The sequence below is a fragment of the Monashia sp. NPDC004114 genome, from assembly GCF_053603855.1.
Genome location: NZ_JBSGGK010000010.1, coordinates 1 through 213229 on the forward strand (window position 1 = coordinate 1; position 213229 = coordinate 213229).

188 protein-coding genes, 1 tRNA gene and 4 pseudogenes are annotated in these 213229 nt (G+C 69.4%); 111 read left to right on the forward strand and 82 right to left on the reverse strand.

Going from position 1 to position 213229, the window contains the following annotated elements; genetic code table 11:
- Window positions 1–364 precede the first annotated feature (364 nt).
- The 3 genes from ACWEOW_RS13895 (at window position 365) to ACWEOW_RS13905 (ending at window position 4449) form a co-directional block, all read left to right on the forward strand.
- Window positions 365–1984 carry a sunset domain-containing protein gene (locus ACWEOW_RS13895; RefSeq protein WP_452269800.1) on the forward strand — a complete coding sequence of 540 codons (1620 nt, stop codon included), beginning with the start codon at window positions 365–367 and terminating at the stop codon, window positions 1982–1984.
- A 107-nt stretch (window positions 1985–2091) separates the two neighbouring features.
- Window positions 2092–3852, forward strand: coding sequence for an arginine--tRNA ligase (argS, locus tag ACWEOW_RS13900; protein ID WP_452269801.1), 1761 nt, complete (start codon window positions 2092–2094; stop codon window positions 3850–3852).
- A 213-nt stretch (window positions 3853–4065) separates the two neighbouring features.
- Window positions 4066–4449: an SHOCT domain-containing protein gene (locus tag ACWEOW_RS13905; RefSeq protein WP_452269802.1), complete on the forward strand. Its 384-nt coding sequence runs from the start codon at window positions 4066–4068 to the stop codon at window positions 4447–4449.
- 193 nt (window positions 4450–4642) lie between these two features.
- Here the strand turns inward: ACWEOW_RS13905 and xylB are convergent, their stop codons facing one another.
- Window positions 4643–6076, reverse strand: a complete 1434-nt coding sequence (gene xylB, locus ACWEOW_RS13910) for a xylulokinase (protein ID WP_452269803.1) — start codon at window positions 6074–6076, stop codon at window positions 4643–4645.
- 255 nt (window positions 6077–6331) lie between these two features.
- Between xylB and ACWEOW_RS13915 the strand changes: the two genes are divergently transcribed.
- The 3 genes from ACWEOW_RS13915 (at window position 6332) to ACWEOW_RS13925 (ending at window position 10110) form a co-directional block, all read left to right on the forward strand.
- On the forward strand, window positions 6332–7876 hold the full coding sequence (locus ACWEOW_RS13915) for a Re/Si-specific NAD(P)(+) transhydrogenase subunit alpha (protein WP_452269804.1): 1545 nt from the start codon (window positions 6332–6334) through the stop codon (window positions 7874–7876).
- Between the two features lie 18 nt (window positions 7877–7894).
- The gene (gene pntB / locus ACWEOW_RS13920; RefSeq protein ID WP_452269983.1) at window positions 7895–9298 is read left to right on the forward strand and encodes a Re/Si-specific NAD(P)(+) transhydrogenase subunit beta; all 1404 of its coding nucleotides are present in this window, start codon (window positions 7895–7897) and stop codon (window positions 9296–9298) included.
- Window positions 9299–9498: 200 nt separating this feature from the next.
- Window positions 9499–10110 carry a helix-turn-helix domain-containing protein gene (locus ACWEOW_RS13925; protein ID WP_452269805.1) on the forward strand — a complete coding sequence of 204 codons (612 nt, stop codon included), beginning with the start codon at window positions 9499–9501 and terminating at the stop codon, window positions 10108–10110.
- A gap of 22 nt (window positions 10111–10132) precedes the next feature.
- Here ACWEOW_RS13925 and ACWEOW_RS13930 read toward each other — a convergent pair whose 3' ends face one another.
- The 3 genes from ACWEOW_RS13930 to ACWEOW_RS13940 form a co-directional block, all read right to left on the reverse strand.
- Window positions 10133–11635, reverse strand: coding sequence for an amino acid permease (locus ACWEOW_RS13930; RefSeq protein ID WP_452269806.1), 1503 nt, complete (start codon window positions 11633–11635; stop codon window positions 10133–10135).
- Window positions 11636–11745: 110 nt separating this feature from the next.
- Complete coding sequence (locus ACWEOW_RS13935) at window positions 11746–12759, reverse strand: PH domain-containing protein (protein WP_452269807.1); 1014 nt, start codon at window positions 12757–12759, stop codon at window positions 11746–11748.
- A gap of 32 nt (window positions 12760–12791) precedes the next feature.
- The gene (locus ACWEOW_RS13940) at window positions 12792–12962 is read right to left on the reverse strand and encodes a hypothetical protein (RefSeq protein ID WP_452269808.1); all 171 of its coding nucleotides are present in this window, start codon (window positions 12960–12962) and stop codon (window positions 12792–12794) included.
- A 318-nt stretch (window positions 12963–13280) separates the two neighbouring features.
- Between ACWEOW_RS13940 and ACWEOW_RS13945 the strand changes: the two genes are divergently transcribed.
- The 3 genes from ACWEOW_RS13945 (at window position 13281) to ACWEOW_RS13955 (ending at window position 17547) form a co-directional block, all read left to right on the forward strand.
- On the forward strand, window positions 13281–14114 hold the full coding sequence (locus ACWEOW_RS13945) for a small ribosomal subunit Rsm22 family protein (RefSeq protein ID WP_452269809.1): 834 nt from the start codon (window positions 13281–13283) through the stop codon (window positions 14112–14114).
- 209 nt (window positions 14115–14323) lie between these two features.
- Window positions 14324–17167 (forward strand): AAA family ATPase, encoded by a 2844-nt coding sequence (locus ACWEOW_RS13950; protein ID WP_452269810.1) that lies wholly within the window; start codon window positions 14324–14326, stop codon window positions 17165–17167.
- 176 nt (window positions 17168–17343) lie between these two features.
- Window positions 17344–17547 carry a hypothetical protein gene (locus ACWEOW_RS13955; protein ID WP_452269811.1) on the forward strand — a complete coding sequence of 68 codons (204 nt, stop codon included), beginning with the start codon at window positions 17344–17346 and terminating at the stop codon, window positions 17545–17547.
- Between the two features lie 208 nt (window positions 17548–17755).
- On the opposite strand, the gene upp is transcribed toward ACWEOW_RS13955, so the two are convergent.
- On the reverse strand, window positions 17756–18394 hold the full coding sequence (gene upp / locus ACWEOW_RS13960; protein WP_452269812.1) for a uracil phosphoribosyltransferase: 639 nt from the start codon (window positions 18392–18394) through the stop codon (window positions 17756–17758).
- Between the two features lie 17 nt (window positions 18395–18411).
- On the opposite strand from upp, the gene ACWEOW_RS13965 reads away from it, so the two are divergent.
- The 8 genes from ACWEOW_RS13965 to ACWEOW_RS14000 all read left to right on the forward strand — a co-directional run bounded on the left by ACWEOW_RS13965 (window position 18412) and on the right by ACWEOW_RS14000 (window position 24420).
- Window positions 18412–18930, forward strand: a complete 519-nt coding sequence (locus tag ACWEOW_RS13965) for a nucleoside deaminase (RefSeq protein WP_452269813.1) — start codon at window positions 18412–18414, stop codon at window positions 18928–18930.
- An 11-nt stretch (window positions 18931–18941) separates the two neighbouring features.
- Window positions 18942–19031, forward strand: a tRNA-Ser gene (locus ACWEOW_RS13970).
- A 569-nt stretch (window positions 19032–19600) separates the two neighbouring features.
- On the forward strand, window positions 19601–19963 hold the full coding sequence (locus ACWEOW_RS13975; protein ID WP_452269814.1) for a hypothetical protein: 363 nt from the start codon (window positions 19601–19603) through the stop codon (window positions 19961–19963).
- Between the two features lie 456 nt (window positions 19964–20419).
- The gene (locus ACWEOW_RS13980; RefSeq protein ID WP_452269815.1) at window positions 20420–20917 is read left to right on the forward strand and encodes a hypothetical protein; all 498 of its coding nucleotides are present in this window, start codon (window positions 20420–20422) and stop codon (window positions 20915–20917) included.
- A 17-nt stretch (window positions 20918–20934) separates the two neighbouring features.
- Window positions 20935–21135 (forward strand): hypothetical protein, encoded by a 201-nt coding sequence (locus tag ACWEOW_RS13985; protein WP_452269816.1) that lies wholly within the window; start codon window positions 20935–20937, stop codon window positions 21133–21135.
- A 172-nt stretch (window positions 21136–21307) separates the two neighbouring features.
- Entirely contained in the window at window positions 21308–23833 is a 2526-nt protein-coding gene (locus ACWEOW_RS13990; protein WP_452269817.1) for a TOTE conflict system archaeo-eukaryotic primase domain-containing protein, read from the forward strand.
- Window positions 23830–24111, forward strand: coding sequence for a type II toxin-antitoxin system RelE/ParE family toxin (locus tag ACWEOW_RS13995; protein WP_452269818.1), 282 nt, complete (start codon window positions 23830–23832; stop codon window positions 24109–24111). The genes ACWEOW_RS13990 and ACWEOW_RS13995 overlap by 4 nt, the downstream gene beginning before the upstream one ends.
- A 15-nt stretch (window positions 24112–24126) precedes the next feature.
- Complete coding sequence (locus ACWEOW_RS14000) at window positions 24127–24420, forward strand: HigA family addiction module antitoxin (protein WP_452269819.1); 294 nt, start codon at window positions 24127–24129, stop codon at window positions 24418–24420.
- Between the two features lie 586 nt (window positions 24421–25006).
- Here the strand turns inward: ACWEOW_RS14000 and ACWEOW_RS14005 are convergent.
- Complete coding sequence (locus tag ACWEOW_RS14005; protein WP_452269820.1) at window positions 25007–25516, reverse strand: hypothetical protein; 510 nt, start codon at window positions 25514–25516, stop codon at window positions 25007–25009.
- A gap of 928 nt (window positions 25517–26444) precedes the next feature.
- Entirely contained in the window at window positions 26445–27317 is an 873-nt protein-coding gene (locus ACWEOW_RS14010) for a DNA polymerase beta superfamily protein (protein ID WP_452269821.1), read from the reverse strand.
- Between the two features lie 140 nt (window positions 27318–27457).
- On the opposite strand from ACWEOW_RS14010, the gene ACWEOW_RS14015 reads away from it, so the two are divergent.
- On the forward strand, window positions 27458–27661 hold the full coding sequence (locus ACWEOW_RS14015; protein WP_452269822.1) for a hypothetical protein: 204 nt from the start codon (window positions 27458–27460) through the stop codon (window positions 27659–27661).
- A gap of 123 nt (window positions 27662–27784) precedes the next feature.
- On the opposite strand, the gene ACWEOW_RS14020 is transcribed toward ACWEOW_RS14015, so the two are convergent.
- The 3 genes from ACWEOW_RS14020 to ACWEOW_RS14030 all read right to left on the reverse strand — a co-directional run bounded on the left by ACWEOW_RS14020 (window position 27785) and on the right by ACWEOW_RS14030 (window position 29583).
- A complete protein-coding gene (locus tag ACWEOW_RS14020; protein WP_452269823.1) occupies window positions 27785–28249 on the reverse strand; it encodes a nucleoside 2-deoxyribosyltransferase in 465 nt (154 codons plus the stop codon).
- A 184-nt stretch (window positions 28250–28433) separates the two neighbouring features.
- Window positions 28434–29204, reverse strand: coding sequence for a hypothetical protein (locus tag ACWEOW_RS14025; RefSeq protein ID WP_452269824.1), 771 nt, complete (start codon window positions 29202–29204; stop codon window positions 28434–28436).
- A 178-nt stretch (window positions 29205–29382) separates the two neighbouring features.
- Window positions 29383–29583: a hypothetical protein gene (locus ACWEOW_RS14030; RefSeq protein ID WP_452269825.1), complete on the reverse strand. Its 201-nt coding sequence runs from the start codon at window positions 29581–29583 to the stop codon at window positions 29383–29385.
- 946 nt (window positions 29584–30529) lie between these two features.
- On the opposite strand from ACWEOW_RS14030, the gene ACWEOW_RS14035 reads away from it, so the two are divergent.
- The 4 genes from ACWEOW_RS14035 (at window position 30530) to ACWEOW_RS14050 (ending at window position 34486) form a co-directional block, all read left to right on the forward strand.
- Window positions 30530–30760, forward strand: a complete 231-nt coding sequence (locus tag ACWEOW_RS14035) for a hypothetical protein (RefSeq protein WP_452269826.1) — start codon at window positions 30530–30532, stop codon at window positions 30758–30760.
- A 334-nt stretch (window positions 30761–31094) separates the two neighbouring features.
- Window positions 31095–32204 carry a sugar ABC transporter substrate-binding protein gene (locus ACWEOW_RS14040; protein WP_452269827.1) on the forward strand — a complete coding sequence of 370 codons (1110 nt, stop codon included), beginning with the start codon at window positions 31095–31097 and terminating at the stop codon, window positions 32202–32204.
- A gap of 156 nt (window positions 32205–32360) precedes the next feature.
- Window positions 32361–33212, forward strand: coding sequence for an ATP-binding cassette domain-containing protein (locus tag ACWEOW_RS14045; protein WP_452269828.1), 852 nt, complete (start codon window positions 32361–32363; stop codon window positions 33210–33212).
- The gene (locus tag ACWEOW_RS14050) at window positions 33209–34486 is read left to right on the forward strand and encodes a sugar ABC transporter permease (RefSeq protein ID WP_452269829.1); all 1278 of its coding nucleotides are present in this window, start codon (window positions 33209–33211) and stop codon (window positions 34484–34486) included. The genes ACWEOW_RS14045 and ACWEOW_RS14050 overlap by 4 nt, the downstream gene beginning before the upstream one ends.
- Before the next feature lie 258 nt (window positions 34487–34744).
- Here ACWEOW_RS14050 and ACWEOW_RS14055 read toward each other — a convergent pair.
- From ACWEOW_RS14055 to ACWEOW_RS14065, 3 genes and pseudogenes are all read right to left on the reverse strand, one after another.
- Window positions 34745–34963, reverse strand: a pseudogene (locus tag ACWEOW_RS14055) (MmyB family transcriptional regulator); the annotation flags it as partial.
- Window positions 34964–35036: 73 nt separating this feature from the next.
- A pseudogene (locus ACWEOW_RS14060) lies at window positions 35037–35180 on the reverse strand (transcriptional regulator); the annotation flags it as partial.
- Entirely contained in the window at window positions 35180–35392 is a 213-nt protein-coding gene (locus tag ACWEOW_RS14065; protein WP_452269830.1) for a hypothetical protein, read from the reverse strand. The gene ACWEOW_RS14065 and the pseudogene ACWEOW_RS14060, both read right to left, overlap by 1 nt.
- A gap of 61 nt (window positions 35393–35453) precedes the next feature.
- On the opposite strand from ACWEOW_RS14065, the gene ACWEOW_RS14070 reads away from it, so the two are divergent.
- Both ACWEOW_RS14070 and ACWEOW_RS14075 read left to right on the forward strand, forming a co-directional pair.
- On the forward strand, window positions 35454–36194 hold the full coding sequence (locus tag ACWEOW_RS14070; protein WP_452269831.1) for an SDR family NAD(P)-dependent oxidoreductase: 741 nt from the start codon (window positions 35454–35456) through the stop codon (window positions 36192–36194).
- A gap of 155 nt (window positions 36195–36349) precedes the next feature.
- Complete coding sequence (locus ACWEOW_RS14075; protein ID WP_452269832.1) at window positions 36350–36700, forward strand: cytoplasmic protein; 351 nt, start codon at window positions 36350–36352, stop codon at window positions 36698–36700.
- A gap of 138 nt (window positions 36701–36838) precedes the next feature.
- Here the strand turns inward: ACWEOW_RS14075 and ACWEOW_RS14080 are convergent, their stop codons facing one another.
- Together ACWEOW_RS14080 and ACWEOW_RS14085 are read right to left on the reverse strand one after the other, a co-directional pair.
- Entirely contained in the window at window positions 36839–37726 is an 888-nt protein-coding gene (locus ACWEOW_RS14080; RefSeq protein ID WP_452269833.1) for an arylamine N-acetyltransferase family protein, read from the reverse strand.
- A gap of 627 nt (window positions 37727–38353) precedes the next feature.
- Window positions 38354–38719, reverse strand: a complete 366-nt coding sequence (locus ACWEOW_RS14085) for a hypothetical protein (RefSeq protein ID WP_452269834.1) — start codon at window positions 38717–38719, stop codon at window positions 38354–38356.
- Window positions 38720–39044: 325 nt separating this feature from the next.
- Here ACWEOW_RS14085 and ACWEOW_RS14090 point away from each other — a divergent pair.
- The 4 genes and pseudogenes from ACWEOW_RS14090 to ACWEOW_RS14105 all read left to right on the forward strand — a co-directional run.
- Window positions 39045–39458 (forward strand): annotated as a pseudogene (locus ACWEOW_RS14090) (IS110 family transposase); the annotation flags it as partial.
- Between the two features lie 304 nt (window positions 39459–39762).
- Complete coding sequence (locus ACWEOW_RS14095) at window positions 39763–40230, forward strand: transposase (RefSeq protein ID WP_452269835.1); 468 nt, start codon at window positions 39763–39765, stop codon at window positions 40228–40230.
- 119 nt (window positions 40231–40349) lie between these two features.
- A complete protein-coding gene (locus tag ACWEOW_RS14100) occupies window positions 40350–40634 on the forward strand; it encodes an antibiotic biosynthesis monooxygenase (RefSeq protein ID WP_452269836.1) in 285 nt (94 codons plus the stop codon).
- A 226-nt stretch (window positions 40635–40860) separates the two neighbouring features.
- Entirely contained in the window at window positions 40861–41169 is a 309-nt protein-coding gene (locus ACWEOW_RS14105; RefSeq protein WP_452269837.1) for a hypothetical protein, read from the forward strand.
- 1071 nt (window positions 41170–42240) lie between these two features.
- Here ACWEOW_RS14105 and ACWEOW_RS14110 read toward each other — a convergent pair.
- The 3 genes and pseudogenes from ACWEOW_RS14110 to ACWEOW_RS14120 all read right to left on the reverse strand — a co-directional run bounded on the left by ACWEOW_RS14110 (window position 42241) and on the right by ACWEOW_RS14120 (window position 43718).
- A complete protein-coding gene (locus ACWEOW_RS14110; protein WP_452269838.1) occupies window positions 42241–42981 on the reverse strand; it encodes a 2OG-Fe(II) oxygenase in 741 nt (246 codons plus the stop codon).
- Window positions 42978–43145: pseudogene (locus ACWEOW_RS14115) on the reverse strand (methylated-DNA--[protein]-cysteine S-methyltransferase); the annotation flags it as partial. The pseudogene ACWEOW_RS14115 and the gene ACWEOW_RS14110, both read right to left, overlap by 4 nt.
- Window positions 43146–43205: 60 nt before the next feature.
- Window positions 43206–43718: a methylated-DNA--[protein]-cysteine S-methyltransferase gene (locus ACWEOW_RS14120; protein ID WP_452269839.1), complete on the reverse strand. Its 513-nt coding sequence runs from the start codon at window positions 43716–43718 to the stop codon at window positions 43206–43208.
- Window positions 43719–43805: 87 nt separating this feature from the next.
- Here ACWEOW_RS14120 and ACWEOW_RS14125 point away from each other — a divergent pair, with 87 nt between their 5' ends.
- Both ACWEOW_RS14125 and ACWEOW_RS14130 read left to right on the forward strand, forming a co-directional pair.
- Window positions 43806–44225 carry an alpha/beta fold hydrolase gene (locus ACWEOW_RS14125; protein WP_452269840.1) on the forward strand — a complete coding sequence of 140 codons (420 nt, stop codon included), beginning with the start codon at window positions 43806–43808 and terminating at the stop codon, window positions 44223–44225.
- Window positions 44226–44294: 69 nt separating this feature from the next.
- The gene (locus ACWEOW_RS14130) at window positions 44295–44438 is read left to right on the forward strand and encodes an alpha/beta fold hydrolase (RefSeq protein ID WP_452269841.1); all 144 of its coding nucleotides are present in this window, start codon (window positions 44295–44297) and stop codon (window positions 44436–44438) included.
- Between the two features lie 96 nt (window positions 44439–44534).
- Here the strand turns inward: ACWEOW_RS14130 and ACWEOW_RS14135 are convergent, their stop codons facing one another.
- Both ACWEOW_RS14135 and ACWEOW_RS14140 read right to left on the reverse strand, forming a co-directional pair.
- Window positions 44535–45566, reverse strand: coding sequence for a thioredoxin (locus ACWEOW_RS14135; protein WP_452269842.1), 1032 nt, complete (start codon window positions 45564–45566; stop codon window positions 44535–44537).
- Between the two features lie 510 nt (window positions 45567–46076).
- Entirely contained in the window at window positions 46077–47579 is a 1503-nt protein-coding gene (locus ACWEOW_RS14140; protein ID WP_452269843.1) for an MFS transporter, read from the reverse strand.
- Window positions 47580–47714: 135 nt separating this feature from the next.
- Here ACWEOW_RS14140 and ACWEOW_RS14145 point away from each other — a divergent pair, with 135 nt between their 5' ends.
- Window positions 47715–48965, forward strand: a complete 1251-nt coding sequence (locus tag ACWEOW_RS14145) for a threonine/serine exporter family protein (RefSeq protein ID WP_452269844.1) — start codon at window positions 47715–47717, stop codon at window positions 48963–48965.
- Here the strand turns inward: ACWEOW_RS14145 and ACWEOW_RS14150 are convergent.
- The 5 genes from ACWEOW_RS14150 to ACWEOW_RS14170 all read right to left on the reverse strand — a co-directional run bounded on the left by ACWEOW_RS14150 (window position 48962) and on the right by ACWEOW_RS14170 (window position 54902).
- Window positions 48962–50275, reverse strand: coding sequence for a threonine/serine ThrE exporter family protein (locus ACWEOW_RS14150; protein WP_452269845.1), 1314 nt, complete (start codon window positions 50273–50275; stop codon window positions 48962–48964). The two genes, ACWEOW_RS14145 and ACWEOW_RS14150, sit on opposite strands and share 4 nt — an antisense overlap.
- Window positions 50276–50338: 63 nt before the next feature.
- On the reverse strand, window positions 50339–51685 hold the full coding sequence (locus ACWEOW_RS14155; protein WP_452269846.1) for a M20/M25/M40 family metallo-hydrolase: 1347 nt from the start codon (window positions 51683–51685) through the stop codon (window positions 50339–50341).
- A gap of 3 nt (window positions 51686–51688) precedes the next feature.
- The gene (locus ACWEOW_RS14160) at window positions 51689–52147 is read right to left on the reverse strand and encodes a hypothetical protein (protein ID WP_452269847.1); all 459 of its coding nucleotides are present in this window, start codon (window positions 52145–52147) and stop codon (window positions 51689–51691) included.
- Complete coding sequence (locus tag ACWEOW_RS14165; RefSeq protein WP_452269848.1) at window positions 52144–53607, reverse strand: APC family permease; 1464 nt, start codon at window positions 53605–53607, stop codon at window positions 52144–52146. The genes ACWEOW_RS14160 and ACWEOW_RS14165 overlap by 4 nt, the downstream gene beginning before the upstream one ends.
- 161 nt (window positions 53608–53768) lie before the next feature.
- On the reverse strand, window positions 53769–54902 hold the full coding sequence (locus ACWEOW_RS14170) for a M24 family metallopeptidase (RefSeq protein ID WP_452269849.1): 1134 nt from the start codon (window positions 54900–54902) through the stop codon (window positions 53769–53771).
- A gap of 916 nt (window positions 54903–55818) precedes the next feature.
- On the opposite strand from ACWEOW_RS14170, the gene ACWEOW_RS14175 reads away from it, so the two are divergent.
- A complete protein-coding gene (locus ACWEOW_RS14175) occupies window positions 55819–56535 on the forward strand; it encodes a polysaccharide deacetylase family protein (RefSeq protein WP_452269850.1) in 717 nt (238 codons plus the stop codon).
- Window positions 56536–56664: 129 nt separating this feature from the next.
- Here the strand turns inward: ACWEOW_RS14175 and ppdK are convergent, their stop codons facing one another.
- Entirely contained in the window at window positions 56665–59373 is a 2709-nt protein-coding gene (ppdK, locus tag ACWEOW_RS14180) for a pyruvate, phosphate dikinase (RefSeq protein WP_452269851.1), read from the reverse strand.
- An 83-nt stretch (window positions 59374–59456) separates the two neighbouring features.
- Here ppdK and ACWEOW_RS14185 point away from each other — a divergent pair, with 83 nt between their 5' ends.
- On the forward strand, window positions 59457–61796 hold the full coding sequence (locus ACWEOW_RS14185) for a heavy metal translocating P-type ATPase (protein ID WP_452269852.1): 2340 nt from the start codon (window positions 59457–59459) through the stop codon (window positions 61794–61796).
- A gap of 399 nt (window positions 61797–62195) precedes the next feature.
- Here the strand turns inward: ACWEOW_RS14185 and ACWEOW_RS14190 are convergent, their stop codons facing one another.
- Genes ACWEOW_RS14190 through ACWEOW_RS14200 form a run of 3 tightly spaced genes read right to left on the reverse strand, consistent with a single transcriptional unit; the run spans window position 62196 to window position 63434 of the window.
- On the reverse strand, window positions 62196–62735 hold the full coding sequence (locus ACWEOW_RS14190; protein ID WP_452269853.1) for a dsRBD fold-containing protein: 540 nt from the start codon (window positions 62733–62735) through the stop codon (window positions 62196–62198).
- 51 nt (window positions 62736–62786) lie between these two features.
- Window positions 62787–62909, reverse strand: coding sequence for a hypothetical protein (locus tag ACWEOW_RS14195; protein WP_452269854.1), 123 nt, complete (start codon window positions 62907–62909; stop codon window positions 62787–62789).
- Between the two features lie 27 nt (window positions 62910–62936).
- A complete protein-coding gene (locus tag ACWEOW_RS14200; RefSeq protein ID WP_452269855.1) occupies window positions 62937–63434 on the reverse strand; it encodes a hypothetical protein in 498 nt (165 codons plus the stop codon).
- Between the two features lie 252 nt (window positions 63435–63686).
- On the opposite strand from ACWEOW_RS14200, the gene ACWEOW_RS14205 reads away from it, so the two are divergent.
- From ACWEOW_RS14205 to ACWEOW_RS14220, 4 genes are all read left to right on the forward strand, one after another.
- Window positions 63687–64592 (forward strand): ABC transporter ATP-binding protein, encoded by a 906-nt coding sequence (locus tag ACWEOW_RS14205; RefSeq protein WP_452269856.1) that lies wholly within the window; start codon window positions 63687–63689, stop codon window positions 64590–64592.
- 56 nt (window positions 64593–64648) lie between these two features.
- Window positions 64649–65770: an ABC transporter permease gene (locus ACWEOW_RS14210; protein WP_452269857.1), complete on the forward strand. Its 1122-nt coding sequence runs from the start codon at window positions 64649–64651 to the stop codon at window positions 65768–65770.
- A 70-nt stretch (window positions 65771–65840) separates the two neighbouring features.
- Window positions 65841–66752, forward strand: coding sequence for an ABC transporter ATP-binding protein (locus ACWEOW_RS14215; protein WP_452269858.1), 912 nt, complete (start codon window positions 65841–65843; stop codon window positions 66750–66752).
- A gap of 1 nt (window position 66753) precedes the next feature.
- A complete protein-coding gene (locus ACWEOW_RS14220; protein ID WP_452269859.1) occupies window positions 66754–67542 on the forward strand; it encodes an ABC transporter permease subunit in 789 nt (262 codons plus the stop codon).
- A 162-nt stretch (window positions 67543–67704) separates the two neighbouring features.
- Here ACWEOW_RS14220 and ACWEOW_RS14225 read toward each other — a convergent pair whose 3' ends face one another.
- Window positions 67705–68355, reverse strand: coding sequence for a phosphotransferase (locus ACWEOW_RS14225; protein ID WP_452269860.1), 651 nt, complete (start codon window positions 68353–68355; stop codon window positions 67705–67707).
- A 373-nt stretch (window positions 68356–68728) separates the two neighbouring features.
- Here ACWEOW_RS14225 and ACWEOW_RS14230 point away from each other — a divergent pair, with 373 nt between their 5' ends.
- Complete coding sequence (locus tag ACWEOW_RS14230; RefSeq protein WP_452269861.1) at window positions 68729–69079, forward strand: YrdB family protein; 351 nt, start codon at window positions 68729–68731, stop codon at window positions 69077–69079.
- An 85-nt stretch (window positions 69080–69164) separates the two neighbouring features.
- Here ACWEOW_RS14230 and ACWEOW_RS14235 read toward each other — a convergent pair whose 3' ends face one another.
- From ACWEOW_RS14235 to ACWEOW_RS14255, 5 genes are all read right to left on the reverse strand, one after another.
- A complete protein-coding gene (locus ACWEOW_RS14235; RefSeq protein ID WP_452269862.1) occupies window positions 69165–69704 on the reverse strand; it encodes an AAA family ATPase in 540 nt (179 codons plus the stop codon).
- Between the two features lie 116 nt (window positions 69705–69820).
- Complete coding sequence (locus ACWEOW_RS14240; RefSeq protein WP_452269863.1) at window positions 69821–70921, reverse strand: hypothetical protein; 1101 nt, start codon at window positions 70919–70921, stop codon at window positions 69821–69823.
- Window positions 70914–71903: a hypothetical protein gene (locus ACWEOW_RS14245; protein WP_452269864.1), complete on the reverse strand. Its 990-nt coding sequence runs from the start codon at window positions 71901–71903 to the stop codon at window positions 70914–70916. The genes ACWEOW_RS14240 and ACWEOW_RS14245 overlap by 8 nt, the downstream gene beginning before the upstream one ends.
- On the reverse strand, window positions 71900–72292 hold the full coding sequence (locus tag ACWEOW_RS14250; protein WP_452269865.1) for a hypothetical protein: 393 nt from the start codon (window positions 72290–72292) through the stop codon (window positions 71900–71902). The genes ACWEOW_RS14245 and ACWEOW_RS14250 overlap by 4 nt, the downstream gene beginning before the upstream one ends.
- Window positions 72293–72295: 3 nt before the next feature.
- The gene (locus ACWEOW_RS14255; protein ID WP_452269866.1) at window positions 72296–77080 is read right to left on the reverse strand and encodes a CHAT domain-containing protein; all 4785 of its coding nucleotides are present in this window, start codon (window positions 77078–77080) and stop codon (window positions 72296–72298) included.
- 341 nt (window positions 77081–77421) lie between these two features.
- On the opposite strand from ACWEOW_RS14255, the gene ACWEOW_RS14260 reads away from it, so the two are divergent.
- The 5 genes from ACWEOW_RS14260 (at window position 77422) to ACWEOW_RS14280 (ending at window position 84191) form a co-directional block, all read left to right on the forward strand.
- Entirely contained in the window at window positions 77422–81780 is a 4359-nt protein-coding gene (locus ACWEOW_RS14260) for an nSTAND1 domain-containing NTPase (protein ID WP_452269867.1), read from the forward strand.
- Between the two features lie 161 nt (window positions 81781–81941).
- A complete protein-coding gene (locus tag ACWEOW_RS14265; RefSeq protein WP_452269868.1) occupies window positions 81942–82292 on the forward strand; it encodes a hypothetical protein in 351 nt (116 codons plus the stop codon).
- 203 nt (window positions 82293–82495) lie between these two features.
- Window positions 82496–82696, forward strand: a complete 201-nt coding sequence (locus tag ACWEOW_RS14270) for a hypothetical protein (protein WP_452269869.1) — start codon at window positions 82496–82498, stop codon at window positions 82694–82696.
- 93 nt (window positions 82697–82789) lie between these two features.
- Complete coding sequence (locus ACWEOW_RS14275) at window positions 82790–83203, forward strand: VOC family protein (RefSeq protein WP_452269870.1); 414 nt, start codon at window positions 82790–82792, stop codon at window positions 83201–83203.
- Window positions 83204–83294: 91 nt separating this feature from the next.
- Entirely contained in the window at window positions 83295–84191 is an 897-nt protein-coding gene (locus ACWEOW_RS14280; protein ID WP_452269871.1) for an alpha/beta fold hydrolase, read from the forward strand.
- A 5-nt stretch (window positions 84192–84196) separates the two neighbouring features.
- On the opposite strand, the gene ACWEOW_RS14285 is transcribed toward ACWEOW_RS14280, so the two are convergent.
- From ACWEOW_RS14285 to ACWEOW_RS14305, 5 genes are all read right to left on the reverse strand, one after another.
- A complete protein-coding gene (locus ACWEOW_RS14285; protein ID WP_452269872.1) occupies window positions 84197–84586 on the reverse strand; it encodes a nitroreductase family deazaflavin-dependent oxidoreductase in 390 nt (129 codons plus the stop codon).
- A gap of 167 nt (window positions 84587–84753) precedes the next feature.
- Window positions 84754–85023: a dihydrofolate reductase family protein gene (locus ACWEOW_RS14290; protein ID WP_452269873.1), complete on the reverse strand. Its 270-nt coding sequence runs from the start codon at window positions 85021–85023 to the stop codon at window positions 84754–84756.
- A gap of 302 nt (window positions 85024–85325) precedes the next feature.
- Entirely contained in the window at window positions 85326–85703 is a 378-nt protein-coding gene (locus tag ACWEOW_RS14295) for a DUF1801 domain-containing protein (RefSeq protein WP_452269874.1), read from the reverse strand.
- A gap of 86 nt (window positions 85704–85789) precedes the next feature.
- Complete coding sequence (locus ACWEOW_RS14300; RefSeq protein WP_452269875.1) at window positions 85790–86311, reverse strand: hypothetical protein; 522 nt, start codon at window positions 86309–86311, stop codon at window positions 85790–85792.
- A 38-nt stretch (window positions 86312–86349) separates the two neighbouring features.
- The gene (locus ACWEOW_RS14305) at window positions 86350–86595 is read right to left on the reverse strand and encodes a hypothetical protein (protein ID WP_452269876.1); all 246 of its coding nucleotides are present in this window, start codon (window positions 86593–86595) and stop codon (window positions 86350–86352) included.
- 163 nt (window positions 86596–86758) lie between these two features.
- Here ACWEOW_RS14305 and ACWEOW_RS14310 point away from each other — a divergent pair, with 163 nt between their 5' ends.
- Together ACWEOW_RS14310 and ACWEOW_RS14315 are read left to right on the forward strand one after the other, a co-directional pair.
- Window positions 86759–87391 (forward strand): hypothetical protein, encoded by a 633-nt coding sequence (locus tag ACWEOW_RS14310; protein WP_452269877.1) that lies wholly within the window; start codon window positions 86759–86761, stop codon window positions 87389–87391.
- A gap of 216 nt (window positions 87392–87607) precedes the next feature.
- A complete protein-coding gene (locus ACWEOW_RS14315; RefSeq protein WP_452269878.1) occupies window positions 87608–88366 on the forward strand; it encodes an endonuclease/exonuclease/phosphatase family protein in 759 nt (252 codons plus the stop codon).
- Between the two features lie 49 nt (window positions 88367–88415).
- Here ACWEOW_RS14315 and ACWEOW_RS14320 read toward each other — a convergent pair whose 3' ends face one another.
- From ACWEOW_RS14320 to ACWEOW_RS14340, 5 genes are all read right to left on the reverse strand, one after another.
- Complete coding sequence (locus tag ACWEOW_RS14320; RefSeq protein WP_452269879.1) at window positions 88416–88814, reverse strand: nuclear transport factor 2 family protein; 399 nt, start codon at window positions 88812–88814, stop codon at window positions 88416–88418.
- Between the two features lie 124 nt (window positions 88815–88938).
- Window positions 88939–89253, reverse strand: coding sequence for a type II toxin-antitoxin system PemK/MazF family toxin (locus ACWEOW_RS14325; RefSeq protein WP_452269880.1), 315 nt, complete (start codon window positions 89251–89253; stop codon window positions 88939–88941).
- Between the two features lie 3 nt (window positions 89254–89256).
- Entirely contained in the window at window positions 89257–89490 is a 234-nt protein-coding gene (locus ACWEOW_RS14330; protein ID WP_452269881.1) for a YlcI/YnfO family protein, read from the reverse strand.
- 170 nt (window positions 89491–89660) lie between these two features.
- A complete protein-coding gene (locus tag ACWEOW_RS14335) occupies window positions 89661–90071 on the reverse strand; it encodes a VOC family protein (protein WP_452269882.1) in 411 nt (136 codons plus the stop codon).
- 101 nt (window positions 90072–90172) lie between these two features.
- A complete protein-coding gene (locus ACWEOW_RS14340; protein ID WP_452269883.1) occupies window positions 90173–90553 on the reverse strand; it encodes a hypothetical protein in 381 nt (126 codons plus the stop codon).
- A gap of 455 nt (window positions 90554–91008) precedes the next feature.
- Between ACWEOW_RS14340 and ACWEOW_RS14345 the strand changes: the two genes are divergently transcribed.
- A complete protein-coding gene (locus ACWEOW_RS14345; protein ID WP_452269884.1) occupies window positions 91009–91653 on the forward strand; it encodes a hypothetical protein in 645 nt (214 codons plus the stop codon).
- Between the two features lie 93 nt (window positions 91654–91746).
- Here ACWEOW_RS14345 and ACWEOW_RS14350 read toward each other — a convergent pair whose 3' ends face one another.
- Window positions 91747–92256, reverse strand: a complete 510-nt coding sequence (locus ACWEOW_RS14350; RefSeq protein WP_452269885.1) for a putative immunity protein — start codon at window positions 92254–92256, stop codon at window positions 91747–91749.
- 42 nt (window positions 92257–92298) lie between these two features.
- Window positions 92299–93054 (reverse strand): YciI family protein, encoded by a 756-nt coding sequence (locus ACWEOW_RS14355; protein ID WP_452269886.1) that lies wholly within the window; start codon window positions 93052–93054, stop codon window positions 92299–92301.
- Between the two features lie 196 nt (window positions 93055–93250).
- Here ACWEOW_RS14355 and ACWEOW_RS14360 point away from each other — a divergent pair, with 196 nt between their 5' ends.
- On the forward strand, window positions 93251–93727 hold the full coding sequence (locus ACWEOW_RS14360; protein ID WP_452269887.1) for a dihydrofolate reductase family protein: 477 nt from the start codon (window positions 93251–93253) through the stop codon (window positions 93725–93727).
- A 254-nt stretch (window positions 93728–93981) separates the two neighbouring features.
- Entirely contained in the window at window positions 93982–94746 is a 765-nt protein-coding gene (locus ACWEOW_RS14365) for an SDR family NAD(P)-dependent oxidoreductase (protein WP_452269888.1), read from the forward strand.
- 64 nt (window positions 94747–94810) lie between these two features.
- On the opposite strand, the gene mraY is transcribed toward ACWEOW_RS14365, so the two are convergent.
- Window positions 94811–95896, reverse strand: a complete 1086-nt coding sequence (gene mraY, locus ACWEOW_RS14370; protein WP_452269889.1) for a phospho-N-acetylmuramoyl-pentapeptide-transferase — start codon at window positions 95894–95896, stop codon at window positions 94811–94813.
- 450 nt (window positions 95897–96346) lie between these two features.
- Here mraY and ACWEOW_RS14375 point away from each other — a divergent pair, with 450 nt between their 5' ends.
- Both ACWEOW_RS14375 and ACWEOW_RS14380 read left to right on the forward strand, forming a co-directional pair.
- A complete protein-coding gene (locus ACWEOW_RS14375; RefSeq protein ID WP_452269890.1) occupies window positions 96347–99424 on the forward strand; it encodes a M14 family zinc carboxypeptidase in 3078 nt (1025 codons plus the stop codon).
- Window positions 99425–99556: 132 nt separating this feature from the next.
- Entirely contained in the window at window positions 99557–100600 is a 1044-nt protein-coding gene (locus tag ACWEOW_RS14380) for a hypothetical protein (RefSeq protein WP_452269891.1), read from the forward strand.
- On the opposite strand, the gene ACWEOW_RS14385 is transcribed toward ACWEOW_RS14380, so the two are convergent.
- The 4 genes from ACWEOW_RS14385 to ACWEOW_RS14400 all read right to left on the reverse strand — a co-directional run bounded on the left by ACWEOW_RS14385 (window position 100577) and on the right by ACWEOW_RS14400 (window position 105526).
- The gene (locus ACWEOW_RS14385; protein ID WP_452269892.1) at window positions 100577–101524 is read right to left on the reverse strand and encodes an NYN domain-containing protein; all 948 of its coding nucleotides are present in this window, start codon (window positions 101522–101524) and stop codon (window positions 100577–100579) included. The two genes, ACWEOW_RS14380 and ACWEOW_RS14385, sit on opposite strands and share 24 nt — an antisense overlap.
- Window positions 101525–101721: 197 nt before the next feature.
- A complete protein-coding gene (locus ACWEOW_RS14390) occupies window positions 101722–103623 on the reverse strand; it encodes a CocE/NonD family hydrolase (RefSeq protein ID WP_452269893.1) in 1902 nt (633 codons plus the stop codon).
- A gap of 221 nt (window positions 103624–103844) precedes the next feature.
- Window positions 103845–104540 (reverse strand): GntR family transcriptional regulator, encoded by a 696-nt coding sequence (locus tag ACWEOW_RS14395; protein WP_452269894.1) that lies wholly within the window; start codon window positions 104538–104540, stop codon window positions 103845–103847.
- A 50-nt stretch (window positions 104541–104590) separates the two neighbouring features.
- Entirely contained in the window at window positions 104591–105526 is a 936-nt protein-coding gene (locus tag ACWEOW_RS14400; RefSeq protein WP_452269895.1) for a carbamate kinase, read from the reverse strand.
- 135 nt (window positions 105527–105661) lie between these two features.
- Here ACWEOW_RS14400 and ACWEOW_RS14405 point away from each other — a divergent pair, with 135 nt between their 5' ends.
- From ACWEOW_RS14405 to ACWEOW_RS14440, 8 genes are all read left to right on the forward strand, one after another.
- On the forward strand, window positions 105662–106267 hold the full coding sequence (locus ACWEOW_RS14405; RefSeq protein ID WP_452269896.1) for an ankyrin repeat domain-containing protein: 606 nt from the start codon (window positions 105662–105664) through the stop codon (window positions 106265–106267).
- Window positions 106267–107232, forward strand: coding sequence for a DUF2877 domain-containing protein (locus tag ACWEOW_RS14410; protein WP_452269984.1), 966 nt, complete (start codon window positions 106267–106269; stop codon window positions 107230–107232). The genes ACWEOW_RS14405 and ACWEOW_RS14410 overlap by 1 nt, the downstream gene beginning before the upstream one ends.
- On the forward strand, window positions 107229–108779 hold the full coding sequence (gene fdrA / locus ACWEOW_RS14415; RefSeq protein WP_452269897.1) for an acyl-CoA synthetase FdrA: 1551 nt from the start codon (window positions 107229–107231) through the stop codon (window positions 108777–108779). The genes ACWEOW_RS14410 and fdrA overlap by 4 nt, the downstream gene beginning before the upstream one ends.
- Window positions 108776–110224, forward strand: coding sequence for an oxamate carbamoyltransferase subunit AllG family protein (locus ACWEOW_RS14420; protein WP_452269898.1), 1449 nt, complete (start codon window positions 108776–108778; stop codon window positions 110222–110224). Before fdrA ends, ACWEOW_RS14420 begins: the two co-directional genes overlap by 4 nt.
- A gap of 67 nt (window positions 110225–110291) precedes the next feature.
- Window positions 110292–111812 carry a cytosine permease gene (locus tag ACWEOW_RS14425; RefSeq protein ID WP_452269899.1) on the forward strand — a complete coding sequence of 507 codons (1521 nt, stop codon included), beginning with the start codon at window positions 110292–110294 and terminating at the stop codon, window positions 111810–111812.
- 44 nt (window positions 111813–111856) lie between these two features.
- Complete coding sequence (locus tag ACWEOW_RS14430; RefSeq protein WP_452269900.1) at window positions 111857–112360, forward strand: nucleoside deaminase; 504 nt, start codon at window positions 111857–111859, stop codon at window positions 112358–112360.
- A gap of 172 nt (window positions 112361–112532) precedes the next feature.
- On the forward strand, window positions 112533–113543 hold the full coding sequence (adhP, locus tag ACWEOW_RS14435) for an alcohol dehydrogenase AdhP (RefSeq protein ID WP_452269985.1): 1011 nt from the start codon (window positions 112533–112535) through the stop codon (window positions 113541–113543).
- A gap of 176 nt (window positions 113544–113719) precedes the next feature.
- Window positions 113720–116380, forward strand: a complete 2661-nt coding sequence (locus ACWEOW_RS14440) for an MGH1-like glycoside hydrolase domain-containing protein (protein ID WP_452269901.1) — start codon at window positions 113720–113722, stop codon at window positions 116378–116380.
- Between the two features lie 40 nt (window positions 116381–116420).
- Here the strand turns inward: ACWEOW_RS14440 and map are convergent, their stop codons facing one another.
- Window positions 116421–117203, reverse strand: coding sequence for a type I methionyl aminopeptidase (gene map / locus ACWEOW_RS14445; protein WP_452269902.1), 783 nt, complete (start codon window positions 117201–117203; stop codon window positions 116421–116423).
- Window positions 117204–117446: 243 nt separating this feature from the next.
- Between map and ACWEOW_RS14450 the strand changes: the two genes are divergently transcribed.
- The gene (locus ACWEOW_RS14450; protein ID WP_452269903.1) at window positions 117447–118958 is read left to right on the forward strand and encodes a hypothetical protein; all 1512 of its coding nucleotides are present in this window, start codon (window positions 117447–117449) and stop codon (window positions 118956–118958) included.
- 21 nt (window positions 118959–118979) lie between these two features.
- On the opposite strand, the gene ACWEOW_RS14455 is transcribed toward ACWEOW_RS14450, so the two are convergent.
- The 4 genes from ACWEOW_RS14455 to ACWEOW_RS14470 all read right to left on the reverse strand — a co-directional run bounded on the left by ACWEOW_RS14455 (window position 118980) and on the right by ACWEOW_RS14470 (window position 121781).
- Complete coding sequence (locus tag ACWEOW_RS14455; protein ID WP_452269904.1) at window positions 118980–119234, reverse strand: Smr/MutS family protein; 255 nt, start codon at window positions 119232–119234, stop codon at window positions 118980–118982.
- A 91-nt stretch (window positions 119235–119325) separates the two neighbouring features.
- Window positions 119326–121191, reverse strand: coding sequence for a pyruvate kinase (locus ACWEOW_RS14460; RefSeq protein ID WP_452269905.1), 1866 nt, complete (start codon window positions 121189–121191; stop codon window positions 119326–119328).
- A gap of 45 nt (window positions 121192–121236) precedes the next feature.
- A complete protein-coding gene (locus ACWEOW_RS14465) occupies window positions 121237–121443 on the reverse strand; it encodes a dodecin family protein (RefSeq protein WP_452269906.1) in 207 nt (68 codons plus the stop codon).
- A gap of 104 nt (window positions 121444–121547) precedes the next feature.
- Window positions 121548–121781, reverse strand: a complete 234-nt coding sequence (locus ACWEOW_RS14470; RefSeq protein ID WP_452269907.1) for a hypothetical protein — start codon at window positions 121779–121781, stop codon at window positions 121548–121550.
- Between the two features lie 154 nt (window positions 121782–121935).
- On the opposite strand from ACWEOW_RS14470, the gene ACWEOW_RS14475 reads away from it, so the two are divergent.
- From ACWEOW_RS14475 to ACWEOW_RS14490, 4 genes are all read left to right on the forward strand, one after another.
- Window positions 121936–122637 (forward strand): DUF998 domain-containing protein, encoded by a 702-nt coding sequence (locus tag ACWEOW_RS14475; protein ID WP_452269908.1) that lies wholly within the window; start codon window positions 121936–121938, stop codon window positions 122635–122637.
- 75 nt (window positions 122638–122712) lie between these two features.
- Entirely contained in the window at window positions 122713–123084 is a 372-nt protein-coding gene (locus ACWEOW_RS14480; RefSeq protein ID WP_452269909.1) for a YciI family protein, read from the forward strand.
- Window positions 123085–123200: 116 nt separating this feature from the next.
- Window positions 123201–124505 carry an RNA polymerase sigma factor gene (locus tag ACWEOW_RS14485; RefSeq protein ID WP_452269910.1) on the forward strand — a complete coding sequence of 435 codons (1305 nt, stop codon included), beginning with the start codon at window positions 123201–123203 and terminating at the stop codon, window positions 124503–124505.
- 92 nt (window positions 124506–124597) lie between these two features.
- Window positions 124598–125365: a YwaF family protein gene (locus ACWEOW_RS14490; protein ID WP_452269911.1), complete on the forward strand. Its 768-nt coding sequence runs from the start codon at window positions 124598–124600 to the stop codon at window positions 125363–125365.
- On the opposite strand, the gene ACWEOW_RS14495 is transcribed toward ACWEOW_RS14490, so the two are convergent.
- Window positions 125276–126163, reverse strand: a complete 888-nt coding sequence (locus ACWEOW_RS14495; protein ID WP_452269912.1) for a class I SAM-dependent methyltransferase — start codon at window positions 126161–126163, stop codon at window positions 125276–125278. The two genes, ACWEOW_RS14490 and ACWEOW_RS14495, sit on opposite strands and share 90 nt — an antisense overlap.
- Before the next feature lie 149 nt (window positions 126164–126312).
- Between ACWEOW_RS14495 and ACWEOW_RS14500 the strand changes: the two genes are divergently transcribed.
- The 5 genes from ACWEOW_RS14500 (at window position 126313) to ACWEOW_RS14520 (ending at window position 132623) form a co-directional block, all read left to right on the forward strand.
- The gene (locus ACWEOW_RS14500) at window positions 126313–128064 is read left to right on the forward strand and encodes a SulP family inorganic anion transporter (protein ID WP_452269913.1); all 1752 of its coding nucleotides are present in this window, start codon (window positions 126313–126315) and stop codon (window positions 128062–128064) included.
- A gap of 188 nt (window positions 128065–128252) precedes the next feature.
- Complete coding sequence (locus tag ACWEOW_RS14505) at window positions 128253–129578, forward strand: extracellular solute-binding protein (RefSeq protein ID WP_452269914.1); 1326 nt, start codon at window positions 128253–128255, stop codon at window positions 129576–129578.
- A 37-nt stretch (window positions 129579–129615) separates the two neighbouring features.
- The gene (locus ACWEOW_RS14510; RefSeq protein WP_452269915.1) at window positions 129616–130572 is read left to right on the forward strand and encodes a carbohydrate ABC transporter permease; all 957 of its coding nucleotides are present in this window, start codon (window positions 129616–129618) and stop codon (window positions 130570–130572) included.
- Window positions 130572–131405, forward strand: a complete 834-nt coding sequence (locus ACWEOW_RS14515; protein WP_452269916.1) for a carbohydrate ABC transporter permease — start codon at window positions 130572–130574, stop codon at window positions 131403–131405. The genes ACWEOW_RS14510 and ACWEOW_RS14515 overlap by 1 nt, the downstream gene beginning before the upstream one ends.
- A gap of 33 nt (window positions 131406–131438) precedes the next feature.
- Window positions 131439–132623 (forward strand): ABC transporter ATP-binding protein, encoded by a 1185-nt coding sequence (locus tag ACWEOW_RS14520; RefSeq protein ID WP_452269917.1) that lies wholly within the window; start codon window positions 131439–131441, stop codon window positions 132621–132623.
- Window positions 132624–132697: 74 nt separating this feature from the next.
- Here ACWEOW_RS14520 and ACWEOW_RS14525 read toward each other — a convergent pair whose 3' ends face one another.
- Together ACWEOW_RS14525 and ACWEOW_RS14530 are read right to left on the reverse strand one after the other, a co-directional pair.
- On the reverse strand, window positions 132698–133522 hold the full coding sequence (locus ACWEOW_RS14525; RefSeq protein WP_452269918.1) for an SDR family NAD(P)-dependent oxidoreductase: 825 nt from the start codon (window positions 133520–133522) through the stop codon (window positions 132698–132700).
- A gap of 22 nt (window positions 133523–133544) precedes the next feature.
- A complete protein-coding gene (locus ACWEOW_RS14530) occupies window positions 133545–135209 on the reverse strand; it encodes an FAD-dependent oxidoreductase (protein ID WP_452269919.1) in 1665 nt (554 codons plus the stop codon).
- Between the two features lie 51 nt (window positions 135210–135260).
- On the opposite strand from ACWEOW_RS14530, the gene ACWEOW_RS14535 reads away from it, so the two are divergent.
- Window positions 135261–135875: a TetR/AcrR family transcriptional regulator gene (locus ACWEOW_RS14535; protein ID WP_452269920.1), complete on the forward strand. Its 615-nt coding sequence runs from the start codon at window positions 135261–135263 to the stop codon at window positions 135873–135875.
- A 340-nt stretch (window positions 135876–136215) separates the two neighbouring features.
- Here ACWEOW_RS14535 and ACWEOW_RS14540 read toward each other — a convergent pair whose 3' ends face one another.
- The 8 genes from ACWEOW_RS14540 to ACWEOW_RS14575 all read right to left on the reverse strand — a co-directional run bounded on the left by ACWEOW_RS14540 (window position 136216) and on the right by ACWEOW_RS14575 (window position 147364).
- A complete protein-coding gene (locus ACWEOW_RS14540; protein WP_452269921.1) occupies window positions 136216–136671 on the reverse strand; it encodes a flavodoxin family protein in 456 nt (151 codons plus the stop codon).
- 40 nt (window positions 136672–136711) lie between these two features.
- Window positions 136712–137530, reverse strand: a complete 819-nt coding sequence (locus ACWEOW_RS14545) for a GNAT family N-acetyltransferase (protein WP_452269922.1) — start codon at window positions 137528–137530, stop codon at window positions 136712–136714.
- Between the two features lie 62 nt (window positions 137531–137592).
- Window positions 137593–138276 (reverse strand): hypothetical protein, encoded by a 684-nt coding sequence (locus ACWEOW_RS14550; protein WP_452269923.1) that lies wholly within the window; start codon window positions 138274–138276, stop codon window positions 137593–137595.
- A 169-nt stretch (window positions 138277–138445) separates the two neighbouring features.
- Window positions 138446–141319, reverse strand: a complete 2874-nt coding sequence (locus ACWEOW_RS14555) for a LuxR C-terminal-related transcriptional regulator (RefSeq protein ID WP_452269924.1) — start codon at window positions 141317–141319, stop codon at window positions 138446–138448.
- Between the two features lie 27 nt (window positions 141320–141346).
- The gene (locus ACWEOW_RS14560; RefSeq protein WP_452269925.1) at window positions 141347–141811 is read right to left on the reverse strand and encodes a hypothetical protein; all 465 of its coding nucleotides are present in this window, start codon (window positions 141809–141811) and stop codon (window positions 141347–141349) included.
- Window positions 141812–141920: 109 nt separating this feature from the next.
- Window positions 141921–142967, reverse strand: coding sequence for a hypothetical protein (locus tag ACWEOW_RS14565; RefSeq protein WP_452269926.1), 1047 nt, complete (start codon window positions 142965–142967; stop codon window positions 141921–141923).
- A gap of 204 nt (window positions 142968–143171) precedes the next feature.
- Window positions 143172–146048, reverse strand: a complete 2877-nt coding sequence (locus tag ACWEOW_RS14570) for a helix-turn-helix transcriptional regulator (protein ID WP_452269927.1) — start codon at window positions 146046–146048, stop codon at window positions 143172–143174.
- Window positions 146049–146119: 71 nt separating this feature from the next.
- Window positions 146120–147364: a hypothetical protein gene (locus ACWEOW_RS14575; RefSeq protein WP_452269928.1), complete on the reverse strand. Its 1245-nt coding sequence runs from the start codon at window positions 147362–147364 to the stop codon at window positions 146120–146122.
- Between the two features lie 207 nt (window positions 147365–147571).
- Between ACWEOW_RS14575 and ACWEOW_RS14580 the strand changes: the two genes are divergently transcribed.
- The 3 genes from ACWEOW_RS14580 to ACWEOW_RS14590 all read left to right on the forward strand — a co-directional run bounded on the left by ACWEOW_RS14580 (window position 147572) and on the right by ACWEOW_RS14590 (window position 150172).
- Window positions 147572–148543, forward strand: coding sequence for a sigma-70 family RNA polymerase sigma factor (locus tag ACWEOW_RS14580; RefSeq protein WP_452269929.1), 972 nt, complete (start codon window positions 147572–147574; stop codon window positions 148541–148543).
- Between the two features lie 115 nt (window positions 148544–148658).
- The gene (locus ACWEOW_RS14585) at window positions 148659–149390 is read left to right on the forward strand and encodes a DUF899 domain-containing protein (protein ID WP_452269930.1); all 732 of its coding nucleotides are present in this window, start codon (window positions 148659–148661) and stop codon (window positions 149388–149390) included.
- A 335-nt stretch (window positions 149391–149725) separates the two neighbouring features.
- The gene (locus tag ACWEOW_RS14590) at window positions 149726–150172 is read left to right on the forward strand and encodes a group II truncated hemoglobin (protein ID WP_452269931.1); all 447 of its coding nucleotides are present in this window, start codon (window positions 149726–149728) and stop codon (window positions 150170–150172) included.
- A 38-nt stretch (window positions 150173–150210) separates the two neighbouring features.
- Here the strand turns inward: ACWEOW_RS14590 and ACWEOW_RS14595 are convergent, their stop codons facing one another.
- Complete coding sequence (locus tag ACWEOW_RS14595) at window positions 150211–150717, reverse strand: hypothetical protein (RefSeq protein WP_452269932.1); 507 nt, start codon at window positions 150715–150717, stop codon at window positions 150211–150213.
- 131 nt (window positions 150718–150848) lie between these two features.
- Complete coding sequence (locus tag ACWEOW_RS14600; protein ID WP_452269933.1) at window positions 150849–150986, reverse strand: hypothetical protein; 138 nt, start codon at window positions 150984–150986, stop codon at window positions 150849–150851.
- Window positions 150987–151338: 352 nt separating this feature from the next.
- Between ACWEOW_RS14600 and ACWEOW_RS14605 the strand changes: the two genes are divergently transcribed.
- Window positions 151339–151920 (forward strand): DinB family protein, encoded by a 582-nt coding sequence (locus ACWEOW_RS14605; RefSeq protein WP_452269934.1) that lies wholly within the window; start codon window positions 151339–151341, stop codon window positions 151918–151920.
- Window positions 151921–152014: 94 nt separating this feature from the next.
- On the opposite strand, the gene ACWEOW_RS14610 is transcribed toward ACWEOW_RS14605, so the two are convergent.
- From ACWEOW_RS14610 to ACWEOW_RS14625, 4 genes are all read right to left on the reverse strand, one after another.
- Window positions 152015–153064: a DUF3800 domain-containing protein gene (locus tag ACWEOW_RS14610; protein ID WP_452269935.1), complete on the reverse strand. Its 1050-nt coding sequence runs from the start codon at window positions 153062–153064 to the stop codon at window positions 152015–152017.
- 144 nt (window positions 153065–153208) lie between these two features.
- A complete protein-coding gene (locus ACWEOW_RS14615; RefSeq protein ID WP_452269936.1) occupies window positions 153209–154870 on the reverse strand; it encodes a SulP family inorganic anion transporter in 1662 nt (553 codons plus the stop codon).
- Window positions 154867–155229 carry an ArsR/SmtB family transcription factor gene (locus tag ACWEOW_RS14620; protein WP_452269937.1) on the reverse strand — a complete coding sequence of 121 codons (363 nt, stop codon included), beginning with the start codon at window positions 155227–155229 and terminating at the stop codon, window positions 154867–154869. Before ACWEOW_RS14620 ends, ACWEOW_RS14615 begins: the two co-directional genes overlap by 4 nt.
- Before the next feature lie 119 nt (window positions 155230–155348).
- Complete coding sequence (locus ACWEOW_RS14625; RefSeq protein WP_452269938.1) at window positions 155349–156026, reverse strand: hypothetical protein; 678 nt, start codon at window positions 156024–156026, stop codon at window positions 155349–155351.
- A gap of 173 nt (window positions 156027–156199) precedes the next feature.
- On the opposite strand from ACWEOW_RS14625, the gene ACWEOW_RS14630 reads away from it, so the two are divergent.
- The 17 genes from ACWEOW_RS14630 (at window position 156200) to ACWEOW_RS14710 (ending at window position 177823) form a co-directional block, all read left to right on the forward strand.
- Window positions 156200–157513 (forward strand): HupE/UreJ family protein, encoded by a 1314-nt coding sequence (locus ACWEOW_RS14630; protein WP_452269939.1) that lies wholly within the window; start codon window positions 156200–156202, stop codon window positions 157511–157513.
- A gap of 128 nt (window positions 157514–157641) precedes the next feature.
- On the forward strand, window positions 157642–159213 hold the full coding sequence (locus ACWEOW_RS14635) for a fibronectin type III domain-containing protein (protein WP_452269940.1): 1572 nt from the start codon (window positions 157642–157644) through the stop codon (window positions 159211–159213).
- Window positions 159214–159309: 96 nt separating this feature from the next.
- Window positions 159310–160425, forward strand: a complete 1116-nt coding sequence (locus ACWEOW_RS14640) for a WxL protein peptidoglycan domain-containing protein (protein ID WP_452269941.1) — start codon at window positions 159310–159312, stop codon at window positions 160423–160425.
- 72 nt (window positions 160426–160497) lie between these two features.
- Entirely contained in the window at window positions 160498–161343 is an 846-nt protein-coding gene (locus ACWEOW_RS14645) for a class E sortase (RefSeq protein WP_452269942.1), read from the forward strand.
- Window positions 161340–161513: a hypothetical protein gene (locus ACWEOW_RS14650; protein WP_452269943.1), complete on the forward strand. Its 174-nt coding sequence runs from the start codon at window positions 161340–161342 to the stop codon at window positions 161511–161513. The genes ACWEOW_RS14645 and ACWEOW_RS14650 overlap by 4 nt, the downstream gene beginning before the upstream one ends.
- A gap of 128 nt (window positions 161514–161641) precedes the next feature.
- Window positions 161642–162073, forward strand: a complete 432-nt coding sequence (locus ACWEOW_RS14655) for a hypothetical protein (protein WP_452269944.1) — start codon at window positions 161642–161644, stop codon at window positions 162071–162073.
- Between the two features lie 253 nt (window positions 162074–162326).
- Window positions 162327–163370, forward strand: coding sequence for a phosphate ABC transporter permease subunit PstC (pstC, locus tag ACWEOW_RS14660; RefSeq protein WP_452269945.1), 1044 nt, complete (start codon window positions 162327–162329; stop codon window positions 163368–163370).
- Window positions 163367–164755 carry a phosphate ABC transporter permease PstA gene (gene pstA, locus ACWEOW_RS14665; protein WP_452269946.1) on the forward strand — a complete coding sequence of 463 codons (1389 nt, stop codon included), beginning with the start codon at window positions 163367–163369 and terminating at the stop codon, window positions 164753–164755. The genes pstC and pstA overlap by 4 nt, the downstream gene beginning before the upstream one ends.
- Window positions 164752–166473 (forward strand): phosphate ABC transporter substrate-binding protein PstS, encoded by a 1722-nt coding sequence (gene pstS / locus ACWEOW_RS14670; protein ID WP_452269947.1) that lies wholly within the window; start codon window positions 164752–164754, stop codon window positions 166471–166473. Before pstA ends, pstS begins: the two co-directional genes overlap by 4 nt.
- A gap of 5 nt (window positions 166474–166478) precedes the next feature.
- Window positions 166479–169208, forward strand: a complete 2730-nt coding sequence (locus tag ACWEOW_RS14675) for a hypothetical protein (protein WP_452269948.1) — start codon at window positions 166479–166481, stop codon at window positions 169206–169208.
- Between the two features lie 99 nt (window positions 169209–169307).
- Window positions 169308–170297 carry a hypothetical protein gene (locus ACWEOW_RS14680; RefSeq protein WP_452269949.1) on the forward strand — a complete coding sequence of 330 codons (990 nt, stop codon included), beginning with the start codon at window positions 169308–169310 and terminating at the stop codon, window positions 170295–170297.
- Window positions 170298–170411: 114 nt separating this feature from the next.
- A complete protein-coding gene (locus ACWEOW_RS14685; protein WP_452269950.1) occupies window positions 170412–172031 on the forward strand; it encodes an Ig-like domain-containing protein in 1620 nt (539 codons plus the stop codon).
- Between the two features lie 99 nt (window positions 172032–172130).
- Window positions 172131–173330 (forward strand): COG1470 family protein, encoded by a 1200-nt coding sequence (locus ACWEOW_RS14690; protein ID WP_452269951.1) that lies wholly within the window; start codon window positions 172131–172133, stop codon window positions 173328–173330.
- 2 nt (window positions 173331–173332) lie between these two features.
- On the forward strand, window positions 173333–174757 hold the full coding sequence (locus ACWEOW_RS14695) for a hypothetical protein (protein ID WP_452269952.1): 1425 nt from the start codon (window positions 173333–173335) through the stop codon (window positions 174755–174757).
- A gap of 132 nt (window positions 174758–174889) precedes the next feature.
- Window positions 174890–175729 (forward strand): hypothetical protein, encoded by an 840-nt coding sequence (locus ACWEOW_RS14700; RefSeq protein WP_452269953.1) that lies wholly within the window; start codon window positions 174890–174892, stop codon window positions 175727–175729.
- A 19-nt stretch (window positions 175730–175748) separates the two neighbouring features.
- Window positions 175749–176807: a class E sortase gene (locus ACWEOW_RS14705; protein WP_452269954.1), complete on the forward strand. Its 1059-nt coding sequence runs from the start codon at window positions 175749–175751 to the stop codon at window positions 176805–176807.
- A 215-nt stretch (window positions 176808–177022) separates the two neighbouring features.
- Window positions 177023–177823 carry a phosphate ABC transporter ATP-binding protein gene (locus tag ACWEOW_RS14710; protein WP_452269986.1) on the forward strand — a complete coding sequence of 267 codons (801 nt, stop codon included), beginning with the start codon at window positions 177023–177025 and terminating at the stop codon, window positions 177821–177823.
- Between the two features lie 21 nt (window positions 177824–177844).
- Here the strand turns inward: ACWEOW_RS14710 and ACWEOW_RS14715 are convergent, their stop codons facing one another.
- Together ACWEOW_RS14715 and ACWEOW_RS14720 are read right to left on the reverse strand one after the other, a co-directional pair.
- Window positions 177845–178483 (reverse strand): DUF6318 family protein, encoded by a 639-nt coding sequence (locus ACWEOW_RS14715; RefSeq protein WP_452269955.1) that lies wholly within the window; start codon window positions 178481–178483, stop codon window positions 177845–177847.
- A gap of 481 nt (window positions 178484–178964) precedes the next feature.
- Window positions 178965–180131, reverse strand: a complete 1167-nt coding sequence (locus ACWEOW_RS14720) for an Ig-like domain-containing protein (protein ID WP_452269956.1) — start codon at window positions 180129–180131, stop codon at window positions 178965–178967.
- Window positions 180132–180426: 295 nt separating this feature from the next.
- On the opposite strand from ACWEOW_RS14720, the gene ACWEOW_RS14725 reads away from it, so the two are divergent.
- The 6 genes from ACWEOW_RS14725 to ACWEOW_RS14750 all read left to right on the forward strand — a co-directional run bounded on the left by ACWEOW_RS14725 (window position 180427) and on the right by ACWEOW_RS14750 (window position 189270).
- The gene (locus tag ACWEOW_RS14725) at window positions 180427–182889 is read left to right on the forward strand and encodes an FAD-dependent oxidoreductase (protein ID WP_452269957.1); all 2463 of its coding nucleotides are present in this window, start codon (window positions 180427–180429) and stop codon (window positions 182887–182889) included.
- 30 nt (window positions 182890–182919) lie between these two features.
- Window positions 182920–184125, forward strand: coding sequence for a thiolase family protein (locus tag ACWEOW_RS14730; RefSeq protein WP_452269958.1), 1206 nt, complete (start codon window positions 182920–182922; stop codon window positions 184123–184125).
- Between the two features lie 164 nt (window positions 184126–184289).
- Window positions 184290–186563, forward strand: a complete 2274-nt coding sequence (gene helR, locus ACWEOW_RS14735; protein WP_452269959.1) for an RNA polymerase recycling motor ATPase HelR — start codon at window positions 184290–184292, stop codon at window positions 186561–186563.
- Window positions 186564–186593: 30 nt separating this feature from the next.
- On the forward strand, window positions 186594–187028 hold the full coding sequence (locus ACWEOW_RS14740; protein ID WP_452269960.1) for a VOC family protein: 435 nt from the start codon (window positions 186594–186596) through the stop codon (window positions 187026–187028).
- A 218-nt stretch (window positions 187029–187246) separates the two neighbouring features.
- Entirely contained in the window at window positions 187247–188743 is a 1497-nt protein-coding gene (locus ACWEOW_RS14745) for a Ppx/GppA phosphatase family protein (protein ID WP_452269961.1), read from the forward strand.
- A gap of 107 nt (window positions 188744–188850) precedes the next feature.
- Window positions 188851–189270, forward strand: a complete 420-nt coding sequence (locus ACWEOW_RS14750; RefSeq protein ID WP_452269962.1) for an MmcQ/YjbR family DNA-binding protein — start codon at window positions 188851–188853, stop codon at window positions 189268–189270.
- A gap of 15 nt (window positions 189271–189285) precedes the next feature.
- On the opposite strand, the gene ACWEOW_RS14755 is transcribed toward ACWEOW_RS14750, so the two are convergent.
- Window positions 189286–189732, reverse strand: coding sequence for a MarR family winged helix-turn-helix transcriptional regulator (locus ACWEOW_RS14755; RefSeq protein ID WP_452269963.1), 447 nt, complete (start codon window positions 189730–189732; stop codon window positions 189286–189288).
- 122 nt (window positions 189733–189854) lie between these two features.
- On the opposite strand from ACWEOW_RS14755, the gene ACWEOW_RS14760 reads away from it, so the two are divergent.
- Together ACWEOW_RS14760 and ACWEOW_RS14765 are read left to right on the forward strand one after the other, a co-directional pair.
- Window positions 189855–190481 (forward strand): mycothiol-dependent nitroreductase Rv2466c family protein, encoded by a 627-nt coding sequence (locus tag ACWEOW_RS14760; RefSeq protein WP_452269964.1) that lies wholly within the window; start codon window positions 189855–189857, stop codon window positions 190479–190481.
- An 11-nt stretch (window positions 190482–190492) separates the two neighbouring features.
- The gene (locus ACWEOW_RS14765) at window positions 190493–191185 is read left to right on the forward strand and encodes a maleylpyruvate isomerase family mycothiol-dependent enzyme (protein WP_452269965.1); all 693 of its coding nucleotides are present in this window, start codon (window positions 190493–190495) and stop codon (window positions 191183–191185) included.
- A gap of 77 nt (window positions 191186–191262) precedes the next feature.
- Here ACWEOW_RS14765 and ACWEOW_RS14770 read toward each other — a convergent pair whose 3' ends face one another.
- Together ACWEOW_RS14770 and ACWEOW_RS14775 are read right to left on the reverse strand one after the other, a co-directional pair.
- Window positions 191263–191673 carry a VOC family protein gene (locus ACWEOW_RS14770; RefSeq protein WP_452269966.1) on the reverse strand — a complete coding sequence of 137 codons (411 nt, stop codon included), beginning with the start codon at window positions 191671–191673 and terminating at the stop codon, window positions 191263–191265.
- 5 nt (window positions 191674–191678) lie between these two features.
- Entirely contained in the window at window positions 191679–192128 is a 450-nt protein-coding gene (locus ACWEOW_RS14775) for a helix-turn-helix transcriptional regulator (protein WP_452269967.1), read from the reverse strand.
- A gap of 47 nt (window positions 192129–192175) precedes the next feature.
- On the opposite strand from ACWEOW_RS14775, the gene ACWEOW_RS14780 reads away from it, so the two are divergent.
- The gene (locus tag ACWEOW_RS14780; RefSeq protein WP_452269968.1) at window positions 192176–193006 is read left to right on the forward strand and encodes a pyruvate, water dikinase regulatory protein; all 831 of its coding nucleotides are present in this window, start codon (window positions 192176–192178) and stop codon (window positions 193004–193006) included.
- 141 nt (window positions 193007–193147) lie between these two features.
- Entirely contained in the window at window positions 193148–195520 is a 2373-nt protein-coding gene (gene ppsA, locus ACWEOW_RS14785) for a phosphoenolpyruvate synthase (RefSeq protein WP_452269987.1), read from the forward strand.
- Window positions 195521–195599: 79 nt separating this feature from the next.
- Here ppsA and ACWEOW_RS14790 read toward each other — a convergent pair whose 3' ends face one another.
- On the reverse strand, window positions 195600–197033 hold the full coding sequence (locus ACWEOW_RS14790) for an NAD-dependent succinate-semialdehyde dehydrogenase (protein ID WP_452269969.1): 1434 nt from the start codon (window positions 197031–197033) through the stop codon (window positions 195600–195602).
- Between the two features lie 288 nt (window positions 197034–197321).
- Here ACWEOW_RS14790 and ACWEOW_RS14795 point away from each other — a divergent pair, with 288 nt between their 5' ends.
- The 8 genes from ACWEOW_RS14795 (at window position 197322) to ACWEOW_RS14830 (ending at window position 205550) form a co-directional block, all read left to right on the forward strand.
- Window positions 197322–198572, forward strand: coding sequence for an ABC transporter substrate-binding protein (locus tag ACWEOW_RS14795; RefSeq protein WP_452269970.1), 1251 nt, complete (start codon window positions 197322–197324; stop codon window positions 198570–198572).
- 132 nt (window positions 198573–198704) lie between these two features.
- A complete protein-coding gene (locus ACWEOW_RS14800) occupies window positions 198705–199625 on the forward strand; it encodes a carbohydrate ABC transporter permease (RefSeq protein WP_452269971.1) in 921 nt (306 codons plus the stop codon).
- A complete protein-coding gene (locus tag ACWEOW_RS14805; RefSeq protein ID WP_452269972.1) occupies window positions 199622–200587 on the forward strand; it encodes a carbohydrate ABC transporter permease in 966 nt (321 codons plus the stop codon). The genes ACWEOW_RS14800 and ACWEOW_RS14805 overlap by 4 nt, the downstream gene beginning before the upstream one ends.
- Window positions 200587–201450 (forward strand): SDR family NAD(P)-dependent oxidoreductase, encoded by an 864-nt coding sequence (locus ACWEOW_RS14810; RefSeq protein ID WP_452269973.1) that lies wholly within the window; start codon window positions 200587–200589, stop codon window positions 201448–201450. Before ACWEOW_RS14805 ends, ACWEOW_RS14810 begins: the two co-directional genes overlap by 1 nt.
- On the forward strand, window positions 201450–202553 hold the full coding sequence (locus ACWEOW_RS14815) for an ABC transporter ATP-binding protein (protein ID WP_452269974.1): 1104 nt from the start codon (window positions 201450–201452) through the stop codon (window positions 202551–202553). Before ACWEOW_RS14810 ends, ACWEOW_RS14815 begins: the two co-directional genes overlap by 1 nt.
- Window positions 202550–203749 (forward strand): galactonate dehydratase, encoded by a 1200-nt coding sequence (gene dgoD / locus ACWEOW_RS14820; RefSeq protein WP_452269975.1) that lies wholly within the window; start codon window positions 202550–202552, stop codon window positions 203747–203749. Before ACWEOW_RS14815 ends, dgoD begins: the two co-directional genes overlap by 4 nt.
- Window positions 203743–204645: a dihydrodipicolinate synthase family protein gene (locus tag ACWEOW_RS14825; RefSeq protein WP_452269976.1), complete on the forward strand. Its 903-nt coding sequence runs from the start codon at window positions 203743–203745 to the stop codon at window positions 204643–204645. The genes dgoD and ACWEOW_RS14825 overlap by 7 nt, the downstream gene beginning before the upstream one ends.
- The gene (locus tag ACWEOW_RS14830; protein ID WP_452269977.1) at window positions 204642–205550 is read left to right on the forward strand and encodes an SMP-30/gluconolactonase/LRE family protein; all 909 of its coding nucleotides are present in this window, start codon (window positions 204642–204644) and stop codon (window positions 205548–205550) included. Before ACWEOW_RS14825 ends, ACWEOW_RS14830 begins: the two co-directional genes overlap by 4 nt.
- Before the next feature lie 362 nt (window positions 205551–205912).
- Here the strand turns inward: ACWEOW_RS14830 and ACWEOW_RS14835 are convergent, their stop codons facing one another.
- Window positions 205913–206932 (reverse strand): YeiH family protein, encoded by a 1020-nt coding sequence (locus ACWEOW_RS14835; RefSeq protein ID WP_452269978.1) that lies wholly within the window; start codon window positions 206930–206932, stop codon window positions 205913–205915.
- Between the two features lie 102 nt (window positions 206933–207034).
- On the opposite strand from ACWEOW_RS14835, the gene ACWEOW_RS14840 reads away from it, so the two are divergent.
- Window positions 207035–207964: a LysR family transcriptional regulator gene (locus tag ACWEOW_RS14840; RefSeq protein WP_452269979.1), complete on the forward strand. Its 930-nt coding sequence runs from the start codon at window positions 207035–207037 to the stop codon at window positions 207962–207964.
- A 77-nt stretch (window positions 207965–208041) separates the two neighbouring features.
- On the opposite strand, the gene ACWEOW_RS14845 is transcribed toward ACWEOW_RS14840, so the two are convergent.
- Entirely contained in the window at window positions 208042–211416 is a 3375-nt protein-coding gene (locus tag ACWEOW_RS14845) for a glycoside hydrolase family 2 TIM barrel-domain containing protein (RefSeq protein ID WP_452269980.1), read from the reverse strand.
- Between the two features lie 177 nt (window positions 211417–211593).
- Here ACWEOW_RS14845 and ACWEOW_RS14850 point away from each other — a divergent pair, with 177 nt between their 5' ends.
- Window positions 211594–211878, forward strand: a complete 285-nt coding sequence (locus ACWEOW_RS14850; RefSeq protein WP_452269981.1) for a UxaA family hydrolase — start codon at window positions 211594–211596, stop codon at window positions 211876–211878.
- Window positions 211875–213035, forward strand: a complete 1161-nt coding sequence (locus ACWEOW_RS14855; protein WP_452269982.1) for a UxaA family hydrolase — start codon at window positions 211875–211877, stop codon at window positions 213033–213035. The genes ACWEOW_RS14850 and ACWEOW_RS14855 overlap by 4 nt, the downstream gene beginning before the upstream one ends.
- Window positions 213036–213229: the final 194 nt, after the last annotated feature.

Sequence of the window (213229 nt, forward strand, 5' to 3'; positions counted from 1 at the left end):
CGGCTACCACCACCCCGACGCCCTCGCCGCCAGCATCTACCTGTGCTGCGGCGGCATCACCATCACGCTACCCACGGCAAGGTGAGGAGTAGCACACATGTTCGAACGGCGCGCAACCTGGTTCTGGTGGAATTCGCCTGCAGCACAGCGCATTTCGCGTTATCCACAGCGAGACCAGCCCGCAGGTCGGAGCACGATCGGCGCAATGGGGACCCGACGGCATACGGGTTTGGGGTGGTGTGCTGGGCGACTCCGGGGACGGCGGGCGTGTGGGTGACCGGGGCCTTGATCGCTCCGCTCGGCGACTGTGCGCAGTAGGTTGCGTGAGAGGTGTTCGTACGGTCCCGGAACCGAAGGGGATGGCATGTCCGACACAGGAAAGACGATTCTGTGGATCGTCGTCGCGCTCGTGGTCATCGCAGTGATCATCTGGCTCTTTGCATCAGCCCGTCGGAGCAAGGAGGCAGACGCGCGACGGTTCGAGGCATCGGAGCTGCGCGCTCACGTGCAGGAGCGTCTTCCGCAGGTGCAGAACCAAGAGGACCGCGCTTCGGTGACAGGCCGGATGGCTGCGGAAGCGAGAGCCGAGGCGGACGAGAAGGCCGCGGCCGCAAGGAATCTGGAGGAGCAGGCCGAACAGCATCGCGTGGCCGCGGAGGCTGCGCGTGCCGAGCACGAGGATCTTGCACGTCGCGCCGACCTCGTCGATCCAGACGTGCCGACGGACTCGGAGGGGTATCTCGTCGACGACCGCGGACAGCGGTTCGCCGGGCAAGGTCCCGACCAGGCGTCCGAGGTGCCCGAGGTGACCGAGGTGCCGGCTGAGCCGACCACGCGGGCCGAGTCGGCAGACTCGGGACCCAGGTCGATGAGCCTGGGCGCACGAGCGGGCGCCGTCGCCGCTGGTGCCTTGGGCGCCGCCTACACGCACGACGAGGACGACGAAGAAGACCTCGCCGACGCCGAGAATCCTTTTGCCGCAAGCACACCGGCCGAGACTGAGCCGGAGCCGAGCGCCCTCGAGCCCGAGGCCGAGGCCGAGGCCGTGCCGGAGTCAGCGGGCGAGCCCGAGCCAGAAGCAGAGCCGAAGGCCCGCGAGCCTGAGGCCGAGGCCGCGGAAGCGCCGGAGTCGGCGGTCGAGCCGGAGTCGGCGGTCGAGCCCGAGGCAGCAGCCGAGCCCAATGCGGAGGCCAGGGAGGACGCGTGGAGCGGTCCGACGTTCGTGCCTGAGGCTGAGGCCGGCTCACCTGGAGAGGTTTCCTCGGGCGACGTGCCGGAGGCCGCGGCGGGTCCCGGCCTCAGCGCTGCAGCTCCCGGCGATGAAGGGGAGGACTCGGCGAGCAACCCGGCCGAGCGGGACGAGCAGACCCGGCCGGATCTGGCAGCAGCGCCAGCCGAGTCGCCAGACGAGCAGGAGGACATGGGCGCTGCCGCTTCCGACGAGCCCGACGAGACGAACCTGGAGACGACGAGTCCCGCGGCGGCGGTTGCCGAGGCGGTTCCCGCCCTCCAGGACCGGGACAGGCACGTCGCGCTGGGGGGCACTCCTGGGGGTGACCCGGGAGACCACCGTGGACAGCCGTGGGCCACGACCCCCGGGGTGCCTGGCCTCGAGCAGGACACCGCCGAGCCAGAGGTGACCGAGCCGCAACCAGCCGTCGACACAGGGCAGGGTGTGGAGGGCTTGGGAGACCAGGACGACGAGAACCCTCCACAACCGGACGCCGAGGAGGCGCCCGCCGAAGCGCCGGGCGGTCGCCGGATCTCCACCTTCGAGGAGGTCACCGACGGAGGCTTCGGGATCGGGTCAGCCGCTCCGCTCGCCGACGGTGCCCAGCCGCTGGGCCACGCCGTCAAGGGCACGCGTGAGGGCCGGACCTTCCTGGCGCCCGCCGACGACGGTTATGACGACGTCGAGCCGGACGTGTGGTTCTACAACGAGGAAGCAGCCCGCCGAGCCGGCTTCAACCGCGAAGGGGAGTGAGCTCGCGACGTTAGCCCCCGATGCTGAGGGGTGGGACGGCATACCCGGCCTGACCGGCGGCGAAACGCGGGCGCGGGCACTCATGGCGCGCTCATAGACTGGCCCGCATGGTTTCACCGCTCGTCGCGCTCACGCCCAAGGTCCAGTCCGCGATCGCCGTCGCCCTCGGCGACGACTACCGCGAGGCGGACCCGGTGCTGCGGCCGTCGCAGTTCGCGGACGTGCAGGTGAACGCCGCGCTCGCGCTGGCCAAGAAGGTCGGTATGCCGCCGCGTGACCTCGCGAGCCGCATCGTCGACGCGCTCGAGCTCGACGGCGTGTGTGACGAGGTCGACGTAAGCGGGCCTGGCTTCATCAACCTCACGTTCTCCGACGCCTGGCTCGCCGAGCTGCTCCACGACGTCGACAGCGACGAGCGGACCGGCGTGCCGCTGGAGCCGACCCAGAACATCCCGATCGACTACTCCGCGCCCAACGTCGCCAAGGAGATGCACGTCGGGCACCTGCGGACCACGATCGTGGGTGACTCCCTCGCCCGCACCCTCGAACATCTCGGCCACAACGTCATCCGGCAGAACCACATCGGCGACTGGGGCACGCCCTTCGGCATGCTCATCGAGCACCTGCTCGAGGTCGGGGAGGACTCGCCCGAGGCGGAGCTGCTCGTGAGCGACCCGAACGCCTTCTACCAGGGTGCCCGGACCAAGTTCGACACCGCCGAGAAGGCCGAACCGGCAGGCAGCGCAGGCGACTTCGACAAGCGGTCGCGGGCGCGGGTCGTCAAGCTCCAGGCGGGCGACGAGCAGACTCTCGGCTACTGGCACGACCTCGTCGGCATGTCGAAGATCTACTTCAACAAGGTCTACTCCACGCTCGGGGTGACCCTGACCGACGACGACCTCGCGGGCGAGTCGAGCTACAACGACGAGCTCCGGGCGATCTGCGACGAGCTCGAGGCCAAGGGCATCGCGACGATCTCCGACGGCGCGCTGTGCGTGTTCCTCGACGGCTACACCGGCCGCGAGGGCAAGCCGGTGCCGCTGATCATCCGCAAGTCCGACGGCGGCTACAACTACGGCACCACGGACCTCGCCACCATCCGGTACCGCGTGGCCAAGCTCGGCGCCCACCGCGTGCTCTACGTCATCGGCGCACCTCAGTCGTTGCACCTCAACATGGTGTGGGACACCGCCCGCAAGGCGGGTTGGCTGCCGGACGACGTCACTCCTGTCCATGTCCAGATCGGCAACGTGCTCGGTGAGGACCGCAAGATCCTTCGGACCCGGTCCGGGTCGTCGCTGCGGCTCATGGCCCTGCTCGACGAGGCGGTGGACAAGGCGCGGACCCTCATCGACGCCAACCGGCCGGACCTCGAGGAGAGCGTGCGCGGCACGATCGCACGGCAGGTCGGCATCGGCGCGGTGAAGTACGCGGACCTCTCCGTCGCACACGACAGCGAGTACGTCTTCGACCTGGACCGGATGGTCTCGCTGACGGGCAACACCGGCCCCTATCTGCAGTACGTCGTCGCCCGGATCCGCTCGATCTTCAGGCAGGTCGCGCTCGAGCCGTCGCTCCAGCACGCACCGGTCGTCATCGGCGAACCGCACGAGCGGGCGCTGGCGATCCAGCTGCTCGGCTTCGGCGATGTCGTGGGCGAGGTGGGGTCGACGTACGAACCGCACCGCCTCGCGGCATACCTGTTCGAGCTCGCGCAGGCCTTCTCAGCCTTCTACGAGAACTGCCACGTGCTCAAGGCCGAGCGGGACGAGGTGCGGGCCTCGCGGCTCACGCTCTGTGCGCTCGTATTCCGCGTCATGACGACCGGGCTGGACCTGCTCGGTCTGGAGTCGCCCGAGCAGATGTGACCCACTCGTCGATCTGGACACGCAGATGCGCCAGAGCCGGTCGCCGGCTTCGGAATCGGGACGCCCACGCTGACCGACGATGCCGGAAACGCCCGGTCTGATCACCCGTTGCGGGTGAGCCGAAGACCTATCCCGGACCCGTCGCCCAGAGCAGTATGAAGGCACGCTCAGCAGCAGCTCGCGCCGCAGCCTTCCCCGAGAGAGGTCTCGCCCATGTCGTTCTGGGACATCGTCTGGTTCATCTTCATCTTCTTCGCCTTCATGGCCTACCTCATGGTGCTCTTCACGATCATCACGGACCTGTTCCGTGACGACTCGGTCAGCGGATGGATGAAGGCGCTGTGGATCATCCTGCTCATCTTCTTCCCGCTCATCACGGCGCTCATCTACCTCATCGTGCGCGGCAAGGGCATGCAGAGCCGGCACATCTCCGACGCCGAGTCGCTGAGGGAGAAGCAGGAGAGCTACATCCGGACGCTGGCGAACACACCGATGTCGCCCGCCGACCACATCGCGCGTGCCAAGGAGCTGCTCGACAACGGCACCATCAGCCAGGAGGAGTTCGACCAGCTCAAGGCCAAGGCGCTCGCCTCCTGACGCTGGTCTCGGATGCGCGCCGACTGACACACGCACTCCTGACAGTCCACGCGCCGACACACCCGGAAGTCGTCAGCTCCGCACGGTAATAACCATCGTGAGTTGACGATTCCCGGGTGTGTTGCGCGGTCGGGCGGTCCGGCTAGTGCCGGGGCCGTCGGGCGGTCGGGCGGTCGGGCGGTCCGGGGGAGGGTCAGCGGCCGTGCAGGGCTGCGAGCAGCGCGGCGTAGCGCGAGGTCACCTCGGACGTGTCACCTGGCGGGACGGCATACTCCGAGTCGATCTCAAGGGCCCACGTGGGCGGCTCCGCCGCGCCGGACAGCGCCCAGGCGGCCTGGCGTGCGGCACCGACGCCGACGTACTCGGCGGGCGTGGGCACGACGACCGGCGCGCGGAACAGGCCCGGCGAGATCTCGCGCACGGCCCGGGAGGCGGCCGCGCCGCCGATGAGCAGCACCCGCTCGACGGCCACGCCGTTGTCACGCAGCGCGTCGACACCGGCGACGAGGTTGCAGAGCATGCCCTCGACGGCCGCCCGAGCAAGGTTCTCGGGGGTGGCGTTCGAACGGGTGAGGCCACTCAGCGTGCCGGTGGCGTCGGGCAGGTCGGGAGTGCGCTCACCGTCGAGGTACGGCAGCAGGCTGAGGCCTCCGGCGCCCGACTCGGCCGACAGGGCGAGACGGTCGAGCGTCGCCAGGTCGACGCCCAGCATCGAGGCTGCGGCCGTCAGCACGCGCGCCGCGTTGAGGGTGCACATGAGAGGCAGGTGACGTCCGGTGGCGTCCGCGAAGCCGGCGATGGCGCCGGTCTCGTCGCGGATGGCCGAGTCGTGCGGGGTGAAGACCGTGCCGCTCGTGCCGAGCGAGACCACGACATCGCCGGGAGAGAGGGTCAGGCCCAGGGCCGCGCCCATGTTGTCGCCCGTACCGGCGGCCACGAGCATGCCGCCGTCGGTGTGGCCGGCGGCCTCGGCGGGCGCGAGGACGTCCGGCACCTCGAGGACCCGGCCGAAGGCACGCTCCAGCAGGTCCAGGCGGTAGTCGCCTTTGGCTGCTGACCAGTAGCCGGTGCCGGAGGCGTCCCCACGGTCGGTGGTCCAGCGGTGGAAACCGTTGCCCTGCTGAAGGATTCGGCCCGTTAGCCAGTCGTGAGGCAGCACGACCCGGGCGACCTGCGCGGCATGCTCCGGCTCGTTCTCGGCCAGCCAGCGCAGCTTGGTCACGGTGAAGCTGGCGACCGGCACGAGGCCGACTGCGTCGACCCACGCGGCCACGCCACCGAGCTCGTCCGTGAGGTCCCGGGCGGCACCGGCACTGCGCGTGTCGTTCCAGAGCAGCGCGTCGCGGACGACCCGGTCGCCCTCGTCCATGGCGACCATCCCGTGCTGCTGGCCGCCGACGGCGATGGCGGCGACCCCGTCGAGGATGCCGCCGCGGCTGGCCTGCTCGTACGCCTCCCACCAGCGGTCCGGATGGACCTCGGTGCCGTCCGGGTGCGGCGCACGGCCGGTGCGCACGACCGCGCCGGTCTCGGCGTCGCAGACGACGATCTTGGTCGACTGGGTCGAGCTGTCCACCCCTGCGACGAGGGTCTGTCCATCGGTTACGCGTTGCTGCGGTTGATCCATGCCGAAAGGGTCTCCCCTGCGCTCTTCTCGTGCAACATCGACTCCGCGTCTGTGAACACCTCCGTGAAGCGCGCGTCGTCCACTTCTCGCCCCCTGACTCCGCGGGCGCCGCCCGGCTGCCCACGATCAGAGACGGCGGCGCCGAGGGGTCCGGCCACCGGGTGTGATTTGGCAGGCACTCACCCCGATAGCGGCCCCTCGTGGTCTAGGTTCATGATCCAGTGCCGCCTCCCCTCGATCGGCAAGGAGCCAAGCGTGCAGATCGGTGTCCCACGTGAGTCGCGTGCCCGTGAGACGCGGGTTGCAGCGACGCCCAAGACTGTCGCCCAGCTCGTCGGGCTCGGCTACGACGTCGTCGTCGAGACGGGTGCCGGCGCGCTCGCGAGCTTCGACGACGCGGCGTATGCCGCCGCGGGGGCTCGCGTGGTCAGCGCGGACGAGGCGTGGGGCTCGCAGATCGTCCACAAGGTCAACCCGCCGACCGATGACGAGATCGCCCGGCTGCGTCCGGGCACGGTGCTCGTCGCGCTCCTGGCTCCCGCCCTCAGCCCGGACCTCGTCGAGAAGCTGCGCGCCGCGGGCGTGACGGGCATGGCGATGGATGCCGTGCCCCGGATCAGCCGGGCGCAGTCGCTCGACGTGCTGTCGTCGATGGCCAACATCGCCGGCTACCGTGCCGTCGTCGAGGCCGCGCACGAGTTCGGCTCCTTCTTCACCGGTCAGGTGACCGCGGCCGGCAAGGTGCCGCCGGCTACCGTTCTCGTCGCCGGAGCCGGCGTCGCAGGCCTCGCGGCGATCGGCACGGCCCGCTCGCTCGGCGCGATCGTGCGGGCGACCGACGCCCGCCCAGAGGTCGCCGAGCAGGTCGAGTCGATGGGCGCGGAGTTCCTCGCCGTCGAGATGCCCGAGGTCCAGGCGTCCTCCGACGGCTACGCCCGCGAGATGGGCGAGGACTTCAACCGACGCGCCGCCGAGCTGTATGCCGCACAAGCGCCGCAGGTCGACATCGTCGTCACCACGGCACTGATCCCGGGCCGGCCCGCTCCGCGCTTGATCACCGCCGACATGGTGGCGACGATGAAGCCCGGATCGGTGATCGTCGACATGGCTGCCTCCAACGGCGGCAACGTCGAGGGTTCGGTGGCGGACGAGCTGGTCATCACCGCCAACGGCGTGAAGATCATCGGCTACACCGACCTCGCCGCGCGGCTGCCTACTCAGGCTTCGCAGCTGTACGGCACCAACCTCGTCAACCTCATGAAGCTGCTCACGCCAGGCAAGGACGGGCACCTCGTCCTCGATTTCGACGATGTCGTGCAGCGCAACATGACGGTCGCCCGCGACGGGGAGCTGCTGTGGCCGCCACCCGCCATCCAGGTCAGCGCTGCCCCGGTGGTCGCCGCGACGGCCGCGGCGGTCGTGAAGGAGCCGGAGAAGCCGAAGGATCCGCGCCGGCGGTACGTCGGGATGGCGATCGCGGCGATCGTGTTCGGGGCGATCGCGGCGGTGTCGCCGCCGAGCTTCCTCGGGCACTTCACCGTGTTCGCGCTCGCGGTCGTGGTCGGCTACTACGTGATCGGGCACGTGCACCACGCGCTGCACACCCCGCTGATGTCGGTGACCAACGCGATCAGCGGCATCATCGTCGTCGGCGCGCTGATCCAGCTGGGTCAGTGGCGCTCTGGGATGTCAGCGGCGATCCTCATCCTCGCCTTCCTCGCGACCCTCATCGCGAGCATCAACATCTTCGGTGGCTTCCTCGTCACCCGCCGCATGCTCACGATGTTCCGGAAGGGCTGAGCGCACGTGACAACCGGAGTGGACCTCGCACTCATCCAGGCGGCATACATCGTCGCCGCGCTTCTGTTCATCCTGTCGCTCGCTGGGCTCTCCAAGCACGAGACGGCCAAGGACGGCAACGTCCTGGGCATGGTCGGCATGGCCCTCGCGCTCGTCGCGACGCTGTGGCTGGCGCTGCGCGGGTCGTCCGCGCTCAACGTCGTGCTCATCGTCGTGGCCATGGCGATCGGTGCGTCGATCGGCATCTGGCGGGCGCGCATCGTCGAGATGACCGGGATGCCCGAGCTGATCGCGATGCTGCACAGCTTCGTCGGCGCGGCGGCCGTCCTCGTCGGGTTCAACACGTTCCTCGCTTCATCCACCGCCTCGAGCGCCGGGGCGGTCGCTGCGGAGACCGACGGCGTCCACCTCGTGGAGATCTTCCTCGGCGTGTTCATCGGTGCGGTGACGTTCACCGGGTCGATCGTCGCGTTCCTCAAGCTGTCGGCGCGCATCTCGTCCCGGCCCCTGATGCTGCCCGCGCGGCACTGGCTGAACCTGGCGGCGCTCGTCGTGTCGACGGGGCTGCTCGTGTGGTTCGTCGCGTCGGCGTCGATCGTGCCGCTGGCGATCATGACCGCGATCGCGCTGGCCTTCGGCTGGCACTTGGTCGCTTCGATCGGCGGCGGCGACATGCCGGTCGTGGTGTCGATGCTCAACAGCTACTCCGGGTGGGCCGCGGCCGCGGCAGGCTTCATGCTCGGCAACGACCTGCTCATCGTCACCGGCGCCCTCGTCGGCTCCTCCGGTGCCTACCTGTCCTACATCATGTGCAAGGCGATGAATCGCTCCTTCGTCTCGGTCATCGCCGGTGGGTTCGGCTCCGACGGCGCCGTCACCAGCGGGGACGTCGACTACGGCGACCACCGCGAGACGAACGCCGAGGAGGTCGCCGACCTGCTCACCCACGCCGGCTCGGTCGTCATCACCCCCGGATACGGCATGGCGGTCGCTCAGGCGCAGTACCCCGTCGCGGACCTCACGGCCAAGCTGCGCGAACGCGGCGTCGATGTCCGGTTCGGCATCCATCCGGTCGCGGGGCGCCTGCCCGGCCACATGAACGTGCTGCTCGCCGAAGCCAAGGTGCCGTACGACATCGTGCTCGAGATGGACGAGATCAACGACGACTTCCCCGAGACGGACGTCGTGCTCGTCATCGGCGCGAACGACACCGTGAACCCCTCAGCGGCCGAGGACCCGAGCTCGCCGATCGCGGGGATGCCGGTCCTTCAGGTGTGGAACGCCAAGGACGTCGTGGTCTTCAAGCGCTCGATGAACGCGGGCTACGCCGGCGTGCAGAACCCGCTCTTCTTCCGCGACAACTCCGCCATGCTCTTCGGCGACGCAAAGGAGCGCGTCGAGGACATCATCAAGGCCCTATGACAGGCGCGGTTCCACGCTGGAAGCCCGACTCTCGGGCCTCCAGAGATGTCGCTCTCGGACGCTGTGATCTTGCTCCCGAATCCGGAGCAAGTTCACAGCGCGCCGGTGGACCTCCTGGCCGCCGCGTCCTACGGGCCCCGAAGCCGAGTCCGCCACTGTCACCGGTGTCGTCCAGACTCCTGTGCAAGAGAGGCGACGACATGGACGACGTATTCGAAGGACCGGGCTTCATCAGGAGGGTGCGTCGCCTCGCAGATCTCAGCCAGCGCGATCTGGCGGCCTCACTAGGGGTCTCGCCAGCGACAGTCGGTCGTCTGGAGTCGGGCAAGGCGAAGCTCGACGCAGGGACGTTCGCGACCATCCTTGGCCTCGCTGGGCTCCGTCTCGCGGTCCTCGACGAGGTCGGGCGCGAGGTGCGGCCGGTGCCGCCGGACACGCTCGTCGACAACGGTGGCCGGCGCTTCCCGAGCCATCTCGACGCCCGCCCGCCGGGCGACCAGCCGCCGCTCGACCGGGGGATCGATCCGCGTAAGGGGAAGCCTCCAGCCACGGGGTGGTTCGACGGGCGCACTCAACGGGACCTCCGACGGGCCCGCAAGGGCGTGCCGGATGATCATCCGACGGTCGGCGGCGAGCTCGAGAAGCGGCGTGTGGAACGAGCCGAACGGCTCGAGCGAGCTCGACGGGCCGGCCGAGCTGCACCGTTGCCCGAGTGCGAGTGTCTGGATGAGTGCTTCGAGGCGCTCTGCCTGGCCGACTGCCCGTGTCAGTGCGAGCCGGCCAGGGTGAGCTGGATGGACCGAACCGAGTAGGCGCCCACCGGACGCTGGAATCTCAGCGGTCGCTGAGGACCTCGGCTTCCATGCCCGGTTCGGGTTCGCCGGTGGCCAGCTTGCTGTGGCTCCTTGAGTACCCGAAGTAGACGATGAAGCCCACCAGCATCCAGCCGATGAACCGTAGCCACGTCTCGAGCGACAGGTTGAGGATCAGGTAGAAGCAGAACGCTGCGGACAGCCACGGGATCCATGGGTTGCCCGGCACGCGGAACGACCGCTTCAGGTCAGGGCGGCGCTTGCGCAGGATCGGCACGGCGAGCGAGACGAGCACGAACGCCGCCAGGGTGCCGATATTGACCATCTCCTCGAGCGTGCCGACCGGCGTGACGCTCGCGGCGATCGCGACCGCACCGCCGATGAGGAACGTCAGCTTGACCGGCGTGCCGGTGTTGGGGTTGGTGGTGCTGATCCCCGATGGCAGGAGCTTGTCGCGGCTCATCGCGAACGTGACGCGGGTGGCACCGATGATGAGCGTCATGACGACCGTCGTCAGGCCCGCAACGGCGCCCGCCGAGATCAACGTTGCGTAGCCGTCCTTGCCGACCGCGATGAAGGCCTTCGCCAGCGCGGCCTTCGGGTCGATGTCGCTGTAGTTCTGCATCCCGGTGATGACCAGGGCGACGGCGACATAGAGGATGGTGCACACGACGAGGGATCCCAGGATGCCGATCGGCAGGTCGCGCTGGGGGTTCTTCGCCTCCTCGGCGGTCGTGGCGACGACGTCAAAACCGATGTAGGCGAAGAACACCAGTGCCGCGGCAGACATGATGCCAAGGACGCCGAAGGTCGCCGGTGTGACGCCCGCGACGAGCTGCAGGACCGTGGCGTGGATACCTTCGGATCCCTTGGCCCCTGGTGCGGATGGCGGGATGAACGGCGTCCAGTTGTCGCGGTTGATGAAGCCGATGCCGGCGATGATCACGAACAGGACGATGAAGAGCTTGATCGCGACGAGAACGAGGTTGACGCGCAGCGACTCCTTGATGCCCTTGGCGACGAGCAAGGTCAGCGCCACCACGAGGATGAATGCAGGCAGGTCGAAGTGCCATCCGTCAGCGGGCCCGAGCGACTCGGGCCAGGTGACGCCCAGCTGTCCGAGGAACGTCACGAAGTAGGTGGACCATCCCTGGGCCACGACGCTGGCGCCGAGCATCAGCTCGAGCAGCAGGTCCCAGCCGATGGCCCACGCGACGATCTCGCCGAGAGTGGCATACGAGAAGGTGTACGCCGAGCCGGCGACCGGCACGGTGGACGCGAACTCGGCGTAGCACAGGGCGGCGAGCCCACAGACCACGGCGCCGAGGATGAACGAGAACACCACGGCCGGTCCGGCATACTGCTGGGCCGCGCGACCGGTGACGGTGAAGATCCCGGCACCGATGATGACACCGACGCCGAAAACGACGAGGTCGAGCGCGGAAAGACGTCTCTTGAGGTGGTGATCAGCCTCTTGCGACGAGGCCATGGACGCCTCGACCGACTTCGTGCGAAAGACACTCATCTGGACCTCCCGAACGCGTGCGTCGACTGGTCCAAACCAAACTAGACCCGTCCCGCAGCGAGGGCGAGAGATGGCGGCCCCGTGGGTGAGTCGCCGGGCCGGACTGCGGCTCAGTCGTCGCCGGGGTCCTCGCTCGGGTCGGCGACGCGGCGGGACCGCTTCCGCGAAGGCCCGGACTGGCCGGTCTGACCGGTCTGGGACGGCCGCGGCTGGAGATCCTTCGCGAGTGGCTGCTGCCAGATCGGACCGGTGTCGGCGGCCCGCCGGCGGCGCTTGATGTCCTCGCTCTCGTACACCGTCTCCAGGCGGGGCGTCCGCTGGATCGGCAGGGCGCGTGAGTAGGAGTCGAGGCGGTCTTGGATCGGGTTGTGGGTGCGATGGACATCGGGATAGCCGGGTTGAGGACCACCGGCGCTGATCGGGCTGGCCGGGGGAGTGGCTCCTCCTGGGCCGCCGCCGTAGCCGCCGGGGCCGTAGCCGCCGGGGCTGTAGCCCCCCGACCCGCCGTAACCACCGCCGGACCCGCGCCCACTCGGTCCGGCGCTGGGCCCGCCACCCGGTCCGCCACCCAGCTCGTCGAACTCGTCGTCGAAGTCGTCCTCGTCAGCGGGAGGCGGCACGATGTGGAAGATCTCGGCGCAGATCGCGCGGTACGTCTCGTCCGGCTTGGGGACCCACTTGACCTCGCGCAGCGCCTGGTCCTGGCCGGCGCTCTCGAGCACGAACTTGCCGTAGCCGAGGAACTGGCCGGGGATGGACCGCAGGTAGCTCATGTCGGTCACCTTGAGCAGCGGCATCATCGCGACCTTGTGGACGATCAGGCCGTAGCGCAGCAGCAGTCGCTTGTCCGTGGCGACGAACCAGTTGTGCTGCCAGTTGAGCAGCTCCCACATGAGCCGGGCGAGCAGGATGAAGAAGACCCACCAGAAGAGGGTCCCGACGACCTGCGACGACTTCGTCACGTTGGAGTCGATCCAGACGGCGACGAAGAAGCCGAGGATCATGGTGATGACGGGCTCGGCGAGCCGCGCCCAGTGGGCGTGCACGGCGATGACGAGCTTCTCGCCGGGCAGCAGCACGCGCGTCAGCCCGGTCGGGATGTCGCTGTTTCGTCGTGCTGCCATGGTGCCTGCCCCCGCCGATCGTCAGCGTCGCGTCATTGGTTCAGCAAGGATCCGAAGAACGTCAGGATCGCATTGAACCCGTCGACGATGACACCCCAGATGTTCGCGACGATCTCGGCGGCCTTGTCGGGAGAGGTGAAGACGGCATAAGCGAAGAAGGCGAGCACCGCTATCCCGATGAACTTCTTGGTCTTGGGACCCATGGGGTGCGCTCCTTGGAGGGTATGGCCGAATGGCATACGTCTGAGGCCAGTGTGCCGCAAGTGACGGATGTGAAGTGGGATGGGAGCCCCGCGTGTCCCGATTCGCCCGCGGGAGCTGGGGGTGACGCGACTATTGTCCATCGCGTGCCCGGACCGGTGTCGAGACCTTCTTCCTATGCGGCTGAGCTGCGGGAGGCGCTCGCCCGGACCCTGCGCGGGGCCGACGAGCGGCACCTGGTGCAGGCGACTGAGGCGCTGGTCGCACGGTATAGGGCGGTTGCGCCCGCTGCCACTCCAATCCTGGCGAGCGATATCCAGGTGGCCGCCTACGCCGCATACCGTATGCCGGCAACTCACGCCGCGCTGGCACGGGTCCTTCGCGACGTGGCGGGCACGGGCTTCGCGCCGCGCCGGATGCTCGATCTGGGTGGTGGGACGGGTGCTGCGGCGTGGGCCGCAGCGGCCGCGTTCGGCTCGCTCGAGTCGATCGTGGTGCTCGACCAGGTGGACGAGGCGCTCGCGCTCGGCCGGCGGCTCGTGTCGGACGCGCCGGCAGGTGCGCTGTCGCAGGCGCGGTTCGAGCGGGCGGTCGCAGGACGGTGGCCGGAATTCGAGGCCGACCTCGTCACGGTCTCCTACGTCCTGAGCGAGCTCGATGAGGCTGCGCAGTCGCGTCTCGTCGAGGACGCGATGGCTCGCGGCCCGGTCGTCGTCGTCGCCGAACCGGGGACGCCCGACGGCTATGCACGCATCCTGCGTGTACGCGACGCGCTGCTTGCGGCCGGGTGGACCCTGCTCGGTCCGTGCCCTCACGCGGCGAGCTGTCCTCTGCCACAAGGGGACTGGTGCCACTTCGCAGCGCGGGTCAACCGCTCGGCCGAGCATCGGCGGATCAAGGGCGGCGACCTGTCCTACGAGGACGAGAAGTTCTCGTGGGTTGCGGGGGCGTCGCCACAGGCGGCCCTCGCCGGGTTCGGGGCCGCGACCCGTCCCGCACGCGTGTTGCGCCACCCCATCAAGCGCAAGGGTCTCGTGGAGCTCCAGGTGTGCCGGCCGGATGGCACGGCGGGGCGCGAGGTGATCTCGAGGAAACAGGGCGACCGGTACCGAAACGCCCGCGACACCGAATGGGGAGATGCGTTTCCGGAATGAGGCGCATATTCCGAAGTTTCTGACAAAATGGACATGGGCCGCTTCAGATAGCGGCGCGGGCTAGTGTGAAGCCGTCCACCCAACACGGGGAGGTGGACGTGACGGTCATTTGATTCCGATCCCCTCAATCGGGAAGCAGTGCACCGGTGCAGAAAACGAGCGAACGCGGTACGGGGGCGCGGGCGGCACGCCACGCTCCGAGGTTCAGGATGCCTGTCCTGGCGGACTGGATGATCGACCGAGAACGGGTGGGGCCGTTGCTCTCGCTCGAGTCGGCTGTGGAGCGGGACGCCGGCTCCATCGTCGTCGTGACCGGCTCGGTCGGTGCGGGCAAGTCGACGCTGCTTGCGCGCTGGGCTCACGACGTGCTCGACCACGGCGCGCTCGTCGGGTGGGTCTCACTGAGTGGTGACGACAACGACGCCCATGCCCTGTGGGGCGCCCTCCTCACGGCGATCCAGCATGCCCTCAACGCCCACGACTCCGAGGCGTCCCCGATCGTCGAGGACCTCGTCGCGCCACGGCTGCCCGACAGCGGCGCGACGGGCGACCTCGTCGACCGGCTCGCACAGCTCGAGACGCCCTTGTGGATCTTCCTCGACGACGTACACGAGGTGACCGACGCGCAGGCACTGGGCGTGCTCGACCTGCTGCTCCAGTGGGCGCCGCCGACCCTCAACGTCGTCCTCGGGTCACGCTCCGACCCGTTCCTGCACCTGTCCCGGCTGCGGCTCGAGGGCCGCGTCCGCGATGTTCGCGACGACGAGCTGCGGCTGAGCCGCGAGGAGCTCGAGGAGATGCTGTCGGCTCAGGGCCTCGTGCTGACCGGGCCCCAGCTGAGCCGCCTTCACCACCTGACCGAAGGCTGGGCCGCGGGCGCCGGCCTGGCCGCCATCGCGCTGCGGACGGGGCGGGATGTGGACGAGTTCCTCCGGTCGTTCGAGTCCGACGACGCCGCCGTGGCCGGCTACCTCGTCAACGAGCTCCTCTCGGGGCTCGACGCGGACATCCAGGAGTTCATGTTCCTCACGTGCCTGCCCGATGTGCTCACGGCGGACCTCGCCACGAGGCTGTCCGGGCGCGACGACGCCGGTGAGCTGCTGCGACAGCTGGCCGGACGCAACAGCCTGGTCACCGCCCGGCACGGCGCCGACGGCTACAGCTACCGGTACCACGCACTCCTGCGCGGCTACCTCCGAGCCCGTGTCGAGGGGTCCGGTGCCAACCGGAAGGCCAGGCTGCACGTCGAGCTTGCCCAGTGGTACCTCCAGCACGACGGCCCGATGAAGGCGCTGGACCACGCTGTCGCCTCCGGCGACGCGCCCACCTGCCGGCTCGCCCTCGACCGGCTCTCGGTCGGGCTGCTGCTCAGCGGCGGCGCAGCCACGCTTCGCCGGCTGCTCGCAGCGGCGCCCTCCGAGGTCACGGACGAGACGGCATACCACTGCTTGTGGGCACTGTCCTGCCTCGAGCTGGGTGACCTCTCCGCCGCGATCTCGCTCATGGACGGCCTCGCGAGCGGCAACGAACGCGAGGCCGAGCCGTCGCGGCTGCCTGCGGACCGGCTGCGTCGGGTCGCGCGGCTGGCGACTCGCCAGGCTGTGGCCGGAGCTGCCGAGATCGCCGCCGACACGGTGGGGTGGTTCGCCGCGTTCACGACCACATTGGCCGACGGCGACACGAAGGCTCTGCCTGCGTGGGTGTCGGAGCACGGATTCCCTTCTGCGCCAGCGGAAGAGATGGCCGACATCGTCGCGCTCGTCGTGGCCTGGACGGGCCCGGCGCACGTGCCCGGTGCGGTGCTCGACGAGGTCGGGCTGCTCGAGCTCGCCCACGTCGGCAAGCTGCTGCTCGCGATCGGCCAGTACGACGCGGGGGAGGCCGCGCTGCGCGAGGCGATGCGCACTGCCAGCCGCCTCGGCTACACGTACACGGAGACGACGTGCCTCGCCCAGCTCGCGGGCGCCGCCGGCGCACGCGGGGACCTGGCCGAGATGCGCAAGTGGGCCGAGGTCGCCCTCGAATCGGCCACGACGTATGGCTGGCTGTCACTGCCGAGCCTGCTGCCGGCGCTCATCTTGGCGTCCGCCTCGGCGCTGGAGGGGCTGGACTACAGGCGGTCTCGCTGGCTCTGCGACGCTGCCGCCGCGATCATCGCGGGGCCGGACCGGCACGCCGGCCTGGGGCTCGACCGCCGCCCGGTCGACGTGAGCGAGGACCTCCGTCGCAGCGTCCGGGCGATCTCGGCGTACCTCGACTTCGCGGAGCTGCGCGACGACCCGGCAGCGAGACGGAGGCTGCTGCAGGATCGGGTCGAGGCCATCGACGAGCTCGCCGGCTGGGGGTTCAACCCGGTCCTGGTCGGCTCGGAGCTGACCGAGCACCACCGGATGGCGGTGGCCACCGGGCAGATCGACATCGCCCAGCGCGCCATCGACATCGGCGCCCAGGTACCCGATCTCGACGGTGACGTCGCCGTCCTGCGCGCCCAGCACCTGACGCGGCTCGGCCACGACGCCGAGGCGCGGGCGCTGCTCGTGCCGGTCCTGCGCGGGACCACCGAGCCGCTGCTCGTCACGAGCCTGCTCACTGCCTGGCTGCTGGAGTCCGCCCTCGCTGCGCGCAACGGGCAGCAGACCGTCTCGCACGACGCCCTGCTGTCCGCGCTGGAGATCGCCGGTCCCCGCCATGCGGTCCGCCGCATGCTGCAGGTCGCGCCGGAGAATGTCGAGAGCCTCAACAACGGGCGAGGCAGGTTCGGCCGATATGAGGCGTTCGTCGATGAGGTCCTGACCCATGTCGAGGTCCCGGCGCCCCCCGGCGCGGCCGAGGGAGACCACGCCCGGGCGGACGGATCGGTACCGCTGCTCACCCCGCGCGAGCTGTCCCTGCTCTGGGACCTCCCGTCGCTGATGACCGTGGCCGAGATCGCCGAGGCGCGCGCTGTCAGCCCCAACACGGTCAAGACCCAGCTGCGCTCGCTGTTCCACAAGATGGGCGTCGCATCGCGTCGGGACGCCGTCTCGGCCGGCCGGCGCTACGGCTTCCTCTGACCCTTCCGGGCTGCTCGTCGGTGCATCCTCCAGGCGCCGGGATCTTCGGGGCAGTTACACCTTCCAAGGGTGAAGCGACTCGCCCCGCGGCGCTGCACGATGGCTACCAATGAGCGGTCCCTCGTCGCGGTCGACCGCGACGAGAGCGCCCCCGGGAAACAAGAGGAGCTACTCACGTGCGTTACGAGTTCATCCTCGCCGAACGACTGACCGATGCCATGCGAGACGCCTTCCCCGAGCTGGAGGAGTCCACGGTCACCGACACCAAGGGGACCGTCCTCTACGGCAGTGTCCTCGACGGACCCCACCTGCACGGACTGCTGCAGCGCTTCCAGACCCTGGGCCTGACCCTGGAAGAGCTGCGCCGACTACCCGACTGACCCGGCCACCGGGGTAGGAGTGTGCCCACCCGGCGGTGGCGGGCGGGCAACTTCGGGTCGGGCGGCATACGGGTCGGGCGGCATACGGCGGCATACGAAGGTTTACGGCAGTCGGGGTCGACGGCATACCGGGGCGTATGCCGACTGACCCGGTGCGGCCGGGGCCAAGCGAGGTGGCCCGTTGAGTCACCCGGATCGGGTGAGGGGGTCAGACCACGCCGTAGAGGCGGTCGCCCGCATCGCCCAGGCCGGGGACGATGTAACCCTTCTCGTTGAGCCTCTCGTCGATCGTCCCGAGGACGACCTTGACCGGGATGTCGGTGTCCACGAGCGACTCCTGCAGGTGTGCGATACCCTCGGGCGCCGCCAGCAGGCAGACCGCGGTGATGTCGTCGGCGCCGCGGTCGACGAGGTATCTGATCGCGTCGGCCATCGAGCCGCCGGTCGCCAGCATCGGGTCGAGGACGAACACCTGCCGGCCGGTGAGGTCATCGGGGAGGCGGTTGGCGTAGGTGAGCGCCTCGAGCGTCTCCTCGTTGCGCTGCATGCCGAGGAACCCGACCTCGGCGCTGGGCAGGAGGCGCACCATCCCCTCGAGCATCCCGAGCCCGGCGCGCAGGATCGGCACGACGAGGGGCTTCGGGTTGGACAGCTTGATGCCGGTCGTCGGTGCCACCGGGGTCTCGATCTCGAACGGCTCGACCCGGACGTCGCGCGTCGCCTCGTAGGCCAGCAGCGTCATCAGCTCCTCCGCCAGCCGGCGGAAGGTCGGGCTGTCCGTCCGCTTGTCGCGCAGATAGGTCAGCTTGTGGGCGATGAGCGGGTGGTCTGCGACGTGGACGTCCATGGGTGGAAACTTAGCGCGTGGCCAAGCAATCCGAGACCCCCTCAGCCCCAGCGTCCGCGGCCGTCGCGGCGGCGACCGCAGAGACGTATGCCGCCTGGGTCGGCGAGTCGCTCGCGCTCGCCGCCGCTGCGGTCGGCTCCGAGGACGTGCCCGTCGGCGCGCTCGTCGTGTCCGGCGACGGCGAGGTGCTCGGCCGTGGCCGCAACGTGCGCGAGGAGCTCGGCGACCCCACCGGTCACGCCGAGATCGTCGCGCTGCGCCAGGCCGCCTCGGCTGCCGGCACGTGGCGGCTCGACGGGTGCACTCTCGTCGTGTCGCTCGAACCGTGTGTCATGTGTGCAGGCGCAGCCATGGCGGCCCGCGTCGAACGGCTCGTCTTCGGCGCCTGGGACCCCAAGGCCGGAGCGTGCGGTTCCGTGTGGGACCTGACCCGCGACCCCCTCGCCACCCACAACGTCGACGTCGTCGGAGGAGTGCGCGCCGAGGAGTCGGCGGCCCTGCTGGTCGATTTCTTCGAGGGACGCAGGCTCGGGTAAGGTCTCCTCTCGGTGGCGTGTCCGAGCGGCCTAAGGAGCACGCCTCGAAAGCGTGTGTGGGGGTAACTCCACCGTGGGTTCAAATCCCACCGCCACCGCCAACTGAAGCAGGACCCCGACACGCTTTTCGTCGGGGTCCTGCTTCAGTTATTGGGAGCTGCGGGATTTGGGAGGAGTTGGGCCAGGCGCCGAGGAACGAGGCGGCTGACCAACGACGGTTCCCACCGCCACCGCCGCTGACCTGCGGAAACGTCGGTCGGCCTCCTTCGGAGCCGGCCGACGTTTTCCGGGCTTAGTCTCATTCGTGTTCTCATTCAGGCGCCCGGAGACCACCGATGCGTCGTTCCCCGGGGTCCAGCACGGTTCGCGGACGTCCGTTTCGACCGGCAACCGGATGAGGAACACGCCCGCAGAGCGTGTGTCGTGCGGTGCCAAGTGATCCGCGCCGGTCCGCGACCGCATCTCAGCGATCGGGCGTGGTCGGGCGAGCGTTCACATGGGGATGGTCCTGCTGGGCAGGACGTCGACTCGGCTGGTCGTTGGCGGGCGGTGGGGCTCCCGGACGTTTCACGATGTCGGTGCTGCCGGCGCCGGACGGAGGCGAGCCCGAGCGCAACAGGCGTGCAGGCATGCGGAACCGGTCGCCGCGCCGGAGCTTCGCTCTTGCGTCATGGCAGAAGGTGTTCCGAAGTCTGAGGTGCGCCTGGCGGGTAGTTGGCGGATCGTGCGGATGAGTGGGTGGGACCGCGATGCGATCGACCTGGTGCAACCCGGTTTCATCGAGTTCGCCGATGACGGCATCGGTGAGTTCGGCTTTGTGGCCGTGCGGGGTTGGCTGAGCTGCCGCACAGCTGATCGCGACGGCCGGTCGGGTGTCGAGTTCACCTGGGAGGTTCTGGACGAAGGCGACCAGCTGAGCGGGCGTGGCTGGGCGGTCCTCGTCGACGCCGACGCGATCGAAGGGCATCTGTTTATCCACCTGGGTGACGACTCCAGTTTCGGGCAGAACGGTTCGCCTTTGCCGATCTGGTAGTCGGCTCGTGAGCGAGTATCAATACTACGAATTCCTGGCGATCGACCGACCGCTGGACGACACCGAAAGGGCAGAGGTGCGGTCGCTGTCCACCCGGGCGACGATCACTGCCACCCGCTGCGTGAACGAGTATCACTGAGGTGGTTTCAGGGGTGATCCGATTCAGTTGATGGGTCGCTACTACGACGCGCACCTCTACGTGGCCAACTGGGGCACCCACCGAGTGATGTTTCGCCTGCCACGTGACCTCCTGCACCCCGATGTCGTGGATGACTGCTGTGCCGGCGACCAGGTGAAGGCGTGGGTCACGGACAGCTTCGTCGTGCTCGACTTCACGAGTGAGGACGATGCTGGAGAGTTCGACATCGACGACGACCCGAGACGTTGCTGTCGGCGCTGGTCGGGACTCGTGCTGAACTCGCTGCAGGTGATCTGCGGCCGCTCTACCTCGCCTGGTTGGCTGCACACGGCTCGTGGGAGCGCGACGGGGGCGTCTTCGACCGCGACGACAGCGCCGATCTCGAACCACCCGTGCCACCCGGACTTGGCGCACTCTCTGGGGCGCAACGGGCGCTGGCAGAGTTCCTGCGCCTCGACGACGACCTGTTTGGGGCTGCGGCAGCGGTGTCCGCGCCGATGGGAGAGGGCGCCGAGGATCTCGATGACCTCGCGGCGTGGGTGGATCGCCTCCCGGCTGCCGAGAAGAACCGACTCCTGGAGAGGGTCGTTCGGGGAGAGGCCGCGCGGGTCAGGATGGAGCTTCTGCGCCGCTTCCGCAGTGAGGCGGTCACGATCGTCGCCGCTTCAGCGCGTCGGACCGTGCCGACCTGCTCGACGAGGCCGCGCGCCGACGGGCCGACCGCGACCGGCGGCTGGCCGCGCAGCGCGCCGAACACACGGCACGCCAAGAGCGGGCACGCCGTCTTGCCCACGAACGACGACTCGATGCGCTAGCAGCCGAGGGAGACGCCGTGTGGTCGCGCTTCGAGGCGATGATCGCCTCCAGGAAGCCGAGGGAGTACGACGCCGCCGTCACGCTGCTCACCGATCTGCGCGCGCTGGCCGAACGCGAGGCCCGCTACGACGCGTACATGTCGCGCACCATCGCGCTGCGGCAAGCGCATTCACGCAAACCCAGCCTCATCGAGCGCCTCAGCCGGGCAGGCATCTGAGCATCACACCGACGCGGGCTGGTGGAGAACGGACTCCAGACTCGGGGTCCATCCTCTGCACCGTCAACTCGGCGTGTTCCAGGGGACGCGGCGTGTTACCCGGAGGTGGGCAAGTGATCGGCGACACCGCCGTGCAGAGTCAGTAGCCTGTTCGACCGGCAGGATGGATCCCATGCTGGACGTCCGTGACGAGCTCGAGGCCTTGCGGCGCGAGAACGCTCGTTTGCGCCGCCTCCTGAGGCTCACCCCTGCCGAGGCATCGCCGGCGCGCGGCACCCAGACGGCGTGGTTCGACAAGGCTCCAGGGCCGGTTGATGGGCGTTCGTCGTCGGAGGCGAAAGTAACCTTCTACGCGGCCCTCTTCGCGGCCCGGCGAGATGCGTACGCCGTCCGCTGGAACAACTCCCGCTCCGGCGCATCAGGCTGGCTGCCGGCCGTGGAAGGCGGCTGGCGTAAGGGCAGCAAGGCGGCCGATCACCGCTACCTCCCTTTGACGCCCGAGGTGCTCGCGGCACATCTGACGGGTGACATCCACATCGGCCTGTACCCGATGATGCCGGGCGACCAGACGTGCTGGCTCGCTGCGGACTTCGACGGCCCAGCGGCGATGTTGGATGCCCTCGCCTACCTGAAGGCGGCGCGAGCCGTCGGTGCGCCAGCGGCTCTGGAGGTCTCACAGTCCGGAGTCGGCGCCCACGTGTGGATCTTCTTCACCGACCCGGTGCCGTCGGCGACATCGCGCCAGCTCGGCACCGCACTTGTCCGGGAAGCGATCGCGATCCGGGGCCGAATGAACCTGCGGTGCTATGACCGCCTCTTCCCGGCGCAGGACGTACTCCCCGGACGCGGACTGGGCAACTTGATCGCGGCGCCCCTTCAGGGCAAGCTCCGCAAGCTCGGGACGACCGTCTTCCTCGACCTGGCGACGCTCGAGCCCCACGACGATCAGTGGGAATACCTGTCCACCCTGCAGCGCCTCACACCCAAGCAGGTGGCGAAGCTCGCCGCCTCGCTACGGGAACCTGCGGTAGGGGCACGGGTGGTTCACGGCCTACCGGCCAAGTCGACCAGGACGCAACCCAGCCCAGCGCAGATCGTCCACCTCACCCTCGACGGCGGAGTGCGGATCCCCGGCTCCGAACTGAGCCCGTCGCTGTACGCGACGCTCAAACACGCGGCCTCCACCTACAACCCCGGGTTCTACGAGCGGCAACGCCGACGCCAGTCCACGTGGAATGTGCCGCGGATCATCACGTCCTACGACGAGACCCTCGACGACCACCTCGTGCTCCCTCGCGGCCTCCTCGACACCACGACGAGGCTCGTTGGGGAGGCCGGCAGCAAGATCGAGACCGATGATCGCCGAGCGAGGGGGACCTCGCACAGGCTCTCGATCGACATCGAACTCACCCAGGACCAGCGGGCCGCGGTCTCCGATGTGCTTGCCCATGAGCTCGGGTTGCTGGTAGCTCCTCCGGGCTCGGGCAAGACCGTCATGGCCTGCGCTGTCATCGCCGAACGCGGCGCCTCAACACTCGTGCTGGTGGACCGCAAGACGCTTGCCGACCAGTGGCGCAGACAGATCCTGAGTCTGCTCGGCGTCAAGCCCGGCCAGGTCGGAGGCGGACGCTCCAAGCTCACCGGAGTGGTCGATGTGGCTACCCTGCAGACGATCTCCCGTCGGATTGACCTCGACGAGATGCTGGGCGGATACGGCCTCGTCGTCGTCGATGAGTGTCACCACGTGCCAGCAGCCGCATTCGAGTCCGCCGTGCGCACAATCCCTGCCCGCTACTGGCTGGGGCTGACCGCGACGCCATACCGTCGCGATGGACTTGACGACCTGATCGGGTTCCAGCTCGGCCCGGTTCGACACACGCTCGAGCATGCACAGCCCGACACGCTCGAAGGAGTCGGCGCGGACAGGCCGCGGCCAGTGCTTGTCGTCCACACAACCAGCTTCCGGCTCGAGGCTCCGGTTGACCTGTCCGTGCCCGGGGCGATTTCCGGCGTCCATCGAGCGCTCGCCGAGGACGAGGTACGCAACGGACAGATCCTCGCCGACGTCGTCGAGGCCCACGGCCGCGGGCGCCACTGTCTGTTGCTGGCACAACGGATCGCCCACGTCGACCAGCTCGCCGCGAGTCTGACGGCGCGCGGCCTGGACCCCGTCGTGCTCAAGGGCGGAATGGGAGCACGCCAGCGAGCTGCCGCCCACAGTCGGCTCAGCCCAGCAGACGGCGGTCCACCCCTGGTGGTCGTCGCAACCGGTCAGGTCGTCGGCGAAGGCTTCGACTGCCCGGCGCTCGACACGTTGTTCATCGCCGGCCCGTGTCGTTCAAGGGCAGACTCGTTCAGTACGCCGGACGTGTACTTCGCGCCTACCCCGGCAAGCAGACCGCTGAGGTCCACGACTACCACGACATCGAGACACCTGTGCTCTCGGCTGCGCTCGCCAAGCGGGCGCCCGGATATGTCAGCCTCGGGTTTCCCGACCCTCGACGAATGTAAGCGATCGGCTCGACGCGGGGACATCGGCAGCCGCCAGTCGAGGCAGGTCGAGCACCACGTGATGGTTGGCACCCGCCAACGCGACCCCTACTGCGGCTGCGTCCGGCGCTCATGGTCGGTCGACCGTAGCCCTCCGCAACGCGGCTACGCAGCGGGTATGACGCGTTGCGTTATACTGGGCGGGTGATCAGGTCATTCCGGGACTCGGCGACGGAGCGACTCTGGTCACGGCAGCGGGTCAAACGCTTCGATCCGCGTATCGAGCGCACAGCCCTGCGCAAGCTCGCCTTGCTGGACGCTGCCGAGTCTCTGGCTGACCTGCGGGTGCCACCGGGCAACCGCCTCGAAGCCCTCCAGGGCGACCGCGTCGGACAGCACAGCATCAGGATCAACGACCAATGGCGCATCTGCTTCGTCTGGACCGACTCCGGGCCGACCGACGTCGAGATCGTCGACTACCACTGAAGGCGGGTGAACACCATGACCACCATCACCCCGATCCACCCCGGCGAAGTCCTGCTCGAGGACTTCCTCGAGCCGCTGGGCATCAGCCAGAACAAGCTTGCCGTCGCCATCGGCGTACCCCCGCGGCGGATCAACGAGATCGTGCTCGGCAAGCGTCGCATCACCGCGGACACGGCCCTGCGGCTCGCGCGCTACTTCAGCACCAGCGACCGATTCTGGCTCAACCTGCAGACCCGCTATGACCTTGAGATCGAGAAGGACCACCTCGGTCACGCACTCGAGGACATCCACCCGCTCGCGGCCGGCTGAGGAAGGGTCACTCGGCAGCAGGATCAACTGACCCGAAAGATCGCGCTCCCGGCAGGAGACCCCGGAGGGGTATGGCGCATCACGCTGATGGTCGGGCAATCGCAGTTGCCCTCAGAGCGGCATTTAGGCTGGACGCTTACGACCACGGCGCACTGCGTCCCGGCCGTGTCGCCATGTGGGCACGTCGGCGGCGGGCGTCGTCTCATTTCTAGTCTCATTCCGCAGGGTCGCCGTTGTTCGGGAGCGTTCGCGCCACCCGACATCGAGCACGAGCGGCCGTCCGCGACCGGTCACGTACCTCGACGCCCAGACCTCGAAAGCGTGTGTGGGGGTAACTCCACCGTGGGTTCAAATCCCACCGCCACCGCCACCGCCATGTGATGTCTTGAGACATCACAGTGTCCGGCATGTCGTGAGATGTGGCGAGTGGATGCAGGGAGGAGTGGCTCGGGTTCCGCGAGGAACGAGCGAGACCCGAACGCGACGGCGTCGCACCGCCATGGCGCGTTGTGTTGCGCGGGATCTGGGAGGAGCAAGCGGTCGGGTGAGGCACAGGATCGCTGTCGTCTTTCCGTTGGCTCGGCGGCTATCCGTGGGCGAGTAGTTCCACCAGGACGACGGCAACGCCGAGGCCGAACTCGGCAAACAAGACGATGAGCCGCTGACGCAACGGCAGCCGGACGCGGCGGACTGCCAGGTAGCCGATCGCGATGAGGCTCGCCCCAAGCGCGTAGGTCGAGGCCCGCAGGGCCCGTTCGGTTTCCCAGACTCCGGCACCGGCGAATGCCAGGAAGATCAGGGGGAGCGCGATCACGCTGATCGACCCGATGGACACGCGGAGCATGTGCCGGAACTCGTCGGCGGAGGGCAGGGACGCGTGCACCGCGATGTGAGCCACCACATCGGCGACGAACACGGCGAGCAGTGTTCCTGTCACCGTGATTGCCAGCGTCGCTGCCGCCGAGCCGGGCGTGACCTCGTCGGCGTGGGAGCCCAGCGCGAGGACCACGGCAAGGCTGGTGAAGGTGACGTAGATGCGTTCCTTGAGTGTCTCGGCGCGTCGCCTGTTCTCGGCCTCGGCAGGGAGCACGGTCATGCGTTCATCATCGGGTCGATCGGTGCGGCGAGGGGCGTGAAGCACTGGGCAACCATGGGCTGGACGAGCGTGGTCAATGACGTCCGGCCCGTGTCACCAGGGGCAGGAAGAGGGTGTCCACGATCCTGGACATCTGCTAGCCCGCGAACGCTCCCGAGATCTGGTTCGAGGACCACGCCCAGCACTACCCGATCGAGTACCGCAGCTTCATCCAGTCAGCCGCGCGCGACCTCGAGGCCACGACCGACAACGCTTAGACCTGAAGCTCTCGCGCCAGAGTGTTCGGATGCGGCCGATCCGAGGCGCGCCTGCATCGAGAATTGCGTGGGGCCGATCCCGCGCTGCGACCACCGTCGAGTGCAGGACTTGAGTACGACACGAAGACCGCAGCCGGCTCGCCGCGGCACCGTCGGCCGCCCTTGCCAGGAGATGACCGGGGCTCAGTACTGGGTGCCGGCCTGCACGGTGTTGGTCACGACAACAACCTCGCGGGGGCTGTTGAGTGTGACGGGAACGTGGCCGACCCGGGCCCTGTGAATCCGCGCCCACGACTACCAAGTTTGGGCCGCCCGCGATCTCGGAGACGGCGGGCGGCGTCGGCGAGTGTGGTCTCATGCTTGGTGGCCAGTTGGGCATGAGTTCGCGCCCCGCGCGTCGGACTCGGAGAGTCCCTAGACTCGCCGAAGCGAGCATCGCGACGCGAAGGTCACTGGCGATCGACTTGAGGCAAGGTCACTGGGCCGCGCCGTGTAGCGCGGCGAGCCGGCGGGGAGCGCAGGTCTCAGCCCCGTGCAGGCCGGCGGCGGCGTTCAAGCTGCTGGCAAGTGACCACGACAAAGATCCCCCGAGCTGCTCGACGTGCGCGTCGGGCGTTCGTCCGCAGAGCAGCCATGACCGAGCGACTCCTCACCGTGTTCCAGGGTGTCGCTTATCGACTCCAGAATTCGATGTGTGCTCGGTGAAGCCAGTCGTTGACCCACGGCCGGTCCGGCTCCTCAGGGAGTGCTGATCCGTCGCGCAGGGCAATCAGGCGCGCCTCAGCAGCATCGACCTTCGCTACGACTTCGGCGAGGCCAACCTCGCCCCGCCGGACCCTGCGAAGATAGCTGCGCTCGGGCTCGGGAACCGGCAGCGTGATGCGCCCGGTCGTCAGCAGCTCGACGCCCTGGATGCCGAGGCGGAGGGCGTGCATCGCGAACTTGGTGTCGTACCCGTGGATGGCAACCAGTTCCGGTCGGTTGGTGTGCGCCCCCACCCCCCCGGTCATCGCGGCCCTCTGCGAGTTCAGGTAGCCAAGGAAGCGATCGGCGGCGAGTTTGGAAACAAACCGGTGGCCGTTGTCGACGAGTTCGGCACCGTAGCGGTTCCGGTAGACGACCTCCTCGTCGGGCACGAAGAGTGCCAGCAGCACCGTCGGGTTCCCGGCCAAGGCCAGCCGGCACCACTTGCGGGCCGAGTAGATGACGACGTCCAGGTCACCCGCCCCGGAACGGTTCGCCAGCCCGCCGGGCTCATCCCACACCGTGTGCCTCTGATACTGCTCGAACTCGATCTCACCGGTGCCGGCAACGCCGCGCGGGACCCTGGCGAGACCGGTGACGAACTCACGCGGCTCTAGGCAAATGCCCATCTCGTCGCGGTCATCCTGACCGCTGATCGACGTGCCGTGGACACCAGAACCGACCTGGACCCGCAGGATCAATCCCGCCTCCGCAATCGCCCGGGCCTCCTCGGAAGCATGCGGATGGCGGAAGCCGGAGGGCAGCGTCCTGACCCCGTCGATCGCGCGTGCTGGCGTCATGACACCGAACCGTACGTGAGGCGCCAGGCATCGTGCGAAGGGAATGGCTGCGCGACCCGCGCGGCTTTGTCGGACGAACGTCCTCCGCAACGCGGCTATGTGCGGAAGTCCGACGAGAGCGCGTCTGCAACGATGAACGCGTGGGCGCGGACCATGACTGGGTGGCGATCAACGAGCTTGTCGAGGCGGGCCTTCGAGACGCCAACCTCCTGGACGCGCCGCCGACCAGCGCCGAGGAGCTTGGCCACGTGGCTGAGACCGTGACCGACCATCTGGTGGCGGCCCTAGCTCGTGGTGAGCTCTCCACGCGCGACGACTGGTGGGGGCAACAGCCGTCACGCTGATCGCGGCTATGGTCGGGCGTTCGCCCGGAGAGCCATGACCGGGCGAGCGTAGCCGCCCTCAACGCGGCAGGGGAGGGCGTACGTCAGGGAGTCCCCCGCGGCGGCCGAGTGACGCTCTAGCCCTCAGCCGGAATTCGCGTCATGTGATGTTCCTAGCGTGCCCGAACCCGCCTCGATGTGAGCGAGGGCTTCCAGGGTCATGCCGACGACGTGGGTGGTCGAGGCGGCCGGCAGGTCGAGGCGGATGGTGGCCGCCTGGGTGAGCATCGGGTTGTACTCGCCGGCGTTGCCTGCCATTGCGCGGAGATCGGTCCGAATGAGCACAATCGACTTCTTCGTGCCGAACGCGTAGCCGACCTCCCAACAGGTGCCCGATTCCGGGGTGGGGCCGTCCATGATCGCGACCAGGCCGTCGGCCCAGTCGATCCCGGCCTTGTCGGCTGCGAAGATGCCCACGGCGTCCAGGCCTGACTCCTTCTCCTGTGGCAGGAACACCTCGTGCCCGGCGGCACGCAGGGCAGCGGTCACCTCCGCATTCCAGACGCGCTCTGGCGTCGTGAAAAGGGGACCCGCGAAATACAGCTTCATTCCCCGAGTATCGGGGAGCGTGACCGACCTCCGGCGGGGTTGCCGCGGACTGACACACCGTTTCGCTGCGCACTGTCATCGGCAGCGTCGGACCTCGAACGAGGCCATGCGCCTGCTCAAACGCAGGCTGCCCGACATCGTGTTCCCACGATGCTCGCCGACACGGTGCAGGCCTGAGCCAAGCTCAGGTGAGGTGGGCAGCGACCGCCGCGAGTGCGCGGTCCCGTTCCGCATTCGTCCATGGCCGCTGCCCGTCCAGGACGACCCAGTCGACACGCTCCGGGGTCAAGAACGCGACAGCAGCCGCCACACCCGACGGGGCAGACTCCGACGGCACGAACCCGACGACTGCCCGCACCCCGTGAACGAGCTGGACCGTGCCACCCGCGCAGTGCTCGAAGGCCGCCTGCGCGAACTGCCCCATCCGCTTGGGGTCGTGCGCAGGCAGCTCGATCTCGGCGTAGGTCATGACCCGCGAGGCGGAGTCCGGCCGGGCTCGGCCACTCTCCTCGGTGACGATCCTGACGTGGCGCACCCGCTGGGCTCCCGAGACAATCAGCGGGTCTCCCCAGCCCGTGTGGGCCCACGGACCGCGTAGGCCACAGTCGAGATCCTCGAACGCCGGTAACCTCCCGGCGCACCGGGCATCACCCGCATCCCGGCCGGGAACGAGCTCCTCGTTGATGTCGATGGTGCGCGTGACACCCCGCTCTAACAGGTCCTTCACCGGCATGTCGGCTCCCGCGCCCGCACCGAGGTCTCGAGCCTGGACGCACTCGACCGCTTCCGGAATCACGGTCATCGACGGGCCCATCGAGCTTTGGGTGGGGTCGGACGGTTGTGGGATCGAGGTGCCCGCGGTGCACCCGACGAGCGCAATGAGTGGAGCAACAACCAGCGCAGCCAGGCGGAGCGCCCCCAGCCGGCGTCGGCCCCGTTGACCCCCCTCGTCCATGATTGGCATTATGCCAAGCACGATTTCGGTTGGCGCTCGTTGAGTGCCGGCGAGATCGGTAGGCCCGGCATCGGTCCCATCGACTAGGTGTTGCGGCTCATGAGGTTGATGACATGGTCGTGAGTCGAGGTCGGGCAGGTCCTCGGCGGCAAGATGACTAGCGCGAACCAACTCGTCTTCAAGCCGGCCGGAAGGACCCGCTCCATGCCCCCGAGGCCACCGCCAGCGGGCCCGGCAGGCCACCGATCCACGACCGGATCTGCCCATGCGACGGCGTGAGCCTCGCCTGGATCAGCTCACCCGCGACGCCATCGATCGTTGCCGCCGCGACCGACCTGGCGTGCACGTCCAGCCCCACACTCGTACGCTCGGCAAACACCGGGGCCTCCCACAACTGTCGGACGGGCCGATCAGGCAGCCCCTGATCGGTAACCCACGAATCTCTGAGAGTGAGGCCCCGGCCCGCAACCAGCTCACGCGGAGCCGGTCAGTCATACCGTCCAGGCCGGCCCCATCAGCGAGGAGCGGCCAGAAGCGCGGACAGAGCTCAGGTACTGGGACCGGATGGGTTCGCATTCGCATCAGACGGCGCGGAGTGAGGCGGGCCACCGAGCCAGCGACCCACGGTCGAACCGTTCTGTTTGACAGGCGCGGGACGACCAACAGCTGCGCCGTGGTCTTTTTAAGCACACCCTTCCGCGATCGACGGTTGGAATGCATTTTCGGCGCAAAATGTTGGCCCGCCGCTGCCGCGGAAGGGCGCCCGATGTCCTGGTTCCATCGCACTACTCGTTGGCGAATTGGGGGGCGTTTACCTGATTACGAATACCTGCTCCAGTAGCCGATGTGGCTACAACACCATCACCAGCCGGAGGGTTCCGTGGTGCCCCTCATGAGCGATCTGGAGTTTGTCCATTGTGGTCGCCCCAGTATGCAAGGTTCGCAGGCGCTATGGCGTCGCTCGCACTGATGCCAGCGCTACGACAGCGGATGGTCGACATGCTGCAGGTCAGCTAGTTCGAGAAGCCCCTGGCGGAGCCACGCGTGACCTGGGTCCTTTGTCAGTGCGTGACGTCCGGCTCACGATCTCCGTGCTGGGCTGAAGGCGGGGGATGGGCGGCTCGAGGAGGCCTATGCCGGCTGCCTCGCCGATGTCTAGCGCCAGTCGCTCGTGCACAGGCGTGTTTGGGCGAGTTCCTTTGAGAGGGAACGGAGCCAGGCCGAACCCGGCGGTGATCTCGGTGTGGCGGGGTACGCCGAGGAAGTCGAGCGCGGCGCCCGGGTTCCGGGCGCAGACGTGCCCGACCCGCAGTGCGTAAGGAGGCGTGCTGGAGCTGGCGTCGGGCGGCCGCGACGGTACCAATGTTGCGGCCGCGGCGCGCGGCGAACCTCTCGCGCAGTCCGCCGACCTTGGTGTGCGGGCCGACCCGCTGGACGGATTCGACCGCGGCCCAGCGGACCAGCCGGAAGCCCTGTTTGGTGATCGGGCCGCGATGGACGTGGGCGTCGGACTCGCGCTGCTCTTCGGGCTCAAGCGGGCCCACGAGGCCAGGTGAGGAGCGGCGGGCAACTGGTGCACGTCGCCCGCTACCCGGTCGACCTGCGCTCGGTCGCGCACGGCACAGGCACCTTCACCCGCAGTTTTGTCCCGTATGACTACATACCTCCGGCCTTGGCCTGGGAGGTCACGATCTGGGCCGGGTCACGGGTCTGGACTTGCATCGCGTGGTCGGCCAGCGTTACGCGATCGTTACTGGATGCACCGAAATCCACACCATCGGCCCGTTGCGCTTCGAGGCTCTCGGCATAATGTTTTTCAGCACAACGTAATGCGTGATCGTCCTCACACGACGGCCACCCACTGGGAAGGGACGACCGATGAGTACTGGCATGAAGCGGCGGGTGCTGCCGGTAGCGGCTGCAGCCGCCTTGGTGCTCGGGAGTGCTGCCTGCGGCAGCGACTCGGGCGGAGGCGGGTCCACCGGGGGCACGGCCTCCGGAGGTTCGGCGGCCAAGACGGTCGGCGTGATCCTGCCGGACGCAACAACCTCGCCTCGCTGGGAAGCCAACGACCGGCCCAGTCTTGAGAAGGCGTTCACGGCCGCGGGTCTCAAGTCCGACATCCAGAACGCCGGTGGTGACAAGTCGAAGTTCGGCACGATCTGCGACGCCATGATCAACGAAGGCGTCTCGGTGCTGATGATTGTCAACCTCGACTCCGAGTCCGGCGGCGCCTGCCTGAAGAAGGCCGCCTCGGCCGGTATTCCGAGTATCGATTACGACCGGCTCACGCTCGGCGGCGGCGCGTCGTACTACGTGTCGTTCGACAACGTGAAGGTCGGCGCGCTGATGGGCACCGGTCTCCAACAGTGCCTCGGTGACAAGGCCCAGGGCGCGGGCGTCGTGTACATCAACGGCGACCCGACTGACAACAACGCTGCACTGTTCAAGCAGGGCTACGACACTCAGCTGAAGCAGGACGGCAAGGTCAAGATCCTGTCGTCGGACGTGTCCGGCTTCTGGGACGCCACCAAGGCAGGAAAGGCCTTCGACGGTCTGTACACCCAGTTCGGCAACAAGATCCAGGGTGTCATCTCGGCCAATGACACGATGGCCGGCGGCATTGTCGCCAGCCTCAAGCGCAACGGCCTCGCCGGCAAGGTGCCGGTCACCGGACAGGACGCCAGCGTCGAGGGTTTGCAGCGTATTCTCGCCGGCACCCAGTGCATGACGGTCTACAAGAACACCAACCTCGAGGCCGACGCGGCGTCGAAGCTGGCGATCGCACTGGCCACTGGCAACAAGGCCGCGGCGGATGCTCTGGCGACGTCGACGGTCAAGGACACCGTAACGGGCAAGGATGTCCCGTCCGCCCTTGCCACGCCAGAGGCGATCTACCAGGACTCCGTCAAGAAGGTTGTCTCCGACGGCTTCCAGAAGGCCTCGGACATCTGCACGAGTGAGTTCGCGGCCGCCTGCACCAAGTACGGCGTTTCCTGACAGACGCGAGAGGGCCGGCTCGTGCCTGGGGCCGGCCCTCGAGCATCTGCCGCACGCTTTTACGCGCCATACCGCGCGGGCCCGACATCCGGGGGTATGTTCGGGCTGCTAGCAGACCCGCTTGGCCAGACAACCCGGCTCAACGTGGAGGCCTCGATGACGACGATCACAGCAGCGGAGTCCGTCCCGGTGGCGGACCCCACAGCGCCCTTGCTCTCACTTCGCGCGGTCAACAAGAGTTTCGGCGCGGTGGATGTGTTGCGTGGCGTCGATATCGACGTCCGCCCAGGGCGGGTCACCGCATTGGTCGGTGACAACGGGGCCGGCAAGAGCACCCTGATCAAGGGCATCGCCGGGATCCACACCTTCGACGCCGGCGAGTACACCTTCGAGGGCAAGCCCGTCACGGTGCACAGCCCGAAGGACAGCAACGCCCTCGGCATCGAGGTCGTCTACCAGGACCTCGCGCTGTGCGACAACCTGGACGTGGTGCAGAACATGTACCTCGGCCGCGAGCTGAAGAAGAGCGGCCTGTTGGACGAGGACACGATGGAGGCCAGGGCCAAGGAGACGCTCTCCGGCCTGTCTGTGCGCACCCTGAAGTCGGTGCGCACCCTCGTGGCCAGCCTCTCCGGTGGCCAGCGCCAGACGGTCGCGATCGCCCGCGCCGTCCTGTGGAACTCGCGGATCGTGATCCTGGACGAGCCGACCGCGGCGCTCGGTGTGGCCCAGACCGAGCAGGTCCTCCTATTGGTCCGGCGGCTCGCCGACCGCGGGCTGGGCGTGGTGCTCATCAGCCACAACCTGACCGACGTGTTCCAGGTCGCGGATGACATCGCGGTGCTCTACCTGGGTCAGATGGTCGCTCAGGTAGAGGCCAAGACTGTGACCAACAGCCAGGTGGTCGAACTGATCACGGCTGGGCGTTCCGGCGACCTGGGGCTGAAGCATCCGATGGCGGACGTGATCGAGGAAGGCGTGAGCGCGACGGGGGACGTGTCGGCATGAGCACCGTCACTGAGCCCCAGTCGGCAGAATCGCAGTCCGGCTTCGCCAGCACCGCCGGGCCTGAGACGATCGGCGAGGCGGCCCGCGCCTACATACAGAAGGTGCGCGGTGGCGATGTCGGCGCGCTGCCCGCCGTCGCGGGCCTGATCGTGCTGATCCTTGTCTTCACGGCGCTGCGCCCATCGACCTTCCCGACCGCGTTCAACGTCGCCAACCTGATCAACCAGAGCGCCGCGGTGATCGTCATCGCCATGGGCCTGGTCTTCGTGCTGCTGCTCGGCGAGATCGACCTGTCGGCCGGTTATGCGGCCGGGACGTCGGCGGCCGTCATGGGCATACTCATGACCAATCACGGCTGGCCCTGGCCGATCGCCCTCGCCGCGTGCCTCCTGACCGGTGTCGTCATCGGCAGCTGCATCGGCCTGCTCGTGGCATACCTGGGCATTCCGTCGTTCGTGGTCACGCTCGCCGCGTTCCTTGGGCTCCAGGGCCTGCTGCTCGTGCTGATCGGCGAGGGCGGCACGATCCCGTTCCGCGACGACACGATCCTCGCGATCATGAACAGTAACCTCCCCATCTGGCTGGGTTGGACCTTGTACGTCGTCGGGATGATCGTCTATGCAGGGTTGACCTACCGGCGGTCGGTCGCCCGCCGCCGGGCCGGGCTCACCGGTGACGCCCTCTCGGTCTGGGCCTTCAAGATCGGGGCGCTGGCCTTCCTTCTCGGCCTCGCGACCTGGTACCTGAGCAGGGAGCGCAGCAAGAACATCATCGTGACCTCACTCAAGGGTGTTCCGATCGTGGTCGTCGTCCTGCTTGCGCTGCTGATCATCACCAGTGTCGCGCTGGGACGCCTGTCGTGGGGCCGGCACGTGTACGCCGTCGGCGGTAACACCGAGGCAGCCCGGCGGGCCGGCATCGGTGTCCAGACGGTGAAGCTGTCCTGCTTCGTCATCTGTTCGACACTGGCGGCCGTCGCCGGCGTGCTCCTGGCCAGCCGGGACAACTCGGTGTCACCGACGACGGGTGGCTCCTCGACCCTGCTGTACGCCGTTGGCGCAGCCGTTATCGGTGGCTGCAGCCTGTTCGGGGGCAAGGGCAAACCGGTCAACGCGATCATCGGTGGCCTCGTGGTCGCCGTCATCGACAACGGCATGTCGCTGCTCAACCAGCCCTCGGGCCGGGTTTTCATGGTGACCGGACTGGTCCTGCTCGTCGCGGCCAGCGTGGACGCCCTGAGTCGTCGTCGGGCCGCGGCGAGCGGCCGAGCTTAGGGCCACTGGGGCCGAGGAGGGCCCAATCGGGTTAGCTGTCGTAGAGCGTGGTCCGGGTGACCCATCGGGGGTGGGTTCCGTCTGTCTTGAGGGTGAGGATGTCCGCATAGGTGTGCCGACGATCCCCGGGCGGCGGCCCGGCGACCATCCTGGTCCCGTCGGGTGACCACGATGAGCCGAGATAGGTGACGTTGCCGCCGGCCTCGAAGGCCAGCTGACCGGAGGCGGCTTCATTCCGTAGCGCACGTAGTGGGCGCCTCAGTCGACGAGTGCTTGTGTGCCCAGAACGAGCGCGAGCGCCAGCCGCTCGGCGTCTTCGGTGCCGGGCTCGGCGGTGTAGACGGTCATCCGCAGGTCGTCCATGGCGACGATGAGCGTGTCGCAGTCGAGCGTGATTGGGCCAACGGCCGGATGATCGACAACCTTGCGCCGCGACATCTCTGCGGGCGCTGGCGGGGCAGCCGACTCCCATAGCGGGGTGAAGCACGGGGCGGGAGTCGCCCAAGTCGTCGATCAACCGCCGCAGCCCCCCGTCGGGGGGGTACCGGGCGGCTGCCCGCCGCAGGTCGGCGACGAGCAGGGCGACCTGTTGCGCGTACTCGTCCGGTGTGTGCACGACAGGGTTGCGACGGCCGTTGAGGTGGCGCCAGACGGGGTTGCGCTCGAGGCCGCGCCAGCCGGTCGTGTCACCCATCAGGGCGTCATACGCGGCATTGGCCAGGACGAGGGTCCAGCTGCGTCGTAGACGACGACGGGGGTGTGGGCGAGGCGGTCGAGCATGCGCTGCACGCTGGCCGGCACACGAGAGGGGAGGATGTCGAGCCCGGGCACGGTCAGGCCGGCGAGCTCGTACATCAGGGCGCGGTCGCCGTCGCGGAGATGCAGCGCCCGGGCGAGGGACTCCACGACTTGGGCGGAGGGAGCCGTTTCCCGGCCCTGCTCGAGCCGGGTCAGTTAGTCGGCCGAGATGCCGGCCAGCTGGGCGAGCTCCTCACGGCGTAACCCGGCGGCTCGGCGGCGCCGGCCGACCGGCATACCGACGCTGTCCGGGGTGACCCGGTCACGCCAGCGACGCAGCGCCCGGCCGAACTCCCCCCGCGACGTGCTGTTGCTGGGGCGCGGTGGAACCGCACTGGACGACACAGCCGAGCAGGCGTGGGGACACGGGGTCAACGTCCACGAGATCGGGTGCGACTTCGCCCCGCTTTCCGACGTCCGCGACGCGGCAAGCACCGTGCGCAACCTCATCGAGGGCGGGCACCTGGGTCGGCTGAGCGCGCTGGTCGCCAACGCCGGCGCCATGTCAACCGACACTCGGCTGTCGTCGGTCGACGGCTGCGAGCTGACCTTCGCCGTCAACTACCTGGCCCATGCGCAGCTGGTCGGTGACCTCCTCGACTCGCTGGCCGACCGGGCCCGCATCGTGATGGTCGGCTCGAACACCTATCACGCCAACGTCTGGCGGCGGCTGCTGCACGTGCCGGCCGCCGAGTGGCGCGACCCGATTGCGCTGGCGAAACCAGCTCTGGGAGAGGACAACCCAGGCATGAAGGTGGCGGGCGTGGCCTACTCCAACGCCAAGCTGGCGATCCTCTACTACGCGCACGAGCTTCAGCGGCGGGTCGGGCGCAGGGCTGGCCCGCATGCCTGGCGTGGCCATAGCGGAGAAGTGCCCACAGGGTTCCCTCGTGCGGGATTGTTTGCGTGACAGGGTCGTTCGGGCCCGGCATGATGGTTATGCGCCCAGCCGTCCCCTGTCGGCTGGGTGCCCAGGTGTTCCCCCGGCCCAGGTGCCCATCCGGCCGTCGAAGTCCGGCGGCGCTCTGCGGACCGGGATCGTGACCGAGCCCAAGGAGACAGCAGGTGTCCGATCCCACAGTGTCCAACCCCGACCTGTACAAGGTTGTCTTCGAGAACGACCGCGTCCGCGTCCTCGAGTACCTCGACCATCCGGGCGACGCGACGACACCCCACAGTCACCCCGACTCCGTCATGATCACCCTCAGCTCCTTCTCCCGAAGGCTTCGGAGCGGCGATCGCGACGTCGATGTCGAGATGCCCGAGCACCAGGTCCGCTGGCTCGACGCCCAGGAGCACGCGGGCGAGAACATCGGCACGTCCACCACACATGTCGTCTTCGTCGAGCTCAAGGAGCCCGTCGCGGCCCGGGCCATACCGGTCGACTCCGGAGACCCGGTCCTCGGCCCCCGATGAAGCCGACGCCGCACGTGCGCCCACACGGTTGGGTGGAATGAGGCTCGGTTGGTCGCAGGTGACCCCGTCGATGACGCACGTGCGGTAGAACCAGCGTACGCGGGCAGGGCGGCGACGGATGCGGGGCCGGGGCGAGGCTCAGTTCTGCGCGGCTTGTGACTCTTCCCAGCGGTGATGCGCGGCAAGGACATTCGTCCAGAGTCGATCGCGCGTCTCCGGTGCCATGGTCGGGAACCGAAGCGCGAACACGTCGGCCAGCACGTCGAACCACTCCGCGCGACTGGTGACGGGTTCGTCGGTGTGGGCGCCGTCGCCGACCCGGCTCAGCACCAGCCCGCGGATCACATCCGCCCCGGTGGCGTCGCGGCGCTCGGCCATCGGCACCTGGACGAAGCCCGACTCGGGTGAGGTGGACAGCCAGCGGTGCTTCGCCTCGAAGTCGGCCAGCTGGGCGCGGCCCTGCGTCCATGTCATCCCGGTGAATCCGCCCGCCGGGTCATGGGTCAGGTGCCATTCCGGCCGGTCGGCGGACTGCTCGAGCGACAGCCGGAAGGGTCGCTGGTCGTGCCATCCCGCGACGAGCGGAAGCGGCTCGTGCAGGGCGTCGCCCAACCCGTTGTCGACGTACCAGGTCCCGCCCGGGTTCGCGTCGCTCGGCGGGAGCTGCACGGTGAGGACCAGATGGTTGCCCATAGCCTCGGGGTTCGGGCCTTCGGGGCCGTGCACTCCGCCGACATGGCCCTGCACGGCGTACCCGAGAGAGCTGAGCAGCAGTCCCAGCGCCCCGTTGGTGTGGTAGCAGTATCCGCCCCGGCCTTCTAGGGCGATACGGGTCGCCGACTCGTGCGGGTCGATGCCCCAGGCTTCGCCGGCAGGGATCCACCACGTCTCGTACGGGATGCGCTCGGCATGGCGACGCACCAGCAGCTGCATGGCCTCCACCGACGGCGGCTCGGAGGGGATGCCGAGACGTGCGAGGTACGCCCGCCGGACATCAGGATCCAGTCGGGCCATCGATTCGAACACAGCCCACCCACTTTCCCTTTGGGAGTCTGACCGAACCGCCCTCGTGCAGACCGCTCACCCTCCGGGGTGGGCAGGCCCCCGCGGCGGGGTCGTCAAGCCTTGGTGTGGACTCGCTGCGGACCTTGAACTGCAACAACTTTGGCAAGGGATCGTGTCCCCTGCCTTACGATCTCACGCTCGCAGCCGGCGTCGACCAGAGCCTACTGTGCCTTGAGGCAGTCGTGGGCTGCCGTGGGTGCTCGCACAGATGTGCGGCTTCACGCGTCACCCTCGCTCGGGGTCCCGCTGCGCGGGTACCGACGCCAGGTGGGCAGGAATGCCCCCGCCAGGTCGCGAGCTCAAACGCGGCCACGATCCGACAGAAGCGTTGCGACGCCCGGCCTTGCCCCTTCAGGCGCCCGCGGCTGCCGGACCCGCGCAACAGGTCCTCAGCGTCGAATCCACTCCGTCGCGATGCTCAAAGTGGCCAATGGCTTACCAATGCCGCCCGGCCGGGAAGTGTCCGGACGCCCGGAGTTCGAAGACGCGTGCCCTACCACCACCGCGTGAATGCAGCCGAGCCGCAGCCCGCCCGATAGGCCGACCGCGCGACCGGCGTGAGCCGTGATCGCGGCAGTTGCGGACGTTTCAGCTGACCGCGGGTCTCACCTCGAAGGCGACCACGTCCGGCTCGGCTGGGTCGTTGCCCCACACGGTCACTGCGCATTTGCCGGGCACGACCAGGAGCACCTCGTACACGCGGTTGTGGACGTCTCGGATCGACACTTGCCCCTCTGTCTCGAGGCTGAACTCGCCGAGACGGCTCAATCCAGCGATGTGTGGTGTCGGTTCGAGTTCCACGGTCGTCAAGCCGTCGGCTACCGAGACCACCCCGACAGCCACGCAGTCATTGGTCGCCGCGACGGTGCTGTTCGCGAACGATGCTGGGGGCGTGAACTCGTCGCGGCCGACCAGCAGGACTACGGAGTTCCGTGGTTCGATCTCGGTGGCCACCTCGGCTAGCCTGCCATCCGAGCCATGGGTCCTTCTCATGGGGAGGCGGTCATCGGCCGGCAGGCGGAGGTCCTCCGCGCGGCTACTTGGAGACTGGTCGCAGGATCGGTGTCCGGCCAGGCTCGGTCCAGGTGCTCGGCGAGACGCTCTCACATTGCGGCTGCCCACCGGTGTGATTGGTGTGGCTCTCTCATGGCATTCGGTCTCGTCGGACACCGCGCGAGGAGAGGCTCGAAGGGGGTTTGTTCAGCTCGAAGTAGCAATGCCCTCCCCGCTTCAGGTCGCTGGGTGAACGAGGAGAAGTGCGATGGGCGTGATCATCGGGATGGACCCGCACAAACGCTCGGCCACGATCGAGGTCATCAACCAGACCGGGCGAGTACTCGCGGTGGGACGGTTCGATACGGACAAGGCCGGCTACGCGGCGATGCTGGCCGCCGGCCGAGAGCACGGCACCACCCGGGATCGGGTGTGGGCGGTCGAGGGCTGTAACGGCATCGGCCGACACATCGCACACCGGCTCGTGCACGACGGGGAACGGGTGGTCGACGTCCCGCCGAAGCTGTCCGCGCAGGTACGGATCTTCGCCACCGGCAACGGGCGCAAGACCGACCCGGTCGATGCTCACTCGGTGGCGTTGGCGGCGTTGTACGCCACGGTCGAGCCGGGGTTGCAGCCGGTGCTCGTGCAGGACGACCTGCTCGTGCTGGGCCTGATGGTGGATCGCCGCGACGAGCTGGGCCGGGCCCGGACCCAGACGATCAACCGGCTGCATCGCCTTCTGCTGGAACTGATTCCGGGCGGCGCCAAGGCGTTCCTGTCCGCGCCGCAGGCCCGTGACCTGGTCGCGACGGTCAAACCACGCGACGTGGTGGGCAAGACCCGGCGCCGGTTCGTCGCCGAACTCATCGGCGAGCTCGAGAGCATCGACCGCAAGATCAAGGCAGCCGAAAAGGAGCTCACCGCACTCGTCCGGGAGCGCGGCTCGAGCCTGATGGAGCTGACCGGGATCGGCCCGACCGGTGCCGCGCGGCTGCTGGCCGATGTCGGGGGACATCCACCGATTCCGCGACAAGGACCGGTTCGCCTCCTGGAACGGCACCGCGCCCCTGGACGCCTCCTCAGGAGCCCAGCAGCGGCACCGGCTGTCCCGGGCCGGGAACCGTCGGATCAACCGGACGCTGCACATCATGGCCATCGTGCAGCTGCGCAACCCGGCTCCCGGCCGGGAGTTCTACGACGCCCGTAAGGCCGGCGGGACACCCTCGATGATGGCGATGCGCGCCCTGAAGCGGCGCCTGTCCAACATCGTGTACGCGCGCATGGTCGCCGACCAGAACCGACGCGACCAACTCGTTGAGCAGCAGCATGTGACGGGCCCGGGAGGGCACCGGGGACACGACTCTGACTCCAGCGCGACCGGCTCACATCCCCACACCGGCTCTTCGGACAAGCCACTTCCCGAACCCGCCACCAGCAAGCGTAGAACCTTGGCCACGACCAGGTCTTGACCTAAAGGGGTGCCATGAGCGTGGGGCCGTGGGCGTCGCACAAGATGAGCACTAGCATCCTTAGCAGACCGGAGTCTGCCCGCCACCTTGGCGGGATAACCGGGATGACGGAGGCCAACATGGGGATCAAGGTCGTGATCGAGTTCCAGGCCAAGCCGGGGGAACGCTCGAAGCTGAAGAGCTCACTAGAAGAGATCTCGGCCACACATGGTCCGACAGCACCGGGCTTCTTGGGCAGCACAGTGTACGAGACCCTCGACTCCCCTGACGGTCTCATCGAGATTGCCGACTGGGAGTCCGCCGAAGCCCAGGCATTAGCGGTGGAGCAGGCCATGGCCACGGGGATCTACGCATCCGTGTTCGATCTGGTCGCGGCTCCCTTCAAGGCAACCCGCATAGGCTAGTCACCCAACCCGACCGCGGCAAGAGCGGACGTTTGCCCGGGCCTGGCTCGAACGGGCCTCCCTCCCCGTGCTGCGTACCATGAGGCGTCTGGGCTGTCGCGGGTTCCGGCGGAGGTGGACGGTGGGTCGTCGAGCGCGTTGGGTGACTGGTGGCGTCGCAGCAGTGGCTGTGTTGCTCGCGGTTGCCGTCCTCCCGGGGCGTGGGAGCTCCACGAATGAGCGGCCGATGCTGATCACGCCGGCATTCGTGGCGACGCTCGGCCTAGGCGGCGACTCTCGTACCGTCGTGATCGGCTTCCCGTGGTCCGAGGAAGGGTTCTGCGTGGGCCAGTTCGCGGTCAGCGCCGGTGAGACACGAACACAGGTCATCGTCAGCCAGGTCGAGGCCAGACGGGTGTCGGAGGACGAGATCTGCGCCGGCGTCGGGACCAACAAGGGTATGGCGGGCGAGTACCTCGAACTCAGGGAGCCGTTGGGCAACCGAATCGTCACCCGAGCCGTAGACGACAAACGCCTTGAGGTACGCGGGCGGTAGCGAGGCGCGAGCAGCCGGGTCATGAGCTGGCGCTGGTGTATCCGCCCGGCGGCATGAGCGGACGTACGAAAGTGGGTGCGGCCGGTGTGCGGACGCGGGACTATCGGCCATGGCATCAAACCTGATTTGCCTAGTGATAGGTCACAAGTGGCAGCAGCGTGTCGGCCGAGAAGGCGAACGGTTCCTCAAGTGCGGTCGGTGCGGTCGGGAAACGGACAACCCCGGACCGCCGCCATCACCGATCGGTATGTAACGCCACCGGCTGACTTAGGACCTCAAGTCGGACGGGGGCCCGTGTCACGCTCGTCCTCAATTCGGCTGAGTCGGACGCTCATGACCACGCGTACCGCCCCACGCCGCATCGGCACCATGTGCGACGCATGCGGACGTGGTCACATTGCTGGTCCCATTCGCCTTCGTACATGTCCTGCCGTCGGCGTGCGCGGGTGCGGCTCGGGAGCACAGGGCGTCCCACCGCCAGCGCCATTTACCTGCGGAAACGCCGGTCGGCTCCTCGTGGAGCCGACCGGCGTTTCCCGTCTTAGTCTCATCCTGGTCTCATCTTGGTCCTGGCTCGAGCTGCTCGAGGGTTGGCCAGGGGAGTCCGCCGGCTTGCATGGCGACCTCCTGACGGATGGGAGTGATGACGGGGCGTAGCGCGGGGTCATCGCGGGGGGGTTGCTTCAGCCCATGAGGCTCATGATCGTTGGCTGTCTGACGCACAGCATCAGCAGGACCGTGGCTGCAGTGTGGAGAGCGTCGTCGAGGCGCCTGTCCAGGATGCCGGCTTCCTTGAGCAGTGCCCTCCAATGGGACCAGTCAGTGCGCGGGTTTGTGGGGTTCCCGGTTTCGGTCGTGAAGACCCAACGCCTTCATGCCAGGCGCTTCCAGCCTCCGCATGCTCCTCCTGCTGTCGGGCGCCCGTTGGGGTTGACCCCGTTCGGCGGACATCATGAGTCACCCAGCTCGCCTCCACTCGGGCGGGCTTCCGCGCCGGATACGCCGCCGGAGCGTTGTGGTCGAGGGATAGGTCGTCGGCGCCGAGGAGTCCGTGGGTTCTTGCGACGTGATTCAGGCGGCGTCGTGGAATACAAGGGCGAGGGTGTAGCGCTCGCCTGTGCGGATGGCGGATACGCCGTGGCGGACGGGGGCGGCGGACCAACCTCGTTGTGAGGCGACTGGTCGGTCTCTGGTGGTGAAGAGGTAGCCGTGTCCGTGGGGCAGGAGGGTGGCGGTGCCGCGGGACTGGGCTCGCGGGCGCTGTTCGAGGAGTAGGAACTCGCCGCCGGTGTGGTCGATGCCGGGGTGGCTCAGGTTGATCACGACCTGGAGGGGAAACACGAGATCGCCGTAGAGGTCTCGGTGCAGCGCGTTCCAGTCCTTCTGACCGTATTTGAGCAGGATCGCGGTGGACTTGGCCTGCCCTGCTTCGTGGCACATCGCCAGCCACTCGTCCAGGGTGTCGGGCCAGGGCGCTGGCCGTCCGAGCTTGGTCCACCAGTCTCGGGCGATCGGGAGCAGCCGCGGGTAGAGGGCCTGCTTGAGCTGCTCGATCGGTGCGGGGTAGGGCGCCTTCAAGTAGCGGTACTCGCCTTCGCCGAAGCGGTGGCGGCCCATGTTGATCGTGCTGCGGAACAGGTCGTCATTGTCGTACATGGCGCGGAACTCGGCGGTTTCGGCGTCGGTGAGCAGCTGCGGCAGCAGAGCGCCACCGTATTCGTCGACCTCCGCGGTGATCGTGTCCCAGTCGCCCCGGGCGACCCGCTGGCTCCATGGGTCGGCGGGGGCGGCTGCGCGTGGTCGCGGGCTCATGCGACCCGCTCCAGGTCGAGCAGGGCGGTTTTGGCGGCCAGGCCGCCGACGTGGCCGCCCAGTGTGCCGTCAGGGCGCGGCACGCGATGGCAGGGCACGACGACGGGTAGCGGGTTCGTGGCGCACGCGATTCCTACCGCGAGTACCGCTTTCGGGTTCCCGACGATGAGAAGCTGCTTCATATCCATCCCAAGTTCGGTGCGGTGGTTGGTCGTGGGCCGCGCTCAGAACAGGCGTCCGGCGCTGACCGGGGCGGGCTCCTCGAGCTCGAGCAGCGCCTGCTTGCGTTTCAGCCCGCCGGCGTAGCCGGTGAGGGCTCCATTGGCGCCCAGGACGCGGTGACACGGCACGAAGATGCACAGCGGGTTCGCGGCGACCGCCTGTCCGACCCGGTAGGCCATCGTGCGGTCGCCCACCTGCTCGGCGATCCGCCCATAGGTGGTCGTCTCGCCACGAGGGATGTCGGCCACGATGTCCCAGACCGTGTGCTGGAACGCGTCACCCTCAGCCGCGAGCGGCAGGTCGAACTCGGCGCGTTCTCCGGCGAGGTAGGCGTGCAGCTGTCGAGCCGCCTCGCCCAGGATCGGATCCGCTGCGGCGGAGGTCTCGGGTCCGAACGTCTCCGGTGCCGGGCGGCGGATGTGGTGTCGGAAGTACAGGCCGGCAACCGCCCCGTCCCGTGCCATGAGCGTGATCGGCCCGAGGCTGGTGTCGAGCTCGGCGTGTCGCGTGTTCATCTGAAGCTCCTTCTCCGGTTCTGTGCCCGGTAGACGCGCGTAAGCCACGAAACGTGAGATCTGGATCCGCAGCCGGCCGATCCGAGGGTGCCTACGCGACGGGCAGCAGGCGGCACCATTCGCGCCTTGGCCGAGCATCACGAGGTCCTCCTCCTCGACAACACCGGGGTGGGCCTGTCGACCGGCGAAGTCCCGGTGACCGTGACCCAGATGGCGCGCGATGCCATCGCATTCCTGGACACTCTGGGCCTCGACGGCGTCGACCTGTTGGGCTTCTCGCTCGGCGGCATGGTCGCCCCGGAGATCGCGCTTCTTCGGCCCCGAGCTGTGCGACGGCTTGTGCCGGCGGGAACCTGGTCACCGACAGCAGCCGCGCCCTCGGCGTCGAGTACGTGCAACGCATCTTCAGCCGTACCGAGAACGCCGTCCGCACCACCGGTCCGGACGTCGCCAGAGCCCAGTACGACGCGATCGTCGAGTGGGGCATCCCAGAGCCCAGCCACCTGAACCGTCTCCGCGGGAATCACCCAACCCACCCTTGTTGCCAGCGGCGACAACGATCTGATGATCCCAGCGGTGAGCTCCCAGCTGCTTGTCGACCACCTGCCCAACGCGGGCCTTCGGACCTTCAGCGATGCCGCCCACGGGTTCTTGTTCCAGTACCCCAGCCAGTTCGCGACCCTGGTGAACGAGTTCCTCAGTGGCACGCCTTGCGGGTAGTCCGATCGCGCTGGCGGGTCCCTCCGAGGATCCGCGGCGCGCGATCGAGCGACGCCGCCCCGTTCCCAGCACGCCGAGGGCGTGACGGATCCAGCGCTACCCAAACGTGAAGCAGTAGATCGCCACGCCCGCCTGATCGAACTCGACCTCAACGAGCCGATCGTCGATGCCACCGTGCTGGCGCACTAGCTGGTACGTGTCCTGCCGGTCGAGCACACCGCGCCCATCGGGGTCGACGTCGGCGCCGTGTGCATCCATCGGCGGGTGCCCGTCGAGGAGGACACGGAAGGATGCCGTGCCCCCTCCGGCCGCAGGCCCCATCACCAGGTTCACGTCGCGCGCGTGGAAGGCGAACGCGACCCGCGCCCCCGGCTCTCGGGCGACCGCGGCATCACGCTCCTGGGACCACTCGCCGCCGAGATCCCACGCGTTCACCGGCAGACCGGAGTGCACGGCGTACCGATGGACTCGGTCGTACAGGCCGTCATTCTCCGAGGCGAAACCGGTGCTCTGCCCGTAGCCGAGGTACGTCTCCGGCGACCGTAGCGTCGACCAATCCGCGGAGACCTCCAGCCCTTGGGCCACCGGATCGACCAGGTCGAGATCCACATCCGCGACACCGGCCATGATCAACAGCTGCTGGATCGCCATCTCGGTCATCGCGTACTCGCCCTCGCCGAAGTGGTGGTACCTGATGCGTCCGGCGGCATCGGCGAGGTAGATCGCCGGCCAGTAGCGATTGGCGAAGTCATCCCAGACGCCGTAATCGTCATCGACAGCGACGGGGTACTCCACGCGCAGCGTGCGCGTGCGCGCCTCCACATTGGCTCGGTCGTGCTCGAACCCGAACTCGGGGGTATGTACGCCCACGATCGTCAGACCCGCCGACGCGTACTTCGTGTGCCACGCCCGCAGATAGGGGAGCGTCCGCAGCCAGTTCACGCACGTGTAGGTCCAGAAGTCGACGAGGACGACGCGGTCCCGCAGCGAATCGGGCGTCAGTGGCGCGGAGTTCAGCCAACCTGTCGCACGCGTGAACGGCGCGAGACGTCCCTCGTCCGGCAGGCTACCCGTCCCGTCCCTTCGGTGTGCGAATGTGCGGAACCCCCGGGGACCGTCAACCGCCATCATCGCCTCCCATTCCCGTCACGCTTATCGCTCGCCACAGCGGGCACGACACGCGGGCCTCCTCCGATAACAATCCGGGCTGCTCACCGGCCGCGCAGCGTCCGCCGTGATCCAATCGATTGTCGTCGACCAGGCCAGGGTATGCCTGCGCCACCCAGCTGAGTGGGACCGCGTATTTCTCGTCGCGGACACGCTGACTGCCTCGTCCCTGGTCGGTAGCGGGCGACGAGCAGGTCGACCTCAGACTCGGGCTTTCCCGGATCCGGGCGCAGCTGGGGGCTCAACGAGTTCGCGCTGATTCAGGCGGGACCGTGAGTTCGTTACCTGCGGAGGGCCTCGTGGACATCCTCGACATCGTCACGCTGCCGGGCTTGGTCGGGGGCGTGGGCACCCCAACGATGATCGCGCCACCGCAATGGTCTGCGATTCATTTCACGCTGACTGCTAGACCATGTCCTGTATTCGCCATTGCCGACAGTTCCATCAACGGTCAGCCGGGCCGCCGGACGTTCAGTGTTGTTGCACCGAATTGGGCACAGGAGTTGCCGATGTCGGCAGAGTGTGTGTATGGGCGGCGGCCGAGGAGGCAGCGTCTTGCAGGGTGCCCACGGCGGTCCGGTGGCGGCCCATGACGACCGCCATCAGCAGGCCTATGACGCTGAAGCCGGCCATCACCCACGAGGCCGTGGCCAGCCCGGTGGCCAGCGCGTCGGCCGGCTGGGCGCCCTTGGCGGTCTGGTTGGCGCTGACCGAGCCGTAGATGGAAGCGGCCAGCGCGGTCGCAACGGCGGCGCCGACGTAGCGGGCCATGTTGGACACGCCCGATGCGGCACCGACCTGGTTGGCGGAGACGCACGCCGTAGAGGCTGAGGAGGCCGGGCCGTTCGAGAGCCCCATCCCGACGGCGATGGCGATGAGCGGAAGGACGAAGGCGGAATACTTCCAGTCGGAGTCGACGACGCCGACGAGCGCGAATCCGACTGCGGTGAGCAGGAACCCGAGCGCGATGACCTGTCGACCGCCGAAGCGCGCGGCGAGCCTCGGGACGAGAGGCGCCACGGCGACGAGGCCGACCGTGGCCGGCAGAGTCGCGAGGCCGGCCTGGAGCGGGCTGAACCCGAGGGTGGCGGGGTTCTGGAAGTAGAGGCTCAGCAGGTACATCAGCCCGTTGATCGTGCCGGCGCCGATGAGGATCGCGATCGTGGCGCCGACGAGGATCCGGTTGCGCAGCAGCGCGAGGTCGAGCAGCGGCACCTCGACGCGGCGCTCGACGACGACGAACAGGTATCCGGCGACGACGCTCACCACGAAGCAGCCGATCGTCGCGAGCGACCCCCAGCCCCAGTCGCTTCCCTTGCTCAGCGCGAGGATGAGCGGCGCGAGCGTCAGCGCGACGAGGACAGTCCCGGCATAGTCGATGGAGCGGGATCGGTTGGGGTCACGCGACTCGCTGACCGTGAAGTAGGTGAGCACGACGCAGATGGCGCCGATGACTGCGTCGACCCAGAAGAGTCCCTGCCACCCGGTGACGTCGACGAGCACCCCGCCGACAAGCGGTCCGGCCGCGGCGCCCACCGCGGCGGCGGCACCCCACAGCGAGACCGCACGCAGCTGGGCCTGGCCGCTGTTGGCCACCGACAGCAGGCTCAGCCCGCACGCGAGGATCGTGGAGCCCGCGGCACCCTGGATGAACCGCCCGGCGATCACGGCACCGCCCGACGACGAGAGAGCGATGAGGACGCACGAGGCGACGAACAGCAGCAGCCCGAGCTGGAAGACACGCTTGCGCCCGAAGACGTCACCGAGCGAGCCGGACGTGATGATGACGGCCGCGCCGACGAGCGAGTAACCGGTGACGGCCCACTGCAGTGTCGTCACGTCGGTACCAGTGTCCTCGCTGATGGCCGGGAGCAGGATGCTCACCGCCGAGGTGTTCGCGTTGACGACAAGGGTAGACAGGCACGTGGCAGCCAGCACCCCACCGGTCCGTGACCTGACTTCGACATCGCTCATGTCACGGGACCGTAGGTCGGCGGGATGGCTCACCGCCTCACCCGGTTCGGGCGAGTTGTCACGATCCCTTCACAGCGGGTGGTCACCCGAGGTGGGTGAGGTTCATATGGCGCAGGCTCGGCGAACCTGTTGTCTGTGACATCAACCGACGAGGACCCGTTCAATGTCGTGGTGCGGGCCTCCTCGCTGCTGCTCAGCTCGAGCGGCGAGGGTGTCGGAATGCTCGAGCGCTCTGTCGGACGGATGGCGAGAGCGTTCGGAACGACGGTGGATCTGCTGGTCCTTCCGGACCAGGTGGTCGTCACGGGGACGCAGGACGGGGGCCCGCACCGGGTCGCCGTCGTCAAGGCGACGCCGGGCCTGTCGCGGCTCGATCACGTGATGGACCTGCACGCACTCCTGGCAGATATCGAGGCCGGCCTCTCTGTTCGCGAGGCGTCGCAGAGACTCGAAACGATCGAGTCGGCGCCTCAGAGGTGGCCGCGCTGGCTCCGTGTCGTCGGCGTCATGCTGTTCACCGTTGGCTTTGCTCCGAGCGTCGTGGGCACAGCCGGCGAGATCGTCGCGACGGTCCTGCTCGGTGGGCTGATGGGCGTCCTCCTCGTGACGTTCGAAGGCCGCCGCCTGGAGGTGCTGGTCCCGTTCATCGGAGCCTTCGTCCTCACGCTCGTCGCTGCCACGGCCATGCCGGGGCTCGTCAGGGCATCCGGCGTGGTCCTCGTGGTCGTCCCGGCACTGTTCGTCGTGGTTCCGGGTGACTACCTGTCCGCGGCCGCGGGTGAGCTCATCGCCGGGCGGATCTCCGCGGGCGCGACCCGGCTTCTCTACGCCGCGCTCGTTCTCGCGCTGCTCGTCATCGGCATCGCCGCCGCAGCCGAGATCACCGGCAACGGCAAGCTGCTCACCGAGACACCGGTCACTCCGACAGTGCCGTTCATCGTGGTGACCCTCGCGTGGGTCCCCTTCGCCGTCGGGCTCGTGCTGGCGTTCAACGCCCACCTGAGGGCGCTGCCCTGGCTGATCCCGACGGTGATCGGCACCTTCCTTGTCCAGCAGGGCGCAACTCGGCTCGTCGGCGACATCACCGGGACGCTCGCGGCGGGAATCGCCCTGGGCCTTTTCGCAGGCCTCGCGTCGAGACCACCGGGCAGGCCGCCGCGGCTCGTGCTCATCCTCGGCGGGTTCTTCGTGCTCACCGTCGGCGGCCTGGGCCTTCGCGGGGCGACGGCCCTGGTCGGCAGCGACATCGTGTCGGGTTTCGACGACCTGCGTGACTTCTTCATCCAGATGCCGACCGTCGCGATCGCCCTGGCTCTATCCGTGCTGGCAACGGACAGGGCCGAGGCCGTCGCCCGGCGCCAGCCCGCGACGTCGGACCCCTCCTAGATGCCGCGCCAGGTCGAGGTGGCGCGGCCGATGCGCTCAGCGATGCCGGAGCCCACCAGCACCCCGACAGCGATCGCGACGATCGACATGAGCGCGTTGAGGAAGTCGCCCAGCCCGGCAGCCTTGTCGGCCCCGACGATCTGCGCGACACCCTGCAGCCCCAGAGCGCCAGGCACCAGGAGCCAGAAGGTCGGCAGGAACGTCACTGGCACAGGAGGCCCGCTCTTCCGGCTCTGGATCGTGTAGCAGACCGGCAGCACCACAGCTGCCGCGACGAAGCTCGCCCCGAGAGATCCCAGTGCGCGGCCGGAAAGCACCTGGACGGCATACCCGACGTAGAGCACGAGCAGAAGCCAGCCGAACGTCCGGCGCGGCGCGGACGAGGCGAGGTACTGGCCGAGGCCGAAGACGAACACGCCCACCCATGGCGCCCACGCGCCCAGCGCGCGGGCCGCTTCGCCGGAGAGCGTTGGTATGCCGGCCAGCTGGCCTCCCATGGCGATGCCGAACGTCAGCAGCAGCAGCCGTTCCAGCCCATAGACCAGGCGTGCGGAGCCCGCGAGCATGTCGCCGGTCGAGAGCTCGACGGTGCCCATCGTCAGCGCGGCACCGGGCAGGAACGTCACGAGCGCGGGGATGACAATCTCGAGCGGCGGGGTGTCGAGCGCCGGGGACACCCAGGCGAACACCACCCACGTGACGACGAACGCCGTGGAGACCGGGAGGATGAGCGAGAGCGTCGGCTCCTTGTCGGCCCACCATCGCATGGACCCGGTCAGGAGCCCGAGCAGCACGAAGACCGGCATCGCCGCCACCGTCGGGTTGAGCATGAGTCCCAGCCCCAATGTCAGGATTCCGCTGCCGAGCACGGCGACGACCGGGCCGAACCGCGGCGACGCAGTGAGCAGCTCGTCGAGCCGCCTGCGGGCGGTGTCCACATCGACGTTGGCATGCCGGATGTCGTCGACGAGTCGGTAGAGGGCGTCCACCTGGTCAAGCCGCATGGGCTTGCTGCCTCCGGTCCTGACGTCGACCCGGCTCGACGCGCCGAGGTCGATGCGCACGAACAGCCCCGTCGGCACGACGAAGAACGTGACTCCCGTCGCGGCATACATCCTCGCGACCTGGTCGAGGATCTGGGTGACCCGGTCCGCTGGCTCACCCGCGCGCGACAGAGCGATCCCGAGGCCGCACAAGAGCTCGAGCACCGCCTCCGGAGGCTGGGCCGGTACCGGTTCGGGGGCCGGAGGGACCTCGCCCGCCCACCGCCCGGCGAGGTCGGAGACTCGGGACCAGATGCGGCTCGTCACGGAGCGTGGCTTGCCAGGCGGCTGAGCCTCCTCTCCGGCCACGGTGATCGACGCCGTATGCCGTCAGCCGCGGGCCGTCGCGTACGCCTGGAGGAAGAGCGCCTCGACGAGAGCCATGTTCGCGATCTCCGTCGGGTCGACGCTCTCGTTCGGCGCGTGGATGAGGGCGAGGGGCTCCTCCACGCCCATCAGGAAGAGCTCCGCGTCGGGGTAGGTCTCGGAGAACACGTTGCACAGCGGGATCGACCCGCCCTGGCCCAGCATGGCCATGGGCTTCCCGTAGGCCTCCTGCATCGCGCCGGACATGGCACGGTAGGCGGGCCCGGAGGTTGCGGCCCGGAAGGGCGATCCCGTGGCCTCCGTCTCGACGACCACGTGCACGCCCCAGGGCGCTGCGGAGAGCAGGTGCTCCCGCAAGGCCCGCTCCGCGCTGGCCGGGCTGGTGCCCGGCGGGATGCGAAGGTTGAGGCGGGCCCGCGCAGTCGGCGAGATCGCGGCCGCCGATCCCACGACGGGCGGGCAGTCGATCCCGAGGATCGTCAGCGACGGTCGTGCCCACAGCATGTCCGAGACGGTTCCGGACCCCAGGAGCGTGGCACCCTCGACCAGTCCCGCGTCTCCCCGGAACTGGTCTGGGGGATAAGGCTCCCCGGCCCAGGTTTCGGTGTTGTCGAGCCCGGTGACGGTCGTGTTGCCCTCAGCGTCACGCAGCGACCCGAGCATCGCGACGAGCGCAGCGAGGGCGTCCGGGGCGGCCCCGCCGAACATGCCGGAGTGGATCTCCGACGCGAGGGCCTCGACGGACACGACGACGTTGACCATGCCCCGAAGGCTCACGGTGGCCGCGGGGACCCCGACCGCCGCGTTCCCCGTGTCGCACACGAGGATCGCGTCGGCGCGGAGCAGGTCGGCGTTGGGTGGCACGAAGGCCTCGAGCCCGCCGGTGCCCTGCTCCTCGGAGCCCTCGACGACGAGCTTGAGGTTCACCGGGATGTCGGCGCCGAGCGCACGGAGCGCCGTCAGATGCATGACGATGTTGCCCTTGCAGTCCGCGCTGCCCCGGCCGAACCAGCGGTCACCAACCTCGGTGAGCTCGAACGGCGGTGTGCGCCAAGCCTGTTCGTTCAAGGGTGGCTGAACGTCGTAGTGGGCGTACAGCAGGACCGTCGGAGCGTTCGGGTCGCCGCACGGTCGCGACCCGACGACCGCTTGACTGCCGTCGGCCGTCTCCGCGAGACGCGCATCGGCGAATCCGACCGCGGCGAAAGCGTCCAGGACCCACTGGGCCGCCTTCGCGCACTCCTCCGGCGGGTACTGCCGCGGGTCCGCCACAGAGGGGATCGCGACGAGCTCGGCGAGGTCAGCGCGCGCCTGATCCATGAGACCGGTCACCCGGTCACGCAGCTCCATGTCTCAGCTCTTCACGGTGTTGTCGAGGTTCAGGCCGTTGACGAACTCCTGGAAGCTCGGCAGCTGGTCCGGGCAGTAGATCTTGATGATCGCGAGCTCGCCCTTGACCACCCGGTTGTCGGCGATGACGGGGCGCATCCCCGGGCCCGCGGCGCCGTTCATGAGCTGCCCCAGGAAGATCGACTTGCGCAGTGCGCCCGACGGGTCGTCGCAGACGGCGCCGCCGTCGTCGCCGAGCACGGTGACGACCTGATCCTGGTTCGGCGCCGGGAGACCCGCCGCCTTGAGGGCGAGGATGAGCTGGTTCGCCTTGGCCTGGGCTTGCTCGGTGGACTCCTTGGCCCGATGGGTGAACAGCGAGACGACCAGAAGCACCACGAAGACGGCGGCGATGATGATGTACATCGTCCGATGCTCGCGGTGGGTCGGCTCGCGGTGGGTCGGCTGCTCCGTGACGGTCATGATGCCGCCACCTCCTTGGCTTCAGGCAGCTTCCACGACGGCTTGCGAAGCCGGTAGAAGAGGAACGGCACGAGCAGGCCCAGGCCCAGGGCGCCACCGGCCACGATGATCAGGTAGACGCCGGTGCTGCCGCCACCGAACTGCGACGGTGGCACGAAGCCGATGAGCAGGGCGGCGAGCGAGGCCGCGAAACCAACCCCGCACAAGCCTGTCAGCATCGGGGCCCGGTAGCCGCGAGCGTGGTCGGGGTCGTTGCGGCGCAAGCGAACCGCCGCCACGAACATGAGCAGGTACATGATGAGGTAGACCTGCGTGGTGATGACGGAGAAGATCCAGTAGGCGCTGGACACGTCCGGGATCAGGGCGTAGCCGAGCGCGATGACCGTGGTGACGAGCCCCTGGGCCACGAGGATGTTCTGCTGCACGCCCTGCTTGTTCAGCTTCTGCAGCCACGGAGGCAGGTACCCCTCCTGCCGCGAGATGAGCAGCAGCCCCTTGGACGGCCCGGCCAGCCACGTCAGCATGCCACCGAGCGAGGCGGCAACGAGCATGATGCCGAGGATCGGCGTCAGCCACTGGGCACCGAAGTTCGCGAACACCGCGTCGAAGGCCTGCATCACTCCGGCGGTGAGCGAGAGCTGGTCGGCAGGCACGATCCAGCTGATCGCGAGCGCGGGGAGGATGAAGATGGCCAGGACCAGACCCATCGCCAGGAAGATCGCCTTGGGGAACTCCTTGCCTGGGTTGCGCAGCGAGCCCACGTGCACCGCGTTCATCTCCATGCCCGAGTAGGACAGGAAGTTGTTGACGATGAGCACGAGGCTGGACAGGCCCGCCCAGGCGGGGAGCAGGTTGCTTGCGGTCATGGGTGCCGCGGACGGGTTGCCCTGGCCCAGGAACACGATGCCGAGGACGACCAGCAGGGTGCCCGGGATGAGCGTGCCGATGACCAGTCCCCAGCTCGCAAGACCCGCAACGCCATTCGTGCCCCGGGACGAGACCCACACGCCCGACCAGTAGACGACGACGATGACCAGGGCCGTCCAGACCCCGCTCGAGGCGAGAGCGGGGTTGATGACGTACGCCAGTGTGCTCGCCACGAACCCGAGCAGGCTCGGGTAGTAGAAGATCGTCATCGCGAACTGGCACCACACGGCGAGGAAGCCCATGGGCTTGGAGATCCCGCGAGCCACCCAGTTGTAGACGCCGCCGTCATAGCCCGACGCCAGCTCTGCCGAGACCAGCGAGGTCGGCAGCAGGAAGACGATGGCCGGGACGATGTACAGGAAGACGCAGGCCAGACCGTAGATGGCCATCGTCGGCGCGGCACGAAGACTCGCGACCGAGCTGGTGGTCATGAGAGCGAGAGCGATCCACGAGATGTACGGGACCGCCCTGGCCCGGGAGCGGGTCGAGGCGGCCGGGACCGGCTGGTCGGCCGCGGCATCGGCGGTGCTCATCCGGCCCACCCCCCGCCGGTCCTCGTCCGCAGGGATAGCTGAACAAGCCGCATACTGACCCCCTCGTGCCCTGGAGTCGAGGCGGACCCCCGACGGGTTCATGGTTCGTCCTGCGAGGAATCGGACACATCACCTGTCTCGGGTGACCCGTCAGCCACGGCCTACGCGACGATGTGCAGCCCGTGGTCGGTGTTGTTGAGGCGCCGCCCACCGTCCTCGGTCACCGTGACGATGTCCTCGATGCGCACACCGAACCGCCCCGCGAGGTAGATCCCCGGTTCCACGGAGAAGCACATCCCCGGCACGAGGGGCCGCTCCTCGCCCTCGACCATGTAGGGCGGCTCGTGCGTCGTGACACCGATGCCGTGCCCAGTCCGGTGGATGAACGCCTCGCCGTATCCGGCCTCCGTGATGACCGCCCGAGCGGCGCGGTCGATCTCCTGGCAGGACACGCCCGGCCGGACCACGTCCACCCCGGCCTGCTGTGCCTGACGGACGACCTCGTGCACGAGGCGGACCTCCTCGGTCGGCTCCCCGACGCACACCGTGCGGGTCGTGTCCGAGCCGTAGCCGTACTTGAGCCCACCGAAGTCGAGCACCACCGCGTCCCCGACCTGGATTACTCGGTCGCCGGCCTCGTGGTGTGGATTGGCGCCGTTGGGACCGGACCCGACCACGGTGAAGTCGACCTGCTCATGACCGAACTCGCGCAGCAGGTCCGCCAGGTCCGCCGCGACCTCGGTCTCCCGCCGACCGGCGAACGCGCGGGTGACGATCTCGCCGTATGCCGCGTCCGCCGCCTCCCCGGCGGCAGTGAGCCGTTCCAGCTCGGCGGCGTCCTTGACCGCCCGCATCATCGGCAGGCACTCGGTCAGGGACCGGTACCGCGACCCCGGCAGCCGGGCCTGCAGCCCGAGCAGATGCAACGCCCACGCAGAGTCGGACACCCCGTACGCGCCGTCTGGGCGCAACAGGGCGGCCGCCGCGGCATACGGGTCGGTGGCGTCAGCCCAGTCCCGGACCTCGATGCCCTTCGCGCCCTCGGCCCCTTCCGCGTCCGGCCGCTCGAGGGCCGGCACCAGGAGTGTCGGCTCCCGGTCCCGGGACAGCACGAGCACCGTGAGCCGCTCGGTGATGGCCGTCGGCCGGTATCCCGTGAGCCAAACGAGGTCAGGCCCTGGGGTGACGAGGACGCCTTCCAGCCCCACATGGGAAGCGGCTTCGACGACCCGCTCGGCGCGGCCCCGGTAGTCACCGGTGGTGAACGGCTCGGGTGCGCCCCCTGATGCGCTCATTGTGGTCTCCTTCGCGTCTGTCACTACGTTAGGAAGACCACCGGCTGGACGTGGTCACCCGTGTCGGGTGAGCGCAGATCGACCTGGACGCCGAGTGCACCACCGTGGTCGAGTCGCACGCTCGAACAGACGACATCACCGGAGGCCGTCCTTGCGGCCGCTCGTGCCGGCATCAATGACCGTCCCGGAAGTCGCCTATCCGTGAATGCGCTGGGCGCGCACCGCATCCCGGCTCATGGCACCTGGGCTCATCGCGACGTCGAGGACAGCGAGCGCGCGACCTGCGGCAGGTCAGGACGAGGCGCAACAGTCGACCAACCGGTCGGTTGTTTCGGCGCGTGCCATTGATGTGGCCCGACAAATGAGCATCTGGTCGATTGTGGTGCCCCCGGGCATCGGCGAAGTCATCGGGCCCGCTACAAGATCCGGCCGCGGCCAGAATTTGTGGGCGACGTTCGTGGATTCGGCTACCAGGTTCATCCCCGGCTGGATTCTGTATGCGGTAGAGCGTGCACACAACATCCTCAACTCGCCATGTGAGGACGCTGGCGACTATCGCGCCCACTCCCCTGCGTCGTCCTGTTGCGTGACGGCACAGGAACGCGCGGCGTGCAGTGGTGGTCTCGGTCTTGGTCTCATTCGCGTCCGTTCAGGCCGTGCCACGGACGTCCGCGCGAGCACGGGAGAGTGAGCACCCAGGCGAGCATTCACGCGGCTGGCGAACGTCGATACGCAGACCTCGAAAGCGTGTGTGGGGTATCCCCACCGTGGGCGTCCGGCTGGGCCCGTAGTCAACCCATTGGACCCGCGTCGGGGCGACATCCACCAGGGCCGAAGGTCCGCGAGAAGAGCGTCATCACAGGCGCGCTCCTCGGCCCGCCGGCGGTGGTGGCATGGAAGTGTAAGGAGCACTGCCATGAGACCCACGATTCGATCGATCGCCACCGCCGCCCTCGCGGCACTCACCCTCATCGGGCTCGTTCCGGCGGCACCCTTCGCAGCCGGAACAGCAACGCCCGGAACCACCGGAGCCACCGGAGCCACCGCCTCAGCGGTCCAGGTCACGGCCGCGAAGGTGGCCTACGCCGGGACCGTCTACCTGACCTTCGACGACGGACCCCACGCCACGTACACGCCGAGGATCCTTGCGGTCCTTCGCAAGCACGGCGTCAAGGCGGTCTTCTTCGAAGTGGGCCAGAACATCTCGTGGTACCCGTCGGTCACCCGGAACCTGCGCTCCTACGGCATGAAGATCGGCAACCACACCTGGAGCCACCCGAACCTGACGTCCCTGTCGACCATCTCGGTCACCTCGCAGCTCAACCGGATGGAGTCGGCTCTCGGCTACCGGCCACGCTGCGTGCGCCCACCGTACGGAGCCACGAACTCCCGGATCGCGTCGATCATCGCCGCACGGGGTCAGCGCCAGATCCTGTGGACCGTCGACCCACGCGACTGGTCGCGCCCGGGCACCTCGACCATCGTCAACCGGGTCCTCGCCACCGTCCGGGACGGCTCGCGGATCCTGCTGCACGACGGTGGCGGTGACCGCTCACAGACGGTCGCCGCACTCGACATCCTCATTCCGAAGCTGCGCGCACGCGGGTTCGTCATCGGGCTGATGGCGTGCTGACCGAGTAACCAGCGAAAGGTATGCCGCCGAAGCGGACCGCGGTGCTCCCGTGAGCACCCGGCGGACCCGGCGGCATACCTCGTCGGCGCGATGCGCAGCTCCCTGGCGAGGTCAGCAGGGTCAGCGGGTTCAGCGGGTGTCGCTGGTGGCGGCGAGGGCGGACTCGAGGACAGCGGCCCGGCCGGCCTCGAGACGGGCGACGACCACTCGCGGGGGTGAGCACGACACGTAGTCGAGCCCGACGCGTGCGAAGAAGTGGATCGACTCCGGGTCGCCGGCATGTTCCCCGCACACGCCGAGGCCGAGGCCGGGCTTGGCCTGACGGCCGCGGTCGATCGCGATGCGGACCAGCTCTCCCACGCCGTCCTCATCGAGGGTCTCGAACGGGTCGGCGGACATGAGCCCGGACGTGCGGTAGGCGGTCAGGAAGCTGGCCTGGGCGTCGTCACGGGAGACACCCCATGTCGTCTGGGTCAGGTCGTTGGTGCCGAACGAGAAGAAGTCCGACCTCGTGGCGAGCTCGCCGGCCCGGAGGGCCGCTCGGGGCAGCTCGATCATGACGCCGATGGGCACAGTGACCGAGGAGCCCAGGCGGGTGGCGGTCTCGTGCACCACGTCGGTCATACGCTGCCGGGCTGCGTCCAGCTCGGACGTGAGGGCCACGAGGGGCACCATGAGCTCCGGGCGGGGGTGCAGGCCCTGCCTGGCGAGTCGGTCGGCGGCAGTGACGAGTGCGCGGACGTGAGCATCGACCAGCTCAGGGAAGACGGTCAGGAGCCGGACCCCGCGCAGCCCGAGCATCGGGTTGGCCTGCTGCCACCGCCGGACGGCCTCGAGGCGTCGTGAGAGCGCCGGATCTACCGGTCCGCGTGCCGCTTGGAGCGCGGCCTCGACGGCCAGCTCTTCGCTGTCGGGGAGGAACTCGTGCAGGGGTGGGTCGAGGAGGCGCACGACGACCGGCAGCCCGTCCATCACCTGCAGCAGCTGGGTGAACTCGTCCAGAGCCAGTCGCTCGATCTCGGTGAACGCGCCCTGCCTGTCGTCGTTGACGACGACTCGCTCGACCAGCTCGCGGCGTGCACCGAGCAGCATGTGCTCGGTACGGCACAGGCCGATGCCCCGAGCGCCGAGGCGTCGGGCGAGAAGGGCCTCGTGGGGCGTCTCGGCGTTGACGTGAACCTCTAGCCGGGCGCGGCTGTCGGCGTGCTGAAGCAGACGGAGCACGGACGCGACGACCGGCTCGTTCGTTGCGGCGGCCGGGTCGACCTCGCCGTTCAAAGCGGTCACCAGGGCGCTCTGCCGGATCGGCAGGGCCCCGGCATAGATGCATCCGGTCGTGCCATCGACGGACAGCACGTCACCCTCTGCGATGACGTCGCCCCAGCTGGTCAGGGCCCGGCGGGCGTGCTCGTCCACCGCCAGCTGGGATACGCCTGTCACACAGGTGCGGCCGAACCCGCGCGCGACGACGGCGGCGTGTGAGGCGAGCCCGCCGCGCGCGGTGACCACGGCCACGGCTGCGAGTATGCCGTCGACGTCCTCGGCGCTGGTCTCCGGACGCACGAGCACCACCGGTTGCCCTGCCGCAGAGCGGGATACGGCCGTCGCAGGGTCGAACACCACCTCGCCGACCGAGGCGCCTGGGCTCGCCGGGAGTCCCGTGACGAGTGGTTGAACGTCCGCTGGCACGTCGAAGCGCGGGTGGAGCAGGGACTCGAGCTGGTGCCCGTCGACGCGCAGCAGGGCCTCGTCGAGAGTGATGAGCCCCTGGTCGACCATGTCGGCAGCCATGACGAAGGCTGCGGAGGGGCTGCGCTTGCCGACGCGCGTCTGCAGGACCCAGAGCCGGCTGTCCTCGACGGTGAACTCCACGTCGCACAGGTCGCGGTAGTGCCGTTCGAGCGTGTCAAGGTGCCCGAGAAGCCGGGTGTATGCCGCGGGCTCGAGGTCTGCGAGCGCGGCGAGCGGGACGGTGGCTCGGCTGCCGTTGACGACGTCCTCGCCCTGGGCGTTCTGCAGGTAGTCGCCGTAGGGGACCGGCGCGCCCGTTGCTGGATCACGGGTGAAGCAGACTCCGCTGCCGGAGCGGGGCCCGGTGTTGCCGTACACCATCTGCATGACGTTCACCGCGGTGCCGAGGCTCTCGGAGATGCCCTCGTGGGCTCGGTAGACCCGGGCCCTCGCGCTGTTCCAGGACGCGAAGACCGCTTCGATCGACCGGTCGAGCTGTTCCCAGGGGTCCTGCGGAAGATCCTCTCCCGCATGGTCTTTGAGGACGCAACGCAGATCTGTGACGAGATCCCGCAGGGTGCCGGCGCTGAGCGAGCTCGGGTCGGAGACGCCGTCCTTCTCCTGGGCTGCCTCGAGCGGTGCGGCATACAGGGCGGGCTGGACGCCGAGCACGGTGTGCCCGTACATCTGCACCAGCCGTCGGTAGCAGTCCCAGGCGAACCGTTCGCCACCCTCCCCAGCACGTTCGGCCAGACCCTGGACCGAGCTGTCCGTCAGCCCGACGTTGAGAACCGTCTCCATCATCCCCGGCATCGAGAACCGCGCGCCGGACCGGACCGAGACCAGCAGCGGGTCGGCGGGGTCGCCGAAGAGCCGGCCGCATGCGTCCTCCAGGTCTGCGACGGCGACGCGGATCAGCGGCGGCAGGGTCGCGGGCACGCGTCCGTGCGCGAGATACGCGCGGCAGGCCTCAGTCGTGATCGTGAAGCCGCCCGGGACGGGCAGGCCGATTCGCGTCATCTCCGCGAGGTTCGCCCCCTTCCCGCCGAGCAGATCCGCCATGGATCGGTCACCAGCCTTGAACGGGACGAGAAGTGGCGATGTCATGTCTCGATGCTCGATCGGTGCTCAGCAGGACGGCAGGGACCTTTGGCCCGGGCACTCACCACACCGGTCGCGATGATCGAGATGTGAGCTGGCTGCGGGAGCGCCTCCCATTCGCCTTCTTCGCGACGACGGCCGCGCTGCTTCTGGCTGGGATCGTCGCGCAGCTCGCGCACGCGGAAGGTCTGGCTCGAACACTATGGGTGACCGGCTCGATCCTCGGCTTGGTCGTCTCGGTCGCGACGACGGCGCGCGCCGTTCGGGCTCGGCAGCCGACGGTCGATGTGATTGCCGTGCTCGCGCTCGCCGGTGCCTTGTGGGTGGACGAGCCGTTCGCGGGCGCGATGGTGGCGGTCATGCTCGCCACCGGACAGCTGCTGGAGGCCCGGGCCGCGCGTCGCGCACGCCGCGAGCTCAGCGCACTCGTTGCCCGCGCCCCGCGCCGGGCGCGGCGCCGCACCGAGGACGGCATCACGGACATTCCTGTCGAGCAGGTGCGGCGTGGCGACCGGCTCGTCGTCGCAGCGGGCGAGGTTGTTCCCGTCGACGGGCGACTCCTTGTGAGCGGCACCTTCGACGAGTCGGCCCTCACGGGTGAGCCGATGCCGGCCGAGCGCCCGGCGGGGGATGACGTACGCAGCGGCGTGGTCAACGCCGGGTCACCCGCAGAGGTCGTCGCGACGGCCGAGGCCGCCGAGTCGACGTATGCCGCTCTGGTCCGGCTCGTCGAACAGGCTCAGGCCGCGTCGGCTCCGTTCGTCCGCGTCGCCGACCGGATCGCCGTGCTGTTCGTGCCGCTGACCCTGGTCGTGGCAGCCGCCGCCTGGATGGCGAGCGGAGATCCCGTTCGCGCGGTGGCAGTGCTCGTGGTGGCAACGCCCTGCCCCCTGCTGCTTGCAGTCCCGGTCGCGATCATGTCGGGCCTGTCGCGCACGGCCTCGCTCGGGGTCGTCGTCAAGGGTGGAGGCGCCCTGGAACGGCTCGCGGCCGGCCGGGTCGTGCTGTTCGACAAGACCGGAACGCTCACCCGTGGCCGGCCGACGCTTGCCTCGATCGTCGTCGACCCTGGTGTCGACGGGACGGTCCCCGGGGTGGACGCGGACGAGCTGCTCAGGCTCGCGGCGTCACTCGACCAGGTGTCGCCGCATGTTCTGGCCAGCGCCATCGTCGGTGCGGCACGGGCGCGAGGGCTCACGCTCGAGCCGCCTACGGACGTGGTCGAGGAGCACGGCTACGGACTGCGCGGGTACGTCGGTGACCGCGAGGTCAGGCTGGGCAAAGGCTCGTGGATCGTCGGACGGGATCAACCTGCCTGGGCGCGGCGAGTGCGGCGCCGGGCTGACCTGGACGGTTCGCTCACCGTGTTCGCGGCCGTCGACGGCATACCGGCAGGGGCGTTTCTCCTGGAGGACCCCGTCCGCCCGGACGCCCCGCGGATGATCCGATCACTGCGCGACGCCGGCATCGCGCGAGTCGTTCTGGTCACCGGCGACCGAGCTGACGTGGCCCAGGCCGTCGGAAGAGTGGTCGGTGTGGACTCGGTTCTCGCTGAACGCGATCCAGCGGCAAAGCTCGCCGCCATCAGGGCTGAGGCCCGCGGGTCGGAGCAAGGCGCCCCGACCGCGACGATCATGGTCGGCGACGGCGTCAACGACGCGCCCGCGCTGGCCGCGGCAGCGGTCGGTGTAGCTCTCGCGTCCCGGGGGGCGACGGCATCGTCGGAAGCAGCCGACGTCGTGCTCACCGTCGACCGCGTCGACCCGTTGGCAGACGCGATCCTGGTGGCCAAGCGGGCTCGGCGCATAGCGATGCAAGCCGCCGCCGTCGGGATGGGCCTGTCCCTGGTGGCCATGGGCGTCGCCGCGTTCGGATTTCTGCCACCGGCCGCCGGCGCTGTCGTGCAGGAAGCGATCGACGTCCTCGCCATCGGGGTCGCGCTACGCGGCGTGCTTCCCGGCAGGATCCACACGATCGCGATGTCCCCGGTCGATGTTGCGACAGCCCAGAGCCTGCGCCCGGGACATGACGCCGTGATCGCCCTGGTCGAGCAGGTCCGCACCATCGCGGACACCCTGTCGACACGCGACCCAGACGTCGAGGCGGTCCGTGGCCTGCTTGCCAGGCTCGAGGGCGAGCTCATCCCGCACGAGCGCGCCGACGAGGACCTCCTGGTGCCACTGGTTGCGCGTGCCCTCGGCGGGTCGGCCGCAACGACGGCACTGAGCCGGACACACGCTGAGATCGTGCACCAGGTCGGACGTCTGCGGCGGTTGCTCGACGATGTCGGCGAGACGGCCGAGCCGGAGGACGTTGTCGAGCTGCGCCGGCTGTTGTACGGGCTGTATGCGATCTGCCGTCTGCACAACAGCCAGGAGGAGGAGAGCGCCTTCGCGCTCGTCCCGGAGCAGCTTGCCCGCAGTGCGTGACCGTGCAGCGACACCACCTGGAAACCGCGGGACAGCGCGACGATCCGCGATCGCGGTCGACATGCCCCGCCAAGGTGTAGAAGACCGGCACATCGGTGATGTGCCGGTCGCCGTCAGCGTCACGCGTGGCGTGTCCGAGATGGCTCGCTGCGGTGGCGGCCGAACAGCCTCTGCCGCGCATCGTGGATCCGAGCCGAGAGCGTGTGGGCTCGGCGTGACCGCGTGGTGGACCGCAGCTCGCTTGCGGGAATTCCATGGCCTTGTGGACTCATGACCATCACCTCCACCCTCATGCTGCTCCGGCCGCCCCGAGGTCCGCAGTGTCGAAGGTCCCGGGTTCGCGGCATCCTCACTCAGTCGTGCCAGGCCACGCCTGTGGCGGCGCCGTTTCGCCGGGCGTCAGGTAGGACGTACGGCGACGTCCTGTTCGCCGGTGAGCGCCTCGATGTCGCCCTCGGCGGTCGCGAGCAGCTGGTCGGCGAGATGCCGGAGCGCCCGGGCCACGGCGACCTCGTCGCCGATCTCCGGCACGGGCAGGTCGTGGTCGCCACGTCTACTGTCGCCCTCCGCGGTGAGCTTCTTCGGCGAGTCAGCCAGCAGAACGACCCTCGCGTGGGTGTCGTCCTCGGACTCGAAGATCGTGATCCGGACGTTCCAGTCGCGCACGCGGCGCCTTTCGTTCTGCGTGGCCGGTGGTTGTGACGTTTCGCTGCCGGGCTCGGCCGCAGGCAGGTCGCGGTCCGGCGCGCCGACCGGGGCGGCACCGATGCTGACCACTGCACCTGGACCCGGGAAGAACAGGCCGGTGTGCCCGTTACTCCATCGGATCAGGAATGGCGGGATGCCACCCGGGCCGGTCTCGAGCACCTCGCCATCACGCACGGGAGCGGCCACGGTGGGCTGGGCCAGGACGATGCGATCTCCGACATGTGCTTTCATGACGCTCTCCCAGGTTCAAGGCTTCGGACTAGGTGATGTCGACGTGGGTCGTCAGCCGCGCGAGCTCCACCGCCGACTGGCGCGGATCACAGCACGAACGGCGACCAAGCCGAGGGCAGCGAGTGCGGTGATGTCGATGGCCGGGACGAAGCGGACGAATGCTGAGCTGGTCACCCGCGCGGGACAGAACCTCGTCGGGCGTCATCGCGCAGCCCACGGTTCACCGGGATCATCGTGGACGCCACCCTGAGCGGGGCTGCCTGGGTGTGTCGCCGCATGGAGCGCTACGAGTGCTGTCGCCAGCGCGCCCAACGGAGGCGTGATGAGTGCCGCGATCGGGATCTGAGTGGGGTCCGTCCCGGTCTCCATGACGGGGGCCGCGATGCCGGCCACGAAGATGCTCACCCAGATCGCCATCGTGCCCCAGACCAGCATCGTCGAGGTGGATCGACGAGCTGCCATGAGCACGTATGCAGTGGCGGCGAAGGTCCAGGGCCACACCGTCATCGCTGCGATGGGCAGGTGCTCATGGTCCGAACCGGTCACCAGGTCCGGAGCGAAGATCGCCAGCAACGCCGAGCTGACCCACACCGCAGCGACGGCGATCAGGGGTGATCTCGCAGCGATAGACAGTGTCCTGCGTGCTCCTGCGTCGCCGAATGTGCGGGCGACATCCTCTTGCGTTCTCATGGTTGACATCGCGGGCTCCCTTCTCCTGGTGCAAGTCCAGTGGCCGGCGGGATCAGGGAGACAGAGGCCAAGGTCCTTGGTCCCGGTCACGCCATCCCACGCGGTCCAGGGGACCTTCGGCCTTAGCCGAGGCACCTGCCCGCGACGAGAGTGGGCAGCGGCGGATGGAGGAAGATGGCCATTGAAGTCCCTTGCCTCTGGCCCGGTTCACGCCGGCTAGGCACAAAGGCGGACCAGCGGTGCCCGGGGCCGGAGCTTGACGTGCGCCAGGTCAGCCACACCTTCGGCGATCGAGTCGCTCTCGACAACGTCTCCTTCGGCGTGGCCCGCGGCGTGATGACGGGCCTACTCGGGCCAAACGGGGCTGGCAAGACGACGCTGATCCGAATCCTCCTGGGCGTTCTTCAGCCCCAACAGGGCACGGTCTGGCGCGATGGCGTGCCGGTCACGGGGGCCGCGCGTCGCTCCTGGGGATACATGCCTCAGGAGCGGGGCCTCTACCCGGCCATGAAGGTCGGAGAGCAGGCGATCTTCTTCGCGCGCCTGCACGGGCTGTCGCGACGCATGGCGGAGCAGAAGTCCCGCGACCTGCTCGATGAGCTCGACCTGGCGGACCGATGGGACGACCGTACGGACAAGCTGTCCGGTGGCATGCAGCAGAAGCTGCAGCTGGCGACGTCCCTCGTCCACGAGCCTGAGGTCATCGTCCTCGACGAGCCGTTCGCCGGCCTCGATCCGGTCGCCGTGGCAAGTCTGTCCGAGAGCCTTCGGCAGCGGACCGCCGCCGGGTGCACGGTTCTGTTCTCGAGCCACCAGCTCGACCTCGTCCAAGACCTGTGCGAGGACATCGCCATGATCGAGAACGGCCGAGTCGTGCTGCAAGGTGAGGTGTCCTCGCTGCGTGCCTCTTCTGGCCGGCGGCAGCTGAGACTCCACTTGGCCTCCGCGGATCGCGCCTGGCTGCAGGCCTTCCCGGAGGTGAATGTCGTGAGCGACGAGGCCGACGCGCTGCGTCTGGGCCTCCCGCCGGCGACCGACCCGCTTGACGTGCTCGACGCCGCCCGCGCTGCCGGCCGTGTCACGGACTTCGGCCTGGACCTGCCGACCCTTTCTCAGCTTTTCCTCGAGGCTGCCCGATCGGGCCCGCAGCACGAGCTGGTGTCGTGATGCGCGCCTGGTGGTCGGGCACGCGTCTCGTCTGGGAACGGGGCGTGGTCGAGAATGTGCGTTCGAAGACTTTCAAGATCGTGATGGTCGTCCTGCTGTTTCTGTCCGCAGCAGCGGTGATCCTGCCCCAGCTGTTGGCCGGCGGAGTCACGACATACACCCTGGCCACCGTCGGTAAGGCGCCGGCGAGCCTGGTCGCGGCCATGGATGCAGCACAGCTCAAGGGCCATTTCACGGTCGAGTACCTGACTCGGGCCGACGTCGACGATGTGCGCGCGGCAGTCCAGTCCGGCGATGCCACGGTCGGTCTGACCGACGATGTGCTCTACGCGGCCGCCGACAACGCGGGCACCTTCCCCGTGGTCGTCGCTCAGGCCGTCGTGCGCCTCGAGGTCGCGGACCGGCTGACCCGGGCGGGGCTCACGCCCCGGCAGATAGCCGACCTCCAGTCCATCCAACCACCGAGACAGGTCACGGTCGCGCCCGCGGCCGACGAGAAGCGCGCCGCCGTGGGATTCGCCGTCGGCATCTCGCTCTACATGGCGTTGCTCTTCGGCGGTAGTGCCATCGCGACCGCAGTCGCCCAGGAGAAGGCAAGCCGCATCTCGGAAGTTCTCCTGGTCGTCCTGCGCCCGAGCCAGATTCTTGCCGGGACCGTTCTGGCCGTGGGCACCGTGACGCTGGCCCAGATCCTCGTCCTGGCCACCCCGGTGCTCGTCGCCGTGAGAGTCCGCGACGACACCGGCCTGCCGCCCGTCGCCGCTGGCGACATCGCGCTCGGACTGGCGTGGTTCCTGGTCGGTTTCGCGCTCTACGCGTTCCTGTATGCCGCGTGCGGCGCGCTCGTCAACAAGGTGACCGACGTGAGCAGCGCCGTGATGCCCCTCGTCATGGTCATGCTCGCTGCCTACCTGGTGTCGATCATGGTGACCACTCAGGACCCAACCAGCCCCTGGAGCCTCCTGATCGCGGTGTTCCCGCTCACGTCCCCCATCGGCATGCCCTTCCTCTGGGCCTCGGGGGAGGCCAGCGCCTACCTACTCCTCTTCTCCATGACGCTGGCCATCCTCAGCGCAGCCGGTGTCATCTGGCTTGCCTCGGCCATCTACCGGCGCGGTCTGGTCATCACTGATCGTCGGGTACGAGTCCGCGAGCTGGTCGCCAGGCCGGGGAAGTGAGTCTCTCGACCGACGGGCACAGGGCCTTTCGGCCCTGTGCGCGTGCCCTGTGGGCCTCTTGACTGGTTGCATGGCAGGTGAGTTGCTGCTCGAGACGTCCGGGTTGGGCAAGCGGTTCGGCCGGCCGTGGGCGCTGCGCGGGCTGTCCCTGGCGATCGAGCGTGGAGAGGTGTTCGGATACCTCGGCCCCAACGGCGCCGGGAAGACGACGACGATCCGGCTCCTGCTGGGGCTGCTTCGCCCGACGGAGGGCTCGGCGGTCGTCTGCGGGCATGATGCGTGGCGTGACTCGGTGGCGGTACGCCGTCGGGTCGGCTATCTCCCTGGCGAACCCGCGACGTACGGCCGGATGACCGGACGGGAGCACGTGGAGTACCTCAGCCGCCTCCGGGGCCAGGCATGGTTCCCGCGGGCGGACGAGCTTGCCGCGCGTCTGGTCCTGGATCTGGACCGGCCGGCGCGAGACCTGTCCCGGGGCAACCGGCAGAAGCTGGCCCTGGTTCTGGCGCTGATGGCTCCGGTCGACCTCCTCGTGCTCGACGAGCCGACCAGCGGTCTGGACCCGCTCGCTCAGCAGGAGTTCCACGTACTCCTCCGGGAGCAGGCGTCCTCAGGTGGGGCCGTCCTGCTCAGCTCGCATGTCCTGAGCGAGGTCCAGAGGGTGGCCGACCGGGTCGGGGTCCTGCGGTCCGGTGAGCTCATCGCGGTCGACCGGCTCGACCAGCTGCGCAGCCGGTCCTTGCACCACATCCACGCGACCTTCGAGGAGCCAGTGGATGCTGCGGACTTCGCCTCCCTTCCGGATGTTCGCGACGTCATGGTGGCCGACCACACCATGACATGTAGTGCACCTGAGGACGCCCTGGACGGTGTCGTCAAGGCCCTGGGGCGGCACACTCTCCGGGACCTGACGTGCACCGAGGCCGAGCTGGAAGAGACCTTCCTCGCCTACTACGGGACGGGGGACCACCATGCTGCATAGCGTGCTGACCAAGACGCTCAACGACCAGCGGCGCAGCCTCGTGGGCTGGCTGTCCGCGATCATCCTCATCGTCCTGATGTATGCCGCCATCTGGCCGAGCCTGCGGGGGCAGCCATCCATGAGCGACTTCCTGGACCAGATGCCGGAGGCGTTCCGCAACCTGTTCGCAAGTGCCGGCGCAGACCTGACCACGCCCGTGGGCTACATCCAGATCGAGCTCATGTCGTTCGTCGGCCCCGCCATGGTCATCGCATATGCGGTTGGGCAGGGCTCCGCCGCGGTGGCCGGCGAGGAGGAGAACCACACGATCGACCTGCTGCTGGGTGCCCCGGTCAGCCGGACCCGCGTTGTTCTGGAGAAGGCGGCTGCAATGGTGGCCGGCACTGCGCTTCTGGCCGCTGCGACCGGTGCGGCCCTCGTGCTGGAAGGACGGCTGTTCGACTTGGACCTGCCGATCGGCGCGGTGGTTGCTGCGATGTTGCACCTGATGCTGCTCGGCCTGGTGTTTGGCGCCATGGCGTTGGCGCTCGGGGCCGCCACAGGGCGCGTTGGGCTCGCACGAGGAGTGCCGGCCGCGGTGGCTGTGGTGGCGTACCTCGTCAACGGTCTCGGCGCGATGGTGGACTGGCTCGAGCCGTTCCAACGGTTCTCGCCGTTCTACCAGTTCGCCGCCCACGACCCCCTACGGCAAGGCGTCTCCTACCCAGCGGTGGGGGTGGCGGCTGGGACTGTCGCGGTCCTGGTGGCGCTCGGCGTGTGGGGACTCAGACGCCGAGACGTCCGCGGTTGACAGGCCCGGTCGTCGCGCTCGGTGGCCCCGTCCCGCTTGCGACCTGAGCGGCATACGGAGCACTACGCGGCCGCCCGCGTCGTGACGGAGGACACCGTACGTTGCGTTCCACGTGACTATGGAGCTGTCGGTCGCTGGCATGGAGCGCGATCGGCGGCTAGGTCAGGTCGCAGTCGGTGCGGTCCTGAGAGCAGCGCGCCAGTGGACCTCGTGGTCCTCGATGAACTTCGCTGTGCCGGCCCAGTGCTCGCCGTGTCCCTCGACGTACATGGTTCCCCACGGTTCTCTGCCGATTTCGCGGGATCGGCGGAGCAGCTCGTGCATGGCCTGGGCGCGCCTCGCCATCGCTGCTGGCAGGGCCTCGCGCAGGTCCCGTTCGGCTCCGTACCCGTCGGCGAAGGCCGCGAGGCGGGCCGCGGACTCGGAGACCTCCGCGCCGGGAAACAGGTGGCCGAACGCGGTGGCGGCATAAGCCAAGTCCCACAGGCGCGTGCTCGGGCCCGCCCCGTCCCAGTCGATGAAGACGAGCCGGTCCCCCTCGACGACGAGGTTCCATGTGCCAAGGTCGTTGTGGCAGAGCAGGTCCGGACCCTCGGCGGGGATCATCACCTCCCAGTCGTCCGGGACGGGCAGATCGACGCTCGCGTCGTGGATATCGCGCACGAGAGCCCCGACCCGCCTCACGAGGTCGAGGTGCAGAGGCGCGCCGTCCATCGCCAAAGCCCCAGGGACGAAATCCAGAACCAGTCGGCCCTCGTTGTCCCGGCCGTGAGCTCGTGGGAGGTCGATCCCGCGCTCGTGCAAGGCGCCCATGAAGCCCGATGGTGCGTTCGGTGGTGGCCAGCCACGGCTTACGAACCGTTGCTCCCACGCGGATGACGCCCCGCGACGCGTTTCCGCCTTCAAGGGACTCCTCATGCTCGAGCTCAGCCGGCATAAGAGGCACCCTACGAAGAGCGATCCGTGACGGCGACACGGTTTTTGCGCGCTCATCGGCTACGTGTTTCATCGACGGGCAGGATCGGTGCCCGCGCAGAGCCAGACGCTCGGTCGAGTGAGCAACAGAGTGTAAGTAGGTCGAGCGACCTGCGTGACGAATAGGCGAGCTGTGCTCAGCGGAGCACGAAGAACATCGTGATGGTGCGAATAGTCCCTCAATCGGTTGTCGCTCGGGCAGGATCAGCACGTGGTCGCGTTCGGCTGGGCAGTGCTGTTCCTCGTGTTCGTCGACGAGCTGCTCGCAATGGCGGCGTTCGGCGTCTGGGGCTGGCAACACAACCCGGCCTGGCTGCTGGTCTGGGCACTGCCTGTGGTCGCGATGGCGGTCTGGTCCTTGTTCGCCTCGCCCAAGGCACGCTATGGCGGCCCGGTGGTCCGCCCGGTCACGAAGGTGACCGTGTTCGGGCTCGCGTGTCTCGGCCTGTACGACGCCGGCCACACCCGCTGGGCGATCGCGCTGCTCGTCTACTCGGTGGTGGTCAACGCACTCGCGATGCTGCCGAGCGTCCGACGGCTCGTGGAGGCACCGGCCGGCTGAGCGGTCCTTACCTCATCGGTGCTTGACCTCTGCGCGTCAGTGACGTCCCAGCGTGTGAGCGGTTCGCGGCTCATAGCGGACGTCTTCAGGAATGCTGCTGCACGGTGAGGAGGGCGATCAGGGCTTGGTCGGAGTCGGTGGTCTCGATGAGGGTGCGCGGCCCATCACGCTCGGTATCCCACGGCGCCCAAGCTTGGCCTTCGACCTCATCCCACGACGGGACCTGCTGGTCCGGGATGTCCGCTGTTCGGGCTTCGACGCGGCGACGGTGCTCGAGCGGGTCGGGCAGCCAGGTCACGATCTGCAGCAGCTGAGCCCCGCCTCGGTGGGCGGCTTCTCGCCATCCCGCTCGAGCCTCGGGGACCGCGTTGACGGCATCGACGACGGCATCGATGCCGAGCTGGAGATTGGAGACGGCGAGCTCGTGAATGACGGCATAGCCCTCAACTCCCACCGGCAGGCCGGTTCGTCGAAGCGCTGTCTCTGCGGCATCGACACGCAGGTAGCAGGCCCGTAGGCGACGTACGAGAGATGTGGCCAGCGTCGTCTTGCCAGTTCCGGGCCGTCCCGAGATCACGGTCAAGGTTGCAGTCATGTCGGCGGGCGGGCTCGATGTCGTGCTCATCTGGACATCAAAGCGCCCGCCACAAGATCCAGCCGCGGCGGGACCTTGTAGGCGACGTTCGCGGATTCGGCTACCAGGTCCATCCCCGGCTGGACTCTGTATGCGGCGTCGGGCGGTCAGGGGTCGATGCCATACGTGGCAAGCGCCTCCTTGGCATCCGCTATGTCGTCCTCGTCGCGGGCAAGCTCAAGGGCCAGCAGGAGGCTGCGCCTACCGCGTTCAAGGTCCCCCGCCGCGACAAACAACTGACCCGCGTTGTAGTGATAGCTGTGGGTGGGCTGCTCGAGAGAGACCAGCCGCTGGACCTGCGCTGGGAGATCTTTCGCTCGCCCGCGGGCAAGAAGGCCAAAGCAGTACGCGAAACGCCAGACCTCGTCGCGCGGGCTGTCATCGGCGAGTTGGCCCAGGTCGGCCAGTGCCGCATCCGCCAACCCGGTGTCGCGGTCCTGAACCAGCCTGAACAGGTGGGCGGCAGCGGCGGTCGGGGTCCCCTGCGCCTTCTGCCGTGCCAGGAGCGCTGCCACGTCGTCAGGAAATGCATAGGCAGCGCCTGCTCGGATCGCCTCGTCCATACGCCCGTTCACGTCATCGAGAGCGGCCCGGTCATTGAGCTCCTCGGCGCAGAACATCAGCCCGACAAGCAGTCCGATGGAGTATGGGTATCGGCTCGCGGCCGCGTCGAGCAGCCCCCTGATGCGGGCAATGCGGTCCGTGGTTGGCTCGGCCCTGATGAACTCTGGAAGCAGGGTGCCCACCGTCTCGAGGTCGACGAGGTCCGCGGTCCGCTCGGCTCGAGTCAGCGCGTCCGTGAACTCTTGCCGGTGGCGTTCGCGCGCCGCAGCGAAGGCATCCTGCTCCTCGTCAAGTCGGCTCAGCTGATCCTTGCCGATCTCCCGGAGCTCATCGGAGGCGCCCTCGGCCGCGAGGTAGAGGAAGTGGTACCGGCTCAGTGCAGCGAATCCGAGCGCGTCGTAGGCGGTGCCCAGACTCATACGCGCGACGTCTGCAATCGGCTCTCCGGAGGCGAGGGCGAGCAACTGTTCCCACACGGCGGCCGCTACGCGAGTCCGGCCGAGCTCTGCATAAGCGAGCGCCAACCGGTTGACGAGCTCCAGGTCACCGGACTCCTCGGCCGCGCGACGCATCTCCTCCAGGATGTCTTCCCGCTCCGAGTCGGAGGCGTTGCGCAGCCGATCCGCGAATTCGGCCTCACTCATCGGTGGACCCCGCGACACTCGAAGCGCCTTCTGGCGCAACGGTGTCCTGGCCGGCATAGCGTGCGTCGGTCTCGGCGTAGCCGTAGGCCAGGAAACGCGACAGTGCCTGTCCACACTCGATCTCGGACGTGGGGCTCTGAGGAAGCGGCCAGCGTGTCGCCTGGTACAGCAGCGTTCGGTACAGGTCGAACGCGGCCTCGACCATGTCCCCGTACGTGTCTGCCCGGGGCACGAGCAATCCACGGTGCAGGACCCACGCGACGAGGACTGCGGCCGGTAGCGCCCACCACGCCCAGATGACCCACACCGAGGAGACCACGGCCCACATCCAGGCCGCCACGGCGGCGTCCAACCGGCCCCGCGCAGCCGAGACTTCTCCCTGGGCCTGCGTCGGCAGCAAGAGCCACAGCCGTGTCCACAGACGCACCGGGTCGAGACCGTACAGGTCGGCCGGCCTCGTCTCATGTGCTCTCAGCAGGTTGCCCAGCCGGGTCGGCATCATGAGTTCAGTTCGACTGGGTCGCTGCGCGATTCGCCCCAGTAAGTGCAGCAGCTCTTCGTCGCTGTCGCCATCGTGACCCTGCTCGGCCAGGACGGTGAGGCGTTGTGCGTCTCGCTCGGCATGACCTTGCGCACGGCCGACGAGACGGCTGCGTAGCGGGTTGAGCCAGGCGGGCCAGTAGCCCTCCAGCAGCCGGAGGACGGGCAGCACCAATGTCTCGGACAAGAAGCCGGCGAGCAGGACGGCAACGAGCGCGCCGGCCAGGATGACCAGTCGGGAGCTCGTGGTGCCTGCCTCGAGCCAGCTGCTGATGCGGTCCGGCACGCCGCTGATCCCGCCGTGCCCGTACGCCCAAGCCAGTAGGCCAACCGCGCCGAAAGCACCGGCCCCGGCCACTCCGATGCTCGTCACCCGGCTCGCCGCCTTCGAGGCGAGCTCGTCGGCGAAGGTGCCCACTCCGGGGATGTCGGTGAGGCTCATCGTGGCGCCGGTTCCAGAGCGACGCCGTGTTGGGGGCACGCCGTGAGCTGGCTCGGTGCAGTCACGTACTGCACGTATGCGCCGTCGACCGGGCAGGCGTAGCGCGGGGGCAGCAGCAGGGCGCCGAGGCCAGGGGGCGACTGGGCGCCGCCGCCCTTCTCCACGACGTCCGCCATGGCGGGGGGCCCTCCACGCGCCATGAACTCGGTCACCCAGGCGCCGACGTCCGGGTATGCCTGAACCAGCGCGACGATTCCGGCGCCATCCTCGGCCGGATCCACCAAGAGGCGGGCAAGCGCCGCGTCGAGCTCCTGCCAGTCGCTGTCCACCAGCTCGGGCAACCAGGGCCGCACGGCCCGGGCGGCCTCGAACAGCTCGTCCGAGTTCATCGCTCACGCTCCCACGTAGGTCAGGGCCGCCCAGTCGCAAGGCCGGCGGAACGGCGCCGCCGACTGCCACAGGGACCGGGCAACCTCAGGGATCCTTGCTGGGTCGAAGTCGGCGATACCGGGATGGCGTTCATGCAGCTCTTCGTATCCCGCTTGCCGCGCCCACGACTGAGCGGCGCACAGGGCGGCCGCTCCGTCCTGCCCGGCGCCCGAGCGCCATCGTCGATAGAAGTCCTCCAGGACGACCGCGGTGGCAAGCTCCGGGACGGACCACAACGATGCGACGACTCCGGCAGCACCTGCTTCCAGGAATGCCGCCGGCAGCCCGACGAGCTCATCGGGCAGCTCGGTGCCGACGAGGCCGCTCTCGCAGGCAGAGAGAACGGCGAGCCGGGCTCGCAGTGTGCTGCTCATGACGATCTGCGCGGTGAGCCGGGCGTCGTCGGACAGGTCCAGGCCGCTCATCAGTGGCGTGTCCGGATCCGCCTCTCCATGACAGCAGAAGTGCAGAACACGGGCCGAAGGCGCCACCTCCAGCACACGGTCCAACCGCGCGGTAGCCCCGGCCAGTCGCCACACCGGACCAGGCGACACGTACCGGCTGGCGGCGGTCACCTCGAACTCCGCATTCGGCAGGCGGACATGACCTGTCGGCTCCGGATCCTCGACGGCCAGCAGTCCACCCGGGCCGGCGGTGTCCGCCCTGCGTCGTGCCTCTCCGAACGTTCGTGCGTTGGGCACATATCGGACCGCGCGGTCATCCACGACGTACCGGGGTATGCCGTCGACCCGTCGCCACGCCGCGTGCAGAGGGAGCACGCCGAGCAGCCCGTTCGCCACGAGCGCGACAGCCTGGCCCTCGGCCAGCCTGTCGTGCAGGGGCTCCATGACGGCCTCCCAGAGCCACTGGGTCGTGCCGTCGACAGCTCGCCACCAGGCCTGCCGATCCGTGGATCGACCGAGGTATGCCGCTCTCCACTCGGAGGCATGCGCGCGCAGTGCGTCCAGCGTCAAGGCGGGCAGGCTCAGCGCCTGCAGGTCGTCATCTGAGCCGACGACGAACGCGACACCTGCAGGTGCGCAGGCGCTCACGTAGACCAGGCACTCGTCCGGCGACGCGACGCGCAGATCCTCAGCAGTGGGTGTCGAGCCGAAGCCCTCGTGTCCGGGCACGGTCCGGACCTCGGCGACGGCGTTCTCCAGGTCCCGTCGCGCCTGTGCGATCTGACCGGGCAGGTCGACGCGTGCGAGCTCGCCCTCGTCTGCCCGAGTCAGCGCCAGCCAGCGCTCCGCCGCAGCGGCATACTGGAGTGCGATCTCAGCATGGCCAGCGCTCTCGAGTGCCTCGAGGTCGAGCCGGTTGCGCTCGAGAGCTTCGGTCAGGATCAGCGCCCGGCCCTGCTCCAGAGCGAGGACGCCGCCGATCTCGTCGCCGGACTCGTGTCGGGCCAGCGACGCAACGCTCGAAAGGCCTTGGGCGATGTTGATCCAGTCCGCCTTTGCATCCCTGCGGAGCTGGGTGCGCACGACGGTGTCCAGCGCCGTCAACCCGCGGCCCGTCGCGTCGACCGCTTCCGCCCAGGCTCCTCGCTCCAGAGCCCAGCTGCTCCAGTGCACGGCGCACGTGATCGCCAGGGTTGGCGCGGTGTCGACGGACGCGGCCAGAACCTCACGGAACTCCAACGCGGCCCTGACCCGGTCGTCCTCGCCGCGGTCTCGCGCCCACCGTGCGACCATCGCCCTTGCCAGGTCGGCCCGTACCTTCAGCTGTTCGCGCCGATCTGTGCCGCGAAGGGCCGCCTGCAGGTCTTCGATCCCGCGGTCCAGGTCGTCGATATCACCACGCCCCCGTCGGTTCCGTTCGACCCGTAGCTGTCCGAGCCCGGCGCGGGCCGCCGCACCGACCTTTCCCGTCCGGAGGGCAGCGGCACCGAAGAGCGCTTCGGCTTCGTCCGCATCCCCTTCGGCACCGTGCAGCGCATATCGAGTTACCAGGCTCCCGGCCAGATTCACCTGTCCGTATGTCGCCAGCTCGATGTTTTCGGTAGCGGCATGCAACCCGCCACGAAGGAGCGAGATCGCGGTGTCCAACCCCGCCGGACCCTGGGTCGTGGTGATCGCGCCGGCGAGAACGGACATGGCATGGATCGCACCCGACTCCGGGCGTGGGTCGATGGCCAGTGACTCAGTCACGGCCTCTCGTGCGCTCTCGAGATCCTCCGGCATGCCGCGCCGCCGATATCTCTCGATGAACGCGTTACCGATCCCGGTGAGGGCTCGCGCCCGGACGGTGACGGAGGCTGCCTTCGTATCGAGAGCGTCCTGATAGGCCGAGATCGCCCCCTCGAGCGAGCCCGCGTCGCCCTGCATCACCGACAAATCCCTCAAGACATGCCCGAGCGCGGTGAGGCAGAGAGCCCTTTCGGCGCTTTCATCCCGCGCGGCAGCTACTGCCCGCCTTTGCAGGGCTTCTGCGCGCCGCAGGTCATCGAGGCTACCTGCGTGCTCGGCACGGTGCCGGAGAAAGACACCCAAGCCCGTCAAACGTCCGACGTGATGCCGAGAGTCTGCCGGGGTCAACGCCAGGGCACGCTGACCCAGGACTACCGCTTCGCTCTGGCGCCCCGGGTCATAGGGCTCGGACTCGTCGAGGATGTTGGCCAGGTTCCACATGGCCAGCGACCGGTCTGTGTCGTCGTGCTTCATCTCGTCCAGCAGCGCCCTCAGGCTCTCCTCCGCTCTCCGGAGCTGTCTGGCATCGCCATGCCTCAGAACGTTGGACTGGTTGAGCAACGCGTCGATCCGCTCCTGACTGGCCGCGGGGGCCAGCGCTACTGCCTCGGCAAGTAGCGAGTCAGCGGCGTCCATGTCCGATCGACTCGCACGAGCCCGGGAGCGCTGGGCGTAGGTCACGCCAAGCTGGTTCGCCAGGGCCGCCCGATCACCCGGCGCGGCATTGGCCGATGCCGCATCCGCACGGGCGGCCTCCCCGACCCGGATGGCCTCGTCGAGCAGGTCAGGGTCATCGGTGGTCTCCCATCGACTGAGCAGTGCCGCGACCTGAGCTGCGGCGGACTTGACGCGGCCGGGCGGAGTCGGTGGCACGAAACGGTCACCGACGCGCCATGACTCGAGGATCTCAGCGCGCTCCGTGGCCGCGCCGGCGTTGACGTGGTCGCCCTCGGCCCGCATCGCCTGCACCAGCTGCTGGAGGTAGGCCATCGCCAGCGATGCCGACAGGCCGGGGTGAGCCGCGGCCATGCCTGCGAGCTCGCGGGGAGTTCTCGCGCGAAGCAGTTCGAAGAGCACTGCTCTGAGGCTCTGGTCAGCCGCCTCGAACTCCGCGACGGCTTGCTGGATGCCGATCTCACGAGAGCGCACGACGAACTCGCGACGACGATCCGTCAACGCCGCGGCGTTGGTATCGCCGGAAAGGCGCGCCAAGCCTGCCATTTCGCGCAGATGCTGCTCGACGTCGGGGTCGAGGAGGCGAGGGTGCTGCGCGAGCAGTGCCGCCACCGAATCCCAGCTCTCGGTTGACAACAGGAGAAGAAGCGGTTCCTGCACGTCGGCTGCGACACGTGTCGACGAAACCGAAGCCTCGGCTTGGTCGCCGTCCACCAGCCGCGCTCGCAGACCCGAGGGCAGGCGGAGCAGGGCGAGCCTGTCCTCGTCGGACCCAGAGCGGGCACGTGTCACTACAGCCGTGCCTAGCTCGATGGCGCGACCTAACGAGTCCGGGTCGGCTTCCTTCTCATACCGATCGACGAGCAGGGCGGCCAGCTCCGCGAGCCACCGGGTCTTGGTCGCCTTGGAGCCGTCGAGAACCCCATCCAGAACGGCGATGGCACGGTCCCTGTCGGCGGCGTCGCCGCGGAGTCGGAACCGCTCGCTGTAGACCTCGGCGAGTCCGGGAAGCAGGACGTCGGCGGACTCGGTGTCGAGATCGCCACGTTCGGCGGCTTCGCGCCAGAGCGGAACCGTCCGGTCGAGATCCGTTGCATCGTGTGACTGCTGGTACCGCATCGTCGAGGCCATCCCTGCCTGGAAGAGCACGAAGGTCGGTACTCGGCGGTCCCGCTCGGCGCTACGACTCAGCAGACTGTCCCAAGCGGCAATGCAGGTGTCCCACGCGGACAGGTCGCCCGCCTCGACGCATGCGGCCGTCTGCTCCACGGCCTGCCTGACCTGTGCGGCCAGCTCGTCAAGCCAGATGCCGGCTTGTTGCCGGTCGCCCTCGATTACCGCCCCGAACTCGGCGAACGCCGCGTCGACCCCGACCTGCCGGCTGCGCCTCACGAGGTCGAGCGCAGTCTGCGCCGCCTCGATCCCACGGAGGTCGCCTCCCTCACGGACAAAGGCGACGGCCTCTTCGAGCGCATCGAGTCCGTCATCCGACAGAAGTTCGGGGTGTTGCGCGATGAGTGTCCTGAGGTCATCCGGTGACGCGCTGAACAGTGCCGCTGCCGCAAGCTGGAGCGCCGGGCCATGCTGAGGCTCCTTCGACCGAGAAGCGACATCTGCAATGGCTGCATCAACGCCCCGTGCCAGGCATGCCTCGATCACACCGAGGTGGCGTTCGACCATGAGCGCCATGAGGGGTTGGTCCTCCTGCTTGCAACGCTCGACCAGATCCCGCATGGCCCGGACTCCGGCATCGCTCACCAGCTGTGGGTGTCTGTCCAACACCTGTCTGGCCTCGGACCAGGTTGGCGCCCTGACGAAGTCCAGACCCGCGATCATCAGATCGAGGTGCTCGCTCACGGTCTTCTGACGTCTGCGGCGCATGGTCGCTCTTCCCTGTCCGCCCAGCCAAACGCGACTGACGGCGCCCGGCGAACGTGACTACCCACCACCAACTGTCCCGTGGTTTCCGGGTGATGTCACCCGAAGTGCCCAATTACCGTCAGGCCAGACATTGCGCCTCACGGGTCGCCCGATCGCCCCGCGTCCCACAGACATTCGCCGCAGAAAGCGTGAGTTCGTGCGCTACCCCCACTCGCACGGAGTGGCTGTTTGTGGTCGCCCACGCGACCTCGACGCTCCACACTCCCTGCGGGTGTCGCTGGCTTCGGGGCGGATTCGCGATGTCGATCTCGGCGGAGGCAGCCCGAGGCTATATTCCGATTGTGTGGTGCGGCGCGCTCGGCCCGCTGGTCGTCAAGCGCGCTGACGGGTCGATCGTCAGCGTCGGTGGGTGGGCGCGCCGACTGCTGTTCGGCGCCCTCCTGAGTCGCGCCGGTCGGACGGTCAGCCCGGACGTCCTGATCGATGACGTCTGGGGCATCGCTCCGCCGCGCAGTGCGGCAAAGACGCTGCAGAGTCACGTCGTCCGGCTGCGACACGATCTCGGTCGCGACGAGTCGGACGCGATCCTGGTCACCGAACGGACCGGCTACCGGCTCGTTCTGGGCCCGGACGACTTCGACGTGACGCAGTTCGAGATGCGGGTCAGCGACGCGCTCGTGGCGCAGGCCGCGGCAGATCTGGAGCGCGCGCTTGCCGGGCTCGACGAAGCACTCGTCCTGTGGCGTGGCGAGGCGTACGAGGAGTTCGCCGACGCGCCGTTCTCGGTCGGTGAGCGGTTGCGCCTGTTCGAGCTGCGCGCGGACGCCCAAGAACACCGCACGGACATCGCCTTTGCGCTCGGTCAGTCGAGCGAGCTCGTCTCCGACCTCGAGAAGCGGCTGGCGGCGGCGCCGTATCGGGAGCGCGGCTGGGAGCAGCTGATCGTCGCGCTCTATCGCGCCGGCCGACAGGCAGACGCGCTCGGCGCCTACCGCCGGGCCAGCACGGTGCTCGCGGAGGATCTCGGCATCGACCCGGGGCCCGGTTTGCGTGAGCTCGAGATGCGGATCCTGCGTCAGGACCTGGACCTGCTCGGACCGCTTCCACCACGCGCTCCGGTCCTGCTCGCACCCAAGCGCGACGTGTGCCCGTACCGCGGTCTGGCGAGCTACACCGATGCGGACAGCGAGCTGTTCGTCGGGCGCGAGCGGTTGACCGCGGAGCTCGTCGGCCGTCTCGCGGACAGCCACCTCGTCGTCGTTGTCGGTGCCAGCGGCACGGGCAAGTCGTCCGCGCTGCGCGCCGGGCTGGTCGCCGCATTGCGGGCCGGCGCCCTTCCTGGGTCGGCATCGTGGCGCTCGGCGGTGGTCACGCCGGTGGATGACCTGGCGGCCGTGCTCACGGCTGAGCTGGATCTCGTCGTGCTCGACCAGGCGGAGGAGCTGTTCACCCGGTTGTCCGTGCTGGAGCGGCGGGTCGCCGTCGATCGGCTCGAGCAGTTCGTCGCCGTCGGCGGCCGGGCGGTCCTCGCGTTGCGGGGCGACTTCTACGGGCGGCTCGCCGAGCTGCAGCGGCTCGCACGGCATGCCCAGGCCGGCACGGTTCTCGTGGGACCGCTGCGTGAGGACGAGCTGCGTCGCGTCGTCATCGAGCCCGCGCGGCGGGTCGGGCTGCAGGTCGAGGAAGCGCTGGTGGACAGGGTCCTCGACGACGTCGCCGGGCAGCCGGCAGCCTTGCCGATGTTGTCTGCGGCCCTCGTCCGGACCTGGGAGAACCGGGCCGGGGATGCCCTCACGCTGGAGGGATACCAGCGTGGCGGCGGGGTCGCATCCGCCGTGGAGGCGACCGCCGAGGAGGTCTACCTGCATCTTGACGAGACCGAGCGCACCCACGCCCGCCGGCTGCTCGTCAGACTTGCCGGGCGTGAGGGTGACACGTGGATCCGCAGGCCGATGCGCCGCGGCGACGTGCCGCCCGACGCGGACACGGCCAGCGTCCTGACGGCGCTCGCGGCGGCCCGGCTGGTGACGATCACCGAGGCACGGGTCGAGATCACCCACGATGCGCTGCTCGCACACTGGCCGCGGCTGCGAGGATGGCTGGAAGAGCGGGTCCTGGCAGCTGCGCTGCTCGACCATCTCGACGTCGCCTCGCGAGCGTGGCACAACGCCGCCCGGCCATCGACCGACCTGTACCGCGGGGCGAGGCTCCAGGCCGCCTTGGAGTGGCGTGTCGGACACCCGGATGACGTCTCCAGTGCCGAGGGGGAGTTCCTCGACGCGTCCGAGGCGGCGGCCGATGCGGAGCTCACGGCGGTCCGCGACCAGGTGAAGCGCGAGGCCCGGGGGCGGCGCCGTTTGCGCGCCGTCGCAGTCGGGCTCGCTGCCATGGTCGCCCTCGCGGCCGTCGGTGTCGGCGTCGCGCTGCACGAGCGCGCCTCCGCCGACGAGTCCGCCGCGAGTGCGCTGTCCGCGGCGCTCACGGCGGACAGCCGCCGGCTGGCCGCGCTGTCTCTCACGGCGCCGGACATCGCGACGTCCAGCCTCCTGGCCGCGGCGTCCTACCGCCTCCAGGACTCCACGGACTCCCGCGGTGCGCTGCTGTCTGCAGTCGAGCGCAACGAGTCGGCGCTGTGGCGGATCCAGATCGACCATCGGCCACAAGCCGTCGTGGCAACGCCGGACGGCACCCGCGTCGCGGTGCTCGACAACCGGCGCCACGTCCACATCATCGAGACGGCGACCCGCCACCAGGTCGCGGAGTTCAGCTTGCACGCCTTCCTGATGTCGGGCCTCACCCCCGACGGCAGGCAGATCATCACGTACGGGCCCGATCGAAACGAGGATGACAACGGCCGGCTCTCGATCGTGGACGTCGCCACAGGTCGCCGCGTACGGGTGCTCACGACGGCCGGCGCTCTGGATCCGGCGTTGTCGGCGGACGGTCGTTGGTTGGTCCAGGTCACGTCCCATAAGGTCTCGGGTGGCGTCGTGGTCGACGTGTTCGACGCCAGGGACTGGACCGCCCGGCCGAGGCAGTTCGCTGTTCCGCAGGGTGCCGAGGTCGTGGCCGCCGGCCGGTCGTCGTTGGCCGTCGGGGGGGCGGACGGGTCGGTCGAGGTGCGCAGGTGGGTTGACCTTCGGCCGATAGCTCACGTTCCAGCGACGCTGCCGCCGGGGGCCGACAGCGAGCCGCTTTTCGCCATGTCGCCGGACGGGTCCCATGTGGCAGTCCAGGACAGGTCGGACGGGCGCCGGATAGACATCGTTCGCGTGAGCGGCGCGGGCCCCGCACGGACGACGCTCCCGACTCAGGCCCAGGACGTCGGCATCTTCGGCTTCTCGCCGGACGGCGCCGAGCTGGCGGTGACGGGGCTCGGCGGCGCAGTTGCCGTGTACCGGACCACCGACGGTGCGCAGGTCGAGTCCCTGGCCGGACATTCCGGTCCGTCATACGGCCTGGCCTGGACGGGAACGACCACGCCGACGGGCCTCTACACCGTCGGCCTGGACAGCAACCTGGTGTCCTGGAGCATCAGCTCGATCCCGCGGCTCGTGACCGAGTCGGGCCCCGACATCTCGACGCCTGATCGCGGTGAGACGTTCGGCCATTTCGTCCTCGGCATGACGCCACAAGAAGGCTCGGTTCCGGAGTCGAAGCTGAACCTCTATCGGGCGGACCTGTCGAGCGGCACCTGGGAGCAGTGGTCGCCGAACCTGCCGGACAGCGAGTACATCAACCAGTTCGTGGGCAGCGCTGACGGCACGATCGGCCTACTGTCGGTTGGGGACGGGACGCAGCACAACCTCATACAGATCTGGGACCTGGTGCGCCACGCACGGGTGGGTGAGCTGGACCTGCCCCGGCAGACCGGCATACCCCTCGATCTCATGGCGGCGATCGCGCCGGATGGGCGAACCGCGTACTGCACCCTCGACGCAACCCAGATCGGCGTGTTCGCGCTCCCGTCCGGGAAGTACCTGCGCAGCTTCGACGTGCATTTCGCACCACCCGACGGCGACCGGATCCTTGCCGACCCGTGGCGCTTCGACCCGGCAGGACGGCTGCTGGTCGGCGGGATCGACACCGGCCCCCACGCGCAGAACGGCCCCGATGCCTTGGGTCCGAACGACACGCGGCCCCCCAACCAGCGGCTCCTGCTGCTCGATCCACGCACCGGGCAGACGCTGTCGCAGATCAGCATGGGCGACAACCGCGGGCCCACCGTGAGCGAGTGGTCGCCAGATGGCAGGTACCTGGCCGTGGGCACGTACGACGGGACCCTGACTCTGTACGACGCGGCGAGCCTCAGCGTCGTCGCGAGCCCCGGACCGGTCGAACCCGGGTCCTTGCGAACGGCGATGTTCGCGCCCGACGGCCGCACCCTCGTCACATCCGGATCCAGCGGGTCCATCAGCTTCTGGGACGTGCCGAGCCTGCACCGGGTCGCTGCGCCGTTCTCGGTCAGTGTCGCCGACGCCAGCAGCGGCGTCCTGGCGTTCTACGCACCGGACAGCGACGTCGTCGGTTTCGCCGCGGACGTCTCGAAGCCGACCACCGACCTGCAGCGCTGGTTCAACCTCCGCGCCACGCCGGACGACCTCATCCGGACTGCGTGCGCGCTCGCGGGCGCCGACATCACGCAGGCCGAGTGGCAGCGCGACGTCGGCGACCGTCCTTACCAACACGTCTGTACCTAGCCGTCGGCGAGGCTCCGACCTGCGGCAACCGCGGCGTCAGTCGTGCTGTAACCAGGGCTGCAACCAGGGCTGCAACCGGGGCTTCAACCGTGCTGCAACCGCCACCTCACAGTCTGTGCGCATGCCGGCCGCCAGGCCGGTGCCACACAGGAGGTGGACTCATGTACACGGTGAACAAGATCCAGAGCCACTCGCTTCGAGGTCGCAGGCTGGGAGTTGTGGCAGCAGCAGTCCTGTCCGCTGCCGCATGTATGCCGGCCGTCAGTTCAGCCCACACCAACCCTGGGGGGTCGGTTGGGGCTGCGAGCGGCGACCACGCCGTCGAGCATCGGCTTCTCAGCTACCTCGACGCCCACTTCGGCCTTGCCGGCAGCGCCAACGCCGTCGAACATCGGTCTCTCAGCCACCTCGACGCCGCCGGCAGTGCCAACGCCGTCGAGCATCGGTTCCTCACCTACCTCGACGCCGGCCGCGGCGTTGCCGGCAGCGCCAACGCGGCGGAGCGCAGCTGACGCGACGACCGGCCAACGCGGCTCGTGGGCGCCCTGACGCGTGTCCGCCCGAGCCGGTCCGGCGCTACGGTCCGGAACTACGGTCCGGCGCCAGGGCCCGGCGCGGGGCCCGGCATGGTGCTGGCGTCCTGGTCGTGCGATCGTGGGTCGATGGCAGACCAGTGGCCGAGTTGTGGGGATTGTGGCCCGAACGAGGTCGGCCGATGACCTACTTCTGGACCGGCATCTGCGTGCTGCTCGTGGTCGGTATCGGTCTGATCGTGTGGGGTTCTCTGTCGGGGCCGGGACGGTCTGGTCGCGACGTCTCGGCGCGGCGGACCAGGGAGTCGCAGGTCGGAGCACTGTTCGTGGTCGTGTCGCTGGGCGCTTTGGTGATCGCCTACCTCACGGCCCGTTGGCCCTAGGCCGTGGCCTCGGTGACGCAGGTCGGCGTCCAGGGCCTGCGCGTCTGCCCGCGCGGCGGCATACTCCATCACGCAGATCGAGAGGACGGCCCCATGAGAACACTGCACGTCGGGCTCCGGGTCACGGATCTGGAGCGTTCGCTCGCGTTCTACATCGCCCTTGGCTACACCGTGGTTGGGACCGTGCCCGAGACGGAGCTCGGAAGCCTGACGATGCTCAAGCTCCCGGGTGACGAGTTCGTGGCCCTCGAGCTCGTCCATAGTCCCGACAGCGGCCCGATCCATCCTCAGGGGCTCAGCCACCTCGTCATCAAGGTCGAGTCCATGACCGCCGCCGTCGCTGATCTCGCCGCCGAGGGAGTCACTGCTGAACCGCCCAGCTCGCCCGATGGCTCGCAGGACTTCTGGACGTCCTGGGTCACCGACCCCGACGGCTATCGCATCGAGCTGGTGCAATGGCCCGCAGGTCATTCCGACGGCATGAGCGAATCCGACTTTCCCGGATAGGCGCCGCCACGCAGCGCGGACGAGGGGTCGCACGGCATACGCGACCCCTGTTCGGGCGTGGGTCTCGAGAGTCACGCTCTAGCGTGGATGAATGGCTGACACCTCTGCCGGAGCCTCGGCGCGGACGGTGACGACACCCGACGGGCGCGCCCTCGACGTGCTCGACTCGGGCGGAGACGGGCTGGCGCTTCTCTACCACTCCGGGACACCCGGGGGCGCGGTGCCCTGGCCCGCCGGGATCGAGGCCGCGCGCAGGTTTGAACTGCGCTGGGTGACCTACAGCCGCCCGGGCTACGGATCGAGCACGCCGAAGCCGGGACGAACCGTCGCGGACGCTGCGGCGGACAGCGCCACGGTCCTCGACGCCCTGGGGATCGGCGACTTCGTGTCCTTGGGCTGGTCAGGAGGCGGACCCCACGCTCTCGCCTGCGCGGCGCTGCTGCCGGATCGGTGCCTGGGGGTTGCGACCATCGCCGGCGCGGCTCCCTCCGACGAACCCGACCTGGACTTCCTCTCCAGGATGGCTGAGGACAACGTCGAGGAGTTCACCCTGGCGTCGAGGGGACGCGAGGTGCTCGCCCCGGCCATCGACGAGATGGCGCAGTCCTATCGCAGCGTCACCGGGGAGCAGATCGTCGAGGCGCTCGGCGGACTGCTCAGCCCACCCGACATTGCGGCCCTCGAGGGACCACTCGCCGACTACATCGCGGCCATGGCGCGTGAGGCGGTCAGGGCCGGCTGCGACGGCTGGGTCGAGGACGACCTTGCCTTCTGCGAACCGTGGGCCTTCGACCTGGCGTCCATCACGGTGCCAGTGGCCGTCTGGCAGGGCAGTGAAGACCTCATGGTGCCGTGGAGCCACGGTGAGTGGCTGGCCGCGCACGTGCCTGGCGCCCGGCCGCACCTGCTCCACGGGGTGGGCCACATCTCGTTGGTGGCCAGGCTGGACGAGGTGCTCGAGGATCTCGTCCAGCACCAACGGCGTTAGCCGCCCTACCCGCCCGCCTGGTCGGCGGGGTCGCCGACGGACAACACGATGAGCGGGCTGTGCCGGAGCATGTCCGCCACATCCGTGCGACGCCAACGCCTGGCGGCCGCCTCGATGAAGGGTCGGCGTTCGTCAGGGTCAGTGACGACTCGGGCGGTCGCCGGCACGTCGACAACGACCGTCTTCTTCAGGTGAATCACCACGCGAGGATCAGCTTCGATGTTGTAGATCCAGTCACGCGTCCGGTCGGCCCGGGGCATCCCGGTGATGAACAGCTGGTCGTCGTCGTGGTGCAGGAAGATCTCGATGCGCCGTTGTTGTCCGGTCCGTCGGCCAGTGGTCGTCAGGTCGATGATCTGACTGTGGTTCAAGGCAGCCCGGGTGGATTCACTCATAGAGCGGGCAGGGTCCATGGCGCGATCCTCTCGACTGAACCGACCTGGTCCACCCTACGGCGAGCGGCGGGCCATGCGCCCGGATGCGGCGCCAGGTCGCCGGGTCCGCGGGCTCGGGGCGTGCATGTCTCGGTCGGGCCGCCTCGCGTCCGGTACGAGCGGTGGGGCTAGTTGTCCTTGAGGACGGGGTAGCGCAGGTGGGTCACGCCTACGCCAGCGACAACGGTCGGGTTGCCGAGCCTGGCGGGCGTGGCGGTGAGGTGGTCGAAGAGTCGCACCCCGGATCCCAGCAGAACGGCAGCGATGTCGACGTGGATCTGATCGAGCAGGCCGGCATTGAGGCACTGCGCAATGGTGTCGGCACCGTGGACTCCGACGGACTTTCCCGCTGCGGCGGCCTTCGCCTGCCGCACGGCACTCTCGATGCCGTCCGTCACGAAATGGACCGTCGAGTCGGGTCGTGGCCACCCGGCCGGAACCTCGTGAGCGAGGACGAATGCCGGTCCCACGCGTGGTTTCCGCCCCACCCTTGTGCGACCTCGAAAGTGCGGCGACCCGTGAGCACGGCACCAAGTCCTGACGTCAGGGCGCGAAGGTGCTGGGCGCTCGGTTCGGGGTCTCATTGAGGCGACGAACGGCGATGCCCCGATCGGACATCTGTCACGCGGCTGAGTCGTCCGTGGAGTGCTCGACCGCGCAACGGCCAGGGGTTCGCGGCGTCTCGGGATCGATCCAGGTGTCAGGCGTTCAGGCGCACCGCCTCGCGAACCAGTGCCTTCACAGCAGCCACCGGCAGCCGCTCACCCTCGCGGAAGTCGATGGCGCGGACGCTCTTGCTGTCGAGGCGCGCGTTGAAGAGCTGCTTCGGGTCCTTCAGCTGGGCTCCCTTCGGGAACGTCAGCCGCACGGCATTCTTGAGCATCTCGCCGATACAGACAATGCCGTCGGCGGACCACACCGGCACCCCCTCCGGCCTCGAAGGCTTCCTCCACTTCACATCCTCATTGATGGCCGGGTCGGCGGCCAGGACTACCTCACGGACGCGTGACAACAGCTCGCCTCTCCAGTCGTCGGCCTTGCTGATGATGGCATCGACTTCCTCAGCAGTACGTCCCACCACATGAACCCCGTTCCTTTCGCGACGACGTGTCGCTAGATCATGGCTCGAAGTGTCTCGCTCGAGCTGGACAGCGGCTCGCGCTTTCAGCGTTCGAGCGGCTCCACGCGGAAGCGACCGGACTCCTCGACGACGAGCACGCCCTCGCCCTTGCCCAACGGGTGGACGAGGTATGCCGTGAGCCCGAGGACCGCCGCCTCGTTCGTCGGGCTGTGGCCGGCAACGAGTGCCCGCTCGCCGTCCTCGAGCCAGTCGACGACGCGTCGCAGGGCCGCCCCGAGCAGCATGGACTCCTTCTCGACGAGGTCAGGGTCGATCGCGCGCATCGCTTCGAGGTCAGCCCCCTTGCCGGCCGCTTTGGCAGCCTCGCGCCAGCGGTCCTCCACCGCGGAGCGCAGGCTGGGGTCCTCGGTGATCGGCTCGCCTTCCTGTCCGGCGGCCCGGCGCAAGATCTCGAGCATCTCGGTGCAACGGGCTGCGCCCGTCGAGACGTATGCCGCATACGGCGGGTGAAGGCGTTCGCTGATCCTCTCGGCGTCGCGAACACCCTGTGCTGTCAGGTGATCCCCGTCGTTGTCGGTGTGTCGGAGCAGTTCGACATAACGCATGCTCCCAGTCTGCTCGCCTGGAGCCGGCCAGCGCGCGATCAGGGCTCGATGACCTCCTGACCCATGGGATGCTCGGCGGCCGGGTGCTCCACCAACGCGAGCACGCGGCTGGACATGAACCGTGCCGTGCGAACCGGAGTCCCGCCACGAGTCACCTCGGTGACCTCGACGATGCCCCGGCTCGTGTTGATCTCCACCCGACGGCCGTTGCGGGAGGCCTCGATCGTGTACGTGCGGACCTCGCCACCGGCATCGATGACGATCTCCACTCGATCTCCACGCACCCGCTCACGGTAACGCGGACATCCGACAGTGGCGCGGGCCCGCTCCCGGACTCCGGGTGGCCGGACGAGCACTGACAGCGCCGGGAGGTGGGCGTCATGCCCGGACGCATGCGGGCGCGTATCAGGAGGCGGCGTCAGCCCGTCAGGTATCGAGGAGGCGTCGATGGACAACCTATGGAGCGCTCTTGAGAGCCTCGCCACCGCGACGGCCGTCGTGCTTGCGCTTGTGACCTTCATCTTCTCAAATCGACGGGATAAGGCGATCCGGCGTGCAGATCTGGTGCGGGCGTATACATCCGACTTTTACGCCGACGAGAACGTCGTGAAGCTCTTCAGTGACCTTGACTACGACCGGTTCCGGTTCGCTGCCACGGACCAATGGTTGGGCACTGGTGCCGAGTCCACGCTCGTCCGCATGCTGGATATCTTCAACAGCCTTGGTCACAACGCGCGTCATGGCGTCATCGGTCTGTCCGACATCCACGGAACAACCATCGGCTATGCGGTACTTCGCGCCTATGACTCGGCTGAGGTGGTGCGGTATCTGGAGTATGTCCGACAGTGGGATCATGAACACCTAGGGACGGCCGTGCCCTTCCAGTTCTTCCAAGAACTAGCCATGGAGCTGCGGACTGTATCGGCCCGAACGAGGCGGCTCAACCGGTTGCTCCCAGCCGTGCTCGAGCCTGGGGAACGATCATCGTTGCCCGGCAAGAAGGCGGAGTCAGGCCGCAAGGGCAGCACAGAACGCATTGTGGCTGCGGCTCGTCCCCACGTCGGGGACGGTCACGAATGAGCTCCGGTCGCGAGTTGGTCGACCCTGCCGGCGCGAAGAGGGGCGGGCGCGTTCGTCGATTGCGCACCGCGCAGATGCCGGGTTGTATGAGTGGCTGTGCGGGTTCGACTCGTCCGCGGCCCCCAGCGGGCCGCTGCCGTCGCGTGCCTCATCGCGGTCTCCGTCCTTGGTCTCGCGGCTTGCGCCGCTGGTCGCGTGGCGAGCGAGGGAACCAGCATGAGCCAGCCGTCGACCGGCTCGGTAGAGACGATCGTGCGCGTGTTGCAGATGAACCTCTGCAACAGCGGGCGCGCCAGGTGCTACACCGGCGGGCGTGCCGTCAGCACGGCGGTGGCACTCGTCCACCAGCTTCGGCCGGACATGATCAGCCTCAACGAGATTTGCAGCGATGACATACGCGTCCTGAAGCAGGCGATGTCGGTCGCCCACCTCGCTGCCGCCGTCGTCTCGGCGTTCACGTCCGCGAAGGATCGCCCCAGCCATACCCCGGTCCGGTGTCAGAACGGCCAGGAGTTCGGCGACGGCGTCGTGGTTGCGGTTTCGTCCCCTGCGCGGGACGCCCGCAGCTACAGCGGTGTCTACCCGGTGCAGGACCCCGCCGACCCAGAGGAACGCGTCTGGGTGTGCATCGATCTTGAACGGCGGTTCGCTGCTTGCACCACACACACGGCCAGCGCCGACACAACCGTCGCGCTTGAACAGTGCCGATACCTGCTGACATCAGCGGTGCCCAGGATCACCCTCCGCTACGGTGGCGAACCGGTCATCCTCGGCGCAGACCTCAACCTCGCGGCTCTCGGTTCACCCAGCCCACAGTCATGCCTCCCTGACGGCTACCAGCGCACCGACGACGCCGGTCTTCAGAATGTTGTGGTGAGTCCGGGTATCGGGGTGCGATCGCACTCGGTGATCGACATGCAGGGCACCACTGATCACCCCGGATTGCTGGTCGACCTTTCGCTTTCCCGTCATTGATGGCGGCCGAATCCGCCATCCGCCCGGATTTGCCTCAGTCCGCGCGCGCTCATGCGGTCACGGTGTCCCCGTGGCGGTGGACCACCCTCCACTCGCCCTCCTCGCGGCGGTACACCTGCGTGGCTCGCAAGGTGTAGGTGCGCGGCTGGCCGTCGACGGAGGCGCAGGTGTGCTCCAGGCCGGCCGTATAGGCCATGTCGCCCACGACGTCATAAGCCTGCAGCTCGAACGCGTAGGACGTGCAGTCGGAGAAGGACCTGCCCAGAGCACTGAAGAGCTCGTCCAGCTGGCCCTGTCCGTGGGCGTTGCTCCACGCACCCAAGACGCTCACAGGCTCCCTGCGGGACCAGAGCGCCCGGCGCGGGGCGGGGTCACCGTTGTGCAGGGAGAGCTCCGCTTGGTAGAGGGTTGTCCTCACCCAGGCGAGAAAGTCGTCACGATCGCTCACCCATGCAGCATGCTCCGGATGCAGGGCTTTGGCAGGTAATCGCTGATGATGCGCCGCAGGCCCGCTGCGTCGCACGAGTCGCTCGTGCCGATGAGATTGCCACTCCGCCCGCGTGCTTCGCATGTCATTCGAGAAGCCGCACCTCGAGGTCGAAGGCCAGAACCACAGCGCGCGCGAGCTCGACCTCCTGCTCGGCTTTGAGGTACCCCATCGTGCGGCCGAGCAAGTCCACGGGAACAGTCACGAGGTTGTCCAGCGCGATGGCGCAGTCGTGATCCAGTCCGTTGTCCGGCCCGACCCGGACCTCGCTCGACAATCCCTTGATGGTCGTCGTGATCGGCGCCACCGTCACTTTCGTCATCGCGCCCCGGGCGGCCTCTCGGGTCAGCACGAGCGCCGGGCGAGTCTTGTCGAGGCGAACCAGGCAGATCTCCCGCACCGATCAGTCCTCGACCACGACGTGAGCGCCGGTCCACCTCACAAGGTCGTCCAGGTCATCATCCGATCCGTGACGCCGAAGGATCTGCGCGTCCTGATCGGCAGCCTGCCGCCGCATCTCGCGCTCCACGGCAGCTGCAACGAGGGCAGCCCGGCTAGCCGCTCTCCCGGTGGCAACGCTGCGGTCGAGGAATGCCACCATCTCATCGGGAAGTCGGACAGCGATCTGCGTGCTCACGCAACCATCATACCGCCATGAATCCCATAATGGGATGCATCGCACATGCCGCGATCCGCTCGCCCGCCGCCGCGAGGGCCGCCAGGTTGTCCACATCCGAACGGCCGCCGGCGACGACCTCTCTCGCGACGCTCGCTCTGCGTCGCAGAGACAGCTCCGTGAGCCACGCTCTACTCGCTCTTGGGCCAGATGGGGCCCCGGTCGGTCCAGGTGACACCCTTGTTGTGACAGAGGCAGAACGGGTGGCCGACGGGGTCGGCGTATACGCGCCAGCCGTAGCCGTCTGGGCCGATGGAGTCCTGCTGCAGGGTCGCGCCGAGCGCAAGGACGCGGCTCTGTTCGGCCTCGATGTCGTCGACCTCGAAGTCGAGATGGAACTGCTTGGGGTGCTCACCGTCGGGCCACTGCGGGGCGCGGTAGTCCTCCACGCGGGTGAAGGCCAGCTCGATCTCGCCGAACCGTATGCCGGCCCAGTTGCCGTGGCTGCCCCCCTTGATGGGGCGACCTGTCACCTCTGAATAGAAGGCTGCCAGCCTCATCGTGTCCGGGCAGTCGATGATGAAATCGGTGAGTTGCAGCACCCGGCGATCCTGCCACAGGCAATCTTGAAGGCCAGTCTCTGTCGGCGGCGTCAAGTCGACCCTGGCTGCCTACGCCGGCGCGGCATCGGCACGCCGTTGTGTCAGCCGGTGATGTCCCCGGTGCTGGCGTCGCTGGACTCCCGCCAGACCCCGTGGTCACCGCCGTCGTAGACGAGCGAGAACTGCCGCACGTGAAGGGCCTGGAAGCCGCCGGAGAAGAAGAGGTACCCGGGTCCGCGGTGCAGGGCGCAGCTGCCGTCCTGTGTGCAGCCGAGGTCGAAGTCGCCGACGAACCCCGACAGCGGCACGACCGGCGCCCAGTCGCCGGTGAAGACGGCCCAGTCGGTGCCGTCGTCGGTGCCGGTGACGCCGGCGCTGACCGTGCCGGTCAGGTTCGGGCTGACTCTGGCGAAGGACCGGAACGTGCCGTGGAAGTCGCGCCGGATGCAGAAGTGGTTGGTGCCGACCTGCCAGACCCTCACCCGGATGCCGTCGCGGCCCTGATGCCCGGCCCCTGGTGAGGACGTGCATCATCGGATGCCTCGATTCGGGCACAGGTGGGCGGGATGCCCGCCCAAAGAATGGTGATGACGCGATTGATCGTACGACTCGCGCCAGCACCGCGGAATCGCGCGACAGCCTGATCCGTACTCAACGGTCAGGCGCGCCCATAATGTCCTGTCAGCGGTTGGTCGCTGCTGTTCTTGGCGCGTATCAGACATGGGTAGAAGAACGCGCATTCCGAGTCCGCCCACATCACGCGTGGCAGTCCAGCCGCTGAACGAAATGTCATCCTTTATCACAACGAGCGACGCGAATTGAGCAGTAGTACTTCGCTCGAAGAGGGCGGAAACGCGCGCGAATTGTCCCTTCCGAAGCCGTTGCGGGGGAGGACCCTGTCAAGAGGGAGCACCGCTCGGATGACGGGAAGAAAGCCATGCGTGGAATCGAGCGACGCAGCGGACGCATCGTCAAGACAGTCCTCAGGGCACTCTCCGTGGGTACACTCGCGATCCCGGCGATGGCTGGGCTGGCCCAGGCGGCTCCGACGACCCCCGTACCTGTGTGCGCCGGAGCGAAGGATCTGGTCGTCGACGTGACACAAGACGTGCGGAACCAGCCGTTGGTGCCCGCTCGAGACGGCCACATGTGGGCCAGCTTCGACTACACCCAGCATCTGCGCATCTGGGCGGTGGGCGTCCAGCAGTACTGCGTCCGCAAGGACTTCGAGGGCACGTGGGTGAGCCTCGCCGGAGCCAGCCCCAGCCTTACCGGCACCATCAGCGAGGGAGTCACAGGGACGTTCACCGGCACGGAGTACTGGGAATGGACCGAAATGCTCTCACCCACCGCCCCGACATCGGGCTACCTCGGCGTGGTCAACGCTGACTGCACGGCGGTGGACGTGTGTGCAGACGACAGCTTCCTGATCGTCAATACGTACTACTTCCCCGTAGAGGGGTACCGGCACTGCTCGCTGGTGCGCTCGATCCTGGATGTCGACGGCGGCGATCACGGGCGTATCAGCCTCAGCTACGACGGAGGCCGCAGGTTCACCGTCACGGGTGACATCACCGGCTGACACTGGGCGCCATCACTCGACACGGTGCGAGGGACGGTGTGAGATCAGCGTCTACCGCCGGTGCACAGACTCGCCGTGCGATCTCGGCCGTCGTCAGTCGTCGAAAACTGACCAGCAGATGGCGTTGCGGCGGACCTGGTCCTCGAGGACGAGCGCTCTGATCTGTTCGGGGAGCTGGTCGCGCTGCCAGTCACGTTCCCGCCGTCCCGCGTCGCTGTCGCTCGGATCCGCTGCCTGAACGGACTTGATCGCGTAGGCGGCTGCGCCGAGATCGTGCTCGGCGACATGCCCCACGCAGGCGGCCTGGCCGGCGGCGTACGCGGCGAACCGTGCCGCTCCTCGCACCGGCCGCGCAGCACCCATCGCGTGTCCGCCGCGAGCTCGGGCTTCCATCATCTTCATCTCGCCGCGGGCCCAGGCGCGCGCCGCATCGATCGCGGCGCGAGGGCGCAGATCCGACGGTTGGTCCGCCTCGAAGAGATCCAGCACGTGCTCGGCACACGCGGCGGCCCACAGCGCCAGCAGCTGGTGGTCTGCGTCGCTGAGCAACCCGCCACGACGGATCGTGATCAAGCGCCGGTCCCGGACCTTCGGCAGGATCATGCGTCGCAGCTTGCCAGTCCTCGATGCGGTATCTCGTCCGTCTCAGTCGGGACGCCCACCAAACTGCCACTGGTGCACCTCGACCCCCGAATATGGGTGGGCGGAGAGGACTTCCCGCGCGCTGTCTTGGTCCGGCGCCTCGAGCAGAACGGCCGCCCCCAGCACCCACGAGCCGTCGTCGGACAAGAGCAGCCCACTGGCGATGAGCTCGTCGCGATGGGGTAGGCCGACGACGTCACCAACGGGTTCCAGGGTGAAGCCGAGGACGAGGTAGCGGTTGTATTCAGGTCGGCCACCATTGAACTCCCACATCGTGCGACCTAGACAGTCGTGCCATCGTCTCAGGAGCACGTCGCGGTAGGCACCAGCCTGGTAACCGGGCTCATCAAAGGCAAACGCGCGGGCCGCTGTCGGATCCGGCAGGTCCAGGATGTGCACGCTGCCGGTCAGAGTTCCGTCACTGGTGAACGTGGGCCCGCGGGCGATCATCGTCGCGGCGAACTGATCCATGTACGACCAGTGCTGCTCCACCATCCGCTCACGCAGGGGCGTCGATCCAGGGCGGTCGCGGTGGTAGCAGAAGAACTCCATGACTCCAGAGTCTCTGAGCCCCTCTGCCGGGGCAATGCAGTTGCCACAGGCCCGCTCGTCGCCAGGTGACTGAATCCCAGTGAGGTGAGTAGGTCCAGGCCACACTTCCCGGCCAACAGGACTGAACAAACGCTCAGGGCCCCCGCTAGGTGCAGCTCGCGGCATACGGCTGCGCTGTTGGACATCCATAGTGCCCGCACGACACATTGGGCTGACGGCCCGTCGGGTGCCGTATGCCGTATGTCGTGGACGCGAAGGTGAGGTGCGTGGTGAGGCTGGTCGTACAGGAGTTCCTCACGCTCGACGGTGTGTCTCAGGGGCCGGGGTCACCAGACGAAGACACGAGCGACGGCTTCGAGCTGGGCGGCTGGTTCGCGCCGTACGTCGACGAGGTGTTCTCGAGATGGTCGGGGGCTGGCTGGGCGAAGCGGACGGTCTGCTGCTCGGTCGCCGTACCTATGAGAACTTCGCGCGGGACTGGCCGCGGATGGGCGACCATCCGTTCGGCGGCATCATGAACGCCCTGCCGAAGTACGTCGCGTCCCGTGGCTCGACCACGGCAGAGTGGAACCCGACCACGGTCCTGTCGGGCGACATCGCTTCGCAAGTGGTCGAGCTGAAGCGACAACCGGGCCGGGAGCTGCAGGTTCACGGCAGCGCGAGGCTGGCTCAGTCGCTCCTGGCGGCCGGACTGGTCGATGCATTGCGGCTCGTGATCGCCCCGGTGGTTCTTGGCCAGGGCCGACGCCTCTTTCCAGAAGGTGGCGCGCCCGCCGGCCTACAGCTCGTCAACCATCAGACGACACCGGGCGGGCTGTCGGTGCACACCTTCGACTACAGGGGAATGCCGGAGTTCGCGACCTACGGACCTGAGGCGTAGGCGCACTGGGCCCGCCGAGGCAGAGCCGGGCGCGGCGATCGGCGCCTTCGGCACCCATCCGCTGCAGCGCCCCGTGAGTCAACGTCCCCACGTCAGCAGCTGGCTACCCACACGGGGTACCTTGCGTAGACGTGCCGTTCACCAGCGAAGGAGCCACCGACGATGGTGCGAGCCGAGCCGCCGCGGAAAGACGCTCACCGGCGTGACGCCGGGGTGCGGCGATGCTGCGAGTCCGCCCGGCGATTGGTTCGCCGATGATCGCGTCACGACGCTTCGAGGGCGCGCGCGCCCTCATCACCGGTGCGGGGCAAGGCATCGGTCTGGCCTGTGCCGTAAGACTCGCGGCTGAGGGCGCCCGGGTCGCCGTCAGCGACCTCGACCTGAACAAGGCCAGGTCAGCCGCCGACAGCCTGCCTGAGTCAGCCGGCCGGCTGGCCTTGAGGATGGACGTCACGGACCGCGCCAGCGTGGATGCGGGTGTCGCCCAGGCCGCGGACGAGCTCGGCGGTTTGGACGTCGACGTCTACGTGGCTGGGGGAGATCTTCCACATGGCGTCTTCGAGGAGATCACCGACGAGACCTGGTCAGCGGTGGTGGAGCTCAACCTGATCAGCGTGGCACGCGTATGCCGTGCCGCGATCCCGTTCCTGCGCCGCAGCACTCGGGGTCCGGCGATCGTGACGATCAGCTCGATCAACGGTCAGGTCGCGCTGGGCAGCGAGCCGTACTCCTCGGCGAAGGGTGGCCTGACCTCACTGACGGCGAACCTCGCCCGGCACCTGGCTGCGGACGGGGTGCGTGTCAACGCCGTCGCTCCCGGCACCATCAGGACCCCGGTCTGGGACTCTCAGGAGGGCGGTGCCGAAAGCATGTTGCCCCTGTACCCTCTGGGCCGGGTCGGTGAGCCGAGCGACGTGGCGGCCGCGGTCGCGTTCCTCGCGTCGGACGACGCAGCGTGGATCACCGGCCACGTCCTGCCGGTGGACGGCGGGCTCCTGTTGGCCCGTCCGGCCGTATAGCCAGGACCTCGAGTGGGGAAGGTGTGACCGGCCCGGGCTAGCGACGAGCGAAAGTGCTTGCGGTTCAGGCGAGCCAAGCGGCATAGAAGATCCCGAGCCCGGTCGCGGCGAAGGTCCCCGCGATGATCCAGAAGCGGACCACCACCGTGACCTCAGGCCACCCCGCGTGCTCGAAGTGATGGTGGATAGGGGCGATCCGGAAGATCCGATGACCCGTGCCGGTGAGTCGCTTGGTCAGCCTGAAGTACGTCATCTGCAGGATCACCGACAGCGTCTCGAGCACGAACAGGCCCGCGATCACCGCCATGAGCAGCTCCGTGCGAGTCATGATCGCCAGCCCGGCCAGGGCGCCCCCGATCGCGAGGGAGCCGACATCGCCCATGATGATCCGGGCCGGATTGGCGTTCCACCACAGGAAACCGACGCAGGCCGCGGCGATGGCGGTGGCGAACACCGCGAGATCGAGAGGGTCGCGCACCTGGTAGCACTGCGATGACACGACGTTGGGTCGCGACGAGCCGCAGAGCTGGTTGCTCTGCCAGATGTTCACCAGGATGTAGGCGCCGAAGATGATCACCGAGGCGCCGGCGAGCAGCCCGTCGGCGCCATCGGTGAGGTTGGCCCCGTTGGAGGTTGCGGTGACGATGAACCAGATCACGAGCAGGACCGCGACCAGGGGCAGCTTGATCCCCCAGTCCTGCGTGGTGGACAGGTACTGCGACGCGGGCCTGACCCCACGCTCGTCGGCGAAGAACTGCGTGGCCAGCACTCCGAAGACGAGCGCGACCAGCGTCTGACCGGCCATCTTGGCGCGACTGCTCAGCCCCTGGTTGTGCTGGGTGTAGACCTTGATGAAGTCGTCGAGGAACCCCACCACCCCGCAGCCGAAGAACAACAGCATCAGCAGCCACGCGCTGGCGCTCGGCCACGCGCCGGTCAAGACCGTTGCCGCCAGATATGCCGCGATGGCCGTCAGCACGATCACCAGACCGCCCATGGTCGGCGTACCGCGCTTGACATGGTGCGTCGTCGGCCCGTCGTCCCTGATCGGCTGCCCGAAGCCGTGCCGGGTGAACCACCTGGCAGCGAACCGCGTCCCCAGCAGGGAGCAGACCGTCGCCAGCCCGGCGCTCAGGAGTATCGCGCGCATGAAGTCCGGCCCCTCTCGGGCATCCGAATGGTCCCGGTCCCTTCGAGGCGAGCTGGGAATCGTGTCGCCGCCCAGTGTGGCGTAGCGGGCTCGACGAGTCGGTCAAGCCACACCGGCCGGCGGCAATGGCGTTGGAGCACAACCGTCGACCATCTGGCGGATTGTTGTGGGCTGCGTCGCCGTTGGGGCGCGACAAGTGAGCATCCAGCCGATTTGTTGCGCGCACGACCATGGCGCCGCCGATGCGTCTCTCGACAACCGACCCTGTGGCGGAAGGTTGCGGTCGGTGGCCCGCTCGGGCCTCCACAGGTGAGCAGGTGGTCGATGGTTGCGGGACCGCGCCAGAAATTCACTGCCGCATTCGAGTGGTCGACAGGTGCGTGTGGTGGGACTGTGTTCTGATCCAACTCACAGCAAACATTGAGCGAGGATCCAATGAAGGCTCCACGAATGCTCTCCATCGCTGTCGCCGCCGCCGTCGCGCTCTTCGTCGCCGCGCCCACCCAGGCCGCCCCCGGAGCGGGCGCGAGCCAGGACGCCGGGTCCGTCGACCGCGGGCCGATCGACGCGTACACAGCGACGGTGACGCCCGCGCAGCGTGGCCAGCTGGCCAGGCTCGGACAGGACCTGTCCGAACAGGACCAGGGGTCGGACAAGGTCAGCGTCTACCTGACCCCGACGCAGGCGGCCCAGGTGCGCAAGCTCGGCATCAACGTCCAGCTGACCAAGCTCAAGGGCGGCAAGACCGTCCGCGAGTTCGCCGCCGACCAGGCCCTCAACGGCTACACCGTCTGGCGGTCGTACGACGAGGCGGGCGGCATCCGGGACCAGCTGTACGCGGCAGCCGCGAACAACCCCTCGGTCACCAAGCTCGTCCGTCTGGGGACGACCGGGCAAGGACGCGAGATCCTCGCCCTGCGGATCACCCAGGGCGCCCGCGGCCTGCCCGACGGGAGCCGGCCGGCGGTGCTCTTCAGCGCGACCCAGCATGCGCGTGAGTGGATCTCGACCGAGGTCGACCGCCGGCTCATGAACTACTACCTCGACAAGTGGCGCGCCAACGACCCGCAGGTCAAGTCGCTCCTGCAGCGCACCGAGCTCTGGTTCGTCCTCGTCGCCAACCCCGACGGCTACCAGTACACGTTCGACCACGAGCGTCTGTGGCGAAAGAACCTGCGGGACAACAACGGTGACGGCAAGACCACCGTCGGCGACGGCGTCGACCCGAACCGCAACTATCCGAACCGCTGGGGCTACGACAACGAGGGCTCGAGCAACATCACCTCCAGCGAGACGTACCGCGGCACGTCCGCAGGCTCGGAGCCGGAGACCGTCGCCCTCAAGGGCCTGCTCGACCGCGTCCGGCCCACGTTCCAGGTCAACTGGCACTCTGCCGGGCAGTGGCTGCTCTACCCCGAGGGCTGGCAGACGGGCACGGCCACGGCCGACGACCCGATCTACTACGCGCTCGCGGGCAACCTCGACAACCCGGCGATCCCGGGCTTCCAGCCGGGCCTCTCGTCCGACGTCCTCTACGTGACCAACGGCGAGACGAACGGGTACGCCCACACCTCCACCGGCACCCTCGCGTGGACGCCAGAGCTGTCCCCGGGCTGTGACGGCTGTGGCTTCGTGTTCCCCGACGACCCGGCGCTCGTCGAGCAGGAGTTCCAGCGGGTGCTGCCCTTCGCGAGCTCCGTCGCCCGATCGGCCGTCGATCCGGCGAACCCCCTCTCGACCGTCGGCATCGCGACGAAGCCCTTCTACATCGACAGCGACGACCCGTACAAGCGGGGCGTCCCGGGCGCTCAGCTCAGCTTCCGGTACTCGTACGGCGACCCGCAGCCGGTCGCGGTCAACGCCAAGCGCAGTCTCGGCGCCGTCACGGTGAAGTACCGCATCAATGGTGGGCCGGTGCATTCCGCGCCGACGTCCGAGTGGGCTGGTGGCGAGAAGTACACGCCGGCGGCGGTGTACTACCACCAGATGCGCGGCGTGGTCACCGGCACCTCGCCCGGTGACAGCGTCGAAGTGTGGTTCGAAGGCGGCGGTGCGAGGAGCGACTCGTTCACGTACCAGGCCGTCTCGGAGACCGGTCGCCGAGTGCTCGTCGTCGCAGCCGAGGACTACACGGGCGCGTCGCCCGTGCAGACCCCCGGACCGCACTACGCGAGCGCGTACGTCGACGCCCTGGCCGCGAACGGCATACCGGCAGATGTCTACGACACCGACGCGCGTGGACGCATCGCCCCTGACGCACTCGGGGTGCTCAGTCACTACGACGCGGTGGTCACCGAGACCGGCGACGACATCGTGACGCGGCGGGCGGGCACGGGCGCGGGCAACGCCGACCGGCTGGCTCTCGACCAGCTCTATGAGCTGCGCGCCTACCTCAACGAAGGCGGCAAGGTGCTCCTGGGCGGCAACGACGCGGTGCGCCAGTACTCGGGCGTGGCGGGCAACCAGCTCTATGACCCCAAGGGCGAGATCCAGTGCAACCCGCTCCCGGCTAACACCGACCCGAGGCGATGCCTCAACCTGATCGGCTCGGGTGACAACATCAACGACGTCATGCAGTACGTCTTCGGCGCCTACAGCGGGATCCGAGGGGACGGGATCGACGAGAACGGCGCTCCCTTCGACTCCGTCGGGACCGGCGACCCGTTCAGCGGGCTCACGTGGAGCCTCGACGGCGCCAACCAGACCGGCGCCTGGTCCTTCCTCGCGACGAGCGGTGCGCTGCCCCCGGCGACCTACCCGCAGTTCACGAGCGCCCCGTCGTCGCGGTGGAACAAGCCGGGCGGTCCGTTCGAGCCGCACTCCGGCGCGAAGTACATCTACTCGCAGGTCGCCGACGTGTCGTACAAGCGGTTCACGAAGGAGATCGCGGTGCCCGCCGGTGGCGGACAGCTGTCCTTCTGGACCTCGTACAGCACCGAGGAGCACTGGGACCACCTCTTCGTCGAGGCGCGTACACCGAGTGGTGACAACTGGACGACGTTGCCCGACGTCAACGGCGCCACGACGACAGATCCCGGTGACAGCTGTCCCGCTGGCTGGCGCGACCTGCACCCCCAGCTCGACCACTACCAGACCCTCACGGGCAACACCTGCACGCCCACCGGCACCACCGGCGCGTGGAACGCGGCATCGGGAAGCTCGAACGGGTGGCGTCAGTGGACGGTCGACCTCGGGGCGTATGCCGGCAAGACCGTCGAGATCTCGATCAGCTATGCGAGCGACTGGGCAACCCAGGGCGTCGGCGTCTTCCTGGACGACGTGACCTACCCGGATGGCACGTCGGAGTCGTTCGAGAGTGGTCTCGGCGGCTGGGTCGCGGGCCCGGCCCCGGCCGGCAGCTCGGACAACGCCAACACGTGGGAGCGGATCGACAGCAGCGGCTTCCCGGTCGGCAACTCGATCACGACGCCGGACACGATCCTGCTCGGCTTCGGTCTCGAGGGCGTGAGCACCGCCGAGAAGAGGGCTGAGCTGATGGGGGCGGCCATGGGCCACCTGCTCAGCTGACCGGACGGCATACGCCCGGCGGAGGGCTGGCGGGGGAGACCCCGCCAGCCCTGTGGTGCCAAAGGCACAGCTGGGCGGGCACTTGGCACCACATGACCCGCGACGGGCGCCGACCGTTCTAGAGTCACGAGAGTGACCGCGACATCGTCTCTGCTGCCGATCCTGCCGACCTCGCTGGTCGGCAGCTACGCCCAGCCGGACTGGTTGATCGACCGGGCCAAGCTCGCTGGCCGGTTCCCTCCCCGGGTGCGGGCCACAGAGCTGTGGCGGGTCCAGGCGGAGTACCTCGACCAGGCACAGGACGACGCCACGCTGCTGGCGATCCGCGCCCAGGAGGTGGCGGGACTCGACATCATCACGGACGGCGAGATGCGGCGCGAGTCGTACAGCAACCACTTCGCCACCGCCCTCGAGGGCGTCGACATCGACAACCCGGGGACGGCCCTCGACCGCAGCGGGCATCCCAACCCGGTGCCGCGCATCGCCGGCCCGATCGTGCGGCCGCGCCCCGTCACCGTCCGCGACGTGGTGTTCCTCAAGGCGAACACCGACCACCCGGTCAAGATGACCGTCCCCGGCCCGTTCACGATGTCGCAGCAGGCGCAGAACGACTACTACCCGGATCTGGCATCGGCCGCGCTGGCGTATGCCGCTGCGGTGAACGCCGAGATCAAGGACCTGCATGCCGCCGGCGCCGACCTGGTCCAGATCGACGAGCCGTACATGCAGGCGCGGCCCGAGGCGGCCCGCGAGTACGGGCTCGCCGCGCTCAACGCCGCGCTCGACGGCGTCACCGGCACCACCGCGGTCCACATCTGCTTCGGGTATGCCGCCATCATCCACGAGCGGCCCGAGGGGTACTCGTTCCTGCCGGAGCTGGCCGGCTGCTCGGCCGACCAGATCTCGATCGAGACCGCACAGTCGGGTCTCGATCTCGGCGTCCTCGCGGACCTCGCCGACAAGACCATCATCCTGGGTGTCATCGACCTGTCCGATCCCGCGGTCGAGTCCGCTGAGCTGGTCGCCGACCGGGTGCGCCGTGCCTTCTCCTACACCTCACCTGACCGGATCACCATCGCCACCGACTGCGGCATGAAGTACCTCGCGCGCGCTAGTGCGGAGGGAAAGATGCGTGCCATGGCCGCAGCGGCATCAATCCTGCGCGCCGAGCTCTGACGCCGGCCGCGCCGCCTTGCGCGCCGTCTTCTTGGCGGCCGTCTTCGCCGTCGTGGTCTTGGCCGTCGTGGTCTTGGGTGCCGCGCTCTGTGCGGTGGCGCTCTGTGCGGTGGCGCCCTGTGCGGTGGCGCTCTGTCCCGTCGCGCTCTTGGTGGTCCGCTTCACTGGCTTCCTGCTCGACGCATCCTCGGCGTGTCGACGACCCTTGAGGCGCACCAACAGCTGCCCGTGGCCACTGGATCCGGTGACGGTCTTGGTCTCGAGGTATGCCTGCGCCTTGATGAGATCGCTGAGCTTGCCGAAACCGTAGGTGCGTGAGTCGAACGACGGGTCCGTGCGGTTGAGGTGGTTGCCGAGATCGCTCAGCCGGGCCCAGTCGTCGTCGTCGGCGTCCACCTTGTTGAGGGCCTTGGTCACGACACTGCGGATCGGGGGCGTCTGCTCCTCTTTCGCCGGCTCTGTGGTCGGCTCGCCGGCGCCGCTGTCGCCGGCCAGAACCTCGAGGAACACGAACCTCTCGCACGCCTCGACGAAGGCTTTCGGTGTCTTGCGTTGACCGACGCCGATGACGCGCTTGCCCGACTCGCGAAGGCGGGTCGCCAGGGGCGTGAAGTCGCTGTCGCTGGAGACGATGGCGAAGCCGTCGACGTTGCCGGAGTACAGCAGATCCATGGCGTCGATGATGAGTGCCGAGTCGGTGGCGTTCTTGCCGTAGGTGTAGGCGAACTGCTGCTGGGGTGAGATGGCGTTCCCGAGGAGTACCTCGCGCCAGTTGTTCAGGTGCGGGTTCGTCCAGTCGCCGTAGGCGCGCTTGACGGTGATGGTGCCGTAGCCGGCGAGCTCCTCGAACATCTCCTTGAGCAGACGTGATGGCGTGTTGTCGGCGTCGATGAGCACGGCGAGGCGGGTGCTGTCATCGGTCATGGGCGAGAAGCCTCCTCGATCGGGTTGTGCCCCAGTCTGGTCCACGCAGCTCAGGTTGTGCCGTGCGACACCACGCCGCCGCAGGCGAAGAGCCCAGTCCGAGGAAGGGCCCCCACGTGCGGCGCGCTGCCGCACGTGGGGGCCACTGGATGACGTGGGCCCAGGCGGCTACAGCTCAGCCGGCCCCGGCCGCACTCTCACCTGCTCGGCCAGACGTTCTCGCTGAGGTTGGCGATCGTGCCCGGAGCGAGGTCCTCCGTGTCCTTCGCGGTCAGGTGTCCGGGGGCGAAGCCGCTCATCGGGCCCGAGACCGGCAGGTTCAGCTTCGTCGAGCTGAGGTCGACGGTGTACGTTCCCGCGCTCGAGTCGACCGCCAGCACACCGTTGCTCGCGCCGCTCACAACGATCCCGAGCTGGTGCCCGGCCGGGACCACGACGTCGTTGGCGGCGAGCGAGACCGTCACCTGGTGGTCACCGGCACCGTCGAGACGGGCCCAGCCGCGGGCCAGCACCTGCAGGTCAGTGCTCTGGATGCGGCGGGAGACGTCTTTGTAGCACGCGTCGTCCTGTGCGGTCGCTGCGCCCCAGCACGTCTCCGTGGCGAGGGTCGCGGCACCGTCACCGCTCGCGCTGACGCGGTCCATCGTGCCGTAGTCGACGAGCATGACCGACACCTGGCCCACGGGCGCCGTGTGGTTGACCGCGAGGTCGACCGTCGGGGTGCCGGAGATGCGGACGTCGTGCATGGTCGTGCCGGTGAGGAACAGCAGCCGGTTGGCGTTGTCGCCGAGCTTGACCGCGTTCGCCTCGCTGAGGCGCGAGTTGTTGACGTAGCTCGCCGTGCCCCGGTCCGGCGCGCCGAGCGCCATGCTGCCGTCAGGACGCGGGTTCAGCGCCATGGTGCGAGCATCCTGGATCGGCCAGGTCTTGGACTGCTGCCACTGGTTGGGCGCCGTCTCCACACTCACGGCCGGTTCACGGTCGATGCCGTTGTCGATACCCATGAGCTCGTGGTCGAACCACCTGTTCAGCGTGGTCACCCACTCCTGGCGGTTGCTGTCGAACGGGTCGACATGTCCGAGCCGGGTCAGCCACATCTTGCGCGCGACCCCTTGCGTGCGGAGGGCCTCCCACCACGTCGAGGCGTTCATCGTCTTGACGTTGTTGTCCTGCAGGCCGTGCACGATGAAGACGCTGGCCTTGACCTTGGACACGTCGTAGAAGGTGCCCTGCCGGTAGTCGCGCTCGGCCCAGAAGTCGGTGTATGCGCCGGTCGCGTCGGCGTCGTTGGCGTCCATGTAGCTCAGGCGGGCCGAACAGTCGGTCGGGATGGTGCGGCCAGCCGCGATGGTCCGGGACAGGCTGCTGGCGTAGTGCCGGCTCTTCACCGCACCCTGCCAGCGGTTGTAGTCGTACCAGGAGCTGATCGCGCTGATCGGCACGATGGTCTTCAGCCCGTCGACGCCGGTGGCGGCGACCCCGTTGGCCAGGGTCCCGTCGTACGACTTGCCGATCATGCCGGTCTTGCCGTTGCTCCACGTCGCGTTGACGGCCTTGTTGTTGATGTCGTGAGCGGTGCCCTTGCCGTTCAACCACTCGATGACCGCCTTGACCGACTCGATGTCAGAGCGGCCGCCCTCGTCCGTGCAGCCCGTGGACCGGGACGTGCCGGCCATGTCGACGGCGACGAAGGCGTAACCACGCGGGACGAAGTAGTTGTCGTAGTAGAGGGGGAACTTGGTCGGGTTGCCGTTGGCGTCGTACTCCTTGAGCTCCGACTCGTTACCGCGGCCGAGGCTGAGGTAGTACGGGCTGGCATCCATGATGATCGGCACGCGCGCGGTGCCGTCCAGCTCACGGGGGCGCATGATGTCGGTGGCGATCCGTTCCGGGTTGCCGTCTCCGTCGAGGTCAGGGGCATCGACCCAGACGGTCTCGCGGATGGCGTCCGCGTAGGTGTAGACCGGTGACGTCATCCCGTCGACGAGCGTGACCGGTGGGCTGTCCGCCACGGCGGCGTGGGCCACTCCCACGGTGCCGAAGGCGAGCGGCGCGGCCAACGCGGCAGAGCCGACGATGGCCAGGATCCTGGCTTTCATGTGAGTCCTTCCTGCCCTGGGAACGATGTCCCAATTGGGGGGTTTAGGGCCCTCACAAGCTACCGACGGACGCTGGTGTCTGAGGGCCTTGTCATCGAGGTCCGTCAAACGTGTCCAGCTGGGTTGTCCCGTCGGACGGCGAGCGCGCCGAGATGCGCCACGGGAGTATTCCGGCTGGCGCGGTTCGCCCGCCCGCGGCGGCCCAGCCGGCGACGTAGAGGTCAGGACGACTTCTCGACGCCCTGCGGGTAGAGCAGGTCGAGGCACAGCTGCCGGCTCGTCCGGACGTGCGCGAGCGAAGCGCGCGCCGCCGTGTCGACGTCACCGCTCGCGATCGCCTGGTACAGGTCGAGGTGCTCCCGGTGGAGCAACCTCGGGTCGTCGTTCTGCCGCAACAGCCAGTGAATCCTGCCCTCGAGAGGCTCGAGCATCGAGGCCAGCAGCGCATTGCCGGCGATCGTGGTGATCATGTCGTGAAAGGCCTGGTTGCAGCGGCCGAGGGACGAGGTGTCCTTCGCCCGGATTGCCAGATTCGCTTCGCGCAGAAGCGTTTTGAGGCCGCGAAGCTGATCCGGCGTGGCCCGCTGGGTCGCGAGCCTCACCGACAGCACCTCGAGCGCCTCGCGGACGTCGAAGAGCTCGTCGACGTCCTCTCGGGCCAGCCGCGTCACGACGACACCACGACGGGGCACGTCGGTGACGAACCCCTCTCCCTTGAGCAGGTTGAGGGCGTCGCGAACCGGCACTCGCGAGACACCGAGCTCCTCGGCGAGGGTCCGCTCCACGAGCCGGGTGCCGGGCGTGAGCTCCCCGCTGACGATCCTCTCCCGGATGGCGTCCGCGACCTGTTCACGAAGCGACCGGTGGCTCGACCCGATCGTCGGCAGGCTCACCTCGGGGCTTGCTTGCTGCGGCATCACCCTCACATTATCGAGCCCACCGTTGCAGTGGTTCCGCCACACGCCGGTCAGCCGGGCACCACACGGGTGCCTGCGGCGTCGCAGAGGGCGTCAGGAATCCAGTCCAGCGAGGTGATCACAGCCAGCTCGCCGCCACCCTCGACGAAGCGGCAGGCCGCATCGACCTTGGGTCCCATCGACCCCGCAGGGAAGTGGCCGTCGGCAGCAAGCGCGCGAAGCTCGGAGGCCGTGACGCGCGCGACCGGACGGGCGTCGGCGGTGCCGTAGCCCACGATCGCGTGCTCCACCGCGGTCGCCAGGACGAGGGCGTCGGCCTGGGTCGCGGCGGCCAGTGCGACGGCGCTGAGGTCCTTGTCGATGACGGCCTCGACGCCCATGAGGCGGCCATCCTCGCGGCGGACGACGGGGACTCCGCCGCCCCCGTTGGCGACGACGGTGAAGCCGTCGTCCAAGGCGGCGCAGATCGCCGGAGCGTCGATGACCTCGACCGGCTCAGGGCTGGGGACGACCCGGCGCCACCCGTCGTCACCGAAGTCTCGCCAGTCCTGACCGTGCTCGACCATCACGTGGGCCTCTGCCGGCGGGAGGAACCGACCGACCGGCTTGGTCGGCTCGGTGAACGCAGGGTCATCGGCTTCGACGAGGGTGCGGCTCACCAGAGCGGTGGACCGGCGCTCGATGCCGGCGGCCGCGAAGGCAGCGTCCAGCTCGTCGAGGAACAGGAAGCCGATCGACCCCTGGGTCATGGCACCGCACCAGTCGAGGGGGACCGGTGCCAGCACTGAGGCGGCCATCTCCTGCTTCACGAGGATGTTGCCGACCTGTGGACCGTTGCCGTGGGTCAGGACGACGTCATGACCCGACCGGACCAGCCGTGCGACGTGCTCAGCGACGGTCCGTACGGCAGCGACCTGATGGTCGGGGTGGGTGGACCCGTCGGGGCCGGTCATCGCATTGCCGCCAAGGGCCAGAAGTACTCGCATGCCGCGAGTGTAGCGTTGGCATATGGCATCCGGTATACCAAACTGCTACTGTTGCATTGACAACCTCGGCAGGGCTTCCAGCCCTCCCAAGACTCCAGGCGTGTCGAGATCGCTGAACCACCAAGGAGACTGACGATGACGGACCCCATCGACCCCAGCACCTACCTCAAGGGTGCTGAGGCGGGCGACCTCCAGCTCGTCGTGGCTGAGCTGAGGGCCGGTGCCCCGATCGATGCGACGAACCGGCAGCTACAGAGCGCGATCCTGCTCGCCGCCAAGGGCCGCCACTTCGACGTCGTCCGTCACCTCATCACTGCCGGCGCCGACATCGACCAGCAGGACGAGACGTGCTTCAACCCGTTCATCCACGGCTGCATCCACAACGACCTCGAGCTCGTCCGGATCATGGTGGACGCCGGCACGGACCTGACCCGCCTCACCCGCTTCGGCGGCAACGGCCTGACGCCGGCCGCCGAGAAGGGCCACGTGGAGATCGTGCGTGAGCTGCTCACGACAACCGACATCAACGTCAACCTGACCAACTTCGTCGGCTGGACCGCACTCATCGAGGCGATCATCCTGCGTGACGGCGGGTCCGTGCAGCAGGAGATCGTCCGGCTCCTGCTGGAGCATGGCGCCAACCCGCACCTGACCGACAAGTGGGGCGTCGCGCCGATCGAGCTGGCCCGCGAGAAGGGCTACGCCGAGATCGTCGACATCCTCGTCCAGTACGGGGCGTGATGGCAGCCCCGATGGCGGCGGCACCGACGGCACCGACAGCCCCGATGGCGACGGCGCCGACGGCACCGACCGGATCGACCGCGTTGAGGGCACTGACGGCGGACGCTGCGCTGCTGGGCCTCATCCGTAGTGGGCGGTTCGCCGGCACGGTGCACAGCACGTTCGCCTCCGTCGTGAACCTCCGCACGACCAAGGGCGACCTGTTCTCTGTGGCTGCCCGCCACGTCGACAACGCGCCGAACACCGTCGTCGTGGATGTGACCTCGCTGTCGCACCTGCGCGCCCCGCGAGGCGCAACCGTCGTCTCGCACGGCTCGGGGCTCGCCTGCCCAGCACGGTTCACCATCGACGTCGCGAACGCATCTCCTTGGACGCCAACGGTCCCCGATCTGTGCAGAACGGCGCGCTCCGACGGGCTCGCGCAGCTGGCGGCCGAGCTGGGAAGGGTCATCGACCGCGACGGCCGGCCGGGCGGCATACGACCGCGTGACGGGCAGGGCACGATCGACGCACGGGTGTCGCGAGCCCTCCAGGTCGGGACCAACGGGCTGGTCCGCGCCCTCGCGCAGGGCGACCGTGCAGCGGCCACCCTGTGGGGCGGGCGGGTCATCGGACTCGGCCCGGGCCTGACGCCGTCGGGTGACGACTTCGTCACGGGCCTGGCCGCCATGGTCGCGGCACCGGGCACACGCATCCACGCGCTGGGCCCGTGGCTTCGCCGGCTCGTGTGGACGCACCGGACCCGCACGAATGTCATCAGCTGGACCGCGATGCACGAGGCCGCCCGGGGCCGCGTCCGCGAGTCCCTCATCGCCGTCCTTGACGCCGTCGCCGCGGGCGACGCAGGGGCCCTCCACTCCGCGGCGCGAAGGGTGATCACCATCGGCAACACGTCAGGGACCGACATCGTGACCGGAATGCAGGCTGCCCTGCACCTAGAGAGAGAACTGCGAGGCGCGGCATGACCACCAGGGTCGTCGTCAAGAAGAACACCTACTTCGACTCAGTCTCACTGATGTCGATCTCCACCAAGGCCAACCAGATCGAGGGCGTCGTCCAGGCGTTCGTGGCCATGGGCACCAGCATGAACAAGGAGGTGCTGCGCAGCCTCGACCTGCTCACGGCCGACCTCGAGGCGGCCGGCACCGGCGACCTCATGATCGTCGTCGAGACCGACGAGACGACCACTCCGGACGAGGCCATCGCGTCGATCGAGGGCCTGTTCACGCGTCGGACGGAGTCGCCTGGCGAGCACCGCGTCACGTACCGGACCATCGGCACAGCCGTCGCCGGCACGCCCGGCGCGAACCTTGCGGTCATCGCCGTCAACGGCGCGTATGCCGTCCGCGAGGCGCGCCAGGCACTCGAGCAGGGCCTGCACGTCATGATGTTCAGCGACAACGTGGCGGTCGAGGACGAGGTGTCGCTCAAGCGCCGGGCCCATGAGCGGGGCCTGCTCATGATGGGCCCGGACTGCGGCACCGCGATCATCAACAACGTCGCCCTGTGCTTCGGCAACGCCGTGCGCCGGGGCAACATCGGCATCGTCGGCGCCTCGGGCACCGGCAGCCAGGAGGTCAGCGTCCGGATCCACGACTTCGGCGGGGGCATCTCCCAGCTGATCGGCACGGGCGGCCGCGATCTCTCGGAGGAGGTCGGCGGCATCATGATGATCGACGGCATCCGGGCTCTGGCCGCCGACCCCGAGACGGACGTCATCGTCCTCGTGTCGAAGCCGCCCGCCCCGGCCGTGGAACGGAAGGTTCTCGCCGAGATCGACCACGCCGGCAAGCCCGTCGTCGTGTGCTTCTTCGGTGGCTCCCAGGAGGCGGTCGAGGCCGCCGGTGGCCACTTCGCCTCTGGCACCAAGCCGGCCGCGCTCGAAGCGGTCCTCCGGACTGGCGTCAAGGAGGAGGACCTCGACCTCCATGCCCTCAACGTGCCCCTCGTCGAGGAGGTCCGCGCCAAGCTCGCGCCCGAGCAGAAGTACATCCGCGGCCTCTTCTGCGGCGGCACCATCTGCGACGAGGCGATGTATGCCGCCCTCGGAAGGTACGAGGACGTGTGGTCGAACATCCAGAAGGACCCGAGGCTGCGCCTCGGCGCGGGTGACCCCAGCCGAGGCCACACCTTCCTCGACTTCGGCGACGACGAGTTCACCAACGGCCGGCCCCACCCGATGATCGACCCGTCCCTGCGCATCGCGCGCCTCGTCGAGGAGGCCAAGGACCCCGAGGTCGGCGTCATCGCGATGGACTTCATCCTCGGCTTCGGCGCTCATGAGGACCCCGTCGGAGTGACCCTGCCGGCGATCCGCGAGGCGAAGGCGATCGCCGCGTCGCAGGGCCGTCACCTCGAGATCCTCGGCTACGTCCTCGGAACGGATCTCGACACACCGTCGCTCGCAGCGCGGACCGCCGCCCTCGAGGAGGCCGGCGTGACCATCGCCAGCAGCAGCACCAACACAGGCCTGCTCGCTCGGGAGTTCGTCTGGAAGGGAGAGAGCCGATGAGCGCAGTCGCAGACCTGTTCGGTGCGGACCTCAGTGTCGTCAACGTCGGACTGGAGATGTTTGCCGACGACATCGCGGCCCAGGGCGCCGGTGTCACGCACCTCGAGTGGGCCCCACCCGGAGGTGGCAAGCCGGAGGTGCTGCGCGCCCTCGAGGTGCTCGAGCGGCCCGAGATCGCCGCGAGGATCGAGGCCGCCAACCGGGAGGCTCTGGAGCGGATCACGTCCTCGCAGCCGATGCTCGTCGGCTTCGGCCAGGCCATCGACGTCGTGCCCGGCATGACCAGGACGACGATCCTGCACGCCGGCCCGCCCATCGCCTTCGAGAACATGTCTGGCCCGATGCGAGGGGCCGTGGCGGGTGCGCTCGTGTTCGAAGGGCTCGCCACGGACATCGAGGACGCCTACGTGGTCGCCGCGTCGGGGGACATCACCTTCGCCCCGTGCCATGAGCACGGCTGCGTCGGCTCGATGGCCGGCGTGACCTCAGCGTCCATGTACATGCACGTGGTCGAGAACGCCACCTACGGCAACCGCTCGTACACGAACCTGTCCGAGCAGCTGGCGAAGGTCCTGCGCATGGGGGCCAACGACCAGACGGTCATGGATCGGCTCGCCTGGATGCGAGACGTCCTCGGTCCGATCCTCGAGGAGGCCATGCAGATCGGCGGCCCGATCGACCTGCGGCTCATGCTTGCCCAGGCACTGCACATGGGCGACGAGTGCCACAACCGCAACGTCGCAGGGACGACCCTGCTCATCCAGGCGCTCGCGCCCCGGATCCTGCAGACCCACTTCACCGAGGCGCAGAAGGTCGAGGTCTTCGACTTCGTCGCGTCCTCGGACTACTTCTCCGGCCCGACGTGGATGGCCATGGCCAAGGCAGCCCTCGATGCCGCACACGGCATCGAGTACTCCACCGTCCTGACGACGATGGCCCGCAACGGCGTCGAGCACGGCCTGCGCGTCTCCGGGATCGAGGGCGACACGTGGTTCACCGGACCGGCCCAGCCGGTCATCGGCCCGATGTTCGCCGGGTACAAGCCCGAGGACTCCGGCCTCGACATCGGGGACAGCGCCATCACCGAGACCTACGGGATCGGCGGCTTCGCGATGTCCGCGGCGCCGGCGATCGTCGCCCTCGTCGGCGGCACGGTCGACGAGGCGGTCGACGTCACGCGGCAGATGAGGGAGATCACCACCGGGGAGAACCCGAACGTGACGATCCCGCTCCTTGGCTTCATGGGAGTCCCGACCGGCATCGACGTCCGCAAGGTCGAGCTGAGCGGCATCCTGCCGACCATCAACACCGCGATCGCCCACCGGGAAGCCGGCATCGGGATGATCGGCGCCGGCATCACCCACCCGCCGATGGAGGCCTTCGACCAGGCCATCGTCGCTCTCGCCGAGAGGCTCGAGTCCCTCGCCGCCGCGGACCACTCCTGACCAGGCACCACCACGCATCACCCAGCTCGGCGGGCAGCGACGCCCGCCGCCGTCGAAGGAAGCATCGATGAACTCTGTGAGCACCACGGCCACGCGGGCCGAGGTTGACACTGGCGTCGTCAGGATCGACGACGCCAAGCTCGCGCGGTACGCGAGAAGCGGCTATGCCGCCGACGTTCTTCCGCTCCAGCCGGAGCAACGGACGTGGAGCACGTTCAGCTTCGTCACCCTCTGGATGGGGCCCATCCACAACATCATGAGCTACATGACCGTGGCCGGGTTCTTCATCCTCGGGCTGAACGTGCCGCAGGTCGTTCTCGCCGTCATGCTCGCCGCCACCATCGTGTCGGTCGGATATGTCCTCAACGGCAGGTCGGCCGCGAAGTACGGCCTGCCGTTCGCGATGCTGCTGCGCGACTCGTTCGGGGTCAGAGGCTCGGTCATCCCGGCATTGGCCCGGGGCATCGTCGCCGGTGTCGTGTTCTTCGGCACGACGACGTTCGTCGGCGCGCAGGCGCTCAACGTCATGTTCAGCAGGATCTGGCCGGGCTACCTGCAGCTCGGCGGCGACTTCTCGCTCCTGGGCCTGAACCTGCCGACGATCATCTCCTACGTGCTGCTCTGGACCATCACCGTGCTGCTGTTCGTCAGCGGCTCCAGTGCGCTCGGACAGTTCGGCAAGTGGTCCGCTCTTGTCGTCTACGCGATCATCATCATCGCCGCGATCTGGGCGTTCGACATCGCCGGCGGCGTGGGGCCCATCCTCGACTATGCGCCGGACAAGCCGATGGCGAGCCCGCTCGTCTTCGTCGCCTGCGTCAGTGCGCTCGTGTCCAACTGGGCCGGCCCCATCGTCAACATCTCGGACATGACGCGCAACGCCAAGTCGGTGGAGGCGCCGTCGATCGGCCTGCCGTTCGGGATGATCGTCTCGTACGTCCTGTTCTCGGTCGTCACGGTCGCCATCATCGCCGGCACGAAGATCGCCTTCGGCGAGGAGATCTTCAACATCGTCTATGCCTTCGACAAGATGGACCACAACCTGGGCGGCAACGTCGCGGTCGTCCTCATCATCCTCGCCCTCAACACGGGAGCGACCGCGTTCGTGGTGTTCGCCAACCTGCTGCCGTCGGGCCTGCAGATGACCGCGATGTTCCCCAAGGTGTTCAACGTCAAGACGGCAGGCGTCCTCACTGCCGTCGTCGGGACGCTGATCCTGCCGTGGAAGCTCGTGGAGAGCCAGCAGATGCTCTTCCTCTTCTATGGCTTCATCGGCTCGATGTTCGGGCCGATCGCGGGCATCATGCTGGCCGGCTACTACCTCGAGCGCCGCGACCGGCTCGACCTCGACCGGGTCTACGTCCCCGAAGGAGACGCCGGCGAGCACCCGAACGGGTACAACCGGCTGGCGCTCACGGTGCTCGCCGTCAGCTTCGTCGTCACGATGCTCGGCGCATTCGTCACGAGCATCCCCTTCCTGGTGGAGCTGAACAACTTCGCGTTCTTCGTCGGTGTCTTCATCGGCTTCGTCGGCTATGCGATCGGCCTCAAGAGGAGGTCCGCGCGCTCGATACGTGACGCCGTCTGATCCCGAAAACCGTTGACAGCACAACCGATCCAAGGAGGATCGAGATGCACCCCGATGCAGACAGGTTCTACTCCGACGCTGCGAAGACGACCATCGACTGGATGAAGGAGAAGCTCGGCGGGCCGTTCGGTGCAGCGCTGGTGCGCGGTGACGACGTCATCGTCACCGTCGGCAACAGGCAGATCGGCGACATGGACCCGACCCAGCATGCCGAGATCGTCGCCATCCGGGAGGCGTGCAGGGTCCTCGGCACCCGCGACCTGTCGGACTGCGTCATCTACGCGACCTGCGAGCCCTGCCCGATGTGTGTCGGTGCCATCATCTGGGCCGGCATCAAGACGTGCTACTTCGCCGCAACCCGTGACGACGCCGACCAGCACGGTTTCGGTGACGGCCACCTCCGTGACTACCTCGCGGGCCGGGACGACAGTGTCGTGAACCTCGTCCACACGGGCAACCGAGAGGACTGCGACGCCCTGTTCCCGATGTTCTGGGAGCTCAACGCGGAGCTCGTCGACGGACGGGACAGCGAGCCGGTCATCGCCTGACCCGGCCGCCCAGCCCAGCGGCATACGGACCCCCGCGACCGTATGCCGCTGGGTGTCGTCCGGCGCGCCCGTGACTTCCGCGGGCGCGCAGTGCAACGAGCTTGCAACGTTCTCGTGCCTAACGTCGCATCGAACCCGGTGACAACGACGTCTAGGAGATCTCATGACCACGATGCAAGCGGCAGTAGTCCACACCTTCGGCAGCGACCTCAGGATCGAGGAGGTCCCGCTGCCCACCCCGGGGCCCGGACAGGCTCTGGTGAAGCTGGTCACCAGTGGCGTCTGTCACACGGATCTGCATGCTGCACAAGGCGACTGGCCGGTCAAGCCCAGCCCGCCCTTCATTCCCGGCCACGAAGGCGTCGGCGAGGTCGTCGCGCTCGGTGACCGGGTCAGCAACCTTCACCTGGGGCAGCTCGTGGGCAACGCGTGGCTGTTCTCGGCCTGCGGCGACTGCCAGTACTGCAACACGGGCTGGGAGACCCTCTGCGAGCAGCAGCGGAATGGCGGCTACTCGGTCGACGGGTCGTTCGGGCAGTACATGCTCGTCGACGCCAAGTACGCCGCGATCATCCCCGAAGGGGCCGACCCGGTCGAGGTGGCACCGGTCCTGTGCGCGGGTGTCACCGTCTACAAGGGCCTGAAGATGACCGAGGCCAGGCCGGGGGAGTGGGTTGTCATCTCGGGGATCGGCGGTCTCGGTCACGTCGCCGTGCAGTACGCGAAGGCCATGGGCCTTCGGGTCGCTGCGGTCGACATCGCCGACGACAAGCTCGCGCTGGCGCAGAAGCACGGCGCTGAGCTCACGGTGAACGCCCTCAACGCCGACCCGGCCGAGGTGGTGCAGAAGGTGACCGGCGGAGCCCACGGCGTGCTCGTGACCGCGGTCCACCCGTCGGCGTTCGGGCAGGCGATGCACATGTCACGCCGGGGCGGCACCATCGTCTTCATCGGTCTGCCCCCGGGCGACTTCCCCGCGTCGATCTTCGACATCGTGCTCAAGGGCCTCACCGTCAGGGGCTCCATCGTGGGCACCCGTCAGGACCTGGCCGAGGCGCTCGACTTCTATGCCCGTGGCCACATCCACGCCACCGTCACCACTCGGCGTCTCGACGAGATCAACGAGGTGTTCGACGAGATGCAGCACGGCAAGATCGACGGGCGCGTCGTCATCCAGTACTGACGATCCCACCGGCACCCAGCGGCATACTCCCCCGGGCCTCGGTGTCACCCCGCCCGGATGACGGGGAGCGGCGCAGGCACCGGTTAGCGTCGAGGTCAGGGCCGGCCTGCACCTCGCCTGAGGCGCGGGCTCCCTCGCCCAGCCGAGCTCACCGCCGCCCGAGAAAGCAAGGTCTCATGCCGGGAACCGAACGCCTGCGAGTGGACTCCTTCGGCCATCCTGAAGACGGTCTCCACGACGCCACCCCCTGGTACCACTGGGGTCCTTACCTGTCCGAGCGAGCCTGGGGCACCGTGCGCGAGGACTACAGCGCCGACGGGAACGCCTGGGGCTACTTCCCGCACGACCACGCCCGGTCCCGCGCCTACCGGTGGGGCGAGGACGGCATGGCCGGGGTCAGCGACGTCGGGCAGAACCTGTGCATGGCCCTGGCTCTGTGGAACGGTCGCGACCCGATCCTCAAGGAGAGGATGTTCGGGCTGACCGGCCCCGAGGGCAACCACGGCGAGGACGTCAAGGAGTACTGGTGGTATCTCGACGCCCTGCCGAGCCATGCCTGGCTGCAGTGGCGGTACCACTATCCGCAGGCCGAGTACCCGTATGCCGCTCTGCTGGCTGAGAACGGCAGACGCGACCACTCGCAGCCGGAGTTCGAGCTCATGGACACCGGCATCTTCGACGACGACCGCTACTGGGTCGTGGACGTCGTGCACGCCAAGGCGGACCCGCATGACCTGCTGATGCAGGTCCGGGTCACCAACGCGGGGCCCGAGACCGCGACGCTGCACGTCCTGCCTCAGCTGTGGTTCCGGAACACCTGGTCGTGGGACGTCGACGCGGCACCGCCGTCGCTGCGGTCCACCGATCCCGCCCGGGTCGCGGTGGAGCACCCGGTGTTCGGCGACCTGGTGTGGGAGGTGGACCACGACCCGCTGGGCGGTCTGCCCGACCTGCTGTTCTGCGACAACGACACCAACACCCGGCGGCTGTACGGCTCGGCCGACTCGCCGGCCTTTCCGAAGGACGGCATCGGCGACCACGTCGTGGCCGGCGCGGCGACGGTGAACCCGGACCGGAGCGGGAGCAAGGGCGCGGCCTGGTACCGGCTGACGGTCGGCCCGGGCGAGACCCAGGTCGTGCGCGTCCGGCTGCGCGCGCCCTCTTCGTCGCCGGCGTTCGGCGCGCCCTTCGACGCCGTCCTGGCCCAGCGGCAGGCGGAGGCAGACGAGTTCTATGCCGAGGTGATCCCCGCGGACGCAGACGAGGACTCGCGCCGCGTGGCGCGACAGGCGTTCGCCGGGATGATCTGGGGCAAGCAGTTCTACCGCTACGACGTGAAGCGCTGGCTGGACGGGGACCCGACGCAGCCACCGCCTCCGCAGGAGCGGCGCCACGGCCGGAACGCCGGCTGGCTCAACCTCGACGCCCGCGACATCCTGTCCATGCCCGACTGCTGGGAGTACCCGTGGTTCGCGGCCTGGGACATGGCGTTCCACTGCGTCGCGCTGGCCCATCTCGACCCGGCCTTCGCCAAGTACCAGCTGCTCGTGCTGTGCCGCGAATGGTTCCAGAACCCCAACGGAGCCATGCCGGCATACGAATGGGCGTTCGGTGACACCAACCCTCCCGTGCACGCGTGGGCCGCACTGCATGTCTGGGACATCGACGGACGGCGCGACTCCGACTTCCTGGCCCGGCTGATGCCGAAGCTGCTCATGAACTTCACCTGGTGGGTCAACCGCATGGACCCGGAGGGCGACCACCTCTTCGCGGGCGGCTTCCTCGGCCTGGACAACATCAGTGCGATCGACCGGTCCAGCCTGCCTGAGGGCGGACGCCTCGAGCAGGCCGACGGCACGAGCTGGATGGCGTTCTACGCCCTGACCATGCTCGAGATCGCCGTGATCCTCGCCGAGAAGGACGACGCGTGGACCGACATCGAGGTGAAGTTCATCGAGCACTTCGTGCTCATCGTGGACGCCATGCACTCCCAGGGGCTCTGGGACGAGCAGGACGCCTTCTTCTACGACATCTTCCGGACTCCCGACGGGCAGGCGACCCCGATCAAGGTCCGCTCGATCGTCGGGGTGCTGCCCCTGATGGCCATGGTCGTCGTCGATCCCGACCTCCGCTCGCGCCTGCTCACGCTGCAGAAGCGGTTCGCCGGGTTCCTCGAGTTCGCAGCCCTGGACGAGCAGCCCACGGCGGCGGCACGGGTGATCCAGCTGCCCGGCAGCGACGACTTCGCGGTCGGCGTCATTCCTCCCGGCGCCGTCCGCCGCGTCCTTGCGCGAGTGTTCGACGAGGACGAGTTCCTGTCGCCGCACGGGCTGCGGGCCCTGTCCCGGTACCACCTGGACCACCCGGTATGGCTCGAGCTGGCCGGCGCCGAAGTATCCGTCGACTACGAGCCCGCCGAGTCCCGTTCCGGGATGTTCGGCGGCAACTCCAACTGGCGAGGCCCTGTGTGGATGCCGGTCAACTACCTCCTCGTGCGCAACCTGCAGCGCTACGCCCGGTCGGTGGGAGCGGGGCTCGACGTCGAGTACCCGACGGGCAGCGGCCGGAGAGCCGGGCTGGCCGACTGCGCAGACGATCTCCGTCAGCGGTTGGTGTCGCTGTTCCTCAGGGACGCAGACGGCCGCCGGCCCTGCCACGGCCAGGTGGACAAGCTGCAGAACGACCCACGGTGGAGGGACAACGTCACCTTCAACGAGTACTTCCACGGGGACGACGGTGCGGGCCTCGGAGCCAGCCACCAGACCGGCTGGACTGGCCTCGTCGCCGATCTGATCTGCCGACCAGATCCCTTCGTGCGCAACTCCGATTTGATGTGATCCCGCGTCCTATAGCGCGCGCGAACACATCGACCCGGCGTCAGGCGTGCGCCTGCGCCGGTGCGGTGAGGATCTCGGCTCCGTCGTCGGTGATGGCGATCGTGTGCTCGCTGTGGGCGGTCCGGCAGCCCGTCGCGCTGCGGAGCGTCCATCCGTCCTCGTCGGTGACGAGCTCGGCGGTGTCCGCCATGACCCAGGGCTCTAGCGCCAGCAGCAGGCCCGGGCGCAGCCGGTAGCCACGCCCGGGTCGTCCGGTGTTCGACACGTGCGGCTCCTGATGCATCGTCGACCCGACGCCATGACCCCCGAACTCGGTGTTGATCGGATACCCCGCGTCGTGGAGGGTCGAGCCGATGGCGTGGGAGATGTCGCCGATTCGAGCCCCCGGACCGGCGGCGGCGATCCCGGCGTGGAGCGCGCGTTCGGTTGCGCTGATCAGTGCGAGGCTCTCGCGGGGCCGCGAGTCGCCCACGACGAAGCTGACGGCAGAGTCCGCGACAACGCCACCCTTGGAGATGGCGAGGTCTAGCGACAGCAGATCGCCGTCGGCGAGCCGATAGTCGTGTGGCAGTCCGTGCAGCACGGCGTCGTTGACCGACGTGCAGATGTAGTGGCCGAAGGGGCCGCGGCCGAAGGAGGGCGCGTAGTCGACGTAACAGGACACCGCTCCGGCCTCGACGATCATGCTCCTGGTCCACTGGTCGATGTCCAGGAGGTTCGTGCCGACGCTGCTGCGGCTCTTGAGCGTCTGCAGGATGCCGGCGACCAGGGCGCCGGTCTCCCTCGCTCGGGTCAGCTCGGTGGGGTTGAGGATCTCGATCATCGGCGCCTCGCTCGGGGTCTGGGGATTCGATCCTGCACCCAGGCTCCATGCAGCCGGCGGAAAGGCTCGCCGCAGACTGCTCCCGGACTTCCGTCGGCATCCGGGAGGTGGCTGCGAGGTGCCTGCCGGTTCGCCGGGGTCGGCGTTCTGGAGACGTTCGGGTATCTAGGGTCGAAGGAGTCACGGGGTCGACGCCGTGGCACCCCGACCTCCCCGCATGATCGACCGAGCGCCTCAACCACGATGACGACCCAGACTCTCGCTCCCCCTACCGCCAGGCGATCGCGCCTGCTGCCGCCGACGTCGGAACGCCGCGCGTTGGCCCCGGCCGTCATAGCCGTCGCGTTCCTCCTGACGGAGGCCGTCGTCCAGGCGGTCACCCCGTTCATCCGCAACGACGACTGGCCGTTCCTGGTCCCGGCGCACACGCTGGGGGTGATGTCACCGGGCTACTACGACCAGAGCGAGGGACGCTGGCTCAACCCGGCATGGTGGGACCTCGTCGGCCAGCACGGCAATGCCACGACGGCGTCCCTCACGTACGCCGTCGGCTATGCCGCACTCGTCGCCGGCCTGTGGCGGGTGCTTCACCGCTCCGGGATCCGTCCCGCGCCCGCCATCGATGTCCTCCTCGGCATCGCGTTGTTCGCCTCGTGCGTGTGGGTGCAGCTGCTCTACTGGCCCGGCGCGCTGACGCCGTCGGTCCTCGTCGCCGCTGCGGCCATCTGGCTGCTGCCCTGGGCAGCGCGCTCCGGTCGGCGGCTGGGAGTCTGGCTCGTGGTCGGCGAGGTCGCGGCCGTGCTGAGCTACCCGCCGGTGGGGGTGCTCCTGCTCGTCTTCGCCGTCGTGGTGCTCCGCGAGGCCCGATGGCGCACAGTGCTCTCGGTCGTCGCGACGTGGGTGGCTGCCTTCGCGGTCGGCGTCGGCGTCGCCTACACGCTCAACTGGATCGTCAACGGGCAATTCGGTCTTGAGCTCGCCTCCTGGCGCCAGCCTAACCCGCTGCACTCGGTTCACTCCCTGGAGGTCAACGTCCAGCGCTGGCTCACCGCGGCCGGGTCCCTGTGGGCCGCCCAGTGGTGGGTCGCGCTCGCGGGGGTCGTCGGGATCGGCCTTGGTTGCCTCGACGCCGACGTGCGTCCCCGCTTGTGGCGCCTCCTCGTCGCGTTCGGCGTCGCCTGCGGTCTCGACGTCGCGCAGACGCTCACGACAGGCGTCGTCACGGACGCGCGGGGACAGCTGTGGACGTGGCTGGTCGCCGTGCTGCCGGTCACTCTGGTGCTCGGGCAGCGGCGGCGTCTGATGCAGAGTCCCCTGGCGCGACTACGTGCCGGTCTCCGCATCCGACGCGCTCAGCCGGTCGATGCCGTCGCGGCCGTGACGCTCGCGGCGCTGGCCGTCGGCGGGGTCCTGACGTGGCGTGCCGACATCGGCGAGCACCAGCTCGTCCGAAGCCAGTACGCCGCGATCGCAGCAGCGGCCACCGCACACGCCCCCGGGACCGTGCCGCCGACGGTGGTCGTCTACCAGGACCCGGCCGAACGGCATACCCGCTCCGGAAAGATCATGGCCAGCACCATGTTCATGGCGGTGCGCCAGGACCAGGGCGGCGTGCCGGCCCACTGGTGCACTGGTCGCGAGTGCCTCGAGCAGGCCGCCCAGATCGGGTCGGGTTCGGTGATCCAGCTCGGACAGATCGGTCGGCACTCCGATGTCGTCGGTGTCGTCGTGCCGACGCCACCGAGCTGGCTCTGACGGCTGGGTCCGAGGCGCCGGCTACTTCCATCGGAAGTGGACGAACACCCGGCCGAAGTTGTCGGAGTCCTTCTCCACGCGGTGATAGAGCGGCTTGATGTCCTTGCGGTCGAGGAAGCGAAGCACCCGCTTCTTCAGCTGACCAGATCCCTTGCCCGGGATGATCTCGACGAGCGGCGCCTTCTTGGCCACCGCTTCGTCGATGACGGCGTGGAGTGCGCGCTCGATCTCGTCGCCGCGGTTGTAGATGTCGTGCAGGTCGAGCTTCAGCTTCACCCGACCATGATCTGCGCGAGCCCGACGGACCGCCAGTCCGCACAGGACACGGGTATGCCGGCCGGTCGGCCTGGACGGTACAGCCGCGTGGTCAGTCGGTCCGGTCGGCCGGCGATGTCATGAAGGCGTCGTCCCAGGAGCGCAGGTGCCGCATGAGGGTCCGCTTCTTGTCGTGGTGGCCGCTCATCCGCTGCAGGATGTCGTCGAGCAGCTCGACGGCATGCGTGATGTACGGCCCCTTGTTGAGCATCACGCACTCCGCTCGCCCAGACATCGCAGCGTCGGTGACCTCGGCCCGCGAGGGGCGTCCGGTGCGGGCCAGCGTGTCGAGCACCTGGGTCGCCCAGATCACCGGAACGTGGGCCGCCTCGCACAGCCAGAGGATCTCCTCCTGCACCTCCGCCAGGCGTTCGTAGCCGGCCTCGACGGCAAGGTCGCCGCGGGCGATCATGACGCCGACGTCCCTGCTCACGAGGGCCTCGGCCAGGATCGAAGGGAGGTTGGCGAAGCCGGACACCGTCTCGATCTTGAGGATGATGCCGAGGCCGTCGGCGCCGAGGGCGTGCAGCTCCTGCTGCAGCATGCGGACGTCACCGGGCTCGCGCACGAACGAGAGGCTGACGATGTCCGCGTGCGCGGCGACGAACGCCAGGTTGGCGCGGTCCTCGCCGGTCAAGGCGGGGACGTCGAGGTGCGTGTCCGGTAGGTTGATGCCCTTCCCCGCGCCGAGGCGCGCGCCCCCAGGGCCCGCCTCGGTCACCCGGACGGACACGACGTCGGCGCCGGCCTTCTCGACGGTCCCGCCGATCTTGCCGTCGTCGAACCAGACGCGGTCGCCTGCGGCCACGTCCTCGAAGACCTGTGGCAAGGTGCACCCGATGCGCAGCGGACGCGAATCCGCTTGCGCCGGAGTCAGATCGGGGACGAGCTCGATGACGTCGTCGGGCCGCACGAAGAGCTTCTGCTCGCGGTCGGGGAGGATGTCGACGGAGGTCACTATCGCGTCGCGGGCCCGAAGCTCGAGCCCGGGGACGAGATAGCAGGTCCGCTCGGCCGTCGCCATCGCTCCATCGCTACGAACCGTGACGATGGAGAGCGTCCGGCGGCGTCCGCGGGCGTCCACGAGCCCGACCCGGTCGCCCACCGCCAGCATCTGGAGCCAGCCGGGGTCCGTGACGGGCAGGCGTGCGGCGCCATCAGGCGCAGGTCCGTCCGCGGTCGTGACCCAGACACGTGCCGGCTCGACGACGCGTCCAAAGGGGTCCCGGGTCGGCCTGACCTTGAGCACCGGCGGCCCGGCCTCGATCGGGCCGGTGCGCAGCTTCGGACCGGCGAGGTCCATGACCACCTTGATCGGACGGCGAACCCGCCGCTCGGCGTGCCGCACCTTGCCGACCATCGACGCCCACTGCTCGGGGCCGTCATGAGCGCAGTTGATGCGGAGCAGCTCGGCGCCTCGGTCGACGAGCGCGTCGATGAGGGTGGGCGACTCGGCTGCCTCGCTCGGCAGCGTCACCATGATCCGCGTCGCCCGGCCCGGGGTCGGTGGGCCCAGCAGGTCGATGCTCGCCCTGGCCAGCTCGAGCCGGTCGAGACCGACGAGCGCGGCGCCTCGGGTCGCCTCGTCCGAACCCGGCGAAACGGCATACCCCTGGGGTTGTGGCGACATCGCCCAGAGCGCCGCCTCCACGGCGCGCACGGTGCCGAGGACGTCGGGTTCGAGGCGGCCGAGCGAGGAGAGCCCGAGGCGCGACAAGGCGTCCTGGAGCTCGCGGATGTCGCGCCGGCGCACCTCGAGGTAGCGCGCGAGGTTCTCCGCACCAGCGCGGTGGTTCGGGTGGATCGACCCGCCGGCAGGCACGCCCAGTCGGGCTGCCTCGACGGCCAGGCGCAGCTGCACGACCGCATCGAGCGTCGACGACAGGGCGTCGTCCGGCGCGTCGTCCGGCGTGGTCACCCTTGCACGATAGACCGCGCTTCGCGCGGCCCGTCACGGGGGAAGCTAGTCGCTGTCGTACTTGAAGGACACCTGCAGCTTGGTCCGGTAGACGAAGGAGCCATCGGACTCGATGGTCAGGTCCTGCGCGACGACTTCGGCGACCCTGAGGTCGCGAAGCGTCTGCTGGGCCTGTCGGACCGCCACCGCGGCGGCGTCCTCCCACGAACTGGTGCTGGTGCCGATGAGCTCGGTCACTCGGTAGACGCTCATGTTCCTCCTCGGCCGAAGGGAATGCCCGTCTGCCATGGTCGTCCTGGTTCCGCGGACCCGCAACCTGCGCGGCGGCCCGGCTGGAGACTGACGCGCGTGTGGCCCTACGGCAGCTCGGGTTCGTCGTTGGCGGCGGACTCGATCCAGTCGACCGCCTCGTCGGAGAGCTGGGACTGGCCGTCGGCCGAGTCGCCCGCCCACCACGCCGGGTCCGTCGCGCCGGACGTCACTGCCAGGATCTGGCGCGCGACATCGTCGGTCAGCGGCTCACCGTTGTGCGCCATCAGCCACGCGCGGGTCGGGTCGGAGAGCTTCGGCCACCACTCCGAGATGTCCATGACGGCACGGTACCCAGGCGTGGGCGGCGGTCTCCAGCTCCGGCTGCTGCTGACTCAGCTTTTCTCGCAAGTGATGTAGATCGGGCGTGCTGTCGATCGTGGAGGGGGTGACAGCAGCGGCATGAGGCCGCCGCCACACCGCAAGGAGACCGCCATGAGCATCACCCGCCCCGCCGGCACCCCGTCGTCGGCGCACACCTCGTGCGACGACGGCTGGACCCCGACCCACGTCACCCGTTCACTTCTCGGCTGGGGTGCCGTCGCGGGCCCGTTCTACGTCGTGACCTCGGTCGTGCAAGGCCTGACCCGCGACGGCTTCGACTTCACCCGGCACCAGTGGAGCCTCCTCGAGAACGGCGACCTCGGCTGGCTCCAGGTGGCGAACTTCGTCCTCACCGGATTCATGATCGTCGCATTCGCCGTCGGACTCCGTCGTGCCCTCGCGAGCGGCCCAGGTGCCCGCTGGGCGCCCAGGCTCGTCGCGACGTTCGGCGCCTGCCTCGTGGCGGCCGGCATCTTCCGCGCCGACCCTGCCCTCGGCTTCCCCGCGGGCACCCCGGACGGCGTCGGCACCGTGACGACCCACGGCATACTGCACTTCGCGGCAGCGGGCGTCGGGTTCAGTGCCATCGCGGCCGCGTGCTTCGTCATCGCCCGGCGGCTCACGTCAGACGGCGAGCGCGGTCTTGCGGTCTTCTCCCGAGCCACGGGCGTCGTCTTCCTCGGCGGGTTCCTCTGCGTCGCCTCCGGCGCGGGTAGCGTCGCCGCCAACCTGCTCTTCACCGCGGCCGTCGTGCTCGTCTTCGCCTGGCTCGCCGTCATCGCGGTCCACGAGTACCGGTCGCTCGCCGACTGACCACCCTGACCGACCACACTGACCGACCAAACCGACTGACCACACTGAAATCGACTCTAGGACAAGGAGACTCCGATGCGTTACCTGATCATCCTCAAGGGCACCCGGCCGGCCGCCCCGCCTCCCGAAGGGCTCATGGCCGCGATCGTGGACCTCGGCGCGGAGGCAACGGCCTCGGGCGCGCTGCTCGACACCGCCGGACTGTCGCCCAGCACGGCGGGGGCGCGGGTCACCGTCGCCGGCGGGGAGCTGTCCGTCATGGACGGCCCCTTCACCGAGGCGAAGGAGTACATCTCCTACGCGGTCTACGAGGTGCGGTCCAAGGAGGAGGCCGTCGAGTGGACCTCCCGCTTCATGAAGCTCCACGTCGACCTCTGGCCCGGCTGGGAGGGTGAGTCCGAGGTCCTCAAGGTCATGGGCCCGGAGGACTTCGCGCCACCGCAGTGACGACCCGGGCGTCCCGCCTGCCCAGTCGCAACACACCGAGCAGTCGCAAGGTATGCCGGTAATAACCGTCAGACTTCGCGACTGCTCGGTGTGTTGCGGGTCGTAGGGTCGTCGGGGTGGAGGGTGACCAGGTGGGCGAGGCCGCCTCGCGTCGGGCCATCGAGGCGATCTGGCGGATCGAGTCCGGGCGACTCGTCGCGGCGCTCGCCCGGATCACCGGTGACGTCGGCACGGCCGAGGACCTGGCTCAGGACGCCCTCCTCGTCGCGCTGGAGCAGTGGCCGGTGGCCGGGATCCCGCCCAACCCTGGTGGGTGGCTCATGACGACCGCGAAGCGACGGGCCATCGACGCCCACCGACGGGTGGAAACGTTCGAGCGCAAGGTCGCTGTGCTCGGCCGCGACGTCCTCGACGACGAGCCGGGCGTGGACAGCGACGACCTGGTCGACCGGCTCGACGACCACGTCGGGGACGACCTGCTCCGGCTCGTCTTCACCGCATGCCACCCGGTGCTCTCGCTCGAGTCCCGCGTCGCGCTGACCCTACGCTGCCTGGGCGGCCTCACGACCGAGGAGATCGCACGGGCGTTCCTCGTGCCGGAGAAGACGATGGCGCAGCGCATCGTTCGGGCCAAGAACACCTTGCGCGACAAGGGAGTTCGCTTCGAGCTTCCCTCCCCGGATGACCTTTCTGAGCGCCTCGCATCGGTGCTCCAGACGATCTACCTCATCTTCAACGAGGGATACTCCGCCACCACCGGCGAGGACTGGACCCGGCCGATGCTCTGCCAGGACGCCATGCGCCTGGGCCGCCTCCTCGTGACGCTGGTCCCGACCGAGCCCGAGGTGCACAGCCTCCTGGCCCTCATGGAGATCCAGGCCTCGCGCCTGCCCGCCAGAGTCGGGCCGGACGGGTCGGCGGTGCTCCTGCCGGACCAGGACCGACGCCTCTGGGACCGGCTGCTCATCCGCCGGGGGCTCTCCGCCCTCGCGACGGCCGAGTCGCTCGACGGGCCGGTCGGTCCGTACCGGCTCCAGGCAGGCATCGCCGCCTGCCATGCCCGGGCTCAGAGACCTGAGGACACCGACTGGGCTCGCATCGCAGACCTCTACGAGGTGCTCCTCAGTGTCTGGCCGTCACCCGTCGTCGAGCTCAACCGGGCCGTCGCCGTCGGCTTCGCGCACGGACCCGAGCGCGGGCTCGAGGTCGTCGAACGGGCCGCGGCGTCAGGCACGCTCGACGCCTACCCCCAGCTGCACGCAGTCCGAGGGGACCTGCTCGACCGCGCCGGACGGCATACGGAAGCGGCGGATGCGTTCGAGCGGGCGGCCGGGCTGACCCGCAACGCAACCGAGCGGTCGCTGTTCACCCGCCGCGCAGAGAAGGCACGGGATGCGGAAACGGCGAGACCCCAGACCTGACGGGCTGGCGGCGCTGTGACGTGCGCCCACGCGACGGGATGTGAACGGGCCAGACTCAGCCGGAGGCGGGCCGGTGGGCGGATGATGAGGGGGTGAGCACGCCGCTCGCCTACTGGGTCGCCGTGGCACTGGGGGCTGCCATCGCGGTCGCCGTGTGCATCGGGTGCCGCCGACGGCCGGGACCCTGGACCACGTGGGCCGGGCGAGCGATCGCGATCGTGCTGGCGCTCGACGCGGTCGTCTTTCTCGCACGCCCGCTGGTGCAGGGCGGCTGGTCGGTGCAGACGTCGCTCCCGCTCGCCCTGTGCGACCTCGCGCTCGTTGTCGCTGCGGTGACCTGCTGGTGGCCGGGTTGGCAGCTGGGCGTGGAGCTCACCTACTTCTGGGGGCTCGCCGGAACCCTGCAGGCGGTCATCACGCCGGACCTGAGCGCCGGGTTCCCACAGCTCGAGTTCTTCCAGTTCGTGGCGGGGCACCTCGGCATCGTGATCGCTGCGCTCTACCTCGTCGTGGGCCTGCGGCTGGAGCCCCGCCCGGGGGCGGTGCCACGCGTCTACGGCCTGACCGTGGCCTACGCCGTGCTGCTCGGGATCTTCGACTGGGCCACCGGCTCGAACTACATGTACCTCGCCGCACCACCTGAACGGGCCACGCTGCTCTCGGCGCTCGGGCCGTGGCCGTGGTACCTGCTCACGGCGTCTGCGGTCGCCTACCTGCTGCTGGTGCTCCTCGACCTGCCGTTCCGCCGGTCGCGCCGTCGCTCACCCCCGTCAGCGGTGCGTGGCGATGGCGACCCGGCCGTTGCGCAGCGAACCAGGGTTGCCGGCGGGCAGGTCAAGCCCGGCCGACAGCTCGAGTAGGTCGAGGTCGGACTCGACGTCGAACCCGTTGTCCGACAAGAGCTTTCGTATGCCGTCCGGTCGCCACAGCGAGCGCCACGGCTCGCGCGCCATCGGGTCCTCCTGCCGCGTCACGCGGAGCAGGAGTCGCATCACCCTCCGCATCGCGGAGGTGCGCAGCGACTTCGCCTGGTAGTTGACGACCAGCCGGCTGCCCGGCGCCGAGAGATGCGCGACCTGGTTGACGGTCGACCGCACCGCCTCGGCCCTCAGGTAGGGCACGACCCCTTCCCAGACCCACGTCGTCCTCACCGACCGGTCGAAGGAGGCGTGCTCGAGCGCCGGCGCGAGCGCGTCGCGGGAGAGATCGACGGCGACCGGGACGACCGTCGCGGCGACGGCCGGTCGCCCAGCGAGCCTGCGCAGCTTGTCGCGGCTCGAGGCGGGGTGGTCCACCTCGAACACCGTCGCCGCGGCGAGCTCGGTCATGCGCCAGGCGCGAGAGTCCAGCCCGGCACCGAGGATGACGACCTGAAGTGCTCCGTGCTGCGCGACCGCCTCGTCGATCGCGATGGTCCGGGGGACCATCGACACGCCTACCCACTGGACCATCTCGTGGCTCATGCGCTGCGGTCCGGAGGGCGGCACGCGTCCCTCTCGGACGTCGTCGACCACGGCCAGCTCGGACGGGTCGAGCAGCTCGCGAGCGACGGAGTCGTGGAACCGGCCCAGTGCGTAGCGTCCGTATGCTGCCGCCCGGCCCTGGCAGACCAGCACCGCCGTCGAGCTGGCCGCCTGCTCGGTCGCTTCGTCGCCCATGCGAACAGTCAAGCATCGTGGGCCGACCGGACCCATCGTCGCGGAGCGCCGACGGCGGGCAGGCTCGCGGACTACGCTGCCCTGCATGGTCTCGAAGACCACTCGGGTCCGCGCCGGGCGCCCGGCGCCGGGGCGATGACCCGCACCGCATGAGCGCCGTCGCTGACCGGCCCGACGAGGCCGCACGGGGGTGGCAGGAGCACGTGCCCGGCCTGGGGGCGGCGAGGTCGTACCGGCGCCCGTGGCTCTCCAAGGACATCATCGCGGGCCTGGTGCTGTCGGCGCTGCTCGTGCCGCAGGGGATGGCCTACGCCCAGCTGGCTGGGCTGCCGCCCGTGACGGGCCTCTACACCTCGATCCTCTGCCTCGTCGCGTATGCCGTCTTCGGGCCGTCGCGGGTGCTCGTCCTCGGGCCCGACTCCTCGCTCGGTCCGATGATCGCGGCGACGATCACCCCGCTCGTGCTCGCAGGGGGTGATCCGGCCCGCGCTGTCGCGCTCGCCTCCGTGCTCGCGATCATGGTCGGGGTCATCATGGTCGTCGCCGGTCTCGCGAAGTTCGGGTTCGTGGCCGACCTGCTCTCCAAGCCGACTCAGATCGGATACATGAACGGGCTCGCGCTCACGATCATCGTCGGCCAGCTGCCCAAGATCTTCGGCTTCTCCACCGACGCGGACGGGCTCCTCGCTGAGATCCGGGCCTTCGGGTCAGGACTCGCCAACGGCGAGGCGAACGCGGTAGCCGCAGTCATCGGGGTGGGCGCCCTGGCCGGCATCCTGTTGCTCAACCGGCTCCTGCCGAAGGTGCCGAGCGTGCTGGTGTTCGTCGTGCTGACCGCCGTCGCAGTCAAGGCCTTCGACCTCCAGGCACAGGGTGTCGACACGGTCGGCGTTCTCCCGCAAGGCTTTCCACCGTTCACGATCCCGCTCGTCGGATGGAGCGATCTGCCGCCGTTATTCCTCGGCGCGTTCGCGATCGCGGTCGTCGCCCTCGCCGACACGATGTCCACTGCGTCCGCCTTCGCCGCCCGCAAGGGCGACCGCGTGCAGGGCAACCAGGAGATGGTCGGGATCGGTGCCGCCAACATCGCGGCCGGGCTCTTCCAGGGCTTCTCGGTCAGCACGAGCGGGTCGCGCACCGCGGTCGCCGAGCAGGCGGGCGCTCGCTCCCAGGTCACCGGCCTCGTCGGCGCCGCGGTGATCACCGTGGTCCTGCTGTTCGCCAACGCCCTCATGCAGTACGTGCCGCAGCCGACGCTGGGAGCCATCGTCGTCGCGGCCGCGATCTCACTGACCGACGTCCCCGGCACCCACCGGCTGTGGCTGCAACGGCGCATGGAGTTCCTGCTCTCCATCGTCGCCCTGCTCGGCGTCGCCCTGCTCGGTGTGCTGCCGGGCATCCTCATCGCGGTCGGGATGTCGATCCTCAACGTCTTCCGCCGCGCCTGGTGGCCGCACCAGGCCGAGCTCGGCCGGGTCGAGGGGATCGCCGGGCTGCACGACACCAAGAGCTACCCGGATGCCGAGCTGCTCCCGGGGCTGGTCGTCTACCGGTTCGACGCACCCTTGATCTTCGCCAACGCGCGGACGTTCAACGAGACCGTGCGTGCGATGGCCGAGGACCGCCCGGACCTGCGCTGGATCGTCGTGGCCTCGGAGCCGATCACCGATGTCGACACCACAGCGGCCGACATGCTCGAGGACCTGGACACCTGGCTCGGTGACCGTGGTGTGTCCATGGTCTTCGCGGAGATGAAGGACCCGGTGCGAGCCAAGATCGAGCGCTACGAGCTGTCCCGCGCGATCGACCCGTCGCGATTCCTGCCGACCATCGGCGCGGCTGTCGCCGAGTACTCCAGACAGACCGGGGTGACCTGGCGCGGCCCGGACGGACCAGTGTGACGGCAGGCTGACCGTGCCGGTTTCTCGGGGCCTTCGAGCCCCGATATTCACCCGCTACGAGTGACGACCGGCGGGCAGCGCGGCGGGCACCCTGGGAGTGCTCCTGGGCCACCGCCGTCACGGGAACCGTGCGACGTGCCCGCGGGGGAGCGAGTAGCGCAAGCGCGACGCCGGACGGAGGCGTGGTCGTGGATCGTGGGTATCGAGGCAAGAGCACTTCGCAGCGGCACGGAGTCCGCAGGAGGCTGGTCCTCCTGACCGTGGCGGCCCTGGGTATGCCGCTCGTGGCGGCCTGCTCCCAGCAGAGCACCACGCCGACGCTGAACTGGTACATCAACCCGGACAACGGGGGCCAGAAGCGGCTGGCCGAGAAATGCACCCCGAAGGACGGCAGCTTCAAGGTGACCATCCAGACGCTGCCGAACGACGCGTCCCAGCAGCGCGAACAGCTGGTTCGCCGTCTCGCGGCGCAGGACAGCTCGATCGACGTGATGAGCCTCGACCCGCCGTTCGTGGCGGAGTTCGCCAACGCCGGGTTCCTGCGGCCGTTCTCGAAGTCAGACGAGGCGACCCTGACCCAAGGCGTCCTGCGGGCACCCATCCAGACGGCCTTCTGGAAGGGCAACCTCGTCGCGGCGCCGTTCTGGGCGAACACCCAGCTCCTGTGGTACCGCAAGTCGGCCGTGACGGCGGCGGGCGTCGACCCGACTGCGCCCGGGTTCACCTGGGACCAGATGATCAAGACCGCTGAGAGCCAGAAGAAGGTGATCGGCGTCCAGGCCAACCGCTACGAGGGCTACATGGTCTGGATCAACGCCCTCGTCGTCTCGGCCGGGGGGCAGATCATCACCAACGTCGAGGCGGGCAAGGACGCCACGCCCACGATCGCGTCGCCCGCGGGGGACACCGCGGCCCAGATCATCGGCACCCTGGCGCGGTCGTCCGCCGCGCCGCCGGCGATGTCCACGGCCGGCGAGGAAGAGGCGCGCTCGGCCTTCCAGGGCGACCGTGGGATGTTCATGGTCAACTGGCCGTACGTGTACAGCGCCGCCCAGGGCGACGCCAAGGCCGGGGCCATCCAACAGTCCGTCGTCGACGACATCGGCTGGGCGCGGTACCCGGAGGCCGTCGCGGGCAAGGAGAGCAAGCCACCGCTGGGCGGCATCAACCTGGCCATCGGGGCGTACACCCAGTACCCGAACCAGGCGCTCCAGCTCGTCAAGTGCGTCACGTCGCTCCAGAGCAACATCGACTACATGCTCGACTCCGGCAACCCGGCCGCGAAGGCCGCGGCATACGACGACCCGCAGGTCCGCAAGGTCTTCCCGATGGCCGACCTGATCCGCGACTCCATCAACGGAGCAGGGCCACGCCCGATCACGCCGTACTACAACGACGTCTCGACATCGGTCCAGATCACCTGGCACCCCTCCACCGGCGTGACCGCACCGGAGACGCCGAAGGAGACCAGTGACTTCATGACGGCCGTGCTGCACGGTCAGCGACTGCTGTAGCCGAACCGAAACCCGTCTCTGAAGAGCAGGAGGAGCCATGGCCGCCAACGAACCGGCAGCAGCCACAGGGCAGTCGGTCGCGACTGCGCCCCGCCCGGCGACGCCGGTGCCGATCTCCGACCGCACTCGCCACGAGCGTCGTCTCGGGCTCTACCTGTCGGCCCCCGCGTTCGTCGTCATGGTGGTCGTGACGGCATACCCGTTGGTCTACGCGGTGGTGCTCTCGCTCTACAACTACCGCCTCACGGACCCCTCCGGCCAGGAGTTCGTCGGCCTGCGCAACTATGCGACCGTACTGACCGACCCCGTCTGGTGGACCGACTTCAGCACGACGCTGATCATCACCGTCGCCAGCGTCGCGGTCGAGCTCGTCCTCGGGTTCGCGTTCGCCTTCGTGATGTACCGAATCCTGCGGGGCCGCAGCCTGGTCCGCACCGGCATACTCCTGCCCTACGGCATCATCACGGTGGTCTCGGCCTACATCTGGCGGTACGCCTTCCAGCTCGACTCCGGCTTCATCAACCAGTGGTTCAACCTCGCGGACTTCAACTGGTTCGGGCAGCGATGGTCGTCCCTGTTCATCATCATCCTGTCCGAGATCTGGAAGACCACACCCTTCATCTCGCTGCTGCTGCTCGCAGGTCTGGTCCAGGTCCCGTGGGACCTGCAGGAAGCGGCCTCGGTGGACGGGGCCACCGCCTGGCAACGGCTGCTGCGCGTCACCCTGCCGAACATGAAGGCGGCGATCATGGTGGCCCTGCTGTTCCGGACACTCGACGCATGGCGGATCTTCGACAACCCGTTCATCATGACGGCCGGCGCCAACCAGACCGAGACCCTGTCGTTCCTGGCCTACCGCCAGAACGTCACACTGCTCAATATCGGGGTGGGGTCCTCGATCTCGGTCCTGCTGTTCTTCACGGTCGTCATCATCGCGTTCATCTTCGTCAAGCTCTTCAAGACCGACCTGTCACAGGTGAGGGGTGACCGCTGATGACGAGCCCACGCGCCGCCAGATGGTGGACCATCTGGGGTCTGCTCATCCTCGTATGGGCGGTGTTCCCCCTGTTGTGGATGGTGTCACTGTCGTTCAAGGACCCGGCGACCTTCCGCAGCGCGACCCCGACCTTCTTCCCGAAGGAATGGGTGTGGACGAACTACCAGACCGTCTTCAGCGACTCCCTGTTCACCAGTGCTCTGCGCAACTCGGTGGGTATCGCGCTCATCGCGACCCTGTTGTCGGTCATCGTGGCGATGTTCGCGTCATATGCCATCGCGCGGCTCGAGTTCCCCGGCAAGAAGCTCCTCTTGTCGATGGCCCTCGCTATCGCGATGTTTCCCCAGGCCGCCCTCGTCGGGCCGCTGTTCAACATGTGGCGCAACCTCGGCATCTATGACACGTGGGTCGGCCTGATCATCCCTTACCTCACCTTCGCGCTCCCGTTGTCGATCTGGACGATGTCGGCGTTCTTCCGGCAGATCCCGTGGGAGATGGAGCAGGCGGCCCAGGTCGACGGGGCGACGGCCTGGCAGGCATTCCGCAAGGTCATCGTGCCGCTCGCGGCCCCCGGTGTCTTCACGACGGCGATCCTCACGTTCTTCTTCTGCTGGAACGAGTTCCTGCTCGCCATCTCGCTCACCTCGACCGACAAGGCCCGCACCGTTCCGGCCGCCCTGTCGTTCTTCACCGGCGCCTCGCAGTTCCAGTCGCCGGTGACCGCAATCATGGCGGCCTCCGTGGTCGTCACCATCCCCGTCGTGATCCTCGTACTGGTCTTCCAGCGCCGGATCGTGGCGGGCCTGACGTCCGGCGCCGTCAAGGGCTGACGTGCCCTTCGTCAACCAAAGGAGTGGTCAGTCGTGGCAGCCATCACCATGAAGAACATCGTCAAGCAGTACAGCGACGGGTATCTGGCCGTCGACGACGTGAGCCTCGACGTCGCCGACGGTGAGTTCGTGATCCTGGTGGGACCGTCCGGGTGCGGCAAGTCGACCTTGCTGCGGATGATCGTCGGGCTGGAGGACATCACCTCCGGCGAGATGCTCATCAACGGCACCCGCGTCAACGAGAAGGCCCCGCGCGACCGCAACCTGGCGATGGTGTTCCAGAACTACGCGCTCTACCCGCACCTCAACGTGTTCGAGAACATCGCTTTTCCCTTGCGGCTCAAGAACGCTCCCGAGTCGGAGGTGAAGGCGAGCGTGCAGGAGGCGGCCGAGGTCCTCGAGCTGACCGAGCACCTCGACCGCAAGCCGGCGAACCTCTCCGGCGGGCAGCGCCAGCGGGTCGCGATGGGCCGCGCCATCGTCCGCAAGGCAGACGCGTTCCTCTTCGACGAGCCACTGTCGAACCTGGACGCCAAGCTCCGTGGCCAGATGCGCACCGAGATCGCCCGCATGCAGCGCCGGCTCGGCACGACCACGGTCTACGTCACCCACGACCAGACCGAGGCGATGACGCTCGGTGACCGGATCGCCGTGCTGCGCAAGGGAGTCATGCAGCAGGTCGGGACCCCTCACGACCTGTACGACTCGCCGACCAACCTGTTCGTTGCCGGCTTCATCGGCTCGCCGCCGATGAACTTCATCCCCGGGCGAGTGCGGGACGGCGGCATCGAGACGCCGTTCGGGGACGTGGCCGTGAGCGACCGCTTCAAGCGTTCGGCCGGGCACGAGCTGGTCATCGTGGGCATCCGTCCGCAGCACTTCGAGGACGCCTCGCTCCTCGAACCGACCGTGAGGGCGCGTGGCCACACGTTCTCGGCGACGGTCGACGTGACCGAGTGGCTGGGCGACGAGCTGTACGCCTACGTGCCGTACGAGGCGCCCCATGACGTGACGCAACAGCTCAAGGAGCTGCAGCGCGAGCTGGACAGCGAGCAGATGCGCACCCAGCTGGTCGTGTCGCTCGACGCCCAGAGCCGGATCAAGAGCGGCATGACGACCGATCTCTGGTTCGACAGCGAGCAGGCCCACATATTCGACCCCGCCAGCGGGGAAAACCTGACGCAGTATGCCGCCCGGCCAGAGCCCGCCGTGAGCTGACCGCGCGGACCGCGGGTCCCAAGACGGTGGGGCGTATGCCGGAGAGGGCGGCATACGCCCCCCACTTGTGTCGGCTAGCGGCGCGCCCCTGTGTCCAGCAGGCTCGCCATCCGCTTGGCGACGAGGTCCGTGGCGCGGCGGGGGCTGAGCCGGGTCAGCCGGTCGAGCATGCGGGCGTCCTTGCCGACGACGACGCGGTAGTGGCCCTTCTCCACGCCGCTCTCGATGATCTGGCGGGCGGCGTCCTCCGGTGTGGTGAGCGACGCGGCCTGGGCCGGGTCCATGGCCTCCATCCCCGGGATGGCGACACCGCTGTTCTCGGTGATCGGGGTGGCCACGCCTCCCGGATGCACCACGGTGACAGAGACATTCGTGGTCCGTAGCTCCGCGTAGAGCCCTTCCGTGAGCAGCTGCACGGCCGCCTTGCTGGCTCCGTAGACCGTCTGGCCGGGGACCGGGACGAACGCGCCCATGCTCGAGACGTTGACGAGCGCCGCCTCCGGCCTCGCGAGCAGCACCGGCAGGAACGCCTGGACCGTGTTGACGACGCCCCAGAAGTTGACCGCCATCACCTTCTCCACGTCGGCTCGGGCGAGCTCGGCGAACGGGACGAAGCGCTGGATGATCCCGGCCACGTTGAGCAGGCCGTCGACCTGTCCGTGGACGGCCATCACCTCCTGCGGCAGGGCGGCGACCCGGTCGAGGTCGGTCACGTCCACGGTGTGGCTCGAGAGCCGCTCCGCCGCAGGTCCTGCCAGACGGGCCGTCTCCTCGAGGCCTTCGGGCCGCAGGTCGACCGCGGCCACTCGGGCGCCGCGCGCGAGGAGCGCCAGGACGACCGCGCGGCCGATCCCGCTGCCGCCGCCGGTGACGACCAACACCTTGCCGGAGATTCTCATGTGTTCTTCCTTGCTCTCGAGATCAGCTCGCCACGGCAGGCTGCCGGGCTGCGTGCTTGGCGGCGATGTACCCGAAGACGCAGGCCGGACCGAGTGTCGACCCCGGCCCCGGGTAGGTACGGCCCATCACCGACGCGGAGGTGTTGCCGGCCGCATACAGGCCGTCGATGACGGTCCCGTCCTCGCGCAGAACCCGGGCATCCACGTCGGTGAGGACACCGCCCTTGGTGCCGAGGTCACCTGCGACCACCTCGACCGCAGTGAACGGACCCTTCTCGAGAGTCCCCAGGTTGGGGTTGGGGCGGGAGCCGGGGTCGCCGTAGTAGCGGTCGTATGCCGAGTTCCCGCGCCCGTGGTCGTGGTCGATGCCGGTTCGCGCGAACCCGTTGAACCGGTCGACGGTGGTCGCCAGGCGGCCCGGGTCCACGCCGATCGCGTGGGCGAGATCGTCAAGGGTGCCGGCCTTGTGCAGGATGCCGGCCGCCGCCATCGCCTTCGTCGCGCGCGGATCGAGGGCGTAGGACCGCAGGTAGCGGCGTGCATGCCGGACGTCGGCGATCATCCAGTACCTCCCGGGCACCGTCTCGCAATGCTCGAGCATGTGGTGGCCGAGGTCGACGTAGGACTCGGACTCGTTGGCGAACCGGTCGCCGCGCCCGTCGACGATGATGGTGTGCGGCATCGAGCGCTCGCTGACCAGGAACGCCGCGGTGCCCCCGACCGCCGACGGCGGGATCGATGCGCCCCACCAGCAGTCGTCCATGAGCTCGAGGGCCGCCCCGATCCTCACCGCTACGTCGATGCCGGTGCCGACATTGCCCTTCGAGCCCGACGAGGCCGTGCCGTCGACGCCCTGGTAGCGCTGACGCCACTCCCGGTTGTGGTCGAAGCCCCCGGCCCCGAGCACCACGCCGTGCCGCGCCCGGATGCGTTGTGTGGCGCCGCCGCGGGTCGTACGGACCCCGACGACCCGGCCGTCCTCGACGACCAGCTCCTCGACCGGGGCGGACAGCCAGACGGTGGTCCCCTGCCGCAGGGCGACGTTCAGGAGTGAGGCGGTCAGCGCCGCGCCCATCCCGACCAGCCGCTTGCCGCGCACCAGCCCACCGAGGACCCGACCGACGACGCGGGCGCCGCGGGCGGCGCCGTCCGGTGTGGTCCAGGCCCGCGACAGCAGCCAGAAGTCGTCCGTCTTGACGGGTGCAGGCACGCCGTCCTGGCCGCGCGCCGTCGCCCACCAGGAACCGAGCCTGCGGGTGTCGAAGGGCTGGACCTCCAGCGCCCGGCCGATCTTGCCGCCCGGCTGCTCGGGGTAGTAGTCGGGATACTCCGCGGCGCGGCAGAAGCGCACGCCCAGCCGCTCGGCGAGGGTCACAAAGCCCTCGACACTGTCGACGAAGGCCTCACGCCGCTCGGGTGAGGATGCGGGACCGGCGTCTCCGACGGTGACCTCGAGGTAGGCCAGGGCCTCCTCGCGCGAGTCCGCGGCGCCGGCACGGCGCATCAGCGGGTTCGTCGGGAGCCACAGGCCCCCACCCGACATCGAGCTGCTGCCACCCCAGCGGTCCGTCGCCTCCAGCATCAGCACGGTCAGCCCCGCGTCGGCGGCGGTGATCGCCGCCGAGAAGGCTGCCGCGCCGGTTCCGGCGACGACGAGGTCGTATGTGTGGTCCCAGACGTTCTGCATGGTTCAACCTCCACTATCCGGACAATGCTGTCCGGTTCGATACAGTGAAGGATGCCTGCTCCGCAGACCCCACGCAAGAGTCCCGAGCAGAACCGTGGATCCGCCGGTCGGCCGAACCGCGGTCCCGCGGCCGCAGCCGCCAACCGAGCCGCGTTGGTCGAGGCGGGCCGCGAGCTGTTCGCCCGCGATGGCTACGACGTCCCGATGAGCGCCATCGCGCGGGCGGCCGGGGTCGGGCAGGGCGTGCTCTACCGGCACTTCCCCAGCCGGGTCGCGCTCGCGCTCGCGGTGTTCTCCGACAACATCGACGAGCTCGAGCGGACCGCGGCCGCCGACGACGACGAGGGAGGCTTCCTTTCGCTGTGGCGCAGGATCGTCCACCAGACCCTCGAGTCGACGGCGTTCGTCGACCTGCTGGTCCGGGCCGAGCCGATGCCCGACTGGGCCGGCGCCGACCGGCTCGAGGCGATCGTGAGCGCACCCCTCGCGCGGGCCCAGGCCGCCGGGCTCGTCCGCGCCGACCTCACGGCGCACGACGTGATCCTGCTGCAGCGGGTGATCTACGGCGTGATCGTGACCGCCCCCGAGTCGACGGACCTCTCGGCCGAGGTCAGGCGCACGGTCATGCTCGTCGACGAGGCTCTGGGGCGAGCCCTCGACGGCTGATCGACGTGGCCCGCGGGCCACCACAAGTGAGCGCCTGCGCAGCTGTCGTGCCGGTATGCCGCTTGCGACCACGACTGGTGGCCATCGGCGCAGCTGTGGTGTGGCGTCGGGCTGCAGCGACCGCAGGGCGTCCTGGTAGAGCCCCAGCATCAGGGCCAGGTCCTCCTCGAACTGGGCGAGGCCCTGCCCGCGCTCGCCGACTGAACACCGCGTCTCATCGGCTCGGCCCAGCGAGGAAAGGCTCGTAGAAGAGCTGCTTGACGGCGCGCGGCGAAGGAGCATGCCCGCGACGAGCGCGATCCCGAGCAGCAGGAACGAGGACGCGACCGTCGCCGCATGCTCACTCGGCGAGCAGGGCCGCCAGGGTGCCGCCGAGCTCGAAGGCTGCGTCTCGGACGTCGCGGTCGACCGGTCCGGTCACCAGCAGCGGGCTCGCCGAGCGGACCCAGCCCAGCGCCCCGGCGATCGACTCGATGGCGCGGCTCGCACCGGCCGTGTCGTTGTTGCCGTGCACCCAGTAGCCGTACGGCATTCCGCGCTTGGCTTCCAGCGTCGGGTAGTACACCGTGTCGAAGAAGTGCTTGAGCGCCCCGCTCATGTAGCCGATGTTCGCCGTGGTGCCAAGGAGTATGCCGTCGGCTCCGAGCAGGTCGCTCACCGTGGCGGACAGCGCGGGGTGGAGGTCGACCGTGACGCCCTCGATGCCCTCGGCGCCGGTTCCGGCGAGGACGCTCTCGAGCAGCTCCTGGGTCGCGGGCGACGGCGTGTGGTGGACGACGAGCAGACGCGCGGTCACGCTGCCCAACCTAGCCGCCCACGCGGCATACGCTCGCGGCTCAGGCCTCGCGACGCGGCTCGGCCGCTGCCGACCACTCGTCGTCGAGGATCGCGTAGCCGACCGAGTCGAGCCATCGCCCGGACCGGTGCAGCGAGTCGCGCACCCCGTGCACCTCGCGGCGCATGCCGACGCGCTCCATAAGGCGCCACGAGGGCTCGTTGGCGAGGAAGGCCGCAGCGGTGACGCGGCGCAGGCCGAGGTCGTCGAAGCAGTATCGGAGGATCTCGCGCACGGCTTCGGTGGCGTAGCCGTGCCCGGTGTAGGCCGGATCGAGGACCCAGCCGAGCTCGGCCTGGACGTCGTGCGCCTGGTCGGCGACCTCACGCTGGGCCCACGCATCCTCGCGGCGGAGCATGAGGTCGCCGATGACCGGCCCCGAGATGCCGCCGAGAGTGATGACGAGGGTCGTCGCGAGCCGGGCGGGGTCGCAGAAGAGCGCGCGGTAGCCCTCGAGATCGGCGGGGCTGCCCGTCAGCCACCCGTTGACCTCCTCGAGCCGCCGGAACCTCCACGTCGGCTCGGTGTCGTCGACGGTGGAGGGACGGAGGGTGAGGCGCTCGGTGCGCAACGGGCGCTCCAGGGCCGAGCGGCGCTCGGGGGACGGTGCGCCGGCGGCGCGCAGGTCGAGCAGGACGGCGCCGATGTCCCGGAGTCCGGCGAGTATGCCGTGCAGCTGGGCCTGGTCGGCGACTGCGACCGTCACCGTGGTGGTGCCGTCGGAGGCGCGAGCCAGGTCGAGCTCGCCGAGCCAGGTCGACCAGTGGTCGTCGAGGTGACCATCGACGCGGATCGTGTAGGTCGTCGGGGAAGGGTGCACGGGAGCCCTTTCTGGTTGCCTGGACGGTGCCGTCGTCACCGGCCGGCCCCGCTCCCGGGTGCTCATCGGACGGTGGCGACGTCGGTGCGCGCTGTGTCGGTCTCGCTCGAGTCTGCCCCTCGCCGGGCCAGGCGGAAGAGCGAGACGCCGAGCCCGATCATCGCGATGCCGTTCGGGAACGCGAGGAGGCGGTAGAACGCATCCGGCATCACCGCCAAGGCGGCGCTGACGACGCCGCTGACCGCGAGCAGCACGGCCGCCCAGCGAGCGAGCACGTGGGCGCGGAAGAGTGCGATGCCGAAGACCAGACCGCCCAGCAGGTAGGCAGCGCCCTGGAGCTTGGCCATGGTGGCCAGCGCCCCGATGTCACCCACCGGCGAGCCGCCGGTCGTCGCGGCGATGACGTCGTTGGCGTAGGAGGGGCTGATGGCTGCGACGGTCGGCATCACGAAAGCGGCGACGAATGCCGTGCTCATGATCATGAGGTAGCCGGCGCTGAGGACGAGGTAGCCGACGAGGCCGAGCACGCCGTTGCGGCGCACCTGGCTGAGGTACATGCCGGTGATCCCGACCAGGGACAGCACCGCCATGAGGACCTTGAGGGTGTCGCGGACGGCCATCTCGGTGGTCTGGATCGAGGCCGCGTCCAGGGGCGGGTGGTTGACCTGGACGCCGATGAAGAGGGCGCCCGCGGCCACGGCGCAGATGCCGGCAGCAGCCGTGAGGCGACTGGTGGTGATGCTCATGTCAGGCTCCTTCGTTCCGGTGCCGGACGTGCTGCCCGGCGATGTCGCAACGCTAGGAACCGACGTGGTGAGGCCACATCACCAGATGATGTGACTCCGGTGGTGAGCCTTCTGACGAGACTTTGTGGCGAGACTCGTGGTGCGCCCGTGGCGGGTCGGCGGGCCGCCGTCAGACGAGGCCGAGGTCGGCGGCTCGGCGGACCGCTGCTCGACGGGTGTTCACGCCGAGCTTGGTGAAGATGTGCTTGGTGTGCGTGCGCAACGTGTTCACCGAGACGAAGAGCCGTCGCGCGATCTCCGGCCCGCTGAGGTCCGTCGCGAGGAGCCGCAGCACCTCCAGCTCGCGCTCGCTCAGCTCCTCGTTCCCTTGCCCTGCCGTGCGTCCAGGTCCGTCGCGTCCGGGCCCAGTCGCGCTCGGCTCGGCCGCCGCGGCAGCCAGCAGGCGCCTGGCCTGCGCTTGCGCCTCCGGCGCCTCGCTGCGGGCGACCTGCTCGAGCAGCGTGGTCATCGGCTCTCCCTCGTCGAGGAAGAGGCGGACGTACCCGGCCGGCACGCCGTCGAGGAGGGCAGCGGCCAGGTCCGTCGTCGCCGAGACGTCATCGTTCGCCTGGCGTGCCAGCGCCCGCACCGTGAGCCCCTCGACGATGCTGCCGTCCCGGCCCGCGGCCCGCGCGACGTCGAGGAGCCGGTCGACCAGGTCGAGCGCCGCGCGCGGGTCACCTTCGGCGACAAGCAGTCTCGCGAGGGTCAGCTGGTCGTGCTCGGCGAGGTAGACGGGCAGGTCCGTCGGCGCGACCCCGCGGTCTCGCGCCCACTCCCGGGCGTCGTCGAGGCGGCCCTGCCGGATCCGGACTCGTGCGCGGGACGCCGCGATGGGACGCACGTCCGGAAAGTAGCCGGGCAGGAAGAGCGGCTCTGCCTCGTCGAGCATCGAGCCTGCACCGTCGAGGTCGCCTCGAGCCTGCAGCAGCGCGGCTGCCGCGGTGAACCACCGAAACCGGTTCTCCAGCAACGACGCCCGGTCGCCCAGCTCGCGCGCCACCTCGAGGTGCTCCTGCGCGGCATACAGCTCGCCCTGCTCGCGAAGGACGTCGGCAAGGCCGACATGCAGGTCTCCCGTCGTCGGGAGCACCGGGCCGGGGTGGCTCTCGGCGGCGGCGAGCGCGCGCTCATACAGTCGGCGCGCCTCGACCGGGCGTCCGCGCCCCAGCCACATGTTGCCCAGCACGACGGTCGCGCCGAGCTCGTCGGCCAGCATGCCGGCGGCGTGGAGGCTGGCGACGGCCTCGGTGAAGGTGTCGACGGCCGTGCCGAGGTCGCCGGCGGCCCAGGCTGCCAGACCGACGAACCCTGCGGCTGCACCACGGGGGAAGTGGTCATCCGGTCCAGCCAGGGCGAGAGCCCGGCGCGCGTGCGCGACGGTGCCCTCCACGTCGCCCCGCGCCTGCGCGACGGAGGCACGATAGACAGCGACCATCGATGGGAGAGAACGGAGCTCACCGTCTCGGCCTTTGGCGGCATCGGCGAGCGCTCGCGGAGTGGCGATGGTCGCGGGCGAAGCCGCATCCAAGGAGTCCGCGGCATCGGCGAGCCATGGCTCCACCGCATCGAGGTTGCCGGTGGACAGCTGGCTCCAGCCCATCACCGTGGCGAGCAGTGGTCGGCGCCTGACGACGTCGTCGGGCAGCGCGCCGAGCCAGTGCCGAAGGATGCGGTCCTGGCGCTGCCTGCGCAGGCCGGCCACCGCGAGCTCGACGAGGTCGGCGGCGTGCTCGTGGTCACCGCTCGCGATCGCGTGCGGCACGGCGTCGATGAGCTGCCCGTTCTCGGCGAGCCACCGGCTCGCCGCGGCATGCAGCTCGCCGACGGTATGCCGGTCGGTATGCGGGTCGGTATGCGGGTCGACGGGGCTGGCGGGGCTGGCGGCGGGGCTGCGCGCGGTCAGCCGGGCGCGCAGCGCGTCGGCGAACAGGTGGTGGTAGCGGTACCACCGGCGCTCGCTGTCGAGCGGGACGAGGAACAGGTTCTCGCGGTCGAGGGTCTCGAGAAGCTGCTGGCCGTCGGTGCGGCCAGTGAGGGCGTCGCAGAGACCGCCGCACAGCTGGTCGAGCACGGAGGTGTCCAGCAGGAAGTCGCGCACCTCGTCCCGCTGCCGGTCGAGCACCTCCTCGACGAGGTAGTCGAGGACGAACCGGTGGCTGCCGGAGAACGCCTCCACGAACCCGGCGACGTCGCCAGGCCGGTCAGGGGGCGTGTCGCGGGACGCGGTGCCGGACCGGTCGCGGGACTCGGTGCGGGACCGCTGGCGGTACTCGGTGCCGGGCCCCGAGTGGGCCCGGGCCGCGAGCGCGGCCAGCTGGAGCCCGACAGCCCACCCCTCGGTCCGAGCCTCGAGGTCGGCGACGAGGTCGGGCCCTAGCTGGAGCCCCATCACGTCGTTCAGGAACGCCTGGGCCTCCGCGTCGGTGAACCGCAGGTCCGCTGCCCGCACCTCCACGAGCTCGCCGCGAGCGCGCAGACGGGAGAGGGGAAGTGGCGGATCGGCCCGGGTGGTCATGGCCAGGGTGACGTGCGGCGGAAGGTTGTCCACGAGGAAGGTCACCGCGTCGTGGACCGCTGCCCCGTCGATGACGTGATAGTCGTCGAGCGCCATCACCATGGGGCCGGCCAGCACGTCGAGGTCGTTGACCAGGCTGACCAGGACGGCGTCTGGCGGAGTCCCGTCGCTCGCATCCAGCAGGGCGAGCGCCTCGGCGCCGGCGTCGGGTTCGGCCGTGCGGATCGCGGCGACGAGGTGGGTCAGGAACTGTCGCAGGTCGGCGTCGGCACCGTCCAGGGCCAGCCAGGCCACCGCGCGCCGCCCCCGCTCGGCAGCGAGCCACTGGGTCAGGAGCGTGGTCTTGCCGAACCCGGCCGGAGCCGCGACGAGGACGAGCCGTGGCGTCGCGCCCCCGTCCGCTGCCAGCCGGTCGGTGAGGCGGTCCCGCTGCACCAGGCGACGACGAGGCGAGGGCAGGTGCAGCTTGGTGCCCAGCACAGGCATCTGCTCAGAGTAGGGCCAGCGGTGTCGTCAGGTTGCCGGTGGGTCGTCAGCCAGCTGGACCCAGGTGCCCAGCTCGTCGACGTCTGCGCCGCGGGCGAACGCGCGCAGCGCCTCCGCCGCCCGAACAGAGGTCGAGATGAACTCGCCGGCGAACTGGGCACGATCGGGAACAGCGAAGTCGTAGGTCTCGTCGGCACCGACCAGCCCGGACCCCTGCAGGACAAGCCACCGGCCGCCCTCGTCGCGACGGCGGACGACGCCCAGGTCGCCGTTGATCGACAGACCGAGCAACGGGGAGTCCGAGCCGGCCCTGGACACCTCCGTGTAGCCCGACCTCAGCTCCAGCAGGGAGTCCAGCAGCTGCTGGTATGCCGCGTCGTCGGAGACCGTCCGTGCCCCGACGACCCCGGGGGTCCCTGCGGCCTCGGCGGTCCCGGCGACCTCGGCGGTCCGGCCGGGGATCGGCTGGGCGACCGTCCACTCGACGTCCACGGTCGGTCTCCTCGTGCTCGGGTCCGTCATCGGACCTGCAGGTGGATGACCGGGGCCGCCACCGCAGCAGACCGCTGGTGGACGGCCGCGCCATCCTGGCCTCTGGTGCTCACCAGCCCTCTGGTGACGGGAGACTGGCCACCGTGCCGAAGCCGACGTTGGCCCACAGCGAACCGAAGGCGACGACTCCGCCGAATACGAGTGGCTGCCCGGCGACTGACACGGCACGGTCCGCGGTCAGGTCGTCACGCAGATGGACGAACCGGCCGTCCATCGGCACCCAGACCTCACCGGCGATCACGACGGGGCTCCCGACGGACGTGCCCGCATCGGTGATCGTCGCCTCCCGGGTCACGAGGTCGAGGCGCGTGATCAGCGACGAGCAGTCGCTGATCCAGAGCGCGGTCGCGGTGACCACTGGTTGCTGGTCACAGAACTGGACCGCAGTGGGCACCTGGACGCGGGTGGTCACCTCGCGGGTGGCGGTGTCGACAGCGACGAAGCGATGGTTGCGGTAGTCGGTGACCCACACGGTCCCGTTGACCTCGATCGGCGTGGCCGGTCCGTAGGCGCTGCGATTTCCGACCTTCACCTGGTCGAGCAGCGCGCCGTCCGTCGCACGAAGGATGGACAGCGTGCCGCTGTGGTGGCCGGCGACCCAGATCTCGTCGCCCACGATGGCCGACCCCGACGGCGCGTCGCTGGCCACGGACCACTCGAGCTGCCCTGTCCTCGCGTTCCACTTCTCGACGTGGTCGGTGCCGAAGACGGCGCGCACGATCGTGTCCCCTCCGCCGGTCACGTTGGCGCCGGGGTCGCCGCTGACGACAGTGACCTCGTCGGTCGTCGGGTCGATCGCCACGAGCCCGTCGGGCGACGCGGCCCAGACCCGTCCACCGGCCACGGCCATCGTGCCGACGAACCGGAGCTCCCGGGTCGGGATCGTCGCCGTCGGATCGACCTCGTGGGTGACCACCCCGGTGAGGTCGAGCCTTCCTACCGTCCAAGCCTCAGTGGCTGCGTCGGTCCGCCCGACGGCTGACGTCGAAGGCGCGTATGCGGCACCGAGCGCCGATGCGACCAGGGTGAGCGCCGCCGCTGCGAGCAGCCGTGTCCGGCTCGGTCGCCGGGGCGAGACGTGATGGTGCGTGTTCATGGAGTCCTCCCTCGTGCCGGACCCGGTCGGGTGGCAGGTTCCACGGTTGCGGTAAGCCGCGTGCCACACATCTGGCGTTTGCCTTATCTCTGGCAGCACCGCTCGGAACGGGTGCGTCCGGCGAGCCGATCAGCGACTCGATGGGTCAGTCGGTGGCTCAGTCGGTGGCTCAGTCGGTGGCTCAGTCGGTGGCTCAGTCGTGGCTCAGTCGATGAGCAGCGTGCGGCGGGCGATGGCCGCTGCCTCGGTGCGGTTGCTCGCATGCAGCTTGGCGAGGATCCGCGAGACGTGCACGCTGGCGGTCTTGGGCGACATGTTCAGCTCGTGCGCGATCTCGTTGTTGCTGCGTCCGTCGGCGACGAGCGACAGCACCTCGCGCTCGCGCACAGTCAGGTGGTCCGGTCCGGTCGGCCGCTCGCCGGCATCGCTGGGAAGGGGAAGGCGGGCCCGGCGGGCGAAGGCGAGGATCTCCGTCCGCAGCGGTGCGGCCCCGAGCCGGTCCGCGGTGCCCAGGGCTCTGAGGGTCTCGGCGAGCGCGCGGTGACGGTCGCCGACCGCGGCGAGGGACTCGGCGACCCGCAGACGGCATACGGCTTCGTCCCAGCTCCACCCGATGAGCGCCCACGCATCTGCTGCGGCAGCCCAGTCGGCGGGCACGTGGGCACCGCGATGGCTCGCCATCAGGGCCGCGTGCTCGGCGCGGAACGCGTCGGCCGCCGGACAGTCCCACTGCAGGCGCGCCGCGATCGAGTCGATGCGCTCGACGAAGCCGTGCGGCGCAGGATCCGCCGGACGCGCGGTGTGAGCGGCCGTCTCGGCGCGAAGGCTGGCGTTGAGCGCCGGCCACACCGTCGCCGCGCGCCAGGCGCCGGGGTCGCCTTCGAGCGCGCAGAGCAGTCGACGGGCGACCGCTGCGCGCCCGACCGCGTAGAGCGCGAGCACCACGTCGCCCAGGAAGGGCCCGTCCTCGAACGGGTCGGCATCCACCTGCAGGATCGGCTCGACCCGGCCCAGGAGCTCGGGGACACCGGCGATGTCGCCTCGCGTGACCAGCAGGCGCATGGCGGTGGTGTCGGCCTCGTCGTCGAAGCCGGGAACGGTGCGTAGCACGTCGACCAGCTGCTGCGCGGCCGTCCAGTCGCCGACGTCGAGGTGCGCCCTGGCCAGCAGGAACGTCAGGGTCGCGTATCGGACGGGGATGAGGTGGGGCGCCCGGATCGGGGCGAGGACGCGCTCGGCGAGGTCGATCGCCTCGCGCGAGTAGCCGGAGCCGACGAGAAGCACGAGCTGGACTGTCGAGATGAGCAGCCGGTCAGCGACCGGTGCGTCCTGGAACTGCGCGGCCAGCGCAGCCATCCGGTCGGCCTCCGGCCGCGGCCGCGCCCGCACCTGGGCGTCGAAGCCGACGAACACCGCGGCCCGCAGCCGCGCCTTCCGATGTCCCAGTGCCTCGGCCATGTCGAGCGCGACCCGATGCTGCTCGTCCGCGAGCCGAGGGTCGAACCGCCTGGCCGCCCTCGCATTTCGCTGCAGCGCGTCCGCCGCCCTGAGGTCCGGCGCAGCGCCCAGGAGCGTCGTCGCGCGGTCCCTCGTCGTGGTGTGGTCGACCGAGACCGGCCCTTCGAGCCGGGCCCTGGCACCCTCCGCACAGAGGGTCAGCCAGAGCTGGCCCACCGGGTCGGCCTCGCCCCTCGTCAATGCCCGCTCGCGGTTCACGATCTCGAGGAGCTCGGCCCAGTGACCGCTCGCCATGGTCGCGATCGCGAGGCCGTAGAGGATCTCGTTCCGTCCGATGCCGGCCACGGCCTCCGCGTCCGGCACCTGCGGCCACAGGTCCAGGGCCCGCGTCCAGTGGAGCGACTCCAGCGCCGCGTCGCCGATCTCTGCGGCTGCGAGGGCCGCGCGACATGCGGCATCCAGGGCCGCCGGAGCGTCCCCGGCCTGGAACCAGTGGTGCGCCAGGGCGAACACCGCGGCCGCGTCGGTCCTGACCCTGCCCTCGATGGCACGCGCCCAGGCCCGGTGCAGCTCGCGACGCCGACTGGGCAGCACCGTGGCTGCGACCGCCTCGCTCACCAGGGCGTGGACGAAGGTGATCGAGGCGGTCTGGTGCGACACCCCGAGCACGCCGCTCCGGACCGCCTCGTCGATGCTGGCGTCGAAGTCCACCTCGGAGAGGCCCGTGGCGGACCTCAGTCCCACGAGGTCCAGGGGCCCGCCGGCCAGAGCGGCGGCCTCGACCAGCCTGCGCGCCGGGGCCGAGAGGCGGGGGAGCCGGGCCAGGACGATCTGGCGAAGCGAGAGCGGGAGCTGGGAGTCGACATCGTCGAGACTGGCGACGAGCTGCTCGACGTGAAGCGGTAGGCCCCGTGCCAGGCCGACGATCCGCTCCGTGAGCGGCCGGGTCATGTCGGGTCGTCCGATGCCCGAGATCTGCTCCCGAACGCGGGCCTCGTCGAGCCGTCCGAGATGGATGGTGTGAGCGTGGGGTTGCGACTGCACGTCGGCGAGCATCGAGCCCACGGACTCCGGGTATGCCGCGGCCGCCCGGACCGAGCCGACGAGCAGCTGCCTGCGGGCCCCGACGGAGCGGGCAGCGACCGTGAACAGGTCACGGCTCATCCGGTCCGCCCACTGCAGGTCCTCGACGACCCAGCACAGCATCCGGTCCGCCGACAGCTGGTCGATGAGGGTCAGGGCTGCCCCGAGCACGAGCACCCGGTCCAGCGTGGTGCCCCCACCGAGCGAAGGGACGATCCCCGACAGGTGCTCGGCCGCGTGGCCGAGGCGCCGTCGCACCTCGTCCGGGCCCACCTGCCGGACGATGTCCCGCACGGAGTCCGCCAGGACGCCGAACGGCACATCGCCCTCGGCGAGGTCGACGCCGTGCCCGAAGACGACGAGGTCGCGTCCGCGGATCCGGTCGGTGAGCTCCGCGACGAGGCGCGACTTGCCGACTCCGGCCTCACCGCTGACGATGACGACCGACCCTCGGCTATCCCGTGCGTCCTCCGCCAGGTCCAGCAGGTGTGACAGCTCGGTGTCGCGGCCCACCATGACGCGGCTGCGCGGGTACGGCATACGTCCATTGTGGGCGAATCGGGATAGTACGTCTCACGATCAGGGCTATTCGCCGGTTTGGCCGGGGAAGGTCATCTGTTGAGCTTCACCGCACACGGGTCGGCGCCCTTGTCGCCGCGAGCCATGAAGTTCTCGGCGACCTCCTCGGTGAGCACGGTGGGGTCGATCTGGGCGTGCATCACTGCCTGGACCGCGGTGCTGCGCATGTCGAACACCTGGTCGTAGACGGTCTTCGGGCTCTTCTTGTTGACGGTGTCGGTGAGGAACACCGGCGCGTTCGTCCCCGCCTTCAGCTCCAGCACGAACCTCTGAGCAATGGTCAGCTGCTTGTCGCCGGGCAGGGCCGGCGCGCCCATGTCGGCAGACGTGACGAGCGTGGGCTTGTTGAAGCCATACCAGTCGTCGGTTGCGACATCACCGATCAGCAAAGGAGCTTCAAATGCACCGGGGGCTGAGAACTCCTTGATGATGGCAGCTTTCTGTGCCGGCGTGCCACTGGTCAGAAGAATGCCGCCGATATGCAGCTCGTGCATCACCCGAATAGTTGTTGCTTTTGCCTGCACCGGGTCCGCTTTTGATTTTGCAGAGGCGAGGGCGTAAATGCCATTCTCGTCCAGCGGCAATATGACCAGCTGTCCGACCATTCGCTCGAGCACCCATTTGTCGATGCAGGCGAGCTGCTTGGGCTTGGCGACGGACGTCGACTTCACGACCGGCTTCAGGGACGCCGACGGCTTGGGCGGGTCGACCTGCAGCGGGAGGTCCGAAGGCACGCTGGGGATCGGGAAGGGCGCGATCGCCGGGTTGCTGGCCAGGCTCTGCGGCTCTTCCGTGCGCGTGGGCATGGTCTGGTAGTCCGACTGCAGGGAAAGCGCCTGGTTGATCCGCTGCTTGACCGCCTCGTTGCAGCTCGCCGTCCACGTGAGCAGCGACAGCGTCAGCACGCCGGACATCGCCAGGGCCAGCCGGCCGCTGCGCCGTCTGGGCTCGATCGGGCTGCCGTCCCGCACGGCCTGGCTGATGCGGACGCGATGGTAGGTCGGCGCGCGGTGGTGCAGGTCCCCGAACTCTCTCGGGACGTCCACCCGGAACTCGGGCTCGGGGTCGGGGTAGAGGTCCTCGCGACCGAACGCCAGCTCACGCCGTGCCCGCCGGTGGGGGTATTCGGAATAGGTCCGGACGGCATACCGGGAACGCGGGCCGATGGCCTTGGGGTTCTCGAGGTCGTGCGCGCCTTCGCCATACAGCTCCCGCACGGTCAGCTTGCGGATTTCTGCAGCCCTAGATGCAGAATGCCCCGCCTGCTCGGTCGACATCGCCCTCCCCCCGTCCGCTATTCACCACATTGTATACCTAACGGCTCAGACTGGACCATAACAATCATGTTTCGGTCCCATGACGCGGGCCGGAACTCGAGCCTATTTCTGCATGGTCATGTTCATACCACGAGCGGTCCGGTGGCGCGACCGCATCCGACGTGGTCTACTGCGGTTCTGTAAGGACCCGAGAAAGGGCCGGGCGTCGTGGCCGCAGAGGTTCCAGAGGTCTTCGACGAGCTCGTCGGCCGGCACCGCCGCGAGCTGCTCGCGCACTGCTACCGGATGCTCGGCTCGGTCGACGAGGCCGAGGATGCCGTGCAGGAGACCTTCCTTCGCGCCTGGCGCGCGTATGCCGGGTTCGAGGGCCGCTCCACCGAGCGGACCTGGCTCTACCGGATCGCGACGAACGTCTGCCTGACAGCCATCGGCAAGCGCGGCCGCCGGCCGTTGCCGTCCGGGCTGGGCGCGCCCGCCGACGACCCCTCGACCCCGCTCGAGCTCGGCACCGAGGTCCCCTGGCTGCAACCGTTCCCGGACGCGCTGCTCGCTGCGCCACCGTCGGACCCGGCCGCCGTCACGTCCGCCCGGGCCGGCATACGGCTCGCCTTCGTCGCCGCGCTGCAGCAGCTGTCCGCGCGGCAGCGCGCCATCCTCATCCTGCGGGACGTGCTGGGTATGCCGGCCGCCGAGGTGGCCGAGCTGCTCGAGACCACGACGACGGCAGTCAACAGCGGGCTTCGGCGGGCACGCGAGCAGCTGGCTCGGTCGAGGGTCGCCAGTGACCAGGTCTCCGAGCCCGTCGACGCCGCCAGAAGAGTCATCGTGGAAAGGTTCGCCGCGGCCGTCGAGGCGGGAGACGCGAGTGCCATGGCGGAGCTGCTGCGCGAGGACATCGTCCTCGAGATGCCGCCGTTCCTGACGTGGTTCGCCGGGCGCGATGTGGTGACCGAGTTCGTCCAGGGCTCCCTGCTCGGCGCACCGGGCCAGCTCCGCCTGGTCCCGACCGGGGCGAACGCCCAGCCCGCCCTCATCGTCTACCGGCGTGTCGGTGAAGGTCTCGTGCTCCATGCCCTCCAGGTGCTCGAGCTCGACGACGCCGGCATCGCACGCATCACGGCCTTCTCGGACCCGGACGATCTCGCGACGCTGGGGCTGCCCACCGTTCTTGCGGGGTGACCGTGAAGAGATCTCGTCAGCTCGCTCGCCGCGCGACGATTCCGCCGCTCGTCCCTGGTCTGTACCGGTAGAGCGTCGCAACGGGTGACGCAGAGGCCAGAAGGCGGCATACATCATGAACGCGCACACCATCGTCAGCCGAGAGCAGTGGGACGCGGCACGCGAGGGGCTCCTTCGCCTGGAGAAGGAACACACACGGGCGGCCGACACGCTGGCGCGCCAGCGCGCCGAGCTGCCGTGGGTGGCCGTCGAGAAGGACTACGTCCTCGACACCGCCGACGGACCGCGCTCGCTCGCCGAGCTCTTCGACGGGCGCTCGCAGCTGGTCGTCTACCACTTCATGTTCGGCGCTGCCTACTCGGCGGGATGCCCCGTCAACTCCTCCATCGCCGACGCGCTCGACCCGCTGGTCACGCACCTCAACGCACACGACGTGACCCTGCTCCTCGTCTCGTCCGCCCCGATCGAGAGGCTGACGAGCTACCGAGAGCGGATGGGCTGGTCGATCCCCTGGGCGTCGAGTGCCGGCAGCGACTTCAACCGCGATCTTCGGGCGGCCTTCGCTCCAGAAGAGGTGCAGGGGTGGCTCGGGAGCCCGATGCCACGGGTGGTCGCGCGCAACGCCGCGGCGACGGGGACGACGATCCTGGAATACCTCTGTGAGTCACCGGTGTTCAGCGTCTTCGCCCTCGAGGACGGCACCATCTACCAGACCTACTGGACCACGGGCCGCGGGCTCGAGGTCGTCATGCCCTACTACGGCGTGCTCGACCGGGTGCCGAAAGGGCGCGACGAGGCGCAAGGCTTCCAGCTCTGGCTGCGCCGGCACGACGAGTACGAAGCCTGACCTGCTGCGGGTCCGTGCACTGGCGAACGCGACCCCGGCGGCATCGTCCGCACGCGCGGCTGCTGGTCACGGACGGAGCTCGCAGCGGCATACGCGAGCGGCGGCGCCGCTGGGCGCTGATGGGAGAGCCGTTCTCGCCGCACGAGCGTGTTGCGCGACGCAAGCGGGGCTTGGATCACGATGGTGCCCGACGGACCGCCACGACCATCGTCGGTGGGCCCAGCTCGCCCTGGTGCGACAGTTCGTGGCGGTCGATCGGGCCGTCTCCCGCCGGCGCCCTGAACGGTCAGCGCGCTCCGGGCATCGGTGTCGGGGGTGGCTGCCATCCTGGGGTGATGGAGTCGGTGTACGAGGCCGCAGGCGGCCATGAGGGAATGGTCCGGCTGGCGCACGCATGGCACGCGCGGGTCATGGACGACGAGGTGGTCAGCCACGCATTCAGCCATGGGTTCCGTCCGGACCACACCGAGCGGCTCGCCTCCTACTGGGCCGAGGCGCTCGGTGGACCGGCGACGTACTCAGACACCTACGGAGACGAGACCTTCGTGGTCCGGCTGCACAGTGGGAACGGCCCTCATGAGGAGATGAACGAGCGGGCGATCGCGTGCTTCGACGAAGCGTTGGCCGATGTCGGCCTCTCCGACGATCCGCTTCGCGGCGTCTTGCACGACTACTTCGCCTGGGCGACCACGACGACCATGGCGCAGTATCACGAGTCCGCAGACGACGTCCCTGCCGGCCTGCAGATCCCCCGTTGGTCGTGGGGCGGCCTGATGGCTTGACCGCCCCGGGATGTCGGAGACGTGTAGCGCGGCGAGCCTCAGGTCGAGATGTGCCTCAGCTCGGCAAGGCGCTTGATGGTGAGCAGCTGCCGTCGTGCCATCACCAGGTCGCCAACGCAAAGTGCCTGTGCGACAACGGGATTCGTCTCCATGACAACCTTCAGCAGCAAGCGAGTCCTGCTGTCGGCCTGCGGCGCGAGCAGATAGGTCATGTACGCGCCGAGGATGTGGCCCGTGAGAGATCGGCCTTGCTCCACGTGCACGATGCGTCCCAGCTTCCGCCCGGCCGACGCGGTGAAGGACTCACCGACCACCGGCTCCGGGAGGCCTAGGACCTCGCGAGGAGACAGCCGCCTGCCGTTGTCGATCCAGTCGTACGAGTAGGGCGCCACGCGCACCTGCGTCACCCACGTCCAGACCTCGGCTCCTGGCGCATCGACGGAGACCCCTCGCCAGGCCGTCAGCGCCGGTGCGCGGACGAAGTCGTCGCAGGCGAAGGTCAGCTTCGTCTCCTCGGGACTCACGCCCCACATCGCGCCCAGCACAGCCCCATTCTGTCTGCCAGCAGCAGACACCAGTGGTATGCCGCCTGCCCAGTCGGCTGGATGGCCCAGCTTGAGCGACCCTGGGCCTGCGGCGCCGGCCCGCGGCGCCCGCCCGCCGTCGTGCTCGTAGGTCATCGCGAACGCGCGCTGATGGCCGCATGAGGACGAGCTCCGACGTCGGCGCGCTGCTCGGTCTCGAGGACGTCGAAACCGACCAGCTCGAGGATCTCGGCCATGCGTTCGACCGGCCAGAAGTGCGCCTCGGTCACAGCGTGGGCAAACGGCACCAGGTCTGGCCCGTCGAAGAGTCCCAGCAGTCGCAGTCCGCCCGGGGTGAGCGTGGATCGAATGATCCGCAGGGTGCCCGGGCCCGCAGCCGGCGTCCAGGATCCGGCCGTCGACGCCTGCCGCCCACGTCTCGACCCGCGAGCGGTCAGCCGCGGCAGTGGCTTCCATGAAGCCGAACAGCTGGGCGTACTCGTCGGCGCGTGCGGCATACGCGGTGCGGGCGTGTTCGGAATCCACGCACGGGACCCTAGCCCCGGTGGACGGTCACGCCCGCAACAGGTCTGGAACCGCCTGCCTCACACCTCGATCTCCACGTGGGGCATGGTGGGTCGCATGAGCGACGACCACAAGGAACGGCTCCACGACTACCTCGGCAAGGCGCGCGAAGCGGTCCTCTGGAAAGCCGAGGGGCTGTCTGAGTACGACGTCCGGAGACCACTGACACCCACCGGGACCAACCTGCTCGGACTCGTCAAGCACCTGTCGGTCGTGGAGGCGTGGTACTTCGGGCAGGTCTTCGATCGCCCGTTCGTGCCGCACCTGCCGTGGTGGGACGACGACGCGCAGGAAGGCGCTGACATGTGGGCGACGGCCGCGGAGACCCGCGAGGACATCATCGGGACCTACCGCTCGGCCATCGCGCACGCCGACGAGACGATCGGCGCGCTCGACCTCGATGCCCTGGGCCACGTGCCATGGTGGCCTCGCCCGGACGTCACGCTGCACACGATGCTCGTGCATGTCCTCACCGAGACCGCGCGGCACGCCGGGCACGCCGACATCCTGCGCGAACAGCTCGACGGGCGCACCGGGTTGAGAGCGGACAACCTCAACGTGGAGCCCCACGACGAGCAGTGGTGGGCCGACTACCGGTCGCAGGTCGAGGCCGCAGCGAGGTCCGCTTCGACCACCTGACCTGCGCGCAACACACCGAGCAGTCGCGAACTCCGACGGAAATAACCGTCGAACTTTGCGACTGCTCGGTGTGTTGCGGGACGTGGGGCCGTGATCATCGCTCTGGGTCGCGGAGCGATGTGGGGGAGATGAAGCGCCGGAGGAGGCCGTCGCCGTCGTTGCCCGGCGACCTCCGGGCCACGCCCGCGAGGAGGTCAGCGACCTGGACGCGCGGGTCGTCGCGTGAGTCGACGGTCACGAGCCCGGCCAAGGGCGAGACCATCGGCGGCAAGGCCCTGGCTCCATTCGCGTGGGCGTCAGGTGCCTCGGCGCCATCGGCGAGGACCTGCTGCAGGCGCATCAGCCTCCCCGCCGTGAGAGCACTCTGCTCGTCGTGGATCACCAGCACCTGCCGCCGCCCGCCGCTCCAGAACAGGACCGTCTCGGCGAGAGCCGGCAGCAGCGGCTCGAGCGGTGGCGGGATCGTCCGGTCGTCGTGGGCCAGCCGCGTCACGACCGCCCGCACCCTCGTGCGGCTCAGGGATCCGAGAACGTCGTCGGCCTCGGCACCGAGCCCGACGCCGGCCAGCCCGTCGCGCGCCTGGAAGAAGCGCTTCACCACGCCGCGATCGGGCTGGCGCCGCCGCTTGGTCCGGACCAGCTCGACGAACGCCTCGAGGAACGCGCTCCACTCGGCGCCGCCACCGCGCGTCGCCCGGTAGACGGCGAGGGCAGGTGCGCGGTCGTCCTGGGTGAGAGATGTCCCGGCCGCGTAGGACGGCTCGGCCAGGAACAGGTCGACGAGCCTCGTGACCAGGAAGTACTCCTTGTCGACGAGCTGGACATGGGCCCGCCCGTCGAGCTCGCCGAGCATCCACTCGAGCGCCTCGGGCGCGCGCGGCCCCCGCAGCAGCTGCCCGGACTTGAGCTCCTTCAGCGACCACCGGAAGCCGGACCGCAGGCGCGCGACGAGCTCGATGGCCTCCTCGACGCTGAGATCGACACTGGCGTGGGCGAAGACCGGCGTTGCCGCATCGAGCAGGTTGGTGCCCGAGAAGCCGGACTCGTCGCACGCGATCTCCACGACGGCTGCGCCCGCGCCAGTCGCGCCCGCGCCAGTCGTAGGCGGCAGTCCGCCTTGCAGCGGCAGCGTCCGATCACTCACCACGTCATCATGCTCGCCTGCGCGCACGGACCGGGGCCAGCGAATTGTGCCACCTCCCAGGCAAGCCGGGTATGCCGTCGGGTGGGGAGTTGAGGGGGCCGACGGCATACCCGGGGCTCTGGGAGCGGCCCGGCAGGGTCGCCGTCAGCCGGTTGACCCCGTGCTGAGCGAAAGGCGCCTGACGTGGCTGCGGGCGTGGTCGATCGCAGCGTCGAGGTCGGCGAACAGGTGGTTGTCGTGTCGCAACGCGGAGAGGACCCCGACGGTGCGGAACAGCTCGACATGCCCCTCGCGGACACCCTTGATGAGCACCGTGACCCCGCGCGCCTCCAGGCGGTGCACGATCTCCGACAGGACGTGCGCGCCCGTGGCGTCGACGAGCTCGAGCTGCGACATACGCAGGATCACGACCGACACGCCCTCGATCCCGGTGACGGCGTCGAGCACGCGGTCCGCGGCGGCGAAGAACAGGGGGCCGTCGAGCCGGATGACTGCGATGTGCTCGTCGCCCGGCTGTGGGTCCTCGGCGAGCGGCTCGCGCTCGACCCCGGTGGCGCGCGCCAGGCCGCGCAGCGCGAAGAACCCGGCGACGACCATCCCGATGGCCACCGCGACGATGAGGTCGACGGAGACGGTGACGATCGCGGTGATGACGTATGCCGCGGCGTCCGCTCGCGTCGAGCGCAGCACGGACCGCGCGGTGGCGACGTGGACCATCCGCACTGCGGTCACCATGAGGACGCCCGACAGCGCGGCGAGCGGGATGTGGCCCACGGGTCCGGCGGCGACCAGGACGACCAGCAGCAGCACGACGGCGTGGGTCATCGCCGCGACGCGCGTCCTGCCCCCGGAACGGACGTTCACTGCGGTGCGTGCGATGGCCCCGGTGGCCGGCATACCGCCGAACAGCCCCGACCCGATCGAGGCCAGGCCCTGTCCGACGAGCTCTCGGTCGGGGTCGTAGTCCCCGGTGTCGGCCAGCGACGCGGCGACCCGCGCGGACAGCAGCGACTCGATCGCCGCGAGGGCAGCCACGGTCAGCGCCGCGGTCGTCAGGTGCGAGACCGTGTCGGGGTCGAACGGCGGGAGCGCTGGCGCAGGCAGGGAGTGCGGGAGCGTGCCGATGGTCGACAGCGGTGACGGCAGGATCAGGACCAGCAGGGTCGTCGCGACGATCCCGACGAGCGACCCCGGCAGCGCGGCCTTCCAGCGGGGCAGCAGGATCATGGCCGCGGCGACGACCGCGACCGCGCCGAGCGACCACAGCAGGTAGACCGCGTCCGCCGAGAACAGTGAGGAGACGGCAGCGACAACGACATTCGTGTGCGACGCACCGTGGTCTCCCGGCCCGGTGAGCACCGGCACCTGCTGCAGGAAGATGATGACCGCGATCCCGAGCGTGAAGCCCTCGATCACAGGCCAGGGGATGAAGGAGACGGCCCGGCCCAGCCTCAGCAGGCCGGCCGCGAGCACGACCAGGCCGGCCAGCAGGCTGACGAGCGCGACCGCGCCGACCCCGTTGGTCGCCACGATCGGGCCGAGGACGACGACCATCGCTCCGGTCGGTCCGGACACCTGCACGTGCGAGCCGCCGAAGACGGCCGCGACGAGCCCGGCGACGACGGCCGTGACGAGGCCCGCCTCCGCGCCGGCACCCGAGGAGATCCCGAACCCCAGTGCGAGGGGAAGCGCCACGATGCCGACGGTGAACCCGGCGAGCAGGTCGGATCGCCAGGACCTCGGCAGGTCCGCGTAGTCGCGGCGCGCAGGGAGCAGGCTGCGCAGGTGCGCGGCGAGGGGCCTCACCGGACGGAGATGTCCGGCAGCGCCCCTACGGCTCGCAGCCGTGCACTGTCGTTGGTGACGATCTCGACGAGCAGGCGGCGGGCCACGGCCAGCAGCTCGGCGACCTCCGGGTAGGCGATCCGGTAGTAGACGTGGCTGGCGCGACGGTCGGACACGACGAGGCGATGGCGGCGCAGCACGGACAGGTGTTGCGACAGGTGCGAGGCCTCGAGGCCGGTGCGCTCCTGGAGCTCGGCGACGCTGTGCTCGTCACCGTCGGCGAGGAGCTCGAGGACACGGATGCGGAACGGGTGGGACAGGCCCTTGAACAAGCCCGCCTTCACCTCGTAGAGCGGGCGCTCGCTGCGGCTGAATGGCATGATGGATTCATCATATCGACAGATGGCAGTCATCACCAGTGACGTCCGCCTCGGTCGCGGCCGGCAGAACAGCGGTGGCGACGCGCTCGACGCTCCCGAAACGCCGCCCGAACGGTCGGTCAGCTCACGCGGATAACGATGCCCGTCCGCCCGTGCAGCACCGCGGCCACACCGGCACGGACCGCGCGCGAGACCCGCTCCGGAGTGAAGGTCGCGGGGTCGAATGACGTTGCCATGTGGAGTCCTTCGCCGCGGAACGAGGCGCCCGTCCAGTTGGCAGCCGTGACGTTGGCAGTCGGCTCGGCCAGCTCCGCGCCGACGACGAGGAACTGCTGGTCCAGGTGGTTCGCCGTCACGAGCGCGAGCGCGTCGAGGAGGTCGTTGCCGACGCAGATGACGAGGTCCGGGGCCAGGTCGAGGGCCCCCGTGATGCTCCCGATGTAGTGGTCCGCGCTCGTGGCAGTGATCGTCTTCAGGCTGACGTCCTGTTGCTGCGCCCAGTCGGTGACCGCCTTGGCGGTCGTCGCGGTCGGCGCGTCCGTCCCTGCCCTGAGCAGCACCACGCGGTAGCCCGGCGCCGGCCGAACCCCGTCCCAGGAGCCCGGCTCCGGGCTGATCGTCGCCTCGGGTGACGGGGGCGCCGAGGGGTCCACGAAACCCGGACCGAGCGAGCCGATCGCGGTCGGCCCGTCGTGCGGCCCGGACCAGTCGTCCTGCTGCCCGCACCCTCCGAGCAACGCCGCCGCAGCCAGGGTCGCGAGCAGGGCGGCGACCGTGCGCCGAGGCTGAGCAGGCATGGGGTCCGTCCGAGCTGGGGGAGAGGGCGCCTACTTCCTACCTCATCCCGCGGTGCCGGCAGACACCCAGAAGCGGTGCGACGTCGTCAGTTCACGGTGATGTCGCCTTCGCACCCGCTGCCGTTCGCGTGGAGGGAGCAGATTTCGTCCGCAGACCACTGAGGAGCGCACCTGTGTCCAACGCCTGGAGCCGGCTCGCAGCGCTGGGAAGCCGCACCGCACGCCGCACCGCACGCCGCATCGCACCGCACACCGAGCACCGCACGGTATGCCGCACCGTGTGCCGTCCCGTATGCCGGGTCGTGGCCATCCTGGTCGCCGCCGCGGCGGCGCTCCTGCTCACCCCGGGAGCCAGCTCGGCCCACGGGTTCACCTCGACGGCATACGTCGATCTCGGCTCGCCCTCGGCGGGCCAGGTGCGCGCGAGCATGGAGCTCGAGTACGACCTGCTCGTCGTGTCGGCCGCCGACGCCGGGCGGGACGACGCCCTCTTCCGCGCCGGCACCGCGGCCTTCGAGGACGGCGACGCCGCGGAGCAGGCCGTTGCGCTTCAAAGGCACAAGGCAAGCGTGATCGCTTATGTCTCAAAGGGATTCCGCGTCTCGACCTCGGCCGGTCAATGCACGGCGTCGATGCTCGAGCCGGTCACGATGACCCAGCGTGACAGCGTGCCGTACGCCAGGCTGGTCCTCGACTACCGGTGCGACCCGTCCGCGGTGTCGCACGACCTGACGAGCATGCTGTTCCCCGACACCGAGGGTTACGTCCGCGACACCAAGACCATCGTGACCTACGACCTCGACCTGCGCAGCGGCAGCGCGGCACTCGACGCCCAACAGCGGACCTTCACGACGTCGCAGTCCGTCCCGGAGCGGTTCTGGGCGTTCTTCCGCCTTGGTGCCGAGCATCTGCTCGGAGGGCTCGACCACATCCTGTTCCTCGTCGCGCTGATCGCCGGGTCACGCAGTCTGCGCGAGATCGTCTTTGCCGCAACCACTTTCACAGTTGCGCACTCGGTGACCTTTATCCTCGCGGCGCTCGGCGTAGTCCACGTCCCGGCTGCCGTGGTCGAACCTGTCATCGCACTGTCGATCGCGGTGGTGGCGGCGGTCCCGCTGTGGCGCATGATGCGCCCCCGAGCCGGTGGCCGTGACCTCGAGCAGGTCCGGCTGGGACGGCTCGGTCTCGACCGCGTCGGAGTGACCCGGCTTGCCATCGTCTTCTGCTTCGGCCTCGTGCACGGGCTCGGCTTCGCGTCAGCGCTGGGGATCGAGCAGGCCTGGTCGTGGACCCTGCTCTGGTCGCTGCTCGTCTTCAACGTCGGCATCGAGGCGGTCCAGGTCGGCATCATCCTCGCCGTCTTCCCGGCCCTCGCCTTCCTCCGGGACCGGGCACCGGTCCTGGGGCTGCGCGCCACCGGCGTCGCGGCGGCGGGGGTGTGTGCGATGGGTCTGGTCTGGTTCACCCAGCGCGCGCTCTCGATCTGAGCCGGACCCTTCGCCTCGGCAGGACTTACGCAGCGGGCCATTGCGCGTGCTGCAGTCGTTCACCGCGAGGACACCCGCCCTGAGAAACCTGAGACCGCCATCAATCCCCTCTGAAACGGACGGACATTGTGAAGTTCTCCAGTTTGAGGCACGGTCAGCACGGCGCCCGGCGCCGGCTGGCTTCCTGCGGCGTCGCCGTGGTGCTCGGCGGCTCGGCCGCCCTGGGCACCGGGCTCTTCGCCACCGCTGCTCACGCCGACGGCGTGTCCACGACCTCGGGCATCGTGCTCGGCGTCGGGGCCAGCGAGTCCCAGCGCGTCGTGTCGTGGTACGCCACGGACGGCAGTCCCAAGAGCGTCCAGGTCGCGCCGACCGCGAACGTCGTCAACGGCGAGTTCCCGGCCGACGCCGTCACCATCCCGGCCGTCGTGGCGGCCAACACCGTCAACGGCGGCTACAACGGCCACGTCACCATCGACGGCCTGCAGCAGAACACTGCCTACTCGTACCGGGTCGGCAGCGAGGGCGCCTGGTCCTCTGCGTACTCCTTCAAGACCCAGTCCTTCTCCGGCGCCTTCGACTTCCTGTTCTTCGGCGACCCGCAGATCGGGTCCTCGGGCAACGTCGCGAAGGACGGCGAGGGCTGGGCCGACACCCTCTCCGTCGCGCTGAAGGCCAACCCGGACGCCGAGCTCCTCGTGTCCGGCGGCGACCAGGTCGAGACCGCGAACACCGAGTCGCAGTGGAACACCTTCCTCGCCCCCGACGAGCTGCGCTCCTACCCGTGGGCGGCGACGATCGGCAACCACGACGTGGGCGGCCGGGCCTACGAGCAGCACTTCTGGACGCCGAACACCGACCGGTCCGCGCCCTTCTACAACGGTGCCGCCGCGACGCGCTCCGGCGGTGACTACTGGTACATCTACAAGGGTGTGCTGTTCATCGACCTCAACAGCAACGCCTACAACAACGGCAGCGACGAGGCCCACGTCGCCTACATCCGCGACGTCGTCAACGCCCACGGCGCCGAGGCCAAGTACACCGTGCTGGTCTACCACCACTCGATCTACTCCCCGGCCGACCACGCCAACGACTCCGACAACAAGAAGCGCCGCCTCGACTTCCCGACGGCGTTCTCCGAGCTCGGCGTCGACCTGGTGCTCCAGGGCCACGACCACAGCTACTCGCGCAGCTACGCCATCAAGAACGGGCAGAAGGCCAACCCGGACGAGCAGCCCGCTCAGACCCAGGTGGCCGAAGGCCCCGGTGGCGTCATCTACGTGACGGCCAACTCCTCATCCGGCTCGAAGTACTACGACCTGACGGCGCCGATCCCGGGCTCGGACTTCGGCCCTGACCCGCTGAACCCGTCCAGCCACTGGGCGAACTCGGTGGAGAACCAGGAGCACGTCCGCACCTACGTCAAGGTCAGTGTCGGCAAGAACGCCCTCACGGTTCAGAACGTCCGCAGTGGCACGTGCGCGGCCCCGAACGCCGCGGTCGAGCTCGGCCGGGTCTCCTGGTGCGGCCCGGAGAAGGGCGTGAACGCGGCCCTGCCCGTCGGCTCGGTCCAGGACCAGGTCGTCATCCACCCCTACCGGGGTCGTGGCGCGCTCGACATCCCGACCGCCGGGCCGAACGACTCGGCGTCGGTGACCTCGGGCCAGGGCGCCGCGACGACGGTCACCTCCCTGAGCTGACGGCATACCGCTTCAGCAAGACCCCAGCGTGACTGGTGGGTGGCCGCCCCGAGGTGCGGTCACCCACCAGCGCACATCCGCTTCCCAGGAGCCCGGATGCACCCACGATCCACCCGACCCATGGTCGGTGCCGGCCGCGAATCGGCCCTCCTCCGACCGGTGCTCACCGTGGCGCTCACCGTGGCGCTCACCGTGGCGCTCACCGTGGCGCTCACCGTGGCGCTCACCCTGGCGCTCGCCCTGAGCGGCATCGCCGGTGGTGGCCTCGCAGCGACCGCCGCAGGCCGCGCTACGGCGACGGCCGACGGGGCCGCGACGTGGACGGTCGCGACGGCGTCGAACCACTTCGGCAGCGCCCGGCGGAACTATGCGTACGTCGCCAACCCCGGAGGGCGGCTCGAGGACGCGATCGTCGTGAGCAACCAGGGCGGCACCCCGATCAGCCTGAGACTGTATGCCGCTGACGGCTACACCACGTCGGCCGGCGACCTCGACCTGCGCGCCGAGGGCACGGCGTCGAAGAGCATCGGCGCCTGGGTGACTCCCGCCAGGTCGGCGGTGACCGTCGAGCCGGGATCGTCCGTCACGGTCCCGTTCACTCTCGCGGTCCCGAAGGACGCCCGGGCGGGTGACCACCTCGGCGGGATCGTCGCCTCGCGCACTCAGCCGAGCTCAGAGGGCTCCGGCGGCCCGGACGTCGAGCGCCGGGTCGGCCTGCGCATCCAGCTGCGCGTCGGCGGCGCCTTCGAGCCGCGCCTCGCGACCGAGGACCTGAACGTGGCCTACGCCGGCACCGCGAACCCGTTCGGCAAGGGCAGCGCCGTCGTCACCTACACGATCCGCAACACCGGGAACGCGGTGCTCCGCGCACGGCAGTCCGTCGGTATCGCCGGCCTGCTCGGGCAGTGGCCGGTTCGCGGCAGTGCGGTCCCCGACTCTCCGGCGCTCCTGCCCGGTGAGACGTGGCCCGTCACCGTGCCCGTCCAGGGTGTGGTCCCGTCCGTCGGCGCAACCGCGACGGTGACCCTGACGCCCTTGCTCACCGACCCGGCCGGGTCGACCGCACCGCTCGCGCCAATCGACACGTCGGCGACCGGGTGGGCGGTGCCCTGGACGCTGCTCCTGCTCCTCGCGGTGCTGGTCGGGCTGGCCGTCGTGGCCGTCCGCCTCCGGCGCGGCGGGCTACGCGCTAGCCGGTTGTGGATGGTTTGAGCGGTCCGGGCGACCACAACCCTCCACACCCCGCGACCCGTCCCGTTGCAGACATCGGCAGAGAGGGAACACATGTCGACCGTTACTCCAGCGCGCTCAGATGCGGACGGCCCGCCGGCCGACCCGCTGACCTCGGCGCGGGCAGCGCGCGGGCCCGACCGGCCGCGCCGGCGCACGGGCCGGCGGTACCTGGGGCTCGCAGGTGAGAGCCTCGTCGCGCTCGGGGTGCTCGTGCTGCTGTATGCCGTCTGGCAGGTCTGGTGGACCGATGTCGACGCGGGTGCCGCGCACCAGCGGTCGGTGCAGCAGCTCGAGGGCGAGTTCAAGGACGGTGCCGCGCCGCGCCTGCCGGGCCAGACCGCTCCGCCCGTGCCGTCGGGCAAGGGCCATGTGGCCCGGATCCCCGTCGTGGCCCGAAGCGTCGAGGCGCCCCCCGAGGGCACGGTGTACGCCATCGTCCGCATCCCCCGACTCGGCCCCGACTATGCCGTCCCCGTCGTCGAGGGGACCAAGCGCAGTGACCTCGAGCAGGGCATCGGCCACTACCGCGGGACCGCGTGGCCCGGCCAAGTGGGCAACTTCGCCCTCGCCGGCCACCGGATGACGTACGGCGGCCCGTTCCGCGACATCGAGCGCGTGCTGCCGGGGGACCGCGTCATCATCGAGACCGCGACGACCTACTACGTCTACACGATGGGCAAGCACACCATCGTCGACCCGAGCCACATCGCCGCGATCGCCCCGGTGCCGGAGAGGCCCGGAGCCAGGCCGACCGTCGCGTCCATCACCCTGACGGCCTGCCACCCGAAGTACGCCTCCACCTGGCGGTGGATCGTCCACGGCCGGCTCGAGGCAGCCGTGCCGCGGGAGCAGTGGGACCCGCGTCAGTGGTACTCCTCGGCAGGAGGCCAGCTGTGATCGCCGCCCTCTGGCACCGGCTCCCGGGCCCCACCTGGCTGCGCGGCCTGGTCGTCGTGGCACTGGTCGTAGCGCTCGTGGCTGTGTGCTTCGAGTGGGTCTTCCCGCTCGTGGCGCGCTCGATACCGCTCAACGAGCAGACCGTCGGCGCCGCCGAACCGATGGGTTAACCCGCCGTTCGTCTGTTGCTGGCCCCACATGGTTCCGCCGGATGCACCAGCCGCGAGAAGGTCCAGCCGTTGGTCCCTCCGCACGTCGCCAGTGCCGGACGGGTCGGTAGGGGAGGGTTGTCAGAACGATGGCTGGGGCACAGTTCCAGGTGTACACGCGCGGGAGCGGGGGCCCGTCGACAGGTGACGTCCGGTGGCGGCTGATCACGGCCAACCACCGCGACCTCGGGCGCAGCGCGGAGTTCTTCGCCGACGCGATCGGGGCCGTCACCTCGATCAGGGTGCTCCTCGCGGGCCTCGAGCGACTGGAGCGGGCGCTGGCCTGCGGCGTCGACGACGGGCTGTGGCGCTGGACGCTGCTGCTCGACGACGAGCCGGTGGCGCGCGCGAGCCGTGGCTACCGGCGGCGCATCGAGTGCGAGCTGAGCGTCAAGCAGTTCGTCGTGCTCGCGGCCGAGTCTGTGGTGAACCCGCAGCTGCGGACCTTCGACCAGTCGGCGCGCTCCCGCCCACCTGGACGGCGGCTCGCGGACGGGCAGGCGCTCACCGCAGCCTCCTGAGGGGCGCTCACAGCGTGAGGCCCCCGCACGTGGTGCGGGGGCCTCACCGCTTTCCTCCAGAGAAAGCAGCTTCAGGCTAGCCGCGGAGCGGCGACCGGCGCCAACCGACAGGCGTGGGCTGTGCCCCGCGCGTCCACAGGTCGGTCGTCTGTCGTTCACGGACCTGAGGCGCCATGGCCCACGGGGCTCAGGAGACTTCACGCGTCAAACGGAGCGGGGGGCTTCGGGAGCCTAGGGATCGGTTGTCGCACAGATGGATTCGCTGGACAGCACAGGCACGCGTGTCGCCGACGTGCCGCGCAGGCTGGTCCAGCGGCATACCGCCTCGGACGTCGGCTTCCGATGGGTGCTCCGCGGTGGCGGGGTGCTCGTCCTCGCGATCATGGTCCTCATCGGGCTGTTCCTGCTCGGCCGCGCGACCACGGCGCTCAAGACGGCGGGGCCGAGCTTCTTCACGACCGCCGGGTGGGACCCGGACGGGCGCAACTTCGGCATCGCCGGAGTCCTGCTGGGCACCGTGCTCATCGGGCTGACGGCGATCGCGATCGCCGTTCCCCTGGCGCTCGGCACGGCGCTCTACATCTCCGAGTTCGCGCCGCCCTCGATCAAGCGGCTGCTCGTCAACCTCGTCGACCTCATGGCCGCGGTGCCGAGCGTCGTCTACGGGCTCTGGGGCGCGTTCATGCTCCAGCCGGACGTGCTCGTGAGCGGACCGACCGGTGAGGGGCTGCCGCGCTGGCTCGCGACGTATCTCGGCTGGTTCCCGCTCTTTCGCGTCGACCAGGACGGTCAGCCGTTCAACCCCGATGACCCGCAGCTGTCGGGCTCGCTCTTCACGTCGTCGACCTTCGTCGCCGGGATCGTCGTCGCGATGATGGTCGCGCCGATCACCTGCTCGATCATGCGCGAGACCTTCTCGCAGGCGCCGCTCGGCGAGCGGGAGGGCGCCTACGCACTCGGCTCGACCCGCTGGGGGATGATCCGCGTCGTCGTGCTGCCGTTCGGCCTCGGTGGCATCATCGGCGGGACGATGCTCGGCCTCGGCCGGGCCCTCGGCGAGACGATCGCCGTCTTCATGGTGATCTCGGTCGTCTTCGCCGTACAACCGCACATCCTCGAGGCCGGCACCTCGTCGATCTCCAGCCTCATCGCCCTGCGGTACGGCGAGGCGTCACCCTTCGCCACCTCGGCCCTGATGGCCGCGGGCCTCACGCTGTTCGTGATGACGCTCGTCATCAACTTCTCGGCGTCCGCCGCGATCGCGCGGAGCCGCTCCGGGGCGGTGAGCGAGGGATGAGCGTCGGCGTCCGCGCCGCCGAGACCGCCGACGAGGGTATGCCGTCCGGCGCGGCGCCTTCGGAGGCTTCCCTCGCGTCTGGTGGCGTCCCTGCGAACTCCGTTGCAGGACAAGGGGTATCGGGACGTGCTGAGGTGCGTCGCACCGCCAGGGGCGTCCGGCAGGAGGACGTCCTCGCGGTGCTGGGGGCGCTCGGTGCGGGTGTCGGGCTGGCCGCGATCACCTACTACGTCATCGCCCCGTTCTCCGGCACGCTCGGCTTCATCGTGCTCGCGTTCGGTGCGTTCCTCGGCTGCTACGTGCTGCTGGTCCGGATGGACGGCGACCGTGAGCTCGTCAAGGACCGGGTGGCGTCCGTCCTGGCGCACAGCCTCGGCCTGGTGATGCTCCTCGGTCTCGTCGTGGTCGTCGCCTTCGCGCTCTGGCAGGGCCTCAGCGTGCTCACCCAATCGAACTTCTACACCGAGGACATGGCGGAGACAGGGCCGCTCGCGCCGCTCTCGTCGGGAGGCGTCAAGCACGCCATCGTCGGCACGCTCGTCATGATCACGATCGCGCTCGCGATCACCATCCCTCTCGCCGTCGTCTGCGCGGTCTTCCTGTCCGAGAGCCGGAGCCCGTTCGCACGGTTCGTCCGCACGATCGTGGAGGCGATGACGGCTCTGCCGTCGGTCGTCGCCGGGCTCTTCGTCTACGCCGCGATCATCACCCTGCAGGAGCGCTTCCACTGGGGGAGCACGTCGGGTCTCGCGGCCTCGGTCGCACTGTCCGTGATGATGCTGCCGATCATGATCCGCGCCGCCGACGTGGTGCTGCGGCTCGTGCCCGGCAACCTCAAGGAGGCCGCTGAGGCACTCGGCGCGCCCCGCTGGAAGGTCATCTGGCATGTCGTCCTGCCCACCGCCCGGTCCGGCCTGATGACGGCGATCATCCTCGGCACGGCCCGAGGCATCGGCGAGACCTCTCCCGTGCTCCTCACGGCCGGATATACCACCGGCTTCAACGTCGACCCGCTCCACGGGCCGATGGTGTCCCTGCCGCTGCTCACCTTCAGCATGACCAAGTCGCCCGAGCCCGGTTATGTCGCAAGAGGTTTCGGCGCCGCGACCGTGCTCATGGTCCTCGTCCTGCTGCTCTTCGTCGCCGCGCGGGTGCTGGGCGGGCGGGCGCCCGGAGACCTGACCAAGCGGCAACGCCGGCGGCGCGCGCAGCGCTCGGCCGAGGACCTCGCATACTTCGACGAGCTCGCGGCGGCCGACGCCGAGCTGGCCCGCCAGCGCGAGGAGGCCGTCAAGGAGGCGGCCTCACAAGGCGCCGACGAGCGGCTCGAGCCCGAGCTCGCCCCACCGGCGACAGACCACACCGACGACAAGGGAGACCGATGACGACCGCGACGCTCCGGCGCGCCCTGGTGGCGCTGTTCGTGGCGACCCTCGTGACCGGCGCAGGCAGTGTGGGACTGGTGGCACCGGCATACGCCGACACCTATAAACGCGTGTCAGGCTCGGGGTCCACGTGGAGTGCCAACGCGCTGCAGCAGTGGATCGCCAACGTGCGGCAGTACGGCATGACGGTCGACTACAGCGACACCGGGTCGAGCGTCGGGCGTCAGCAGTTCGCCAACGGCACCGTCGACTTCGCGGTCTCGGAGATCCCGTACGGGGTCCCGGACGGCGCGAGCCAGGACCCGATCCCACCACGGAAGTTCGCGTACATGCCCATCGTCGCCGGTGGCACGTCGTTCATGTACAACCTCACCGTCGGGGGGCGGAGGCTCACCGCCCTGCGCCTGTCGGGCAACAGCGTCGCGAAGATCTTCACCGGCGCCATCACGCGCTGGAACGACCCGCAGATCGCGAGCGAGAACCCCGGTCTGCGGCTACCGGCCAAGCGGATCGTGCCCGTCGTGCGGTCCGACGGCTCGGGCACGTCGGCGCAGTTCACGGCCTGGATGGTGGCACAGCAAGGCTCCGTCTACGGCGTGTTCTGCCGGAAGGTCGGCAAGAGCCCGTGCACCCAGACGTCGAACTACCCGGTGCCTCCGGGCGGGGGCTTCCAGTCGAAGTCAGGGTCCAACGGCGTGGCCGGGTTCGTCCGGCAGGCTCAGAACGACGGCGCGATCACCTACGTCGAGTACTCCTACGCCAAGAACGCCGGCTTCCCGGTCGTCAAGGTGCTCAACCGCGCCGGCTACTACACGCTGCCCACCGCGGAGAACGTCGCGGTCGGCCTGCTCGGCGCTCAGATCGAGACGAGGAACACGAACCCGTCGGTCTACCTGACCCAGAAGCTCGCCGGCGTCTACAACAACGCCGACCCGCGCGCCTACCCGCTCTCGTCGTACTCGTACATGATCCTGCCGACCGCCGTCGAGGCGAACTTCACGACCGACAAGGGCAAGACCCTCGGCGACTTCGCCTACTACTTCCTCTGCGCCGGACAGCAGCAGGCCGACGTCCTCGGCTACTCGCCGCTGCCGATCAACCTCGTCAAGGCGGGACTGGCGCAGGTCCGGCGGATCCCCGGTGTCGACGTCCAGCGCATCGACGTCAGCAAGTGCAACAACCCGACCTTCAGCGCGAGCGGCGAGAACACCCTCGCGAAGACCGCCACGATGCCGCAGCAGTGCGACAAGGCCGGCCCGCTCCAGTGCGGGACCGTCGCCGAGCGCAGCCCGGCGGCCGGGCAGGGCACCAACGGCTCCAACGGCAACGGCACGAACGGCTCGAACGGCTCGAGCGGCAACGGCTCCAGCGGCAACGGCACGAACGGCGCCGGCACCGGCTCGAACGGCCGCCCGGGTGCGACCGGCGGGACCGGCTCGGGCACGGGTGCCACGCCGGGCACGACCGGAGGCACCGGCTCGGTCGGAGCACCGGGCCCGGGCGGTGCGGTGACCCCGGCGGTCAACGAGTTCGGCGAGACCGTGGCCGCCGGCGGTGGCAGTGGGGACGGCGCGGTGCTCGCCCAGGCCGTCTCGCAGGAGGTCGCGGCCCGCAAGGGCTGGCGCGGTGAGCACACCCTGATGCTCATCGCCGGGCTGGCGCTGCTCGCCGCGACCCTCGGCCCACCCCTGCTCAGCCGCAGGCCGGGACGGAAGTGAAGGCCATGCGCGCCTACCCACGCCCCCGGGCTCACGGCATACGCCCGGCATGGCGTCGGCGCCCCGCGCCCGACGCGGGCTCGACCCGGCGTCACCTCACGAGAGCTGCCGCAGCCCTGACGGCGGCCCTCATCGTCGCCCTCCCGGCACTCGCAGCAAGCTCGGCACGCGCGGCGGCTGGCGACCCCTTCGTCACCGAGTCGGCCCTCACCAAGGGCGGCAAGGGCCGCTTCGCCGACCTGTCGGTCACGGTCGGCAAGACGACCAACCTCACCGACGAGGCCGTCAAGGTCTCCTGGAAGTGGGGCGGCAGCGACCCGGGTTCGCATGCGACACAGTCGGATACGCAGTGGTCGTACAACTACCTCAGCATCTTCCAGTGCTGGGGTGACGACCCGAGCGGGCCGTCACGAGAACAGTGCCAGTACGGCGGCCAGTTCAGCCTCATCGACGGCATCAACACGCGCGTCACGCCGTTCAACAACGACGAACGGGCGTATGCCGTGAGCCGAGTGGTCTCGCCGGTGAACGTCTTCGGCCAAGCCGTGACGCTGTCGACGGACCCGGCCGAGACCGCAGACACCGCCCACGGCTACCCGGCCAGGTCCGTCAACGGCCGCCTCACCGCCGGCATCGTCCCGATGCACGCGAGCCCCACCACCTCCTTCCCTGAAGGCGAGGTCGACACGGACTCTGTGACCTCGAAGTTCTTCGACCGCTTCGGCACCAACGAGGTGCCCCTCGCCCGGACGAACGGCGACGGCACCGGCTCGGTGTTCTTCGAGACGCAGACGACCTACGAGTCACAGTTCCTCGGCTGCGGTGCTCGCCAGCCCGCGCCCGGGACGGCGACCGGGGTCAAGGGCCGCGGCTGCTGGCTCGTCGTCGTGCCTCGCGACCGCATCGACTCCAACGGCGACGACGTGGTCACCCGTCCGGGTGGTTCGGAGCGAGTGCTCTACTCCTCGCCGTTGAGCCTGTCCAACTGGGCCAGCCGGATCACCTTCCCGCTCGACTTCCTTCCGGTGCGGGAGCCCTGCGCGCTCGGTGGCGTCGAGCGACCCGTCGTCGGTCAGGAGTCGCTGAGCGTCGCGATGTCCTCATGGCAGATCCCACTCTGCGCGGGCGGGCAGGGCTACTTCTACGCGACGACGACGGACGACATCGCTCGGGCGACGGCGCGCACCGACCTGCCCAAGCTCTCGATCGCAACGGATCCGCTTGCGCCCGACGCGATCCCACCCGAGGAGGGCAAGGTGGTCTACGCGCCGGTCGCGGTGTCCGGGATGACGATCAGCGTCTTCATCGAGCGCGCCTACAACTCGGCGAGCCGACCCGAGCTGCGACCCTTCGGCGGCACTCGCGTGGAGCACCTCAAGCTCAACCAGCGTCTCGTGGCCAAGCTGCTCACCGAGTCCTACCGCTACAGCACGTGGATCACCGGCGGCGGTCCGGCCCACCTCGACAAGGCGCCGCTGTCGCTCATCGACGACCCGGAGTTCAAGGCGCTCAATGCCACGAGCATCCTTGCCGACGACGTCACGGAGATCCGCAATGACCGGCGTGAGCTCGCGCGGATCTATGTCGCCCCCGACGCGTCCGACGGCGTCAAGGAGCTGTGGGAGTGGATCCTCGGCGACGCGGATGCTCGTGCCTTCCTCAACGGCAAGCCGGATGAGTGGGGGATGACCGTCAACTCGTACTACGAGGGCCTGAGCCGCTATGACAGCGCCGGCGACGTGCTGAGCAACATCCCGCGCCTCGAGGAGGACTGCACCGACGTCGCGATCGGCAACGGCAGCGGGAACACCCAGCGCCTCTGCGCGCTCGACGCCGCGCCCTACGTCAACTCGCTCGACCAGGCAGCCGCGCTCACCTCGCGCGGCCAGCCCAGCGGCAGCGAGTCCTTCGTCGACGACGTCGGGACCATCAAGCAGGCCAAGCCCGAGCCTCAGCTGGTCGGACAGCGGGCGCTGATCGCGCTCACCGACACCCCGTCAGCGGCCCGGCGCGGCCTCGTGTCAGCGTCGTTGCGCAACAAGGACGGTGCGTACGTCACCCCGACATCGGACGCGATGCGCGCTGCGCTCGCCCAGGCGGTGGCCACCAAGACCACCGGCGTCAAGCGGATCGACCCCACGGCGGTCAAGGGGGCCGGGTACCCGCTGACCCGGCTGTCCTACGCGATGACCAACCCGGCGCGCCTGGACCCGCATGCGCGCAAGGACTACGCCAACTTCCTCGACGTGGTCGCCACCGATGGCCAGCGGCCCGGCATCGAGCCCGGGGACCTTCCGGCCGGCTACACGCCGCTCAGCGGTCCGTACCAGGTGCAGGCGGTCAACGCTGCGCAGGCGATCCGGACCGCGAAGGGTCTGACGCCGCCGGCGTCCGAGCCACCTGTATCGCCGCCCTCGGGTTCGCCGGCAACGGACGGGCCCATACCGAACGAGGGACCGCCATCGCCGATCACGCCTCCGGGGGACGACGGGGCGCCGCCTGTGGCGGCGCCACCGGTCGCCGCGCCTGCGGTCCCTGGCGCGGTGCCGCCGGCCGCCCCCGCAGCGCCTGCCGCACCTGCTGCACCCTCGACCGGTCCAGTCGCCTTTACCAGACGTGTCCTGTACGCGCTGAGCCCCGCCCTGCTGCCGGTCCTCGCCGCCGTGGGACTGCTCGCCGGCGGTGCAGGACGGGTCATGGTCTGGCGGGCAAACGGAGGTCGCCGCCGTGCGTGACCTCACCCCAGCTCCCGGCGGCCACCAGCCGCACGGGTCGGTCGAGGCCTTCGGTGCCACGGCCCTCCTCCAGAGAAGCACCAGCCACAAGGAGAAATCGTGAAGCTGCACAAGGGAATGGCCCTCGCTGCCATCGGCCTCACCGCGGCCTTCGTCGCGTCGGCCTCCCCGGCATCGGCCGACCCGGTCGGTGACCCCGTCGGCACCTACCGTCCGCTCGCCGGCATGGGGTCCGACACGACCTTCGAGGTCATGAACGGCCTGTCCGAGGTCGTCGTCATCAACGGCTCCAAGGCCTTCGGCTCGTACGACCCGACGCCCGCCAACCAGCTCGTCTCCACCAAGACCGAGGCCCAGCTGCCGAACTGCAACACCACCAACGGCGGCGGCACTCCCCGCGCCAACGGCTCGGGCGCCGGCCGCGACCTGCTGACCAAGGCGATGACGCCGACCGACCCGCTGTCCGGCTGCATCGACTTCGCACGCTCGTCGAGCACGTCGGTCAACGCGAACCAGACCTTCGTGCCGATGGCCTCGGACGGCCTCACGTACGCCTACCCGAACGGTGGCGACATCGGCTCGTCGTCCTCGCTGAGCGACCTCCAGCTCATCTACAAGTGCGACCCCTCGATCGTGGGCACGTTCCAGCCGCTCATCCCGCAGTCGGGCTCGGGCACTCGGACCAGCTGGGCCACGCTGATGGGCATCAACGCGACGACCCTGCCGTCGTGCGTCAAGGACACCATCGGTGGTGTGCCGATCCAGGAGCACAGCGGCCTGGTCCTGACCAGCAAGAAGGACATCGTCCCGATCTCGGTCGCGCAGTACTTGTCGCAGATGTTCGGCGTCGTGCCCGACCGTCGCGGCTCGGCCCAGCTCGGCACCATCGACGGCGTCAGCCCGCTGATCCAGAACCCGGCTCAGACCACCCTGCGCACGGTCGGCAACATCCTGCCGACGCAGACCTTCAACGACACCGCGTCGCTGGGCTACAAGGTCTTCGTCAACGACGGCAGCGGCAAGTCGGCGCTCTGCACCCAGGGCAAGGCCGTCATCAACAAGTTCGGCTTCATCCCCAGCACCTGCTGACGGACGACGTCCACCCGGGTGGCGCCGCCGAGCGCCGCCCGGGTCCCAGATCCTCGGTGCCGAACGCACCGGGTCGCTCCACCTCCAGAGAAGCGAAAACGTGAAAGGACAACCATGCGCACCATGGTGAAGCGCGTCATCACCGCGGGGGCCGTCATCGCGGCCGCCGCCGGTGGGACGTTCGTCGCTGCACCGTCGGCGTCGGCAGCTCCGGGCGATCTCGTCTACATCGCCGCCTATGCCGTCTCGCCGCAGACCGCGTCGGGAACGCAGAACAACGCCATCGAGGTCAAGGCTCCGGCCCCGTGTGACCCGCTGGCGACCCGGCACAAGCTGTTCGTCGCCGACTATGTCGCGACGGACGCGGCCCAGCAGGCCGAGGCCGACAAGTGGAAGACCCAGAACCTCTACTCGCCGATCGCCGTGGGCCTGCCCGGCCCGCTGACGGTCTTCTCCTCGACGACGCTCCAGCAGAAGGCGGACCTGCTTTCCGCCCAGATCGTGCCCGGCACGATGACGCTGAGCCTCGTCTGCCAGAACAACCTCGGCAACACCGTCTACAACACGTTCTCCGGCTCGCTGACGATCAACTCGGCGACGTCGTGGACGGGCTACCTCCCGTCGCTGCCGGCCACGTCGACCACCGTTGCCGTGTCGCCGAACCCGGCGACCACCGGCCAGAACGTGACCCTGACGGCCAACGTCACCAAGGGCGACCCGTCGCAGGTCGCCCCGCTCACCGGCTCGGTCGAGTTCTTCGACGGTGCCCTGTCGCTCGGCACGAGCGCGATCGACGCGTCGGGCCAGGCTACCCTGGCCAAGGCGTTCGCCGCGGGCTCGCGCAGCATCACCGCCAAGTACCTCGGCGACTCGGGCTACTCGGGCTCGACGTCGGCCGCAGTCACCCTGACCGTCAACGCGGCACCAGCTGCCGACACGACGGCAACGCTCTCCGCATCCCCCCTGGCGGGAGCGGCATACCAGACCGTCTCCTTCAGCGGGACCGTCGCGAACACCTCGAGCCCGGCCGTCATCCCGGTCGGTGCGTGCGACTTCTACGACGGCTCGCAGAAGGTCGGCTCGGCTCCGGTAAGCGCCACCGGTGCGTGCACGTTCGCGGCGGCGACCTTCGGCGCCGGTGCGCACACGTTCTCGATGAAGTTCGTCCCGGCCGACGCCTCGGTGTTCAAGTCGGCGACGTCGGCCGACGTGGCGGCCACCTTCGACGCTCCGACGGCCACGCCGGACGAGCAGTCGATCGTCGTCACCGTCCCGGCCGGCAACCTGTCGATCTTCACGCCGTACACGCCGGCCAACCCCCTCAACCTGGGTGACATGGTGCTTGCGGCGAACGGCTCGAGCTACTCGGCGTCTGCCCCGTTCGACAAGGTGACGGTGACCGACACCCGCGCCGGCAACCCGGGCTGGGCGGCCTCGTTGCTCCGCGCGGACTTCGTCGGTGCCAACCCGGCCGACAAGATCGACGCGAAGTACTCCGGCTTCGTCGGTGTCGCGCCGTCGTACATCTCGGGCAACGCGGTCCAGAGCATCAACGTCACCGACGTCCCGGCCAACGACCCGGCATACGTCGCCGCTCCGGCGCAGTTCGCCCAGGCCCTCCCGGGCCACGGCACCGGTTCGGTCGACATCAAGGGCAACTTCGTCCTCAAGGACGTGCCCACGTCGACGAAGCCGGGTCTCTACACCACCACCGTGACCTTCACGGTGGGCTGACCCAGCACCACCCTTATGCCGTCCAGCTGGGTCCGCGCCTTGGCGCGGGCCCAGCATGGCGGGCGGAATCCCTTGTCGCACAGCCTGATTGGAAGAACCGTGAGCATCCTGCGCCCCGTTCGTGATCTTCGCGCGTCTCGCGTCCTCGTCGTCGGAGCCGCGCTCGCCGCGACTGCGTCGCTCATGCCCGCGGCGCCCGTGCTCGGGAGCCCGACCCCGCCCGTCACCGTCGCCAGCCTGACGGCCGTGGCCCCCCAGACCCCGGCGCACGCGACCGTGCGTCCCTCCGGGACGGCCGCCGCGGTCACCGCCGAGGACCCCAAGCGGGTCGGCTTCGGCGTCGTGCCGGCCACCCCGAAGGGGATCGACCAGCGCGCCTTCTTCTCGTACGGCCTGGTGCCCGGAGCGACCGCGTTCGACCACGTGGCACTGGTCAACTACAGCGACCGGCCGCTGGTCCTCGGCATCGCCGCAGCCGACGCGCTCAACAGCAACGAGGGCGGCTTCGCGGTCCAGCCCACGGGCGAGCAGCCGCACGACCTCGGGGCGTGGATCAGCATCAAGGGTGGGAACAAGGCCGTCACGGTGCCCGGTCGTTCCCGCTCGGGCGCCCCGGGCAGCGTGATCCTTCCGGTGACGATCACGGTCCCGAAGAACGCCGACCCGGGTGATCACGGCGCCGCCGTCGTCGCGATCCTCACCACGATGAGCAAGAACCCGCAGGGGCAGAACGTCAAGCTCGAGCAGCGCGTCGCGGCCCGCGTCTACGTCACCGTCGCCGGTGACGTGAAGCCGGGCCTCATGGTGTCCGAACTCGACGTCGACTACCAGGCGCCCACCCTGCCCTGGCAGTCGGGCGACGCGACGGTCACGTACACGGTCGTCAACAGCGGCAACGTGCGGATGGGCTTCGACCCAGCGATACGCGTCGCCGGGCCGCTCGGCCTCGGCGGCCAGACCATCGACCTCGACCCCGTCGCCGAGCTGCTACCGCACAACTCGCAGACCTTCACCCAGAAGGTGACCGGCGTCTGGCCGACCCTGTGGGCCGACGCCCGCGTCACGGCCACGCCGCAGGCCGCGGTGGCGGCAGCGAAGCCGAACCTGGGCCAGGTAACCGAGTCTCGTGGCTTCGTCGCCCTCGCCTGGTGGCTCGTCGTCCTCATCCTCGTCGGGCTGGGCCTGCTTGCCCGCATTCTGTGGCGACGGCTGCGCCCTTCCGGCACGGATCGCGGCACCGCCCGGGCGACGAAGCGCACGCGCAAGCGGAGCGACGAGCGCGAGCTCGTCGGCGTCTGACCATGCACGGTCGCTCCCGGACCAGACGCGGCCTGCTCACGGCGGCGACCGCGTTCGCGGTCATGGGCATGCAGCTGAGTCTCGCTCCCGCGGCCCCGGCGGCGACCGGGTCTCTCGCGTCGATCGCGAACGCCGACAACAACTCCCGCACCGACGGGGCGGCCACGGACCCGCTCCTGCTCACTGCGGGCGGGCCGTGCAGCGCGTCGGCGGCCCGGTCGGTCGTCATGGTCAGCACGGTCACGGCAGCAGTCCCTGCCGACCAGCCGCGCGCCGATGCCTGGCGTGGCGAGCTGGTCTACGCGCAGACGTCCCCGCCGCAGTCGGACGTGGTCGTCGTTCGGCTCAGCTCGTTCGTCGACCTCGCCGACACGCTGACCCACCAGATCGTCGCAGGTCGCTGGGACCTGCTCCTGGCCTGCCAGGACGCGAACGGCAACCTGGTCGACGACTGGCGGGGCAGCGTGACCTTCGACAGTGCCGCCCACTGGACGGCCGACCCGCTTCCGGCTGCCTCTGGGCCGTCGACCGTCGCGCCGGTGCTCACGCCATCGGCGGGAGCGAAGACGGGCGACACCTCGGGTTCTGTGCCGTCGAGCACAGCCACGGGCGGGGGCACGAGCACGACCTCGTCGACATCCCCTGAGGGTGTCTCCCTGACGGTCAGCCCGACGAACGGCCCTGCATACCAACAGGTTCGGCTCACGGGGTCTATCCAGCCACCGGGCTCCGGCGGGCAGTGCACGTTCAGTGACGTCGGTGCCACGATAGGCTCGGTTCCGCTCGATGCCTCGGGCAGCTGTGTCTTCGTGTCGTCCGCCTTTGCGCACGGCGCGCACACCTTCGCGGTGAGCATCGTCCCGGCGGGGTCGACGACTCCGCTGGACTCACGACCCGTCGACGCGGCATACGGCGCTCCGGCAGCAGCTGACGCGCAGGGTGCGACGGGATCGATCACCACGACCGTGCCGACGGGGTCGCTGGCGATCTTCACTCCCTACACGCCGGCCAACCCGCTTGATCTCGGCAGCCTCGTGCTGTCCGCGGACGGGCGGGCGTACTCGGCCGCGGCGCCGTTCGACGCCGTCCGCGTCACGGACACGCGGGCCGGGAACCCGGGCTGGTCGGCATCGCTCGTCCTCGCCGACCTCGTCGGGGGGCGTGGTGCGGACCGGATCTCGGCGGCATACGCCGGGTTCGTGGACGTGACCCCGGCCTACGTGCCCGGCGACGCGATCACGACGCTCGACGTCCGGGACATCCCGCCGGCGGCGAACCGCCTGTCCGGGCCCGTCGAGTTCGCCCGTGCAGCCCCCGGAGCCGGCACCGGGTCCGTTGACGTGCGCGCCCGACTGGTGCTGAAGGACGTGCCCACCTCGACGCTCCCCGGCCGCTACACGACGACCATCACCTTCACGGTGGGCTGACCCTGATGTGCCCTCCGGTCCCCGTTCGTCGCCTGTTCACCTGCCCACGAGCCGGTGGCCGCGCGCGGTCCCTAGGTTGACCGCGGCGGAAGGAACCCGCGCTCCGTTCCCATCCGAACCCGAAGGACCATAGTGAACAAGAACGTCCTCCCCCTCGCCCTGACCGGGTCAGGACTCATGGCGGTCGCCGCCGCCGTGGTCATCGCCGCCGGGGGTCCTGCCGCGGCGAGCGGCGCTGCGTCCGCGGCACCGCAGGTCGCCGCAGCAGACGGGCTCCCGGCCGTCCAGCCGCTGTCGAGCATCGTCAAGCAGTCCGACGAGACGACGCCGCACGGCACGAACAACGACTCCATCATGGTGACGGCCTCCAAGGCCTGCAGCGCCGAGGCGACCAAGCACAAGCTCCTCGTCGCCAAGATCCAGCCGAGCAGCTCGGCCGACCAGGCGGTCGCGGACCAGTGGGCCGACCAGAACCTCTACACGCCCACGTCCGTAGGCCTGCCCGGCCCGCTCTCGGTCTTCTCGTCGCAGACGATGCAGCAGTGGTCCGACCAGTACCACGCCCCGATCGTGCCGGGTGTCTGGACCCTCGAGCTGCGCTGCACCAACAACCTCGGCAACGTGGTCTACGACCGGTTCCAGGGGACCGTGACCTTCACGTCGCCGACGGAGTGGAAGGCGACCGGCGCCACACCGCCGCCCACCACCTCGACGACGAAGCCGACGACCTCCACGTCGCCCGCGACCACCACCACTTCGACCAAGCCCACCACGACGACGGACTCGAGCGAGACCGACGAGCCGAGCTCCTCGGAGCCCGACGGCTCGGCGAGCTCGGACGACTCGGGCATGGGCGGGCAGCTCGCCGACACGGGGGCCTCGGTCTTCCTGCTCGGCACGCTTGGTCTCGGACTGGTCGGGACGGGCGGCACGATGCTGTTCGTCCGGCGACGTCTCGACGTCACGCCCTGAGCACGAGCCGCAGCCACGCATGACGATCACGACCGATGGTTCGGCGGGCGCCCTCGTCGAGCCGGCCGCCGAGCCGGCCGACGGGTCCGCGGCCGGCCTGCCAGCCGACCCTGCGGCATACCCCGTCGACGGGCCTGAGCCCGAGCAGAGCAAGCTGTGGCTGCCCGGCGCGGTGCTGAGCCTCGTCGGGCTGATCCTCGTCTCGTTCTGCTTCTACATCGCCGTGGTGAGCCAGCTCTCCTTCTCCCGTGCGCAGCAGCTGGCGTACGACGACTTCCGGGCCGCGCTGTCCGCGGGGACTGCACCCGTCGGGCCGACGTTCGTCGAGGAGCCGGAGGTCGAGGGTGCGCAGGTGCCGACGGATGAGACTGCGGCACAAGGCGGCTCGTCCACGCAAGCGCCCGAGCAGCAGGCGCCGCAGCCGATGCTGCTCCCAGCCGGCACGCCGGTCGCGTTGCTCAGCATCCCGGCTATCGGGGTACGGGGTCTCGTCGTCCTCGAGGACACGACGTCGGCCGTGACGCGAGACGGGCCCGGCCACACGAGGTCGAGCGCGATGCCGGGCCAGATGGGCTGGAGCCAGATCCTCGGTCGTCGCTGGGCCTACGGAGCGCCGTTCCGCGACCTGCCCGACCTCCTCGTCGGGGACGACATCCTCGTCACGACGGGCCAGGGCGAGCACCGGTACGAAGTCACCGGCTTCCGCAAGCCTGGCGACCCCGTGCCCCGGCGCGAGGCCGGCCAGGGGCGCCTGGTTCTGATGACCGCCGACGGGCGGGCCTTCATGCCCGACCAGCCCGTCATCGTTGACGCGGTGCTGCGCTCTGACGCGCAGCCGGTCGGCGCGGCCGCGGTCTTCCCCGACGAGCCCGCATCCGACCCGATGCAGGGCGACCCGTCCGGGTGGTTCGCGATCGTCCTCTGGTCCCAGGCGGTCGCGGTCGCCGCCGCCGGGGTCGCTTGGGCGCGGCGCCGCTGGGGCCCGCGTCAGGCGTGGCTCGTCGGCGTGCCGCTCATCACCGCTCTCGGCCTCGGGCTCGCCGACAGCGTCGCCACGCTCCTGCCCAACCTGCTGTGACCGCCACACCCGAGAAGGACCCCACGATGACCGACACGGACGAGCTGACCCGGAGCGGCGCGACCGGCGCCGCGACAGGCGCGGCTGTGCCCGACACCGCGGCAGGCGCAACTGCGCCCGAAACCGCCGGGATCGTTGCCGTCTCCTCGATCTCAGGGCCTCGCGGGCCCGCGGCAGCGCTCCCCGGCCCGGGATCGAGCCAGCCGACGCAGCCCATGACTCCCGTCGGAGGACTGCCCAGCCAGGGCCAGCTGGACGCCCGCAACGTGTCGGCGTGGTTCGGCGAGCACAAGGTCCTCGACCGGGTGAGCCTGCTCATGCCGGCCAACCGGGTCACCGCGCTCATCGGCCCGTCCGGCTGCGGGAAGTCGACCTTCCTGCGGATCCTCAACCGGATGCACGAGATGGTGCCGTCCGCCTCGATGGCCGGTGAGGTGCTCCTCGACGGCGACGATATCTACTCCGAACGCAAGCGCCTCACCGAGGCCCGCCGGCACATCGGGATGGTTTTCCAGAAGCCCAACCCCTTCCCCGCGATGTCCATCTACGACAACGTCCTGGCCGGGCTCCGGCTGACCGGCACCAAGGCGAGCCGCGACGAGAAGGACGACCTCATCGAGGAGAGCCTGGTCAAGGCCGGCCTCTGGAAGGAGGTCCGCGACCGGCTTCGATCGCCCGGAGGTGCGCTTTCCGGCGGCCAGCAGCAGCGCCTTTGCATCGCCCGGTCGATCGCGGTGAGGCCGCGTGTGCTGCTCATGGACGAGCCGTGCTCTGCCCTCGATCCCACCTCGACCCGCCGGATCGAGGAGACGATCGGGGAGCTGGTCTCGGAGATCACGGTCGTCATCGTCACGCACAACATGCAGCAGGCAGCACGCGTGTCCCACCGGACGGCATTCTTCCTTGCGGAGCAAGGCGTTCCGGGCGCCATCGTCGAGCAGGGAGAGACGAAGCAGGTCTTCGAGGACCCGCGCGACCCGCGCACCCTGTCCTACGTCGCCGGCCAGTTCGGCTGAGCGGCGCTGACGCGGAAGGCGTCAGCGGCTCGGTGCCTCGATGGACTTCATGGTCCACGACTTCGCACCGGTAACGCTGGAGGTCGAGATCCCCACGGCGAGGTCAACGACCTCGGGCCCGCTCGCGGGGATCGGGACGATCTTTCCGCGCCCGTCGCTGAGGCTACCGGCGTCCTGGGTCAGCGACGCGCGGAAGAAGAAGAGCCCGTCGGTGGTGCCCCTGAACACGGCGCTGTCGATGCGCACCCGCCCTCCGTCGCGGGTCAGCTGCTTGTCACGCTGGGTCTGCACGTCGATGATCCAGTTCGCGCACGTGTAACAGCCCATCGCGGTCGAACGCCGCAACGGGTCAGCGTCGCCGGTGGCGAAGCCGTAGTTGAGCACGTCGACCCAGGTCAGCAGGAAGTCCACCGCACGGTCCTTGTCGACGGACGTGGTCGACACGGTCGCCGGTGGCGTCACGTTCCCCGCGTATGCCGTCGGGCCCGGTGTCGTCCGCTGGCCCGCCGCTGTGGGCGGTGCCGTCTGTTGTGTCGAGAGCGTCGTGCGGTCCGCTGTCTGCGGCGTGCCCGGCCCGGCGCAGGACGCGAGGCTCAACGCGGCCCAGGTTGCGGATGCGGCCACCAGCAGCGCGGGTCGGTGGGTGAAGCGAGGTCTCACGACCCGACCCTAGGCGGCCGCTGGTGTCGGGAGGCGCTGAATCTGGCTGACCTGCAAGGGATTCAACCCCCCGTCGTCGCTCCGCAACCCGCCGGTCACCCACCCCCACGGCTGAGTGAGCGCCCTGTCACTCCCGTCACGTGACCCGCGGGCCCGGAGTGACCAGGCCCGCTCCCGTTCCCATCAGGTCGAGTGGGCGCCTGGTCACTCCTGTCACGTGACGCGTGGGGCTGGAGTGACCAAGCGCCCACTCGACCGGGGCTGTTGTCGCGCCGGGGTCACATGTCGTCGGGGGCGTTTCGCGCCGGGCGGCCCAACGCCCACGTTCCATCTGGTCGAGTGGGCGACCTGTCACTCCCGTCACGTGGCGCGTGGGGCTGGAGAGACCGAGCGCCCACTCGACCGGGGGCTGGCGTGGGGCTGGAGTGACCAAGCGCCCACTCGACTGTGAGGGTGGCGTGGGGCTGGTGGGACGGGGCGCTCACTCGACCTGGGGCTGGAGGGGTGTGGGGTCGAGGGCGGTGCGGCGTCGGCGCACCAGGCCGACGTGGAGGCCTGCGACGACGGCGGCCGGGAGGATCGGCCAGAGCAGCCACCAGCCGGGGCTCGAGATCGTGCCGCTCAGCCAGCGCCCGAGAGTCGTCTGCGGCAGACCGCCGGATCCCCCCGGGCTGCCCGACGCGCCAGCCCCACCGGCGACGCCCGACCCGCCGGTGGGGCTCGTGCCCCCCGGGCTGCTTCCTGTGCCGCCGGACCCGCCGTTCGTCGGGCCGCCCGAGCCGTCGCCTGCCGAACCGGGCGACGAGCTGCCGCCGTCGGCGGATCCCGAGGACCCAGCCCCCGCTGGCGGCGCCGCGACCTGGACCGTGATCGTCGCGGTCGCCTGCGACGTCGGCAGGTCGGTCCGCTGGGCGTATCGGATCGTGGCCTTGCCGTGGAACCCGGGCGCCGGCGCGAACACGACCTTTCCGTCGCGCACCGACCAGTCTCCGAGCGAGGTCGTCACCGTCTCGGGCTCGGGGCACGTGAGCGGGTCCGGCCGGGTCGGCTCGGGCTGCACGTCGACCGGTGTCGCGAGCGGCTCCGGTGACCCTGTGCTCAAGGTCGGCGGGCAGGACGTCACGGCGCCGGGCACGAGCAGCGTGTCGTTGGCGGCCTGGTCGATGACGACCTCGGGCGGCACGTCCCCACGCAGCGTGACCTGGTCATCCACCGCAGACAGCACCTGGGTATGCCGCCGCACCGTGACCGTCACGTCCTGGGTGGCACCGTTCGTGGAGCGGGCGCGGTAGCGGAACGTGCTCGCCGACGGCGCCTGGCGCTTGTCGGGAACGAGGTCGATGGTGCCCTCAGGACCGAGCGTCAGGGTGCCGATGCCGGACGCGTCCAGCCGCGACACCGCCCCCTTCGGGGACACCAGCCGCACGGACGCCGGGTCGGGCCGGCCGGTATCGTTCGCGAGCACGTGCAGGCGGCTGGTCAATGGCCCGACGACGAAGGTGTCGGCGATTCCGGAGTATGGGACGGCCGGCACCGTGACCGTGATGACCCCGCTGCCGTCGTCCGCTCGTGCCTGAGGGGCACCCTGCCCGACCGCGACGAGCCCCAGCGCAACGGCGACAGCAAAGCCCGCGCCGATCGGTCTCACGAAGTCCTCCTCATCCGGCCGAGCGCACCCGGCCGGGGCGAATGACAGCCGAATACAGCCTAGGCCGCGACGGCGGCCCGGAATCCCGAAGTCGCCTGTAGGACAACGAGATTCGACGAACTGTTCACCAGCCGTTACCACCCTGTGAACCTCAATGTTGGTGTTTGCCTCCGACCACAGATCCCAGTCGCGTGGTCAGCTCGGAACGCGCCGAGGGCCTCCAAGGGCCCCGGTGCATGCGCTGGATCGACCGGGTGACGGGTGGTGACGCGGGGCCCGGGGCTAGGTTGTGCGGGTGACTGTTGAACTGCCCGCACGGGCGCGGGTCGTCGTCATCGGTGGCGGGGTCATCGGCACGTCCGTGGCCTACCACCTCGCCCATGCCGGTTGGACGGACGTCGTCGTGCTCGAGCGCGACCGCCTGACCTCCGGCACGACGTGGCACGCGGCCGGCCTGATGACCTGCTTCGGGTCGACCTCGGAGACGAGCACCGCGATCCGGCTCTACTCCCGCGACCTGTACGCGCGGCTCGAGGCGGAGACGGGACAGGCGACGGGTTTCCGCCCGGTGGGCATGATCGAGGCCGCCGCCGACCGGGACCGGCTGGAGGAGTACCGACGGGTCGCCGCCTTCCAGCGGCACCTCGGGCTCGAGATCCACGAGATCTCGCCCGGGGAGATCGCCGACCGCTTTCCGTGGGCGCGCACGGATGACCTGCTGGCCGGCTTCCTCGTGCCCGGAGACGGCCGGGTGAACCCGGTCGACCTGACGATGTCGCTGGCGAAGGGGGCGCGCGCCCTCGGCGTCCGGGTCATCGAGGGCGTGGCCGTGAGCGACGTACTGACCGTGCGCGATGCCGTCACCGGGGTCAGGGCGGCCGGGCAGACGATCGAGTGCGAGTACGTCGTGAACTGCACAGGGATGTGGGCCCGCCAGTTGGGCGAGCAGAACGGGCTCGTGATCCCCAACCAGGCGGCCGAGCACTACTACCTCATCACCGACACGATCGAGGGGATCGACCCGAACGCCCCGATCTTCGAGGACCCGTCCTCCTACGGCTACTACCGCGAGGAGGGCGGCGGCATGATGGTCGGGCTCTTCGAGCCCGAGGCGGCCGCCTGGAAGGTCGGCGGAATCCCCACCGACTTCTCGTTCGGCACGCTGCCGCCCGACTGGGACCGGATGGCGCCGTTCCTCGAGAAGGCGATGGCCCGCGTGCCCGTCACCATGGAGGTCGGCGTCCGCACGTTCTTCTGCGGGCCGGAGTCCTTCACGCCGGACCTCGCGCCCGCGGTCGGCGAGGCGCCGGGGATCCGCGGCTACTTCGTCGCCGCCGGGATGAACTCCGTCGGCGTGCTGTCGGCCGGTGGTCTGGGTCGCGTGCTCGCCCACTGGATCACGACCGGCGAGCCGGACGTCGACGTCACCGGCTTCAACGTCGACCGCTTCCGCGCAGACCAGCTCGAGCCGGCGTACCGCGCCTCGCGCACCACCGAGATCCTCGGCACGGTGTATGCCGCCCACACCCCGGGCAAGCAGCTGCGCACCGCGCGCGACCGCCTGCTGTCGCCAGTGCACGAGCGGCTCGTCAAGCAGGGCGGTTACCTGCGCGAGGTATCGGGCTGGGAGGGCGCTGACTGGTTCGCCGGGGCGGGCCGCAGCCCCGAGGCCGAGCCGACCTGGGGGCACGCGCCGTGGTTCGAGCAGTGGGAGCAGGAGCACCGCACGGTCCGCGAGTCCGTCGGCCTGATGGACATGTCGTTCATGGCGAAGTTCCGGGTCCGCGGTCCCGGGGCCGGCGCGACGCTCGACCGGCTCTCGGCCGGTGCCGTCGACGGCGAGCCCGGCGTCATCACGTACACCCAGTGGCTCAACGACGACGGCCGGATCGAGGCCGACCTGACCGTGACGAAGCTCGATCACGACGACTTCTTCGTCGTGGCTTCCGACACGGCGCACGGTCACGTCCGTGCGCGGCTGCACCGGTTCGCCGAGCCGTCCGTCTCGGTCACCGACGTGACGGCCGAGCTCGCCCAGCTCAACGTCCAGGGCCCGCGCTCGCGGGACGTCCTGTCGGGTCTCACGGACGCCGACCTGTCCACCGAGGCATTCGGCTTCCGCAGCGCCGGCTGGGTCGAGCTTGGGGGCGTGCGGCTGCTGCTCGCGCGGATCACCTACCTCGGCGAGCTCGGGTATGAGCTGTACATCCCCGCGCGGGAGGCGCTGGGAGTGTACGACGCCCTCCAGTCGGCCGGCGCGGCATACGACCTGCGACCGGTGGGGCTCAAGGCACTCGCGTCGCTGCGGATGGAGAAGGCCTACCGCGACTTCGGCCACGACATCGACAACACGGACTGCCCGCTGGAGGCGGGGCTGGGCTTCGCGTTGGCGCTGGACAAGCCGACGGCGTTCGTCGGTCGCGACGCAGTCCTGGCGCGCAAGACCGCGAACGCTGCCGCGGGCGGTATGCCGCGTCGCCTGGTCCAGGTGCGCGTGCTGGATCCGGAGCCCCTCCTCTTCCACGCTGAGATCGTGCTGCGCGACGGGAGGCCGGTCGGCTACGTGAGGGCCGGCTCCTACGGGTGGACCCTCGGCTCGGCCGTCGGGCTGGCCATGGTCGAGGGCGGCGGCGAGCCGGTGACACCGGACTGGCTGTCGAGCGGTGCGTGGGAGGTCGACATCGCGGGGGTCCGCCACCCGGCCGAGGTGTCGCTGCGGCCGATGTACGACCCGACCAGTGCCCGGATCCGCGTCTGAGCGCGCGCGGCGAATCGAAGGAGACCGCCCATGACAACCGCAGCCTTCGTCTATGACGCGGTGCGGACCCCGTTCGGCCGGTTCGGTGGCGCGCTGGCCGGCACCCGGCCGGACGACCTCGCGGCCCATGTGGTCAAGCAGCTGGTGAGCCGGGCGCCGGGGCTGGCGGGCAACGGCTTCGGGGCGCGGGTCGACGAGGTCGTGCTCGGCAACGCCAACGGCGCGGGGGAGGAGAACCGCAACGTGGCCCGCATGGCGACGCTCCTGGCTGGGCTGCCGACGAGCGTGCCCGGCTCGACGGTGAACCGGCTGTGCGGGTCGAGCCTGGACGCCGCGATGGTGGCCTCGCGCTCGATCGAGACGGGCGACGCTGACATCGTCGTGACCGGTGGGGTCGAGTCGATGAGCCGCGCGCCGTGGGTCCTGCCGAAGACCGAGAAGCCTTATCCCGCAGGCGATCTCGCGCTAGTGTCGACGACGTTGGGTTGGCGGCTGGTCAACCCGGCGATGCCGTCGGAGTGGACCGTCTCGCTGGGGGAGGCGACCGAGCAGCTGCGGGAGAAGTACGGCATCACCCGCGACCGGCAGGACGCCTTCGCCGAGCGCTCGCACCGGCTCGCCGACGAGGCGTGGACGCAGGGCTGGTACGAGGACCTGGTCGTGTCGGTGCCGGGTGTTGACCTGGCCCGTGACGAGTCGATCCGCCCGGGCACAACCGCCGAGCGGCTGGCCGGGCTGAAGACCTCCTTCCGCAAGGAGGGAGGCACGGTGACCGCGGGCAACGCCTCGCCCCTCAACGACGGCGCGTCCGCGGTCCTGCTCGGCAGCGAGGGTGCCCGCGACGACATCGGCCTGGACCCGCTCGCGCGGATCGCGGGGCGCGGGTCGAGCGCGCTCGAGCCGCAGTACTTCGGCTACGCCCCCGTCGACGCGGCCAACCAGGCTCTCGCCCGTGCGGGCATCACGTGGGCGGACGTGTCTGCGGTCGAGCTGAACGAGGCCTTCGCCGCGCAGTCCCTGGCGTGCCTCGACGCCTGGCAGATCGATGCCGAGATCGTCAACCGGCACGGCGGCGCGATCGCGATCGGCCACCCGCTCGGTGCCTCCGGCGGCCGCATCCTCGGCACGCTGGCCCGTGACCTGCAGCGCACCGGCGAGCGCTGGGGCGTCGCCTGCATCTGCATCGGCGTCGGACAGGGGCTTGCGGTGGTGCTCGAGAACGTCAGCGGGCACTGAGAGCGGCCCCTCAAGGGGCGTGGCCACGACACGGAGATGGAGAGGTCCGTGCCTCTCCACTTTCAACGTATAACGCACAGGGGGTCTTGCGGCAAGGCCCCCTCGCCGTCGGAGAATTGCCGGCCGAGGCCAGATCCAGCGGCCACGCGAACGGAGCCGATGACGTGACCCCCTTGACCACCAGCGCCTTCGACCTTCCCGACCACCTCGCCGCCAAGGCGGACCCGGCGCTCATCGCGGCCGACGAGCGGCAGTTCGCCGCCGTCGCCGACAGCCTCGAGCGCACCATCACCGACCTGTCCGAGCGTCTCGATGCCGCGCGCCGAGCACCCGGCGGAGCGGGGCAACAGGCCTTGGACCGCGACCAGGAGGTTCACCGGCTGACCGCACGCCTGCGCACCCTGCGCCGGTTCGGGCTCGACCTCTGTCTCGGGCGCCTGGTCACGGCCGACGACCCGGACCCCGTCTACATCGGACGCCTCGGGCTCAAGGACAGCGCGGGACGCCAGCTCCTCGTGGACTGGCGCGCTCCGGCCGCGGAGCCGTTCTTCGGCGCGACCCACGCCAACCCGATGGGCCTGACGAGCCGTCGCCGGTACCGCTGGGCCCGTGGACGGGTCAACGACTTCTGGGACGAGGTGTTCGCCCCGGACGGGGTGGACCACCACGCCGCACTCGATGACCAGTCCGCCTTCATCGCCAGCCTCGGCGGGTCTCGCACGTCCCGGATGCGCGACGTGCTGAGCACGATCCAGGCCGACCAGGACGCCATCATCCGGGCGGGCTCGCGCGGCCCGCTCGTCGTGGACGGAGGGCCCGGCACCGGCAAGACGGTCGTCGCACTGCACCGGACGGCATACCTGCTCTACTCCGACCCGCGCCTGGGACACCGGCGCGGCGGCGTCCTCTTCGTCGGCCCGCACGAGCCGTACCTCGCCTACGTGTCCGACGTCCTGCCCAGCCTCGGTGAGGAAGGCGTTCTGACCTGCACGCTGCGCGACCTCGTCCCGGAGGGGGCGACCGCGAGCGCCGAGACGGACCCGGAGGTCGCGCGCCTGAAGTCGTCGGCCGCGATGGTGACGGCGATCGAGCCGGCTGTGCTGCTCTGCGAGGAGCCGCCCACCGAAGGGATGACCGTCGAGACGCCCTGGGCGCACGTGTGGCTCGGCGCCGACGACTGGGCGCAGGCCTTCCGGGCCGTGGAACCGGGCACCCCGCACAACGAGGCACGCGACCAGATCTGGGACGAGCTCGTCTCGATCATCGCCGACAGGCACGACGACGAGTTCGATGACGAGGACCTTGACGAGGACCATGACGAGGACCTTGACGAGGACCTTGACGAGGACCTTGACGAGGACCGCGAAGACCGTACGCCGGAGCGGATGCGCGCCTCGTTGCGGCAGAACCGGGAGCTGGTGACCGCGCTCAACCAGGCGTGGCCAACGCTCGAGGCGACCGACCTCGTCGGCGACCTGTGGTCGGTGCCGGCCTACCTGCGCCGCTGCGCCCCGTGGCTGAGCGTCGAGGAGGTCCGCATGCTTCAGCGCGCCGACGTGCAGGCGTGGACGGTGTCCGACCTGCCGCTGATCGACGCCGCGCGTCAGCGGCTCGGCGACGCAGAGGCCTCCGGGCGCAAGGCCCGTCGCGACGCTGTCGTGTCGGCCGAGCGCGAGCAGATGGCGCGGGTGGTGGACGACCTCATCGCGTCCGACGACTCGGAGATGCACGTGATGTCGATGCTGCGCGGGCAGGACCTCGCGGACGCTCTGGTCGACGAGTCGGGACTCGACAACGGCGAGCTCGACCGGCTGACAGGGCCGTTCGCCCACATCGTCGTGGACGAGGCCCAGGAGCTCACCGATGCCGAGTGGCAGATGCTGCTGCTCCGGTGCCCGTCACGGAGCGTCACCATCGTCGGCGACCGCGCCCAGGCGCGGCACGGCTTCACCGAGACCTGGCAGGAGCGCCTCGATCAGGTCGGCCTCGACCGCCACACGCTCGCGTCGCTGACCATCAACTACCGGACGCCCACGGAGGTGATGGCCGAGGCCGAGCCGGTGATCCGTGCAGCCATCCCGGACGCCAATGTGCCGACCTCGATCCGCGACGCCGGAGCCCCCGTGGTGCACGCCTCGACCGCGGATCGGGACCAGCTCCTCGACGCCTGGCTCGCCACGCATGGAGAGGGAGTCGCTTGTGTCATAGGCGATCCCACGTTCGCCGGGACATCACGAGTGCGTTCGCTGAGTCCGGAGCTGGCCAAGGGGCTGGAGTTCGACCTGGTCGTGCTGGTCGACCCTGAGTCGTTCGGCACCGGCATCGAAGGGGCGGTCGACCGCTACGTCTCCATGACCCGGGCGACCCAGCAGCTGGTGATCCTGACGAGCACTGAAGGGACGCGGCGGCCCGTAGAGGGCGAGACGGTGTCGGCGTAGCGTGATGTGGACTGATGAAAGGGAGGAGACATGGCGAACCTCGTCGTGCATTTCGAGATCCACGCATCAGAGCCGCAGCGGCTCATCGACTTCTACGGCCAGCTGCTCGGCTGGACCTTCAGTCAGTTCGGAGACATGCCGTACTGGTCCATCGACACCGGCGAGGGCTCCATGAAGATGAACGAGCCCGGCAGCGGCATCAACGGCGGGCTGACCCAGCGCCAGGGCCCGGCACCGGAGCCCGGAGCACCCGTCACGGGGTGCGACATCGTGATCGGGGTGGACGGCAACGTCGACGACGTGTTCAAGAAGGGGCTGGACCTCGGCGGCATCGAGGCGCTTCCCCTCGCGGACATGGAGGGCATCGGACGTGTCGGCTACCTGCTGGACCCTGACGGCAACGTGTTCGGGCTCATCTCGCCGGTCCTGTCCGATGGCAGGAACGTCATGAGTGGCGGCGGCTGACCGGCAACACACCCGGCCAGTCCCGAGGCAACACACCCGGGGTCGTTCGGCGAACCCGGCGACACACCCGGAAACCCGCATCTCCGCACGGTTGCAACCGGGGCGAGCTGCCGCTCCGGCGCAGAGCGCCGGCTCCATCCGGGTGTGTTGCCTCGCGGGATGGCTGACGCACAATACGCTCGTCTCGCGACGCGTACGACGACGAAGGTGGTCAGACAGTGGCCGTGATCATCCCCCGCTGGGAGTGGCGGTGCTTCGGCGAGCGCTTCGGGGCCGCCGAGGCGCGCATCGACTCGCTCACGCCCGACCGCGTGCAGGAGAGCGACGAGATCTACCTGCTGTCCTCGACCGGCACGGACGCCGTCAAGGTCCGTGACGACCTGATGGACGTCAAGCACCTCGTGCAGGTGAATGCCGACGGTCTCGAGCAGTGGGTCCCCGTCATGAAGGCGGCCTTCCCCATGACAACGGCCGACGTGAAGGAAATGCTTGCGGCGCTTGGCATTTCGTCCGCGGCGTCCAACCTTCGCACCACGTACACCCTTGCCGACCTGATGGACGAGGTGGTGGTCCCGAGCTCCGACCTCATCGCGGTCGAGGTGCACAAGAGGCGCGTGCGATACACCATCGGCGGCTGTATCTCGGAGGTGACCGAGGTGCGTGCGGGGGAGGCCTCCACGCGCACCATAGCCATCGAGTCGGAGGACGCCGAGCGAGTCGTCGCCGCCGTGCGCGACCTCGGTCTGCCGTTGCGGCCGAACGTCAGCTTCGCCAGTGGCCTGAGGCGGCTCGTCCGTTTCGGCACCGAGCGGTATGCCGTCATCGACGTGGGCACGAACTCGGTGAAGTTCCACATCGGCGAGCGTGGGGCGGACGGCGCATGGCGCACCGTCGTGGACCGCGCGGAGACGACGCGACTCGGCGACGGCCTGCAGGAGACGGGCCGGCTCAACCCCGAGCCGATGGCGCGAACGGTGGATGCCGTCGCCGGCATGGCCGAGCAGGCACGCGCCGTCGGGGCCGGACACATCGCCGCGGTCGGGACCGCCGGTCTGCGGATCGCCCCGAACAGCGCGGACTTCATCACAGCCGTCCGCGATCGCTGTGGCGTGACGGTCGAGGTCATCTCGGGCGACGAGGAGAGCCGGCTCGCGTACCTGGGTGCGCAGTCGGGCATCGGTGCGGCACCAGGGTCCCGGGTGGTCTTCGACACCGGTGGCGGCAGCTCGCAGTTCACCTTCGGGCACGGGGACCAGATCGACGAGCGCTTCAGCGTCGACGTCGGCGCGGTGCGGTTCACGGAGCGCTACGGCCTGGCGGGCGCCGTCACACCCGATGTGCTCAACGAGGCCCTCGACGCGATCGCGGCCGACCTCTCGCGGCTCGACGGACGGCCCGCGCCCGACGCGCTCGTCGCCATGGGCGGTGCCGTCACGAACCTCGCGGCGGTCAAGCACGGGCTCGCCCACTACGACCCCGAGGTGGTGCAGGGCACCGTGCTCGACCGCGCCGAGATCGACCGGCAGATCGAGCTCTACCGCAGCCGCGACGCCGCCGGGCGGCGCGAGGTCGTGGGCCTGCAGCCGCAGCGCGCGGACATCATCCTTGCCGGCACGTGCATCGTGCGCACCGTCCTGGCCAAGCTCGGCGTGGACTCCTTCACGGTGAGTGACCGCGGGCTGCGCCATGGCGTCCTCCTCGAGCGCTTCGGCTGACCCGCGCGTGCGCACCGACCGGTAGTGGACCGACCGGCAATGGCTGACCGGCAGGTGACGGTCGAGTGGCCCGTTCGACACGTCGTCCAGGCGACTAGGTTTGGGGGATGGCTCGCGACCGACCCGGTCGTTCCGAGGACGTGCATGACGCCGCTCGGCGGATGCCGTTCGTCAAGGTGATCGAGGGCAAGAAGGGCAACCTCGTCTACCAGGTCGGCGGGAAGTCGTTCGTCTTCTTCCGCACCCCGCGACCCGATGCCTTCGACCCCGACACGGGCGAACGGTGGGACGACGTCATCGTCATCTGGGTGCCCGACGAGGCCGACAAGCAGGCGCTCGTGCAGGACCGGTCGACGCCCTACTTCACCACCAGCCACTTCGACGGGCACCCGTCCGTGCTCGTGCGTGGCAGCCGGCTGCATGAGACCACCAGGTCAGAGATCATCGAGCTCGTCGAGGACGCCTGGCTGTCCCGCGCCTCCGCAAGGCGTGCGCAGAACTGGCTGGCGAGTCACCCCGCGCCGTAAGGGTTTTCGCGGACCTCAGGTGTCCGGGTTCTGGTACGGGTCGGTGATCTCGCGCAACAGGGTCAACGCCTCGCGCAGCTCGCGCATCCGACGGGTCCCGAGGTGGCGCTCCCACTCCCGCTCGACCCGCTCCTCCTCGGCGCGCGCGACCGGCAGGAACGACTCGCCCTTCGCGGAGAAGCGCACGAGGCGGGCTCGCCCGTCGAGCGGGTCAGGGACGCGCTCGACGTATCCGGCCTGCTCGAGCCGGTCGACGAGCGCCGTGGCGGTCTGCTTCGACACCTGCGCCTGCTCGGCGAGATCCGACAGCCGTGTGCCCCGCGGGCCGATTCGTGCAGCGATCCGGCTCTGGGCGAGCGTGATGTCGGTGACTCCCGCCCGGCGCATCGCCTCCTGCACGTGGTTCTCCATGTCGCGCGCGGCGATGAACATGAGCAGCGCTACAGGTAGCTGCCTCGTCACCGAACCCCCTTGAAGTAGTCCTATCTTCGAACTATATTGGTCCTAACATCGAACTATCTTAGCCGGGGGAGGCAGCCATGAGCGACACGAGCGATGCGTGCGACATGAGCGATGTGTGCGACATGAGCGATCGAACCACCGTCGTCGATCTCTGGTTCGACCCGGTCTGCCCATACTCCTGGACGGCGTCGCGCTGGCTCAGGGAGGTAGCGGGACGTATGCCGCTCGAGGTGCGGTACCACCTCATGAGCCTCTACCTGCTCAACGAGCACCGCACGGACATCAGCCCCGGCTACCGGCACGTCGTCGAGACCTCACGCGGGCCGTCTCGGGTCGCGATGGCCGCGGCGGCGCGGTTCGGCGAGGGCGTGCTGCCCGACTTCTACACCGCTTTCGGCGAGGCGATCTTCGACCGATGGCGCTACCCGAGCGGCGAGGAGTACCACCAGGCGATCCGGGGGGCGCTGGCCGCCACCGGCCTGCCTGCGGACCTCGAGGAGGCGATGGAGTCCGAGGCGCACGACGGGCTGCTGCGCAGGAGCCACGAGGCGGGGACAGCTACCGTCGGTGGCGACGTCGGCACGCCCACGACCCACATCGACGGAGTCGCCTTCTACGGGCCGGTCCTCAACGCCATCCCACGCGGTGACGACGCGGTCCGGGTCTTCGAGGGAGCGCGGCTCCTCGCCGGCTACCCCGAGTTCTTCGAGCTCAAGCGCACTCGGGTGCGCCCGCCCGTCTACACCTGAAGGAGGCCGACATGCGCGAGACCCCCGACCAGACAACGCAGCTCGACGAACCTGCGGTGTGGGCCGCGATCGACGACCAGCGCCGGCGCACGGCCGACCTCCTCGAGACGCTGACGCCGCAACAGTGGCAGCACCCCTCACTCTGCGAGGGGTGGACGATCCGCCACGTGGCTGCGCATCTGACCCTGCAGCAGATGCGGGTCCGCGACGTCGCCGCCTTCACGGCGCGGCACCCGCGTCTGCTTCGCTCGGTCACCCTGAACCGGACCATCCACGACTCAGCCGTGATCCGGTCCCAGATGCCCTCGGACGAGATCGTCGGGCGGATCAGGGCCATGATCGGCTCGCGCAGGCACAACGCCTTCGTCACGCACCGCGAGACCCTGACCGACATCCTCGTGCACGGTCAGGACATCGCCATTCCGCTCGGTGCCGACCTCGAGATGCTCACTCCCGCAACGGCCGTCGCAGCCTCACGCGCCTGGGACACGCGCCGCACCTGGATGGCGTCGGTGTTCCGCAAGCTTCCCCTCGACGGCTACCGCCTCACCGCGACGGACGCCGAGTGGGCGCGCGGGACCGGGCCCGAGGTCAGCGGGCCGGTCGGCGCCCTCCTTCTCCTCCTCACCGGGCGCGCCGTGGCGCTCGAGCAGCTGGACGGACCGGGCGCCGACAGGCTCCGCGCCGACGCGAAGCCCGCCTGAGCCGCGACCCGGCCGTCCGGCATACGCCGGACCGGCTCGAACGGGGTATGCCGCATGGCCCGGTGCCATAGCCCGGGTCAGCGGATCTGCTGGATCCGGATCAGGTTGCCGGCAGGGTCGCGCACAGCGCAGTCGCGCACGCCGTACGGCTGGTCGGTCGGCTCCTGCACGACCTCTGCGTCGCTGGCTTGAAGCCGGTCGAACATGCTCTCGAGGTCGCTGGTGGCAAGCAGGATGCCGGCATACGTGCCCTTGGCCATCATCTCGACGATGGTGCTGCGCTCCTCCTCGGTGACGCCCGGGTCGACGCCCGGCGGGTGCAGCACGATCGAGGTGGCCGGCTGGTCGGGCGGGCCGACGGTGAGCCAGCGCAGGCCCTTGTAGCCGACGTCCTGGCGGACCTCGAACCCGAGGGTGTCGCGGTAGAAGGCGAGGGCGGCGTCGGGGTCGTTGTGGGGGAGGAAGCTGGCGTGAATGGTGACGTCCATGGGGCTCACGCTACGTTCGGCGAGTCGGCCGGCGCTTCTCGATTCCTGACCGGTCTGGTGACCTGTTTCGAGACGCACGACGGCATCCCGGCGGTCGCGCGCGCCGCCTCGCTGCGGTAGGTGCTCGGCGACATACCGACCAGCTCGGCGAAGCGGGTGCTGAACGTCCCGAGGGACGAGCAGCCGACCTCGAAGCACACCTCGGTCACACTGAGGTCGCCCCGGCGCAGCAGCGCCATCGCCCGCTCGATGCGGCGGGTCATGAGGTAGGAGTAGGGCGACTCGCCGTAGGCGAGGCGGAACTGCCGGCTCAGGTGGCCCGCGGAGATATGCACGCCGCGGGCGAGCGCCTCGACGTCCAGCGGCTGGGCGTACTCGCGGTCGATCCGGTCACGCACCCGCCGCAGCAGCGCCAGGTCGCGCAGCCGCTGCTCGTCGGCGGGACTCGTGCTCACCTGACCGATCGTGTCATGGTCGGCCCGGCCTGTGCCACAGTGGGGCCGTGGCACCGTCGACGCTCGCGCCAACGCCGGCCTTCTTCCTGGCCGGGGGAACGGGCATCTCCGCCGAGACGCTCGGCAACATGATGCTGCAGCGGTTCCCGACGGTCGCCTTCCTGCGCCGCAAGATCCCGTTCATCATGAGCGTCGACCGGGCCCGGGAGGTCGTGGCCGAGCTCGACGCCGCGATGACCGACTCGGTGACCCCGCTCGTGTTCTCGACGGTGTCCGACGAGGACGTGCGGGCCGAGCTGCAGAAGACGCGGTGCGCCTTCATCGACCTCTTCGGCTCGCACCTGGCGACCGTCGAGCACGTCCTGCACGTCAACGCCGCCGGGCATGTCGGCGCCCTGCACGGCGTCGGTGACCTGGGCCGATACGAGGCCCGGATGCGCGCCGTCGAGTTCGCGATGGAGCACGACGACGGGCAGAGCATGCGCAACCTGGCGAAGGCCGACCTGATCCTCATCGCGCCCTCCCGGTGCGGCAAGACGCCGACGTCGATCTACCTCGCCCTGCAGCACGGCATCAAGGTCGCGAACTACCCCCTCGTCGAGGAGGACTTCGAGTCCAGCGAGCTCCCGCGACCCGTCCGTTCGTATGCCGCCAAGTGCTACGGGCTGTCATCGACGCCTGCCCGGCTCAGCCAGGTGCGCGGCGAGCGCCGCCCGAACTCGCGGTACGCCAGCCTCGCGCAGTGCAGCTACGAGCTGCGCCGGGCCGAGGCGATGTACCGCGCCCACCGCGTGCCCGTCGTCAACTCGTCCGCGATGTCCGTCGAGGAGATCGCGGCGATCATCATGCAGACTCGGCATCTCGACGACGTCGGCTGAGCCGGCAGCAGCCCCGGCCCGCAGCCCCGACCCGCACGCCCGACCCGCATGCTCGACCACACGCACGAATCGCACACAGAACACGACAGGCGCGACCCCGCAGCGCGCACGACGGAAGGACCAAGTGTGACCGAGAACGTGATGAGGTTCGCCGACCTCGGACTGGACGATGTCGAGCTGGTGGGTGGCAAGAACGCCTCCCTCGGCGAGATGGTGCAGCACCTGTCTGCTGCGGGCGTGTCGGTGCCGGACGGGTTCGCCACCACGACCGACGCCTACCGGCGGTTCCTGGCTGAGGACGGCCTCGCCGACCGGATCAACGCGCTGCTGGCCGACCTCGACGTCGATGACACTCGCCGGCTGACCGAGGTCGGGGCGAGCATCCGCGCGCAGGTGGAGGCGCAGGCCTTCCCGGCCGACCTCGAGAAGGACGTCAGGGCGGCATACGAAGCGCTTTCGGGTGAGCACGAGGCTGACGCCAGCTTCGCCGTCCGGTCGAGCGCGACGGCGGAGGACCTGCCGGACGCCTCGTTCGCCGGGCAGCAGGAGACGTTCCTCAACGTGCGGGGCATCGACAACGTGCTGCACGCGATCAAGCTCGTCTTCGCCTCGCTCTACAACGACCGCGCCATCGCGTACCGCGTGCACAGCGACTTCGACCACTCGGTGGTGGCGCTGTCGGCGGGCGTGCAGCGCATGGTGCGCTCGGACGTCGGCGCCTCGGGCGTGATGTTCACGATGGACACCGAGTCCGGGTTCCGTGACGCGGTGTTCATCACGAGCAGCTACGGGCTGGGCGAGGCGGTCGTGCAGGGTGCCGTGAACCCCGACGAGTTCTACGTCTACAAGCCCGCCCTGCGGGCCGGCCGCCCCGCGATCCTCAAGCGCGGGGTGGGCGGCAAGGCGACCAAGATGGTCTACACGAGCGACTCGAGCGTCGGGCGCACCATCGACTTCGTCCCGGTGCCGGAGCCGGACCGCGCGCTGCTGTCGATCACCGACGACGACGTCACCGAGCTCGCCCGCCACGCGCTGCGCATCGAGGAGCACTACGGCCGTCCGATGGACATCGAGTGGGGCAAGGACGGTGTCGACGGCAAGGTCTACATCCTGCAGGCCCGCCCGGAGACGGTGCAGTCGCGGCAGAGCGGGTCGACGATGCGCCGGTTCCGGATGGACGAGCGCGGCCCGGTGGTCGCCGAAGGGCGGGCCATCGGGCAGAAGATCGGCGCCGGGGCGGTGCGGGTGCTCGACTCGATCGAGGCCATGCACGACTTCGAGGCCGGCCAGGTGCTTGTCGCCGACATGACCGACCCCGACTGGGAGCCGATCATGAAGCGCGCCAGCGCGATCGTCACCAACCGAGGCGGGCGCACCTGCCACGCCGCGATCATCGCCCGCGAGCTCGGCATCCCCGCGGTCGTGGGCACCGGCTCAGCGACGAGGTCGCTCGCCGAGGGCCAGGAGGTCACGGTGTCGTGCGCCGAGGGGGACACCGGCTTCGTCTACGACGGGCTGCGCAAGTTCACGGTCAGCGAGACGGCACTCGACGAGCTGCCCGAGGTGCCGGTCAAGATCATGATGAACGTCGGCACCCCCGAGCAGGCGTTCGAGTTCTCGCGGCTGCCGAACAAGGGTGTGGGCCTGGCTCGGCTCGAGTTCATCATCAACCGCCAGATCGGCATCCACCCGAGGGCGCTGCTCGAGCTCGACGACCAGGAGCCCGCGGTCCGGGCCGAGATCGCTGCGCACATCGCGGCATACGCGAGCCCGCGTGAGTTCTTCGTCCAGCGCGTCGCCGAGGGCGTCGCGACCATCGCGGCGGCTTTCGCGCCCGAGCCGGTCATCGTGCGGATGTCGGACTTCAAGTCCAACGAGTATGCCGGCCTGCTCGGTGGGGAGCGGTACGAGCCGCACGAGGAGAACCCGATGATCGGCTACCGCGGCGCCGCCCGATACCTGTCGGCCGACTTCGCCGAGTGCTTCGCGATGGAGTGCGAGGCCCTGAAGTACGTCCGCGACGAGATGGGCCTGACCAACGTCAAGATCATGATCCCGTTCGTGCGCACCGTTGCCGAGGGCGCCGGCGTCATCGACCTGCTCGCGGCGCACGGGCTGGCCCGTGGCGTCAACGACCTGCAGGTCGTGATGATGTGCGAGGTGCCCTCGAACGCGGTCAACGCCGACGAGTTCCTCGACCACTTCGACGGTTTCTCGATCGGGTCCAACGACATGACCCAGCTGACCCTCGGCCTGGACCGTGACTCCTCGCTGGTCGCCGGCTCGTTCGACGAGCGCGACCCGGCCGTGAAGAAGATGCTGTCGCTGGCGATCTCGGCCTGCCGGGCCCGGGGGAAGTACGTCGGAATCTGCGGCCAAGGCCCGTCCGACCACCCCGACCTCGCGGAGTGGCTGCTCGACCAGGGCATCGAGTCGATGTCGCTCAACCCCGACACCGTCGTCGAGACCTGGCTCCGCCTGGCCCGGCACGAGGCGGACGCGACAGCAGGCTGACCCACCCACCGACGTATGCCGGCCGGCCGCTCAGCGCGACCGGCCGGCATACCCGGGTAGTGACGTCACCCGGCGGCGGCTACGGGGCTCCAACGCCCATCGCGACGTAGGTGACCTCCTGGAACTCGGCGAGCCCGAAGGCCCCGCCCTCGCGACCGAGGCCGGACTGCTTGACCCCGCCCATCGGCGCGAAGGTCGCCGTCGGCAGGGCGTGGTTGAGCCCGATGATGCCCGCCTGCAGCTGTGCGGTCAGCGTCGCCGCGCGTGACACGTCCCGCGTGTAGAGGTATGCCGCGAGGCCCATCTCCGTGTCGTTGGCCCGGCGCACGACGTCTGCGGTGTCGGTGAACCGGAACACCCCTGCTGCCGGCCCGAAGACCTCCTCGCGAGCCAGCCGGCACGTGTCGGGCGCGTCGACCACGAGCCCGGGCGCGCAGAACGACCCGCCGGGGGTCTCCCGGTCCTGGGTCGCGAGGCGCCCTCCCTGGTCGAGCGCGTCCTGGACGATGGCGGACACCTCGGCCCCCCGGGCCTCGTCGATGAGCGGGCCGAGGTCAGGAGCCGGGTCGCCTGCCGGGTCGCCCAGTGTCATGGCGTCGACCTGCTTGGCCATCCTCCCGACGAACTCGTCGAAGACGTCGTCGTGCACGAAGAACCGGTTCGCGGCGATGCACGACTGGCCGTTGTTGCGGAACTTGGCGAGCATCGCCCCCGAGACGGCGGCATCGAGGTCGGCGTCCGGCATGACGATGAAGGGTGCGTCGCCGCCGAGCTCGAGCAGCGGCCGCACCACTCGTGCGGCCGCCTGAGCCATGATCGAACGGCCGACCGGCGTCGACCCGGTGAACGTCACCACGCGCACGGCCGGGTGCTCGAGCAGGGTGGACGTCGTCGCGCCGGCAGGGCCGTGCACGAGGTTGATGACCCCATGCGGTACACCTGCATCGTGGAGACAGGCGATCATCTCGGTCACGGCGAGGGGGCACTTCTCGGACACCCGGGCGACGACGGTGCATCCCGCGGCGAGGGCCGGGGCGAGCTTGCGCGCCTGGATGGAGCACGGGAAGTTCCACGGTGTCAGGCTGAGGACGACGCCGGCGGGCGAATGCAGGCTCAGGTGCCGCACCTGCGGGTTCTCCTGCGGGTAGAGCGACCCGTGCGGGCGGCGGATCTCCTCGGCGAACCATCGGAAGTAGTCTGCCGAGAGCCGCACCTCGGCGGTGGCGTCGGACAGCAGCTTGCCGCTCTCGCGGGCGAGCAGCAGGGCGATGGTCGAGCCGCGTGAGTCGATCAGGTCGGCTGCGGCGTGCAGCACGGTGGCGCGCTGGCGCGCGGTCAGCCCGGACCAGGCCGGGAACGCCGAGGCCGCCGCATCCGCTGCCTCGGTCGCCAGCTCGGGGCCGTCGTAGGCCAGGTGCCCGATGACCGACCCGTCGACGGGGGAGAGCACCTCGCGACGCGCTCCGGTGTCGACCCAGGAGCCGTCGATGAGGTGAGAGGCAAGATGGGACATGCGACCTCCAGGAATGACGTAAGTGGACTGACCTCTAGCCAGTGATAGATCAGTATGCCACGCGGAGCTCCCGGTCCACGGTCCTCGCGAATCGTCGAGGAAACCATTGACAGGGCCGCCCCGACGCGGCAACCTAAGGTGACCAGAGGTCAGACCACCACCCTTCTCACCACCCATCCTCACATTGGAGGCCGAATGACCAGGCACGCAGTGGATGGCCCTCTCCGGACGACGCAGTCCCTGCGCCGTCGGCGAGGATCCTTCTCGGCCGTTGCCGCGGCTGTTGCCATGACAGCCGTCGTCCCGCTTGCCGCATGCTCGTCGTCGTCGGACGCCGCCTCGTCCGATGGCCAGGCAACCCTGACGTTCGCGTCCTGGGACGCCGCAGAGGCCGCAACGCGCGACTCCACACTGGCGCTCGTCAAGAAGTTCGAGTCGGAGCACCCCAGCATCAAGGTGAATCTCACCCCGATCCCGTTCAGCGACTTCGAGCAGAAGGTCCTGCTCCAGGTCCAGAGCGGCTCGGCACCCGACGTGCTCCAGACGTCCGGCAACTACACCGCCAACTTCGCGGCGGCGGGCGCGCTCGAGCCGCTCAACACCATGGCCGGGGGCAGCTACCTCAGCGACGTGACGCCCGCGGTCGCCGATGTGGGCAAGATCGACGGCAACCTGTACTCGGTGCCGTGGGCTCTGCAGCCCGTGGGCTTCTGGTACAACAAGACGCTGCTCGCCAAGGCCGGCCTCGACCCGAACTCGCCGCCGAAGACGATCGACGACCTGCTCGCGGCCCTACGCAAGCTCAAGAGCATCCCGGACGTGATCCCGCTGGGCATCGACTCCACGAACCGCGTGTTCGGCCTGGACGTCAGCTGGCCGTGGATGCGGGCGTTCGGTGCCGAGCCGGTCAAGGACGGCGCCGCCAACGTCACCACGCCCGAGATGAAGAACTACCTCAGCTTCATGCGGACCCTGGCCACCGAGAAGCTCACCGAGGTCAACCAGAAGATCGGCTACTTCCGCCCGCTCGCGGCCCAGGACAAGGTGGCCTTCATCTGGGACCAGCCGATCCTCGAGCCGACCGTGAAGGCCGCCGCGCCCGGCACGAAGTCGACGTTCAACACGACCTGGGGCGTCACGACCCTGCCGACCGCAGCCGGCGGCCAGTCGTACTCCGTCCCGCAGGACCACGCGCTCGCGATCTCCAAGACGGCCAAGAACAAGGAGGCCGCCTGGACCTTCGTCGACTGGCTGACCCGCAACGAGGCGGCTCTCGACCACGTCGTCGCCGACAAGGGGGCCCTGCCGCCCACGAACAAGCCGCCGGCCTCGGTGCAGGCGAAGGTCGACGCGGACCCCGCGCTGGTCGCGTTCCGTGACCAGGTCGTGCCGACGGTCATCCGGCCGCCGTGGGGCCCGAAGTACGCCAAGGCCTACGAGCCCATCATGGTCGGCGTGCAGCAGATGATGACGACGACGAGCTCCGTGGATGCGATCGCGGACCAGATCCAGACCAGTCTCTCGACCGCGCTGAAGTAAGGTCCCCGGCGCGCGTCCGGACGCACGGACCCGGTCGGTGCCCAGGCACAGCCCCTGCCTGGGCACCGGCCGCTTCCACGGCCAGCCCACGTGAAGCACGAACTCGACAAGGGAGTTGAAGTAGCAGTGTCTGTGGCAATCGAGCGAAAGCGAGGCCAGCAACGCTCCGGCGCACCGAAGCCTCGCCGGACGCCCTGGCTCGACTGGCTGGTCGTGCCGACGGTGGTGATCCTCATCGTCGTCGTCGCGTACCCCGTGGTCCGGGCGGTGATGCTCTCCTTCTCCGAGTACAGCCTCATCACGGGCGACGCCGGGTCGCGCCCGGTCGGCCTCGACAACTACGCCCAGATCGTCAAGGACCCGATCTTCTGGCAGGCCGTGCGCAACACCGTCTACTTCGCGGTGGCGTCCCTCATCGGCGGCGGGCTCGTCGGGCTGGCCCTGGCGCTCGCGACCGAGAACCTCGGCGGCAAGTGGCGCTTCGTCCGCGGCGCCCTTCTCACGCCGTGGGCGATCCCCGTCATCGTCGCGGCCTTCCTGTTCCAGTACCTCTTCCTCGACCGCGGCGGCATCATCAACGACGCCCTCATGACCACGGGCATCATCGACCAGCCGATCCCGTGGCTGACCTCCGGCGACTACGCCCTGACGGCCACGATCATCGCCAACATCTGGCAGACCGCGCCGTTCTTCCTGCTCGTCTTCACCGCCGCCCTGCGCAGCGTCCCCAACGAGGTCATCGAGGCGGCACGCATCGACAAGTCGGGCCCGTGGACGCTGATCTGGCGGATCAAGCTGCCCTACCTCGCTGCGCCGGGCGTCATCGCCGCGGTGATCATGACGGTGCAGAACGTCAACCAGTTCCCGCTCATCTGGGCGATGACCCAGGGCGGGCCCGGCTACAGCACGACGACCCTGACCATCTACCTCTACCGGCTCGTCTTCGTCAGCTACAACGTCGGCTACGCGTCGGCCATCGGCGTCGTCTGGCTCGTCATCATGCTCCTGGTGACCGCGGTGTTCCTCAAGCGCAGAAAGGCGGGAGCCCGATGAGCGCCACGGCCCGCACCACGTCGAGCACGCCAGCGCCCGGCGACACGAACGCCCGACCGGCCGGCCCGTCCGGGACGCCCCCGAGGTCACCCGGGTCCGCGGCGACCCCCATCGGCGCTCGCCCCTGGCGCCGCCTCGGCCGCGGCGCGGTCCCGGGGCTGCTCATCGCCCTCGGACTGGGGATGGTGCTCGGGCCGATCTACTGGATGGTCGCGGCCTCGTTCAAGACCCAGACCGAGGTGACCGCGCTCCAGCCGACCCTCTTCCCGCACGACCCGACGACGCAGAACTACCAGGGGCTCGTCACGGGCAGTATGCCGTTCACCTCGTTCTTCGCGAACAGCGTCGTCACGTCGCTGCTGACTGCGGTCGGAGGCACGCTGATCTGCGCTCTCGCGGGCTACAGCTTCTCGCGAGGCGCCTACCGGCTGCGCAGCACGCTGAGCATGTCGGTGCTCGCGATCCAGATGCTGCCCTTCGTCGTTATCATCGGTCCGCTCTACCTGCTCATGCTCAAGCTCGGGCTGCTCAACACCTACTTCGGCCTGATCCTCGGCTACACGACCTTCGCCCTGCCGTTCGGCGCCTGGATGATGAAGGGCTTCATCGACGGGGTCCCGATCGAGATCGAGGAGGCGGCTCGGGTCGACGGCTACTCGCGTATCGCGATCCTGTTCCGGGTCGTGCTGCCGCTGACGGTGCCGGGCCTGGCCACGACCGCAGTCATCATCTTCATCAACTCGTGGAACAACCTGCTCTACCCGCTGACCCTGATGACCGACACGGAGAAGCTCACGCTGCCGCCCGGCCTGATGCAGACCTTCAACGGACAGTTCCAGTTCGACTGGGGCGGGATGATGGCCGCGACAACGGTCACGAGCCTGCCGCTCGTCATCGCCTTCTTCGCGGTGCAGCGGTACATGGTCCGCGGCATGACCGCCGGCGCACTCGGGGGCACGTGATGGCCATCGACACGGGCCTGGCCGGCCGTAGCGTGCTCGTCACCGGCGGCGCCGCCGGGATCGGGGCCGCGATCGCCCGCCGCTTCGCTCGCGAGGGCGCGCACGTCACGATCGCCGACCGCGACGAGGTCGCGCTCGCCCGAACCGCTGACGAGATCGCCCTCGCGGGCGGCGTCTGCGACACGGTCGGCGTCGACCTCGCCGACGCCGCAGCGCGAGGCCAGGTCGTGGCGCGGACCGTTGCTGCGCACGGAAGCCTCGACGTGCTCGTCAACAACGCCGCGACGGTCGGCGACCGGCTCGGCGTCGGTGACCTCACCGAGGACGACTGGGACCGCGTGCTGACCACGAACCTCAAGGCGGCGGCATTCCTTAGCCAGGACGCCGCTGCGGTCATGCGCCCGGGCGCCACCATCGTCAACGTCTCGGCGATCCAGGAGTACCTGCCCCTGGAGGGACACATCTCCTACATCGCGAGCAAGGGTGGCGTCTCGGCACTGACCCGGGCGCTGGCGGTCGAGCTCGCGCCACGCGGCATACGGGTCAACTCCGTCGTGCCCGGCTGCATCGAGTCACCCGGGATGCAGCTCGAACGCGACCGCAACACGTTCGGCGAAACGGTCGGCAACACGAGCGGCGGCACCGCCCAGCCCGGCGCTCCGGCGAGCGCTCCCGTCGCCAGCCTCCTTCGGCGCATGGGCTTGCCCAGCGAGGTGGCCGAGGCCGTGCTCTTCCTGGCGTCCGACGGCGCCTCGTTCATCACCGGGGCGGCGCTCCACGTCGACGGGGGGCGGCGCATGAGCCGGCGACCCGACGGCCTCACCGCCGACCCCACCCCAACCCGCGTGGAAGGATCCGCCTAGTGGCCAGCATCACCCTCGTCGGCGTCCAGAAGGACTTCGGCGGCGAGCCCATTCTCAAGTCGTGCGACCTGAAGATCGAGGACCACGAGTTCCTCGTCCTCGTCGGCCCGTCCGGGTCCGGCAAGACGACGCTGCTGCGCATCATCTCCGGGCTGGAGACGGCCACGGCCGGTGACATCTACTTCGACGACCGCCTGGTCAACGGGGTGGACGTCGGCGACCGCGACATCGCGATGGTCTTCCAGAACTACGGGCTCTACCCGCACATGTCCGTCTACCAGAACATGGCGTTCGGCCTGAAGCGGCGCAAGATCTCCAAGCCGGAGATCGACGCCAAGGTGCGTGCCGCGGCCGAGCTGCTCGGCATCGGCGCCATGCTCGAGAGACGGCCACGCCAGCTCTCCGGTGGGCAGCGCCAGCGGGTCGCCCTGGGCCGCGCTATCGTGCGCGACCCGTCGGTGTTCCTGCTCGACGAGCCGCTGTCGAACCTCGATGCGCACCTGCGCACCCAGATGCGCGCGGAGATCCTGCGGATCCACCGGTCGGTGACCGCGACGGCCGTCTATGTGACCCACGACCAGGTCGAGGCCCTGACCATGGGCGACCGGATCGCGGTGATGAGCGACGGCGTGATCCAGCAGATCGACACTCCCGAGCGGCTCTACGACAAGCCGGCGAACCAGTTCGTCGCGGGCTTCATCGGCACGCCGCCGATGGGCTTCGTGACGGCCGTCGTGCACTGGGACGGCGACGTGGCGCGCGCCAAGTCGGACTGGCTGGACGTGCGGGTCCCACCTGAGGTGGCTCGCCTGCTCGATGGCCGGCCGGAGGTCGTCGTCGGCGTCCGCCCGGAGAGCTACACGCTCACCGGTGAGGCGAACGGCTCCGATGCGTCACGGATCGACGGCGTGGTCGACGTGATCGAGCCGCTGGGCGCCGAGCAGCACGTCATCATCCGGTGCGACGACGCGCGGCTGACCACACGGCTGCCGCGCCGCAACCGGATGGAGGTCGGCACGCGGGCGACGTTCGAGCTCGACGACCAGGGCATCCACTTCTTCGACACCGCGACCGGAAAGGCCATCCGGGAGGACGTGGGGTGAGCGGCACGAGCACGAGCACGAGCACGATGGCTTCGGACCGCATCGAGAGCGTCACCACGCACCTCGTCGCACCCCGCTGGATCTTCGTCCGGGTGACCACGGCCGCCGGGCTGACGGGCTGGGGCGAGGCGATCGTCCCCAAGCGCGCCCGGGCCGTAGTGGGCGCGGTCGCCGACCTCGCAGACAACCTCGTCGGCCACGACCCGGGACGCATCGAGGAGCTGGCAACCCGGATGCGGCAGGGCGGCTTCTTCCGTGACGGGCCGGTCCTGGCCACCGCGGCCGCCGCGGTCGAGCACGCGCTGTGGGACATCAAGGGCCGCCGCTACGGCCTGCCGGTGCACGAGTTCCTCGGCGGGCCGGTGCGCGAGCGGACCCGCCTTTACGCGTGGGTTGCCGGAGACCGGCCCAGCGATCCCGTCCCCGACGTGCGCCGACGCGTCGAGCAGGGGTTCACGATGGTCAAGATGAACGCGACCGCCGAGCTCGACCACATCGACAGCTTCGACAAGGTCGAGGCGGCGGTCGACCGGGTCGCGCAGATCCGCGGCGAGCTCGGCACGTCCGTGGACATCGCGCTCGACTTCCACGGCCGGGTCAGCCGTGCGATGGCCAAGGTCCTGCTCAAGGAGCTGGAGCCACTGCGGCCGTTCTGGCTCGAGGAGATCCTGCCGCCGGGGCTGGAGGACCAGCTGCCGTCGGTCATCCCGGCCGGGTACACCGTGCCGATCGCGACAGGGGAGCGGCTGCTCAACCGGATCCAGTTCGCCCGGCTGCTGCGCCACGGCGTCGTCGATGTCGTCCAGCCGGACGTCAGCCTGACGGGCATCTACGAGCTGGCGAAGATCGCGCACCTCGCCGAGGCCTACGGTGTCGGCGTCGCGCCGCACTGCCCGAACGGCCCGATCTCGCTTGCCGCATCGCTCCAGGCGGGCTATGCCCTCGAGAACGTCATCGTCCAGGAACAGAGCCTCGGCCTGCACTACAACGCCGGGTATGCCGGCCTCCCGACCGCCGAGATGCACGACTACCTCCTCGACCCGACGCTGCTCCGGCCCGAGGGGGGCTACCTGCCGCGCCTTACCGGGTCCGGCCTCGGCATCGACATCGACGAGCCCGCCGTCGAGAAGTCGCCGCCGTTCCGGCTCGAGGACCCCGACTGGCGCCACGCGGACGGGAGGGTGGCCGAATGGTGACCCTGCCCCGAGGGACGTATGCCGCTCTGGCCACCCCCGTGACCGACGACGGCACGCTGGACCGCGACGGTCTCGAGCGGCTCGTCGAACGCGTGGTCGCCGGGGGCGTCGACGGCATCTCGCCCTGCGGCTCGACCGGCGAAGGCCCCCGGCTCACTCTCCAGCAGCGCCTCGAGGTCACCCGCAGTGTCGTGGCCGCGAGCCCCGCGACGGTGGTCGCCGGGATCTCGTGGAACGCCCTGCAGGACGCCTACGCAGAGCTGGAGGCCTTGGGAGACATAGGAGTCCACGGCGCACTGGTCGCCCCACCGTCGTACTTCCCATCCACGGACAGCGAGCTCGTGGCGGCATACGGCTCGATCGCCGACCGCTCACCGGTGCCGGTCGTGCTCTACAACATCCCGATGTTCGCGCGGTCGGCGCTGGGCGACCGGGTCGTCGCCGAGCTGATGACGCACCCGAACATCGTGGGGATCAAGGACAGCAGCCGCGACCTCGAGTACCTCGGGCGGGTGCTGGAGGCACGGCGGCGTGCGGGGCTCGACGACTCGTTCCGGGTCTTCACGGGGACCGACACGCTGCTCGTGGCGAGCCTGCTCGCGGGCGCCGACGGCTGCATCGCGGCCAGCGTCAACCTCGTGCCGGAGCTCAGCCGGGTCATTGTCGACAGCGTCGAGACCGACCTGGCCGGGGCGCTCGGCGTCCAGGACCGGCTCACCGCCGTGGTCTACGCCTGCCGCCGGGGCAGCCCCCCGGCCGGGTGGAAGGCCGCCCTTCACGCGGTCGGCGTCTGTGGGCCCGGGCTCGTGCCGCCCGCCATCGGGCTCGGCACCGGCGAGATCTCGGACGTGCGAGGCCGCCTCGCCGAGCTGGGAGTGGGCGGGGCGCGGCCGTGAGCCTGCGGCTCGATGTCGTCGTCCCCGGCCGTGACGAGCTCGGCGAGTCTCCCGTCTGGGACGACCGCTCGGACACGCTGTGGTGGGTCGACATCCACGGCAAGAAGGTGCACCGCTGGTCGAGCCGGTCCGGGGCGCGCGAGACGCGCCGGTTCCGTGACCCCGTCGGTGCCGTCGCACTACGCGAGGCGGGAGGGGTCGTGCTCGCCGCGGGCATGTCCTGCCTCGAGCTCGCCGACCTGGGCGGCACGCCCACCGAGGTGGCCCAGGTCGGCATGGGGGCTCGGATGAACGACGGTGCCGTCGACGCGGCGGGGCGGTTCTGGATCGGGACGCTCGCCGCAGACGCCAGCCCCGGCTCGGCCGCGCTCTACCTCGTCGACCTGGGCGGGCCGTTCCCGACTGTCGCGGAACGGCTCGTCGGCGTCACCATCTCCAACGGCATCGACTGGAGTCCCGACGGGTCGACGATGTACTACATCGACACGGTGCTCGAGCGGGTCGAGGCGTTCGACTTCACGCTCGGCAGCGGGACGATCCGCGCTCGTCGTACCGTCGTCGACCTCTCGTCGGCGAACGGACGACCCGACGGGCTGTGCGTCGACGCCAACGGCGACCTCTGGGTCGCCATGGCGCGCGGTGGCGCCGTCCGCTGCCACGCACCCTCGGGCGAGCTGCGCCTCGAGCTCGACGTCCCCGCGCCGGCGGTGACGAGCCTGGCGTTCGGCGGCCCAGGTCTCGACACGCTGTTCATCACCACTGGACGGTGGAGTGGTACAGCTGCCAGGCTGCGCGACCAGCCGATGGCCGGATCCGTGTTCGCGCTGACCGGGACCGGGGCGGTTGGCCGTCCGGTCCACCGGGTGCGGACGGCATCAGCTCCTCGCCTCGCGCCCGTCCCCTGAGCCGATCCCTGAGCCGGTCTCTGAGTCCGTCTTTGAGCCCGTCTCTGAGCCCGTCCCCTGACCCCCACCCCCGACCCTCTTCGCCGCTTCCCCTGGTCGAGTGGCCACTGCGACACACGGCCCGAGCCGGGGCCGGCGGGGTTGTGTCGAGGTGGCCACTCGACCGAAGGACACGAGTCGAGTGGCCACTTCGACACGCCAGCGCCGTCGAGTGGCCACTTCGACACCCACAGCTCGGGGGCGGGATTGTGTATCAAAGTGACCACTCGACTGGGGAGGGGGCGCGTATGCCGGAGGGGTGGGGCGGCATACATCCCCACAGTGTGTGTGCCAGGCCAGTGGCAGACCCTCTGGTTGGGCGCTCAGGCCGCGAGGACGAGCGTGAGCGCGAGGCCCGCGACGAGCACCGACGACAGGAGCCCCAGCAGCAGGTCAGCGCCCCCCAGGCGCCGCAGCGCACGGATGTCGACTCCGCAGCCGAGCGCGAACATCGCTGTGGCCAGGGCGAACTCCTGCACGTGGGCGACTCCCGAGCGCACCGCTTCGGGCACCGGCAGGACGCTGCTCATGACGACGAAGACGGCGAACGCGACGACGAAGAAGGGCACGATCGGCGGACGCGCGGCCCGTGTCGTCTCGACCTGGGACCGGCGGGCCCGGAGCGAGAGGGCGACGAGGACCGGACCGAGCATGAGCACACGGGTCAGCTTCACCAGGACGGCAACCTGGAGGGCCGCTCCGCCGATGATCCCGCCGGCGACGACCACCTGACCCACCTCGTGGACACTCCCGCCGATCCACGCACCCGCGTCGCGTGGTCCGAGTCCGAGCAGTGTTGCCGCGGCAGGCAGAGCGAGCATGGCAACCGTCCCGAAGGCGACGACCAGGCCTAGCGCGCTCGCGACGTCCTCCTCCTCGGCGTCGACCACGCCCTCTGCGGCAGCCACGGCGGCCGCACCACAGATGGAGAAGCCGCACGCGATCAGCACCCGCCTGGCCGCGGGGACGCCGAGCGCGGCGCCGATCAGCATGGTGCCGGTGATCCCTCCACCGACGACGAGCACGACGCACAGCACGGTGCCCCAGCCGAGACCGAGCACCTGGCCCACGACGAGCTGGAAGCCCAGCAGGGCGACGCCGAGGCGCAGGATCCGGCGGGCCGCGAAGGCGAGACCGGGCGCCAGGCGAGGCGCGCGGCGGGTCGTCGACCCGAGCGCGATGCCGAGGACGATAGCGACCAGGACGCTGCTGACCAGCGGGAGCTCCGCATGGACGACGAGACCGGCCACGCCTCCGGCCGCGGCCAGCGCGACACCTGGGACGATGCCACCGCGCACCGGCGGGTGGTGGAGCTTGGCTGGGACAGCGACGGATTGGGCCACGATGGCCACTGTGCTGGAGCAGCGAGCAGCGGAGTAGACGCCAATTCGGCAGGACCCCATGCGCTGTTGATATAGCCCGGTCGCTGGCGCTAGCGTTCAACGGTGCCTCCATCGCGACCCGACCTTCGAGCGCTCGAGCTGCTCGTCCGAGTCGCCGAGACGGGGTCGCTGAGCGCAGCCGCCCGGGCCGTGGGGATGGCCCAGCCGAACGTCAGCCGGTCGCTCACGCGCCTCGAGCGTCAGCTGTCCGTGCCTCTCGTTCACCGCGGCCCGAGCGGTTCCAGCCTGACAGCGGAGGGCGTGCTGGTCGTCGAGTGGGCGCGAGAGGCGGTCGCGGCCGTCGACCGTGTCATCACGGGCGCGAGAAGCCTTGCGTCGCAGCAGAATGCGAGCCTGCATGTCGCGGCGAGCCTGACGATCGCCGAGTATCTGGCGCCGGTGTGGTTGTCGCGGCTGCGGGAGGTCCAGCCGGAGGTGCGCGTGAGCCTGGCGGTGGCGAACTCCGACCAGGTTCTCGAGCAGGTGACGCACGGCGACGTCACCCTGGGTTTCGTCGAGTCGCCGAGCGTGCCGCGGACCGTGTCGTCACGGGTGGTGGCGCGCGACGAGCTCGTCGTCGTGGTCGGCCCGACGCACCCGTGGGCGACCCGTCGCAGGCCGGTGCTTCCGGGCGAGCTGGCTGCGGGCGACCTCGTCATGCGCGAGAGCGGCTCCGGCACCCGGCAGACCCTGGCACGGGCGCTGCACGACGCCGGCGTGCCGTTCCCCGACACCCACCTGGAGCTGGCGAGCACCGCCGCCGTGAAGTCGGCCGCCGCCACCGGGTCGGCCCCGGCCGTGCTCAGCGCCCTGGCGGTGGAGTCGGAGCTGGCGACCGGCGTCCTTGTGAGGGTGCCGCTAGAGGGTCTCGACCTCGGACGCCGGCTGCGTGCGGTGTGGCCGATCGGCGTGCCGCTGGCCGGATCCGGCGAGACGCTCGTCCGCCTGGCCGCGCGCGCAATGACCGCCGGCGACCGGCCCTCGACGCGCTAGGGCGAGGCTGCGCCCGGCTGCTCGCCGGTGTCCGCGTGGCGGCGGGTGCGTGCTGCCCGCCGCCACGCGGGGTCCGGTCAGCCGACGGCGACGTCGATGATGTGCATGGCCGGCACTCCGCCGACGACCGAGTCGCCCACGGCCGGCAGGGTCACGCCGACCACACGGACGTCCGGGCGCACCGGGATCTCGGCGTAGAACAGATACGTGTTCCGCGTCCGGCGACCGCCGATGCCGTTGTCCGCCTTGTTGTTGTTGGCGTTCATGTACGGCATCTTGATCGCCTGCAGGTTGGCCGACGGCGGGTTGAAGTAGTCGTCGACGGTGAGACGGTAGACGGCGGTCGTGCCGTCCTCGTAGTGGACGACACCGCCCTTGGTGAGCGGGCCGCGGCTGGTGGCGCCAAGGATGGCCACGCGCGTGCCGGTCCCCGACACCGCGATGGTCTGGCCGTTGGCGAGCACGTTGTCGGGCACCCCGATCCCGGACACCGGCCAGACCAGCGGCACCCGGTCGGCCGGCGCGGGGATCGGCGAGCCGGGCACGACCCCCGCGGCGCTGAGCGCTTGCAGGGAGAACGTGTTCCCGACGCCGTCGAGGTCCCCGGTGGTCCAGTCTGCGTCGTCGGTGATGCTGACGTTGTTGCGGGAGGCGGCGAGCGTCGTCGGCACGGCGACGGAGACCTCGGCCTCGGCACCCGCACGGATCGCCCGGCTCTCGTACACCGCGGTCGCGAGGAACGAGTGCGTGCCGGGCTTGACGGACCCGTCGACGATGAGCTCCCACTGTGCGTCGAAGAAGGCGCCGGGCTGCACGACCGTCGCGGTCACCGGCGTGATCGGCGTCGGAGACCAGCTCGCATCGGCAGGCAGCTGCAGCTGGACGTTCCGGATCGCGGCCTCGGTCGAGTTGGTCAGCCGCGCGGACACGACGACGCGCTGCCCGGGTGCTGCCATGTATGGTGCCGCCGAGACGCGTAGGTCCGTCTCGCCGATGGGCTGTGCGCCGGGCGCGACGTCGTGCCCGGTGAGGGCTGTCGACACCGAGCCGTATGCCGGGTGGCTGACTGTCACGGTGATGCGTCCGGGCTCGTTGGGCCGGGTCCGCAGCCAGACGGCCCCGACGCCACCGGCGGCGGCCAGGTCGAAGGTGCGGTCCCCGACCAGCCGGCCGGGACCCTGTACGTCGATCGTCACCTCGCCGCCGACGTAGGGCCGCGGCGCGCCGTACCGGTCGACGACACGGAACACGACACGCGTCGCGTCCGAACCGTCCGCGGCGATCTCGTCGTCATCCGCGACCACCTCGAGGCGGTCGCCAGACTCCTGCGACGAAAGACGTCGCGACGCGACCAGGGCGTCGCCGATGTAGGCGTCGATCCTGAGCTCGGGCCGGTCCGTGCCGTCGATGCCGGAGAGGTCGACGAAGGACGGCGGGAAGCGCAGGTTGCCGAAGCGCGCACGGTCGGGAACCACCGTGGCCCGATGCTCGTCAGCGACATAGACCTCGAGTCGCTCTGCGTTGGAGCAGATCATGGCCGAGCTGCCGGGGCCGTTGTTGGTCGAGCCGGGGCCGAAGTCCCAGTAGAACGCCGGCTCGATCACGACGTGCCTCGACGGGTCGAGCTGGGCCCGGTAGATCGCGGCGCCCAGCTTCGGCTCGCGGAACAGGTCGACGACGCCCACGTGCTTGATGCCGTCGACCTGGCGACCCGACCCCGACGGGTAGTCGAAGGCCGCCCAGGGGATCACGCCGGCATACCGGGTCGACGACCCACCGACATGGTGGACCCGGGCGTGTGCGTACGCCTGCCCCTGCTGGTCGGCGACCGGGTCGATGCGGCGGTACGTCGAGGCGGGCCCGCTGAGGGCACCGACGCACTCGGAGACCAGGTAGGGCTTGGCGTCGACGTTGCGCGGGGCAGTGAGGTTGGCCTCGCCGGAGCTGGTCCGGGCGTACTCGTTGATGGCGAAGACGTCCTGCTCGAAGGCCGCGAGGTTCTTCCCACCGCCGAGCATGGCGCCGGTCGTCTGACGTGAGTCATCGAGCCCACGGACGATCTCGCGGGTCTCGGTGAAGAGCGTGATCCCGGCCGCCGTGGACCCGGCCTCGTTGAGCCGTGCGCCCCACAGCACGACCGAGGGGTGGTTCCGGTTGGCGACGACCATGTCGTGGACGTTCTCGCGGACGCGCTGCTTCCAATCGTCGTCTCCGATGTACTGCCCCCAGCCCGGCGACTCGAGGAAGACGAGCAGACCCAGCTCGTCGCAGGCGTCGTAGAAGTCCTGCGACTGCGGGTAGTGCGAGCAGCGGACCATATTGCAGTTGAGGACCTGTCGCAGGATCTGCGCATCCTTGCGCTGGACGCGAGCAGAGAGCGCGCCACCCGCGAACGGGAACACCTGGTGCCGGTTGAGGCCGAAGACCTGCAGGCGCTTGCCGTTGAGGTAGAGACCGTCCGTCTCGAAGCGTGCCTCGCGCAGCCCGACCACGGTCAGGTGGTCGTGCACCGGCTGATCGTCGATCTTCAGGGTCGTGACGACCCGGCACAGGTTCGGCTCGTCGACGGACCAGAGGCGCAGCGCCTGGAGGTCGCCCACAGTCACGGTCGTCGTCACGCGGCCGGTCGCCGAGATCGCCAGCACGCCGGTCGCCCGGGCGACGGTCGTGCCGTCCTGAACGACCTCGACCTCGACCGAGGCGCCGGCGGTCGGCACCACGCCGGCATCGACGGTGACCTCCACCTCGATGCGGCGGCCCGTGCCGAGGACGTCGACGGGCTTCGCGAAGACGTCGGCGATGAAGACGGTCGGGACGCCCCGGAGGCGGACCGGGCGGTAGATGCCTCCTGGTTGCCAGAAGTCGACGGTCGTCGGGTCGTCCGAGCCACCGCGGTTCGGGGGCACGTTGACGCTGAACGTGCTGTCGACCTCGAGCGCGAGGACGTTCCCGGTGGGCCTGAGGTAGTCCGTCAGCTCGAGGGAGAAGGGGAGGTAGCCACCGGTATGGGTGGGCAGCGACTGCCCGTTGAACACCGGCGTCGCCTGGGTCATGACGCCCTCGAAGTCGGCGAAGACGCGCAAGCCCTGGAGCTGCTGGGGCAGGTCGAAGGTCCGGCGGTAGAGCCACGAGCCGGACCATGACCTCGGGTCCCAGTTGCGCCACGACAGGGCGGTGACGGTGTGGGGGAGGGTGACCAGGGCGAGCGTCCCGTCGTCGAACGACTGGCTCAGACCCCCGGCGCGGGCGCGGCCGAAGCGCCAACCGCCGCAGAGCGACTCGGTCACCGCCGACGCCCCGCGAGTCGTCGCAACCGGGGTCTCCGAGGTCCCGGCGGTGGCGGCGGACGCGGTCGCCGGCCGGTGCGCCAGGACAGCGGCGGACAGGACTCCGAGCGCCCCGGCTCGTAGGACCGAGCGCCGGCCCGGCGCGGGTGACGTTGGGATGGTCACGTTTCTCCTCCTTGAGATGGTGAACCTGATGAAGGTGGATGCAGTGGTAGTGGTAAGACCTCCGACTACTATGCAGATGGGCGCGGCCAGTGGCAAGAGGTCGTTCCTCTTGACAGTCGCGAGACGGCATATCTAGCATGACGACTCGTCAGAGGTCTTACCACTTAGGAGTGATGGATGGCCCAACACTTTCTCGTACACCAGTCAGGGGACTCGGTCGGCGTCGCAGTGACGGACATCGAGCCCGGCACCGACGCGTCCGGTCGTTACCAGGACGACGACGCGCGCGTGCAGCTCATCGTGACCGAGCGCGTCCCGCTGGGCCACAAGATCGCTCTGGCGGACATCGCCGAGGGCGACCGCATCATCGAGTACGGCGTGCCGATCGGCCGGGCCACCCAGGCCACTGTGACCGGTCAGCTCGTCCACGTGCACAACCTGAAGGGAGAGCGCTGGCAATGATCGGCGACCGGACTTTCTACGGCTACCGTCGCCCTGACGGCTCGGTCGGCTGCCGCAACCACGTCATCGTGCTGCCGGTCGACGACATCTCCAACGCCGCCGCGGAGGCGGTCGCCAAGGTCGTCAACGGGGTGCTCGCGCTGCCGCACCCATACGGCCGGCTGCAGTTCGGCCCTGACCTGGAGCTGCACTTCCGGACGCTCATCGGCACCGGCTGCAACCCCAACGTCGCTGCTGCGATCGTCATCGGCATCGAGCCGAACTGGACGCAGCGCGTGGCGGACGGCATCGCCAAGAGCGGCAAGCCGGTGGTCGCGCTGTCGATCGAGGGCAACGGTGACCTCAAGACGATCGAGCGGGCGAGCCGCGCGGCGATCGCCCTGGTCCAGGACGCGACAAGCCTGCAGCGTGAGCCGGTCAGCCTCACCGAGATGCTGATCAGCACCAAGTGCGGCGAGTCCGACACCACCTCCGGGCTGGGGTCGAACCCGACGATCGGCCGGTTCGCCGAGCGGTTCACGGCCGCCGGCGGCACGTTCTTCTTCGGTGAGACCTCCGAGCTCACCGGCGGCGAGGACATCGTCGCGAACCGCATCGACGACCCGGTGCAGCGCGCGAAGTTCGAGCGGCTCTTCGACGAGCACCAGCAGGTCATCCTCGCTCAGGAGGCCGACCTGCTCGGCTCCCAGCCGACCGAGGGCAACATCGCCGGCGGCCTGAGCACGATCGAGGAGAAGGCGCTGGGCAACATCCAGAAGATCGGGCGGGCCCACGTGAGCGAGGTGCTGGAGATGGCAGAGGCCCCGAAGGGTCCGGGCCTGCACTTCATGGACACCTCCAGCGCGGCCGCGGAGTCGATCACGCTCTTCGCCGCCGGCGGGGCTGCGCTGCACCTGTTCACCACGGGTCAGGGCAACATCATCGGCAACCCGATCGTCCCGGTGCTCAAGCTCACCGCGAACCCGCACACGGCGCAGTCCATGTCCGAGCACATCGACCTCGACATCTCCGCGGTCATCACGGCGGACATGACGCTGGACGAGTCGGCCGACCTGGTCGAGGAGATCGTCGTCGACTGCGCGTCCGGGCGGGTCGCGGCAGCCGAGGTCCTCGGACACCGCGAGTTCGTCCTCACGCGGTTGCACCGGACCGCCTGAGGTCCTCCACGGTGGACGGGGTGGCCGGGGCTTTGAGGGGTCCCGACCACCCCGTTCGCACGTCCGCATCCAGCCCGCGCCCAGGCACCCCGATCCACGCCGCAACACACCGAGCAGTCGTAACCCATGACGGTTATAAAAATAAAAGGTTTAAAAAAAGAAGGGTGTTGAGAGGGGTAGGGGAGTCTGACAAA

Coding starts and splice junctions, on each gene's coding strand:
- ACWEOW_RS14590 (WP_452269931.1), top strand. CDS start 149,726: ATGGAGTCGGTGTACGAGGCCGCAGGCGGCCATGAGGGAATGGTCCGG.
- ACWEOW_RS14605 (WP_452269934.1), top strand. CDS start 151,339: ATGAGCGACGACCACAAGGAACGGCTCCACGACTACCTCGGCAAGGCG.
- ACWEOW_RS13975 (WP_452269814.1), top strand. CDS start 19,601: ATGGCAGAAGGTGTTCCGAAGTCTGAGGTGCGCCTGGCGGGTAGTTGG.
- ACWEOW_RS14750 (WP_452269962.1), top strand. CDS start 188,851: ATGGCTCGCGACCGACCCGGTCGTTCCGAGGACGTGCATGACGCCGCT.
- ACWEOW_RS14465 (WP_452269906.1), bottom strand. CDS start 121,443: ATGAGCGTCTACCGAGTGACCGAGCTCATCGGCACCAGCACCAGTTCG.
- pstA (WP_452269946.1), top strand. CDS start 163,367: ATGAGCGTCGGCGTCCGCGCCGCCGAGACCGCCGACGAGGGTATGCCG.
- ACWEOW_RS14450 (WP_452269903.1), top strand. CDS start 117,447: ATGACGACCCAGACTCTCGCTCCCCCTACCGCCAGGCGATCGCGCCTG.
- ACWEOW_RS14120 (WP_452269839.1), bottom strand. CDS start 43,718: ATGAACACGCGACACGCCGAGCTCGACACCAGCCTCGGGCCGATCACG.
- ACWEOW_RS13950 (WP_452269810.1), top strand. CDS start 14,324: ATGCCTGTCCTGGCGGACTGGATGATCGACCGAGAACGGGTGGGGCCG.
- fdrA (WP_452269897.1), top strand. CDS start 107,229: ATGACCACCAGGGTCGTCGTCAAGAAGAACACCTACTTCGACTCAGTC.
- ACWEOW_RS14155 (WP_452269846.1), bottom strand. CDS start 51,685: ATGGAGCTGCGTGACCGGGTGACCGGTCTCATGGATCAGGCGCGCGCT.
- ACWEOW_RS14165 (WP_452269848.1), bottom strand. CDS start 53,607: ATGAGCACCGCCGATGCCGCGGCCGACCAGCCGGTCCCGGCCGCCTCG.
- ACWEOW_RS14395 (WP_452269894.1), bottom strand. CDS start 104,540: ATGCCGCAGCAAGCAAGCCCCGAGGTGAGCCTGCCGACGATCGGGTCG.
- ACWEOW_RS14565 (WP_452269926.1), bottom strand. CDS start 142,967: ATGAACACGCACCATCACGTCTCGCCCCGGCGACCGAGCCGGACACGG.
- ACWEOW_RS14410 (WP_452269984.1), top strand. CDS start 106,267: ATGGCAGCCCCGATGGCGGCGGCACCGACGGCACCGACAGCCCCGATG.
- ACWEOW_RS14255 (WP_452269866.1), bottom strand. CDS start 77,080: ATGCGCCGCAGACGTCAGAAGACCGTGAGCGAGCACCTCGATCTGATG.
- ACWEOW_RS14000 (WP_452269819.1), top strand. CDS start 24,127: ATGACCACCATCACCCCGATCCACCCCGGCGAAGTCCTGCTCGAGGAC.
- ACWEOW_RS14050 (WP_452269829.1), top strand. CDS start 33,209: ATGAGCACCGTCACTGAGCCCCAGTCGGCAGAATCGCAGTCCGGCTTC.
- ACWEOW_RS14530 (WP_452269919.1), bottom strand. CDS start 135,209: ATGCAGAACGTCTGGGACCACACATACGACCTCGTCGTCGCCGGAACC.
- ACWEOW_RS14550 (WP_452269923.1), bottom strand. CDS start 138,276: ATGAGCATCACCACCAGTCGCCTCACGGCTGCTGCCGGCATCTGCGCC.
- ACWEOW_RS14585 (WP_452269930.1), top strand. CDS start 148,659: ATGAACGCGCACACCATCGTCAGCCGAGAGCAGTGGGACGCGGCACGC.
- ACWEOW_RS13905 (WP_452269802.1), top strand. CDS start 4,066: ATGTCGTTCTGGGACATCGTCTGGTTCATCTTCATCTTCTTCGCCTTC.
- ACWEOW_RS14225 (WP_452269860.1), bottom strand. CDS start 68,355: ATGGGCGCCTTGCACGAGCGCGGGATCGACCTCCCACGAGCTCACGGC.
- ACWEOW_RS14855 (WP_452269982.1), top strand. CDS start 211,875: ATGATCGGCGACCGGACTTTCTACGGCTACCGTCGCCCTGACGGCTCG.
- ACWEOW_RS13895 (WP_452269800.1), top strand. CDS start 365: ATGTCCGACACAGGAAAGACGATTCTGTGGATCGTCGTCGCGCTCGTG.
- ACWEOW_RS14825 (WP_452269976.1), top strand. CDS start 203,743: ATGGTGACCCTGCCCCGAGGGACGTATGCCGCTCTGGCCACCCCCGTG.
- ACWEOW_RS14280 (WP_452269871.1), top strand. CDS start 83,295: ATGGCTGACACCTCTGCCGGAGCCTCGGCGCGGACGGTGACGACACCC.
- upp (WP_452269812.1), bottom strand. CDS start 18,394: ATGGACGTCCACGTCGCAGACCACCCGCTCATCGCCCACAAGCTGACC.
- ACWEOW_RS14245 (WP_452269864.1), bottom strand. CDS start 71,903: ATGAGCCTCACCGACATCCCCGGAGTGGGCACCTTCGCCGACGAGCTC.
- ACWEOW_RS14515 (WP_452269916.1), top strand. CDS start 130,572: ATGACGAGCCCACGCGCCGCCAGATGGTGGACCATCTGGGGTCTGCTC.
- ACWEOW_RS13930 (WP_452269806.1), bottom strand. CDS start 11,635: ATGAGTGTCTTTCGCACGAAGTCGGTCGAGGCGTCCATGGCCTCGTCG.
- ACWEOW_RS14265 (WP_452269868.1), top strand. CDS start 81,942: ATGTACACGGTGAACAAGATCCAGAGCCACTCGCTTCGAGGTCGCAGG.
- ACWEOW_RS14620 (WP_452269937.1), bottom strand. CDS start 155,229: ATGCCATTCAGCCGCAGCGAGCGCCCGCTCTACGAGGTGAAGGCGGGC.
- ACWEOW_RS14285 (WP_452269872.1), bottom strand. CDS start 84,586: ATGAGTGAATCCACCCGGGCTGCCTTGAACCACAGTCAGATCATCGAC.
- ACWEOW_RS14365 (WP_452269888.1), top strand. CDS start 93,982: ATGATCGCGTCACGACGCTTCGAGGGCGCGCGCGCCCTCATCACCGGT.
- ACWEOW_RS14420 (WP_452269898.1), top strand. CDS start 108,776: ATGAGCGCAGTCGCAGACCTGTTCGGTGCGGACCTCAGTGTCGTCAAC.
- ACWEOW_RS14555 (WP_452269924.1), bottom strand. CDS start 141,319: ATGCCTGTGCTGGGCACCAAGCTGCACCTGCCCTCGCCTCGTCGTCGC.
- ACWEOW_RS14095 (WP_452269835.1), top strand. CDS start 39,763: ATGTCGGGGGACATCCACCGATTCCGCGACAAGGACCGGTTCGCCTCC.
- ACWEOW_RS14200 (WP_452269855.1), bottom strand. CDS start 63,434: ATGTCAACCATGAGAACGCAAGAGGATGTCGCCCGCACATTCGGCGAC.
- ACWEOW_RS13940 (WP_452269808.1), bottom strand. CDS start 12,962: ATGGGTCCCAAGACCAAGAAGTTCATCGGGATAGCGGTGCTCGCCTTC.
- pstS (WP_452269947.1), top strand. CDS start 164,752: ATGACGACCGCGACGCTCCGGCGCGCCCTGGTGGCGCTGTTCGTGGCG.
- ACWEOW_RS14570 (WP_452269927.1), bottom strand. CDS start 146,048: ATGCCGTACCCGCGCAGCCGCGTCATGGTGGGCCGCGACACCGAGCTG.
- ACWEOW_RS14705 (WP_452269954.1), top strand. CDS start 175,749: ATGACGATCACGACCGATGGTTCGGCGGGCGCCCTCGTCGAGCCGGCC.
- ACWEOW_RS14315 (WP_452269878.1), top strand. CDS start 87,608: ATGAGCCAGCCGTCGACCGGCTCGGTAGAGACGATCGTGCGCGTGTTG.
- ACWEOW_RS14495 (WP_452269912.1), bottom strand. CDS start 126,163: ATGGGCGACGAAGCGACCGAGCAGGCGGCCAGCTCGACGGCGGTGCTG.
- adhP (WP_452269985.1), top strand. CDS start 112,533: ATGCAAGCGGCAGTAGTCCACACCTTCGGCAGCGACCTCAGGATCGAG.
- xylB (WP_452269803.1), bottom strand. CDS start 6,076: ATGGATCAACCGCAGCAACGCGTAACCGATGGACAGACCCTCGTCGCA.
- ACWEOW_RS14025 (WP_452269824.1), bottom strand. CDS start 29,204: ATGGACGAGGGGGGTCAACGGGGCCGACGCCGGCTGGGGGCGCTCCGC.
- ACWEOW_RS14355 (WP_452269886.1), bottom strand. CDS start 93,054: ATGTGTCGTGCGGGCACTATGGATGTCCAACAGCGCAGCCGTATGCCG.
- map (WP_452269902.1), bottom strand. CDS start 117,203: ATGATCGAGATCCTCAACCCCACCGAGCTGACCCGAGCGAGGGAGACC.
- ACWEOW_RS14535 (WP_452269920.1), top strand. CDS start 135,261: ATGCCTGCTCCGCAGACCCCACGCAAGAGTCCCGAGCAGAACCGTGGA.
- ACWEOW_RS14160 (WP_452269847.1), bottom strand. CDS start 52,147: ATGACCGTCACGGAGCAGCCGACCCACCGCGAGCCGACCCACCGCGAG.
- ACWEOW_RS14480 (WP_452269909.1), top strand. CDS start 122,713: ATGCGTTACCTGATCATCCTCAAGGGCACCCGGCCGGCCGCCCCGCCT.
- ACWEOW_RS14810 (WP_452269973.1), top strand. CDS start 200,587: ATGGCCATCGACACGGGCCTGGCCGGCCGTAGCGTGCTCGTCACCGGC.
- ACWEOW_RS14805 (WP_452269972.1), top strand. CDS start 199,622: ATGAGCGCCACGGCCCGCACCACGTCGAGCACGCCAGCGCCCGGCGAC.
- ACWEOW_RS14770 (WP_452269966.1), bottom strand. CDS start 191,673: ATGGACGTCACCATTCACGCCAGCTTCCTCCCCCACAACGACCCCGAC.
- ACWEOW_RS14010 (WP_452269821.1), bottom strand. CDS start 27,317: ATGACGCCAGCACGCGCGATCGACGGGGTCAGGACGCTGCCCTCCGGC.
- ACWEOW_RS14500 (WP_452269913.1), top strand. CDS start 126,313: ATGAGCGCCGTCGCTGACCGGCCCGACGAGGCCGCACGGGGGTGGCAG.
- ACWEOW_RS14070 (WP_452269831.1), top strand. CDS start 35,454: ATGCCGGCCAGCTGGGCGAGCTCCTCACGGCGTAACCCGGCGGCTCGG.
- ACWEOW_RS14275 (WP_452269870.1), top strand. CDS start 82,790: ATGAGAACACTGCACGTCGGGCTCCGGGTCACGGATCTGGAGCGTTCG.
- ACWEOW_RS14655 (WP_452269944.1), top strand. CDS start 161,642: ATGGCTGGGGCACAGTTCCAGGTGTACACGCGCGGGAGCGGGGGCCCG.
- ACWEOW_RS14240 (WP_452269863.1), bottom strand. CDS start 70,921: ATGAGTGAGGCCGAATTCGCGGATCGGCTGCGCAACGCCTCCGACTCG.
- ACWEOW_RS14645 (WP_452269942.1), top strand. CDS start 160,498: ATGTCGACCGTTACTCCAGCGCGCTCAGATGCGGACGGCCCGCCGGCC.
- ACWEOW_RS14345 (WP_452269884.1), top strand. CDS start 91,009: ATGCGTGGAATCGAGCGACGCAGCGGACGCATCGTCAAGACAGTCCTC.
- ACWEOW_RS14740 (WP_452269960.1), top strand. CDS start 186,594: ATGGCGAACCTCGTCGTGCATTTCGAGATCCACGCATCAGAGCCGCAG.
- ACWEOW_RS14575 (WP_452269928.1), bottom strand. CDS start 147,364: ATGTCGACCGAGCAGGCGGGGCATTCTGCATCTAGGGCTGCAGAAATC.
- ACWEOW_RS14310 (WP_452269877.1), top strand. CDS start 86,759: ATGGACAACCTATGGAGCGCTCTTGAGAGCCTCGCCACCGCGACGGCC.
- ACWEOW_RS14375 (WP_452269890.1), top strand. CDS start 96,347: ATGCTCTCCATCGCTGTCGCCGCCGCCGTCGCGCTCTTCGTCGCCGCG.
- ACWEOW_RS14470 (WP_452269907.1), bottom strand. CDS start 121,781: ATGGACATCTCGGAGTGGTGGCCGAAGCTCTCCGACCCGACCCGCGCG.
- ACWEOW_RS14110 (WP_452269838.1), bottom strand. CDS start 42,981: ATGAGCCCGCGACCACGCGCAGCCGCCCCCGCCGACCCATGGAGCCAG.
- ACWEOW_RS14250 (WP_452269865.1), bottom strand. CDS start 72,292: ATGAACTCGGACGAGCTGTTCGAGGCCGCCCGGGCCGTGCGGCCCTGG.
- ACWEOW_RS14040 (WP_452269827.1), top strand. CDS start 31,095: ATGAAGCGGCGGGTGCTGCCGGTAGCGGCTGCAGCCGCCTTGGTGCTC.
- ACWEOW_RS14360 (WP_452269887.1), top strand. CDS start 93,251: ATGGTCGGGGGCTGGCTGGGCGAAGCGGACGGTCTGCTGCTCGGTCGC.
- ACWEOW_RS14390 (WP_452269893.1), bottom strand. CDS start 103,623: ATGAAAGCCAGGATCCTGGCCATCGTCGGCTCTGCCGCGTTGGCCGCG.
- ACWEOW_RS14760 (WP_452269964.1), top strand. CDS start 189,855: ATGAGCGATCGAACCACCGTCGTCGATCTCTGGTTCGACCCGGTCTGC.
- ACWEOW_RS14525 (WP_452269918.1), bottom strand. CDS start 133,522: ATGAGAATCTCCGGCAAGGTGTTGGTCGTCACCGGCGGCGGCAGCGGG.
- ACWEOW_RS14795 (WP_452269970.1), top strand. CDS start 197,322: ATGACAGCCGTCGTCCCGCTTGCCGCATGCTCGTCGTCGTCGGACGCC.
- ACWEOW_RS14135 (WP_452269842.1), bottom strand. CDS start 45,566: ATGGCGGTTGACGGTCCCCGGGGGTTCCGCACATTCGCACACCGAAGG.
- ACWEOW_RS14625 (WP_452269938.1), bottom strand. CDS start 156,026: ATGCCTGCTCAGCCTCGGCGCACGGTCGCCGCCCTGCTCGCGACCCTG.
- ACWEOW_RS14270 (WP_452269869.1), top strand. CDS start 82,496: ATGACCTACTTCTGGACCGGCATCTGCGTGCTGCTCGTGGTCGGTATC.
- ACWEOW_RS14430 (WP_452269900.1), top strand. CDS start 111,857: ATGCACCCCGATGCAGACAGGTTCTACTCCGACGCTGCGAAGACGACC.
- ACWEOW_RS14350 (WP_452269885.1), bottom strand. CDS start 92,256: ATGATCCTGCCGAAGGTCCGGGACCGGCGCTTGATCACGATCCGTCGT.
- ACWEOW_RS14300 (WP_452269875.1), bottom strand. CDS start 86,311: ATGCGTTATGTCGAACTGCTCCGACACACCGACAACGACGGGGATCAC.
- ACWEOW_RS14510 (WP_452269915.1), top strand. CDS start 129,616: ATGGCCGCCAACGAACCGGCAGCAGCCACAGGGCAGTCGGTCGCGACT.
- ACWEOW_RS14005 (WP_452269820.1), bottom strand. CDS start 25,516: ATGACCGTGCTCCCTGCCGAGGCCGAGAACAGGCGACGCGCCGAGACA.
- ACWEOW_RS14675 (WP_452269948.1), top strand. CDS start 166,479: ATGCGCGCCTACCCACGCCCCCGGGCTCACGGCATACGCCCGGCATGG.
- ACWEOW_RS14100 (WP_452269836.1), top strand. CDS start 40,350: ATGGGGATCAAGGTCGTGATCGAGTTCCAGGCCAAGCCGGGGGAACGC.
- ACWEOW_RS14045 (WP_452269828.1), top strand. CDS start 32,361: ATGACGACGATCACAGCAGCGGAGTCCGTCCCGGTGGCGGACCCCACA.
- ACWEOW_RS14790 (WP_452269969.1), bottom strand. CDS start 197,033: ATGTCCCATCTTGCCTCTCACCTCATCGACGGCTCCTGGGTCGACACC.
- ACWEOW_RS14850 (WP_452269981.1), top strand. CDS start 211,594: ATGGCCCAACACTTTCTCGTACACCAGTCAGGGGACTCGGTCGGCGTC.
- ACWEOW_RS14385 (WP_452269892.1), bottom strand. CDS start 101,524: ATGACCGATGACAGCACCCGCCTCGCCGTGCTCATCGACGCCGACAAC.
- ACWEOW_RS13935 (WP_452269807.1), bottom strand. CDS start 12,759: ATGGCAGCACGACGAAACAGCGACATCCCGACCGGGCTGACGCGCGTG.
- mraY (WP_452269889.1), bottom strand. CDS start 95,896: ATGCGCGCGATACTCCTGAGCGCCGGGCTGGCGACGGTCTGCTCCCTG.
- ACWEOW_RS14685 (WP_452269950.1), top strand. CDS start 170,412: ATGCGCACCATGGTGAAGCGCGTCATCACCGCGGGGGCCGTCATCGCG.
- ACWEOW_RS14105 (WP_452269837.1), top strand. CDS start 40,861: ATGCTGATCACGCCGGCATTCGTGGCGACGCTCGGCCTAGGCGGCGAC.
- ACWEOW_RS14020 (WP_452269823.1), bottom strand. CDS start 28,249: ATGAAGCTGTATTTCGCGGGTCCCCTTTTCACGACGCCAGAGCGCGTC.
- ACWEOW_RS14640 (WP_452269941.1), top strand. CDS start 159,310: ATGCACCCACGATCCACCCGACCCATGGTCGGTGCCGGCCGCGAATCG.
- ACWEOW_RS14440 (WP_452269901.1), top strand. CDS start 113,720: ATGCCGGGAACCGAACGCCTGCGAGTGGACTCCTTCGGCCATCCTGAA.
- ACWEOW_RS14730 (WP_452269958.1), top strand. CDS start 182,920: ATGACAACCGCAGCCTTCGTCTATGACGCGGTGCGGACCCCGTTCGGC.
- ACWEOW_RS13990 (WP_452269817.1), top strand. CDS start 21,308: ATGCTGGACGTCCGTGACGAGCTCGAGGCCTTGCGGCGCGAGAACGCT.
- ACWEOW_RS14400 (WP_452269895.1), bottom strand. CDS start 105,526: ATGCGAGTACTTCTGGCCCTTGGCGGCAATGCGATGACCGGCCCCGAC.
- ACWEOW_RS14175 (WP_452269850.1), top strand. CDS start 55,819: ATGAGACCCACGATTCGATCGATCGCCACCGCCGCCCTCGCGGCACTC.
- ACWEOW_RS14235 (WP_452269862.1), bottom strand. CDS start 69,704: ATGAGCACGACATCGAGCCCGCCCGCCGACATGACTGCAACCTTGACC.
- ACWEOW_RS14215 (WP_452269858.1), top strand. CDS start 65,841: ATGGCAGGTGAGTTGCTGCTCGAGACGTCCGGGTTGGGCAAGCGGTTC.
- ACWEOW_RS13925 (WP_452269805.1), top strand. CDS start 9,499: ATGGACGACGTATTCGAAGGACCGGGCTTCATCAGGAGGGTGCGTCGC.
- ACWEOW_RS14475 (WP_452269908.1), top strand. CDS start 121,936: ATGAGCATCACCCGCCCCGCCGGCACCCCGTCGTCGGCGCACACCTCG.
- ACWEOW_RS14190 (WP_452269853.1), bottom strand. CDS start 62,735: ATGAAAGCACATGTCGGAGATCGCATCGTCCTGGCCCAGCCCACCGTG.
- ppsA (WP_452269987.1), top strand. CDS start 193,148: ATGAGGTTCGCCGACCTCGGACTGGACGATGTCGAGCTGGTGGGTGGC.
- ACWEOW_RS14765 (WP_452269965.1), top strand. CDS start 190,493: ATGCGCGAGACCCCCGACCAGACAACGCAGCTCGACGAACCTGCGGTG.
- argS (WP_452269801.1), top strand. CDS start 2,092: ATGGTTTCACCGCTCGTCGCGCTCACGCCCAAGGTCCAGTCCGCGATC.
- ACWEOW_RS14710 (WP_452269986.1), top strand. CDS start 177,023: ATGACTCCCGTCGGAGGACTGCCCAGCCAGGGCCAGCTGGACGCCCGC.
- ppdK (WP_452269851.1), bottom strand. CDS start 59,373: ATGACATCGCCACTTCTCGTCCCGTTCAAGGCTGGTGACCGATCCATG.
- ACWEOW_RS14140 (WP_452269843.1), bottom strand. CDS start 47,579: ATGAGCGATGTCGAAGTCAGGTCACGGACCGGTGGGGTGCTGGCTGCC.
- ACWEOW_RS14425 (WP_452269899.1), top strand. CDS start 110,292: ATGAACTCTGTGAGCACCACGGCCACGCGGGCCGAGGTTGACACTGGC.
- ACWEOW_RS14695 (WP_452269952.1), top strand. CDS start 173,333: ATGCACGGTCGCTCCCGGACCAGACGCGGCCTGCTCACGGCGGCGACC.
- pstC (WP_452269945.1), top strand. CDS start 162,327: ATGGATTCGCTGGACAGCACAGGCACGCGTGTCGCCGACGTGCCGCGC.
- ACWEOW_RS14405 (WP_452269896.1), top strand. CDS start 105,662: ATGACGGACCCCATCGACCCCAGCACCTACCTCAAGGGTGCTGAGGCG.
- ACWEOW_RS14170 (WP_452269849.1), bottom strand. CDS start 54,902: ATGAGCGCATCAGGGGGCGCACCCGAGCCGTTCACCACCGGTGACTAC.